This window comes from Tardiphaga sp. GW821-FHT12E02 (assembly GCF_058807155.1).
The window spans coordinates 4731931-4959899 of the sequence record NZ_JBXAQK010000001.1; the positions used below are offsets into that span (position 1 = coordinate 4731931).

General features: G+C 62.7%; 207 protein-coding genes and 2 riboswitches (2 of these 209 only partly in view). Of the genes, 86 read left to right on the forward strand and 121 right to left on the reverse strand.

The features are described from left to right. A protein-coding gene (locus AC1RQ5_RS22465) for a crotonase/enoyl-CoA hydratase family protein (protein WP_493201889.1) crosses the window boundary here: on the reverse strand, window positions 1-289 show its 5' portion. 524 nt of this gene lie to the left of the window's left edge; 289 of the gene's 813 nt are visible here — the first part of the coding sequence; its start codon is at window positions 287-289; its stop codon lies off the left edge, out of view. A 131-nt stretch (window positions 290-420) separates the two neighbouring features. Between AC1RQ5_RS22465 and AC1RQ5_RS22470 the strand changes: the two genes are divergently transcribed. The 4 genes from AC1RQ5_RS22470 (at window position 421) to AC1RQ5_RS22485 (ending at window position 5681) form a co-directional block, all read left to right on the forward strand. Beyond that, window positions 421-1293, forward strand: coding sequence for an SDR family oxidoreductase (locus AC1RQ5_RS22470; protein WP_493201890.1), 873 nt, complete (start codon window positions 421-423; stop codon window positions 1291-1293). Window positions 1294-1640: 347 nt separating this feature from the next. Continuing rightward, a complete protein-coding gene (locus AC1RQ5_RS22475) occupies window positions 1641-3218 on the forward strand; it encodes a fatty acid--CoA ligase (protein ID WP_493201892.1) in 1578 nt (525 codons plus the stop codon). Window positions 3219-3358: 140 nt separating this feature from the next. Continuing rightward, window positions 3359-4366 carry an alpha/beta fold hydrolase gene (locus AC1RQ5_RS22480; protein WP_493201894.1) on the forward strand — a complete coding sequence of 336 codons (1008 nt, stop codon included), beginning with the start codon at window positions 3359-3361 and terminating at the stop codon, window positions 4364-4366. A 319-nt stretch (window positions 4367-4685) separates the two neighbouring features. Beyond that, window positions 4686-5681, forward strand: a complete 996-nt coding sequence (locus AC1RQ5_RS22485; RefSeq protein ID WP_493201896.1) for an alpha/beta fold hydrolase — start codon at window positions 4686-4688, stop codon at window positions 5679-5681. A gap of 154 nt (window positions 5682-5835) precedes the next feature. Here the strand turns inward: AC1RQ5_RS22485 and AC1RQ5_RS22490 are convergent, their stop codons facing one another. After that, window positions 5836-6087: a DUF6489 family protein gene (locus AC1RQ5_RS22490; RefSeq protein ID WP_493201897.1), complete on the reverse strand. Its 252-nt coding sequence runs from the start codon at window positions 6085-6087 to the stop codon at window positions 5836-5838. 229 nt (window positions 6088-6316) lie between these two features. Between AC1RQ5_RS22490 and AC1RQ5_RS22495 the strand changes: the two genes are divergently transcribed. From AC1RQ5_RS22495 to AC1RQ5_RS22515, 5 genes are all read left to right on the forward strand, one after another. Continuing rightward, window positions 6317-7918 carry an ABC transporter substrate-binding protein gene (locus tag AC1RQ5_RS22495; RefSeq protein WP_493201899.1) on the forward strand — a complete coding sequence of 534 codons (1602 nt, stop codon included), beginning with the start codon at window positions 6317-6319 and terminating at the stop codon, window positions 7916-7918. A gap of 179 nt (window positions 7919-8097) precedes the next feature. Beyond that, window positions 8098-9078, forward strand: a complete 981-nt coding sequence (locus AC1RQ5_RS22500; RefSeq protein WP_398477065.1) for an ABC transporter permease — start codon at window positions 8098-8100, stop codon at window positions 9076-9078. Between the two features lie 172 nt (window positions 9079-9250). Further along, complete coding sequence (locus tag AC1RQ5_RS22505; protein WP_493201902.1) at window positions 9251-10189, forward strand: ABC transporter permease; 939 nt, start codon at window positions 9251-9253, stop codon at window positions 10187-10189. Window positions 10190-10202: 13 nt separating this feature from the next. After that, window positions 10203-11207 carry an ABC transporter ATP-binding protein gene (locus tag AC1RQ5_RS22510; RefSeq protein ID WP_493201904.1) on the forward strand — a complete coding sequence of 335 codons (1005 nt, stop codon included), beginning with the start codon at window positions 10203-10205 and terminating at the stop codon, window positions 11205-11207. Continuing rightward, entirely contained in the window at window positions 11204-12184 is a 981-nt protein-coding gene (locus AC1RQ5_RS22515; protein ID WP_493201906.1) for an ABC transporter ATP-binding protein, read from the forward strand. The genes AC1RQ5_RS22510 and AC1RQ5_RS22515 overlap by 4 nt, the downstream gene beginning before the upstream one ends. A gap of 141 nt (window positions 12185-12325) precedes the next feature. On the opposite strand, the gene recA is transcribed toward AC1RQ5_RS22515, so the two are convergent. Both recA and AC1RQ5_RS22525 read right to left on the reverse strand, forming a co-directional pair. Further along, the gene (gene recA / locus AC1RQ5_RS22520) at window positions 12326-13429 is read right to left on the reverse strand and encodes a recombinase RecA (protein ID WP_398477072.1); all 1104 of its coding nucleotides are present in this window, start codon (window positions 13427-13429) and stop codon (window positions 12326-12328) included. Between the two features lie 194 nt (window positions 13430-13623). Next, the gene (locus tag AC1RQ5_RS22525; RefSeq protein WP_398477074.1) at window positions 13624-13815 is read right to left on the reverse strand and encodes a hypothetical protein; all 192 of its coding nucleotides are present in this window, start codon (window positions 13813-13815) and stop codon (window positions 13624-13626) included. Window positions 13816-14047: 232 nt separating this feature from the next. Between AC1RQ5_RS22525 and AC1RQ5_RS22530 the strand changes: the two genes are divergently transcribed. Continuing rightward, window positions 14048-14479, forward strand: a complete 432-nt coding sequence (locus AC1RQ5_RS22530) for a PaaI family thioesterase (RefSeq protein WP_493201909.1) — start codon at window positions 14048-14050, stop codon at window positions 14477-14479. 28 nt (window positions 14480-14507) lie between these two features. On the opposite strand, the gene AC1RQ5_RS22535 is transcribed toward AC1RQ5_RS22530, so the two are convergent. After that, window positions 14508-14810, reverse strand: a complete 303-nt coding sequence (locus tag AC1RQ5_RS22535; protein ID WP_398477078.1) for a hypothetical protein — start codon at window positions 14808-14810, stop codon at window positions 14508-14510. Between the two features lie 71 nt (window positions 14811-14881). Beyond that, on the reverse strand, window positions 14882-15202 hold the full coding sequence (locus AC1RQ5_RS22540) for a YnfA family protein (protein ID WP_493201911.1): 321 nt from the start codon (window positions 15200-15202) through the stop codon (window positions 14882-14884). 320 nt (window positions 15203-15522) lie between these two features. Between AC1RQ5_RS22540 and AC1RQ5_RS22545 the strand changes: the two genes are divergently transcribed. Beyond that, a complete protein-coding gene (locus AC1RQ5_RS22545) occupies window positions 15523-15735 on the forward strand; it encodes a DUF6894 family protein (protein WP_398477082.1) in 213 nt (70 codons plus the stop codon). Between the two features lie 54 nt (window positions 15736-15789). Here the strand turns inward: AC1RQ5_RS22545 and AC1RQ5_RS22550 are convergent, their stop codons facing one another. Together AC1RQ5_RS22550 and AC1RQ5_RS22555 are read right to left on the reverse strand one after the other, a co-directional pair. After that, complete coding sequence (locus AC1RQ5_RS22550) at window positions 15790-16059, reverse strand: hypothetical protein (protein WP_398477084.1); 270 nt, start codon at window positions 16057-16059, stop codon at window positions 15790-15792. Window positions 16060-16192: 133 nt separating this feature from the next. Further along, window positions 16193-16495, reverse strand: coding sequence for an HdeA/HdeB family chaperone (locus tag AC1RQ5_RS22555; RefSeq protein WP_493201914.1), 303 nt, complete (start codon window positions 16493-16495; stop codon window positions 16193-16195). Window positions 16496-16747: 252 nt separating this feature from the next. Here AC1RQ5_RS22555 and AC1RQ5_RS22560 point away from each other — a divergent pair, with 252 nt between their 5' ends. Next, window positions 16748-16990 (forward strand): PilZ domain-containing protein, encoded by a 243-nt coding sequence (locus AC1RQ5_RS22560; RefSeq protein ID WP_493203526.1) that lies wholly within the window; start codon window positions 16748-16750, stop codon window positions 16988-16990. On the opposite strand, the gene AC1RQ5_RS22565 is transcribed toward AC1RQ5_RS22560, so the two are convergent. Further along, entirely contained in the window at window positions 16987-18477 is a 1491-nt protein-coding gene (locus AC1RQ5_RS22565; protein ID WP_493201916.1) for a caspase family protein, read from the reverse strand. The two genes, AC1RQ5_RS22560 and AC1RQ5_RS22565, sit on opposite strands and share 4 nt — an antisense overlap. 173 nt (window positions 18478-18650) lie before the next feature. After that, window positions 18651-18905, reverse strand: a complete 255-nt coding sequence (locus AC1RQ5_RS22570; RefSeq protein ID WP_398477090.1) for a hypothetical protein — start codon at window positions 18903-18905, stop codon at window positions 18651-18653. A gap of 232 nt (window positions 18906-19137) precedes the next feature. On the opposite strand from AC1RQ5_RS22570, the gene AC1RQ5_RS22575 reads away from it, so the two are divergent. Then, a complete protein-coding gene (locus AC1RQ5_RS22575; RefSeq protein ID WP_493201918.1) occupies window positions 19138-20322 on the forward strand; it encodes a GNAT family N-acetyltransferase in 1185 nt (394 codons plus the stop codon). Between the two features lie 130 nt (window positions 20323-20452). On the opposite strand, the gene AC1RQ5_RS22580 is transcribed toward AC1RQ5_RS22575, so the two are convergent. After that, the gene (locus AC1RQ5_RS22580) at window positions 20453-21118 is read right to left on the reverse strand and encodes a DsbA family oxidoreductase (protein ID WP_398477094.1); all 666 of its coding nucleotides are present in this window, start codon (window positions 21116-21118) and stop codon (window positions 20453-20455) included. 75 nt (window positions 21119-21193) lie between these two features. After that, window positions 21194-22006 carry a helix-turn-helix domain-containing protein gene (locus tag AC1RQ5_RS22585; RefSeq protein ID WP_493201921.1) on the reverse strand — a complete coding sequence of 271 codons (813 nt, stop codon included), beginning with the start codon at window positions 22004-22006 and terminating at the stop codon, window positions 21194-21196. Between the two features lie 115 nt (window positions 22007-22121). Between AC1RQ5_RS22585 and AC1RQ5_RS22590 the strand changes: the two genes are divergently transcribed. Continuing rightward, window positions 22122-22520, forward strand: coding sequence for a hypothetical protein (locus AC1RQ5_RS22590; RefSeq protein WP_493201923.1), 399 nt, complete (start codon window positions 22122-22124; stop codon window positions 22518-22520). 178 nt (window positions 22521-22698) lie between these two features. On the opposite strand, the gene AC1RQ5_RS22595 is transcribed toward AC1RQ5_RS22590, so the two are convergent. Next, window positions 22699-23370: an SET domain-containing protein gene (locus AC1RQ5_RS22595; protein WP_493201925.1), complete on the reverse strand. Its 672-nt coding sequence runs from the start codon at window positions 23368-23370 to the stop codon at window positions 22699-22701. Between the two features lie 150 nt (window positions 23371-23520). Between AC1RQ5_RS22595 and AC1RQ5_RS22600 the strand changes: the two genes are divergently transcribed. Continuing rightward, a complete protein-coding gene (locus AC1RQ5_RS22600; RefSeq protein WP_493201927.1) occupies window positions 23521-24129 on the forward strand; it encodes a hypothetical protein in 609 nt (202 codons plus the stop codon). Here the strand turns inward: AC1RQ5_RS22600 and AC1RQ5_RS22605 are convergent. Genes AC1RQ5_RS22605 through AC1RQ5_RS22615 form a run of 3 tightly spaced genes read right to left on the reverse strand, consistent with a single transcriptional unit; the run spans window position 24126 to window position 25493 of the window. After that, window positions 24126-24530 (reverse strand): DUF6321 domain-containing protein, encoded by a 405-nt coding sequence (locus AC1RQ5_RS22605; RefSeq protein ID WP_493201929.1) that lies wholly within the window; start codon window positions 24528-24530, stop codon window positions 24126-24128. The genes AC1RQ5_RS22600 and AC1RQ5_RS22605 overlap by 4 nt on opposite strands. Continuing rightward, window positions 24460-24741 carry a hypothetical protein gene (locus tag AC1RQ5_RS22610; RefSeq protein WP_493201931.1) on the reverse strand — a complete coding sequence of 94 codons (282 nt, stop codon included), beginning with the start codon at window positions 24739-24741 and terminating at the stop codon, window positions 24460-24462. The genes AC1RQ5_RS22605 and AC1RQ5_RS22610 overlap by 71 nt, the downstream gene beginning before the upstream one ends. Before the next feature lie 29 nt (window positions 24742-24770). Then, window positions 24771-25493, reverse strand: a complete 723-nt coding sequence (locus AC1RQ5_RS22615) for a TetR/AcrR family transcriptional regulator (protein ID WP_493201933.1) — start codon at window positions 25491-25493, stop codon at window positions 24771-24773. Window positions 25494-25612: 119 nt separating this feature from the next. Between AC1RQ5_RS22615 and AC1RQ5_RS22620 the strand changes: the two genes are divergently transcribed. Then, window positions 25613-26185, forward strand: coding sequence for a hypothetical protein (locus AC1RQ5_RS22620; RefSeq protein WP_493201935.1), 573 nt, complete (start codon window positions 25613-25615; stop codon window positions 26183-26185). 37 nt (window positions 26186-26222) lie between these two features. Beyond that, a complete protein-coding gene (locus AC1RQ5_RS22625) occupies window positions 26223-26798 on the forward strand; it encodes an inner membrane-spanning protein YciB (RefSeq protein WP_493201937.1) in 576 nt (191 codons plus the stop codon). 288 nt (window positions 26799-27086) lie between these two features. Here AC1RQ5_RS22625 and AC1RQ5_RS22630 read toward each other — a convergent pair whose 3' ends face one another. The 3 genes from AC1RQ5_RS22630 to AC1RQ5_RS22640 all read right to left on the reverse strand — a co-directional run bounded on the left by AC1RQ5_RS22630 (window position 27087) and on the right by AC1RQ5_RS22640 (window position 31339). Continuing rightward, window positions 27087-27761 (reverse strand): DUF429 domain-containing protein, encoded by a 675-nt coding sequence (locus AC1RQ5_RS22630; protein WP_493201939.1) that lies wholly within the window; start codon window positions 27759-27761, stop codon window positions 27087-27089. A gap of 5 nt (window positions 27762-27766) precedes the next feature. Continuing rightward, complete coding sequence (locus AC1RQ5_RS22635; protein ID WP_493201940.1) at window positions 27767-29434, reverse strand: DNA recombination protein RmuC; 1668 nt, start codon at window positions 29432-29434, stop codon at window positions 27767-27769. Between the two features lie 249 nt (window positions 29435-29683). After that, entirely contained in the window at window positions 29684-31339 is a 1656-nt protein-coding gene (locus AC1RQ5_RS22640; RefSeq protein WP_493201942.1) for a fumarate hydratase, read from the reverse strand. A 195-nt stretch (window positions 31340-31534) separates the two neighbouring features. Between AC1RQ5_RS22640 and AC1RQ5_RS22645 the strand changes: the two genes are divergently transcribed. Further along, window positions 31535-32005 carry a hypothetical protein gene (locus AC1RQ5_RS22645; RefSeq protein WP_493201943.1) on the forward strand — a complete coding sequence of 157 codons (471 nt, stop codon included), beginning with the start codon at window positions 31535-31537 and terminating at the stop codon, window positions 32003-32005. A 152-nt stretch (window positions 32006-32157) separates the two neighbouring features. Continuing rightward, window positions 32158-32325, forward strand: a complete 168-nt coding sequence (locus AC1RQ5_RS22650) for a hypothetical protein (protein ID WP_493201945.1) — start codon at window positions 32158-32160, stop codon at window positions 32323-32325. Window positions 32326-32352: 27 nt separating this feature from the next. On the opposite strand, the gene AC1RQ5_RS22655 is transcribed toward AC1RQ5_RS22650, so the two are convergent. From AC1RQ5_RS22655 to AC1RQ5_RS22665, 3 genes are all read right to left on the reverse strand, one after another. After that, window positions 32353-32892: a lysozyme family protein gene (locus AC1RQ5_RS22655; RefSeq protein ID WP_493201947.1), complete on the reverse strand. Its 540-nt coding sequence runs from the start codon at window positions 32890-32892 to the stop codon at window positions 32353-32355. 87 nt (window positions 32893-32979) lie between these two features. After that, window positions 32980-33618, reverse strand: a complete 639-nt coding sequence (locus AC1RQ5_RS22660; protein WP_493201948.1) for a DUF2272 domain-containing protein — start codon at window positions 33616-33618, stop codon at window positions 32980-32982. A 123-nt stretch (window positions 33619-33741) separates the two neighbouring features. Continuing rightward, window positions 33742-34449, reverse strand: a complete 708-nt coding sequence (locus AC1RQ5_RS22665; protein WP_493201950.1) for a glutathione S-transferase — start codon at window positions 34447-34449, stop codon at window positions 33742-33744. A gap of 201 nt (window positions 34450-34650) precedes the next feature. On the opposite strand from AC1RQ5_RS22665, the gene AC1RQ5_RS22670 reads away from it, so the two are divergent. After that, window positions 34651-36729: a putative bifunctional diguanylate cyclase/phosphodiesterase gene (locus AC1RQ5_RS22670; RefSeq protein WP_493201952.1), complete on the forward strand. Its 2079-nt coding sequence runs from the start codon at window positions 34651-34653 to the stop codon at window positions 36727-36729. Window positions 36730-36771: 42 nt separating this feature from the next. Here the strand turns inward: AC1RQ5_RS22670 and AC1RQ5_RS22675 are convergent, their stop codons facing one another. The 9 genes from AC1RQ5_RS22675 to flgB form a co-directional block, all read right to left on the reverse strand. Continuing rightward, window positions 36772-37401 (reverse strand): lectin, encoded by a 630-nt coding sequence (locus AC1RQ5_RS22675; protein ID WP_493203528.1) that lies wholly within the window; start codon window positions 37399-37401, stop codon window positions 36772-36774. Between the two features lie 240 nt (window positions 37402-37641). Then, window positions 37642-38703 (reverse strand): Tim44 domain-containing protein, encoded by a 1062-nt coding sequence (locus AC1RQ5_RS22680; RefSeq protein ID WP_493201954.1) that lies wholly within the window; start codon window positions 38701-38703, stop codon window positions 37642-37644. Between the two features lie 256 nt (window positions 38704-38959). After that, entirely contained in the window at window positions 38960-41518 is a 2559-nt protein-coding gene (gene cckA / locus AC1RQ5_RS22685) for a cell cycle histidine kinase CckA (RefSeq protein ID WP_493201956.1), read from the reverse strand. 148 nt (window positions 41519-41666) lie between these two features. Next, window positions 41667-42743: a flagellar biosynthesis protein FlhB gene (flhB, locus tag AC1RQ5_RS22690; RefSeq protein ID WP_493201958.1), complete on the reverse strand. Its 1077-nt coding sequence runs from the start codon at window positions 42741-42743 to the stop codon at window positions 41667-41669. Window positions 42744-42753: 10 nt separating this feature from the next. After that, the gene (gene fliR, locus AC1RQ5_RS22695; protein ID WP_493201959.1) at window positions 42754-43524 is read right to left on the reverse strand and encodes a flagellar biosynthetic protein FliR; all 771 of its coding nucleotides are present in this window, start codon (window positions 43522-43524) and stop codon (window positions 42754-42756) included. Between the two features lie 12 nt (window positions 43525-43536). After that, complete coding sequence (gene fliQ / locus AC1RQ5_RS22700) at window positions 43537-43800, reverse strand: flagellar biosynthesis protein FliQ (protein ID WP_398477141.1); 264 nt, start codon at window positions 43798-43800, stop codon at window positions 43537-43539. 151 nt (window positions 43801-43951) lie between these two features. Beyond that, window positions 43952-44275 (reverse strand): flagellar hook-basal body complex protein FliE, encoded by a 324-nt coding sequence (fliE, locus tag AC1RQ5_RS22705; RefSeq protein WP_398477143.1) that lies wholly within the window; start codon window positions 44273-44275, stop codon window positions 43952-43954. Between the two features lie 14 nt (window positions 44276-44289). Then, window positions 44290-44715 carry a flagellar basal body rod protein FlgC gene (gene flgC, locus AC1RQ5_RS22710; protein ID WP_398477145.1) on the reverse strand — a complete coding sequence of 142 codons (426 nt, stop codon included), beginning with the start codon at window positions 44713-44715 and terminating at the stop codon, window positions 44290-44292. 17 nt (window positions 44716-44732) lie between these two features. After that, entirely contained in the window at window positions 44733-45143 is a 411-nt protein-coding gene (flgB, locus tag AC1RQ5_RS22715) for a flagellar basal body rod protein FlgB (protein ID WP_493201961.1), read from the reverse strand. A gap of 381 nt (window positions 45144-45524) precedes the next feature. On the opposite strand from flgB, the gene AC1RQ5_RS22720 reads away from it, so the two are divergent. Together AC1RQ5_RS22720 and fliP are read left to right on the forward strand one after the other, a co-directional pair. Next, on the forward strand, window positions 45525-46613 hold the full coding sequence (locus tag AC1RQ5_RS22720) for a flagellar biosynthetic protein FliO (protein ID WP_493201963.1): 1089 nt from the start codon (window positions 45525-45527) through the stop codon (window positions 46611-46613). Then, window positions 46610-47362, forward strand: coding sequence for a flagellar type III secretion system pore protein FliP (gene fliP / locus AC1RQ5_RS22725; protein WP_398477151.1), 753 nt, complete (start codon window positions 46610-46612; stop codon window positions 47360-47362). The genes AC1RQ5_RS22720 and fliP overlap by 4 nt, the downstream gene beginning before the upstream one ends. Window positions 47363-47476: 114 nt before the next feature. On the opposite strand, the gene AC1RQ5_RS22730 is transcribed toward fliP, so the two are convergent. From AC1RQ5_RS22730 to fliL, 5 genes are all read right to left on the reverse strand, one after another. Continuing rightward, window positions 47477-51127 carry a tetratricopeptide repeat protein gene (locus tag AC1RQ5_RS22730; protein WP_493201964.1) on the reverse strand — a complete coding sequence of 1217 codons (3651 nt, stop codon included), beginning with the start codon at window positions 51125-51127 and terminating at the stop codon, window positions 47477-47479. A 99-nt stretch (window positions 51128-51226) separates the two neighbouring features. Continuing rightward, window positions 51227-51997: a MotE family protein gene (locus AC1RQ5_RS22735; protein ID WP_493201966.1), complete on the reverse strand. Its 771-nt coding sequence runs from the start codon at window positions 51995-51997 to the stop codon at window positions 51227-51229. After that, a complete protein-coding gene (locus AC1RQ5_RS22740) occupies window positions 51994-52464 on the reverse strand; it encodes a DUF6468 domain-containing protein (protein ID WP_398477157.1) in 471 nt (156 codons plus the stop codon). Before AC1RQ5_RS22740 ends, AC1RQ5_RS22735 begins: the two co-directional genes overlap by 4 nt. Beyond that, a complete protein-coding gene (gene fliM, locus AC1RQ5_RS22745; RefSeq protein ID WP_398477159.1) occupies window positions 52461-53660 on the reverse strand; it encodes a flagellar motor switch protein FliM in 1200 nt (399 codons plus the stop codon). The genes AC1RQ5_RS22740 and fliM overlap by 4 nt, the downstream gene beginning before the upstream one ends. 48 nt (window positions 53661-53708) lie before the next feature. Continuing rightward, a complete protein-coding gene (fliL, locus tag AC1RQ5_RS22750; protein ID WP_493201969.1) occupies window positions 53709-54209 on the reverse strand; it encodes a flagellar basal body-associated protein FliL in 501 nt (166 codons plus the stop codon). 369 nt (window positions 54210-54578) lie between these two features. Here fliL and flgF point away from each other — a divergent pair, with 369 nt between their 5' ends. Genes flgF through flgH form a run of 4 tightly spaced genes read left to right on the forward strand, consistent with a single transcriptional unit; the run spans window position 54579 to window position 58023 of the window. Beyond that, on the forward strand, window positions 54579-55343 hold the full coding sequence (gene flgF, locus AC1RQ5_RS22755) for a flagellar basal-body rod protein FlgF (protein ID WP_398477163.1): 765 nt from the start codon (window positions 54579-54581) through the stop codon (window positions 55341-55343). 12 nt (window positions 55344-55355) lie between these two features. Then, window positions 55356-56144 (forward strand): flagellar basal-body rod protein FlgG, encoded by a 789-nt coding sequence (gene flgG / locus AC1RQ5_RS22760; RefSeq protein WP_398477165.1) that lies wholly within the window; start codon window positions 55356-55358, stop codon window positions 56142-56144. Between the two features lie 5 nt (window positions 56145-56149). Next, window positions 56150-57274: a flagellar basal body P-ring formation chaperone FlgA gene (flgA, locus tag AC1RQ5_RS22765; RefSeq protein ID WP_493201971.1), complete on the forward strand. Its 1125-nt coding sequence runs from the start codon at window positions 56150-56152 to the stop codon at window positions 57272-57274. 5 nt (window positions 57275-57279) lie between these two features. Next, window positions 57280-58023 (forward strand): flagellar basal body L-ring protein FlgH, encoded by a 744-nt coding sequence (gene flgH / locus AC1RQ5_RS22770; protein WP_398477169.1) that lies wholly within the window; start codon window positions 57280-57282, stop codon window positions 58021-58023. Between the two features lie 108 nt (window positions 58024-58131). On the opposite strand, the gene AC1RQ5_RS22775 is transcribed toward flgH, so the two are convergent. The 3 genes from AC1RQ5_RS22775 to AC1RQ5_RS22785 all read right to left on the reverse strand — a co-directional run bounded on the left by AC1RQ5_RS22775 (window position 58132) and on the right by AC1RQ5_RS22785 (window position 59963). Then, on the reverse strand, window positions 58132-58920 hold the full coding sequence (locus tag AC1RQ5_RS22775) for a 2-keto-4-pentenoate hydratase (protein WP_493201973.1): 789 nt from the start codon (window positions 58918-58920) through the stop codon (window positions 58132-58134). A gap of 63 nt (window positions 58921-58983) precedes the next feature. Further along, on the reverse strand, window positions 58984-59349 hold the full coding sequence (gene dksA / locus AC1RQ5_RS22780; protein ID WP_398477174.1) for an RNA polymerase-binding protein DksA: 366 nt from the start codon (window positions 59347-59349) through the stop codon (window positions 58984-58986). A 203-nt stretch (window positions 59350-59552) separates the two neighbouring features. Beyond that, complete coding sequence (locus tag AC1RQ5_RS22785) at window positions 59553-59963, reverse strand: flagellar assembly protein FliX (protein ID WP_493201976.1); 411 nt, start codon at window positions 59961-59963, stop codon at window positions 59553-59555. Between the two features lie 330 nt (window positions 59964-60293). On the opposite strand from AC1RQ5_RS22785, the gene AC1RQ5_RS22790 reads away from it, so the two are divergent. The 4 genes from AC1RQ5_RS22790 to AC1RQ5_RS22805 all read left to right on the forward strand — a co-directional run bounded on the left by AC1RQ5_RS22790 (window position 60294) and on the right by AC1RQ5_RS22805 (window position 62919). Then, the gene (locus AC1RQ5_RS22790; RefSeq protein ID WP_493201978.1) at window positions 60294-61418 is read left to right on the forward strand and encodes a flagellar basal body P-ring protein FlgI; all 1125 of its coding nucleotides are present in this window, start codon (window positions 60294-60296) and stop codon (window positions 61416-61418) included. Further along, the gene (gene flgJ / locus AC1RQ5_RS22795; protein WP_398483157.1) at window positions 61418-61807 is read left to right on the forward strand and encodes a flagellar assembly peptidoglycan hydrolase FlgJ; all 390 of its coding nucleotides are present in this window, start codon (window positions 61418-61420) and stop codon (window positions 61805-61807) included. Before AC1RQ5_RS22790 ends, flgJ begins: the two co-directional genes overlap by 1 nt. Window positions 61808-61824: 17 nt before the next feature. Further along, window positions 61825-62319 carry a hypothetical protein gene (locus AC1RQ5_RS22800; protein WP_493201979.1) on the forward strand — a complete coding sequence of 165 codons (495 nt, stop codon included), beginning with the start codon at window positions 61825-61827 and terminating at the stop codon, window positions 62317-62319. Between the two features lie 213 nt (window positions 62320-62532). Further along, window positions 62533-62919: a hypothetical protein gene (locus tag AC1RQ5_RS22805; protein WP_398483153.1), complete on the forward strand. Its 387-nt coding sequence runs from the start codon at window positions 62533-62535 to the stop codon at window positions 62917-62919. 3 nt (window positions 62920-62922) lie between these two features. Here AC1RQ5_RS22805 and AC1RQ5_RS22810 read toward each other — a convergent pair whose 3' ends face one another. From AC1RQ5_RS22810 to AC1RQ5_RS22860, 11 genes are all read right to left on the reverse strand, one after another. Then, window positions 62923-63282, reverse strand: coding sequence for a hypothetical protein (locus AC1RQ5_RS22810; protein ID WP_398483151.1), 360 nt, complete (start codon window positions 63280-63282; stop codon window positions 62923-62925). Window positions 63283-63376: 94 nt separating this feature from the next. Continuing rightward, the gene (gene flaF / locus AC1RQ5_RS22815) at window positions 63377-63745 is read right to left on the reverse strand and encodes a flagellar biosynthesis regulator FlaF (RefSeq protein WP_398483149.1); all 369 of its coding nucleotides are present in this window, start codon (window positions 63743-63745) and stop codon (window positions 63377-63379) included. A 4-nt stretch (window positions 63746-63749) separates the two neighbouring features. Then, the gene (flbT, locus tag AC1RQ5_RS22820; protein ID WP_398483147.1) at window positions 63750-64127 is read right to left on the reverse strand and encodes a flagellar biosynthesis repressor FlbT; all 378 of its coding nucleotides are present in this window, start codon (window positions 64125-64127) and stop codon (window positions 63750-63752) included. Between the two features lie 200 nt (window positions 64128-64327). Further along, entirely contained in the window at window positions 64328-66778 is a 2451-nt protein-coding gene (locus tag AC1RQ5_RS22825; protein WP_493201982.1) for a flagellin N-terminal helical domain-containing protein, read from the reverse strand. A 386-nt stretch (window positions 66779-67164) separates the two neighbouring features. After that, window positions 67165-70638, reverse strand: a complete 3474-nt coding sequence (locus AC1RQ5_RS22830) for a flagellin N-terminal helical domain-containing protein (protein ID WP_493201984.1) — start codon at window positions 70636-70638, stop codon at window positions 67165-67167. A gap of 388 nt (window positions 70639-71026) precedes the next feature. After that, a complete protein-coding gene (locus AC1RQ5_RS22835; RefSeq protein WP_493201986.1) occupies window positions 71027-73423 on the reverse strand; it encodes a flagellin N-terminal helical domain-containing protein in 2397 nt (798 codons plus the stop codon). 747 nt (window positions 73424-74170) lie between these two features. After that, on the reverse strand, window positions 74171-75763 hold the full coding sequence (locus AC1RQ5_RS22840) for a flagellin (protein ID WP_493201988.1): 1593 nt from the start codon (window positions 75761-75763) through the stop codon (window positions 74171-74173). Window positions 75764-75770: 7 nt separating this feature from the next. After that, window positions 75771-77642, reverse strand: a complete 1872-nt coding sequence (gene flgK / locus AC1RQ5_RS22845; RefSeq protein ID WP_493201990.1) for a flagellar hook-associated protein FlgK — start codon at window positions 77640-77642, stop codon at window positions 75771-75773. 57 nt (window positions 77643-77699) lie between these two features. Next, window positions 77700-79559 (reverse strand): flagellar hook-basal body complex protein, encoded by a 1860-nt coding sequence (locus AC1RQ5_RS22850; RefSeq protein WP_493201992.1) that lies wholly within the window; start codon window positions 79557-79559, stop codon window positions 77700-77702. 397 nt (window positions 79560-79956) lie between these two features. After that, window positions 79957-80463: a peptide-methionine (R)-S-oxide reductase MsrB gene (msrB, locus tag AC1RQ5_RS22855; RefSeq protein ID WP_398479714.1), complete on the reverse strand. Its 507-nt coding sequence runs from the start codon at window positions 80461-80463 to the stop codon at window positions 79957-79959. A 252-nt stretch (window positions 80464-80715) separates the two neighbouring features. Next, window positions 80716-82086, reverse strand: a complete 1371-nt coding sequence (locus AC1RQ5_RS22860) for an NAD(P)/FAD-dependent oxidoreductase (protein WP_493201994.1) — start codon at window positions 82084-82086, stop codon at window positions 80716-80718. A 98-nt stretch (window positions 82087-82184) separates the two neighbouring features. Between AC1RQ5_RS22860 and AC1RQ5_RS22865 the strand changes: the two genes are divergently transcribed. Beyond that, window positions 82185-82730 carry a SixA phosphatase family protein gene (locus AC1RQ5_RS22865; RefSeq protein ID WP_493201996.1) on the forward strand — a complete coding sequence of 182 codons (546 nt, stop codon included), beginning with the start codon at window positions 82185-82187 and terminating at the stop codon, window positions 82728-82730. 56 nt (window positions 82731-82786) lie between these two features. Continuing rightward, window positions 82787-83215 carry a universal stress protein gene (locus AC1RQ5_RS22870; protein ID WP_398479708.1) on the forward strand — a complete coding sequence of 143 codons (429 nt, stop codon included), beginning with the start codon at window positions 82787-82789 and terminating at the stop codon, window positions 83213-83215. On the opposite strand, the gene AC1RQ5_RS22875 is transcribed toward AC1RQ5_RS22870, so the two are convergent. Then, on the reverse strand, window positions 83212-83808 hold the full coding sequence (locus AC1RQ5_RS22875; protein WP_493201998.1) for a hypothetical protein: 597 nt from the start codon (window positions 83806-83808) through the stop codon (window positions 83212-83214). The genes AC1RQ5_RS22870 and AC1RQ5_RS22875 overlap by 4 nt on opposite strands. A 254-nt stretch (window positions 83809-84062) precedes the next feature. Between AC1RQ5_RS22875 and AC1RQ5_RS22880 the strand changes: the two genes are divergently transcribed. Next, window positions 84063-84497, forward strand: coding sequence for a hypothetical protein (locus AC1RQ5_RS22880; RefSeq protein WP_493202000.1), 435 nt, complete (start codon window positions 84063-84065; stop codon window positions 84495-84497). A 128-nt stretch (window positions 84498-84625) separates the two neighbouring features. Here the strand turns inward: AC1RQ5_RS22880 and AC1RQ5_RS22885 are convergent, their stop codons facing one another. Beyond that, a complete protein-coding gene (locus AC1RQ5_RS22885; protein ID WP_493202002.1) occupies window positions 84626-85132 on the reverse strand; it encodes a YciE/YciF ferroxidase family protein in 507 nt (168 codons plus the stop codon). A gap of 412 nt (window positions 85133-85544) precedes the next feature. On the opposite strand from AC1RQ5_RS22885, the gene AC1RQ5_RS22890 reads away from it, so the two are divergent. Next, window positions 85545-86621 carry a lysylphosphatidylglycerol synthase transmembrane domain-containing protein gene (locus AC1RQ5_RS22890; protein WP_398479700.1) on the forward strand — a complete coding sequence of 359 codons (1077 nt, stop codon included), beginning with the start codon at window positions 85545-85547 and terminating at the stop codon, window positions 86619-86621. Between the two features lie 217 nt (window positions 86622-86838). After that, window positions 86839-88797, forward strand: a complete 1959-nt coding sequence (locus tag AC1RQ5_RS22895; protein ID WP_493202004.1) for an SGNH/GDSL hydrolase family protein — start codon at window positions 86839-86841, stop codon at window positions 88795-88797. Between the two features lie 244 nt (window positions 88798-89041). On the opposite strand, the gene AC1RQ5_RS22900 is transcribed toward AC1RQ5_RS22895, so the two are convergent. The 3 genes from AC1RQ5_RS22900 to AC1RQ5_RS22910 all read right to left on the reverse strand — a co-directional run bounded on the left by AC1RQ5_RS22900 (window position 89042) and on the right by AC1RQ5_RS22910 (window position 91420). After that, window positions 89042-89812 (reverse strand): hypothetical protein, encoded by a 771-nt coding sequence (locus AC1RQ5_RS22900; RefSeq protein ID WP_493202006.1) that lies wholly within the window; start codon window positions 89810-89812, stop codon window positions 89042-89044. Then, complete coding sequence (locus tag AC1RQ5_RS22905; RefSeq protein WP_493202008.1) at window positions 89809-90480, reverse strand: hypothetical protein; 672 nt, start codon at window positions 90478-90480, stop codon at window positions 89809-89811. Before AC1RQ5_RS22905 ends, AC1RQ5_RS22900 begins: the two co-directional genes overlap by 4 nt. Before the next feature lie 307 nt (window positions 90481-90787). Continuing rightward, complete coding sequence (locus AC1RQ5_RS22910; RefSeq protein WP_493202010.1) at window positions 90788-91420, reverse strand: DUF2147 domain-containing protein; 633 nt, start codon at window positions 91418-91420, stop codon at window positions 90788-90790. 366 nt (window positions 91421-91786) lie between these two features. Between AC1RQ5_RS22910 and AC1RQ5_RS22915 the strand changes: the two genes are divergently transcribed. Next, a complete protein-coding gene (locus AC1RQ5_RS22915; RefSeq protein WP_493202011.1) occupies window positions 91787-92239 on the forward strand; it encodes an acyl-CoA thioesterase in 453 nt (150 codons plus the stop codon). A gap of 5 nt (window positions 92240-92244) precedes the next feature. Here the strand turns inward: AC1RQ5_RS22915 and AC1RQ5_RS22920 are convergent, their stop codons facing one another. Beyond that, a complete protein-coding gene (locus AC1RQ5_RS22920) occupies window positions 92245-92565 on the reverse strand; it encodes a 2Fe-2S iron-sulfur cluster-binding protein (protein WP_398479688.1) in 321 nt (106 codons plus the stop codon). A gap of 124 nt (window positions 92566-92689) precedes the next feature. Next, window positions 92690-93037 (reverse strand): Hpt domain-containing protein, encoded by a 348-nt coding sequence (locus tag AC1RQ5_RS22925; protein WP_493202012.1) that lies wholly within the window; start codon window positions 93035-93037, stop codon window positions 92690-92692. Between the two features lie 436 nt (window positions 93038-93473). Between AC1RQ5_RS22925 and AC1RQ5_RS22930 the strand changes: the two genes are divergently transcribed. Beyond that, window positions 93474-99077: an apolipoprotein A-IV repeat region-like domain-containing protein gene (locus tag AC1RQ5_RS22930; protein WP_493202014.1), complete on the forward strand. Its 5604-nt coding sequence runs from the start codon at window positions 93474-93476 to the stop codon at window positions 99075-99077. A 316-nt stretch (window positions 99078-99393) separates the two neighbouring features. Here AC1RQ5_RS22930 and AC1RQ5_RS22935 read toward each other — a convergent pair whose 3' ends face one another. The 4 genes from AC1RQ5_RS22935 to AC1RQ5_RS22950 all read right to left on the reverse strand — a co-directional run bounded on the left by AC1RQ5_RS22935 (window position 99394) and on the right by AC1RQ5_RS22950 (window position 103270). Further along, complete coding sequence (locus AC1RQ5_RS22935) at window positions 99394-100272, reverse strand: aldose 1-epimerase family protein (RefSeq protein ID WP_493202015.1); 879 nt, start codon at window positions 100270-100272, stop codon at window positions 99394-99396. 131 nt (window positions 100273-100403) lie between these two features. Then, complete coding sequence (locus AC1RQ5_RS22940) at window positions 100404-101321, reverse strand: MlaD family protein (RefSeq protein WP_493202017.1); 918 nt, start codon at window positions 101319-101321, stop codon at window positions 100404-100406. 3 nt (window positions 101322-101324) lie between these two features. Then, window positions 101325-102137, reverse strand: a complete 813-nt coding sequence (locus tag AC1RQ5_RS22945) for an ABC transporter ATP-binding protein (RefSeq protein WP_398479677.1) — start codon at window positions 102135-102137, stop codon at window positions 101325-101327. A gap of 2 nt (window positions 102138-102139) precedes the next feature. Then, window positions 102140-103270 (reverse strand): ABC transporter permease, encoded by a 1131-nt coding sequence (locus AC1RQ5_RS22950; protein WP_493202020.1) that lies wholly within the window; start codon window positions 103268-103270, stop codon window positions 102140-102142. 235 nt (window positions 103271-103505) lie between these two features. Between AC1RQ5_RS22950 and dgcA the strand changes: the two genes are divergently transcribed. Beyond that, the gene (gene dgcA / locus AC1RQ5_RS22955) at window positions 103506-104507 is read left to right on the forward strand and encodes an N-acetyl-D-Glu racemase DgcA (protein ID WP_493202021.1); all 1002 of its coding nucleotides are present in this window, start codon (window positions 103506-103508) and stop codon (window positions 104505-104507) included. An 85-nt stretch (window positions 104508-104592) separates the two neighbouring features. Here the strand turns inward: dgcA and AC1RQ5_RS22960 are convergent, their stop codons facing one another. Next, the gene (locus AC1RQ5_RS22960; protein ID WP_493202023.1) at window positions 104593-105780 is read right to left on the reverse strand and encodes an MFS transporter; all 1188 of its coding nucleotides are present in this window, start codon (window positions 105778-105780) and stop codon (window positions 104593-104595) included. A gap of 76 nt (window positions 105781-105856) precedes the next feature. Here AC1RQ5_RS22960 and AC1RQ5_RS22965 point away from each other — a divergent pair, with 76 nt between their 5' ends. Next, window positions 105857-107035, forward strand: a complete 1179-nt coding sequence (locus AC1RQ5_RS22965; protein ID WP_493202025.1) for a hypothetical protein — start codon at window positions 105857-105859, stop codon at window positions 107033-107035. A gap of 91 nt (window positions 107036-107126) precedes the next feature. Here the strand turns inward: AC1RQ5_RS22965 and AC1RQ5_RS22970 are convergent, their stop codons facing one another. The 5 genes from AC1RQ5_RS22970 to thiD form a co-directional block, all read right to left on the reverse strand. Then, window positions 107127-108113 (reverse strand): threonine ammonia-lyase, encoded by a 987-nt coding sequence (locus AC1RQ5_RS22970; protein ID WP_493202027.1) that lies wholly within the window; start codon window positions 108111-108113, stop codon window positions 107127-107129. Window positions 108114-108159: 46 nt separating this feature from the next. Then, window positions 108160-109209: a glycosyltransferase family 4 protein gene (locus AC1RQ5_RS22975; protein WP_493202029.1), complete on the reverse strand. Its 1050-nt coding sequence runs from the start codon at window positions 109207-109209 to the stop codon at window positions 108160-108162. Beyond that, window positions 109209-110021 carry a UDP-2,3-diacylglucosamine diphosphatase gene (locus AC1RQ5_RS22980; RefSeq protein WP_398479665.1) on the reverse strand — a complete coding sequence of 271 codons (813 nt, stop codon included), beginning with the start codon at window positions 110019-110021 and terminating at the stop codon, window positions 109209-109211. Before AC1RQ5_RS22980 ends, AC1RQ5_RS22975 begins: the two co-directional genes overlap by 1 nt. Window positions 110022-110060: 39 nt before the next feature. Next, entirely contained in the window at window positions 110061-110720 is a 660-nt protein-coding gene (locus AC1RQ5_RS22985) for a class I SAM-dependent methyltransferase (protein WP_493202031.1), read from the reverse strand. A 134-nt stretch (window positions 110721-110854) separates the two neighbouring features. Further along, a complete protein-coding gene (thiD, locus tag AC1RQ5_RS22990; RefSeq protein ID WP_398479661.1) occupies window positions 110855-111655 on the reverse strand; it encodes a bifunctional hydroxymethylpyrimidine kinase/phosphomethylpyrimidine kinase in 801 nt (266 codons plus the stop codon). A gap of 180 nt (window positions 111656-111835) precedes the next feature. Between thiD and AC1RQ5_RS22995 the strand changes: the two genes are divergently transcribed. Both AC1RQ5_RS22995 and AC1RQ5_RS23000 read left to right on the forward strand, forming a co-directional pair. Then, a complete protein-coding gene (locus AC1RQ5_RS22995; protein ID WP_493202033.1) occupies window positions 111836-112825 on the forward strand; it encodes a Bug family tripartite tricarboxylate transporter substrate binding protein in 990 nt (329 codons plus the stop codon). A gap of 97 nt (window positions 112826-112922) precedes the next feature. After that, window positions 112923-113159 carry an Lrp/AsnC ligand binding domain-containing protein gene (locus tag AC1RQ5_RS23000; protein WP_233022519.1) on the forward strand — a complete coding sequence of 79 codons (237 nt, stop codon included), beginning with the start codon at window positions 112923-112925 and terminating at the stop codon, window positions 113157-113159. Window positions 113160-113309: 150 nt separating this feature from the next. Here AC1RQ5_RS23000 and AC1RQ5_RS23005 read toward each other — a convergent pair whose 3' ends face one another. After that, window positions 113310-115673 carry a thiamine pyrophosphate-binding protein gene (locus tag AC1RQ5_RS23005; protein ID WP_493202034.1) on the reverse strand — a complete coding sequence of 788 codons (2364 nt, stop codon included), beginning with the start codon at window positions 115671-115673 and terminating at the stop codon, window positions 113310-113312. 167 nt (window positions 115674-115840) lie between these two features. Here AC1RQ5_RS23005 and AC1RQ5_RS23010 point away from each other — a divergent pair, with 167 nt between their 5' ends. Then, window positions 115841-116302, forward strand: coding sequence for an Lrp/AsnC family transcriptional regulator (locus tag AC1RQ5_RS23010; protein WP_493202035.1), 462 nt, complete (start codon window positions 115841-115843; stop codon window positions 116300-116302). Here the strand turns inward: AC1RQ5_RS23010 and AC1RQ5_RS23015 are convergent, their stop codons facing one another. The 12 genes from AC1RQ5_RS23015 to urtA all read right to left on the reverse strand — a co-directional run bounded on the left by AC1RQ5_RS23015 (window position 116303) and on the right by urtA (window position 129777). Continuing rightward, window positions 116303-116833: a cupin domain-containing protein gene (locus AC1RQ5_RS23015; RefSeq protein WP_493202037.1), complete on the reverse strand. Its 531-nt coding sequence runs from the start codon at window positions 116831-116833 to the stop codon at window positions 116303-116305. It abuts the gene before it with no gap. 124 nt (window positions 116834-116957) lie between these two features. Then, window positions 116958-117905 (reverse strand): helix-turn-helix domain-containing protein, encoded by a 948-nt coding sequence (locus AC1RQ5_RS23020; protein WP_398479651.1) that lies wholly within the window; start codon window positions 117903-117905, stop codon window positions 116958-116960. 266 nt (window positions 117906-118171) lie between these two features. Further along, window positions 118172-120589, reverse strand: a complete 2418-nt coding sequence (locus AC1RQ5_RS23025; RefSeq protein ID WP_493202040.1) for a bifunctional diguanylate cyclase/phosphodiesterase — start codon at window positions 120587-120589, stop codon at window positions 118172-118174. A gap of 215 nt (window positions 120590-120804) precedes the next feature. Beyond that, window positions 120805-121758, reverse strand: coding sequence for a DMT family transporter (locus AC1RQ5_RS23030; RefSeq protein ID WP_493202042.1), 954 nt, complete (start codon window positions 121756-121758; stop codon window positions 120805-120807). Between the two features lie 176 nt (window positions 121759-121934). After that, window positions 121935-122774 (reverse strand): aldo/keto reductase, encoded by an 840-nt coding sequence (locus AC1RQ5_RS23035; protein ID WP_493202044.1) that lies wholly within the window; start codon window positions 122772-122774, stop codon window positions 121935-121937. Window positions 122775-122840: 66 nt separating this feature from the next. Continuing rightward, window positions 122841-123197, reverse strand: coding sequence for an FmdB family zinc ribbon protein (locus AC1RQ5_RS23040; protein WP_493202046.1), 357 nt, complete (start codon window positions 123195-123197; stop codon window positions 122841-122843). Window positions 123198-123383: 186 nt separating this feature from the next. Further along, window positions 123384-124613 carry a formamidase gene (gene fmdA, locus AC1RQ5_RS23045; protein WP_493202048.1) on the reverse strand — a complete coding sequence of 410 codons (1230 nt, stop codon included), beginning with the start codon at window positions 124611-124613 and terminating at the stop codon, window positions 123384-123386. A gap of 45 nt (window positions 124614-124658) precedes the next feature. Beyond that, the gene (gene urtE, locus AC1RQ5_RS23050; RefSeq protein WP_398479639.1) at window positions 124659-125348 is read right to left on the reverse strand and encodes an urea ABC transporter ATP-binding subunit UrtE; all 690 of its coding nucleotides are present in this window, start codon (window positions 125346-125348) and stop codon (window positions 124659-124661) included. Between the two features lie 196 nt (window positions 125349-125544). Further along, window positions 125545-126300 (reverse strand): urea ABC transporter ATP-binding protein UrtD, encoded by a 756-nt coding sequence (gene urtD, locus AC1RQ5_RS23055; protein ID WP_493202049.1) that lies wholly within the window; start codon window positions 126298-126300, stop codon window positions 125545-125547. Window positions 126301-126312: 12 nt separating this feature from the next. Continuing rightward, on the reverse strand, window positions 126313-127458 hold the full coding sequence (urtC, locus tag AC1RQ5_RS23060; RefSeq protein ID WP_493202050.1) for an urea ABC transporter permease subunit UrtC: 1146 nt from the start codon (window positions 127456-127458) through the stop codon (window positions 126313-126315). Window positions 127459-127486: 28 nt separating this feature from the next. Further along, window positions 127487-128413: an urea ABC transporter permease subunit UrtB gene (gene urtB, locus AC1RQ5_RS23065; RefSeq protein ID WP_398484314.1), complete on the reverse strand. Its 927-nt coding sequence runs from the start codon at window positions 128411-128413 to the stop codon at window positions 127487-127489. A gap of 104 nt (window positions 128414-128517) precedes the next feature. Beyond that, a complete protein-coding gene (gene urtA, locus AC1RQ5_RS23070; RefSeq protein ID WP_211912237.1) occupies window positions 128518-129777 on the reverse strand; it encodes an urea ABC transporter substrate-binding protein in 1260 nt (419 codons plus the stop codon). Window positions 129778-129936: 159 nt separating this feature from the next. Between urtA and AC1RQ5_RS23075 the strand changes: the two genes are divergently transcribed. The 5 genes from AC1RQ5_RS23075 (at window position 129937) to AC1RQ5_RS23095 (ending at window position 137455) form a co-directional block, all read left to right on the forward strand. Then, on the forward strand, window positions 129937-133308 hold the full coding sequence (locus tag AC1RQ5_RS23075; RefSeq protein ID WP_493202052.1) for a hybrid sensor histidine kinase/response regulator: 3372 nt from the start codon (window positions 129937-129939) through the stop codon (window positions 133306-133308). After that, complete coding sequence (locus AC1RQ5_RS23080) at window positions 133298-134221, forward strand: response regulator (RefSeq protein ID WP_398484321.1); 924 nt, start codon at window positions 133298-133300, stop codon at window positions 134219-134221. The genes AC1RQ5_RS23075 and AC1RQ5_RS23080 overlap by 11 nt, the downstream gene beginning before the upstream one ends. 149 nt (window positions 134222-134370) lie before the next feature. After that, window positions 134371-135708 carry an ABC transporter substrate-binding protein gene (locus AC1RQ5_RS23085; RefSeq protein ID WP_493202054.1) on the forward strand — a complete coding sequence of 446 codons (1338 nt, stop codon included), beginning with the start codon at window positions 134371-134373 and terminating at the stop codon, window positions 135706-135708. A 98-nt stretch (window positions 135709-135806) separates the two neighbouring features. Then, complete coding sequence (locus AC1RQ5_RS23090; protein WP_398478878.1) at window positions 135807-136643, forward strand: carbohydrate ABC transporter permease; 837 nt, start codon at window positions 135807-135809, stop codon at window positions 136641-136643. Further along, entirely contained in the window at window positions 136643-137455 is an 813-nt protein-coding gene (locus AC1RQ5_RS23095) for a carbohydrate ABC transporter permease (protein WP_493202055.1), read from the forward strand. Before AC1RQ5_RS23090 ends, AC1RQ5_RS23095 begins: the two co-directional genes overlap by 1 nt. Window positions 137456-137578: 123 nt before the next feature. Here the strand turns inward: AC1RQ5_RS23095 and AC1RQ5_RS23100 are convergent, their stop codons facing one another. Next, on the reverse strand, window positions 137579-138094 hold the full coding sequence (locus tag AC1RQ5_RS23100) for a nuclear transport factor 2 family protein (protein ID WP_493202056.1): 516 nt from the start codon (window positions 138092-138094) through the stop codon (window positions 137579-137581). Window positions 138095-138117: 23 nt separating this feature from the next. Continuing rightward, entirely contained in the window at window positions 138118-139179 is a 1062-nt protein-coding gene (locus AC1RQ5_RS23105; protein ID WP_493202058.1) for an aldo/keto reductase, read from the reverse strand. A 97-nt stretch (window positions 139180-139276) separates the two neighbouring features. Here AC1RQ5_RS23105 and AC1RQ5_RS23110 point away from each other — a divergent pair, with 97 nt between their 5' ends. Further along, window positions 139277-140173, forward strand: coding sequence for a LysR family transcriptional regulator (locus AC1RQ5_RS23110; RefSeq protein ID WP_493202060.1), 897 nt, complete (start codon window positions 139277-139279; stop codon window positions 140171-140173). Between the two features lie 130 nt (window positions 140174-140303). On the opposite strand, the gene AC1RQ5_RS23115 is transcribed toward AC1RQ5_RS23110, so the two are convergent. From AC1RQ5_RS23115 to AC1RQ5_RS23140, 6 genes are all read right to left on the reverse strand, one after another. Continuing rightward, window positions 140304-143009 carry a nitrate reductase gene (locus tag AC1RQ5_RS23115; protein WP_493202061.1) on the reverse strand — a complete coding sequence of 902 codons (2706 nt, stop codon included), beginning with the start codon at window positions 143007-143009 and terminating at the stop codon, window positions 140304-140306. After that, on the reverse strand, window positions 143009-144217 hold the full coding sequence (locus AC1RQ5_RS23120) for an NAD(P)/FAD-dependent oxidoreductase (protein WP_493202062.1): 1209 nt from the start codon (window positions 144215-144217) through the stop codon (window positions 143009-143011). The genes AC1RQ5_RS23115 and AC1RQ5_RS23120 overlap by 1 nt, the downstream gene beginning before the upstream one ends. An 8-nt stretch (window positions 144218-144225) precedes the next feature. After that, on the reverse strand, window positions 144226-144651 hold the full coding sequence (locus tag AC1RQ5_RS23125) for a globin family protein (RefSeq protein ID WP_493202064.1): 426 nt from the start codon (window positions 144649-144651) through the stop codon (window positions 144226-144228). A gap of 198 nt (window positions 144652-144849) precedes the next feature. Then, entirely contained in the window at window positions 144850-145644 is a 795-nt protein-coding gene (locus tag AC1RQ5_RS23130) for an ABC transporter ATP-binding protein (RefSeq protein ID WP_398478802.1), read from the reverse strand. A 10-nt stretch (window positions 145645-145654) separates the two neighbouring features. Beyond that, entirely contained in the window at window positions 145655-146548 is an 894-nt protein-coding gene (ntrB, locus tag AC1RQ5_RS23135; protein WP_398478804.1) for a nitrate ABC transporter permease, read from the reverse strand. A gap of 37 nt (window positions 146549-146585) precedes the next feature. Further along, a complete protein-coding gene (locus AC1RQ5_RS23140) occupies window positions 146586-147890 on the reverse strand; it encodes a CmpA/NrtA family ABC transporter substrate-binding protein (protein WP_493202066.1) in 1305 nt (434 codons plus the stop codon). A gap of 416 nt (window positions 147891-148306) precedes the next feature. Here AC1RQ5_RS23140 and AC1RQ5_RS23145 point away from each other — a divergent pair, with 416 nt between their 5' ends. The 3 genes from AC1RQ5_RS23145 (at window position 148307) to AC1RQ5_RS23155 (ending at window position 152031) form a co-directional block, all read left to right on the forward strand. Beyond that, on the forward strand, window positions 148307-149560 hold the full coding sequence (locus tag AC1RQ5_RS23145; protein ID WP_493202068.1) for a serine hydrolase domain-containing protein: 1254 nt from the start codon (window positions 148307-148309) through the stop codon (window positions 149558-149560). Window positions 149561-150173: 613 nt separating this feature from the next. Next, entirely contained in the window at window positions 150174-150548 is a 375-nt protein-coding gene (locus tag AC1RQ5_RS23150) for a helix-turn-helix domain-containing protein (protein ID WP_398478812.1), read from the forward strand. Between the two features lie 163 nt (window positions 150549-150711). Next, complete coding sequence (locus AC1RQ5_RS23155; protein WP_493202070.1) at window positions 150712-152031, forward strand: dicarboxylate/amino acid:cation symporter; 1320 nt, start codon at window positions 150712-150714, stop codon at window positions 152029-152031. Between the two features lie 224 nt (window positions 152032-152255). Here AC1RQ5_RS23155 and AC1RQ5_RS23160 read toward each other — a convergent pair whose 3' ends face one another. The 5 genes from AC1RQ5_RS23160 to pucL form a co-directional block, all read right to left on the reverse strand. Then, window positions 152256-153317 carry an alcohol dehydrogenase gene (locus AC1RQ5_RS23160; protein ID WP_493202072.1) on the reverse strand — a complete coding sequence of 354 codons (1062 nt, stop codon included), beginning with the start codon at window positions 153315-153317 and terminating at the stop codon, window positions 152256-152258. 150 nt (window positions 153318-153467) lie between these two features. Next, window positions 153468-155792 (reverse strand): xanthine dehydrogenase family protein molybdopterin-binding subunit, encoded by a 2325-nt coding sequence (locus tag AC1RQ5_RS23165; RefSeq protein WP_493202073.1) that lies wholly within the window; start codon window positions 155790-155792, stop codon window positions 153468-153470. Between the two features lie 216 nt (window positions 155793-156008). Beyond that, on the reverse strand, window positions 156009-156881 hold the full coding sequence (locus tag AC1RQ5_RS23170) for a dihydrodipicolinate synthase family protein (RefSeq protein ID WP_398478820.1): 873 nt from the start codon (window positions 156879-156881) through the stop codon (window positions 156009-156011). A gap of 17 nt (window positions 156882-156898) precedes the next feature. Beyond that, complete coding sequence (locus AC1RQ5_RS23175) at window positions 156899-158152, reverse strand: allantoate amidohydrolase (RefSeq protein ID WP_493202075.1); 1254 nt, start codon at window positions 158150-158152, stop codon at window positions 156899-156901. A gap of 300 nt (window positions 158153-158452) precedes the next feature. Further along, a complete protein-coding gene (pucL, locus tag AC1RQ5_RS23180) occupies window positions 158453-159292 on the reverse strand; it encodes a factor-independent urate hydroxylase (protein WP_493202077.1) in 840 nt (279 codons plus the stop codon). Between the two features lie 179 nt (window positions 159293-159471). Between pucL and AC1RQ5_RS23185 the strand changes: the two genes are divergently transcribed. Further along, the gene (locus tag AC1RQ5_RS23185) at window positions 159472-160866 is read left to right on the forward strand and encodes a nucleobase:cation symporter-2 family protein (protein ID WP_493202079.1); all 1395 of its coding nucleotides are present in this window, start codon (window positions 159472-159474) and stop codon (window positions 160864-160866) included. A 151-nt stretch (window positions 160867-161017) separates the two neighbouring features. On the opposite strand, the gene uraD is transcribed toward AC1RQ5_RS23185, so the two are convergent. The 5 genes from uraD to AC1RQ5_RS23210 all read right to left on the reverse strand — a co-directional run bounded on the left by uraD (window position 161018) and on the right by AC1RQ5_RS23210 (window position 164825). Further along, window positions 161018-161905 (reverse strand): 2-oxo-4-hydroxy-4-carboxy-5-ureidoimidazoline decarboxylase, encoded by an 888-nt coding sequence (uraD, locus tag AC1RQ5_RS23190; RefSeq protein WP_493202081.1) that lies wholly within the window; start codon window positions 161903-161905, stop codon window positions 161018-161020. Window positions 161906-161914: 9 nt separating this feature from the next. Beyond that, entirely contained in the window at window positions 161915-162847 is a 933-nt protein-coding gene (gene puuE / locus AC1RQ5_RS23195; protein ID WP_493202082.1) for an allantoinase PuuE, read from the reverse strand. Then, on the reverse strand, window positions 162847-163260 hold the full coding sequence (locus tag AC1RQ5_RS23200) for a DUF3830 family protein (RefSeq protein ID WP_493202084.1): 414 nt from the start codon (window positions 163258-163260) through the stop codon (window positions 162847-162849). Before AC1RQ5_RS23200 ends, puuE begins: the two co-directional genes overlap by 1 nt. Before the next feature lie 909 nt (window positions 163261-164169). Continuing rightward, window positions 164170-164427, reverse strand: a complete 258-nt coding sequence (locus tag AC1RQ5_RS23205; RefSeq protein ID WP_493202085.1) for a hypothetical protein — start codon at window positions 164425-164427, stop codon at window positions 164170-164172. A gap of 158 nt (window positions 164428-164585) precedes the next feature. Beyond that, window positions 164586-164825, reverse strand: a complete 240-nt coding sequence (locus AC1RQ5_RS23210) for a hypothetical protein (RefSeq protein ID WP_398478837.1) — start codon at window positions 164823-164825, stop codon at window positions 164586-164588. Between the two features lie 135 nt (window positions 164826-164960). Between AC1RQ5_RS23210 and AC1RQ5_RS23215 the strand changes: the two genes are divergently transcribed. The 5 genes from AC1RQ5_RS23215 to AC1RQ5_RS23235 all read left to right on the forward strand — a co-directional run bounded on the left by AC1RQ5_RS23215 (window position 164961) and on the right by AC1RQ5_RS23235 (window position 171151). Then, window positions 164961-166256 (forward strand): O-acetylhomoserine aminocarboxypropyltransferase, encoded by a 1296-nt coding sequence (locus AC1RQ5_RS23215; RefSeq protein WP_493202087.1) that lies wholly within the window; start codon window positions 164961-164963, stop codon window positions 166254-166256. 4 nt (window positions 166257-166260) lie between these two features. Beyond that, window positions 166261-167043: an alpha/beta fold hydrolase gene (locus AC1RQ5_RS23220; protein WP_493202089.1), complete on the forward strand. Its 783-nt coding sequence runs from the start codon at window positions 166261-166263 to the stop codon at window positions 167041-167043. 130 nt (window positions 167044-167173) lie between these two features. Continuing rightward, window positions 167174-167371, forward strand: a riboswitch (cobalamin riboswitch). A 32-nt stretch (window positions 167372-167403) separates the two neighbouring features. Further along, a complete protein-coding gene (locus AC1RQ5_RS23225; protein ID WP_493202091.1) occupies window positions 167404-169353 on the forward strand; it encodes a TonB-dependent receptor plug domain-containing protein in 1950 nt (649 codons plus the stop codon). Then, window positions 169347-170372: a FecCD family ABC transporter permease gene (locus tag AC1RQ5_RS23230; protein WP_493202092.1), complete on the forward strand. Its 1026-nt coding sequence runs from the start codon at window positions 169347-169349 to the stop codon at window positions 170370-170372. Before AC1RQ5_RS23225 ends, AC1RQ5_RS23230 begins: the two co-directional genes overlap by 7 nt. Next, window positions 170369-171151: an ABC transporter ATP-binding protein gene (locus AC1RQ5_RS23235; RefSeq protein ID WP_493202094.1), complete on the forward strand. Its 783-nt coding sequence runs from the start codon at window positions 170369-170371 to the stop codon at window positions 171149-171151. The genes AC1RQ5_RS23230 and AC1RQ5_RS23235 overlap by 4 nt, the downstream gene beginning before the upstream one ends. Window positions 171152-171160: 9 nt before the next feature. On the opposite strand, the gene cobD is transcribed toward AC1RQ5_RS23235, so the two are convergent. Continuing rightward, window positions 171161-172144 carry a threonine-phosphate decarboxylase CobD gene (cobD, locus tag AC1RQ5_RS23240; RefSeq protein ID WP_493202096.1) on the reverse strand — a complete coding sequence of 328 codons (984 nt, stop codon included), beginning with the start codon at window positions 172142-172144 and terminating at the stop codon, window positions 171161-171163. A 9-nt stretch (window positions 172145-172153) separates the two neighbouring features. Between cobD and AC1RQ5_RS23245 the strand changes: the two genes are divergently transcribed. Next, a complete protein-coding gene (locus AC1RQ5_RS23245; RefSeq protein ID WP_493202098.1) occupies window positions 172154-173011 on the forward strand; it encodes an ABC transporter substrate-binding protein in 858 nt (285 codons plus the stop codon). Further along, entirely contained in the window at window positions 173011-173979 is a 969-nt protein-coding gene (gene cbiB, locus AC1RQ5_RS23250) for an adenosylcobinamide-phosphate synthase CbiB (protein WP_493202100.1), read from the forward strand. Before AC1RQ5_RS23245 ends, cbiB begins: the two co-directional genes overlap by 1 nt. On the opposite strand, the gene AC1RQ5_RS23255 is transcribed toward cbiB, so the two are convergent. The 6 genes from AC1RQ5_RS23255 to AC1RQ5_RS23280 form a co-directional block, all read right to left on the reverse strand. Further along, window positions 173952-175439 (reverse strand): cobyric acid synthase, encoded by a 1488-nt coding sequence (locus AC1RQ5_RS23255; RefSeq protein WP_493202102.1) that lies wholly within the window; start codon window positions 175437-175439, stop codon window positions 173952-173954. The genes cbiB and AC1RQ5_RS23255 overlap by 28 nt on opposite strands. A gap of 159 nt (window positions 175440-175598) precedes the next feature. Then, window positions 175599-176228: a cob(I)yrinic acid a,c-diamide adenosyltransferase gene (gene cobO / locus AC1RQ5_RS23260; protein WP_398478857.1), complete on the reverse strand. Its 630-nt coding sequence runs from the start codon at window positions 176226-176228 to the stop codon at window positions 175599-175601. Further along, window positions 176225-179941, reverse strand: coding sequence for a cobaltochelatase subunit CobN (gene cobN / locus AC1RQ5_RS23265; protein WP_493202104.1), 3717 nt, complete (start codon window positions 179939-179941; stop codon window positions 176225-176227). Before cobN ends, cobO begins: the two co-directional genes overlap by 4 nt. Window positions 179942-180041: 100 nt before the next feature. After that, window positions 180042-181055 carry a cobalamin biosynthesis protein CobW gene (gene cobW, locus AC1RQ5_RS23270; protein ID WP_493202106.1) on the reverse strand — a complete coding sequence of 338 codons (1014 nt, stop codon included), beginning with the start codon at window positions 181053-181055 and terminating at the stop codon, window positions 180042-180044. After that, window positions 181056-181586: a bifunctional adenosylcobinamide kinase/adenosylcobinamide-phosphate guanylyltransferase gene (cobU, locus tag AC1RQ5_RS23275; protein ID WP_493202107.1), complete on the reverse strand. Its 531-nt coding sequence runs from the start codon at window positions 181584-181586 to the stop codon at window positions 181056-181058. Then, window positions 181583-182029 (reverse strand): DUF1636 family protein, encoded by a 447-nt coding sequence (locus AC1RQ5_RS23280; RefSeq protein ID WP_493202109.1) that lies wholly within the window; start codon window positions 182027-182029, stop codon window positions 181583-181585. The genes cobU and AC1RQ5_RS23280 overlap by 4 nt, the downstream gene beginning before the upstream one ends. Window positions 182030-182121: 92 nt before the next feature. Next, window positions 182122-182317: riboswitch (cobalamin riboswitch) on the reverse strand. Window positions 182318-182382: 65 nt separating this feature from the next. On the opposite strand from AC1RQ5_RS23280, the gene cobT reads away from it, so the two are divergent. After that, window positions 182383-183468 carry a nicotinate-nucleotide--dimethylbenzimidazole phosphoribosyltransferase gene (gene cobT, locus AC1RQ5_RS23285; protein WP_493202110.1) on the forward strand — a complete coding sequence of 362 codons (1086 nt, stop codon included), beginning with the start codon at window positions 182383-182385 and terminating at the stop codon, window positions 183466-183468. Next, window positions 183469-184233, forward strand: a complete 765-nt coding sequence (cobS, locus tag AC1RQ5_RS23290; protein WP_493202111.1) for an adenosylcobinamide-GDP ribazoletransferase — start codon at window positions 183469-183471, stop codon at window positions 184231-184233. Here cobS and AC1RQ5_RS23295 read toward each other — a convergent pair. Next, a complete protein-coding gene (locus AC1RQ5_RS23295; RefSeq protein ID WP_493202112.1) occupies window positions 184226-184738 on the reverse strand; it encodes a tyrosine phosphatase family protein in 513 nt (170 codons plus the stop codon). The two genes, cobS and AC1RQ5_RS23295, sit on opposite strands and share 8 nt — an antisense overlap. 111 nt (window positions 184739-184849) lie before the next feature. Between AC1RQ5_RS23295 and AC1RQ5_RS23300 the strand changes: the two genes are divergently transcribed. Then, complete coding sequence (locus AC1RQ5_RS23300) at window positions 184850-186841, forward strand: putative bifunctional diguanylate cyclase/phosphodiesterase (protein WP_493202113.1); 1992 nt, start codon at window positions 184850-184852, stop codon at window positions 186839-186841. A gap of 8 nt (window positions 186842-186849) precedes the next feature. Here the strand turns inward: AC1RQ5_RS23300 and ertE are convergent, their stop codons facing one another. Beyond that, window positions 186850-188118, reverse strand: a complete 1269-nt coding sequence (gene ertE, locus AC1RQ5_RS23305) for an N-carbamyl-l-glutamate amidohydrolase ErtE (RefSeq protein WP_493202114.1) — start codon at window positions 188116-188118, stop codon at window positions 186850-186852. 93 nt (window positions 188119-188211) lie between these two features. Between ertE and AC1RQ5_RS23310 the strand changes: the two genes are divergently transcribed. Next, window positions 188212-188961 (forward strand): SDR family oxidoreductase, encoded by a 750-nt coding sequence (locus AC1RQ5_RS23310; RefSeq protein WP_493202116.1) that lies wholly within the window; start codon window positions 188212-188214, stop codon window positions 188959-188961. A gap of 99 nt (window positions 188962-189060) precedes the next feature. Here the strand turns inward: AC1RQ5_RS23310 and AC1RQ5_RS23315 are convergent, their stop codons facing one another. The 3 genes from AC1RQ5_RS23315 to AC1RQ5_RS23325 form a co-directional block, all read right to left on the reverse strand. Next, window positions 189061-190134, reverse strand: coding sequence for an NAD(P)-dependent alcohol dehydrogenase (locus AC1RQ5_RS23315; RefSeq protein ID WP_493202118.1), 1074 nt, complete (start codon window positions 190132-190134; stop codon window positions 189061-189063). A 188-nt stretch (window positions 190135-190322) separates the two neighbouring features. Then, complete coding sequence (locus tag AC1RQ5_RS23320) at window positions 190323-190904, reverse strand: MarR family winged helix-turn-helix transcriptional regulator (protein WP_398484148.1); 582 nt, start codon at window positions 190902-190904, stop codon at window positions 190323-190325. A gap of 113 nt (window positions 190905-191017) precedes the next feature. After that, on the reverse strand, window positions 191018-192508 hold the full coding sequence (locus AC1RQ5_RS23325) for a 4-hydroxyphenylacetate 3-hydroxylase family protein (protein WP_493202120.1): 1491 nt from the start codon (window positions 192506-192508) through the stop codon (window positions 191018-191020). 201 nt (window positions 192509-192709) lie between these two features. Between AC1RQ5_RS23325 and AC1RQ5_RS23330 the strand changes: the two genes are divergently transcribed. The 6 genes from AC1RQ5_RS23330 to AC1RQ5_RS23355 all read left to right on the forward strand — a co-directional run bounded on the left by AC1RQ5_RS23330 (window position 192710) and on the right by AC1RQ5_RS23355 (window position 198402). Next, window positions 192710-193420 carry a MarR family winged helix-turn-helix transcriptional regulator gene (locus tag AC1RQ5_RS23330; protein WP_493202121.1) on the forward strand — a complete coding sequence of 237 codons (711 nt, stop codon included), beginning with the start codon at window positions 192710-192712 and terminating at the stop codon, window positions 193418-193420. 398 nt (window positions 193421-193818) lie between these two features. Further along, window positions 193819-195051, forward strand: a complete 1233-nt coding sequence (locus AC1RQ5_RS23335) for an ABC transporter substrate-binding protein (protein ID WP_493202123.1) — start codon at window positions 193819-193821, stop codon at window positions 195049-195051. Between the two features lie 186 nt (window positions 195052-195237). Then, the gene (locus tag AC1RQ5_RS23340; RefSeq protein WP_493202125.1) at window positions 195238-196110 is read left to right on the forward strand and encodes a branched-chain amino acid ABC transporter permease; all 873 of its coding nucleotides are present in this window, start codon (window positions 195238-195240) and stop codon (window positions 196108-196110) included. Beyond that, a complete protein-coding gene (locus AC1RQ5_RS23345) occupies window positions 196110-196946 on the forward strand; it encodes a branched-chain amino acid ABC transporter permease (RefSeq protein ID WP_398484158.1) in 837 nt (278 codons plus the stop codon). The genes AC1RQ5_RS23340 and AC1RQ5_RS23345 overlap by 1 nt, the downstream gene beginning before the upstream one ends. Further along, entirely contained in the window at window positions 196943-197695 is a 753-nt protein-coding gene (locus AC1RQ5_RS23350; RefSeq protein ID WP_493202127.1) for an ABC transporter ATP-binding protein, read from the forward strand. The genes AC1RQ5_RS23345 and AC1RQ5_RS23350 overlap by 4 nt, the downstream gene beginning before the upstream one ends. Further along, window positions 197695-198402, forward strand: coding sequence for an ABC transporter ATP-binding protein (locus tag AC1RQ5_RS23355; protein ID WP_493202129.1), 708 nt, complete (start codon window positions 197695-197697; stop codon window positions 198400-198402). Before AC1RQ5_RS23350 ends, AC1RQ5_RS23355 begins: the two co-directional genes overlap by 1 nt. Before the next feature lie 151 nt (window positions 198403-198553). On the opposite strand, the gene AC1RQ5_RS23360 is transcribed toward AC1RQ5_RS23355, so the two are convergent. Next, the gene (locus tag AC1RQ5_RS23360) at window positions 198554-199669 is read right to left on the reverse strand and encodes a DSD1 family PLP-dependent enzyme (RefSeq protein WP_493202131.1); all 1116 of its coding nucleotides are present in this window, start codon (window positions 199667-199669) and stop codon (window positions 198554-198556) included. Window positions 199670-199953: 284 nt separating this feature from the next. Between AC1RQ5_RS23360 and AC1RQ5_RS23365 the strand changes: the two genes are divergently transcribed. From AC1RQ5_RS23365 to AC1RQ5_RS23380, 4 genes are all read left to right on the forward strand, one after another. After that, on the forward strand, window positions 199954-201567 hold the full coding sequence (locus AC1RQ5_RS23365; RefSeq protein ID WP_493202133.1) for an ABC transporter substrate-binding protein: 1614 nt from the start codon (window positions 199954-199956) through the stop codon (window positions 201565-201567). Window positions 201568-201725: 158 nt separating this feature from the next. Then, window positions 201726-202703: an ABC transporter permease gene (locus AC1RQ5_RS23370; protein ID WP_493202134.1), complete on the forward strand. Its 978-nt coding sequence runs from the start codon at window positions 201726-201728 to the stop codon at window positions 202701-202703. A gap of 2 nt (window positions 202704-202705) precedes the next feature. After that, entirely contained in the window at window positions 202706-203536 is an 831-nt protein-coding gene (locus AC1RQ5_RS23375; protein ID WP_493202135.1) for an ABC transporter permease, read from the forward strand. Continuing rightward, the gene (locus AC1RQ5_RS23380; RefSeq protein ID WP_493202137.1) at window positions 203533-205158 is read left to right on the forward strand and encodes an ABC transporter ATP-binding protein; all 1626 of its coding nucleotides are present in this window, start codon (window positions 203533-203535) and stop codon (window positions 205156-205158) included. Before AC1RQ5_RS23375 ends, AC1RQ5_RS23380 begins: the two co-directional genes overlap by 4 nt. Window positions 205159-205296: 138 nt before the next feature. Here the strand turns inward: AC1RQ5_RS23380 and AC1RQ5_RS23385 are convergent, their stop codons facing one another. Further along, window positions 205297-206601 (reverse strand): NAD(P)/FAD-dependent oxidoreductase, encoded by a 1305-nt coding sequence (locus AC1RQ5_RS23385; RefSeq protein WP_493202139.1) that lies wholly within the window; start codon window positions 206599-206601, stop codon window positions 205297-205299. Between the two features lie 133 nt (window positions 206602-206734). Between AC1RQ5_RS23385 and AC1RQ5_RS23390 the strand changes: the two genes are divergently transcribed. After that, window positions 206735-207592: a VOC family protein gene (locus AC1RQ5_RS23390; protein ID WP_493202141.1), complete on the forward strand. Its 858-nt coding sequence runs from the start codon at window positions 206735-206737 to the stop codon at window positions 207590-207592. A 136-nt stretch (window positions 207593-207728) separates the two neighbouring features. Here the strand turns inward: AC1RQ5_RS23390 and AC1RQ5_RS23395 are convergent, their stop codons facing one another. The 3 genes from AC1RQ5_RS23395 to AC1RQ5_RS23405 are packed head-to-tail and all read right to left on the reverse strand — an operon-like array spanning window position 207729 to window position 211537. Beyond that, a complete protein-coding gene (locus AC1RQ5_RS23395; protein ID WP_493202143.1) occupies window positions 207729-209105 on the reverse strand; it encodes a M20 family metallopeptidase in 1377 nt (458 codons plus the stop codon). Continuing rightward, a complete protein-coding gene (locus tag AC1RQ5_RS23400; RefSeq protein WP_493203530.1) occupies window positions 209105-210451 on the reverse strand; it encodes an aspartate aminotransferase family protein in 1347 nt (448 codons plus the stop codon). The genes AC1RQ5_RS23395 and AC1RQ5_RS23400 overlap by 1 nt, the downstream gene beginning before the upstream one ends. Before the next feature lie 24 nt (window positions 210452-210475). Then, window positions 210476-211537 carry a phosphotransferase gene (locus AC1RQ5_RS23405; protein WP_493202145.1) on the reverse strand — a complete coding sequence of 354 codons (1062 nt, stop codon included), beginning with the start codon at window positions 211535-211537 and terminating at the stop codon, window positions 210476-210478. Window positions 211538-211729: 192 nt separating this feature from the next. Between AC1RQ5_RS23405 and AC1RQ5_RS23410 the strand changes: the two genes are divergently transcribed. Next, on the forward strand, window positions 211730-212533 hold the full coding sequence (locus AC1RQ5_RS23410; protein WP_493202146.1) for a mechanosensitive ion channel family protein: 804 nt from the start codon (window positions 211730-211732) through the stop codon (window positions 212531-212533). 4 nt (window positions 212534-212537) lie between these two features. On the opposite strand, the gene AC1RQ5_RS23415 is transcribed toward AC1RQ5_RS23410, so the two are convergent. Continuing rightward, complete coding sequence (locus AC1RQ5_RS23415) at window positions 212538-212792, reverse strand: hypothetical protein (protein WP_493203531.1); 255 nt, start codon at window positions 212790-212792, stop codon at window positions 212538-212540. A 42-nt stretch (window positions 212793-212834) separates the two neighbouring features. Here AC1RQ5_RS23415 and AC1RQ5_RS23420 point away from each other — a divergent pair, with 42 nt between their 5' ends. Continuing rightward, the gene (locus tag AC1RQ5_RS23420) at window positions 212835-212966 is read left to right on the forward strand and encodes a hypothetical protein (protein WP_493202147.1); all 132 of its coding nucleotides are present in this window, start codon (window positions 212835-212837) and stop codon (window positions 212964-212966) included. Between the two features lie 115 nt (window positions 212967-213081). Here AC1RQ5_RS23420 and AC1RQ5_RS23425 read toward each other — a convergent pair whose 3' ends face one another. Beyond that, entirely contained in the window at window positions 213082-213456 is a 375-nt protein-coding gene (locus AC1RQ5_RS23425; protein ID WP_398483415.1) for a hypothetical protein, read from the reverse strand. 161 nt (window positions 213457-213617) lie between these two features. Here AC1RQ5_RS23425 and AC1RQ5_RS23430 point away from each other — a divergent pair, with 161 nt between their 5' ends. Continuing rightward, the gene (locus AC1RQ5_RS23430; RefSeq protein WP_493202149.1) at window positions 213618-214037 is read left to right on the forward strand and encodes a hypothetical protein; all 420 of its coding nucleotides are present in this window, start codon (window positions 213618-213620) and stop codon (window positions 214035-214037) included. A gap of 123 nt (window positions 214038-214160) precedes the next feature. On the opposite strand, the gene AC1RQ5_RS23435 is transcribed toward AC1RQ5_RS23430, so the two are convergent. The 3 genes from AC1RQ5_RS23435 to AC1RQ5_RS23445 form a co-directional block, all read right to left on the reverse strand. After that, complete coding sequence (locus AC1RQ5_RS23435) at window positions 214161-215480, reverse strand: UDP-glucose dehydrogenase family protein (protein ID WP_493202151.1); 1320 nt, start codon at window positions 215478-215480, stop codon at window positions 214161-214163. Between the two features lie 74 nt (window positions 215481-215554). Next, a complete protein-coding gene (locus tag AC1RQ5_RS23440; protein WP_493202153.1) occupies window positions 215555-216346 on the reverse strand; it encodes an FkbM family methyltransferase in 792 nt (263 codons plus the stop codon). Window positions 216347-216463: 117 nt separating this feature from the next. Beyond that, entirely contained in the window at window positions 216464-217192 is a 729-nt protein-coding gene (locus tag AC1RQ5_RS23445) for a sugar transferase (RefSeq protein WP_493202155.1), read from the reverse strand. Window positions 217193-217871: 679 nt separating this feature from the next. On the opposite strand from AC1RQ5_RS23445, the gene AC1RQ5_RS23450 reads away from it, so the two are divergent. The 3 genes from AC1RQ5_RS23450 (at window position 217872) to AC1RQ5_RS23460 (ending at window position 219585) form a co-directional block, all read left to right on the forward strand. Beyond that, the gene (locus AC1RQ5_RS23450) at window positions 217872-217994 is read left to right on the forward strand and encodes a hypothetical protein (RefSeq protein ID WP_493202156.1); all 123 of its coding nucleotides are present in this window, start codon (window positions 217872-217874) and stop codon (window positions 217992-217994) included. Window positions 217995-218120: 126 nt separating this feature from the next. Next, window positions 218121-218852: a metallophosphoesterase family protein gene (locus tag AC1RQ5_RS23455; RefSeq protein ID WP_398480747.1), complete on the forward strand. Its 732-nt coding sequence runs from the start codon at window positions 218121-218123 to the stop codon at window positions 218850-218852. Between the two features lie 154 nt (window positions 218853-219006). Further along, complete coding sequence (locus AC1RQ5_RS23460) at window positions 219007-219585, forward strand: polysaccharide biosynthesis/export family protein (protein WP_493202157.1); 579 nt, start codon at window positions 219007-219009, stop codon at window positions 219583-219585. A gap of 168 nt (window positions 219586-219753) precedes the next feature. Here AC1RQ5_RS23460 and AC1RQ5_RS23465 read toward each other — a convergent pair whose 3' ends face one another. Further along, window positions 219754-220068, reverse strand: a complete 315-nt coding sequence (locus tag AC1RQ5_RS23465) for a hypothetical protein (RefSeq protein WP_493202159.1) — start codon at window positions 220066-220068, stop codon at window positions 219754-219756. Between the two features lies 1 nt (window position 220069). Between AC1RQ5_RS23465 and AC1RQ5_RS23470 the strand changes: the two genes are divergently transcribed. The 6 genes in view from AC1RQ5_RS23470 to AC1RQ5_RS23495 are tightly spaced (at most 41 nt apart) and all read left to right on the forward strand, a layout consistent with a single transcriptional unit that may run on beyond the window. Then, entirely contained in the window at window positions 220070-221338 is a 1269-nt protein-coding gene (locus tag AC1RQ5_RS23470; protein ID WP_493202161.1) for an outer membrane beta-barrel protein, read from the forward strand. Next, window positions 221319-223625, forward strand: coding sequence for a polysaccharide biosynthesis tyrosine autokinase (locus AC1RQ5_RS23475; RefSeq protein WP_493202162.1), 2307 nt, complete (start codon window positions 221319-221321; stop codon window positions 223623-223625). Before AC1RQ5_RS23470 ends, AC1RQ5_RS23475 begins: the two co-directional genes overlap by 20 nt. Continuing rightward, window positions 223622-225016 carry a VpsF family polysaccharide biosynthesis protein gene (locus AC1RQ5_RS23480; RefSeq protein WP_493202164.1) on the forward strand — a complete coding sequence of 465 codons (1395 nt, stop codon included), beginning with the start codon at window positions 223622-223624 and terminating at the stop codon, window positions 225014-225016. The genes AC1RQ5_RS23475 and AC1RQ5_RS23480 overlap by 4 nt, the downstream gene beginning before the upstream one ends. After that, window positions 225013-226095 (forward strand): glycosyltransferase, encoded by a 1083-nt coding sequence (locus AC1RQ5_RS23485; protein WP_398480757.1) that lies wholly within the window; start codon window positions 225013-225015, stop codon window positions 226093-226095. Before AC1RQ5_RS23480 ends, AC1RQ5_RS23485 begins: the two co-directional genes overlap by 4 nt. A gap of 41 nt (window positions 226096-226136) precedes the next feature. Next, the gene (locus AC1RQ5_RS23490; protein ID WP_493202166.1) at window positions 226137-227243 is read left to right on the forward strand and encodes an acyltransferase family protein; all 1107 of its coding nucleotides are present in this window, start codon (window positions 226137-226139) and stop codon (window positions 227241-227243) included. Between the two features lie 33 nt (window positions 227244-227276). Next, window positions 227277-227969, forward strand: the 5' portion of a protein-coding gene (locus AC1RQ5_RS23495) for an acyltransferase family protein (RefSeq protein WP_493202167.1). Its footprint extends 330 nt past the window's final position; the window shows 693 of its 1023 coding nt (coding positions 1-693); it begins with the start codon at window positions 227277-227279; the stop codon falls past the right edge of the window.

The window sequence follows — 227969 nt, forward strand, 5'->3', positions numbered from 1 at the left end:
TGCAAAGCCCGTGGGTGCGCAGCGACAGGTCCCGCTTCTGGGCGCCGCCGATCCCGTCGCCGCCGCTCTCTTTCATGGCGGCGAATCGTCCCATGTCGAGGCCTGCGCAAAAAGCCCGCCCCTCGCCGGACAGCACCACCGCGCGCAGCCCCTTTTCGCGGCTGAGCCTGTCGGCGGTATCCACCAAGGCCGCAAACATGGCGGCATCCAGCGCATTCATCTTGTCGGCGCGGACCATCCGGACATCGGCGACGCCGCCCGACATGGACACCTGGACGCGATCTTCCATGGGAGGTTTCCTTCCTAGACTTGTTCTTGAACACGGTGACCGCGTCGTTGCGCTTTACAGGAAAGCGTTTGTGGGGTTTTAGTCAACCAACTAATTAAAATGTCCGCAACCTCCAAAAGCAGGACCAGCCCATGTTCAATCAACAGCTCCTCGCCGGCCGGAATATTCTCGTGACGGGAGGCGGCACCGGCCTCGGCAAATCCATGGCCGCCAAGTTTCTGCAACTGGGGGCTGAGGTGCATATCTGCGGTCGCCGCAAGGGCGTGTGCGACGAGACCGCCACCGAGCTGATGGCCGAATTCGGCGGCAAGGTGACCAGCCACGGCGTCGATATCCGCGACAGCGCCGCGGTGGACGCGATGATCGAGGGCATCTGGGCCGATGGCCCGCTGACCGATCTGATCAACAACGCCGCCGGCAATTTCATCTCACGCTCGCAGGACCTGTCGCCGCGCGGCTTCGATGCGGTGGCGAATATCGTCATGCATGGCACCTTCTATGTGACCCACGCCGTCGGCCGCCGCTGGATCGCCGGCAAGACCCGCGGCAATGTGGTGTCGATCACCGTCACCTGGGTGCGCAATGGCAGCCCCTATGTCGTGCCGTCGGCCATGAGCAAGTCGGCGATCCATGCCATGACCATGTCGCTGGCTACTGAATGGGGCCGCTACGGCATCCGGTTGAATACGATTGCGCCGGGCGAAATCCCCACCGAGGGCATGAGCAAGCGCATCAAGCCCGGTGACGAGGCCGGGGCGCGCACCAAGGCGCTGAACCCGATGGGCCGCACCGGCACCATGGAAGAACTGCAGAACCTCGCGGTCTTCCTGATCTCCGGCGGCTGCGACTGGATCAATGGCGAGACCATCGCCATGGACGGCGCCCAGGCGCTCGCCATGGGCGGCAATTTCTATCAGCTGCGCGACTGGTCGGACGGCGACTGGGATGCCGCAAAGGAAAGCATCAAGGCGCAGAACGAGAAGGACAAGGCGAAGCGGGGGTAAGGCCGCGCGGCCTAGACGCCACACACTCCGCCCTCATCCTGAGGAGCCGCGACTTGTCCGCCGAAGCTCGAAGAGCGAAGGCGGAAGCGGCGTCTCGAAGGATGGATGCGGAGCGCCGACAGCTCATGGTTCGAGACGCGCGCAAGTGGCGCGCTCCTCACCATGAGGGCCAGTGTGTAGGATGGGTTGAGCGCAGCGATACCCATCGCCACCAGCGCCTGGCCGTGATGGGTATCGCTCCGCTCAACCCATCCTACGATCATTGCACCGCAGCACCTTTCTTATCTTGCCAGCCTCACGCGACGCCCTCACACTCGCCGCAACTAAAAAATGCAGGGAGGGAAGTCATGTCCGTTGCGGAAGCCGCCACGCTGGCCGATGTCGTTCGCGTGCAAGCCAGAACACGGGGCGCATCCACTGCGCTGGTGTTCGAGGGACGCGAGACCAACTACGCCGAGCTCGATCGCCGCGCCAATCAGGTCGCCAATGGCCTGATCGCACTCGGCGTAAAGCCGGACGAGCGCATCGCCTATCTCGGCAAGAACAGCGACCTCTTCATCGAATTGCTGCTCGGCGCCGTGAAAGCCAAGGTCGTCACCGCGCCGGTGAACTGGCGCCTCGCCGGGCCGGAAATCGCTTTCATTGTCGATGACGCCAAGGCAGCCGTGCTGTTTGTCGGGCCGGAATTCATCGATCTCGTTCGCGGCCTGAAGGACCAGCTCCCGCATGTCCGCACCATCATGACGATGGAAGGCGGCGCGCCGGAGTGGCAGGATTTTGCAGCATGGCGCGATGCGCAAAGCGACAGCGATCCAGATATCGCAACGACGAATAACGACGTCGCCATCCAGCTCTACACATCCGGCACCACGGGGAAGCCGAAAGGCGCGATGCTGTCGCATCAGAATTTCCTGTCGCTGCTGCGCATCGGCGGCACCGACGAGAATCCGGACTGGAATGTCTGGACCGATACCGACGTCTCGCTGGTGGCGATGCCGGTGTTTCACATCGGCGGCGTCGGCTGGGCGGTGTTCGGCCTCTACCACGGCGCCAAGAGCGTGATTGCCCGCGAATTCGATCCGAACAAGGTGCTGGATTTCTTTCGCGACTACGGCATCAGCAAGCTGTTCCTGGTGCCTGCCGCGATGCAGTTCATCGTGCGACAGCCCCGTGCCCGCGAAATGGATTTCTCGCAGCTCAAATACATCATGTATGGCGCATCACCGATCCCCGCGGCCCTGCTGAAGGAATGCATCGCCGTGTTCGGCTGCGGCTTCGTGCAGATGTATGGCATGACGGAAACCACCGGCACCATCGTCGTGCTGGCGCCGGAAGATCACATCGAAGGCCGCGACTGCATGCGCTCCGCCGGCAAGGCACTGCCGGGCATCGAGATCGCCATCCTCGATCCCGACGGTAAGCCGCTTCCTGTCGGAGAAGTCGGCGAGATCGCCACGCGCTCGGCGTCCAACATGGTCGGCTACTGGAATCTGCCGGATGCGACCGCGCGGACGCTCGACCGGGACAACTGGCTGCGCACGGGCGATGCCGGCTATCTCGACAGCGACGGCTTTCTCTACATTCACGACCGCATCAAGGACATGATCATCTCCGGCGGCGAGAATATCTATCCGGCCGAAGTGGAGAGCGCGATCTGCGATCATCCGGATGTCGCGGAGGTCGCCGTGGTCGGCGTGCCCGATGATACGTGGGGCGAAGCTGTCAAAGCTGTGGTGGCGTTGAAGCCCGGCAAGGACATCAGCGCGGTCGATATCATCGCCTTCACCCGCCAGCGCATCGCCGCCTTCAAGACGCCAAAGACGGTGGATTTCATCCAGGCCTTGCCACGGAATGCCTCGGGCAAGATCCTGCGACGGCAGCTCCGCGATCCGTTCTGGGTCGGGAAAGAACGGCAAGTGAACTGACGACACAAAGCTCGTCGTTCCGGGTCGCGCACTTGCGCGAACCCGGAACCTCGTAGTGGCGAGTCTCATATCGAGATTCCGGGTTCGCGCCTGCGGCGCGCCCCGGAATGACGTGTCTGACGCAAACGAGACGAACAACAATGATCGACATGCCGCCACTGCAATATGCCGACCTGCCCGGCCTCCGCATGGCCTATTACGACGCCGGTCCCGCGTCGGACGCGCCGCCGGTGATCCTTTGCCATGGCTGGCCCGAACTCGCCTTCTCCTGGCGCCATCAGATCAAGGCGCTCGCCGAGGCGGGCATCCGCGTCATCGCGCCGGACCAGCGCGGCTATGGCGCCACCGACAAGCCGAGCGCGGTCGAGGACTACAGTATCGAACACCTCACCGGCGATCTCGTCGCCCTGCTCGATCACCTGAAGATCGACAAGGCCATTTTCGTTGGTCACGACTGGGGCGGCTTCGTTGTCTGGCAGATGCCGCTCCGTCATCCCAACCGTGTTGCCGGCGTGGTCGGCATCAACACGCCGCATACCGACCGTGCGCCTGTCGATCCCATGTCGATCTATCGCAAGCGGTTCGGCGACAGCATGTATATCGTCCAGTTCCAGGATCCCGCGCGCAAGCCCGACGCGATTTTCGCCAGCGACGTCGGGCGCACGTTCGAATTCTTCATGCGCAAGCCGCCGCAGCGCGACTCCGGTTTCGATGCCTTCTCCGGCAATGACGAACCGACGGCCGGCATCGGTGCAGCGCCGAAAACCAATCTCGCCTTGCCCGACATGGTCGCCGCCTATGATCCCGCGCGCGACAGCCGCGAGCGCATCCTCAGCAAAGACGAGATGAAAGTATTCGTCGAGGCCTTCACGTCCTCCGGCTTCACCGGCGGCATCAACTGGTATCGCAATATCAGTGCCAACTGGCGTCGCGCCGAAGGCCTCGATCACACCGTGCGTGTGCCGTCGCTGATGATCATGGCGGAGAATGATGCCGTGCTGCCGCCCTCCGCCGCCGACGGCATGGACAAGATCATTCCCGATCTCGAAAAATATCTCGTGAAAGACAGCGGGCACTGGACGCAGCAGGAGAAGCCGGATGAGGTCAGCGACAAACTGATCGAGTGGCGGCGACGACGATTTGGATGATGCGCGCGGCCTCATCCTGAGGAGCCGCACAGCGGCGTCTCGAAGGATGGCCACATGCGCCGAGTCCGGCCATCTCATGGTTCGAGACGGCGCTTCGCGCCTCCGCACCATGAGGGCAGTGCTTAAGCCGACTACGCGACGTCGCTTGAATTGTGACAACGGAACTCACTGCCACTTTGTCACAATCACTGTCACAAACACCAAAACCACTGTCACAATAGGCTCTGCGACAACATATCGTTAAGCCCCGCGACGATTTGATCGCGTCAGCGCGCGCTTGTTACTTTTTCACAGGGACTTTCCATGTCATACAGATGACATGTACCAGCCTGCCCGTCTCCTCCCCGAACAGATCGAGGTTCCGTATCAGCCGCCGCGCATGGCGCGCGCGAACGGGATCGACATCTGTTACGACATCTTCGGCTATAGCGATGCGGAACCCATGGTAATGATCATGGGTCTCGGCGCGCAACTGATCCATTGGGACGATGAATTCTGCCGCGAACTCGCGGCTAGCGGCTTCCGGGTCATCCGCTTCGACAATCGCGACATTGGTCTGTCGTCGAAGATGACCGGCGGCAAGAAGTTCTCGCTCTACGAATTGGCAAAACTTCGCTTCCTCAATATTCCCGTCGCAGCGCCCTACAAACTGTCGGACATGGCGGCCGATACGGTCGCGCTGCTCGACGTGCTGCATATCCGCAAGGCGCATGTGGTCGGCGCATCCATGGGCGGCATGATCGCCCAGGAGATGGCGATCGCCTATCCCGAGCGCCTGCGCTCGCTGACGTCGATCATGTCCACGACGGGCGATCCGCGCCTGCCGCAGCCAAGCCGTCAGGTCACGCTCAAGCTGCTGCAGCGACAGCCCGATGGTTATGAGGCCTTCATCGAGCGCTTCAAGCAGACCTGGCTGTTCCTGCGCGTCGGCAGTTTTCCGGATGACGAGGCGCGCGATCTCGATCGCGCCGAGCGCACCTATGCCCGCGGCCTGAGTTCGGAAGGCGTCGGCCGCCAGCTGCGCGCCATTCTTGCGTCGGGCAGCCGCAAGGAGCGCCTCGCCAAGGTGTCTGCGCCGACGCTGGTGATCCACGGCAAGGTCGATCCATTGGTGCATCCGGCCGCTGGTCGTGACACCGCAGCGTCGATCCCCGGCGCGAAGCTGATGATGATCGATCGCATGGGCCATGCGCTGCCGATTTCCATGTGGAGCATGGTGATCGATGCGATTGCGCGGCATGCGCATAGCGCCAGCGCGAAGACGCGCGCCCCGCAGATGCGGGAGCATGTGGCCGAGATGCGGCGGGCGGGATAGGCCTCTCCGCGTCGTCCCCGCGAAGCCGGGGACCCATAAACGCTGGCGGACTGAGGGCGCCGACGATTTGGCTCTGCCGCTTGAACACGCCGACCGGGATCATGGATCCCCGCTTTCGCGGGGATGACAGCGGAGAGTTTGCCGCGCCCCTCGCCTACTTCTTGTCCTTCGTCCCGGCGCCCATGCCGGCCATATTGACGAACATGTCCTGAAAGCGCTCGCCGATCTTGGGATCGAACGAGAACCAGCTTTGCATGATCGACTCCGGCGAATACTTGTCCATATTCTCCATCATCTTCTTCTGCATCTGATCCATCATTGCCGATTGCATCGGCTGGACATCGGGCAATCCCAGGAATTCGCGCGCCTCGAGCGGCGTGCAGTCCACGGTGACGGTCACCTTCATTGCCATTTCCCCTCATCCGTTCTGCAAATCGCTGCGATCCGACAGTATCGCCGGGGTCGCCACCTCGATGCAAGCGACGTCACCCGACCCGCGACTGGCCTTCGCCTTGCATGTATCGGCACGGTTTACAGCCCGGAGTTGGTAAATCGCCCTTGCGCGCAAACCGAACTCCGCCAACAATGACTGAGCAGCTCAACTTTCGGGCTGCGGCGTGACGAGGGAGATACGGATGCTGTTTCTTCGGGCTCTTGCGGGTGCTGCCGCAGCACTATGCGTCTTCCTCACAGCGGCCCCCCTGCCCGTTGCGGCGCAGACACTGCGCTACGCCAATCAGGGCGACCTGAAATCCCTCGATCCCTATACGCTCCGCGAAACCACGACCATCGCGCATCATGGCCAGGTCTATGAAGGCCTGGTCGGCCGCGGCAAGGATCTGCAGCTGATTCCGGCGCTGGCGGAGAAATGGGAAACGCCGGAGCCGACCCGCTGGCGGTTTTATCTGCGCAAGAACGTCAAGTTCCAGAACGGCGATCCCTTCACCGCCGACGATGTGATCTTCTCCGCCGACCGCGTGCGTGCCAAGGGCTCGGACTTCACCACGGTGATTCCGGCGGACGCGAAATTCGTGAAGATCGACGATCATACTGTCGATGTCGTCCTAACCAAGCCCAACCCGATCCTGACGTCGCAATGGGACGTCTGGTATGTCATGAGCAAGAAATGGGCTGAAGCGAACAATGCGACGGCACCGACGCCGGCTGCCGCGACGTCGCCGAGCTATGCCTCGCTCAATGCCAACGGTACCGGCCCGTTCAAGATCGAGAGTCATCAGCCGGGCGTGAAGACCGTGTTCAAGGTCAATCCGGACTGGTGGGGAAAGCCCGAGCATAATCTCAAGGAAATCATCTTCACCCCCATCGCCTCCGATGCCACCCGCGTCGCCGCGCTGCTGTCGGGCGAAGTGGACATCATCGAGCCGGTGCCGGTGCAGGACATCGCCCGCGTCAACGGCACCGCCAATGCCAGCGTGCTGGCCGGGCCGGAGCTGCGCACGATCTTTCTCGGCATGGACCAGATCCGCGACGAACTGCTGTTCTCCAATATCAAGGGCAAGAACCCGTTCAAGGATGTCCGCGTCCGCGAGGCCTTCTACAAGGCCATCGACATCGAGGCGATCAAGAGCCGCGTGATGCGTGGGCTGTCGACGCCCTCCGCGCTGATGATCGCGCCGCCGCTGTTCAAGCTGTCGGGTGATTTCACGCGGCCGAAATACGATCTCGACGCGGCCAAGAAACTGCTCGCTGAGGCCGGCTATCCGCAGGGCTTCGAGGTCGGCATGGACTGCCCCAATGATCGCTATGTCAATGACGCCGCGATCTGCCAGGCCGTGGTCAGCATGCTGGCGCGCATCAATGTCAAAGTGAACCTGAATGCGCAGCCGAAGGCGCTGTATTTCGCCAAGGTCTTCAAGACCGGCGGCTTCAACACCTCGTTCTATCTGCTCGGCTGGACACCGGGCACCCAGGATTCGCACAACGTGATGCATGACATCATGGGCTGCCGCGACGATCCGAACAGCCCGCGCGGCGCCACCAATCTCGGCGGCTATTGCAACAAGGAGTTCGACAAGCTGACCGATCAGGTGCTGCAGGAGACCGACACTGCGAAGCGCGACCAGCTGATCAAGCAGGCCTATGAGATTGCCAACAAGGAATGGGCCTATATCCCGCTGCACCAGCAGGCGCTGGCCTGGGGCGTGTCGAAAAAGGTGAAGATCGTGCAGCGGCCGGACAATCAGGTGCTGCCATACTGGGCGGTGAAGTCGGAATAGTGCGCGAAGTGGAAACGCGTCGTCCGCATCGCACAAAACTCTGCCCTCATCCTGAGGAGCGGCCGCAGGCCGCGTCTCGAAGGATGGCGGTGGTGCTCCGCAAACTCATGGTTCGAGACGGCGCCGAAGTGGCGCCTCCTCACCATGAGGGGCTGAGTACCTGAAAGCGAAAGGATCGCATGCTCGCTTTCATCCTGCGTCGTGCCCTGCAGTCCATCGGTGTGCTGATCGCGGTCGGCATCATCTCCTTCACCATGTTCCGCTTCGCCGGCGATCCGGTGAACCAGATGGTGGCGATCGACACCACGCCGGCCCAGCGCGCCGAGATCCGCGCCTCGCTTGGCCTCGACGATCCCGTCGTGGTGCAATTCGCGCGCTACTTTGCCAATGCGGCGCAGTTCAAGTTCGGCGTGTCCTATCAATTCCGCCAGCCTGTCTCGTCGCTGCTGCAGGAGCGCATGCCGGCGACCCTCGAGCTCGCCACCTGCGCGACTGTGCTCGCGCTGTTCTTCGGCATCCTGATGGGCATCTATTCGGCGCTGCGGCGGGACTCTTTCACCGCAAAGCTGCTGCAGGCGGTGTCGCTGATCGGCATCTCGCTGCCGACCTTCCTGATCGGCATTCTGCTCATCTATCTGTTCGCGGTGACGCTGGGCTGGCTGCCGTCCTTCGGCCGCGGCGAGGTGGTGAAGCTCGGCTGGTGGACCACCGGCTTTCTCACCGTCTCCGGCTGGAAGGCGCTGATCATGCCGTCGGTCACCCTCGGCCTGTTCCAGATGACGCTGATCATGCGGCTGGTCCGCGCCGAAATGCTGGAAGTGCTGCGCACCGACTATATCCGCTTCGCGCGCGCCCGTGGCCTCACCACGCGTGCCATCCATTTCGGCCATGCGCTGAAGAATACGCTGGTGCCGGTGATCACGGTGGCGGGCCTGCAATTCGGCTCGGTGATCGCGTTCGCCATCATCACCGAAACCGTGTTCCAGTGGCCGGGCATGGGGCTGCTGTTCGTGCAGGCGGTGCAGAATGTCGATATCCCGATCATGGCCGCCTATCTGCTGGTGGTGTCGCTGATCTTCGTCACCATCAATCTGGTGGTGGACATCCTCTACACGATCGTCGATCCGCGCCTGCGTGCGACGGTGGGACGGCCGGCATGAGGGATGTGATGCTCAGACGTTTCTTCACACTCAGCCTGTCATCCCCGCGAAAGCGGGGATCCATAGACACCGAGCTTGCGGTGACACATTTGCGGAGCCACCAGCGTTTCACGACTGCTTCGGAGGTTATGGATCCCCGCTTTCGCGGGGATGACAGGGGAGAACGCGCATCATGACCGACGCCCCCCTTCCCCACACACCCGGGCTTCTCGCCCGCGCCATCGACAGCGACATCTTCTATTCATTCCGCCGCTCGAAGCTCACAGTGGTGGCGGCCAGCATTGCGCTGGTGTTGATGCTGGCCGCGATTTTCGCGCCGGTTCTTGCCATGCAGAATCCGTTCGATCCCGCCCAGCTCGACCTGATGAATTCCCGTATCTCGCCGCTCTGGACCGCGGACGGTGCACGGCCATTCCTGTTCGGCACCGACGAACAGGGCCGCGACGTATTCTCCGCAATCCTCTACGGCATGCGCATTTCGCTGATCGTCGGCATCCTCGGCGTCGGGCTCGCTGCGGTGCTCGGTATCGGGCTCGGACTGATCGCCGGCTATGTCGGCGGCGCGGTGGATTCCCTGATCATGCGCATCGCCGATGTGCAGCTCACGTTTCCCGCTATCCTGATCGCCCTTCTCATCGACGGCGTCGTGAAGTCATTCCTCGGCAATCATCTCGATGCCACCACCATGCTGGTGGTGCTGGTGGTCGCCATCGGCCTGAGCTTCTGGGTGCAATATGCGCGCACCGTGCGCGGTTCGGTCATGGTGGAGAAGAACAAGGACTATGTCGCCGCCGCACAGCTGATCGGCCTGCCCGCGCGCGTGATCATGCTGCGCCATGTGCTGCCCAACACGATGGGGCCGATTCTGGTGATCGCCACCATCAATCTCGCGCTTGCGATCATCACCGAGGCGACATTGTCCTTTCTCGGTTCCGGCATGCCCGACACCATGCCCTCGCTGGGCACGCTGATCCGCATCGGCAACAATTATCTGTTCTCCGGGGAATGGTGGGTCATCGCCTTTCCCGGCATCGCGCTGGCCTCGCTGATCCTGTCCATCAATCTGGTCGGCGACTGGTTGCGCGATGCGCTGAATCCGAAGCTGCAATGACGGGAGAGACCAGATGAGCACGCCCGTCCTGTCCGTCCGCGACCTGCATGTGGAATTCGCCAGCCGGCGCGGCACACTGCATGCGATCAATGGCGTCTCCTTCGACATCGCGCGGGGGGAAGTGCTGGGCGTGGTCGGCGAATCCGGCGCCGGGAAATCGGTGACCGGGCTTGCGGCGATCGGGCTGATCGACCCGCCCGGCCGGATCGCAGGCGGCGAGATTTATCTGTCCGGGCAGCGCATCGACAACCTGCCGCCCCGCGAGGTGCGCCGCATCCGCGGCAAGCGCATTGCCATGATCTTTCAGGACCCCCTCACCAGCCTCGATCCGCTCTATCGCATCGGTGACCAGTTGGTGGAAACAATCCGGACCCATCTCCCATTGTCCGAAAGCGCGGCGCGTCAGCGCGCTATCGATCTCCTCGCCGAAGTCGGTATCCCTGCTCCGGAGAAGCGCATTGACGCCTATCCGCATGAATTTTCCGGCGGGATGCGCCAGCGCGTGGTGATCGCGCTGGCCATCGCCGCCGAGCCGGAACTGATCATCGCGGATGAGCCGACCACCGCGCTCGACGTCTCCGTGCAGGCGCAGATCATCGCGCTGATCAAGCGGCTCGGCCGCGACCACGGCACGGCCGTGATGCTGGTGACCCACGACATGGGCGTGATTGCCGAAACCTCGGACCGCGTGGCCGTGATGTATTCTGGCCGCATCGCCGAGATCGGCCCGGTCCGCGACGTCGTGCAGCATCCCCTGCATCCCTATGCCAAAGGCCTGATGGGTGCGATCCCGACGCTGACCGGCGATGCATCGCAACGGCTGGTGCAGATCCCGGGGAGCATGCCGCGACTGTCGGCGATCCCCACCGGCTGCGCCTTTCATCCGCGCTGCAGTTTCGCATTCGACCGCTGCCGCGCCGAGCGGCCAGAGCCGATTGCCGTCGGCACGCAGCGCGTGGCCTGTCATCTCCATGATCCCGCATCATCAAGACAAGTGCCGGCGGAGATCGGCGCATGACGGTGCTGGTGCAGGCGCGCGATCTGCGGCGCGCATTCGATGTCTCAAAGCCGTGGCTCAACCGCGTGATCGAGCGGACCCCGCGGGAATATCTGCGCGCGGTGGACGGCGTGTCCTTCGATATCAAGCGCGGCGAGACCTTTGCGCTGGTGGGTGAATCCGGCTCCGGCAAGAGCACGGTGGCGCGGATGGTTGTCGGCCTGCTGCCGCCATCCTCGGGCGAGGTCAGCATCGATGGCATCTCGATGAGCGACCCGAAACAGGCGGCCGCGCGAAAACCGCTGCGACGGCGCATCCAGATGATCTTTCAGGATCCCTATGCCAGCCTCAATCCGCGCCTGCGGGTGGATGCGATCATCGCCGAACCGATCCGCGCCTTCGATCTCATGACCAGCGAGCGCGATATCCGCGCGCGGGTGGGCGAGTTGCTGCGCCTGGTCGGCCTGCATCCCGATGATGGCGTGAAGTTTCCGCACCAGTTTTCCGGCGGCCAGCGCCAGCGCATCGCCATCGCCCGCGCGCTGGCATCGGAGGCCGACTTCATCGTCTGCGACGAACCGACCTCTGCACTCGATGTCTCCGTGCAGGCGCAGATCCTGAACCTGATGCGCGACCTGCAGGACAGGCTGGGGCTGACCTATCTGTTCATCAGCCACAACCTCGCAGTGGTGCGCCATATGGCGACGCGAATCGGCGTGATGTATCTTGGCCGTATCGTCGAATGCGCCGACGGCCACGAATTGTTCACCCATCCGCGCATGCCCTATACGCGCATGCTGCTCGGCGCCGTGCCTGATCTCGCAATGTCCGGCCGTGCGCGCATCGCAGTGTCGGGCGAGATACCGAATCCGATCGATCCGCCGAAAGGCTGCACGTTTCATCCGCGCTGCCCGGAGGTGTTCGAGCCATGCCGACGCGAGGTACCGCTGCTCATTGACGGCGTTGCCTGTCATGCCGTGAACAGGCCTTCCCCATAGCGCGAAACGAAAAGGGCCCCGCTAGCGGGGCCCTTTGTGTAGCGACAGGCATTGCAGGGCATCGGCAACAGACCCCTGCAACACACCATCGCGAAACGGTTTGCTGCTTTCCCGGTCGCACAGCGCGGACCGGGGCGCTGATTAATCCTCAGCCGGCTCCGAGCCTTCGGTATCGCCATCTTCCTCGTCACGCTTGCCGGCGAGGATCTGCTCGGCAATCAGGCCGGAATTCTGCCGGATCGAGGCTTCGATCTTGGCGGTCATGTCCGGATTGGCTTTCAGGAAAGCCTTGGAATTCTCGCGACCCTGGCCGAGGCGCTGGCTGTCATAGGAGAACCAGGCGCCGGACTTCTCGACGATGCCGGCCTTGACGCCGAGATCGAGAATCTCGCCCATCTTGGACACGCCTTCGCCATACATGATGTCGAATTCGACCTGCTTGAACGGCGGTGCCAGCTTGTTCTTCACGACCTTCACGCGGGTCGAGTTGCCGACCACTTCGTCACGCTCCTTGATCGCGCCGATGCGGCGGATGTCGAGACGGACCGAAGCATAGAATTTCAGAGCGTTACCGCCTGTGGTGGTTTCCGGCGAACCATACATCACACCGATCTTCATGCGGATCTGGTTGATGAAGATGACCATCGTGTTCGACTTGTTGATCGACGCGGTCAGCTTGCGCAGCGCCTGGCTCATGAGGCGCGCCTGCAGGCCCGGCAGCGCATCGCCCATTTCGCCTTCGAGTTCGGCGCGCGGTACGAGCGCTGCAACCGAGTCGACGATGAGGACGTCCACCGCGCCCGAACGCACCAGCGTGTCGGCGATTTCCAGCGCCTGTTCGCCGTGATCGGGCTGCGAGATCAGGAGCTCATCGACATTGACGCCGAGCTTGCGGGCATAGACGGGATCGAGCGCGTGTTCGGCGTCGATGAAGGCGCAGATGCCGCCCTTCTTCTGCGCTTCGGCTACGCAATGCAGCGCCAGCGTGGTCTTGCCCGAGGATTCCGGTCCGTAGATCTCGATCACGCGGCCCTTGGGCAGGCCACCGACGCCGAGCGCAATATCGAGACCCAGCGACCCCGACGAGATGACCTCGATATCCATCGAGCGGTCATTCTTGCCGAGCTTCATCACCGAGCCCTTGCCGAACTGACGCTCGATCTGGGAGAGCGCAGCCGCCAGGGCTTTGGACTTGTCCATGGAGGATCCTTCAACGATACGCAGGGCAGACGAATTGGCAGCCATTGATCTAGCTCCTTATGAAGGGATTCGCGACAGGGACAAATGCAAGAGCGACAAACGGACGGCCGTGCCGCTCAGATGATTCAATGTACCCCATCTGTTCTATGTTCGCAATATGTTCTTTCAGAAATTTGCGCGATCTTGCGCGCCAAACGGCCGCTCGCGCCAGCCAAACTGCTGCAACCAAGTTTGGACGCTCAGATTTCGGCCATCGCCTCGGGGAGCGGCAGGTTCGCCAGCTCCGGTGCGATTCCGATCGCATAGACATCGGCAATGCCGGCCTTGCGCAGGCGCTTCAGTTCGACCACCGCATGGTCGAGCGTCTCCACGGTGCCGTAAAACACCTTCTCCGTCGGCTTATACGGCGTTCCGTAGATGCTGTAGGCCATGGGCGATAAGCGTCCGGTCGTTGCGAAGCGAAATATCAACCAGTCGTATAGCGGGCAGCCGCGATTTGTCTACTAAAATAGACAACTCAACCGCACAGTGGACTGCGGCGCATCCGCGCGAGGTCGCTGACCGGCCCGGTATCCGCTGCGATCAGCCTTTCCTCCCGAGCCTCGCCCGATACTATCCCGACAGCATCGGCCACATCGCTTCATTCGGTCAGGACACCAACCCATGGACGCCACCAGCCGCATCCGCGACAGCTTTGCCAGGCAGGGACTGATGAGCACTCTTGGCGCGACACTCGGCAACATTGCGCCGGGCGCCGTGGAGATCGTGCTGATCCCCTCGCCTGCGATCTCGCAGCAGCATGGCTTCGTCCATGCCGGTGCGATCAGCGCGATCGCCGATAGCGCGGCGGGTTATTCGGCCCTCAGCCTGATGCCCGAGGGCGCGGGCGTGCTGACCACCGAATTCAAGATCAATCTGGTGGCACCGGCGATCGGCGAGCGCATTGTCGCGCGCGGGCGCATCGTGAAGCCGGGGCGCACACTGACGCTCGTGCAGTCCGACGTCGTCGCCATCAGCGATGGTCAGGAGAAGCTCGTCGCCCTCCTCACCGCGACCATGATGACACTCCGGGATCGCGACGGCATCAGCGACTGATGCCTGTCCGACCGACGCCGCCGGGCTTTCAGTTCAGCAGATCGCAACTCGCGATGCGGTTGAAATCCGCCAGGCGGCGCTCTGCCGGTCCGGCAAGATCGATGGTCGCCAGCAGCTCTGCCAATCGTCGATGCGCCCGCTCCGCGTCTGCGGCCGGCAGCGGCGCTTCGTCATAGACATCGATATAGGGCGTGACGAGACTGCTCAGCAGCTGGCACAGCGCGCTGTGCTCGGGCGCGCGGCGGCTGAGATCGGATAGTTTCTGCTGGAAGGAGCGGAAGGTGTGCAGGCCGTGGTGCTGCTGTTCAAACCACGTGCTGAGATCGTGCATATGAGCCTCTTCAAATGCGAGAAGAAGCTATGAGCTTTTACACTTTGGCGCAGGAAAAGGCCAGCACAGGTTTAGCGCGGCCCGGCAATGATAACCGCGGCACCGACCAGGCAGATCGCCGCGCCCGCAATGTCCCAGCGATCCGGGCGAAAGCCTTCGGCGAGCCAGAGCCACAATACGGACATCGCGATATAGATGCCGCCATAGGTGGCATAGGCCCGGCCTGCGGCTTCGCTTTCGACCAGCGTGAGCAGATAAGCGAACAGGAGCAGCGAGGCGATGCCGGGGATGAGGATCCAGGCGGGCTTGCCAAGGCGGAGCCAGGTCCAGAAGGCGAAGCAGCCGATGATTTCCGCCATCGCAGCACAGATGAACACAAAGGCCGTTCGCATCAAGGCTCCGCTACTCGTTGGTCGTCCGTTTCGATGAGTGTGACATAGCGGCCTCAAAGATGCGGGTGCAATCGGCGCTTTCACCCCGTCGAAGGCGTCACTGCGAAATGACGAAAATGCCCGGCCAGTCATGACATCCGGCTACTCAGGTTCCACAACCGGAACCACACGGGGCACAACTCAAAAAAACCGCGCATTTGCCATAAATTTTGCGTGATTTTTGTCGACGCGCGGAATGACTTGGTTTAGCGGTACCATTATCCCACGGCAACCTCAGGTGCCGGTAGGACATCCCATGTGTCCCAGAAGTGGTCATCCCGTTGCCGCTGTTTTATTTCCACATCATCTCCGAACACACCTTCCTTGACGACGAAGGCACCGCCTTCGAGTCCGAGCAGGATGCAATGAAACATGCACGCGAACTCGCTGCCGAGCTGGTGCGAGTCACCGGTGTGATCAAAGGCGCAATCGTGGTAGAGAACGAGGATGCCGGCGGCATGTTCGAAGTGCCGCTGTCGTCCTGGAACAACTAGACTGCCCGCAACTGCCGCGCGGTTGCGCTCTGGCATCGACGCGGCTGCAAAAAATCAGTGCGTGGCGCTGCCGGTCTTGGTGCGGGGCTGTTTGGCCGGAGCTGCCGCCTTCGGCGCATCGCTCCGAACATTGCCCCACGGATCGACCGAGCTCTTGTTGTCGGGAATCTGGCGCAAGGAATCGCGATAGGCTTTCTGCCGGATGGCGTCCTGCTCCTTCTCCTCCGGACTCATGGTCTTCACCTCCGGCATCAGATTCATCATCTGGGCCGAGGCGGGTCCGGTCAGTAGCGCGAGCATCGCGATGGCGCTGAGCAGTCTCATGATAAAAAGGCTCCGTGGAACTCGGAGCCCTTATACCACCTGCCTCTCGGGCGCGCCAAGCACGCGAAAGCAGTGCCCTCCTACCCTACAGCCCCGTCAGATATACCCGGATGAATGACGTGTGCTGCGGCGGCTATTTGCCGAGGATTCGTTCGGCGGCCGTGACAATGCTGACGCCCGGATTGGTCGCGCAATAGGCTCCGAACTTCTTGGCGTTTTCAGTGAAGACCTCGGTATCGATCAGCGCCTCGTCAGAGTCGCCTTTGTACCAGCCGTCGATCCAGGTCAGCACCATCGCGATGTCATCCGGCTTGGACTCGATGAATTGCTTGCACGACATCACCGAAAGGTCGAGTACCACCGCCCTGGCCGGCGTGACGACGGGTGCGATGGCGACTACGATCAGCGAAGCGAGCAAGGTGCTGGCGGTTTTCATGGCAGTTCTCTCCCCAGTGGAAAATGAACGCCGGCGGCTCGCCAATGCGAGCCTGTGTCTGAAGCGTTCGTTCTCAACGCTACCAGTGCGCGAGCCGGCGCAATCTGAAATTTCCCTGAAATTTTGCCGGTAATTGTCTGCCAGATCTTCAGAAAGTGTAAACAGGCAGGCCCGGATCTCTGCGTTCGGCTTCAATGACCGGCAAGATGATACGGCTAGACGTGTCGCATGAAGACGACACGGACAACGGCCATGGATGAGCGACGGCGACACCCGCGCCAGCGGGTTTTGAAGCGGGGCATGCTGACCTTCGTCGGCGGCGGCGGCATCGATTGCACCGTGCGCAACATCTCGGTCTCCGGCGCGCGCATCGACGTCGCGAGCCCTGTCGGCATTCCCGAGCAGTTTCATCTGGTGATCGAGACGGACCAGTTCATCCGCCGCGGCCGCCCGGTCTGGAGCAGCGAGCGCCAGATCGGGATTGAATTCGATTAGTAGCGGCCACCGCTGTTATAGCCGCCACCATATCCGCCGCGGCTATAACCACCGCCATATCCACCGCCGCCATAGATGCGCGGAGGCGGCGCGTAATAAACGGCTGGCGGACGGCGCACCACGATGTCTTCTTCGATGACCTCACGGCGTGGCGTGCGGTCGGCACGTTTTTTTGTGGTGTCGGCTTTTGCCGGTTTCTCGGCCTTCTTCGACGCGGGAGCGGCTGCGGGCGGCGCATTGCACGGGCAGGTCGGCGCAGGCGTGGCGAGCGCAGCGACATTGGTGGCTGCAGCTGCTCCAGCGGCAGGCTCCGGCTTGTTGCGCACGCGCTCGATCAGCCCGCGCGCCGTCACGGTCTGCTCGCTATCGGGATATTTGGCCAGGAAGGTTTCGTAGGACGACACCGTATTGGTGATGACAGCGATATTCCAGGCAACCATCCGGTAGTGACGATCAAGCCAATCCTTGGCCTCGGGGCCAAAGGGCGGCGCGGCATAGAGGCTGACAAAGGCCTCATAGGCTTCCACCGAACCGTCGAACACGATCGCGTCGTGGGCCTGCTGGATTGGCTTGCCCTGCAATTCTTTCTTCCATTCCTCGGCGGAGCGTTTCTTGCCCTGCGCCTTGGCGTCATCGACGGTGGCACCGCCACGGGCTGCGACCTCGACACCTGCTTTGGCTTCTACAGTTTTGGCATCGCCGGTTGTTGGCTTGACCTCGGCGCCTGCGCCAAAGAAACGGAAATCGCTGACCAGCGATGAGCTTTCCCACGGCGTCTGCCGCCCTTCGGTGGCAAGATTGACCGCGAGACGCACGCGCTTGAACGCCTCCTCGATGGGAATACGGGGTTCGCGCCCGGCCTTCAGCAGCGCCGTCGTATAGGGGCTGTTGGCACCGCTGCCATCCTCGGCTTCGGCGCCCGGCGCGGTGGAGAATGACAGCAATGTGCCGGGTGCTCCGAACTTCACATCCACATGGGCGAGGCCGCGCGGCGCCTTGTTGATGGCAGGGAACGGATTATTACGGCAGGCATCGAGCAGGATGATCCGGCTCTTGCTCGGCAGCGCATTCAGCGTATTGAGAATGTCGTTGAGGCGCACCGCCTGCAGCGTGACGTCGATCTCGCGCTTGGGATCGATATCCACCGGCATCAGATAGTTCTCGCCGTCCACCTGCACGCCATGGCCGGCATAGAACACCAGCGAGGTCGTATCCGGCCCCTTGGCGGCGACCGTGGCGGCAAAGGCGCTGAGTTTTGCGCGCAACTCGTTTTGCGTGAGATCCGACGCCGATTGAACTTCGAAGCCGGCATCGGTGAGCATCGCCGCCATCGCTTTGGCGTCATTGGCCGGGTTCGGCAACGGCGTCACCGCTTTGTAAGCGGATTGCCCGATCACCAGCGCGACCCTGCTTTCTGCGAAGGCGGCGGAGGTGCCAAGCAATATGGCGGCGGCTGCGATTGCGTGGCGGACAACGGGACCCATCATCGAACGACCTCCCCGGGCCAAGCCGGTATGCGCGACGGATCAATCCCGTCCGACTGCAAGTGAAATCAGGCAGCCTCGTCGCCAACAATGCGACGGGCTGCCGCTACTCGCATTTGGTCGCGGTGATGAACGACGCGGTTCATGGCGAACCGCGCATCGGACCCAGGTCCGGATTATTTCTTCTTGGTCACCGGCGCGGGTGCAGGTGCCGCCGGCGCAACGCCGCCCCACGGGTCATATTTCTGCTTGGCCTCGGGGATGCGCTCGAGGGCGGCCTTGTAGGCCCGTTCATCGGGCTTGGGCGCCTCGGCGGGATTGGCGTGCGGGCCTTTTTCTTCGCCACCACCACGCCGCTGTGCGGATGCCGGCGTCGATACCGATGCGGCAACCAGGGCCAACGCCGTTGCTGCCAGAATAAGTGCTTTCATGAGAGGTCCTCCGTCTCCTTGATAGCCCGGGGCGGACTTGATTTTCCAGTCCCCGGAGCGGGAACAGGCAGGCCTTTTATGTCGGCATCCTGCTCATCGTCGTTGGAATCATGACATTTTCAGGGATGGCTTGGTAAATGGTCGGTCTCCGGAACCGCACGCATTGCGCGTGAATGCAAACCAGTTCTTGGCATGTTCCAGCTATGGTCGGGGCCTCGCGGGGAAACGGGACGTGGTCGATCTCACCAATCCAATGGCTATGCACGGCGGTAACGGGCCAAAGGTGCACCCGCACGCGGCTATCGCCTCCGAGGATAAGCCGATCCAGCTTATCGATATCCCGCTCGATGCCTGGCGTGCACTGGAAGCGCGCGCCGTCGAGCCGAACGGCTATTACCTCGCCGACTGGGAACTGGCGGTGAACGCCTCGGTGGACGGCCTGACCGACGCTTCCTCCCTCACAGCCTGGGCGAATGGCAAACTGATTGGCCTGCTGCCGGTCATCTCCCTGCGCCGCGCCCATCGGCTGCCGCTGCCGGTGCTCGTCAATGCCGATGCCTACGGCACCCTCTCGACGCCGTTGCTCGACCGCGACGACACGCGCGCAGCCGCCACAGCCTTGTTCGCACAGGCCCGGCAGCAAGGTGCTCGCGCCCTCGTCTTTCACAGTGTCTCGCTGGAAGGCCCGGCGATGGCAGCGATGCGGGACGTGCTGGGCCAGAACGGCATATCACCACGCACCATCACCTCCCATGTCCGCGCCAGCCTCGACGCCACGCACAATGCCGAGGATGTGCTGCGCGATGGATTGGGAGCAAAGAAGCTGAAAGAGCTGCGCCGCCAGCGCAATCGTCTCGCCGAACATGGCGAGGTCACATTCCATGTCGCCCGCACGCCTGACGAAGTGGCCAAAACACTCGACACGTTCCTCGCGCTGGAAGCCGGCGGCTGGAAAGGCAAACGCGGCACGGCCCTGAAGCAGCGGGCCGGCGACGAGACCTTTATCCGCCGCGCCACAAATGCACTTGCCGTGCGCGGCCAATGCGAGATCGTGACCCTGAATGTCGGCGACGCTGCGGTGGCATCGGGCGTGATGGTCCGCCACCTCGATCGCGCCTATTATTTCAAGATCGGCGTCGATGAGCGCTTTGCGAAATATTCGCCGGGCGTTCAGCTCACCCTCGATGTCACCCGGCACCTCTGCGCCGATCCCGCGATCGCCTCCGCAGATTCCACGGCTGCGCCGGGACATCCGATGATCGATCCGATCTGGCGCGAACGCCTGGCGATCGGCGACGTGGTGTTGCCACTCTACAAGAATGATCCGGTGGCATCACTCACTTACGCGGCGCTATCACTGCGGCATCACGCCCGCGAAGCCGCGAAGCGGATGCTGCAGCGACTACGGAAGCGTTAAGCGCCGTCCACACTCCGCCCTCATCCCGAGGCCGTAGCGACGTCTCGAAGGATGGCGACGGAGATCCATCATCTCATGGTTCGAGACGGCGCTTCGCGCCTCCTCATCATGAGGGATAGAGTATCGCGCTCTACTCAGCTGCCTGCGCATTGATCTCCGCAGATATCTGCCGGATCGCCCGCGCCAATTTGTCCGGATCCTGCGCGCCCGACACGGCATATTTCTGCGCAAAGACATAGGTCGGCACGCCGGAAATGCCCTTGTCGGCCGCTTCCTTTGCATCCGCGGAAATCTTTGCGACATCCTCATCCGTGGCCAAGCGCTTGCGCACGTCATCGGCATCGAGACCGATATCGGCCGCAGCCTGCACCAGCGTGTCGGTCTGGGTGAGATCGCCGCCGTCGCGGAAATACAATTCCATCAGCTTCTGCTTCATCTCGGCTGATTTTCCGATTGCGTCGGCCCACAGGATCAGGCGGTGGCAATCAATCGTATTGGGCTGGCGCTTCACCGAGTCAGGCCTGTAGCTCAGCCCTTCCTCTTCTGCCGCGGCGACAACGCGCTGGGCGATGCCTTTGTAGGCGTCCACTGAGCCGAACTTGGTTTCAAGATAGGTCGAGCGATCGATACCCTCGGCCGGAATCCAGGGATTGAGAAAGAACGGCCGCCAATTGACATGCACCGGCACCTCAGGGGCCAAGGCCATCGCATTCTCAATGCGGCGTTTGCCGATATAGCACCACGGGCAAACGACGTCGGACACGATATCGATCTGAAGCGGCTTGATGGCGCTCATGGCGGCCTCCCTGTGGTCTTGCTAACCCACAAATAGGCTGCACAAACCCATGCGGCAAGGCCGCGATTCCCGCCGCTAGGGGGAGCCGGCCAAGGATCGCAACTTCTGCGTCGTCGCGGCGTCAGCCGGAAAGAATGTCTCGATGGCGATTTCTGCGAGCGTGATGTCCAGTGGCGTTCCGAAAGTCATGGTGGTGGACATGAAGCTCAGCACATCACCGCCAAGCCGCATACGGAATGGCACCACCACGCTATCCGCCGCGATCGGCGCCGAGCGCGCCGGTACCGGATAGGTCTTCAGCTCCTGATACAGCTTGAACAGTTCGGAATCGGCCGTCGCCTCGCATTGCCGGTGCAGCCGCTCCAGCAGATGTGCGCACCATTCGCCGAGATTGACGGTGCGCGCCGCAAGGCCCTGCGGATGGAAACTCAGCCTCAGCACATTGAGCGGCGGGGCCAGCAGGTCGGCGGGAATGCCTGCGAGCAGCGGCATCACCATGCTGTTGGCCGAGACCAGATTCCAGTGCCGGTCCACCGCCAGTGCCGGATGCGGCTCATGGGCCTTGAGCACGACATCGATGGCCTGGCGCGCGGACGCCAGCGCCGGATCGTCCAGCGTTCGCTGTGGAAAGGCTGGCGCAAAACCTGCGGCGACGAGCAGCACATTGCGCTCGCGCAGCGGCACGTCGAGCCGCTCGGCGAGACGCAACACCATATCGCGCGACGGCGCCGAACGACCGGTCTCGACGAAACTCAGATGACGCGTCGAGATCTCCGCATCGCCGGCGAGATCGAGCTGGCTCAGGCGCCGCCGCTGGCGCCATTCGCGCAGGTGATCGCCGATGGCCATGGGCCGGCTGGGAGATGAGGTGGCAAGCTGTGTGGTCATGGCAAAACGCTAACACGCAGTTTTTCGCGCTTCCATGACCTCCGAGGTAATCGATTTGCCTCTGCGCGGCGGACATCTTCGGGACATCGCAACCGGTCACCGAAGGAGACCAACCATGATCCATCCGTCCCTGCTGCTCCGCCGCGCCATCCAGATCGACGCGATCGTCAGCGGAGCCATGGCACTGCTGCTGACTTTCGCCTCCGCACAGCTGGCGCCGGTGCTGCAACTGCCCGAGGCTCTGCTGCTGGAATCCGGCCTGTTCCTGATTGCCTATGTCGCTGTCATCGGATGGCTGGGCCTGCGGGCGACCATGCCGAAGCTGCTCGTGCTCGCCGTGATCATCGGCAATGCCGCCTGGACGCTGGGCAGCATCGGGCTGCTCTTCTCGGGCGCAGTGAGCCCCAACCTGCTCGGCCAGCTGTTCGTGGCGGCGCAGGCGATTGCGGTGGGGGTGTTTGCAGAATTGCAATTCATGGGGCTGCGAAAGAGCAGCAAGGCGCAGGTGGCGTGATTGAAAGGAAAGCCTAGCAATCCCCTCGCCCCGCTTGCGGGGAAAGGGTGGCGCGGACGACGTTCGCAACGGGAGAGGGGCGTCGCGGCAGGCTAAGTGCAGGCGAAAAGCCCCCTCTCCTGACCGGCTTCGCCGGTCGACCTCTCCCCGCAAGCGGGGCGAGGTGAAGAGAAGCCAGCTACGCCTTCTTCGACTTGGCCTTGCCGGCCTTCGCCTTCTTGCCAACAGTCTTTTTGCTAACAGTCTTTTTGCTAACAGCCTTGCCCTTCTTGGCAACCTTGGCCTTCGGCGCTGTCTTCAGTGCCTTCTTGGCATCAGCCTTCTTGGCCTTTGCCTTGTCCTTCTTGCGCTTGGCCTTATCGGCCTTCTTCTGCTCCTTGCGCTCGGCCTTTTCCTTGGCCTTGATCTTTTCGGCGCGCAGCTTCGCACGCTTCTTCTTGCGCTTGGCTTCGCAGCTCTCGCATTTGCAGCCAATCGGCTTCAGATATTCTTTGAAATATTCAGTGCCGTAATCGTAGTTGATCTCCTCGCCCGGCTCGATCTTCTTGATCGAGCGGATGATGATCTTCTTCTTCTCCGCATTGACGTCGGACTCGGCGTTCGGCTTGCAGGAGTGATTGATGTAGCGCGCGACGTTCTTGCGAATCGAGCCATCGACGGTCCAGCGCTTGCTGATCTGAAACAGATACTTGTTCTCGATCGCGTCGTGCTTCTCGTTCTTGGAATCGAGCAGCGGACCGAAATACTGGATGATCTTCACGCCCTTCTTGATCGGCTGGGTGGCGAACAGACCAAGACCGGTCTTGGAACGGCCGATGCGATAGGGCTTCGAGACGGTGGAGACGGGCATGAGGCGGGCTGACACTGCGATTAAAAAGGGAAACTGACCGGTCTTTCTAGAGCGATTCCGTGGCCCATGCCAGCGGGCACGGCGCACGCAAATGAACCTTCCCCAGCTTGCCGACGTCAAACCTTGCGAATCTCCCACAGGACCAATGCCATGACGCCGATCGCAAGCCTTTCCGCTGCTCTTATCTTCATTGGCGCGGCGACGATCGCAGTCGCCGAGCCCGTCGGCAGTGTTTACAGCTCCACTGCCGACAAGGATTGCCGCAAGGTGTCGAGCACCAAGGTCGGACAGGATGAACTTGGCTCCGCACATATCTGCCGCGGGCCTGCGGGCTTCAAAGTGATCAAAAGCGAGGACGACCTTCGTGAAACCGTCACGGCCGGCCGCACGGCTGCGATCGCCAGTGACCAGCCCGCAGCGGCACAGGGTTTCGGCCCGTTCAACTCGACCACCAACACCATTGAATGGCGCCTCAGCGCCGGCAAGCCTTTCGCCATGATCCAGCGCTGGCATATCGCCGACAACGATGACCCCGACAAGAACGGCCGGCCGAACACAAAACAGATGCTGGTGGTAACGCGACTGGCGCCCGGCGCCGCATGCCATGTGGCTTATATCGATGTGACAGCCAATCCGGCGGCCAACGAACTCGCGCGCAAGGCGGCTGACGAGATCGCACGCGGCTTCGACTGCAGCAAGGACAAGGTCAAAGTCGCCGGTGCAAGCGGCCGCGCGATCGAATTGACGCTGCGTCGCTAGGCGCGCTTCTTTGTCTTGCGATAACGCGCGAGCAGCCGCTCGCCCTTGGCCGCAATTTTTCGCGCAGCTGTGACGGTCTTCGGCACAGGCTCGCCCCAGGCATGTGCGGACAGTGCATGGCGTGTCGGGCGCCCATCACCATCCACCAGAGGCGGCAACTTGGCTCGACCATAGAAGCGCACGGCCCAGCTGCCTTTGCGGCGCATTTCAGCGGGCGTCATCTCGGACATGGTCTTGGTCACGCCGGGCTTGAGATGTGAGCCATCTTTCTCGGCAAAAGCCTTACGTCCCGCGGCGGTAAGGCCACCTTTCGGATCTTTTTTAGCTTTCTTAGAAGCCTTTTTCTTTGTGGCTTTCTTCGTGGTCTTTTTCTTCGCAGTTGTCTTGCCGGCCTTCTTCACCGACTTCTTCGCTGTTTTCTTCTTCGCCGACTTTGCCATGCGCATATTGTCCACGAGATTGGGATAAGGTCGGCCGGCGCGTTTGGCGCGGGCCTTGGCGGCAGCTTTCTTCGCTGGTGTGAGGTGCTTGGATGCCTTGCCGGCGCGCTTGCGCGGGTTCGGGCGTTTCCAGGGAGCCTTGCTTTTTGTTGTCTTGGCCATGCGCGATCAACGCGCATCTTCGCGCAGAGTTTCCACCTGCTATTGCGGCGGCGGCACGCTGATCTTCAGCATTTCCACGAACAGCACTTCCGCATCGGGCTTGCCCGGCAGACGATCGAGCACATAGTCAAGCCGCCCCGCCAGGACGAGCATGGCAAAGCCGTGGGCCAGCGCCCAGGTGCGCGCAATCTGGGTCGCCTGCGCCATCGACAAGGCATCGGTGGCGACATCACCGGCGTGGACGATGCCGACCACCTGAGCGAGGCTGGCGAAGGAAATGTTGCTGGCCTCCTTGAGCGCTGGCCTCGCCATGTCGAGGCGCTCGGTGCGAAACATCAGCTGGTACATGCCCGGCTGCGAGCGGGCGTAAGCGAGATACCCCCGCGCCCGTGCGAGCGCGCTTTCGATCGGTGTCGCGCCCGTGGCACTGGCGGCGGTCAGCGCCGTGTTGAAATTGCGAAAGCCGACGGCTGCGAGTTCGCTGAGCAGCCCGGTCAGATCACCAAAATGATGGGTCGGCGCGGCGTGCGAAACGCCCGCCTCGCGTGCGACCGCGCGCAGCGTCAAACCAGTGAGCCCATCTCGCTCCAAGACGGTTTGCGCGGCTTTCAACAAAGCGACGTGTAAGTCCCCGTGATGATAGGGAGATTCGGCACCCGGCGACTTTTCGACCGGTTTGGAATCTTGCGGCTTCTTAGCGGCAGACTTGCGGCGCGCTTGCAGCAGCTTTGGCGGAGGCGTCGTGCGGGTCGATTTAGCCATGGCCGTTTATAGCAATCATTTTGACAGTGTAAAGATTTCGCTTGACGGATGTCAGGACCGAGCCTAAACGAATCTTTACACCGTCAAGATAACGGTAACGCCACGCTGGATACGCACCCATGGCCACCTTCCTCATCCTCGCCCCCTTCGGCACATTCGCTTTGCTGATGTTGATCGCCTCCGCGACCATCAGCCTGTTTGCGGCAGCCGCGCTGGCGCTTGGCATCGTCGTGTGGGATGTCGCGCGCGGCGGATCGGTGAAGATGCTGGCGGCCGGCTCCGTGCTGCTGTTTGCCACCATCGGCGGCTACGTCACGATGATCGACGGGAGCTGGAGCCGCACGACGCTGCATCTGGCGGTCGATCTCGGTGTGCTGGCAATCGCGCTGCTGTCGCTCGCCATCCGATCGCCGTTCACGCTGCAATATGCCCGCGAACAGGTCGATGCCGAGACCATGAAACTGCCCGGCTTCCTCGCCGCGAATTACGTGATCACCTGGGCCTGGACATTCGCTTTCGTGCTGATGCTGCTGGCCGACATGCTGGTGATCTTCGTGCCGGGATTGCCGCTCTGGATCGGCTTTGCCATCGCTTTCGCCGCCCGTAATGCCGCGCTGTACTTCACCAGATGGTATCCGCAATATCGGCGCGCAAAACATGCCGCCGAGCAGGCTGCGCTGCTGAAGTCCTGATTGCTATCGATTGCCCTCACCTTTTCGGGAGACCGCGATGAAGGACGTATTCGCCAAGCTCGGCCAGGATTTCTTCTCCACCATCCTTTTTCTGGTGCTCTACCTGATCACTGGCGATGTGGTGCTCGCGACCTGCGTAGCCATTGCCGGAGCGGTCGCGCAATTCATCCGCGCGCGCATCAAGGGCCAGAAACTCGATCTGATGACCTATGCCAGTCTCGGGCTGGTGATCGTGCTCGGCGGCGCCACGCTGCTCACCAATGATCCGCGCTTCGTGCTGGCAAAGCCGAGCATCGGCCACTTCGCCATCGGCGTCATCATGCTGCGCAAGGGCTGGATGCTGCGCTATCTGCCGCCGATCGTGAGCGAGACGATTCCGGAATATGTGACCATGGCCGGCTATGCCTGGGCCGCGCTGATGTTCGCGCTCGGTGCCGGCACCATCGGGGTTGCGCTCAGCGGCGATATGAAGCTTTGGACGTTCTACGTAACGGTGGTGCTGATCGGCGCCAAGGTGGCTGCCTTTGCGATCCAGTATGTCATCTTCCGCGTGCTGGTGACGCAGCGACTGCGTACCGCCGCAGCGGCACCGACATCAAGTCAGAGATACTGATAGAACATGACGCCGTTGATCGCGCTTGCTGCTGCCAGCAGTGCGACAACCGTCACATTCATCTTCAGAGCATCGATCATGGCTCGCCTCGAATCTCGGATCGCTTCCGAAACCAATTGAAACAGAGCGAGCCGAGTCGTCACCGCTTTTCTTTTTCACGCACAGGCTTGCGAGTCCGGGCAGAATCGAGTCCCGGACAATCGTGGTTAACGCCATGGAGATGTTGCGCGGCTGAGTCGCGATTTGTCGAGTCCATGCCGGCGATTCGTTAGTCTATCGATCGCAGCGTCAGAACCAGATCTGCATTGGAAGACCGCAAGGATCGCGCGGCGCCTCACCATCCGGCACAGAGCCGGCAGGCTCGTTTGCGGCGAGAGCGACAGCGCAGGCATCGAGAATATCGTCGCGCTTGGCACCGGTACCGCGACGACGCACCGTCAGCCACTCGCTCAGATCGGCAAAGCCATTTGCGAGAAGAAGCTCGCATCGCAATGCAAGCCCCTGCTTCGTATGCTTAGATGGCAGCGGCTCGCCGGCGTTTAAGCGCAGGAACACCAGTTCGGGATGCGCTTCGCGGAGATCGAAGCGTTGATGCGCGCGGACGAACGCATCGACCTCCATGATTTTCGCGCCGATGTGCCAGAGCTGGAGCGACACGCGCGTCTGCTCACGGCGGAGCGCTTCCTCGTTGGCAGACGCCGGATCGCGAAACTGCTCCCACAACCACCGCCGCGCTCCGGAGAACACGCGCGATCCATGCGGCTTCAGTTTTGCACGCGCCAGACGATCGCAGAGGCGATCACCGTGATCGGGCAAACCGATAGGGATATCGATGGCTGCGCGATCGAAGCGCTGAGATGCGAGCCACGAGATGTCGGGCGGAAAATCGATGCTCCGGCAGTCGCCATTGATGGTGACGACGACCCAGCCTTTTCGAAAACCGTCGAGGCCGATGGCAATCACATGCGTCAATCCGGTGACGGCGCGTCGTCGTCCAGCAACGCGTCGCGCGCCGTGCCGCCGATGGCCTTGATCAGATCATCCTCGCCGTCATCCGGCAGCGTTTCATTGAGGCCCAGCAGTTTTGCGGCGCTGCCATCGTCGGGCATCACGGCGACATCGCGCAGCGCGCGATCCATCATGCGGCTGCGCTTGTCGAGTTCGGCCACCGACCCCGCCGCCGTGTTGAGCTGGCGGGCGACCTTGCCCACCGTATCGTTGTAGCGCTTGAACTCGGTGCGCACGGCGCTGAGGATCTTCCAGACATCGCCGGAACGCTCCGCGATCACCATGGAGCGGTGATTGACCTGGAAGGCGTGCAGGATAGCCGCAAAGGTCGTCGGCCCGGCCAGCATGACATTGCACTCGCGCTGGACGTAATCGAACAGGCCGGGAATGCGCAGCACTTCTGCAAACAGGCTTTCGGTCGGCAGAAACAGGATCGCGCGCTCGGTGGTGCGGGGCGGGTTGATGTACTTCTTCGCGATGTCTTTCGCGAACGCCTTGATGCGGTTTTCGAGTTGTTTGCGGAAGTGCGCGGCGAGCTCGACATCGTTGGCTTCCAGCGCCTCGAGCATGTGCTCGTGATCCTCGCGCGGGAATTTCGCATCCACCGGCAGCAGCATCTCGTCGCCGTCGAGCATCGGCAGGCGGATGGCATATTCGACGCGCTCGGCGGAATTCGCCTTCACCTGCGCGTCCTTCACATATTGCGTCGGCGACAGGAAATCCTGCAGCAACATCGCTAACTGCACTTCACCAAAGGTGCCGCGCAATTTTGGATTGGTGAGCACGTTCTTGAGATCGCCCACATGGGTGGAGATGCTGCGCATCTCGCCGAACACCTCATAGGCCTTGTTGAGCTGTTCGACCACGCGGCCGAAATTCTCGTTGAGCCGCGTTTCCAGCGTGGTCTGCAGCTTCTCGTCAACAGTGACGCGAACCTTTTCAAGCTCGGCGGCATTCTCGGTGCGGAGCTGATCGAGCCGCCCCTCCACGGTCTGGCGCAGCTGCTCGCCGCTCAGGCCTTGCGTGCGCGTGAGTTCATCGATCGCCAGCTTGGTGGCGTCGAGGCGTTCCTTCTGATGGTTGCTGATCTCGCCAAGCGTGCCGGCAACATTCTGACGCAGGCTGTGGAAGCTGTTATTGAGCTCCTCACGCAAGTTGCGCGCGGACTCCGCATGGGCTGTACCGGATTGATCAAGCTTGTGTTCGACCATCGTACGCAGCGCCTCGCGATTGGCGGTGGAGGACTGCTCCATGCGGCCGATATCGGCATTCAGCTTGGTGCCGATATCATTGATGCGGGCTTCGGTGGTCTGGTTCGACAAAGCGAGGCGCTGGCCGAAGTTATCGACCTGCTTGAGCAGGCGGTCTTCCAGCTTCAGCATCATGTCCGCCGCCGCGCCCTGCTGCTGGCTCATGGTCTGCAGCAGCTCCTGGCGAACCGCGCGGATGTCAGCATCGGACGCGGCCCGAATGGCATCGCCCTCGAAGCGCAGCAATTCGCTGACCTCGGCGCGCTCCAGCGCGAGCGGGCGGCGCGCGACCACGATGACGGCGACGATCGCAAACAGCGCGGCAATGAAGGCCAGCGCCAGTGTGGCGATCGGAAAATAGGGAGCGTATTCGGTCACGGGCATCTCTCGCGTACTCTTTTTGTTCTAGCGAGAGTGGTGGAGTCCCGCAACCCTCCATGGCGATGGAAGGTTGCGGAAACCGGGGATGAATGCAGCCGATAGGCCGATCCCTCATGGTGAGGAGGCGCGTAGCGCCGTCTCGAACCATGACTGGCTGGGCTCGGCGTTTGCGGCCATCCTTCGAGACGCCGCGCAATTGCGCGGCTCCTCAGGATGAGGGGCTGAGTTGGTGTCGTACCAAAATTGTCAGCCCAGGTTGAGTTCCTTGAAGAAGTCGTTGCCCTTGTCATCGATGATGATGAAGGCCGGAAAATCCTCGACCTCGATCTTCCAGATGGCTTCCATGCCGAGCTCGGCATATTCGACCACCTCGACCTTCTTGATGCAGTGCTCGGCGAGGTTTGCCGCCGAACCGCCGATGGAGCCGAGATAGAAGCCGCCATGCTTCTTGCAGGCTTCGCGCACGGCGACGGCACGGTTGCCCTTGGCGACCATCACCATGGAGCCGCCTGCGGCCTGGAACTGATCGACGAACGAGTCCATGCGGCCGGCCGTGGTGGGACCAAAGGCGCCCGACGCATAGCCTTCCGGCGTCTTGGCCGGGCCGGCGTAATAGACCGGATGGTTCTTGAAGTAATCCGGCAGCGGCTCGCCCTTCTCCAGACGGTCGCGCAGCTTGGCATGGGCGGCGTCGCGGGCGACGATCATGGTGCCGGTGAGCGACAGGCGCGTCTTGGTCGGATAGTTCGCCAGCGTCGCCAGGATGTCCTTCATCGGCTTGTTGAGGTCGATCTTGACCACGTCACCGCCGAGGGCTTCTTCCACCTTGGGCAGATACTGCGCCGGATTGTGCTCGAGCTCCTCGAGATAGACGCCGTCTTTGGTGATCTTGCCGAGCACCTGACGATCCGCCGAGCAGGACACGCCGAGGCCGATCGGCAGCGATGCACCGTGGCGTGGCAGGCGGATGACGCGCACGTCGTGGCAGAAATACTTGCCGCCGAACTGCGCGCCGACGCCGGACGACTGCGTCATCTTGAGGATTTCCTGCTCCATCTCCAGATCGCGGAAGGCATTGCCGTCCGGCGAGCCCTGGGTCGGCAGTGCGTCGAGATAGCGCGCGGAGGCGAGCTTCACCGTTTTCATGCACAGTTCAGCAGAGGTGCCGCCGATGACGATGGCGAGGTGATAGGGCGGGCACGCGGCGGTGCCCAGCGTCATGATCTTTTCCTTCAGGAAGGCGAGCAGACGATCCTTGGTCAGAACAGACGGTGTCGCCTGGAACAGAAAACTCTTGTTGGCGGAGCCGCCGCCCTTGGCCATGAACATGAACTTGTAGGCGTCGTCGCCCTCGGCATAGATCTCGCACTGCGCCGGCATATTGTTCGCCGTGTTCTTCTCTTCATACATGGTCAGCGGCGCCACCTGCGAGTAACGCAGATTGCGGCGCAGATAGGCGTCGCGCGCGCCTTCGCTGAGTGCGGCCTCGTCCTGGCCATCGGTGATGACGTTGCAGCCCTTCTTGCCCATGATAATGGCGGTGCCGGTGTCCTGGCACATGGGCAGCACGCCGCCGGCGGCGATATTCGCGTTCTTCAGGAAGTCGAAGGCGACGAACTTGTCGTTCGACGAGGCTTCAGAGTCGTCGAGGATGTTGCGGAGCTGCTGCAGATGGCCGGGGCGCAGATAATGGTTGATGTCGCCGAACGCGGCCTCGGACAGCGCCTTGAGCGCCTCCGATGACACTACCAGCATCTCCTTGCCCAGCACGGTCTCGACCTTCACGCCCTCGGCGGTGATCTTCCGGTAGGGGGTCGTATCCTTGCCCAGCGGGAACAGCGGGGTGTGCTTATAGGGCGGAACCGGCTTCTGCTGGTCGGGGAAAGCGGCGGGAGCGTTCATGGGACAGGCCTCGAGGGACAGGAATTTGGAGCCCTTTTAAGAGGTTTCGGAGCAGTTTTGAAGGGTTCAAAAGACATGGCGGGGAGCGCTGGATTGAACGCCCCGGCTGGACCGTCCATTTCCTCCTTCCCCTAACGCCTTGCTTCACCGTTGATTATCGCGCTTCACTGCAATCGGGACTGAGGAGACATCAGAATGCCGATCGACCGCCTGCGCGCATACGCCTTCGTCACCGCGATGGTTTTGACCGCCGCCCTCGCCTCGCCGGCGCATGCCGATCGCTGCGACGATCTCGCCAGGCAGCTCAAGAGCCAGATCGATGGGATCAGTGTCGGACGCACCGCGGCCAATGTGATCTATCTCTCCCATCCCGCTGCGAAGCAGCTGCGGCTCGGCTGCACCAATCGCTCGGTGACCAATGAACTGTTCGCGCAGTCATCGACACGAAAGCCGGCCCCTGCCTTCACGGATCTCGTCGCCAGTGCTGGCGCGATCGTGTTCACGATTCCGAAACAGGACACGCTGCGCGGCTCGCAGCGCTGCCTCAGCCGCATGGGGCTGCTGCGCGGCAATGACATCAAGATGCGCTTCCGCCGGCTCGATTTCCGCTGCACCCGCGACAAGACAACTGCGGCCATCTCCGTCTCGCGCGGCAGGAACGAATAGGCCAATCGCGACAAATTTAGCGATTGCAGCATCACTTCGTTCACCAGTGACGCGCTCTGCCCCCGATTGCTTCAAATTGCAGGGAATGATTCATCACTCTTTGTGCACGCGCGCCCATGGTTCCTGGACATATTCAGAAACAGGACATTGCCATGAGCATTTCAAGCGTGAGCAGCGCACCGCCGGCCGCACCGATCCAGCCGATCGAAGCGCGCACGCCGGAGCCCAAAAAGCCGGAACCAACGGAAGAACGAAATCCACCGGCACAGCGCCCGCCGCTGCCGCCCGGCCAGGGCACGCGCATCGATCAATATGTGTGACCCGCTCACGCTAAGGGTTTCGTCAACTCAGGCATATTTCGGCGGCTTGCCCGAAAAGAACTTTGAAAAATAGGCCTCCATATCGCCGATGGAGGTCGATTTGAGCACCTTCGCCTGCGGGCTCGCGGTCGCTGGCACGGTGAGATCGCCTTTATTCAACGCCTTCTTCCATTTCTTTGCATTCGGCGCGAACTGCATGGCCTGCAATATTGCGGCCTGTCGCGCCAGCGGCAACGCCAGCACCTTGATCTCGTAATCCGCCATCTGTTTGTTGAATTTGTAGTAATCGAGCCAGACGCCGTAAGCGTCGATCTGCTCGGGCGCTGACAGCGCCAGGAATTTCGATTTGGTGAGCTTGAGCTTCTGCACCAGTTCGGGGCCGACTTGCGTCAGTCCGATATATTGCCCTGTCACCGCAGTGGTCTTCCAGACGGACTCCACATAGATGACCGCAGCGATCGCCGCGGGATCGACATCATGTGCCTGCGCCACCGCATTCAGTGACGCGAGGATCGCGGGCCGCCCCGCCATTGGCACACTGGCTCCTGATTTCAGCTGCTTCGCCATGGATCATCCCCAACGTCGATGTCTAGTTTAAACTCCGGCTTCGCCGGACGATGCATTGTCCAGCCACGCTCACGCACGCCATTCGCGTTACAGCAGACATTCGATGACGCAGATCAGCGACGCACCCTTTTGCAGGGTGCCGTCTGCCTTCAGCTTCCAGGTCTTGTGACCGACCGTATCGGTCTCCACATTGCCGCCGACCGTGATGAGTTCGCGCTTGTCTGGGTTGACCTCGATGACGATGTCACTGTGCGAGGGCAGAAAATTTCCCCCATCGACGGGCTTTGTGCCGTATTTGCGCAGCACATCGGAATAGGTGACGTTGCGTGAGGCGGCACGCCCGGCGCTGATGAGATCGCCCACTTTCGGCACATAGGTTCTGGGATCGCGGCCGAGAAACTTGGCACTGGAGGCAGGATCCTTGGCGTCGCGAAGCGCCTTGACGACGTAGTGGATGTGCCCTTCATGATAGTAGAACTGCGTGCCGGCGCCGCTCTTGCGCATGATGAAAGAGATGAAGGCGGCCGACCAGGCAGGGCGAAACGGATTGCCGTCACGATCGTGAAAGGTGGTTCGCCCGTCGCGATTCTTCACCTTGACGCCGACCAACCAGTACTCGCCGACATAGCCGGCATAGGGATCGTTGGTCTCCCGCCCCTGCCCGTTCTTGAATCGTGCGAGTTCGGTCCGGCATTGCGCAGCGACTTTGTTTGTAAATGCGCTCATCGTGATCTCCTCCCCGGAGATCACTCAAGCACGACATTGAGCGTTTAACAACCTATAGGTGATTTACTGAAACATGCATTCTGAACGATTACGCACCCGCTATTAGGCGATGGTACCGAACAGCTACCGGTCCAGCGCCTTGTAGCGGCGGAAAATGCCTTGCTCGTTGAAGGCAATGCGGCGGTCGCTGGCGAGATAGGCCTTGATGTTGGGCCGCTCCGCAACGCGATCGCGCAAGCTGATCAGTTTGGGGATCTCCTTCTCGAACTTCTTCATCCGCTTCGGAAATGCGTAACGCAGGCCTTCGACGATCTGGAACAGGGAGAGATCGACATAGGTCAGTTTTCGGCCGCTGACATAGGCGCCGTCGCCGGCCGTCAGCAGCCGCTCGAAATAGCCGAGAAATTTCGGCACGCGCTCTTTCCAGAACTCTGCCGTGCGCAGCTTTGCCGGCTTCTTCTGATCTTCGTAATAGAGCGATACGCCGATCGGATGATGGGTGTCGTGCACTTCCATTACGAAATCAGCGATGGTGAGTTGCAGATCATTGAGCTTCAGTCGCCCGGCTTCCGTCTTCGGCGCCAGGCCGTGGCGAGCACCGAGATAGAACAGGATATTGGCGGTCTGGCCGATCACCAGCGTACCGGCCTTGAGGAAGGGCGGTGCAAAGGGCGGCAGCCCCTTCTTGGCGTCCAGCATTTTCGTCATGGCGCCCATGCCAGCCTTGCCGCGCGCGACGTCGATATAATCCGCGCCGGCTTCTTCGAGCGCCAGCCGTACATATTCGCCCCGGCCCTGGATCATTGGCCAGTAATAGAGTTCGTAGCGCATCCCGGCACCTCTTCCCGCCATTGGCACATCAACGGATTACCTGCGTATTCGTTCAACGCGCGGCCGAGGCGCTTCGTCACCCGCATTGATAACCTGGCTTCAACCCTGTTTGGCAAAGCCGCCCGTATCCGCGCGGATAAAAGCACCAGCATACAACCGCTTAAACGCCTGCTGCGTACGATGATAAGCAGGAGCGCCTTCATGACCGACCAAGCCAGTTTTGTCGTCCACCAGATTCTTGTCCTGCTCGCGGGATCAGTCTGCCTGTTCGGCACATGGGTCGGCATGCGCCACTTTGCACGCGCCCGCGCCACACAGGGCTCGACCCGGATCGGCTGGTTGTTCATGGCCTCGGTCGGCACTGGTGCAGCACTCTGGGCCTCGACCTATATTTCCATCCTGGCACTCGACCCACAACTCGACAGCGGCTTCGATCTTATTCCGGTGGCGATCACCCTCGCCATCGCGATCCTCTCATGCCTGATAGGATTCGAAATCGGGAGCCGACATTTTACGCTGGCGCCTGAATGCGGCGGCCTTCTGATGGGCGCCGGCATTCTTGCGATGCACTATATCGGCCTCCATGCCTGGCACTTCAGTGGCACCACCCAATGGAGCAGCTATGGCCTCGTGCTGATCCTGCTGCTTGGCCTTGGACTCAGCGCACTCTCAGTGAACCGAGCCAACCGGCCGGTGACGCGCTGGTGCCGGCACGGCGCCGCCATCGTACTGGCCTTCATGATCTGCACGCTTCACTACGCGATGACAATGTCAGCCAATGCGCTGCCTGATCCATCACTGGCGCTGGCGCCCGATCTGGTGCCGGCAAAGATGCTCGGCGCTGGCGTCGTGCTCGCGGTGCTGCTGGTGATGGGCAGCGGCTTTTCATCTTACGTTATCGACCTGCGTGTCCGCACGGAATCCGCCGAACGCATTCATCAGCTATCGTTCAACGACAGCATGACCGGGCTGCCGAACCGCATCGCTTTCAATGAGCGTCTTGCCTTCTGGGCCGCAGAATCCCACGAGCGCGCCCACAAGCTTGCCGCGATCGCCATCAATATCGATGGTTTCAAGGACATCAACGATCTCTACGGCCACACCGCCGGCGATCTGCTGTTGATCGAAGTCGCAGCACGGATGCGACAGGCCATCGGCGACGACGAATTTCTCGCGCGCCAAAGCGGCGACGAATTCCTGGCGCTCAAAATGTCGGGCAATCTGCCGGCCAATGCCCAGCAATTTGCCGCGCGGATTGCTGCTGCATTTGCAGCGCCATTCGCGATCCGCGACCACAGCATCGCGCTCACCGCCGCGATCGGCTATTCGATATTCCCGCTGGACACGCCCGAACGCGACCAATTGCTCGGCAATGCAAAACTGGCGATGGACCGCGCCAAGGCGACGCAGCGCGGCGCCATCTGCGCCTATCACCGCGAGATGGATGACGCGGCCCGCACCCGCCGCGCTCTGGCGCGCGATCTTCAAAGCGCCGCTGCGAATGGTGAATTCGAACTGCATTATCAGTTACAGGCTTCGCTATCTGACGGCACGATCTGCGGCTCTGAAGCACTGATCCGCTGGAATCACCCCAAGCTCGGCCGTATCTCGCCGATCGACTTCATCCCGCTCGCCGAAGAGACCGGCGCGATCCTCGATATGGGGGAATGGGCGCTGCGTACGGCCTGCCGCGACGCCGCTGCAGGCCTCCTGCCCGGCACCATCGCCGTCAACCTGTCGCCCGTGCAATTCGGTCGCGAAGATCTCGCGGAGACCATTCATGGCATCCTGATCGAAACAGGTCTGTCGCCACGCCGACTCGAAATTGAGGTCACGGAATCGACTGTCATGGCGGATCAGGCGCGCGGGTTGCATATCCTGCGCAAGCTGAAGGCCATGGGCATCTCCATCGCCATGGACGATTTCGGCACCGGCTATTCGTCGCTGGGCACGCTGCACGCCTTTCCGTTCGACAAGATCAAACTGGATCAGTCCTTCGTCCGCCGTATCCCGGACGATGCCGCCGCCCGCGCCATCGTGCGCACGGTGCTGGCGCTGGGCAACAGCTTGCATATTCCGGTGCTGGCCGAAGGCATCGAGACCTCGGCGCAATGGCATTTCCTGCTGGGCCAGGGTTGCGACAAGGGTCAGGGCTATCATTTCGCCCGGCCAGTGCCGCTGGTACAGGTGCCCGCAACCATCGCTGCCGCAACGGCCGTAGCGATGGCCGAGGCGAGAGCGGCAGCCGCTGCGGAAATGATGTCGATCGCTGCAGCGTGAGCACTGCAGCGATCTTACGTGACGCGGATGAGGTGAAGCTGATCAGTTCGCCGCGAAGCAATACAGCAGGCCGTCGCCGCCGGTGGTCTTCAGATCGTTCTGCGAACAGCCGCCGTCAGGACCGCGCGACGGATGCGAGGTGTTCCAGGATTTTGCTGGCGGTTCCTCATTGAGGCCGGTGCGGTCGATGTGACCGACCATCGCCGCGCCCTGGGTGCTGCTCGTCCAGTTCTTGCAGGTGCGATCATCAGTGCCGGCGAAGGCCGTGCCATCGGCTTGCGAGCCCGTCAACACGTCGTGGCGATTCGGCGTATCGCCGCGACCGTTGATGACCTCGCCCTTCTCGCTGAGCGAGTTCTGCTTGTTGAGCGCGTTGTTGGCGCTATGCAGATCAGCCACGTCCTTGGCGACCACGGTGCCCTTGGCGTTCTTCCACGGGCCATTGCCGATGCGATCCTTCGCATTCATGGCCGGCTTGCCGTCGGCAGCCTGGGTCGAGAGATAGGCACGCCAGGTCTTGGCGCCGGCACCTGCGGCCTGTGCGAGCGTCTGGCAATGATTGTCCGCCCCGGCGAGGCCGCCGAGATTGCCGCCATTGCCGATGCCATTGCTGGTGACGAAAAAGCTCGTGTCAGCGCCCTGTGCGGATGCGGGCGTGGTTGCGAATGACATGGCCGTCGCGCAGATGGCAACGCAGGACAGCGTCTTGAGAGTTGTGATCATCGTTTCCTCCAAAGGCATTTGCTTGAACACGAAAAGGCTGGTCGCGGTGGACCGCAACTGACGAACAAGCCAATACGCTGATTATTCCACGCGCGTGACGGTTGTGCGAGAGGGGCTTGAGCGCATGTCTCACAACAAAAGCGCCGCGGGTTGCCCCGCGGCGCTTGATTGGTTTCGATCTGGATGGCGTTACGCCTGCTGGATCGCCGAGACTTCCCAGTTGCCGCCATTGGTACGGATGAAGGTCCACACTTCCGTGGCTTCGGTCGGGGTCTCGCTGCCGGCGACGAGGCGGTTGGTGCCACGCTCCAGCGTCTTGTCGATCAGCGAGAAGCGCATCGCCACGCTGGCATATTCGTCATTGCCTTCGCGCCAGGCTTCCGCGAGGTCGCCCTGCAGCAGCTTGACGTCCGACACCTTGTTGATGTCGTTGGCAGCCTTGTTCTCCGCGAGGTCCTTCGCGAAATACGAGATCATTTCCGGCGTCGCAAGCTTGCCGAGCGCATCGGTGTCTTCGTTCGACCAAGCAGCCTGGACTTCACCGAGAATGCGTTCGAAGTCTTCATAATCCTTCGGCTGGATTTCGACCGGACGCTCGTCCTGACGCGAGCCACCGAAGCCGAAGCCACCCAGCGCGCTGCGCGGCTGAGCCTGCGGAGCCTCCTGCGGCTGCGCGCCATAGGCGTGGTTGGTCTGCGAGGCCTGATTGGCTTCCGAAGCGTTGTACTGCTGCTGCTGTGAGCCCGACGGACCAGCATAGGCCGAAGCCGTCTGACCCTGATTACGGCGCTGCCACCACTTCATGGCCAGGCGGACGACGATCACGACCAGCGCCACCTGCAGCAGCAGGCCGATGATCGAGGCGAAGCTGCCGAGGCCGCTGAGCAGGCCACCGCCGAACAGCATGCCGAGCAGGCCGGCGCCGAGGAAGCCGGCAGCGAGGCCGCCGAGCATGCCCATGCCCGGACGGTTGAAGAAGCCACCCTTGGCGGCTGCGCCAGCGGCGGCAGGGCCAGCCATGCCGGGCGCGCCCGGCTGCTGCATGGTGCGGTTCATCGGCTGCGCGGCATTCGGCGCAGTCGCAGTGCCCGGCGTGGGCGCGAAGGTCTTGGAGCCGCGCGAGCCCATGCTGCCGCCCTTGCCGCCCGGACGCGCGTCGGCAGCGGAGATGGCGATTGTGAGCGGCATCGCCAGCGACAGAACAACGGCGAGCGTCTTGATCGCGCCGCGCATGCTGAACGTGAAAGTCATCTATGTTCCCTCAATCCCCGGCAGGGGGAAATCGCCCCTAACATGGCTACGCCGCAGGAAAAAGAAAGCGCGCTTCACGCCGCATGGCTGCGGCCCTCGGTCGCGGCTTTAGGGCTGTTCTAAAGCGCGGAATGTCGGGATTTCAAAGACTTATGGTGCAGCGCGAGAGATTCGTCGGATGGGTTGAGCGTAGCGATACCCATCAGGGCCAGGCGCTTGTGGCGATGGGTATCGCTGCGCTCAACCCATCCTATGCCTATCCCATCGTGCCCTTCACCTTTTCGATCAGCGCACTCAGCGCGAACGGCTTGGCCAGGAACGCGAATTGCTGGCCTTCCGGCAAGCTCTTCTCGAACGCCTCTTCGGCATAGCCAGACACGAAGATGATCTTCAGATCCGGATTGAGGGCACGCATTTCCTTCAGCAAAGTCGGGCCGTCCATTTCCGGCATCACCACGTCGGAGACGACGAGATCGATATTGCGATCCTGCTCCTCGAACATCTCCAGCGCCTCGATGCCATTGGAGGCCTCGACCACCGTGTAGCCACGCGAGCGCAGGCCGCGGGCATTGAGGCTGCGCAGGCCCTCCTCGTCCTCGACCAGCAGGATCGTGCCCTGCCCGGTAAGATCGGCCTTCGGCTTGGCAGCTTCCTTCGCGGCAATGGCGGCAGCGATGGCCGGATCAGGCGCGGCTTCCTTGTCCTGATGATGGCGCGGCAGGAAGATGCGGAAGGTGGTGCCCTGCCCTTCCTTGGAGTCCACATAGACGAAGCCGCCGGTCTGCTTGACGATACCATAGACCGTCGAGAGGCCGAGGCCGGTGCCCTTGCCCACATCCTTGGTGGAGAAGAAGGGTTCGAAGATCTTTTCGACAATGTCGGCCGGAATGCCCGTGCCGGTGTCCGTGACGGCGATCTCGACATAATCGGCCGCAGGCATGCCCTTATAGGCGAGCTTCTCGGCCTGGTCGGTCGAGATATTGCCGGTGCGCACCGTGAGAGAACCGCCATCAGGCATCGCATCGCGCGCATTGACCGTGAGATTCACGATCACCTGCTCGAATTGCGAGATGTCCACCTTCACCGGCCACAGATCACGGCCGTGCACGACTTCGAGCTTCACCTTCTCGCCGATCAGGCGCTTCAGCAGCAGATCGATATCGGACAGCGCATCGCCGAGATTGAGCACGGTCGGACGCAGCGTCTGCCGGCGCGAGAAGGCGAGCAGCTGGCGCACCAGCGTCGCAGCACGCGTCGCATTCTGCTTGATCTGCATGATGTCCTGGAACGACGGATCGGTCGGCTTGTGCGCGTTCAGCAGGAAATCATTGGCCATCATGATGGCCGACAGCACATTGTTGAAGTCATGCGCGATGCCGCCGGCCAGCTGGCCGATGGTGTCCATCTTCTGCGCCTGGTTGACCTGGTTCTCCAGCGCGCGGCGCTCGGTGGTCTCCAGCATGTAGACAATGGCGGCTTCGGTCTCGCGCTCTTCCTCCTGCACGGCCGTGACGAAGAACTGGCCCCAGCGCTCCTTGGCGCCTGCAAGCTGCAATTCCACCGGCGCGATATCGCCTTGCCCCTGCGCGGCCTGACCGATCGGCGCAAGCAGTTGTGCACGATCACGCTCGTTCAATGCGGCGAGGATCGACTTGTTGACATTGCCATTGTCGCTGAGCGTCTGCGCGAGCTTTGCGAAGCGCGCATTGCCGCGCACTACGGCGCCGCCGAGATCGACTGTGGCGATTGCCATCGGCGTATGATCGAAGAAGCGCATGAACCGCACTTCGGCGGCACGCTGCGGATCGGAGCGCTCGTCGCGGGCGCGGCTGATCACCAGCGTGCGCGAGGCGCCCGGCACGCCATCGGCGCCGAAAGCGAGCTTGTGATAGAGGCGCACCGGCACGGTCTTGCCGCCGCGCTGCTTGAGATCGATATCGAAGACTTCGGTCTTCACTTCGCCGGGGATCGGCACGATCGAGGTAAGCAGCGAGGCGCCATCACCGGACACGATGTCCGTGAGCTTCAACCCGCCGGAGCCGATCTCGGCGAGATCGTGATCGAGCAGGTTCGCCAGCGTCGCGTTGACATAGACGAGCTCGCCCTTCGGATTGACCGAGAAGAAGCCGCATGGCGCGTGATCGAGATACTCGATTGCGTGCTGCAGTTCCTGGAACACGTCCTCCTGACGCTGGCGGTCGCGCGAGATGTCGGCCACCGACCACACCGTCGATTTCGCCTCGCGCTTACCGGTGCCGAGCGGGCGCACGCGCATGCGCAGCCAGCGGCCATGGGAGCCATCGGCGACGGTGACGCGCACCTCTTCCTGCTGGCGCTTGCCCTCACGGGCCGCCTTGAGCAGACGGAAGACAGCTTCGGAGACATCGGGATTGCCGATGAAGACGCGCTCGACCGGACGCGCCTCCTGCACCGACGCAGCACCGGTCAAAGTGAGGTAGGCCGCATTGGCATAGACGACGTGGCCGTGGGCGTCGGTCACCGCGATGCCATCGAAGGCGCCATTGGTGACGGCGCGCATGATCGGATCTTCGGAGGCCCGATCGGCGAAGCGGATGATGCCGGCCGCAAAGGCGAACAGCATGAACAGGCCGACCATGGCCAGCAGCGCGAGCAGCGCCAGGATGTAAGGCTGCGCCTGGGCGCGGCCGAGCGTCATGAAGGCGACGGCGCTGGCGACGATCGCGGCAGCAATCAGCAGAACGAGGACAATGCTGCCGCTGCGGCGCACGGGCTCGGGGCCAGCCTTGGTCTCCGCCAGCGAGATCTGGCCATCGTGGTCGGTCTCGACGCTCATGTGACGGGGTGTCGCCTATCTGTCGTGGTTGCAGCGCGCCTGCGCGCGCCTCCTGAGTGCCCCAACCGGCAGGGCGCACGCAAGCGGTTCCGCCGCTCTTTTGCGCCCCAATCGCCGATTCGCACGATGTTCCGATCCTGTCCGGGCATCAGTTCGGACGCCCCGAGAAGCCGCGCTTGAGGCTCATGACGTAACCGATCACTTCGGCCACCGCCTGATAGTGCTCATTCGGGATTTCCTCGTCGATCTCCACGGTCGCGTAGAGCGCGCGCGCCAGCGGCACGTTTTCGACGATCGGAATGTCGTGCTTGCCCGCCACTTCCCGGATCTTGAGCGCGATTGCGTCCATGCCCTTGGCGACGCAGATCGGCGCCTGCATGCCGCGCTCGTATTTCAGCGCCACCGAATAGTGGGTCGGGTTGGTGATGATCACCGAGGCCTGGGGCACCGCAGCCATCATGCGCTTCTTCATGCTCTGCTGGCGCAGTTGCTTGATCTTGCCCTTGATGTGCGGGTCGCCTTCGGACTGCTTGAATTCTTCCTTCACCTCCTGCAGCGACATCTTCAATTTCTCGAACCATGTCCGGTACTGGAAGAAGAAGTCAGCGACAGCAACGAAGGCCAGCATGGCGAGCACTGCGCCGAGCAGCTTCAGCGTCAGGGCCATGGTGATGCCGACGATGGCGCTCGGATCGATGCGCACCATGGCGTCGAGACGGAAGCGCTCGGGCCACAGCACCGCGCACATGACCGCGCCCAGCACGACCAGCTTGAACAGGCCCTTGAGGAAGTTGGCGATGGCCTGTTTGCCGAACAGGCGCTTGGCGCCTTCCATCGGCGACAGCTTGCTGAATTTGGGCGTAAGGCCCTCGGACGAGAACACCAGCCGATGCTGCATGAGATTGCCGGCAAGCACTGCGATGATGATAAACAGGAACGGCATCCCGAGCGTCGACAGCAGGGAAAAACACAGCTCCTTCGTCAATTCGATGAGACCCGGACCGTCGGTTCGGATCATCCACGAATTCTGCAGCAGGTTCTTCATCGGCGGCATCATGCCGGCGCCGATGGACCCGTGGAACGACGACAGCACGAGTGTGCCACCGGCCAGCAGGAACCAGGTATTGACCTCCTGGCTTTTGGCGACATCGCCGCGTTGGTGAGCGTCGTCGAGTTTCTTTTGTGTGGGGTCGTGTGTTTTCTCGTTCTCACTATCCTCGGCCATAGGCGCCCTCCTATGTCCGCGGCATCATCTGGTGCATCACACCAGCGAAGTAATCCATGTAAGTGCCCATCATGGCCGAGAGCACCAGCGCGAAGATCAGAAAGCCGATCATGATCGAGAGCGGCACGCCAACGAAATAGACCTGCATCTGCGGCATCAGGCGCGCCAGCACGCCAAGCCCCATATTGAAGACGAGACCGAAGACGAGAAATGGTGCCGCCAGCTGAATCCCGATCTTGAATGCGACCGTGAAAGCATTGGTCGCAAGCGCTGCGACATCGCCCGTCGGCAGGATCTCGCCCGGCGTAAAAATGCTGTAGCTGTCGTTGAGCGCGGAGATCACGAGGTGATGCGTATCCGTGGTGAAGATCAGCGTCATGCCGAGCAGGTTGAGGAAGTTACCGATCAGCACGCCCTGCTGGCCTTGCGTCGGATCCACCGAGGTGACGAAGCCGAGGCCGAGTTGCTGGGCGATCACCGAGCCCGCCACCGACAGCGCCGAGATGGTGACGCGCGCCGTGGCGCCAAGCACGATGCCGATGATGATCTCGCGCAGCATCAGCACCAGCATCGGCGCAATCGAGGTCATGTCGACATTATAGGCCGCGCGATGCGCTGGCAGCAGAATCAAGGTCAGCCCCAAAGCAATCGACAGCTTGATGCGCATCGGAATGTTGCTTTCGCCGAAGCCGGGCAACAGCATCACCATCGCGCCAACGCGGGCAAACACCAGCATGAAGGCGGCAGCGAGAGCCGGCAGGAGCGAAATATCGATGCGCATGAGGGATGTGTATCACCCCCCGATGATTCGCGCCGAAATCCGCATCATGTAGCTCGACAGCACGTCGCCCATGAACGGTAATGTCAGGATCATGGTCGCAAAGACCGCGAGAATCTTTGGCACGAAGACCAGCGACTGTTCCTGCACCTGCGTGAGCGCCTGGACCAGCGAGATCACGACACCGACCACAAGGCCGATGACCATCAGCGGCCCGGACACCAGCACGATGGTCCAGATCGCATCGCGGGCGACGTCGAGAGTTTCGGGGCCGGTCATTTTGTATCCTCTTACTACTCGGTCCCTCATGGTGAGGAGGCGCCACTTCGGCGCCGTCTCGAACCATGAGCTGTAGCGCTCCTTCACCATCCTTCGAGACGCGGCCTGCGGCCGCTCCTCAGGATGAGGGCGGGGTGTGTGGGCGCAGCAACTAGATCTGCATCTTCAAAATGTCTTCGTAGGACTGGATGACGCGGTCGCGCACCGACACCAGTGTCGAGACGGCGACGTCAGTCTCGGCCACTGCCGTAACCACATCCATGACATTCGCCTTGCCATTGGCCATGGCGACGGTCTGCGCGTCCGACTTGCGGCCGGCATCGAGCACGCTGCCGAGCGCCTCCTTGAGCACCGAGCCGAAGGACGGGCCAGCGCCGCTGTCCGCGACCTTGTTGAGACCGCCGACGCCACCGGCGCTGTCCATGATACGGGCAAGGCTTGCATAGGCGTTTGCGGCGACGTTCGGGGCTGCCATGGTGAGTGTCCTGTTCAGGCCTTGAGGATATCGAGGGTGCGCTGGATCATCCGGCGCGTGGCGCTGATGATGTTGAGATTGGCCTCATAGGAGCGCTGGGCTTCCTTCATGTCGGTCATTTCAACCAGCGAATTGACGTTCGGCACCTTGACGTTGCCGGCCGCATCCGCCGCGGGATTGCCGGGCTCGTAGCGTGTCGGAAAGGTGGACATGTCCGGGCGCACGCGGCCGAGGCCGACGGTGCGTGCGTCGAGTGTGCGATCGAGCTCCGACGTGAATGTCGGCACCTTGCGGCGATAGGGATCGCCGCCCGGCGTTTGCGCAGTGGACGCCGCATTGGCGATGTTTTCCGAGATGACACGCATGCGGCCGGCCTGGGCGCGCAGGCCCGAGGTCGCGATGCCCATCGACCGGGCGAAATCACTGCTGTTGTCGGCCATGTCCTGCTCTCCTCAGCTCAGCGCTTGCCGATGGCGGTCTTCAACAGACCGAGGCTGCGGGTGTAGAGCGAGCTTGCCGCGGCAAAGTCCATCTGGTTGGCGGAAACCTTCAGCATCTCGTCTTCGAGATTGACGGCATTGCCCGCAGGGCGGGTCTCGTAGCCGACGCGGTTGTTCTGGTCGAAAGTCGCGGCGGCACCGGACGGCGTAAGATTGACGCCCTGGGCGCGCATCATCGGCAACGTGCCCATGGCGCCGCCGGCGGCCGGGCCGCCCATCTTGTCGAATTTCGGTTCGACCAGATCGCGCGGCTTGAATTTCGGAGTATCCGAATTGGCGACATTCTCCGCCAGCACACGCTGGCGTTCCTGATGCCACTGCATCTTGGTGCGCAGCACCGACAACATCGGCATATCGCTGATCGCCATCGGAGGTCTCCGCTGCGCCCGGACACCTTGCCCGAAGCTAGGCAGAATTTGCCGGCCGCATGCTTAATAACGAGTTAACGTCCGACGCAGATAGTTACCGGAACGTAAAGCAATTGCGTAAAATACGGGATTATTGCGCGTTACATCGCTTTTTTGCCCGAATTGCCCGATTAACCACAAAGCTCAGCCAGGCGGTGGGGCGGCTAGAAGTCGTTTTGGCTGCGGCGATTCATAGTTTATTGTTAACCATCGGCAGTTTCTGCCGGGGGGCGTTAACAGACGGGGCGCGATTCCCGCGTTGTCCGGCCTGCTTCGATTGCAAGATCGACGGGTATCGGATGCGCGAGCGGAGCCAGCCGCCGTCTGTCTGGGGACTTCTTTATGAACGGAACATCGGCAGTCACTTTCATTCTTGCCTTCGTCTTCGTGCTGGCACTGATCGGGCTTGCGGCCTGGCTGGTGCGTCGATTCGGCGGCAACCGGCTGGGTGCCAATTCCGCTCGCGGACGCATGCCGCGCCTGGCCGTGATCGACGCAGCCGCCGTGGACGGACGTCGCCGCCTTGTCTTGGTCCGCCGCGACAATGTGGAACACCTGATCATGATCGGTGGCCCGTCCGATATCGTGGTCGAGCCGAACATCGTGCGCGCTGCGCCCGGCCGCGAGCGCGAACCGACCACGCAGCGCGAGACGTCGCGCGGTCCTTCGTTCGCGGACACGCCGAGCTGGGCGCCGCCGGAGCCGGTCGAACTCGGCGAGCCAGATGTCGCGCCGGAGCCGGCAGCACTGCCCCCGCGCCCTGCCCGTCCGTCCTTCAGCGAGGAGCCGCGTCGCGCCGCTGTTCTGCCCGAACGCCGCCCGGAGCCCACCATTGCCGCTGTAACACCGGAGCCGTCCCGTCCGGAGCCGCGCCCCGAGCCCACGCCTGCCCCCGCTCCGCAGCGTGAGCCTGCCTTGCTCCGCGCCTCTCGCAGCGAAACGCCGCGGCCCGAGATGCCGCGTAGCGAGCCGATGATGCCGCGCCCGATGCGCGCCGATCCGCCGATCCGCACCATGCCGACGACCCGTCCGCTGGAACGCACCAATGTCACTCCGAGCGCACCAGTCGTCGCGAAGCCGGAAGCGCCCGCTGCCGTGACGCCGCCGGTCGCCTCGACCACGCCATCGACCCCGGCCGCGATTTCCGCCGCCGACCAGAACCTTGCCGACATGGCGCAGCGCCTCGAAGCCGCACTGCGCCGCCCGTCTGGCGAACCGGCCCGCTCGGACGCGCCGGAGCCACGCATCGGTGCGCCGTCGGTTGCGCCTGATGCGCCAGTTGCTGCTCCGCGCGTGCGGGCGCCGGAAGTCTCGATCGCCAGCGCGTCCCGCGCCGAGGCACCGGCGATCACGCCACCGACCAAGTCCGGCTTCGAGAATCTCGAAGACGAGATGGCCTCCCTGCTGGGACGGCCGAAGTCGTCTTCGTGAGACCGCCGAACCTTCCGCGTAGAGTATTTTTCACCTCTGTCCTGATCGCCGCCGGGCTCCTCGCGAGCCCGGCGATGGCGCAGGATATCAGCATCAATCTCGGCGGCGGTGGCGGCGGTGTCACCGAACGCGCCGTGCAGATGATTGCACTGCTGACGGTGCTCTCGATCGCGCCGTCGATCCTGATCATGATGACGTCGTTCACGCGCATCGTGGTCGTGCTGTCATTGCTGCGCACAGCGCTTGGCACAGCGACAGCTCCGCCGAATACGGTGATCGTGGCGCTCGCGATGTTCCTCACCGCCTTCGTGATGGGGCCGGTGCTGCAGAAGTCCTATGATGACGGCATCAAGCCGCTGATGGCGAACGACATCACCGTCGAGCAGGCGCTGGTGCGCGCTGCCGGTCCGCTGCGCACCTTCATGCAGAAGAATGTCCGCGAGAAGGACGTCAAACTGTTCATGGACCTGTCCGGCGAAGCCCCGCCGGCCACGCCCGACGAGATGTCGCTGCGCATTCTGGTGCCGGCTTTCATGATCTCGGAGCTGAAACGCGCCTTCGAGATCGGCTTCCTGCTGTTCCTGCCCTTTCTGATCATCGACCTCGTCGTCGCATCGGTACTGATGGCGATGGGCATGATGATGCTGCCGCCGGCGGTGGTGTCACTGCCGTTCAAGCTGATCTTCTTCGTGCTGGTGGATGGCTGGTCGCTGGTGGCGGGCAGTCTGGTGCAGAGTTACGGGCAGTAGCGAGGCGCCCATCCTGTCGTCGCCCGGCTTGACCGGGCGATCCAGTAAACACCGCAGCGACAGAGTATACTGGGTCACCCGGTCAAGCCGGGTGACGACAAATCAGAGCTTTCCCTACCGCATCTCAATCTTGCGCACATTCACCACCGGCCGCGTCGGCATGGTCGGCAGCGAGCCGGTCGGGGCCATGTCGGCGACGCCGGGCACGGTGGCCTTGGCGCTGCTCTCGGGGAAACGCTGCTTCATCTCGCGCAGGAATCCCTCCAGCGTATCCACCGATGCCGCCATTTTGGCGATGGCTGCGAATTCCGAACTGTTGCCGGTCGCCGGCGTGCTCGCCGTGTCGAACGCGATCTTGTCCGCGCCCGACGTCATCAGCGGCGCATATTTCTCGCGGAAGCGCGCGAGGCCGAGCGAATCCTCGGCCAGCGCATAGCCGACCACCGCACGAATGACGTCGCTCTTCTCGCCGGTCGTGAGCGGTGTGAAATCGCGCCAGCGATCGCCGTAATAGAGTTCGATCTGCTCGGCCGCCTCGCGCCAGCGGCGCGACGACCAGTAGATGTCCGACCGCAACCGGACGGCCTCGCGACCGGCCACATGGGAGATGATGTCGAGCGCAAGATCGCGGCGACCGATATCGCTCTGCGCGCGCGCCTCGAGCAGCAGGCGCTGCTGGCGCAACTCGCCGGAGAGATCATTGATGCGGGTGGTGCGCATGGCGGCGATGGCCCGTTCGGGCTTGCGCGCCATCAGGTAAACGGTGGCGAGCCGTGCCGCGACCTGCGAACGCGCGGCGCCCTCCAGACGGTGATCGACCTGATACTGCAGCAGCTCGGCCGCCTGATCGAGCAGGTCGACGGCCACGAGGCGGTCGGCCAGCCGGCGGATCATCTCGTCGCCGCGGCGACCGATCGGCGTCAGCTCGCGAAACTCGTAGAACATCGCCAGCGCATCCACCGGCGGCAGCTTGTCGCCTTTCGGCGAGAGATAGACATCGGAGAACAGCGCCTGCGCGTCGTCCTGCACCTGCCGTGCGGCGTCGCTATTGGCCTGGCGCTCAGTCGCAGTGCGCGCCGCCATCAGCGAATCCTTGTAGCGGCCGGTCTTCGCATACATCTGCGCCAACAGCTGCAATGCCCGCACTTCCACGCTATCGCCGCGCCAGGTCACGGCAAGCGTTTCCAATTCCGTCAGGGCATCCTCGTCGCTGATCTCGTTGCGCTTCTGGCGCAGCACGATTTCGCGCAGCTTGGCTTCAGCGGCCGATGGACGATCGATCGAGCCGGTGACCTCGGCATATTTCGACAGCGCGTCCTTCTCGCGGCCGAGCGCCTCATCGAGCCATCCACTGAGCAGCGTCGCGGACGGCTTCATCTCCGCAGGGATGCCGACGACTTCGAGCTCGCTGCCGCGCGACGATGCGCCGGCATAGTCCTTCACTTCGAGCGAGGCGCGCAGCGCCATCATCAGCCCGATGCGCTGCAGATCCGGCGGCAGCGCCGCAAGGGTGAATTCTGAATTCTTGAAGCGCTCGCGCGCATCGACCCATTTGCCCTGCTTGGCGAAAGCGAAGGCTTTCCACAATTCGGCGTCGTAGCCTGGCCCGAGGACGGGCTGGGCGATATCCTTCAGCGTCTGATCGGGACGATTGATCAACGCGCTCGCGACTGCATGGATAACCATTGCAGCGGCGCTCTCTTCGCCCGGCTTCATGTCGGAGATCGCGAGATCGGCGACACCCTTGGCCTCGTGATACATGCCGCGCGCCATGTAGAACTTGGCGAGATCCATGCGCGCATTGGCCACGGAGGCGGTGTCGGCCACGGCAGCTGCATCCAGCAGCTTGTCGAAGCGCTGATTGAACGGGCCTTCCTGATCCATCCGCCACTGCCCGACATCGAAGATCGGTCGCGCGACCGTCGACGCGCGCTGCGGCGCTGCGTCTGCGGGTGACAGCGTCAATCCACCCGGCCGGGTGAGCGTCACCTTGTCGATACCTGCATCGACCGCGACCTCATCGGAATTCGTCTGGACGACGACGCCGTGGATGGATTCAAGCAGCGAGAATTCGACGAAATCCTGACGACGCACGAAGCCGCGCGCCGGCGGCAGCGCGGTGATGACGGTGAGCACATCGCCCGCATCGGGATCGGTGAGACGATGCTTCAAACCCGGCCGCGCCAGTTGCACCTGCACGCTGGCCTTTTTGGGATCGGCGATATTGCGCACGGCCGACAGCGCCTGCGACTGCGTCTGTCGTGTATCGGCCAAAGTCAGCGTCCAGGCTTGGCCGCTGCCATTCGCGTCCTCGGCAGACAGCGAGGCCAGTTGTGGACGGTTGAGGCGGATGCGCACCGCCTGCCCCTTCTCCAGCTTGATGGACTCCGCATCGGCCACCACCGAACCGCTGTCGCGGCGGATCGCTGCGACATCGATCGGCTTGGTCGAATCGCTCACCAGCCACAGCATGTCGCCGCGGCGGAACAGCGCCACCGGCGTCGGCGCCGGGAAAGCGAAGTTCATCCGCACGCCTTCGCTGCTGCGCTTGACCTCGACGGGAACGCCCATGGCCTCAGCAGCTGCCAGCGCCTGCTGCGCGGGCGCCGCAGGCATCGGGGCCGATGGCGCTTCCTTCACGGGCGCAGCAGCGATCACAGGCGCAGGCGCAGCTTCGACAGTCTTGATGGGCTCGGACTTCGGGGCCTCGATCTTCGATGCTTCCACCGTAGCGACGGGGGCAACGACCGGTGCCTCGGCTTTCTTCTCCTGCGCGATCTCGCGTGCAATCGATTCCGACGTCGGCGGCTTGATCTCGCTGGATTTCTGCGCGGGCGCAGCCGCGGCTTCGACAGGCTTGGGCTCTGCCGGCTTCGTTTCGGCGGGCGGCGTTGCCGGCAGTTGGGCAAGCGGCGACGGCTTGTCCTGCTGCTGGAAGCCGATATCGACGATGTAGCTCTTCTCGTCACGGAACGATTTGACGTCCACATCGCCAATCAGCGCGATCTCGACGGCCGTGCGATTGCCGTCCATCGCCTGTCCGATGGAGGCGACATTGGCCGGCGCCGACAGTTTTGCGTCAGCGAGATCGAAGACGAGCGGAGCATTGAAGGTCAGCGTCAGGCGCTTGTCGTCCAGCAATGACGATGCGCCGACATTCGGCGGGGTCTCGAAGGCAAAACGCACGAAGGTCGGCTGCACCGAGGCGCGCACGCGGATCGGCGGCTTCTTCTGGCTCTCGGCAGTGGCGCGCTGCTGGCGCAACGCCCGTTCGGCGGCGCGGGCGCGGTCGGAGAGTTCTTTCACCACATCCTGGGGCAGTCCGGGCGGCGCGCCCTTCCAGCCATCGGGCAGCAGATCGATAAAGACGCGTTCGCCCGCGGTCATCGAATTGACGGTCACGCGACGCGACAGCGCGATGCGCAGAGCGGTGCCATCGGGATCGCGGCGCGCCGAGCCGATATAATCGGGCGCCGCATCGCCGAGAATTTCCACGGGCACATCGACGGGACGCTTGAAGCGGACGATAAGGACCGAGCCCGCCTGGCTGACTTCGGATTCAACGTCTTCGGCCAGCTTGAGCACAATCCGCGCATAACCACCCGACGTCGACAGCGCCGCAGTGCCCTTGACGCTCTGGGCGAAGGCGGACAACGAAAATGTGGTCGACAGCGACAGCACCACCGCGAAACCGGCACAACGCGACGCCGCCCACGACAAGGCGCGGGGGCGCGTCCAACATGCTGCGGCAGGCTTGCGCGGCATTTTCGAGGTATCTCTCAGCCCAGGCTACGACGAACGATCATTCGTTCGATCAGCGCCAAATCTAGAAGCCGGCCTCTAAGGAGTTGTTAATGATTTTCTTTAATTCCGCATGGGCTGCACAGGCCGCCCCTCGATCTTCGGCAGTTCCGCAGTCGAGGCCGAGCGCTCGCCGCCCTGGGCACGCCGGGCCAGCTCGACGGTAAGCTTCTCCGCAGCTTCCGGCTGCATCAGGCCAAGCACGTCCGACATTTTTCGCGGGGCCATCTGCGAGGCGATCTCGAACAGCACCTGCATTTCCAGCCGGTCGAAGATCTTGGCGGCATCCTTCGGCTTCATGCTCTCATACATGGTGATGATGCCCTTGAAGCGCGCCGCATCGGCTTCGCTCTTCTGCTCCGTCGCCGTCTTGATGCCGGCCTCGACGCCCTTCATTTCGTCGACCTTGGTCTCGATGCGCTTTTCAGCAGCCTTCAGGAGACTTTCGCGGATTTCAAGTTCGCGCGCCCGCGCGTCCAATTCCTGACGGCGCGATTGCAGGCGTTCGAGGATGGCGCGTTCGGAATCCGAAATCTTCGGCGCCTGCTCCACCGGCGGCGTATTGGTGACGGCGATGGCATCGGGCGCGGCCACGGTGGGCTTCGCCGGATCGTCCTTCTTCGCGGCGACCGAGCCCGTGATGTCCGGATCGACCGGCTTCGCCCCGCCCGGGAAGTTGAACATCTCCTGCGCCCAGGATTGTTTCACCGGCTGCGGCTGATATTCGAACACATAGCCGCCATCGATCACGATGCCGGCGATCTTGAGGATCGCCAGACCAAGCACCGCAACCAGAACGACAGGCAGGATACGAATATCGCGGAAGGCCTTCATGCAGCGATGCCGTCTGGCCTCCGACGCTCGGCGAATGCCTGTGCTGCAGCAGCATTGGCGCGCGCCGCGGACATACGAGCGGCCGTTGCCGCAGCCGCCGGAGCAACCGGCACTTCCGGCTCAGCCTGGGCTGTCAGCGGGCGCGCGGCGATGGCGATCTTGGACAGCCGCCGCACCACCGCATCGCCTTCGGCGAGCTGCGCCTTGAGCTGTTCGGCAAGCGCGGTCGCAGCATTGATCTGCGCACCGAGGTTTTCGTTAACGTCGCGCACCGTGTGCTTGAGCCCGCCGATGGCGCGCTCGGCGATTTCGGTCACGGTGATCAGCTCACCGATGGTGGCCTTCAGCGATTGTTCGTCCGCCTTCAGCTTCTTGAGGCGCTTATTGAGCAGCATGCAATAGCCAATGGTCAGAACGAGCAACACGGCGACCAGGCCTTCTATCACGATTCCCAGCGAATGGCTCATTGTGCCTCCATCATCTTGGTTTGTTCGTCTGCTTTTTCAAACATTGCGAGGGTGGTGTGGGGCTTGCGCAAATGCTTCGTCACGCGGATAGCGACCCGGTCACCGACACGGCCCATCCGCCCTTCCGTCAGCGTGACAGCGCCGCAGCGAACCGCGACCAGCGCATCCGCTTTCATCTCCAGCGGCAACGTGTCGCCCACCTTCAGCATCATCAGCTGCTTCAGCGGGATATTGGCCTCGTAGAGCACGGCATCGACGGCAATCTCTGCCTGTGCGAGTTCGGTGGCGAGATGGCTTTCCCAGATCGGATCACGGCCGAATTTTTCGCCCATGAACATCTGCATGAGCGTGCCGCGGATCGGCTCGATGGTCGCATAGGGCAGCAACAGCTCGATGTCGCCGCCGCGGTCTTCCATATCAACATGCAGGCGCACCAGGATGGCGGCATTGGCCGGCCGGCTGATGGCTGCGAAGCGCGGATTGGTCTCGAGACGGTCGATATTGAATGACACCGGTGACAGCGGCCGGAACGCCTGTTCGGCATCGGCCAGCACCACTTCGATCAGGCGCTTGACGAGATTGGTCTCGATGGTCGTGTAAGGCCGGCCCTCGATGCGCAGCGAGGCCTGGCCGCGACGGCCGCCGAGCAGCACGTCGATCATCGAATAGATCAGGCTGGAATCGACGGTAGCGAGACCGAAATTCTCCCACTCCTCGGCCTTGAACACGCACAGCACCGCCGGCAGCGGGATCGAGTTCATGTAATCGCCGAAGCGCACCGAAGTGATGCGATCCAATGAGACTTCGACGTTGTCGGAGGTGAAATTGCGCAGGCTCGTGGTCATCAACCGCACCAGGCGGTCGAACACGATTTCGAGCATCGGCAGACGCTCGTAGGACACCATCGAGGAATCGATGATGGCGCGAATGCCCGAATTCTCGTCGAGATTGATTTCATTGACGCTGAAGCCGAGGAGATTGTCGATCTCCTCCTGCGACAGCACGCGCTCGCCGCCATTCTTGCCGCCGCCGAGATCGCGGCCGCCATCTTCCACCATGGCGGCCCATTGCTCGGCCATGGTGCCCGTGAGTTCGTTCTCGGCAGCAGCTTTCGCGGCCTCGGCGGGATCCTCTGAATCCAGAGATGCTTCCCACTCGGCGGCAATTGCGTCCTGATCGACCTGCTCGGTAGACATCGTTCTAGACCCACATCCTCATTGCGAAAATTTTCACTGCGAAAACCGTCACTGAATGAGGATTTCCTTGAATAGGACCGCGTTGACATGATTCGGCGCGATCGCCGCGTTGACGCGACGCGTCAGTTCTTCCTTCAACCGAAACATGCCGATCGACCCGTTCAGGTCGGACGAGCGCAATTCGCGCAAGTAAACCTGGGCCATATCGGTAATGCGCGGCATCGCCGGGGTGATGAGTGCCACCTGCGGTGCATCCTTCACTTCCAGCACCAGCTTGGCCTTCAGATATTGCACGCGCTCGCCGGGCTGGCCGGCGAGGTTGACCATGATCTCCGGCACCTCGACGAAGGACAGCGGCTTGGCGGCCGCGGGTGCCGCTTCGGCGTGCTCATCCTTCTTCTTGCCTTTGGCCAGGAAGAAGTAACCGCCGCCGCCGCCGACCAGCGCCAGCGCGACCACGCCGATAATGATCAGCTTGAGCTTGCTCTTCTTGGGAGCGGCCTCGTCCCCACCGGGGGCGGCGCCATCTGTCGTGTCGGTATCCGCCATCGCCTCGCCCGTTCCGGGAATTGGGATGGGCTCGATGCTGCGAAGCAGGCCCTGAAGACGCGATACAAACTGCCGCCAGCGCCCAAGGCCCTGTCTGATCCGGACGCTAGGTCGCAATGGTTAATGGAATCTTTATTTTCGGGATTCACTAGGAAAATTCTGCCGGCAGTTATGGTCAACAAGATCTTTCTGCCGCCCTCCCCGACGCGCCAAAATCTACCAATATATTGAGATCACTCATATTTTCCAGTTGGCACGGGTTTCGCTACTCCACTGGTGTGAACCACGGCTTGGGAGAGCTTGAGTGGTCCACGAGATCCACGAACCGGCTTGGGAGAGCCGCTCGTTGGGACAAGGGGAGATTACCCGATGGAGAACGTGGGTCTCATCGGATTGTCGCGGCAGATGACGCTTCGTCGGCAGTTGGACGTCGTCGCGAACAATATCGCGAATATCAACACCACCGGCTTCAAGGCCGAGCGGACGTTGTTTCAGGAATACCTGAGCCCCACGGCCCATGAAGACAACTTCAGTGGCCGCGATCGTCGCGTGTCCTTCGTGCAGGACCGCGCCACCATGCATGATTTCGCCGGTGGCCCGGTCGAGCCGAGCAAGAACCCGCTCGACGTCGCCATCGACGGCAATGCCTTCCTGGAAGTGCAGACCCCGGCCGGCACGCGCTACACCCGCGACGGCAGCCTGCAGATCAACAATCAGGGTCAGCTCGTGACCTCGAGCGGCTTCCCCGTGCTCGGCAATAACGGCCCGATCGTGTTCCAGCAGACCGATCACGACATCAACATCTCCCAGGACGGCACCGTCACCGTGCTGGAAGGCACGAACCGCGTCGACAGCGTGCGCAGCAAGATCCGCATGGTGCAGTTCGCCTCGCCGCAACAGCTGGTGAAGGAAGGTTCGAACCTCTACTCGGCCGGCGCCGGCGCCAACCCGCAGCCATCGCTGACCTCGAAGCTGAACCAGGGCTTCATCGAGCGCTCCAACGTCTCTTCGGTGACCGAGATGACGCGCATGATCGAAGTGACCCGTGCCTATACCGAACTGTCGAACATGCTGGTGTCGCAGGGCGATGCCCGCAAGACCGCTATCGAAAAACTCGCCGACGTTCCGGCTTAAGGACACAGACCCATGCGCGCACTCTACACCGCAGCGACCGGGATGGCGGCCCAGGAACTCAACGTCCAGGTCATCTCGAACAACATCGCGAATATGCGCACCACCGGCTACAAGAAGCAGCGGGCGGCGTTCCAGGACCTCATCTACGATCACGTGCGCCGCGTCGGCGCGCAGGCATCGGACCAGGGCACCATGATCCCGGTCGGCGTCGACATCGGCGGCGGCGTCAAGACGGTCGGCACCCCGCGCCTGATGGGCCAAGGCACGCTGTCGGTCACCGGCAACGATCTCGACATCGCGATCCGTGGCGAAGGCTTCTTCAAGATCCAGATGACCGACGGCACCTTCACCTATACGCGTGACGGTTCATTCTCGACCGACAGCCAGGGCCGTATCGTCAATGCGCAGGGCAACCTGCTGCAGCCGACGATCACGATCCCGACCGCATCCTCGCAGCTTGCCATCAATGCTGCCGGCCAGGTCTCGGTGATCGTGCCGGGCTCCACAACGCCCACCGTGCTCGGCACCATCGGCCTGACCCGCTTCATCAACAAGGCCGGCCTCAATCCAATCGGCGACAACCTGTTCACCGAAACCCCGGCCTCCGGCACGCCGCAGGACGGCACCGCCAATCTCGACGGTTTTGGCGACATGCAGCAGCGCAATCTCGAACAGGCGAATGTCGAAGTCGTCACCGAAATCTCCGACCTGATCGCCGCCCAGCGCGCCTATGAGATGAACGCCAAGGTGATCAGCGCTGCCGACCAGATGCTGCAGTCCACATCCGGCATGTTCCGCTGAGGAGGATGATCATGACTTTCACCATGCGCACTCTCATCCTGGCCACTGCCCTGCTCGCCGGCGCCGCCACCGCGGCATTCGGCCAGGACAAGCGCGAGGACACGGGCATCGCGGCGCCGATGTTGCGCGCCAATGTCGTGGTGTCGAGCGAGGTGGTACGGATCGGCGATGTCATCGACAATGCCGGCCCGGCTGCCAATATCGCGATCTATCGCGCGCCCGATCTCGGCACCATCGGCACGCTGACCACCGCGCAGATCATCTCGACGCTGCGCACCCATCAGGTGATCGGCGTGGAGACCTCAGGCCTGCAATCGATCTCGGTGACCCGGCTGTCGCGCAGCATCGAGAGCAAGGATATCGAGGCCCATATCGGCAAGGCACTCGAACATCGCAACGGCCTTGGCGACGCCGCCAATTTGACCCTGACCTTCGACCGCGACGTCCAGGGCGTGCAGCTCGACGCCGGCTATACCGGCGCAATCGAGGCAGTCGCGACGCGCTTCGATACGCGCAGCGGCCGCTTCGACGTGACATTCGCCATCGGCAGCGAAGCCAACGCACCCACAGCCAAACTGCGCTTCACCGGCACTGCGGTGGAAACCGTGGAAGTCGCCGTGCTCGCACGCGGCGTCGAGCGCAATGAAGTGCTGAAATCGTCCGACGTGCTCGTCGAGCGCCGCCCGAAGGCGGAAGTCGGCATTGACGGCGCCAGCCGCGAACGCGCGGTGGGCATGCAGAGCCGCCGCCAGCTCCGCAGCGGCCAGGCCATCCGCAATGCCGATCTCGCCAAGCCCGACCTCGTGGTGCGCGACCAGGCCGTCACCCTCGTGTTCCGCTCCGCCGGACTCTACCTCACCGTTCGCGGCAAGGCACAGGATTCCGGCACCGAAGGCGATGTCGTCAATGTCATGAACCTGCAGTCCAAGCGCAGCGTCGCCGGTGTCGTCACCGGCCGCGGCGAAGTCACCGTCTCCGCCCCGTCCGCTTCGCCGCTCCCGGGCGAACGCGCGCCGGCCCCTTCTCCCGCAACTCCCGACCCAGCACCTTCCGAAAAGATCTCCCGCGCACCTTCTCCCGTCGCCCTCGCAGCCAACGACCGCGTGCCCGTCTCTCGCAAAGCTGAGTAAACTACATGTATCAGTTCAACCGCCCCATCGCCCTTGCAGCGCTCCTCGCCACCGGACTCGGCGGCTGCTCCTCCATCGACCGCCTCGCCTCCATCGGCGAGAAGCCGGCGCTGACGGCCATCGACAATCCGACCACCCAGCCCGGCTACAAGCCGGTGCAGATGCCGATGCCGAAGCCGGAAGTCGCGTCCTATAACGCCAATTCGCTGTGGCGCTCGGGCTCACGCGCCTTCTTCAAGGATCAGCGCGCCCGCCAGGTCGGCGACATCATGACCATCACGGTGAATTTCACCGACAAGGCCAACATCGCCAACCAGACCCAGCGCAGCCGTACCAGCTCGGAAGATTCCGGCGTCACCGATTTTCTGGGCAGCAAGCTGCTGACCGGCAGTGCCGCCTCGGCGTTGCCTGGTCGTCTGCTGACCACCGACAGTTCGTCGTCGAGCGATGGCAAGGGCTCGGTGGTGCGTCAGGAAGCGCTGCAGACCAATGTCGCCGCCGTCGTCACGCAGCTATTGCCGAACGGCAATCTCGTCGTCGAGGGCAAGCAGGAAATCCGCGTCAACTACGAAATTCGCGAACTGATCGTCGCCGGCATCGTGCGACCCGAGGATATCCAGAGCGACAACACCATCGACAGTTCGAAGATCGCGCAAGCCCGCATCGCCTATGGCGGCCGTGGTCAGATCTCCGACGTCCAGCAGCCGCGCTACGGCCAGCAGGTGATGGACGTGCTGCTGCCCTTCTAACACCTTATGAGCTCCCACATCGCAGCGCGCTCCCACGCGCTGCGATGTTCACACGCGGCCTTCCGTCAGCTCCCCTGACGGAAGGCCGTCGTTGTTTGTGAGAACCATCTACGCCTTGAAATCCACCGTCACGCTGCCGAGGCCCGACAGCTCCATAAGCACATCATCGCCTGCATTGAGCCACTCGGTCTTCACGAGGCTCCCCGTCAACACGAACTCGCCGGCTTTGAGCATCCGGCCCTGCGCCGCGAGATGATTGGCGAGCCAGGCCAGTGCATGATGGGGATGACCGAGCACGTCGGCGCCGGTCCCGCGTCCGACTTCAATGCCGTTGACGATCGCGCGCCCGACCACCGATGTCAGATCAGGCGCGTCGGCGGCAGCAACGCCTTTGCCGAGCACGCAGCCCGCCGCAAAGAAATCATCAGCAATCAGCGACCGTGCATCCATGCTGCGCCAGTCGTCATATCGGTCATCGACAATCTCGATCGCGGGGAAGTAGGCCTCGATGGCCGGCGCGACGGACTCTGCCGTGAAGATGTCCCCGGTCGGCGACAGGTCGCAAGCGAGCCGCACGGCAATCTCGCATTCGACACCGACATGGACGTAATCGGCATAGCGCAACGACGCGCCGGAGGACTTGAAACCGGCCATATAAAGACCGCCGGCACAGGGATGATCGATGCCGAGATAGACCTGCATCACCGTCGAAGTGCATCCGATCTTGTAGCCGACCTGCTCGCCGAAATCCGGCGCCAACAGATTATGCAGCGCATCCTGCACGCGATAGGCATCGGCCTCGTCATGCGGAATCGCCTCGGGGGGAAGCGCGGCCAGCGGCGTGCGATTCAGGCGCACGTAGCGCAGAACCTCGGCAATCGCGAGCTGCTTCTCCATCGACAACCTCCCTAAAACAAAAACGGCCGCCTCGTGAAACGGGCGGCCGTTAATTTTTGCGACCTATTCGTCGCGATAGACCTTCTCGCGCTTCTCGTGGCGCTCCTGGGCCTCCACCGAGAGAGTCGCGATCGGACGGGCCTCGAGGCGCTTGAGCGAGATCGGCTCGCCGGTCTCTTCGCAATAACCGTAGCTATTGTCCTCGATGCGTAGCAGCGCCGCGTCGATCTTGGAGATCAGCTTGCGCTGGCGATCCCGCGCGCGCAGCTCGATGGCGCGGTCGGTTTCCGACGAGGCGCGATCGGCGAGGTCTGGATGGTTCACATTCTCTTCCTGCAGGGTCTGCAGGGTGAGCTTGGATTCGCGAAGAATCTCGTCCTTCCAGGCCAGCAGCTTGCCGCGGAAGTACTCGCGCTGCCGGTCGTTCATGAAAGGCTCTTTATCGGAGGGGCGATAGCTCTTTGTCTTGTCCAAGGCCAATCCATCAATGCTTGCATGGCGCCGGAAATACCCGGACGCGCGGCGCTTATATAGCTACGCCGTGTGACAGACAATAACGTCGAGGAACTGGCCGGACCTGTACCCGGCCGGGTTCTCCACTGGAACTTTGGCGATCTGGAGAGTTTCGAAGCTCAGGTCCGCGCGGCCTTGGCGAGTTCGACCTCGACCCGCAGCTCGATTTCGGACAGCACGGCGTCGAGGCCGGGGTCGCCCGAAGTGGCTTTCAGGTCCGCCGCAGCCGTGCGCAGACGCGCCACGGTGGCAGGCGTGATCGCCCCGGACAGCAGGCCGATCTTCAGTTCGTCGAGCACATCAAGTGCGCCGCGGCCGCGCTGCACCGACTTCTTGCGGCGCTCGGTCGGGTCCTCGACGCTCTGCATGGCAATGAGTGCATCGATGCTGTTGGCGGCGCGGGGGGCCGCAGCCGGGCGCGCATCGGCCGCAGGAGCCGCGTCAGGCAGCGAAAAGGTTCCCGAACCGGTCTTCTTCGTGCCCGAGGAAGGGGTTCCGAGCGTGGTGCCGTTGGGTCCGTAAATGCGCATCGGCAAGGTCCAGCGAAATGGCGGCCATTTCCGGTCCGCACAGGGGCCACATCCCAGTCCCGCGACAAGCAAAGCGGAAGCCGGTGGCCCTGTCTGCACCCTCGCGGTTTATGGTTAATCAAACGTAAATGGCCCGGCAAAATCTGCCGGCAGCGGCAGTTTCGACTCGGCACCGACGCCGGGCGAAGCTCGCTGCATAATATTTTTCCCAGCAAACTCATAAGGATGACCGCACCCCGAAGACTGGCACGGCGCTCGCATTGCTAATGCTGGACACCGCTATGGGAGTGGCGATGTCTGCGTGAAAAAGACCTCAGCGGGGAGCAGAGGATGTCGAGCCTGACTTCGATCCGATTCTATCAGACGGCCTGCGCCGCGCTATGTGCGCTTGTGCTGTCGATGGCATCGGGCCATGCGACCTCGCGGATCAAGGATCTCGCGAATATCGAAGGCGTTCGGCAGAACCAGCTGATCGGCTACGGCCTCGTGGTCGGCCTCAACGGCACCGGCGACACCCTCAACAACATTCCCTTCACCCGGCAGTCGCTGCAGGCGATGCTGGAGCGCATGGGCGTGAACATCCGCGGCCAGACGCTGCGCACCGGTAACGTCGCTGCCGTCATGGTCACCGGCAACCTGCCCGCTTTCGGCACCCAGGGCACCCGCATGGACGTCACCGTGTCAGCGCTCGGCGATGCCAAGAACCTCACCGGCGGCACCCTGCTGGTCACTCCCCTGCTCGGCGCCGATGGCAATGTCTATGCCGTCGCCCAGGGCTCCCTGGCCATCAACGGCTTTGCTGCCGAAGGCGCTGCCGCCAGCATCACCCGCGGCGTGCCGACGGTCGGCCGCATCGCCAATGGCGCCATCATCGAGCGCGAGATCGAGTTTGCGCTGAACCGGCTGCCGAACGTCCGTCTCGCACTGCGCAATCCGGACTTCACCACCGCCAAGCGTGTCGCCGCCGCAGTGAATGACTTCCTCGGCAGCAAGACGGCGGAGCCGATCGATCCTTCCACCGTGCAGATGTCGATCCCGGCGGAGTTCAAGGGCAACGTCGTCGCGCTGCTCACAGAAATCGAACAGCTCCAGGTCGAGCCTGATTTGGCTGCCAAGATCATCATCGACGAGCGCTCCGGCATCATCGTGATGGGCCGCGACGTGCGTGTCGCCACCGTCGCCGTCGCCCAGGGCAATCTCACCGTCACGATTTCGGAAAGCGCCAATGTCAGCCAGCCTGCGCCGCTCTCCAACGGTCGTACGGTCGTAACCCCATCGACCCGCGTCGGTGTCACCGAGGACGGCAAGAAATTCGCCATCGTCAAGGACGGCGTCTCGTTGCAGCAGCTCGTCGATGGCCTCAACGGTCTCGGTATCGGGCCGCGCGATCTGATCGGCATCCTGCAGGCCATCAAGGCTGCCGGTGCCATCCAGGCCGATATCGAGGTGATGTGATGTATGGCATCGACGCAGCCGCCGCCTATCAGGCCAAGCACCCCACCCTCAACGGCCGCCCCGACCAGACGCTGATCGACGCGTTGCAGAAAGTCTCGCCGCAGGCGCAGGCCAAGACGCGCAAGCAGTCGGAAGACTTCGAGGCGATGTTTCTCAATTCGATGTTTTCGCAGATGACCTCGGGCATCAAGGGCGATGGCCCGTTCGGCGAAACCACCGGCACCGGCGTGTGGCGCTCGATGCTCACCGACGAATATTCGAAATCCTTCGCCAAGGCCGGTGGCGTCGGCATCTCCAATGAAGTGTTTCGTTCACTGATCATCCAGCAGGCCCAAGGCTCGACCAACGCGGCCACGAGCAAATCGGCCGCAACACCTGCCGCCAACTGATCGCAGAGGACACCGCCATGAACAACGCATTGCGCCAGCAAGCCGCTCCGATCGCAGCACCACGTTCGGTCGCGACACCGATGGAAGCGCGTCAGCTCGCCGACGGCCTGATGAAGGTGATGAACGATCTCCTCGCCATCATCGAGCAGGAAACCGCACTGGTCCGCGCCGGCAATATCCGTGAGGCGATCAAGCTGGAGCCGCCGAAGGCCGATATGTCCAAGCGCTACATCACCATGATCACGCTGCTGAAGATGAGCCAGACCTATCTCGCCAGCACGACCCCCGATCTGCTGCAGGCACTGCGCAAGCATCACGATGTCTTCCGTGCGATGCTGCAGGTCAATCTCACCGTGCTCGCCACCGCACATGCGATGTCCGAAGGCATCGTGCGCGGCGTCAATGCGGAAATGCAGCGCCGCAATATCCCGCAGACATATACGGCCGCTGGCCGGCAAGCACAGCCCGGCCGCGCCAACATGACGCCGCTCGTCATGAGCCGCTCGCTGTAAAACGGTAGGGCGGATCAGCGAAGCGTCATCCGCCGCGGAGCTTCAGCGATTAAATCGGCCGGCGGATGATGGCTACGCCTTATCCGCCCTACGGTTTCGCTCGTATTTGAATCAAATCTTAGTTTGGAAGTAAGCACCGGATTCATGCGTCCGGTGTATTCTTGGCGTTTGGGAAAGGGGTCGGGATTCGTCTGTGGAGCCAGGAGGGCTACCATGAGTACCGACTATTTAATCAAGCCGGTGGGGGCACCGGTTGTTGCAGCGATGACACGGCCCGTACCAGAAGCGGTGCGCGAAGCCGTGCCGACTCAGCTGCCGCCAGACAAGACCGTCACCGCCGCGCCTGGCGTCTCGCATGTCAATGTCTCACCCGCAAACTATCAGCAGGTGGACAGCGACCGCATTTCCAAGGGCGTGATCATCGATCGCGATGCCGGGCAAATCGTCTATGTGTCGGTCGATAAGAAGACCAACCAGATCATCAACCAGTATCCGGAAGAAACCCGCTTGCGCACCCGTGCCTATCTGCGGGCGATGGACGCGGCGAAGCAGGATGCCATGCTTCATGATCGCCGGATCGAGACCGATCGGAATGCCTGAGCGTCAGACGTCGCGGATTGCGAACGCCGTATCGAGATAGGTGCTGTTGGTGGCAGCGTCCGTCACGACGTTTTTGATCGTCGCCTTGTTGTCGGCCGTCATCTGGAATTTGGTATCGCCGACGCGGAAGGAATTGTCCTTGATCAGCACCTGCTGATACTTGACGGTTCCCTCGCTCTTGTACTGCACTTGGGCGCGAAAGCCATTGACCTGCGAGATGGCGATTTCGAACTTCTTGCCGTTGGCGTAAGTCCCCTTCCAGCTCCCTTTATAGGCATCGGCGTCCACCGGCACGTATTTGCCTGCCGTGATCGGCGTGGTGGTCTTGTACGCTGTTGCAAGAATGCTGAGTGCGTCGGCCATGACCGTCCTCGCGATCTGGAATTGGCTGGAAGCGCCAGCCGAAATGCAGCGCCACTAGGCAGCAGCGCGCGTTAATAACGCGTTACGCCGGCAATCACGCACCGCGGCCGCTGAGGCCGGCAGCGATGTTCCGATTAATATCGATCATCGACTGCAGCTTCGTAGCGTCCGGCTGCAGCTTCAACGCAGCGCACTGGGTCAGCACGAAGATGCCGATATTGGCGATGTTCTGCCGGATCTCGATCGATTCGGGATTGCTGTCATTCATCGCATCACCGACGAAGATCGACCAGAGCTTGCGATTGAAGAGCAGCGCTTCTTCGAACTGCGCGTCGGTGTGGCCGAGATCGGTCATCACGTCCTGCAGCTTGCGTGCTGCTTTCAGAAGAGCCTGGGCTTCGATGTCACGCGGTGATGCCGTGGTTTGAGCAGTACGTGCGTAGGCATTGGCACCGATTGACATGAAACTACCTCAGCAAATCTTCTTCCCGCTTCATCAGCGGACGCAATTCCCTGAGTGCTTTGTAAAGTTGGCCACTTAAGATTAGCTTACTAATTTCCCCAAGAGGCTCGCGATAGCTCGGCACTGCTTCGATCAGTTCCTTGATGAAACCGAGATAGAGTTCCTGATACGCCGGTATATCGTTCTCGAGATACATCATCTGCACACAGAGATAGATACGCTTCACCGGCGTGTTCGCCGTGTCAGCTGTAAGAATATCCTTCTCGCGCAAGATCGGCGCATCGCCGTCGATCAGGAACGCCGTGCGCGTATCGGAATTGGTGATCACGCTTTGACCGATGATGATTCGCTCACCCGGCTTCAGCTCCACTCGCAATGGCATTCCGATCTCCTCTTTCCGTCTGTGCAGAACGGACATGTACACGCGGGCACGACACCCTTCGGAACCGTCAAAATACGACGATTGCGGCTATTTATCCAGTCATCCGAATACCACGGGCGCACCCACGAATAGCGTATCCAGAAAGCCAAACGGCGAGGTTTCCCCCGCCGTCCGCAACGTCTTTCGCTTTGTCGCCAGCCTTACTGGAGCAGCTTGAGCACGCTCTGCTGCGACTGGTTGGCCAGCGCCAGCGCCGAGACCGCGATCGACTGACGGGTCGACAGCGCCTGGCTGTTGGCCGCTTCTTCGTTGGTGTCGGCCAGCGTTAGGTTGGACGAGCCGGTCTGCAGCACGTTGATCAGGTTCTTCGCAAAATCCTGACGGATCTGCACGATCGAAAGGTTCGAACCGAGCGTCGATGCTTCCGAGCGCAGGCGCGTGCTCGCGGCATTGAGCTGGCTCAGCAGCGCGTTTGCGGAGTTGTTGTCGAGCAGATCGAGGCCGCGCTGCAGCACCGGCAGGCCGAGACCTTCCGGCGACAGCGTCACGCCGGGAATGTTCAGCGTCGACTTGCCGGTCTCGTTGAACACCAGCTTCAGCGTGTCGCCGTTCAGCAGGTTGATGCCGTTATACGACGCATCCTGCGACGTCGTGGTGATCTGGTTGACGATGTTGTTGTACTGCTCCACCAGCAGCGCACGCGCCGACATCGACACCGGATCCGGTGTCGGCACGGTCGGGTTGAGGCCGTTGAACAGGTTGCCCGTGGTGGTGGCCGAGCCGCCGATCACACCGATGGTCGACGATGCCGCGTCGTTCGACGTCGTGATCGTGATCGCGCCGGTGGTGGAGATCACCGCCTGCAGATTGTTCGGCAGCAATGCCGCGTTCAGCTGCGCCAGCGTCGAGACCTGGCCGGGATTGGTACCGAAGGTGATGTTCGTCGCGGTGGTGTTCGTCGTGGTCGCAGCAATCGTCAGCGTCTGGCCGCTGAGGCCACCCGTTGCTGGCGTGCGCTGGAACGTGCCGGTGGTGAGACCGAGCTTCGCGAGCGCGTTGCCGCCAAGCGTCAGGTCCGACGCCACGCCCGTCTGCAGCGTCACGATACCGGCCGTCGAGACGACGGAACCGGTGCCGCCGGTGATCGCATCGACCGCCTGCAGGATGTCGTTCACGGTGCCGGTGGTGATATCGATCGACAGCGTGCCCGAGACCGCACTGCCGACGGTGCCGGTGCCGTTGTTGAACGAGATCGTCTTGCCGTTGATGACGAGTGTATCGGTCGCGGTGAACTGTGTGGTCAGCGCGCTCGTCGTCGGACCGGCGGTACCGCTGAGCTTGCTGGCAGCGGTGATCGGCGCCGGGGTCGAGGGAGCGATGGTCCGCGCGGTCGTGCCGCCGGTGAGACCCAGCGCGGTGAGACCTGTGCCGCCAAGCACGAGATCCTGAGCGACACCGGTGCTCACATTGACCTGGCCACCCACCGTCACCGTCGAGGCGCCAGTGGCCGAACCGGTGATCGTGTCCAGCTCGGTCAGAACGCTCTGCACCGTGGCGGTTGCAAGATCGAGATAGGTCGTGTTCGCAGCACTGCCGGCCGAGCCGCCCGCGCCGCTGTCAAAGAACGCGATGGTCTGGCCGTTCGCGGTGATCGTATCGGTGGTGGTCAGCGCTGTCGGCAGCGCGTTGGAAGTCGGGGTCGCCGTGCCAGCGAGACGCGTACCGGCTGTGATCGGCGCCGGGGTCGTCGCAGCATTGGTGCGGTTGGTCGTGCCGCCGGTCAGACCGAGCTTCGCAAGACCGGTGCCGCTGATGATCAGGTCGTTGGTCGTGCCCGTATTCAGCGTGATGGCGCCACCAACCGAGATGGATGACGTGCCGCCCGAGATCGCGTTGATCGCAGCCAGAACTTCGTCCACATCGCCAGTCGTGATGTCGATCGAGAGCGTGCCCGCAGTCGCCGAACCGGTGGTGCCGGCGCCCGAATTGAAGGCGATGGTCGTACCGTTGACGACGATGGTGTCGCTCGCGGTGAAAGCAGTGGCCAGATTGTTCGAACCCGCGCCTGCCGTGCCCGACAGATTGGTCGAGCCATTCTGGGCGGTCGTCGTGGTATTGTCGCTGTTCAACGCCGAACCCACCGTCGCAGCGCTCTGATAGGCGCCGAGATGGTTGTTGTTGACGATGCTGCCTGCATTGACCGCGGGCGTGATCGCGCCGGTGTGATTGTTGTTGAGCACCGAGCCGGCGATGCTGCCGCTGGCGATACCGGTGCCGCCCAGAATATTGTCAGCATTGGCCCCGGCATTGGCCGGCGTCGTCAACGATGATTTGGTGTAGCCGACATTGCTCTGCAGCGCCTGGTTGGCGACCGACTTCGCAGTGTCCACCAGCTTCTGCAGCGAGGTGATGCCGGTATTCGCGGCCTGCAGGATCTGCACGCCGTTGCTGATGCCATCGAGCAGATTGTTGATGTCGCCTGCGCGGCTGTCGAGGCCGGCGGCGGTGAAGAAATTGGTCGGGTTGTCGAGCGCGGAATTGACCTTCTTGCCGCTGGCAAGCCGGCTTTGCGTGGTCGCCAACAGATCGGCTGTCGATTGCAGCGAGAGCAAATTCTGGCGAACGGACGCCGAGAGAACTACGCCTGACATGTTGTGACCTTCCTGTTCCTTGCGGAGACCGGACCTTCAGGTCCGCGCCGCATGGCAGCCGCCTACGACTCGAGGTCGCAGCGATGCAGCCGGTGATGTTCAACGCCCTTCTGGAAGAGGGACCTCGACGCACCCCTGAGGGGTGTCACCGGATCAAGTACGGCCGATTCTCGGCCTGCCTGCTTCCTGCTCAGGCCGAATATGCGCGCGGACGATTTAAAATATGGTTAACAGCCTATTAAGGCTTGCCCCAAACTGTCCCAAAATGAAAAAATCGCGCAACTTCAAAGCGTTGCAAACAGGCTCAACAACGCACCAAAACGCCTGCAACGGCGGGGTTTCCCCCGCCGTTGCAGCGTTCTGTCAGTCTTTCCGGTCCGCAGGAATCAGCGGAGCAGTTGCAGCACCCCCTGCTGGGACTGGTTGGCCAGAGCAAGTGACGAGACCGCAATGGACTGGCGGGTCGACAGCGCCTGGCTGTTGGCCGCCTCCTCGTTCGTGTCAGCGAGCGTCAGGTTGGACGCACCGGTCTGCAGCACATTGATCAGGTTCTTCGCGAAGTTCTGACGGATCTGCACCACCGAGAGATTCGAACCGAAGCTCGATGCCTGCGAACGCAGCTTGGTCGACGCATCGTTGAGGCCGGTGAGGATCTTGTTGGCCGACGCGTTGTCCAGGAAGTCGGTCCCCGACAGCAGCGACGACAGACCCAGACCTTCCGGTCCGAAGTTGACGCCGGTGATGTCGAGCTTCGACGTCCCGGTTTCGTTGAAGGTCAGCGACAGCGTGTCGCCCGACAGCAGGTTGACGCCGTTGAAGGACGAGTCGGCTGCGGTCGTCTTGATCTGGTCGATGACCTGATTGTACTGCGCGACCAGGCTGGCGCGGGTGGCCTGCGAGTTCGGATCCTTCACGGCGTTGTTCACCGTGACGCCCGAGAAGATGCCGCCCGGATCGGTCGCCGTGCCGCCGAGCGCACCGATATCGGCCGAGGCTGCATCGTTGGTCGTGGTCAGGGTGATCGCGCCGGTCGTGCTGATCGAAGCCTGCATGTTGTTGGCGGCAAGCTTCTTGTTCAGCTCGTCGAGGGTCGAGACCTGGCCAGCCGCATCGTCCGTACCGAAGGTGATGGTGATCGGCTCCTTGGCGCCGCCGGTCGCACCGATGGTCAAGGTCTTGCCGGTCAGGCCGGGATCGATCGCCGAGCTCTTCTTGGTGGTGCCGGCTTCCAGGCCCAGCTTCTTCAGCACCGAGCCCGCGAGCGGACCGACGCCGTTGTCGCTGATCACGAGATCTGCGGCATTACCAGCATTGAGCTGGACCTTGCCGTTGACGACCTTCGAGCCCGAGCCACCGCTGATCACATCGATCTTGGCCAGCAGCGCATCGACGCTGTCGGTGATGTTCACATCGTTGCCCGTGGCGCCGGAGGCGACGAAGCTGATCTCGGTGCCATTGACCGTGATCTTGTCGCCGACAGCGAAGCTGGTCTTCAGCGAGTCTTCACCCACCTCGCCGCTCAGCTTGGTCGCACCGGTGATCGCCGGAGCGGTCGCCGGGGTTGACACCCGCGCCGTCGTTCCACCGACCAGGCCGAGCTTGGCGAGCACCGAGCCGGCAGTCCCTGCACCAACCGGAACGTCGCCCAGAACCAGGTCTTCAGTGGTGCCGGTGCTGAGATTGATCTTGCCGGCCGTGCCAGTCGCCGTCGAAACGTTCGATGCGCTGGTGCCGGTGGCGCCGGTGATGTCATCGATCGCACCGAGCACATCATCGACGGTCGCCGTCGCCAGATCGAGATAGGTCGTATCGACGTCGGTGCCGGCGGCGATGTTCGAGCCAGTGGACGAGGAGTCGTAGAACTCGATCGTCTTGCCGTTGACCGTGATCTTCTCGCCCTTGACGATGTCATTGGCCAGACCGTTCGAGGTCGGGCTTGCCGTGGCGTTCGAGAGCTTGGTCGAGCCGGTGATCGGCGGCTGAGCAGTCGCCGGAGCTTCCACGCGGTTGAAGGTGTTCGCCGTCAGGCCGAGCGAGGTCAGCGCTCCTGCTGAACCCGCAACGGTCAGCGTTGCATTGGCCGTGCCGCCATTGAGCAGGATCTTGCCGGCATCAGCGCCGGTGCCGAAGCTGGCGACACCGTGACCGGTGGCGCTGCCGAAGATCCCGTTGATCGAGTCGAGCAGATCCTGGACCGTGCCGCTGGCAAGGTTGATGTTGTTGCCGGTTGCAGACGGCGCAGTTGCAGGCGTGTTGCCGAAGGTGATGGTCTGGCCGTTGATCACGAGCGACTGACCGGCAGCGATACCGATATCCGACAGCAGGCTGTTGGCGGCAATCGTGGAGGTCGGGCCGACAGCGTGATTGACTGCGAGCGCAGTCGGCGCGGCCGGTGCGTTGCTGATCGTCACCGGCGCGGCGGTGCTGTCCGTCAAGGCGTTGAGGCCGAGCGTGGTCAGCATCGCATTGGTAAAGCCCGCGCTTCGGCCGATGGTGACCGCATTCGCGTTGCCGGTGTGGATTTCGATCGCGCCGGCAGCCGTCAGGGTCGTGTGGTCGGTGCTGCCATTGCCCATCGCCGAGTCGATCGTACCGAGCAAATCCGCCATCGTCGCCGTGGACCCTGTCCCGACGTTGACGTCGTAGCCTGCGGCGTTGTCTCCGACGATGGCGGTCGTCGTCGCATCGACGAAACGAAGCGCGACGCCATTGATCGTCAAAGTCTGGCCAGTCAGCGTGGAAAGGTCGATCGAGTTAGACGTGGCTGTGCCAGCCAGCGTGGTAGCAGCATCGATCGCCGTGCCGTCGGTGGCATTCTTCGCGCCACCGGTGAACACCGTATCGAGAGGCGCACCGACTGCGTTGGTCAGAGCCAGCGGGCCGGTCGTCGAGATCGCCGTGCCGAGGCCGAGCGCATTCAGATCGGCGGTGAGCGAACCCGTAAAGTCGACATTCTTCGTGCCGTCACCGGTGTGCAGGACCACCTGACCGCCGACCACGGACGACTTATGCGCCGCATCGGTGTTGCCCATGGCGACATCGAAGGTCTCGAGCAGACGGTCCAGCGTCACGGCCGAGTTGGCCGAGATATCGACGGTGAAGCCGTCGGTCGCATCGCCGGTGATGCCCGCAGCCGCCGGGGTCGAGTCGAAGGTGATGCTGACGTCGTTGATCTTGATGGTCTTGCCATCCAGCGCCGCCAGATTGATCTGGGTGGCAGAGCCGGCCGCATTGGTCAGCGTCGAGGCGCCGGTGACGGCGGCCGCGGTGCCTGCGGCGTTCGTCAGCGTGGTGCCGGTGAAGACCGTATCGGCATTGTCGGTGGCAACGCGGGCGGCGCTGCTGCCGGTGGTCGCACCCGAGACCACCACCGTCGAGTCGCTATGGACGACCGACGCGCCGGCCACGATCGCATTGCCGAATGTCGCGGAGACGTTGTTGGCCAGCTGCGTGCCGGTGACCGAGCTGGTCACGGCGGCGGTGGTGCCGAGCAGGTCGTTGGCAGTGATGCCCTTGTTGGCGGCGCCGGTCGCGCTCGACTTGGTGTAGCCGACCGTCGTCTGCAGCGCCTGATTGGCGATCGACTTGGCGCTGTCCACCAGCTTCTGCAGCGAGGTGATGCCGGTATTGGCCGCCTGGATGATCTGCACGCCGTTGCCGATGCCATCGAGCAGATTGTTGATGTCGCTTGCGCGCGAGTTCAGCGACTGCGCGGTGAAGAAGTTCGTGGGGTTATCCAGCGCGGAATTAACTTTGTTTCCGCTGGAAAGACGACCTTGGGTAGTGGAGAGCAATTCGGCGGTGGACTGCAGGGACATCAGGTTCTGACGCACAGAGGCCGAAAGGGTGATGCTGGACATACTTTGATACCTTCCTAGTAGACACAACTGGGCCCTTCTTGGGCTCAGGTGGTAGGATGAGGCGTCTCAGCTTAAGAGTTGGTAAAATAAGAGGCAGATTTTGAAGCCTTAGGGTGTAAACACACTACATAAACACCTGAAAGCGATCGCGATATCAACGACTTATATTGTCCCGCTGTAGTTGTAAAAATAATTTGGCCAAATAGCCCGTCCCGCGAATGGTAAACGGGAATCCACTCAACCAAGGTCTTCTTAACGAAAAAGGGCAGCCCGAAGGCTGCCCTGACGCATGGAACGACAAAAGGCAGCCCGAGGGCTGCCTTTTGCACAACGAAAAAAAGCGGCGGGGTTTCCCCCGCCGCTTTCTGGTTCGGTTCTTGAGCTGCGCTTAGCGGAGCAGCTGGAGCACGCCCTGCTGCGACTGGTTGGCCAGCGCGAGCGAGGAGACGGCGATCGACTGGCGGGTCGACAGCGCCTGGCTGTTGGCCGCTTCCTCGTTCGTGTCGGCGAGCGTCAGGTTCGACGCACCGGTCTGCAGCACGTTGATCAGGTTCTTCGAGAAGTCCTGACGCATCTGCACGATCGAGAGGTTCGAACCGAAGGCCGAAGCCTGCGAGCGGAGCTGCGAGCTGGCAGCGGTCAGGCTGGCCAGAACCTTGTTCGTCGACGCGTTGTCGATGAAGTCGGTGCCGGACTTCAGAGCCGACAGACCCAGACCGTCCGGACCGAAGCTGACGCCCGAGATGTCGAGCTTCGACTTGCCGGTTTCGTTGAAGGTCAGCGACAGGGTGTCACCGTTGAGCAGGTTGACGCCGTTGAAGGACGAGTCCTGCGCAGTGGTGCGGATGTTGTCGATGACCTGGTTGAACTGGGTCACGAAGCTGGCGCGAGTGGCCTGCGAAGCAGCATCGGCAACCGCAGGGGTCGTCGAAACGCCTTCGAAGATGCCGCCGGTGCCGGTCACGGTGCCACCGATCAGGCCCAGATCGAACGAGGCCGCATCGTTGGTCGTGGTCAGCGTGAGCTTGCCGGTCGAGCTGATCGAAGCCTGCAGGTTGTTGGCCGACAGAGCCGCGTTCAGTTCGTTCAGCGTGCTGACCTGGCCATCGCCAGTGCCGAAGGTGATGTTGGTGGCGGTGCCGCCACCGGTCGCACCGACCGTCAGGGTCTGACCCGACAGGCTGCTGCCGGCTGCCTTGCTCTTGTCAGTGACGCCAGCAGTCAGGCCGAGCTTGGCCAGCGTGCCGGTGGTGCCACCGAGGGTGAGATCAGCGAGGGAACCAGCGTTCAGCTGTACCTTGCCGCCCGAAATCGACGAAGCCGTACCGGTGTTGCCGCTGTAGATATCGATCTGCGCGAGAACGTCGGCGACATCCGCAGTTGCGAGGTCGAACGAGGTCGTGTTGGTCGCCAGCGGATCCGTTTCGCCGAGCGTCGAGTCGTAGAACGCGATCGTCTTGCCGTTGACCGTGATCTGGTCGGACGACGTGAAGTTCGCGGTCAGCGAGTTGGTGCCGACAGCGCCCTTCAGCGTGGTGGCACCAGTGATCGGCGCAGCGACGGCCGGAGCCGAGGTACGTGCGATCGTGCCGGTGGCCAGACCGAGCTTGCCGGCACCCGTTCCGCCCAGGGTAACGTCGGTGGCGGTACCCGTGGCGAGCCGGAACTGGCCCTGGGCGTTGACCGACAGCGAACCGCCGCTGGCGGTATCGATCGCCGTCTTCAGGTTGGCAACCGTCGTGCTGGCGAGATCGAGATACACGTTGTTCGCGAGCGCCGGCGGGGTCGGCTGACCTGCACCCGAGTCGTAGAAGTTGATCGTGGTGTTGTTGACGGTGATCGTATCAGACGTGGTGAACGGCGTAGCGAAACCGTTCGACGTCGGCGACGCCGTCTGAGCCAGCAGCGAAGCGGTCGTCACGCCGGTTGGCGTGTGCGGCGCATTGGTGCGGGCGTAGGGCGTTGTGGTCGCACTGTAACCGAAGGCGGTTGCGGCGGTGCCACCGATCGACAAGCTGCCAGCCGTGGTGCCAGTGATCGAGAACCTGTTGGTGGTGGTGTTGAAGGTAGCCGTACCACCCGAAGCAGTGCCGAGCTTGGTGAGAACGTCGTCGATGGTTTCATCGAGACCGATCTGGGAAGCGTTCGCACCGGTCGCAACGACCGAGAAGGTCGTCGAGCCGACCGTAATGGACTGGCCAACGGTGGGCGGCGTACCGAGATCGCTGAGCGTATCGACGGCCGTGTCGGTGATGCCGGTAACGGCATTACCCGTTGCCACCGGAGCGACATAGGCACCCTGCGTGTTGCTTGTGACCGCAGTGCCGAGTGCGCTGAAGCCGGCGGTGAAGGTCTCGGAGATGTTGTTGAGCTTGACCGAGCCGGTCACCGAGCTGGTGGTGGCTGCGCTGGTGCCGAGCAGGTTAGACGCCGTGGCGCCGGATTCTGCGCCAACAGCGCTCGACTTAGCGTAACCAACGGTGGCCTGGAGAGCCTGGTTGGCGATCGACTTCGCGGAGTCGACGAGTTTCTGCAGCGAGGTGATGCCGGTGTTGGCAGCCTGAATGATCTGGACGCCGTTGCCGATACCATCGAGCAGGTTGTTGATGTCGCTGGCGCGATTGTTCAGCGACTGGGCAGTGAAGAAGTTGGTGGGATTGTCGAGCGCCGAGTTGACCTTGTTGCCGGTCGCGAGGCGGTTCTGCGTGGTGGAGAGCAGATCAGCAGTCGACTGCAGCGAGAGCAGGTTCTGACGGACGGACGACGAGAGTGTAATGCCGGACATGTTTGGTTACCTTCCTGGTAAACTGAAACAACGATCTTCTTGATCGACGGCGGCGACGATGAACTTCAGACTCTAACAATGCGTAAAACCAATCGCGCAGATTCAACACCCGTTGTAGGTGCATAAAACTACCACAACGCCCCCTTTTCAAAACGCTGCGAACCGCTTGAAATTCAGGCTTTCCGTAATCGTATCAATCGCTTTCGCGATATGTGGATGCAGATACCACGCGCATGATTGAGGTACCTGACAACCGAAGCGGTTGTGCTTTCGGCATGCGTCGAGAGGGATCCTTAACCAGGCTTCACGCGATTAATTTTGCGCGCGCATCTGCAGTCGGCGAATTCGCGAAACCACTGCAGGAATAGGCCAATTCACGCCCTAAGGGTGCATATATACAACCATACTACTTGATGCGCTTCAGGACGTTCGACACAGCGAACTCACTTTCCTCATATCATTCAGGTAGTTCGCGAAGGACGCAGTGGTTCGCATCGCGATTTCCAACATGAGCGCACGGTCTTTCAGGTTGTATTTCTGTGCTGCTTCGGTAGCCGGCAACGCGAAAATCGACGAAGCGATCACGCGTCAGACCATGAATTCAACCTTAGATAAAATGATATCAGAGAAACATTCTTAGGATGCCATGTAAGGTTTGTTCGCACAAAGAAAGAAGCCCGACTCGCAAGAGCCGGGCTTCTTTTCGCATTGTCAGTTCGCAGGGGCGAGCGCCCTCGCCTGTTGGGATCAGAGGAATTTGACGAGGCTCATCTGATACAGCGTCGAGGTCGTCTGATACGACGCCTGCAACGCCGTCTGCAGCGCCAGGATCTTGGTGGCGACCTCGTCATTGTTGATGCCCTCGATACTGTCGAGCATGGTCTGCGCCATCGCCTTGGTCTGCACCTGGCGGTCCGTGCTCGACTTGATCGCCGCCTGTGCGCCCGCAAAGTCGGCCTGGATGTTCTCGACCGTCTGCTGGCCGGGCACGTCGGCGAGGTTCTGCGCCACGCGCTGGTTCAAGGCCGTGATCTGCGCATTGGCGCTCTTGGCGTAATCGGGATCGCTCAGCCGGTTCGCATCGACGGCAACCGCGGCGAACACGGCGACGGTCTGCAGCTGGTTGCGCAGCGCCTGCTCATCCGCACGGGCACCATATTGCACCGTGATCGACGTATCGATCTGCGACACCGCGGCGCCGCGCGCCGCGCCATTGGCAGCGCTGTCCTGCTCGCCATTGTACCAGATGACGGTATTGCTGGCATCGCCGGCGACCAGCGTGGTGGCGGAGCCGGCCGGCGTCGAGCCGACCCGCAGCGGCGGCTGGTCGAAGAAGTTCTCGCCGGCCTCGATGGCGGACGCGGCGACCATCGGGCCATTGGCGAGATCCTTCATGGCGCTGCCGAGCGCCGTATTCAGATTGATCGCGGTGGCTTCCGCAGCCGTCACCGGTGGCGTCGCGCTCGGGTCGGCCGCGCCGATGGCAAAGGAATTCGCTGGCAGCGGTGTCTTGTCCGACGCCGTCAGCACGATGTCTTCCGTGGTGCCATCAGGCATGGTCATCGTGACCTTCACCTGGTCGCCGACCTGCGGCATGCTGGTGCCGAGATTGACCGACATCGACTTCTGCTGCGGTGTGGCGGCCGATGGCTGCGTCACCGATGCGCCGGCGATCGTGGTGGAGATGCTGGCCACCTTCATGCCGAATGGCGACGCAGCCGCGGGCGGTGCGGGCGTCATGTCTTCTTCGGTGATGGCCACCGTGGTCGTGGTCGGCGCACCAACGGTGGTGCCGACACGGCCGTTATTGTTGACACCGAGATCGGCCGTGTTGCGCTCGGCGATCACCTGCTTGAGGCCGGCAATCGCAGCGCCATTGCCATTCATGATCTGGTCGGCCGGCGCCACCGGCGCCGTATCGGTGGCGCGACCCGAGAACAGATAACGGTCGCCCGATCGGGCGTTGAGCATGTCGACGCTGTCGAAGAAGTTCAGCGATGCCGTCTTCTGTCCAGGCGTCTGGCCGGTATTGTCGAAATTGCCGCCGGCGCTGACGGCGGCCCCCTTCACTTCCGTGCCGATCGCCACCAGCCGCTGCAGCGACAGGTTGGCGACGCCGATCCGCGTATTGAGATTGGTGGCCGTGTCGGCATAGGACGCCACCGTCGTGATCTGCGCGCGTAGCGCGATCGACAGGCTGGCGCCGCTGCCGAGCGCGGAATAGGTGTTGCCGATCTTGCCGCTCGACAGCTGCTGCGTCAGCGTGTCGAGCTGACTGCGCAGATTGAGAATGCCGGTGCCGATATAGGAGGTACGCCCGCCAACGCCGCTGATTGTCATGATGGCCTCAGAATGCGTTCATCAGGGATTTGTACAATTCGTTCACGGTCGACATCACCCGCGCATTGGCCGAATAGGCGTTCTGCAATGCGAGGAGATGCGCCATCTCGTCGTCCATATTGACGCCCGACGAGTCCGACATCTTCTTGTCCAGCGTGTTCAGCACCACGTTCTGGCCATCGGCCAGTTGCTTGGCCGACTCCGCCGCGGAGCCCTGCTGGCTGACGAACTGCCGCATATAGCTGAGCAGATTGCCGGTGAACGGCGCATTCGTGCTGCCGGTGCCGGTCTGCGCGCCGTAAGTGAAGCTCGCATTGGTGAGCTGGTTCAGCATGAAGGACGACCGTGTAGTGTCGCCGGCCAGGGTCGAGGAGCTGTAAGTGACGAGTTTGGACGGATCTGCGACCAGCGCGTTATTCACCGTGAGGCGACCGGCCAGGCCGGTCATCTGCGATCCGTTGGCACCGACTGCGCCGCTATAGGCGGAGCCGTTATCGGTGAACAGCGAGAACTGCGCGCTGCCATCGGCCAGCGTGCCCGGCGGCTGCGTCACCGTCGTGGACAGATTGTTGATCGCTGCAAAGGCTGGATTGCTGGTGACCGACAGCGACGATAGCGATGTCCCGCTGAAGGTGACACTGCCGCCGAGCGCACTGTTGATCTGGTTCAGGATGCCGGCGGTGCCCTGCGAGAAATCGATCCCGATCACTTTGTCATTGGGATTGGCGGTCGCCGTATCCTTCAACGGCAGCGCGTCGGGCGTATCGACCCGCATCAGTGAGATCTGTTGCTGCTTGCCCGTCGCCGCATCGGTGTATGTGAGATTGATCGTGTTGCCCGCGAGCAGCTTCGACGCATCGAGCGCATAGTCGGTCGCCGGCGCCACCGGGGCCGGCGAGACCGTGGTCTTGTCGGACAGCGCGCTGGAGATCGATGCCGCGAATTGGTCGAGCTGGTTCTGCGCCTCGACGAGGGTCTTGTCGCGCAGCTCCGTATAGGCCGCAATGGTGCCGGATTTGATCGCACCGGTCGCGGTCAGGTCGATGGAGCCACCGTTCGGCAGGTCGATCACGACCGAACCGAGCGTGCTCTTCGAGGGATCGGCATTCCATGCGGTACCAGCTGAAACAGTTCCCTGCGCATCGAAGCGCAGCGTCGCTGCCGTGTTTCCGACCAGCTGCACGCCAGAGCCGGTGAACACCGTCACCTGGTTGGCGCCATTGGTGGTGACGCGGATATCCATCAACTGCGAGAGCTGATTGACATACTGGTCGCGCTGGTCCAGCAGCGCTGCCGTATTGGCGTCGGTGGACGTGCCGCCGAGCGGATTGGCCGTCAACTGATTGTTGATGGTCGCAATCTGCTTCATCAGATTGTTGGCGGTGGTGACGGAATCCTTGATGCCGTTCTCGGCACCGCTGCGCAGGTTCTGAATCCCCTGCGTCATCGAGTTCAACTGCTGCGCCAGCGTCTTGGCGGCATTGAGCACGCCGATGCGCGCCGATGAACTGTCGGCACTCGTCGACAGCGCCTGCACCGCAGAGGTGAGCGCGTTGAACGAATATTCCAGCGAACCGACCGAACCGGGATCGCCGTAGAGGCTCTGCATTTGCTGCAGATAGCTCGACCTCAGCGATGCATAACCCGCTCCCGATGTCTCCGTGCGGAGCTGCGCGAGAATGTATTGATCGAGTTCGCGATTGACACCGATGGTGCGAACGCTGCTGCCGTCGCCGGCAGTAACGGCGATCTGGTCCGTGGCCTTGCGGATATAGCCAGGCGTTTCCGCATTGGCGACATTCGACGAGACAAGCGCAAGCCCGGCCTGGTTTGCCCGCAGGCCGGCCATGGCGATGGAGAGTGCGGTGTTCAGACTCATGACAAACTGTCGCTCTCAAGGTTCACGGAAGAACGGCCGCCGAAGCGGCCTATGGCGTTAGCGCATCACGTTCAGCAGATCCTGCACCATGGTGTTCGTAGTGGTGATCACCTTGGTGTTGGCCGAATAGGCCTGCTGCGTGATGATGAGTTTGGTGAATTCGTCAGCGATGTCGGTGTTCGACGATTCCAGCGACGAGCCGGAAATGCTGCCGCCCTTGCCGTACAGTGCTTCACCGGATTCATTGGTCACTTCGAACGCACCGCCATCGATGCGCTTGAGGAAGTTGGCGCCGTTGAAGGTGGCGATCGAGACTTCCGCGAGGTCGATGTTGCGGCCGTTGGAATAGCTGCCGACCACGCGGCCTTCATTGCTCACCGACACGCTCTTGAGCTGGCCGGCGGCATAGCCGTCCTGCTGCAGCTGGTTGACCTGCGCATTGCCGTTGGTGTCGGCGAATTGCGTGAGGCCGCCGGTGCCGAAGGCCATGGTGACATTGCCGAGCGATTTGCCCGACACGGTGAGGCCCGTGAGCGTGATCTGGCCCACCACCGGCTGCATCTGACCATCCGGGCCAAACTTGAAGTCGGTGCCCACATTGACCCAGGCCGCCTGCCCGCCCGTGGCGGAAGGGTTGGTCTGGTAGAACAAGTTCCAGGTATCGGTGCCGCCCTGCGTCGCCGACTCCACCTTGGCCCAGCGGAATTGCAGGCTGACCGGCGCACCATTGCCGTCATAAGCGGTGGTCGCACCGCCGGCGATCGACTGATCGAGGAAGGTCTGGCTGTCGCTGCCGATCACGACGCCGGTGCCCGACGTGCCACCGCCCGAACGCAGGCCAGTGATTGTGCCGGAGAAGCCCATGGCCTGGAATGCGGCGACGGCAGTCGTCGATGAGCCTGCGGCCAGCGTGAAGTCATTGGCCGTGCCGGAATTCAGCGTCACCACGCCGGTCGACGAGATCGAGGATCCCGTGCTCGTCCCGGTCAGCCCGTCGATCGTGCCGAGCAGGCTTCCCACCGTGGCGGTGCTCAGATCGACATAGGTTGTGCCCGTCACCGGGGTCGGCGTCGGTGTCACTGCCGGATCGTAGAACTGGATCGTATTGGTGGTCGTCACGCCATTATTGGTGGTCTTGAGCACCAGCGTGTCGTTATGCGCAAAGCCTGCGGTCAGCGTATCGGAACCAGCCGTGGTGACCAGGCCGGTGCTTGTCGAGATCGGCACGGGCGTGGTCGCGGCATTGTTACGTGCATTGCCGGCAATCGCCGTGTTGCCGAACGGCGTCGCTGCAGTACCAAGCGTTCGCGGATTGGACAGATAGTCTGCCGGCCGCAGCAATTCGGAGCCCGGGACAGCCGTCTGGTGATCGGCCGTCAGCGGATAGCTGGCAAGGTTGGCGCGGTAGTCGATCTTGGTTGTCGCCTGCGACGGCAGGAAGTCGTTCTGGAAGCGCAGCACTTCCGGCGTCGAGCCGGCCGGATTGCCCGTCGAAGGGTCGATCTTCACGCCCTGCAGATAGTAGCCGGCGCCGTTGACGAGATAGCCGTTCTTGTCGAGCGAGAAGTCGCCGCGGCGGGTGTATTTGTTGACGCCGTCAAAGATCGGCGTGGAGTCGGAGACATTGCCCGGCTTCTGGACCGCGAAAAAACCGTCGCCATTGATGGCCATGTAGGTCGCGACCGACGCGGACTGCACGGAGCCGCCCACCGTATTGGTGCTGCGCGATCCCGCATTCACGCTGCCCGCGAGCTGCGCATTGCTGCCCGTATCGGGGATGAGATCGGTGAAGCTGGTATCGATCCGCTTGAAAGCGGTCGTTTGCGAGTTGGCGATGTTGCCGGAGATGTTTTCCAGCGCGTAGGAGTTCGCCCGCAGGCCCGCAACCGAGGTGGTGAGAGCGCCGAAGATACCCATTACATCGTCTCCAACTTCCGGGCGGCCTACCGGGGTGATGCCAAAAATGATGGCCGCTGCTGGAGGCGATGTCGCAAGGCCCGTGCCAAGCGAAATAAGTGAGACAAATCAGTGCACTAACGAAAATACCCCGGTCCAGAGACCAGGGCACAATTGCCTAGCGGGGAAATATTTGCCGGATACGCGCCTGATTTTGCAGGGTGCCGCGTAGCCGTCTCAGGTCGTTGCTATCGGATCTGCCGTGAGCGATGGGATGCCCGGCCTGCATGGTTCGAGACGCCCGCTTTGCGGGCTCCTCACCATGAGGGTCTTCTCAAGCGCCACACCCTGCCCTCATCCTGAGGAGCGGCCACTTGGCCGCGTCTCGAAGGATGGCCGCGAGCGACGGAGCAGTGCCCTACGTCGCCGGCGGCGTGCCCGGCTTGAACACCAGGGCAAAGCCATCCATGCAGTAGCGCAGGCCGGTCGGCTTCGGACCATCGTCGAAGACATGGCCGAGATGGCCGCCGCAACGGCGGCAATGGATCGAGGTGCGCGTCATGCCGTAGCTGGTGTCCTTGCGCTCGCCGACGCCGCCATCGAGCGGCTTCCAGAAGCTCGGCCAGCCCGTCCCGCTCTCGTACTTGGTCTCGGACGAGAACAGCGCATTGTCGCAGCCGGCGCAGGCAAAGGTGCCTTTGCGCTTCTCTTTCAGCAGCGGACTGGAATAAGGCCGCTCGGTACCTTCCTTGCGCAGGATCTCATATTGCTGTGGCGTCAGTTGCTTGCGCCACTCCTCATCGGTCTTCATCACCTCGAATTTCTCGTCGGAGGCAGCGCGCGCAGACGATCCGGTCAGCCATTTCAGCGACAGGAGGCCGGCAACACCGGCAGCAGTGGACAGAAGCAGGCGGCGGTCGATCATGATGGTCTCCCTCGGTCGGGCTATTGGTCCCGTTCACATGGAATTACGGATCGAACGGCGCGAGGTTACAGCGCCACGGGCAAAAACCGCTCACGAAATCGCGAGCGCCCCCGCATTCTCGTCATTACGAGGCGCAAAGCGACGCGGCAATCCAGAAAGCCACAATCTCGGCAGGAACTGGATTGCTTCGCCGCAAGGGCTCCGCGCAATGACGACGGCGGGATTCTTGGGATCACTTCAATTCCAGCCAGCTTAGGCGATCGGACCGCCGGTCCCTGCGCGGGCATTGGCCTCTGCGAGCCGGGCCTCGCGCAGCTCTTCCCGCAGCCCTGCCCGCTCGCGATAGCGCGCCAGCGTGCCTTCCAGCGCCGATACCTGCCGCTGCCAGACCCCGACCCCATGGCCGACAAAGCGGCCGATCTTGCCACCGGCCCAGACCAGCTCGAACGGCGCAAACAGTTTTGTGCGGTCATCGCGGGCGATCATGCCGCGGGCGATCATCTGCCCGGCCATGGCCGTGGTGTTCAGCCCCTGATGGCCAAAACCGCTGGCCACCCACAAGCCCGGCCGCATCTGCCCGATCTGCGGCATGCCATGCACGGTCTGCCCCATGGCGCCGCCGAAGGTTTCGGTGACGGCAACCTTGCCGAGTTTCGGAAACACCGTCCTGATCCGCCGCGCGATTTTTCGCGCGTAACGCTCGGGCTTCACCGCCCATGTCGTTTCCGGAAACGACCACATCAGGCGATCGCCCTCGACGATCCGAAAATGATCGACGCCGTCGCTGTCGCTCACCGAGCCCTGAAACGCGATCACCTCGGCCAGACGCTCGCCGAGCGGCTCGGTGATGCCCGCATAGCGCCACACCGGCAACAACGTGTCCGACAACCGCTGCGCGGGTGAGCCCAAATGCACATTGCCCGCCAGCACCACATGCTGCGCCCGCAACTGCGCCGACGGCGTGGTGATCCGCTTCATCACGCCGGCCGCATCCAGGCTCATCGCCGGTGTATCCTCGAAGATACGCACACCGGCCTGCTTCGCCAGCGTGGCCAGGCCCATCAGATATTTGCGGCCGTCGATCTGGAACGCCTTCGGATAATGCACGCCGTGAAAGTAGCGCTGCGTCTTCAGCGCCTCGCGCACGCGCTCGATCTGCCAGCCCTCGGCGACCGTATCGAAATCCTCATTCAACATCTGCAGCCGCGCGATCAGTTTCTCGCCGACATCGACATTGGAGACTTCGAGCGCGCCTTCGCTGAGCGCGAGATCGGGGATCACATCCTCCGCCGCCCGTGCACGCACCGCCTCGGCGCCCTGCTTCGACAGCGCCCACATCTCGCGGGCATCCTCCAGCCCGACCCGTTCAATCAGGTCAGAGAGCGGGAGGCCGAAGCCCGGCATCACCGTGCCCATCTGGCTGCCGGATGCATTCCAGCCGACATGGCGGCCTTCCAGCACCACCACGCTGGCGCCCATCTTAGCGGCTTCCAGCGCGATCGAGAGCCCGGCCAGACCAGCACCGATGACGCAGACATCGGCATCCAAGGGATGTCCGAGCCGGATGCGGTCGGCATCGGCCACGTCGGGTCCAAATGTCACGCTTGCAGAAGCTGCGGTCATGCCGTTTCCTACGGCCAAGCGTGGCGCTTGTCACCTTGTCCTCATGGTCCGCGTCCATTAATCCGCAATTCACTGCCGTCCAACGAATCGAGATCCGAATGCGCCGTTTGATGCTGTTCCGTCATGCCAAGACCGAAACGGACGCGCCGAGCGGCAAGGACTTCGATCGCCGCCTCGACGACCGCGGCCGCACTGACGCGGCTCTGATGGGGGAATGGCTCAACAAGCACCCGCCGCTGCCCGACATGGTCTGCGTTTCCACCGCGATGCGCACGCGCCAGACCTGGGATCTCGCCTCCGCCGCGATGCCGTCCAACAAGCCGACCGTCGAGCACGTGGAAGAACTCTATGGCGCCGGCCTCGAGGAGCTGGTCGCCGTCATCCGCGATGCCGCGGTGCAGGATCCGCGCCGGCTGATGTTGATCGGCCACAATCCCGGCCTGCACGAAATGGCGCTCGGCCTGATCAAGGACGGCAGCGCGGGTGGCGACGCGGCCGGCCGCAAGGCGCTGGGCGACAACCTGCCCACCGGCAGCATCGCCATCATCGACTTCGCCGTCGACAGCTGGAACGATATCTCCTTCCGCTCGGGCGTGCTGGTGCAGTTCGTCAGCCCGAAGCTGCTGAAAGACAATGGTCAATAAGTCGCCTGCCGCGCGGCCGTGGTCGTGCTACACTCCATCAGACAATGGAGGTGCACATGTACAAATCCATTCTGGTCCCGATCGATCTCGCCGAGATCGACCTTGCCAAGCCAGCCATTGCGCAGGCTTGTCTGTTCTCGAAAACATTCGGCGCCAAGGTGCGGCTGCTGAACGTGATGCCGATGACGCCGGTGATGCTGGCGGAATATGTGCCGGCCGATTTCGACACCCAGCAGCGCGACAGTTCGGAACAGGCATTGGCGGCCGTCGCCCATGACTGCGGCGCCGATGTCTCGAGCGTGGTGCGCCAGGGCGGCATCTATCACGAGATCCTCGAAGAGGCCGCGGCCATCAAGGCCGACCTCATCGTGATGACCTCGCACCGCCCCGCCATGCGCACCTACTTTCTCGGCTCCAATGCCGGGCATGTGGTGCGCTATGCGAAATGTTCGGTGCTGGTGGTGCGGCAGGCGCCGTCCGCTTAGGAGAGCAAATCCGTCGGCACATCGCTGAACGTATAGCTGCGCGGCCGGTTGCGGCGGAGAAAATCCCAGCCCTGCCAGCCGAACAGCGCACTCAGCAGCACGATGAAAACCACGCCGGCGAATTCGCCGGTAACCAGCGCGCGGATCAGCAGCGCCGCCATCGCAACACCGACAAGCCCAAGTGCCGTCACCAGCACATTGAACGTCAGCGGCTTGATGCCGGCGCTCAATGTCGCCGTGCTGCCGGCCGCCGCCAGCCGCTCATGCAGTGTCGCGATGAAAGCGGGATAGCCGAATTGCGGCTCCATCAGCGCCGCCGTCTGTTTCGATGTCGAGAACATCTTCAATCGCTTGCCCGCGCGATTCTGCAGATCCGCGCTGTACCGCTTCCGCTGCATCGCCATCGGCCGGTAGGACAGCCGCACCGACGCGACATCCGCATAGGGCCACAGCCCGGACCGCCCGCCGATCTTCCAGACCAGCCCCTCATCGGTCAGTTCGAACCGATGCGCCGGCCCCATCAGCGATGCGCGATAGAAATAGGTTTTCCCGTCGCTCGCCTCGCCCGGCCTGTTCAGCAGTGAACCCAACACGTTCTCGTCTCCTAAGGGGCCTTCTTGAGAGCGTCTTCATGTCGAGATGACGTGTCCTCTCCACGAACTCTCCCTCATCCTGAGCAGCCGCGCATTCGCGCGGCGTCTCGAAGGATGGGCGATACGGGCCATGGTTCGAGACGCGCGCCAAGGGGCGCGCTCCTCACCATGAGGACGGTGGTTGTCTCAATCCAAAAGAGCTTTAGCAAGGCCGCGGCTTGCGCGGGCGCCTCCCCGTCCCTTACAAGCTCTGCATGGCCACGACGACCATTTTCCCGCGCCGCCTGATTCTGGCGGGCGCGACGATCTCCGGGGTGATGCTGGCGCTTGCCGTGCACATGCTCGGCCAGCGTTTCGGCCTCGATCTCGGCGGCCTCTGGCGCAACGATCCCGCCAGTTTCATGCCGGCTGGCTCCGCCGTAGCCTGGTGGCTGATCGCCGCGATGGGTTTTGTGAGTGGCTACGTCGCGGCCAATCTCCTGGACAGCGCGGCATCCGGCCACATTCCCCGCCGTCTGCGCCACTTCCTGATTGCCATCGGCGTGCTGGTACTGGCCGGCGCCGGCCAGGCGGCGTCAGCCCCCAATGCGATCCCCACCGCCTCGGGCGTCATCGCCGGCCTGGTCGCCTTGGTGCTCGGCGGCATCATGGCCTTCTGCGGCGCCCATTTCGCGCTGAAGCGGGCTTAGCAGCTCGAAGCCGTAGGATGGGTTGAGCGAAGGCGCGCCAGCGCCGGAGCGACAACCCATCAGCCAAACCCGCGGCAGGAAAAGATGATGGGTTGTCGCTCCGCTCAACCCATCCTACGCACCGCGCGTTAGCTCGCCGCCCGCAAATTCACCTTGCCTTCCGCCAGCGACGTCAGCTTCGCATCGGTCTGCTTCTCCTCATCGAGCGTCTTCTGCAGGACGGCTGCGCAGTCGTTGCGGCCGAGCTGGCGCGCCCAGGCGATCAGGCTGCCGTAACGCACGATCTCGTAATGCTCCGCCGCCTGCGCCGCATTGATCAGCGCGGCATCGAGAACATGCTTGTCGGCGACTTCGCCGGCGGTCTCGTCGGCTTCCTTGATGATGCCGTCGATGGCCGGACAGGTGACGGCCTTCACCTCGGCGCCATGCATCTTGAACACCTCTTCGAGGCGCTGCACGTGCACCTCGGTCTGCTTCAGATGCTCCTCGAAACCCTGCTTCAACTTGGGCTCGGTGGCCTTCCCGGCCATTTTCGGCAGCGCCTTCAACAGCTGCTTCTCGGCATAATAGATGTCCTGCAGCTGATGCACGAACAGGTCATCCATCGTCTTGATGTCGCGCGTAAACAGTCCCATGGCGATCTCCGGTATTTGGAATGAAGCCGCGCCGACCCATGCGCTGACAGCGCCTTGTGTCGTTTGGTCGCGTCTCATTCGGTTGCAGATACCACCGCCAACCCGCCACTTCGGGACATGTTCCTGCTACCGGACGTCCTCCCCATGGAACGCCGGGCTTTCCGGCCTATATCAATGCCATCGCACCGGCGCCGGATTTAGCCTGCAAGTTCAATCAGGTTGCAGCCGCGGCGGGAATGTGACGAGATCGCGTCCCGGCCATTAACGCTGCCGTTGTCAAGGGCTGCACAATGAAGCGTTTTTGCCGTAAGGGTTTGGCCGAGAGTGAGTGAACGTCGCGTATGAGTGAATTGGCTAACCACCCCATGCAAGGATCGGCTGTCCCTTTGTTCGCGCTCCGCCGGGAGGACGAATGTTTCGATTGCTGACCGCGCTCGGGCGCGGCTTCAAGCAGCATGTCGGCTGGAAACGGCTGGGTGTTGTCGCGAGCCTGATCGTCATTGCGCTCGCCATTTCGCATCTGGTGAACACGCTGAAGGGCCTCGACACTGCAAAGGTGTTCGCAGCCATGGCCGCCAAGTCGACCATGGAAATCACCATGGCGACACTGTGCGTGATCGGCGCCTTCTGTACCCTCACCTTCTACGATTTCTTCGCGCTGCGGACGATCGGCAAGAATCACGTCCCCTATCGCATCGCCGCGCTCTCGAGCTTCACCAGCTACACGATCGGCCATAATCTCGGCGCCACCGTCTTCACCGGCGGCGCGATCCGTTTCCGCATCTATTCGGATTACGGGCTGAACGCCATCGACGTCGCAAAGATCTGCTTCATCTCCGGCCTTACCTTCTGGCTCGGCAACTGCTTCGTGCTGGGCATCGGCATGGTCTGGCACCCGCAGGCCGCCTCCGCCATCGACCAGTTGCCGGACGCCATCAATCGTCTGATCGGCCTCGGCTGCCTCGCCGGCATCGCAGGCTACCTGGTCTGGATCTCCATCGGCAAGGAACGCCGCCAGCTCGGCCAGAACGGCTGGAAGGTCATGCTGCCCTCGGCACCACTGACCCTGTTGCAGATCGCCATCGGCGTGGTCGATCTCGGCTTCTGCGCGCTGGCCTTCTACCTGTTGATGCCCGAGACGCCCGCAATCGATTTCGTTTCCGTGGCGGTCGTGTTCATCCTCGCCACCCTGCTCGGCTTTGCCAGCCATGCGCCAGGCAGCCTCGGCGTGTTCGATGCCGCCATGCTGGTGGCGCTGCCGCAGTTCAAGCAGGAAGAGCTCGTCGCCACCGTGGTGATGTTCCGCATCCTGTATTTCATGATCCCCTTCGCGCTCTCGATCTGCATCATGGGCACCCGCGAGCTGTGGCTCAGCGTCATCAAGCCCTGGCAGCATCGCAAGATGAACGGCGCCAGCGAGTGCCGCGAGGGCGAGCCTGCGCCGGCAATCGTGCACCAGCAGCCCATGAAGCGGCAGTCGCACGGGTAAGTCGGGCTTCGCTGCCTGCCATCCCGGTAAACGGCGGCTGCGCCGCTCTATCACCACCGTCTGTGTTTACTGGATCGCCCGGTCAAGCCGGGCGACGACAGGCGAGCGCGGTCCGCGCGCTGAAATCTTGCCGATCCCTATGAACCGACTCCGCGGAACGAGTTCCGCGTGCTACGCGTTTCTTACTTCCGCCCCATACGTGACGTTCATCCCCCCAATGGCCATCAATCTTTTCAGACGTTCATTCCTCGTCGCCGTCACGCTCGCCGGCATGGCGACTGCGCAGCATGCCGCCGCGCAGGCGCCTGTGGCCATTGCGCCCGCGCCAGCCAATAGCAGCGCGATCCAGATCTCCTGGGAGGTCCGCAACCGCTTCCGCCTGTTCAAGGAAGAACGCGACTTCCAGCTTCACGTCGATGCCATGCGCAATCGCAGCGTGCTCGCCTCCGAACAGGCCCTCGGCCTGCAGAGCGACGGCCGCGGCTGGGCCCGCAACACCGTCGGCCGCCTGTGCATCGATCTGGCCGGCAAGGTCAGCGAGCCCTGCGCGCGCGAAGGCACCCGCGAAAGCTATCTGACCCCGTCCGATCATCCGGTCACCGTCCGCCTCACCGGCGAGGTACCGGTCGGCGCCGTCTGCGCCTGGACGTTTGACGACGGCGAAGGCCCGCGGCAGTCCACCCTCGATTGCGCCGAGCCGATCAATTTTCGCGCTCTTTACGGCCGCCGCACCGTGGCCACCGTGGATGTCTCCAGCGGCGACGGGCCGATGCGCACCTCCACCGACATCGTGGTGCGCGACATCCTGATCGCCGGCCTCGGCGATTCCATCGCCTCCGGCGAGGGCAATCCGGACCGTCCGGTGGCACTGTCGGATGACGGCTTCTGCTTCCGCTCCTATCTCGGCGGCCCCAGCGGCCAGTTCTACCGTCCGAGCCGTGCCGGCTTCAAAGGTGGCCGCTCCTGTGATTCCTACGAGTCGCTGCAGGCCTGGCAGCGTGCCGGTGCGCAGTGGCTCAACGCCGCCTGCCATCGCTCGCTCTACAGCTACCAGACCCGTGCCGCGATCGCGCTCGCCGTCCAGTATCCGCATATCGCCGTCACCTATCTGCCGCTCGCCTGCTCCGGCGCGACCATCCCCGATGGCCTGCTCGGCAGCCAGCGCGCCCGCGAATGCCTGACCACGAAGAATGCTTCCACTTGTGCCGGCAGCGTCAACGGCCAGGTCGCCGAACTGCGCGAAGCCATGGCCGCCGTGAAGAAGCGCGCGCCGAACCGCCGGCTCGATCTGGTGCTCTTGTCCATCGGCGCCAATGACATCAACTTCTCCGGCCTCGTCGCCGATGTCATTGTCGACAACGACACCGAGCGCGCGCTGTTCACACGCGCCGGCCTGCTCGGCTCGGTAGAAGATTCCCGCAACGCCCTGGTGCGCGATCTGCCCGCCGCCTTCGGCAAGCTGCGCGAGCAGCTGAAGCCGTTGGTCGGCGGCGACATGGGTCGGGTGGTGTTTGCGGCCTATGCCAATCCGGCACTGGTCAATGGCGGCGCCTGCCCCGGCGGTCCCGCCGGCTTCGACGTGCATCCATCCTTCTCCGCCGATCCGCGCCGCCTCTCCAATGTCACAAGCTTCGTCGATCGCGAATTCCTGCCACGGCTGCGCTCGGTGGCCATGTGCGAGGGCGGCGTATTGTGTCGCAATCCGGAAGCCGATCGCATGACCTTCGTCGATGCACACCAGCAGGCTTTCGCCAATCACGGTTTTTGCGCGCGCGGCAGCAACGATCCCGAATTCGATCGTGCGTGCTTCTCGCCGAAGGGCGACAGCTTCAACACCAGCCTGGTGGAATCCGCGCAGCAGCCGATGGTGTGCGGCCGCGGCGCGAGCGAATTTCGCGCTTACGCGCCGCGCGCCCGCTGGATCCGCGACGCCAATGACAGCTATTTTGCGGCGATGACCTATCCGCAAGGCTATTCGGCAGCAATCCAGCCGGCAGATATCCACGACGCAACGTGGGGCGTTCTCTCCGCCGTCTATGGCGGCGCGATCCATCCGACCGGTGAAGGCCATGCGGCCATGGCCGATGCGGTGGTGCCGGCAGCCGCGAATGTGCTGAGGCTGGGTGCGGAAGCGGAAGTTTCGCAGGAGCCGCTGGCGCCGGTGCAGCATCAGTAAAACGCGGTCGTGGGATGGGTTGAACGAGGGCGCGAAGCGCCGGAGTGAAACCCGTCAACCGCGCCCGCCACATCGACGGACCGATGGGTTTTCGGTGCTGGTTTTTTGTTGCGCTCACACCATCCTGCGGCACCTAAGCCGCAGAGCAATCAGATCGCTGGATCGATCGAGCGCAACGAAACCCATCGTACGAATATGGGCTCGCGCGGCGTGCGAGCGACCGCTGAGAAGTCGCTCGACACAATTACGGCGCCCCGCCGACGCTATAGCGAATGCGATCACCCGCCCACTGCTTCCTGTACCGCGCGCAGGCATCCAACAGGCCGCTCTGCGCAGATGATGGAGAGCCAGAAAGCTTGGCCTTTCGGTCATCGATCTTGTTTCTCAGATTCGTCAGCAACCGCCGTGTTTCAACGTAATTGTCGGGTAAAGTCCCAAAAGCACCTGCAAGTCGATCGAGATTTCCGACATTGTCACCCACCGCGTAATTCGCGACGACCGACACGACTGCCAGTAAATTGGCTCGACCATTATCGTCGATCTGCGGAAAATAAAGATGATCCATCGGCACACAGAGCGATGAGTTGTCGACGACATTGCCAAGGATGAGCGTCGCGTTGACGCGAAGCTCGGGGTCGCGCGAGCGCGCCGCGTAACTGAGAACAGAGATGACATCGAGATCATCGATACTACGGAAATAGCTGATCGCACCTTCCTTGTTGTCATCGAGGATAACGCGAATGGCTTTCGTCGCCTTCAGCAGATCCTGTCGATCAGTTAAATCCTGGACACTTCTGATCGTCGGAGCTGCCTCCGCCACAACACGCAACAGGCATTGCAGCACACTTTGCCAGTCCTTCAGGTCATCACGCGGGATGGCATCGGCCAACAGGAATTTTCGTGCCCGCGTGCAATCGAACGAACTCGGACTTTGTGCGGCGGCGATCGATGCAAACAACACGACCCCCGCAAGGATGGATAGCATGTAGCTCGCGAAATGCTTTCCCGTGGTCATCGCGGCACATATCCATTCGAAAGCGGTACGGCGGTATCGCTCAATCCAACCGGCGTTTGCAGACGATACCAAGGAAAGTCCAGACCGGACTCGGTCTCATATTTTCCGATGCGGATGCCAGACTCGAAAACGTTGCCTTCCTTGTCCATCTCGACCGTGTATTCCGCGTCGGTCGATTGAAGCAGTCCCGACAGAGCTTCGATCAGCCGGAGCTTGGCCCTGATTTCGAAGCGAACGGGTTGGTTCTTCGGAATATATGGCGCGTAGACTTCGATGTAGTCGCCACGCCTGACCGCAGGCACCGGGTTTCCGTTGATCCTCACATCCGGGATGTAGCGCCCGATATCGTCGGACTGATAGCTCTTTCCCTTGATGTAGAAGCGCACATATTTCTGTTCGATCTGAAACGCATTCTTGATGGCAGGCGAAAACGCAATGATGCCACCGGCCACGCAGAATGCGAGCACCCCTGCCCCTCCGGCGAGTGCGACTTTGTATTTGGCCACTTTCTCGGCGTTGTCGGTGGAATTGAACTCGCCGATTCCTTGCGTTCCGGTGCCGTAGAGCAAGATGCCGACGCCAACCACGACAAACACAAACGACATGGCCGAGTGTGTCTGCCCCATCGTCTGATAAGCGAATCCGAGAAAGATCGTGCCGACGATCATGAAGAAGATGCCGCTCGACACGAAACGCGTGAGGCGCCCCGGCTGGGTCGACGGCGGCGAAGCCGGCAAAGGTGCTGTATCGTCAGATTGCCCCGGCATCGAGCGCGCCCCTTCATGGCGTCGTGGATGCGCTTCGATCCGATCACCCGAGGTCAAGCGGATGTCTCCGCGGAAGCGCGCATCGCGGATGCAGCGCCATATGATACATTTTAAGGTTGAGTATCGATATAGCTACTTTCAATCGCACGAGCCAAAAAAACGGGCCAGGCGCCGTCGCGCCTGGCCCGTTTTTCAAGACTCGGACAGATCAGCGCTGCGGTGGCTGCTGCGCCGGCGCCGCGCTGGCCTTGCGCATCGGCTGCGGCTTTGCCGTGCCCGTGGTCGCAGGCTGCTTCGCCGCGACCGTCTGGTTCGGGAAATACTTTGCCGTCACGCTCGGATCGAGCGCGGCCAGCTCCGTATCGGGCAGGCGATACCAGGTCTCGTCCTTGCCGAGCAGCGCGATGCCCCAATAGCCGCGCACCGTCAGTGCGCGACCATCTGCACTGACGCTCATCTTGGCTTTGTAGACCTTGCCGTCGCGCGGATCGAGAATATTGCCATTCTCGTATTTCAGACCCTGCTGCTGCATGTTGCGGATGAAGGAAATGCCCAGCACCGGCTGGCCCTTCCGGTCATCGACGCATTTGCTGCAGACCTCATCGCCCGGCTTGTCGTCAGCGCTGGGAAAGGTCTTGGCAATGGCGCCTTCATAAACGCCGCCGTGATTGACCATGAGAACCCAGACGACAGGCTTGCCGTCCTCGATCTTCTGCCAGAGACCGGCCGCCGAAGGCCCCGCCGGGGCCGCTGTCACGGGTTCGGCTGCAAAACTCGGCGAGGCGAGCAGCATGGCAGCGGTTGCCATCATGGCAAGCTGGCGGGATCGAAACTGGACCATCAATATCCCCTTCGCAGTTCGTCGTCCGGCAACTTCGCAGCTGCAACAGACTATCAATCTTGCGCGACGAAAGAGTGACCCCGCTTGATGGCTTTTGCAAGATTGCCGATCGCGCGTCGGTTTCCGTTCGTTGCCGCTGCCGCAATGTTGCCACAAGAAACGGTAGCCGGATGGCGCCGAAGCGCTCCAGAACCTGGGGCAAACTTGCGGCGGTTGCGGCAATCCAGCGGCAGCGAGCAGCCTGATCGTCGGTGAGACAAAGCTAGTTCGCTTTGGTTAACGCCGCACTTCAATGACACGCACGTCCCCTTGCCTGCGCTGCGCAACTACGCTGTAACGATGGCAAGCCAGCTGGAGATATCTGACGTGAATGCCGCGACCCGCGCGCCTGCGCCGATCCTCGACGACTATCCGTTCCGCCTGACGGACAATGTGCGCTTCATGGATCTCGACCCCAACAACCACGTCAATAACGCGATCTATTCCAGCTATTTCGAGACCAGCCGGGTGATGCTCACCAAGGACTCGTCTTACGGGATTACGCCGGATGGTCTGAGCTGGGTGCTGGCGCGGCTCGACATTCATTTCCGTGCCGAACTGCACTGGCCGAATGTAATCGAGCTCGGGACCGGCATCGCCAAGGTCGGGCGGACGTCGCTGACATTTGCGCAGGTGGTGTTTTCGCAAGGCAAGTGCATCGCATCAGCCGATGCAACGACGGTGATGATCGGCCTCGACAGCCGTCAGCCGACGGCGATCCCCCAAGAGGTGATCGAAAAAATGCAGCCCTGGATGATGCGCAACAGCAGGGCTGCGTAAAGGCTTTAGGCTTGGCGCTCCGGCGTGATCACGACGAGGCCGTCGAGGGCGTCGGTGACCTTGATCTGGCACGAGAGGCGCGAGTTCGGCTTGATGTCGTAGCCGAAGTCCAGCATGTCCTCTTCCATCGGGGTCGGTGCGCCGACGCGCTCCATCCAGGCATCGTCCACATAGACATGGCATGTGGCGCAGGCGCAGGCGCCGCCGCACTCGGCTTCGATGCCGGGGATCGAATTACGAATCGCTACTTCCATCACGGTGGAGCCGGCATCCGCATCAATGCTGCGGGTTTCGCCGGAATGATCGACAAAGTTGATTTTGGCCATGATGCTCGCGCTGCCGGGGAATTGGATACGGTTGTCCTATAACGAGTCGCTCCGCGCAGCGCCAGCGCTCCGCAGCAAAACCGTCATCCGGAAGTGAAGTAAGGGGCCAGCCGTTTCCGTTGGCTCAGGACCGCTTGAGAAGACCGTCGATTTCCTCCCGCGCTTCGAGCACGGCATCGGTCAGGGTCATCAGGGCTTCAGCATTGTCGCTGTTGTCGCGCAGGCAGTTTTCCAGCCATTCGGCCGCATCGATGATGCGGAAGGCGCCAACCGCCTCGGCGGAGCCCCGTAGCTTGTGGGCCAACTGGTCCACATTGGGCGGCATTTTCACGATTTTTTCGATCAGTTCGCTCGCCTGTGCCGCGAACATGGCCAGCACCTCGCGCTCCAGGCTGGCATCGCCCATGGTCATACGCTTGAGATGGTCGAAATCGAACGCCCCGTCATCGGGAACCAGCGGCGGTGACGGCATCCATTGAACCCGTTCGAAGTGAAGCGGCATTGATATTGGCCCAGAATTCCTGCCGACGGAGGTTCCAGCGGCGATTTTCAGGAGCCAAACACGGAATTGGTTAACGGAACGTTCTGTGCACGATCCGGCATTCCGCCGTCATTTTGACGAAAACTCGCCACGATTACCGGGCCATTCGCGATATTCGTGGCTTAACAGATAGTTACCGGGGGAAGCCGTTAACTATCATTAAGAATGTCTTAACCGGAAGCATTTCATTCGCGCGACCAAGCCAATAGGATGTTTGCGGGAAGTAGCGGACAAGCCAAGCGACGGGCAGTCCGCGATCGTGGGACGGGATGCTTGCATCGTGACGTGGGGTCATGGTGCGCGCAGGGAACACGACTCGCGCGGGAACTTCCGTAGTATTGCGTAACAGGGGACGCGTGGAACGAGCATGGCAAACAATACAAAGAAGGCCAAGGATCCGACCGAAGCTGCTCTCTCCGCCATCCAGGAGGCGCTCAACGTGGATGGGCGCGAGCCCAATCTGCGTGCCGACAACGCTCCGGCGACCGGCCCGATGGACCTCGACGAGCCCCGCTTCGATTCCCGCATTTCTGCCGATCGTCCAGATTTCGAGGCCGCCGAGGAGCCCCGCTTCGGTCGCCGTGCCGCCAATGACGATCGCGAGACCATCGGCCAGATCCTGCAGGCACTGCAGAAGAACCGCCCTGCCCGCAACGTCTATACGCTCGCCACTTTGTTTGCCGGCGTGTGGGTGATCGCCGCCGCCTTCCTGGCATTTGCATTCCTGCCATCGCTGCAGGCCATGGCCGGCCAGGGCTCCGGCGGTACGCTGGCGCTTGTCGGCCTCGCCGCGGCGCTGGTCGCGCCGATCCTGCTGTTCTACTTCCTTGCTGCCCTCGCCTGGCGCGGCCAGGAAATGCGGATGATCGCCCAGTCGATGGCGCAGGTCGCGATCCGCTTTTCCGAGCCGGAAGGCTCATCCAGCGATGCCATGGTCACCGTCGGCCAGGCCATCCGCCGCGAAGTCGCTGCCATGGGCGACGGCATCGAACGCGCCATCGCGCGTGCCGGCGAGTTGGAATCCCTGGTTGCCAACGAAGTCTCCGCGCTCGAGCGCGCCTATTCCGACAACGAAGTGCGCATCCGCGCCCTGTTGCAAGACATCGCGCATCAGCGCGATAATCTGGTCGGCCAGGCCGAGCAGGTCCGCTCGGCGATTTCCGGCGTGCAGATCGATCTCCGTCACGACATCGCGCTGATCTCCGACGCTATCGCATCGCGCGTCGATGAAGTCGCCAAGAGCATCACCGGCGCCCTCGAAGAGCGCGGCGAACACATCACCAGCGCGCTCGGCCGCGCCGGCGACAACATGATCCTTGCCCTCGGCGAGCGCGGCGGCGACCTGCTCGACCGCCTGGAAGAAGCCTCGGGCGAGACCACCCGCGCCGTGCTGGAAGCCTCCGAGCGCCTCACCACCAGCCTCAACTTCAAGACCGGTCACGTCCACGACGAATTCGTCGATCTCGCCGATCGCGTCCACGAAATGCTCAACGAGCGTATCGATCGCATCACCAGCGATTTCGAAACCCGTTCGGCGACCATCGTCGATCGCGTCTCGGACCGCACCGAGCAGGTCCACGACACGCTGAAGAATTCCAGCGACAGCCTGCTGCTCGAACTCGAACTGCGCAGCAACGATCTCTCCAGCCGCATCGACGATGCCGGCAATCGCCTCGCAACGCAGGTTCTCACCTCCGGCGACAAGGCGAGCGAGTCGCTCGAAGCCACGGTCACGGCGCTGGCCGCCAAGGTCGCGAGCCAGACCGAGAGTGCGCATGACACGCTCAGCCTGCAGATGAATGCCTTCGAACAGCTGGTGAAAGACCAGGGCTATGAGCTCGCCGAGCGTTTCTCACGCGACAGCGGCAGCCTGGGCGCCATCATCACCAAGCACATCTCGGAGTTCGATCGCACGGTGAAAACCTTTGGCGGCGAAGTGGTCGAGCGTCTCGGCCAGCGCACCGAAGATATCAACAACACCCTCAAGACCTATGTGGACGGCTTCGACGCCCGCGTGACCTCGAATATCGGAGGCATCACCGACACGCTCGACGGCCGCCTGGCGCATTTCGAAACCACGTTCGAAAACCGCGTCAACTCGCTCGACAGCTCGCTCGACAGCCGCATGCAGTCGTTCGACCAGACGGTCGATCACCGCCTCAAGGGCCTGGAAGACACCTTCGACCAGCGCGCCCAGTCGGTCACCGCGATTGTCGAAGCACGCCTGCAGTCGTTGCAGTCGACCCTCACCGATGGTGCCGAGCGCGCGGTCGATACGGTGGATGCACGCCTGACCCATCTCACGAACTCGCTGACCGATGGAACGACCCGCGCCGTCGAGACTGTCGATGCGCGCCTCACCCACCTCACCACGTCGCTCACCGAGGGCACCACGCGCGCCGTCGCCACGATCGACACCCGCCTCACGCATCTCACCACCGCCCTCACCGACGGTGCGGTGCAGGCGATCCACTCCATCGACGACCGCCTGTCGTTCCTCACGACCTCACTCACTGAGGGCACCGTGCAGGCGATCGGCGCCATCGATCACCGCATCGCCGGCGTGACCCAGGCGATCGACGATCGCAGCACCAACCTCGCCGACACCATCACTGCGCGCTTCCAGGGCATCCATCAGGGCGTCGAGAGCCGCGCCGGTGCCATCGCGACCGAAATCGAAACCCGCGTCGAGCAGTTCGAGGAGCTGCTGGGCTCGCGCATCGAGGCCGTTGCCGGCCGCATCGAGACCTCGGGTCGCACCGCCAGCGACCAGCTCATGGCACGCGCCGAAGAACTCTCGCTCGGCATCAAGACCAATGTGGACAATGCGGAGAACGCGCTCACCCATCTGATGATCAACACCAGCGAGACGATCCAGGCCGGCGCTCGCGCCGCACAAGAATCCCTCGTCTCGGTCTCGACCGATGTCGGCGCGCAGCTGCGCCTGACCGCCGCAGATATCGAGAACTCGCTGACCGCGATCGGCACCAACGCCGCCAGTGCCATCGTCAGCAGCGCGCGTGAAGCGCAGACGACGCTCATCACCGCATCGAGCGATGCGGCCGAGCACGTCAAGACATTGTCCGCCGATGTGGAGCGCACGCTGACCAGCGCCGGTTCGACGACTGCCGCCTCGATCGTGGCCGGCGCACGCGACGCCCAGACCACGCTCGTCTCGACCTCGACCGAAGTCACCACGCAGATGCAAACCTTGTCGGCGGATATGGAGCGCACGCTCACCACCGCCGGCACCGCGACCGCCGATGCCGTGCTGTCCGGCGCCCGCGCCGCGCAGTCCACGCTGGTCACCGCTTCGACCGATGCGACGCAGCAGGTCCGCTCGCTCGCCGCCGACGTCGAGCGCACGCTGGTTGCCGCCGGCAATGCCAGCGCGGAATCGATCCTCGCATCGACCCGCAACGTCCAGTCCTCGCTCATCGAAGCCTCGACCGAAGCCGCCAATCAGGTGCGCACGCTCGCGGCCGACGTGGAGCGCAGCATCACCACCGCCGGCGCCACTACGGCCAGCTCGATCGTCACCGGTGCCCGCGAAGCGCAGAACACATTGGTCCTCGCCTCTTCGGAAGCGACGACCCACGTGCAGTCGCTCGCCGCCGACATGGAGCGCAGCATCACGGCTGCGTCGAGTGCCACCGCCGATGCGATCGTCAACCATGCCCGCGAGGCACAGTCGGCGCTGATCGCCGCGTCGAACGAAACCACCTCGACCGTCCGCAATCTCGCCATCGACGTGGAGCGCACGCTCACCGCCGTCGGCGCCGATGCAGCCGCCTCGATCCTGTCGAGCGCCCGCGAAGTGCAGACCTCGCTCACCACCTCGTCGGCTGACGCCGCCTCGCAGATCAAGGCGATCTCGACCGACATGGAGCGTTCGCTCTCCGCAGTCACCGCCAACACCACCGACAACATCAAGTCGACTGCCACCAGCGCGCAGCAGACGCTGATCGCCGCCTCGACCGAAGTCGTCACCCGCATCAAGACCACCTCGTCGGAGATCGAGCGCTCGGTGTTCACGGCCTCGGGCTCGTTCGGCACCACCATGAGCGCGAAGACCGACGAGATCGTCGGCTATGTGCAGCAGCAGACCGAGCGTCTGTCGCAGATGGTGGACGCGAAGCGCGGCTCGCTGGTCGATGCCCTCGGTGGTAAGGCCAACCAGCTCACGGTCGACATCGACCGCGTGACGGTGGATGCGCTGAAGGCGATCGAAAGCCGCAGCCAGACCTTCACCCAGACGCTGGCAGTCTCCAGCACTGATGTCGCCCGCGCCATCACCACGGCCGGCGAACTCGCGGCCGGCGCGGTCAACAAGTCGCTCAGGGATCTCGAAACCTCGTCGCGCTCGGCCATCGAGCAGTCGCGCCAGGTGTCGATTACCGCGGTCACCGAAATGCAGGAGACCAGCAAGATCCTGCGCACCGATACGGTGGCGCTGTTCGAGCGGCTGCGTGAGGGCAACATCCTGCTGCAGGAAGTGCTCACCGGCGCCCACGACAACCTCAACTCGCTGGAGCGCGCGCTCGTCACCCGCGTGGCCGACTTCGTCGCCACCATGAACGACGTGACCTCGCGCAATGGCGTGGCGACGCAGACGCTCGAAGAGCAGCTCACCGTCTTCACCGCCAAGTCGGAGAAGGCACTGGGCGATCTCGGCGAACTCTCGACCCAGTTCGAGGCCCATGGCCATGCGCTGGTGGATGCTGCAGCCCTGGTGGAGCAGAGCAACCGCTCGACCCTCACCTCGGTCGGCGACAAGAAGCTGGCGCTGGAATCGCTGGTCACCACCATCGACAGCCGCACCAACGATCTCGATGCGCGCCTCAGCCGCTTCACGACCCTGCTCGACGAGTCGCTGGCGGCTGCGGAAGAGCGTGCACGTGACATCGCCCGGGTGGTTGCCGAGACCGCCGGTGCCGGATCGTCGGCGATCAGCAAGCAGTTCGAAGCCGTGCGCAGTGCGGCGGAAGAAGAGCGCCGTGCCACCACGGATGCGATGTCCGAGATCTATCAGCAGGGCACCCGCGAAGCGGAGTCCATGTTCAAGGCCTCGGCGGACAAGTTCGCCTCCATGGTCGTGAGCATGAAGGCCATGGCTGCCGAGATGCAGAACGAGCTGGAAAGCACCCGCACCGAACTGCGCCGCGGCGTGTTCGAGATGCCCCAGGAGGCCGCCGAGAGCACTGCGCAGATGCGCAAGGTGATCGTCGATCAGATCGAGGCGCTCGCCGAGCTCAACCGCATCGTCGCCCGCCACGGCCGCGGCATGGACGTGGTCTCGACCGCCACCCGCAGCGCACCACAGCCGCGTGAACGCGAGCCGGAGCCCGTGATGGCCACCGTCGGCGCAAGCCGCGTGGAAGCCCGCAGCGAACCGCGTGAAACGCCGCGCGCCGAAGCCCCACGCGCTGAGGCACCGCGTCGCTCCTCGCCGATCGGCACCGCATCGAGCCTGCCGACCGCAGACTTCGGCAGCCCGTCGCGCCGCACCGAAGCGCCGCCAGTGGCTCCGGCCACCGAGAGCCGCGGCGACGGCTGGCTGAGCGATCTGCTCGGCCGCGCCGAGGACGAGGAAGAAGCGCCCCGCGCTCGCGCACCGCAGCCGGCAGCCCCCAGCAATCCACTGGAATCGCTGTCGCTCGACATCAGCCGCCTGATGGATCGCAATCTCGCGGCCGAGATGTGGGACCGCTACCAGCGCGGCGAGCGCAAGGCCTTCAGCAAGCGCCTCTACACACCGGCCGGCCAGAAGGCCTTCGATGAAGTGGCCCGCAAATATCGCGCCGACCGCGCCTTCAAGGGCACGGTGGATCGCTACATCACCGAATTCGAGCGCCTGCTCGACGAGGTGGCCCGCGACGAACGCGGTCCGGCGGCGCTGCGTTCGCACCTGACCTCGGAAACGGGTCTGGTCTACACGCTGCTGGCGCATGCAGCGGGGCGGCTGGGGTGAAGCTTTGTAGGATGGGTTGAGCGCAGGCGCGAAGCGCCGAAGCGACAACCCATCAGCGGAGCTTGCCGCAACCACGTAATGATGGGTTTTCGCTTCGCTCAACCCATCCTACGGATCTGCGTTTGAACGCAAAAAGCGGAGGCAGCGATGCCTCCGCTTTTTGTTTGGGTTCAATTGCTCACCTGCGACTGCCCTGTCGTCGCCCGGCTTGACCGGGCGATCCAGTAAACACCGGCCTTTGTTACAAAGCGCTTTGCTCGTATGTACTGGATCACCCGCTTTCGCGGGTGATGACAGGCGGAACTGCGAGGCGGCGCTACTGGGCGAACCCGATCCGCTGCGTAAAGCTCCGCGTCTCGCCCATCGCAATCTTCATCACACCGGGTTTGTCGCTAAACTCGCCATCGAAATCCACCGGGCTGGCATAGCCGTGCCATGGCTCGATGCAGAGAAACGCGGCGCCTGACGGCTTCGACCAGATGCCGAGTTGCGGGAAGCCGTCCCATGCGAAGGTGATCGTCGGTGCGCCCGACGCCTGATAGCGCAGGGAGTTGCTGGCGATCTGATCGAAGATCATCGCGTCCTTGGCGAACAGCGCTTCGGACAGCGCGAGCCTGTCGCCCTGCACGGCCGTTGCCTCCGACTCAGGCAAGAGAAGCCCGCCATCAAGGCGACGGATCGGCGCGGGCTCAGACTTTTCGAATACGATGCTGTGCGCTTCCTTGGCGACACCGCCGGCCAGCGGCCAATGAAACGCCGGATGTGCGCCCATCGAGGCCGGCAGCGTCTCGTCGCCCGTATTGGTGATGGCATAGCCGATCACCAGCTCGTCGCCCTCGACCGCGTAGGACACATCAAGCCGGAATGCGAACGGGTATTTTGCCCTGCTCTCCGCACTATCGCTCAATGACAACACGCACAGCGTCTTCTCCCGCGCGGTCCAGGCAAAGCGCTGGTCGCGGGCGAAACCGTGCTGGGTCATGGGATAGGTCTGGCCGCGATGCCTCAGCACATCGCCTTTCAGCCGCCCGACGATGGGAAACAGGATCGGCGCATGGCGCGGCCATTCGGGGCCGGCCTGCCACAGCACCTCCTGCCCGTCTGCATTCTTCAGCGAACACAGTTCGGCGCCATCGGCCTTGATGGTGGCCATCACCCGGCCATTGCTGATGGTGAAATGATCGTCGGCGGCCATGAACGCTCCTGCGTAGGATGGGTTGAGCGGAGCGAAAACCCATCGGCTGGACGATCTGGCAAACTCCGCCGATGGGTTATCGCTCCGGCGCTGACGCGCCTTTGCTCAACCCATCCTACAAGAGTCCCGTGTCAGCGTCTCCGCAATTGCTGCGGCGGAGCCTGCTGCGGCTGCGGAGGCGGCGCTGCCTGTTGCGAACTCGTGCTCGGGCCGAACAGCAGGCGCGTCGGGTTACGGTCGAGATTGTTCACCGCCCGGCTGACATCGTTTAGCGTGCGCGAGGCATCGCCGAGGGCGCGGCGGCCATCAATGATCAGCTGCCCCGTGCGCTTGTCGAGATTGTCCGTCAGCTCGTGGAACGACTTCACCGCCGCGGTCAGCGCGCCGCCATCCTTGCCACCCGCCAGCGTGTCCAATCCGAGCATGATATTGTCGGTCTTGGCGACGACGCCATCGGCCTTGCCCATGATGCTGTCGATCTTCTTCATGATGCCGTCGATGGACTCGGCGTTGCGGGCGAGCACGCCGGTGAAGGTCTCGACATTGCTGAGCGCGCCCTTGAGCGCCTCCTGATTGTCGGTGACCAGGCGATTGACGTTCTGCAGCGTCGCGCGCACGGCCTCGCCGATATCCTTGGTCGCCTCGGGATCGGCGGTGAGCACCGGCACGCCGTCGGTATCGACAGGCACTTCCGGCGCATCCGGCGCGCCGCCCTTCAGCGCGATCGCGGCCACACCGGTCAGGCCCTGGAATTCGAGGCCCGCCAGCGTGTCCTTGCGGATCGGCGCCACGGTATCGATCATCGCCAGCGCCACCACGCGCTTGGGATTATCGAGCTTCACCGAGACGATCTCGCCGACGCGGATGCCGTTGAAGTTGACATTGCCGCCATTGCGCAGGCCCGATGCCGAGCCTTCGAACACGACCCGCAGCGGCGTGCGCTGCTTGCCCGAATGCAGGTTTTGAAACCACATCACGAAGCCGATCGCCGCAGCGATCACCGCCAGCGTGAAGCTTCCGATCAGGACGTAATTCGCCCGCGTTTCCATCACTCAAACTCCACTCAGGCCAGTGGCCTTGTCGTTCACGACAGCGCGTGCGCGCTTGCCATGGAAATATTCACGTAGCCACGGATGCGTTGACGCCTGCATGTCGGCGATGGTGCCGTGGGCGATGATCTTGCCGCTGCCGAGCACCGCGATGCGGTCGCAGGCGGTGTAAAGGCTGTCGAGATCGTGGGTGACCATGAACACCGTGAGCCCGAGCGTCCGCTGCAGCGTGCGCACCAGCTCGTCGAAATCGCCGGCGCCGATCGGATCAAGGCCCGAGGTCGGCTCATCGAGAAACACGATCTCCGGATCGAGCGCGAGTGCGCGCGCCAGTGCCACGCGCTTGATCATGCCGCCCGACAGTTCCGACGGAAAGCGCTCGACCACTTCCGGCTTGAGGCCGACCATGGCGAGCTTTGCCATGGTGATCTCGTCCAGCAGGCGCTGCGACACCTTCAGATATTCGCGCACCGGAAACTGGATGTTCTGCCGCACATTCAGCGACGAGAACAGCGCACCATGCTGGAACAGGATGCCCCAGCGGCGCTCGATATTGCGGCGCTCTCGCTCGTTGCTGTCGAGATCGGTGCCGAACACCTCGATATTGCCGGCCACCTTCGGCACCAGGCCGATGATGGTACGCATCAACACCGACTTGCCGGCGCCGGATGCGCCAACGAAGCCGAGGATCTCGCCGCGCGCCACGTCGAGATTGAGGCCGTCCAGCACCTTGCGTTTGCCGAAGGCGACGGTGAGATCGCGGACGCGGATGATCGCGTCCTTGGTTGCCGGTGTGGTTGCTTCTGCCGGGCTCATGATCAGATCCCGAGCGATGCGAAGAAGATGGCGAACACACCATCCATCACGATGACAAAGAAAATGCCCTTCACCACGGATGCCGTGGTGTGCTGGCCGAGCGACTCCGCGCTGCCCTTCACGGCAAGGCCTTCGACGCAGGCGACGATGCCGATCACCATGGCCATCACAGGCGCCTTCGCCATGCCGACGACGAAGTGATTGATCGACAGCACCTCGCGCAGGCGCGACAGGAAGGTCGCGGGATCGACGCCGCCATACATCCAGGCGACAAGACCGCCGCCATAGAGCGCCGCCATGGCGCCGAGGAAGGCCAGGATCGGCATCGCCAGCACCAGCGCCATCATGCGCGGCAGGATCAGCACCTCGACGGGATCGAAGCCCATGGTCTGCAGCGCGTCGATTTCCTCGCGCATTTTCATGGAGCCGAGCTCGGCCGTATAGGCACTGCCGGAACGACCGGCCACCATGATGGCGACCAGCAAGACCCCGAGTTCGCGCAGCACCAGAATGCCGAGCATATCGACGACAAACACATCGGCGCCGAATTTGCGGAAGTGGAAGATGCCCTGCTGGGCAACGATACAGCCGATCAGGAAGGTGATCAGCACCACGATCGGCACCGCATTCCAGCAAACTTGCTGCAGGTGATGCACCATGGAGGTGAGCCGGAACCGCGACGGATGCAGCCAGATCCGGAACCAGGCGGCGATCACCGCACCGATCATGTCCACCAGCGACAGCAGCGTCTCACCGACGCCATAGACATTGCGGCCGATGCCGTCGAGCACGACGGTGATGCCGTTCGGCCCCCGCCCCGGCGCCGGCCGCGGCTTCACCTTGCGGACCTCATCGACCAGGCTCGCATAGTTCTCCGACAGGCCGGCAATCTCGGCCTCCTGCCCGCCCACCGTGAGCGTGCGGCGCAGGCGTTCGATCAGCCACGCGCCGAACGTGTCGAGTTTGGCGACCTGCGAGACATCGATGGAGATATTGGGCCGGCTGCCGCTGAGCTTCTCGGCATCGGCGACCAGCTTCTCCATCAGCGGCGCCGACGCAGAGGTCCACGCGCCGGCGGCGCATAGCGCCAGGCCATCGCCCTTCGCAACCTGTTCGAGTGTGGGGCTGCTCACAGCAAGCCCGTCGGGTGGTTCAATCGAGACATGAACAAAGTATTAACACGCCGCCATACGGATTTGAGAAGCTCAATTGGACCAACACGATGCTATGGTTAACGCCGCGTAAATTGGTGTTCCAGAACCGCCTGTGAAGCACTGCATTACGTCGCAAACAAGTTCACCCCGGTCACTTAAACTTATAGAGATCGACATCAAGTTCACCGCCTGCCTCAACCCGGAGGACGCCTGCTTGTCCGCTGCAGCCTCGCTTTCCGCGACATTGACCGCCCGTATCGAAACCTGGCCCATCGCCGGCAGTTTCACGATCAGCCGTGGCGCCAAGACTGAGGCTGTGGTGGTGGTCGCGGAGATCAGTCGCGGTGGCCACACCGGCCGCGGTGAATGCGTGCCCTATGCACGCTATGGCGAAACGCCAGAGGCGACACTCGCGATGATCCAGGCCATGACCGGCGCATTTGCCGCAGGGCTCGACCGCGCCGCCTTGCAGGCCGCCATGCCGCATGGGGCTGCCCGCAACGCAGTGGATTGCGCTCTGCTCGATCTCGAGGCCAAGGAAAGCGGGCTCCGCATCTGGGACCTGCTGCAGCGACACGCCCCGGCCCCTTGCACGACCGCTTACACGATCTCGCTCGGAACACCTGAAGCGATGGCCGCAGCCACCGCGAATGCCGCGCATCGCCCGCTGCTCAAGATCAAGCTCGGCAGCGACGACGACATGGCGCGGATCGCCGCCGTGCGCGGTGCTGCGCCGAAGGCGGACCTGATCGTCGATGCCAATGAGGGATGGACGGCGGAGAACCTCAAAGCCAATCTCGACGCCTGCCATCGCGCCGGCGTGACGCTGATCGAGCAGCCCCTCCCCGCCGGCCATGACGAGGCGCTACTGCACGTGCAGCGGCCGATCCCGGTCTGCGCCGACGAGAGCGTGCATGACCTCGCCTCCTTGCCCGCACTGGCCGGCCGCTACGACGCGCTGAACATCAAGCTCGACAAGGCCGGCGGCCTCACCGAGGCGCTGAAGATGGCCGACGCTGCGCGCGCCATGGGGCTCGACATCATGGTCGGCTGCATGGTGGCGACCTCGCTGGCGATGGCACCGGCGATGCTGATCGCGCAGGGCGCACGGTTCGTGGATCTCGATGGGCCGCTATTGCTTGCCCGGGATCGCGACGGTGGGCTGCGATATGATGGCAGTACGGTTTACCCGCCGGATGCGGAGCTTTGGGGGTAGCCGTAGGGCGGATGAGCGAAGCGTCATCCGCCGCGGAGCTTCAATTGTGATTCGGCCGGCGGATGACGCCTTCGGCTCATCCGCCCTACGAAACCTCATGCAATTTCTCGCTCACCCGCTTCCGACCGAGCCAAATCACACCCGCGCCTGCCAGCCCCAACGCAGCCATCACGTAATACACGCCCTCGCCATAGCGCGCGTAAATGGCACCTGACAGCACCGCCATGCTGCTCATCACGAGGCCGGTGCAGGCCGTGACATAGCCCTGCGCCCGCGCCATCACATGCTGCGGGACATGATGCAGCAGCAGCCCCATGGTCCCGAGTTGCGTCAGCCCATAGGTCGCGCCGTGCAGCAGTTGCACGACCACCAATACTGGCAGCGGCAAGGTCTGCGCCGTCAGCGTCCAGCGCAGCAACGCGCCGAGGCCGCCGAGAATGACCAATGTCGCCGGCGCCCATGTGATCCGCGGCGACAGCGCGAACAAGACGATCTCCGCAAGCACGCCGAGCGTCCACAGACCGGCAATGGTGAGGCCGTCATAGCCGGCCGTTTGCCATGTGATGGATGCGAATGTGTAGTAGCCGGCATGGCTGCCCTGGATCAGCGCCGTCGCAACAGCGATCGCCAGGAAGCCGGGATCCCGCAACAGCGCGCTTGCTTTCGACAGCACCTTGCCGTCGCCGGTGGTTCCACCGAGCGGCTGCAGGCCGAGACTGACAATGGCCGACATCACCATCGCACCGACGATCACCCAGATGAGTTGCGTGCCATCGAGCCAGTTCACCACCAGGCCGCAGACCAGCGCGCCGACCACGAAGGCCGCCGAGCCCCATAATCGTAGCGGTCCATAATTGAAGCCGAAGCGCACCACGCCCTTCAGCGCATAGCCATCGGTGAGCGCCGTCAGTGGTGTCCACACGATAGCGGTCAATGCGAACATCAGTAGGATGGCCAGCGGTTCGCGTAGCGTACCAACTACGCCAAAACCGATCATTGTGAGAAAGGCGCAGACGATCATGGTCTGGCGCAGCGCATGATGACGCTCGGCGAAAGCAGTGATGAAGGGCAGCGTCGTGAAGCGCGTCGTCGACGGCACAGCGAGAATGATACCAATCCACGCCGGGTCGATCCCGATCGCCTTCAGCCAAACGGGGAAGAAGGGCAGATAGAATCCGCTGGAGCCGAACACGGTGCCGTAGAACATGGCCAGTCGCTGCGCGAATTTGCGCGCTGGGGACGCAGCGATCTGGGGACGAGATTCGGGTATCATTGGACGGGTTGCGATTCGTGTGCGATCGTTAACGTGATGAGATACCGCGCCTGTCGGCGCGCCGCGAGTGGACCTGATGGCCGAAGAAGCATTTGCCCTGTCGCCGATCAACGCCCGTCCGAATCTGCCGGGCGAGGCTGACTACGAGGCGATCCGCGAGGCCTTCATGGAGACCGCACGGGGCCGCTGGTTCCTTGCCGAATATACCAAGCGCAACCGCAATGCCGATACCAATCTGCTGCTGGAAGCCGTATCCCGGCTTGAGGGCAATCTTGCCACGCAAAAGCAGCAACCGCAGGGGCTGAGCCTCACGGCAGCCCTTGGCGCGATCCGCGCCGCTTTGCGCCAGGCCAAGGCCACCGCCATCGAGGTGCTGCCGCGCAGTGAAGGCGACACGGCGCAGACCGCAGCTCGCAACGGCGCCCGCATCATCCGCGAGATCGCCCTGACGATGCGCGAATGCGGCGCCGATACCCGCATCTGCGATCTCCTGGACACGCAGGTGAAGGCGATCGAGACGGCCCACGCGGCCGTTGAGGCACGCAACAGCGAGAAAGGCCGCGACGCCGTGCTGGCGAGCTACGATGCGCTGATGGAGCGTATCGAGGCACTGGCAGACGGCAGCCTTGCGCCGACTGCAAGAACCGAAGCCCCTGTCGCGGAACAGGCCCATGAGCCGCGCGAGGCGTCCGTGACGCCGCTGTTCAAGGCACCTGCGAGCGAGGCGGCCGCCGCCCCCTCCGCGGAAACGATGCGGGCGCCAAAACCTGCTTTCAAGCCGGCTCCCGTCGAGCATGCCCTCGCAGCGGCAGAGGCCCTGGCCGAAGCAGCCGAAGCTATGGTCAATATTCCGGTAGCGCTGCCCATCGAAGCGACGGCGGACGTCGAGACAAGCTTCGAAGCCGAAGAGGCCGAAGATCTCGCCGTACTCGACGCCGTCGCCATGGAAATGGGCGCCCTCGATCTCGACGATACCGACGAACTCTTCGCGCCGGCCCCAGAGATGGCGGCAAGCGAGCAGGTCTATCGTGCCCCTGTCGCGCAGCCATCCCGGGATGCCGAGATGACGCTGGAAGAGATTGCAGAGGTTGCGCTGGCACCGGCGATGCCTGCGGCACCGGAGATGCCCGCCCCCTCACTCGGCGCTGCGCTGATCGCCAATGGCGTGATCGCCAATCCGGCAGCCCCCGCCTCCGATCCGCTGGCGCCGCTCCGGCGCATGACCCAGGCCGAGAAGATCGCGTTCTTTTCGTAGGGCGGATGAGCCGAAGGCGTCATCCGCCGGCCGAGTGCATGTGGCGTAAGACGGCGGATGACGCTGCGCTCATCCGCCCTACGATCCACGCTTATGCACTGATCGCCTTGCTATAGAGCTCGGCATCCACATTGCCGCCGGACAGCACGATCACCACGGTCTTTCCGCGGGCGTCGATCTTGCCCTTCAGCAGCGCCGCCAGTGCCACGGCGCCGCCAGGCTCGACAACCAGTTTCAGATCGCGAAACGCAAAAGCCATGGCTTCCATCACCTCCTCATCGGTGGCGCTGACCGCGCCGGCGAGCAGGTGCTTGTTGACGGCGAACGTGATGTCGCCGGGCTGCTGCGCCATCAGGGCATCGCAGATGGTGCGGCCGCTATTGCCATGGGCAACTGGCTTGCCGGCTGCAAGTGACAATTCGTGGTCGTGATAGCCCGCAGGCTCCGCAACGATAATCGACGCATCGGCAAAGCGCGACTTCACGGCGACGGCGATGCCGCCGATCAGGCCGCCACCGGATGCCTGCGCCGAGACGATATCCGGCACGACCGTGAGAGCGGCCAGATCTTCGGCAATCTCGCGACCCACGGTGCCCTGCCCAGCCATGACGAACACATCGTCATAGGGCGGCACCACGGTGGCGCCGCTGTCGCCGGAGATTTTCCGCGCAATTGCCTCGCGGTCTTCCTTGTCGCGATCGTAGAGCACGACCTCGGCACCATAGCCGCGCGTGCGGGCGACCTTCATGGCCGGCGCATCGGACGGCATCACGATGGTCGCCTTCATGCCGAGGATCTGCGCGGCGGCGGCGACACCCTGGGCATGATTGCCGGACGAAAACGCGACCACGCCACGACTGCGCTCATTCTGCGGGATCGAGGACAGCTTGTTGAAGGCGCCACGGAATTTGAACGAGCCGGTCCGCTGCAGCACTTCCGGTTTGACGAAAATGCGCCCACCGGTCAGCGCATCCAGCGCGGGCGACGGCAAGAGCGGGGTGCGCACGGCATAAGGTGCAATGACCCGGGCGGCGGCATCGATATCGGCGGCGGAGATCGGCAAGGCTGTGTTTGTCATGCATGCATGCTACCGCGCGTAGCAAGCAACGGACAAGTGGCCGAGATCAGACGGCGATGCTGGGCTGTTGCGCGCGGGTGGCAGGCTGGGCCTGCAAATCCGCCCGCACCTGGCTGATATTCCCGACAAACGCCCGCGCCGAGGCTTCCCAGGTGTGATTGGCCGCGAAATCGAGACAGGCCTGGCGGTCGATATTGAGCGCCTGCAGGCAGGCCGCCTGAAGGTCGTCCGACAGCACGCCGACGGGAGCGGAGCCGATCACATCCTTAGGCCCAGTGACAGGCAGTGCCGCCACCGGCACGCCGCTGGCGAGCGCTTCCAGCAGTACGAGGCCATAGGTGTCGGTCTTGCTCGGAAACACGAACACATCGGCGCCGGAATAGACCCGCGCCAGTTCCTCGCCCTGCAGCGAGCCGAGGAACACCGCCTTCGGATATTTCGCCTGCAATTCCGCATGCGCGGGCCCGTCACCAACAATCACCTTGGTGCCAGGCAAATCGAGCGACAGGAACGCGTCGAGATTCTTTTCCACGGCGACGCGGCCGACCGAGAGATAGACCGGCTTCGCATAGCCGAGATCAACATCGCGCGGACGGAACAGATGGCCATCGACGCCACGCGGCCACAGGACCACATTCTTGAAGCCGCGCTCCCGCAGTTCAGTGGCGAGCGCGGGTGTCGCCGCCATCACCGCAGAGCTTGCGCCATGAAACCAGCGCAGCCCGGCCCAGACCCAGGCCTCCGGAATTGGAAAGCGCGCGGAGATATATTCGGGGAAACGCGTATGAAAGCTGGTCGTGAACGGAATGCCCCGGCGGCGGCAATAGGCGCGCGCGGCAAAGCCGATGGGGCCTTCGGTGGCGATATGGATATTGTCGGGCCTGGCCGCCTCGATCATGCGCGCGATCTTGCGACGGCGCGGAATGGCGACACGGAGATCGCGATAGCTCGGCATCCCGAATGTATGGAACGTCTCCGGCGTGAGGAACGAGACCTCGACGCCGAAGGTCTTGGCGGCCTCGGCCATCATCGTCAGCGTGCGAACGACGCCGTTGACTTGCGGGTGCCAGGCGTCGGTGGCGACCAGGATGCGCATCAAGCGGCCTTTGCGGCGGCGAGTGCCCGCACCGGTTCATCCTTCTTGGCGACATCGGCCCAGGTGAGGATTTCGAAGCGACCGTCCTCGTGCTCGACCAGCGCGGTGCAGCTCTCGACCCAGTCGCCGCAATTCATGTAGCGGATGCCGTGCTCGTCGCGGATGGTCGCGTAGTGGATGTGACCGCAGATCACGCCATCAGCACCGTGGCGACGCGCTTCGCCGGCCAGGGTCTCTTCGAACGCGCCGATGAAATTCACCGCATTCTTCACCTTCATCTTGGCCCATTTCGACAGCGACCAGTAAGGGAAGCCGAACAGGCGACGGAAGGCGTTGACCAGACGATTCATCTGGATCGCGAAGTCATAGGCCTTGTCGCCGAGATGGGCGAGCCAGCGCGCGTTCTGCACCACGAGATCGAAGATATCGCCGTGGATGACGAGATACTTCTTGCCGTCCACGCCTTCATGCGTCGCGGTTTCGACGACCTCGATGCCGCCGAAATGCGTGCCGTAGTAATTGCGCAGGAATTCGTCATGATTGCCGGGGATGTAGATGATCTTGGCACCCTTGCGGACCTTGCGCAGCATCTTCTGCACGAAGTCGTTATGGGATTGCGGCCAGTGCCAGCCGCCCTTCAGCGCCCAGCCATCCACGATATCGCCGACCAGATAGATGGTATCGGCGTCGTGGACGCGGAGAAAATCCAGCAGCTTTTCGGCCTGCGAGCCTCGTGCTCCGAGATGAACGTCGGAGATGAACAAGGTGCGAAAGCGGTGTTCGTTGCCTTCACTCATCGCGTCTCTTTCCATAGCGAGCGGCTAGCAAATTTGCGTGACCGGACGATGACGTTATGCCGCCAGCGCCGGTGCGGTTCTCTCGAAAGTCACGAGCGTATAGATGCCGAACGGCCGCAGCCTGCGACGCTCGACAAGAACGGAATCGGCATTTGCCTGCGACCATGCCTGCAGCCGTGCGAAGGGGAATTCCGGGCGCAGGCCGAGCGAGCGCGTTTTCTCCGCCGCCCAGCGCTCCAGCGCCGCGGCCCAGCCGGTTTCCGAATAGAGATGATTGACGAGAATGATGCGGCCGCCCGGCTTCACCACGCGATGGCATTCGGACAGCACCTGCTCGGGATTTTCGACCAGCGTGATGACGAACTGCGCGACCACGCAGTCAAACGTGGCATCCGCGAACTCCATGGCGTGCGCGTCCATCTGCTGGACGTCCTTCACCCAGGGGAAGCGGCCCGACGCCATCTTGTTGCGCGCTTTTGCGAGCATCGGCGCGGAGAGATCGATACCGGTCACTTCCGTGCTGCTATCATAGTCCTCGAAAGACAGGCCAGTGCCGACGCCGACTTCAAGCACCTTGCCGCCGACATTGCGCGCCGCCTCGGCGGCCGCGCGACGGCCCTTCAACATCACCGGGCCGCACACCGCATCATAGATCGGCGCCCAGCGGGCATAGGCCGTTTCAACAATGGACTTTTCGAGATCCAGCGTCGTCATCGAAGGTTCCGTCCAGCGTGTCCGGTGGAATCGGACAACCCGTGTGCTGTTCGGCTGATATCAAGGCGGGATGACAGATCGACGACAGAGTGTCGCAGCGGCTGTGTGTAGCTACGCCACTCTACGGCTCGACACTAATAAAAGCCGTGGAAATGATGCACCGGCCCATGACCGTGCCCGACGGTGAACTTGTCAGCGGCGGCGATGGCCGCGGTCACATAGGCCTTCGCCGAACGCACGGCGCTTTCCAGGTCGGCCCCTTTGGCGAGCTCAGCAGCGATGGCCGACGACAACGTGCAGCCGGTGCCATGGGTGTTCTTTGTCGCCACCCGCGTTGCCGGCAGAGCAATGGCACCATTGGATGTGACGAAATAATCCGTGCTCTGCGGCCCGTCGCCATGGCCGCCCTTGATCAGCACCGCCTTGCAGCCGAGGCCAAGCAGGCGCTTGCCCTGCGCCTCGATGGCGGCATCCCCTTCGGCGATCGGCTCGTCGAGCAACGCCGCCGCCTCCGGCAGGTTCGGCGTGATTATATCGGCGCGCGGGATCAGCACCGTACGCAGCGCGTCGATCGCCTCCGGCACCAGCAGCCGGTCGCCCGACGTCGCCACCATCACCGGATCGAGCACCACATGTTTCGGCTGCCACCTGGCAAGGTTGGCAGCGATGACTTCAATGACATCGCGCTGCGCGACCATGCCGATCTTCACCGCCCCCACCGCGAGATCGACGAAGACCGCATCGATCTGCGCCGAGACGAAGTCCGCCGGCACCTGATGGATGCCGGTGACGCCATGGGTGTTCTGCGACGTCAGCGCCGAGATCGCCGACGCGCCATAGACGCCCAGCGCTGCGAACGTCTTGAGATCCGCCTGAATGCCGGCGCCGCCCGAGGAGTCGGAGCCGGCAATGGTCAGCGCAATCGGTGTTGGCATCGGAAAACTCGCATCAAATCAGACAGAAAGCGGCTATCACCAGTCCTAGCGCGGCGGTGCGAGACCAGCAACCCGAAGCTGTCCAGACAGCCGGCGGTGATGCGCCAATCTGTCCTAAATCACGCATGGCCGGCGCCAGTTCCTTGGGCTACCGTCCGGAAAAAATCACCGGAGGAAACCATGTCCATCACACTCGATCGCCGTCATTTTTTGGCTACCGGCACATCCGCGCTTACCTTGCCGTTCCTGTCGCGTGGTGCCTCCGCGCAAGCCGCCTGGCCCGCGAAACAGATCCGCATGGTCTGCAGCTATCCCGCCGGCGGACAAACCGATCTTCTCGCACGCTCGTTCGGCGAATTCATCGGCAAACAGGTCGGCCAGACCGTGGTGGTCGAAAACAAGGCCGGCGCATCCGGCGCCATCGGCACCGCTGAAGTCGCGCGCTCCGAGCCCGACGGCCACACCATCCTGTGCTCGATCTCCACCACCTATGTGATGAACCGGGTGATGCTGAAAACCCCGGGCTATGACATGGACAAGGATCTGTCCCTTGTCAGCGTCGTTCCCGGCGCGGGTCTGCTTCTGGTCGCCAGCCCGGCATCGGGCGTCAGATCGCTGGACGATTTCGTCGCCTACGCGAAGAAAAAGGACAAGATCAATTTCGGCACCTACAGCGTCGGCTCGGCGCCGCATTTCACGGTCAATGAGCTCAACAAGCAATATGGCCTGAAGATCGAGCCGATCCACTATCGCGGCGAGGCGCCGATGTGGACCGGTCTCGCCGACGGCTCGCTGGATTTCGCCATGGGCAGCTACACTGCTGCGCAATCGGTGCTGCAGAGCAATCGCGGCGTGGTGTTCGCCGTCCATTCGAAAAAGGTCGATGCCATCCCCGAGGTGAAGACGCTGCCCGAGCAGGGCGCGACGTCGAAATTCTTCACGGTGAGCGGCTTCTCCGGCTGGGCGGTGCCCAAGGCCACGCCGCAGCCGGTCGTCGACAGGCTGGCTGCGCTGTTCGTGCAGGCCAATAACGATCCGAAGATCAAGGAAGTCCTCAAGACCGTGGCGCTGGAGCCGGCGCTCGGCTTCAAGGAAACCAACGCGCTGTATCAGAAGGAACTGCCGGTCTGGCTGGAGGCCGCACAGGCCCTCGGCCTGCAGCCGGCCTGACCGGACCAGAGGTGGCGGCCGCCGGTTCCCGGCGGCCTTGCCACACCGGCTGTTTTGGGCTTGATGATCTCCAGACGCCTATGTTCGGAGAATCCCGATGATCCCCTTCTTTGTCCAGATCAAGTGCAAGCTCGGCCAGTCCTACATCGTGGCCAATGCGCTGGCAGAGGCCGAGATCGCCTCGGAAATCTATTCGACCGCCGGCCACTACGACCTGCTGGTGAAGTTCTATGTCGATAAGGACACCGATATCGGTCACTTCGTGAACGAGAAGGTGCAGGTGCTGCCCGGCATCCAGGACACGCATACGATCATCACGTTCAAGGCGTTTTGAGCGCGACCAATCTATCGTCGTCCCCGCGAAGGCGGGGACCCATAGCCTCCGACGACGCCGTTCGTCACCGGCCTTACTGCGTCAGGGCGACAGCGTTTATGGATCCCCGCCTTCGCGGGGATGACATGGAGTGTGCGGCCGTCCGAACGACTACACCGCCATCTTCCGATGCCGCACTGGCGCCGCCGGGCTCAACGCTTCCGCTGCATCGATGATCGCATTCGCGTCGATGCCGTGATGGCGATAGAGATCGCCGATGGTGCCGGTCTGGCCGAAATGCTCGACGCCGAGCGCTTCCAGCCTATGGCCATGCACCGCGCCAATCCAGCCGAGCGTGGCCGGATGACCGTCGAGCACGGTGACGATGCCGCAATCGCGCGGCAGCGGCGCCAGGAGTTTTTCGATATGGCTCTGCTGCGGCACGCGCTGCTCGCGACGGATACGCCGCGCTGCTGTCCAGCCCGCATGCAGACGATCCGCAGACGTGATCGCCAGTAGCCCGATATCGCGATGCGCTTCGCCGAGCAGCCCGGTCGCCTCGATCGCTTCCGGCGCCAGCGTGCCGGTATAGGCGATCACCAGATCGCAATTGTCGCCGGGCTTGCGCAGCCAGTAGGCGCCGTCCGTGATGTGCTGCTGCAAATCCGGCGTCATGATGCGCTTTGGCTGCTCGATGGCGCGTGTCGAGAGCCGCAGATAGACCGAGCCGCCCTCGCCGGCCGCGCGCTGCATATGCGCAAAGCCCCAGCGCATGATGACGGCGAGTTCATCGACAAAGGCCGGCTCGTAAGATGCCAGCCCGTCCTGTGCCATGCCGATCAGAGGCGTCGCGATCGACTGATGCGCGCCACCTTCCGGCGCCAGCGTGATCCCCGATGGCGTCGCCGCCACCATGAACCGCGCATCCTGGTAGCAGGCATAATTCAGCGCATCGAGACCGCGCTCGATGAAGGGATCATAGAGCGTGGCGATCGGCAGCAGCCGCGCGCCATTGATTGAATGAGACAGCCCGAGCGCCGACAGCATGATGAAGAGATTCATCTCGGCGATGCCGAGCTCCATATGTTGGCCCTTCGGCGAGTAATCCCATGCGAAGGTCGACGGGATCTTCTCCTGCCGGAACAGGTCGGCATTCTCCGCCTTCGCGAACAGACCGCGGCGATTGACCCAGGCGCCGAGATTGGTGGACACGGTGACGTCCGGCGATGCCGTGACGATCCGTGACGCCAGCTCCGTCTCGCTGCGTGCGAGTTCGTTGAGGATCAGGCCAAAGCCCTGCTGCGTGGACATCTCCGAAGCCGGCTTGAATTGCAGTGTATCCGGAACCTCGATCGTCGGCGCATCAAGGCGGCGACGGCCCTGCTGCACGAACGGCACCTGCTTCAGGAATGCCTCCAGCGCCGCCGCATCCTGCGCCAGCCCTTCGAACTTGTCCCATTCATGGCCCGGCCGAATATTCTGGCTCTCGCGCCACTTCTCCATCTGCGTCGGCGTCATCAGGCCGGCGTGATTGTCCTTGTGCCCCTGGAACGGCAGCCCGACGCCCTTGATCGTATAGGCGATGAAGCAGACCGGGCGATCGTGATCGATCGTCTCGAACGCCTCGATCATGCTGGCCATGTCATGGCCACCGAGATTGGACATCAGCGCCAATAGTTCGTGGTCGCTGCGCCGATCGATCAGCGCGGTGACGTCGCCCTGATCGCCGATCTCGTCATGCAGCCGCTTGCGGAATGCCGCCCCGCCCTGAAAGCACAGCGCCGCGTAGCGCTGGTTCGGACACTTATCGATCCAGGTCTTCAGCGCCAGACCGCCCGGCTCGGCAAAAGCCGCATCCATCAGCCGGCCATACTTCACGATGACCACGTCCCAGCCGAAATTGTGGAACATGGATTCAAATTTCTCCCACAGTCCTTCACGCACGACAGCATCGAGGCTCTGACGATTATAGTCGATGATCCACCAGCAATTGCGCAAGCCGTGCTTCCAGCCCTCGACCAGCGCCTCGAAGATGTTGCCTTCATCCATCTCCGCATCGCCGACCAGCGCGATCATGCGGCCTTCGCGGCGATCCCCGATCAGCCCATGAGCAGACACGTAATCCTGCACCAGCGACGAGAACAGCGTCTGCGCAACACCGAGGCCGACCGATCCGGTGGAGAAGTCGACGTCATCGACATCCTTGGTGCGCGACGGATAGCTCTGCGCACCCTTGAAGCCGCGAAAGTTCTGCAGCTTCTCGCGCGTCTGATTGCCGAACAGGTACTGGATCGCGTGGAAGATCGGCGACGCATGCGGCTTCACCGCAACGCGATCCTCCGGCTTCAGCACCGAGAAATACAGCGCCGACATGATGGTCGCGAGCGATGCGGATGACGCCTGATGACCGCCGACCTTGAGGCCATCGGTGTTGGGGCGGATGTGATTGGCGTTGTGGATGGTCCAGGACGAAAGCCAGAGCGACTTTTTCGCCAGCGCCGTCAGCATCTGCAGGCGGCTGTCATCGATCGGCATGGTGGGCTCCCGTTTTATGGCCGGCTGATCCGGTTCGTGAATTGGCACCATTCTAGCGATCGCTATTTCCGGATTTTCCCAATTTATGGCGACAAGAGACGAGATATTGGGATAAACTGATCGCCAACGCTCCCGTTCCACCGATTTATTCCAATTCAGGCCTCCGCATGCAAACGCTGGACACGATCGACCGCAAGATCCTGGCCGCGCTGCAGATCGACAGCCGTCTGACCATGCAGGAACTGGCGGACAAAGTGGGCCTGTCGATTTCGCCCTGCCATCGCCGTGTCAAACTGCTTGAGCAACGCGGCGTGATTTCCGGCTACATGGCGCTGGTGGATCAGAAAGCTGTCGGCCTTCCCGTCAGCGTCTTTATTTCGATCAAGCTGGTCAGGCAGAAGGAAGAAGACCTCAATCGCTTCGCCAAGGCGATTTCGAAATGGGACGAGGTGCTGGAATGTTACCTGATGACCGGCAATCGCGACTATCTCCTGCGCGTGGTCGCTGCCGATCTCGCCTCCTACGAGGCTTTCCTCAAGAACAAACTCACCCGGCTCGACGGCATCGCGTCGATTGAATCGAGCTTTGCGCTGAGCCAGGTGAAGTATTCGATCGCATTACCCGTATGATCACGGCAATGGCATGAGAAAGGCGATATTCTCGCCACGATAGGCCCGGCATGGCTCCGCCGCACCCTCGACGACAAGCGGCGGTCCGACAATATCCGTGTCGTGCAGCGCAGCCAGTGCCGCCCATTGATCCGGCGGGGTACGACCAATCTCCTCGAACAGACCATCGATTCCGCCCGGCACGAAAGAGAACAACAGACGCGCCGGCCGCGAGCCCAGATTGACCCAGGCATGCGCGACGCCCCGCGGGACGACGACCGTCGTTCCCGCCGTGATATCGAAGGTATCGCCGGCACAGAGAAAACGAAACCGGCCTTCGAGCACTTCGAAGATCTCGTCGCGCTCATTGTGAACATGCAGCGGCGGACCACCGAATGGCATCACACGCGCTTCCACGACAGTGAAAGCACCGGCGACATCGCGGCTATGAATCCGCAGCGCCATCAGATCGCCCGGCGTAGCCTCGATCCAGTGAAGATCCCGGGCACCGGTCACGATCGCGCCCGGTAACGACACGAGTCTTGGTTTCATCAATCCACTCCTCCACTGACGTGTCTTCCGCAGATAGGCCATGAGCCAGCTGTTCCTGCCGAACCAACTCACCGGACCAACCCAGTGCATCAGGCCGACGACCAAGAACCACACCAGCATCGGATCAACCGGCAACGAACAGATTGAAGAACGGCCGTGCCCTCAGTCGTCCTTCGGCAACCCATGTGCGAAACACGGGCGGCTTGAAGATTTCCTCCGGTGCCGCCCCGATGATCGCGCGGAAGTCGTGGATCAGATGGGCCTGATCGGCAAAGCCGCAGGCATGGGCGATGTCGGTCCAGCAATGGCCGTCACGGCGCGCAGCGAAGGCCTTCTCGACACGGGCGAGACGCGCGAACTGCTTGGGGCCCGTGCCGAAGGTGGCCTTGAAGCCGCGCGACAGATGGCGCACGCTGATATCGAGCTCGGACGCCAGTTGCCGGATCTGCAGCGCCGGGTCAAAGCGCAGGCGCGCCGCCGCCTGCATCAATGGCGTCCGTAGATGCGAGGGCCGCATTTCGCGAAATAGCAATTCCTCGATCAGCGCAAACCGCGCATCCGCATGCGGGGCTGCCGCCAGTTCATCTTCGATCTCTGCGAGAGCCTGTTTGTCCAGGACCTCGTGGAGATCGATCTTGTGATCGAGAAAGTTGGATAGCGGTGCGCGAACGACCCGCTCCCAGGCTTCAGGCTTGATGCGCACGATGATGGCGCCGAGCGGCCCCATGGGTCGTGCGGTGATGATGCCACTCTGTACCTTGATGGCGGAACGGCGCTTGGAGAATCGTGGAACATTCGCGCTGCCGAATGTCCATTCGGACACGATCGAGGTGCGATACTGCAAAAACAGGAATGCATAGGCGCTGGGCGGCACCCTGATGATCAGCCGCCGCGCGATGTCACCATCGGGAATGTCGAGATCCCAGATGTCCTCGACGAAATCGGCCAGAAGCGGATGCGGATGAGAGACCTTGAGCCCGGCGGCGATCATAGCGTCCGCCACCACGTCACCGAACGCATCGGCCTCACCGGCTACAATATCGATGGCTCCGGTTTTCAACGTATCAGTCATAACGACAACTCCGGTTATCAGCCCCCGCCACCGCAAGGCTGCGGTGGTGGTCGCCCGTCGGCACCAAGACATGGGCCTGTTCTGATGACGGGATGATCCAAGACTGTCGGAGCCTGAGGGAAATCCTCAGCTAGGTATTGTTGAAATCGGACTCGGCAACTGAGGAGCGAGTTCACGAGCGATCACGAATCCGCGCGTAAATACCGCTGAATTATCGATGTGTGAGAGAAAGCGAACAATCACGCGACGTAGCGTCCCGTCATAGTTCAACTCGCGCGCTTCACTTCAATCGCACGGCCTTTTCCCGAGGTGACGACCTTTCGGTAGTGCGCGATCGGATAGGGACGACCGATCAGGAAGCCCTGGATTTCCGCGCACCCTTCCGAGGCGAGGAAAGAAAGTTGCGCTGCAGTTTCGACGCCTTCGGCGATGACCGGGAGCTTCAGCGAACGGCCAAGGCCGATGATCGCATGCACGATCGCTGCCGATTGCGGGTTTGTCTCCAGCTTCATGACAAAAGTCTGGTCGATCTTGATCTTGTCGAACGGGAAGGCCTGCAGATAGCTGAGGCTGGAATAGCCGGTGCCGAAATCATCCATGGCCACGCGGACGCCGAGCGCCTTGATATCGCGCAAAATAGCAATCGCACCGGCAAAGTCGTCGATCAACACGCCTTCGGTAATCTCGATCTCGACCCGCTCGGGTGCAAGGCCCGTCTCTTTCAACACCGACGCCAGCATGGCCGGTACATCGCCGGTGCGGAAATCCACCGGCGAGAGATTGATCGCGATGGAGAGCGGATTGTGCCAGGTCGCGGCCTCCCGGCATGCTTGACGCAACACCCACGCATCGATGGCGCTGATCAGGCCCGTCTCTTCCGCCAGCGGGATGAACACCGCGGGCGAAACGATGCCGCGCTCCGGGTGACGCCAGCGCAGAAGCACCTCGAAGGCCACGATGGTGCCATCAGCGGACGCCTGCGGCTGGAAATAAAGTTCGAACTGCTCGTTCTCGATAGCCACCACGAGGTCGCGCTGCAGCAGGCGCTTTTCGCGGATCTGCTGATCCATCTCCGCCTCAAAGAAACGGATCGTTCCGCGCTCCTCAGCCTTGGCACGGTCGAGCGCGAGATCGGCATGGGCGATCAGGCTTTCGGTATCGTTGCCATCCTGCGGATAGACGGAGATGCCGATACTGCAGCGAACGCGAACCGTCTGGCGATCGATCTGCAGCGTGTTGTCGAGCACCGCCGACAGTCGCGCGCAGAGATCATCCACCGTCTGCGGCTCCGCACCGAGATGACTGACGATTGAAAAGATATCGCCACTGGGCCGCGCCAGGAAGGCGCCATTGCTTGCCGCCGCGAGCCGCTTGGCGATCTCGGCCAACACCGCATCGCCCATCGACTGGCCGAACACCTCGTTGATCTCCCGGAAGCGATCGATATCGATGCGCACAACCGCGAAAGAGCCATGCCCTGCCGATGCCTCGCTGAACACCCGCGCCAGATATTCGTTGAACGCGACGCGGTTTGGCAGATCGGTGATCGGGTCGTGACGCGCGAGATGCACGATACGCGCCTCGGTCTGCTTGCGATCTGTGATGTCGGCATGGATCACCACCCAGCCGCCGCTATCCATCGGACGATAGCGCACCTGAATGGTGCGCCCGTCGGGCAGTTCAGCTGTCTGGCTCGCCGGCTTGCGCTCGGCGATCGCCGCCTCCAGCTGCGCATCATAGCGATCCTGCTCGGTGAACAGCATGCCGGAAGCGCTGCGCAGCGCCACGACTTCCGCCATGGTGGCGCCCAGCACCATCTTCTCCGGGGCAATGCGATACATCCGGACGTAACTGTCGTTCCACAATTCGAGCCCGCCCTGTGCATCATACATGCACAGGCCCTGCCCCATATTATTCAAAGCCGCATCGAGCTGCATGTTGCGCTGGCGCATGCTGCGCCGGCTGCGCTGATCCGAGACAGCCACGACCAGCCCGGCAATGACGACGGTGACGGTGAAAGCTGCAATTGCCAGCGACAGTTCGATCGGCGACAGCAGGCTTTCATTGCCGTCAATGCCGGCCTTGTAGGTGAGGCTGATCGCGCCCATGGCGACGAAGTGATGCACGCAGATTGCAAGCGTCAGCAGCAGCGCCGCACCGAGCAGCTTCGCTGGCTTATCGGCAGTCTGCGCGACAAGCATGGCGAATGCACCGAGCACCATGCCACCGATGATCGATGTCGTGACCAGGTCGGGCAGCCATTGGATGGTCGCAGGAATGCGCAGCGACGCCATTCCCATATAGTGCATGCAAGCGATGCCGAGCCCGATGACCGCGCCGCCAAGCATCGCATTCTGCTTCGAGCGACGAAAGATCGCGATCGCAAAACCGGCAGTGGTCATCACGGCGGATGCGACCAGCGAGCAGGCGGTGATGATGAGGTCGTAATGCAGGTCGAAGCCCGGCGTGTAAGCGAGCATCGCGATGAAATGCGTGGCCCACGTACCGAAGCCGGTGACGACGCCGGAGGTGACCAGCCAAGCCAGGCGCGTGTCGGGGGACGCGGTGCGCGCACGCGTGAACAGGTTCACCGCCGCGAGGCTGGTGAGAAAACACACGGCAGCTGCCAGCAGGATCAACCGCCAGTCATGCTGCGTCTCGATGCAATTCCAAACTCTCAGCATAACGATACCAACGCTTGAGTAGGCTATTGGATCATAACGCGTCTCGCGTTCTCATTGCTTAAAACACGCGGAAAACGTGCGTGGAACAAGCTTTATTCTTAAGCTGCAATGAAGCGAAATGAATCTGAGTATCATCCTGCGCAGCGCGTGCATGATGATGCCGCAGATGCGGATCGGCCTACCGTGCGGGCATGATCGCGTGATTTATGAGTTCATCACGAAGTCGGATACGGCTCGGCGGGGACTACAATTTTTGCCCGCCGCACGCGCTCGCGATGCGCCGTGTAAACGCCGGACGCGATGATGACCGCGGCACCGACGAAGGTCCAGATATCCGGAATTTCGGAGAAGACGACGAAGCCGAGCAATGTCACCCACATCAATTGGACATAGGAGAATGGCGCCAGCACCGACGCATCGGCATAGCGGAACGCAACCACCACGATCCAGTGACCGACCGTCGATGACACACCGATCGCCACACCGATCGCCAGTTGGGTTGGCGTCGGCGACGTCCAGTAGAACGGCACGAACACACTGAGCACAAGGAAACCGACGATCGCGGCATAGGCCATGGTGGTGATGGGCTGATCGGCCCCGCTCATCTTGCGCGTCAGCACCAGTGCCGCTGCCCAGCCGAGTGCAGAGACGATCGGAAAGATTGCCGCCGGTTGAAATGCCGCGGTGCCCGGCCGCACGATGATGAGCACGCCGATCAGTCCGACGATGGTGGCCGTCCAGCGGCGCAGGCCGACCTTCTCGCCAAGAAAGATCACCGACAGGCTGGTGACGAATATCGGCGAGATGAAGCCGGTGGCAGTCGCCTCTGCGATCGGCAGATAGCTGAGGCCGATAATGAAGAAGATCGACGAGCCGAGCAGACCCAGCCCACGAAAGACCTGCAGCAGCGGTCGGCTCGAACGCAGCGCCTTCCCGCCCGACGGGACCAGCACCATCGGCAGCATGATCAGGGCGAAGACCGTAAAACGGATCCAGGCGATCTCCACAGGCGGCATGCCGCCGCGCGACAGGTATTTCGCCATGGTGTCCGACGATGCCAGGAAGGCCGTGGAGCAAACGATCAGGAGAAGGCCGAAGAGCGGCTTGTCGAGATGACGGGCTGCCTGCACGGGTACGCTGACCTTCGGCGGCGGAACATGAGTGGTCACGGGAGGAAACCGGCTGCTGGGCCCGGCGAAATATGCGGGCCGAATCTGGAGCCTCACAAAACGCCGTTCGCGTGGCTGGGACAACCTCCGATAACAGGACGGCGTTATGCAACAGACGACGCTGCGCGATCAGCCCCGCGTGATCATGCACTGCAGCATGACGGCCGGCAGGTCGCTCAGAGCATCGGCAGGCTCGACGGCTCGCGCCCGCGGGGAAATGCCTTATCCAGTTCGCCGATGTCGGCCTCGCTCAGAACGAGATCGCCAGCCGCGGCGTTATCGGCCGCGTGGGCAGCGGATGACGCTTTCGGGATCGCGAATACCGCAGCTTGGCGGATCAGGAAGGCGAGTGCCACCTGACGCGCACTGGCACCGTGAGCGGCGGCGATCTGCGCCAGCAATTGGCCACCCGGCGAGCGCGGCGACGGAAAGTCATTATGACCGAACGGCGAATAGGCAACCACGGCGACGCCATGCTGCTCGCACCAGGGGATCACGCGATGTTCGATGGCGCGTTCCTGCAGGTGGTAGAGCACCTGATTGCAGGCGATGGCGCCCTTCCCCGCAACGCGCAACAACTCGTTGAGATCGTCGGCGTCGAAATTGCTGACGCCCCAGGACGCGATCTTGCCAGCCGACTTCAACTCCTCGAAAGCCGCAACCGTTTCGGCTAGCGGAACCTGTCCGCGCCAGTGCAGCAGGTAGCAATCGAGCCGATCCGTATTCAGCCGCTTCAGCGAGCGTTCGCAGGCGGCAACGGTGCCCTTGCGGGAGGCGTTGCTCGGCAGGACTTTGGAGACGAGGAACACCTCGTCGCGCCGCCCGGCGATGGCTTCAGCGACGACAGGCTCGGCGTCGCCATACATTTCCGCGGTGTCGATATGGCTCATGCCGGCATCGAGGCCGGCCTGCAGGGCCTTCACCGCGGCAGCGCGGTCGCCATGGTCAATATACCAGGTGCCCTGCCCGATCACGGACACATGGTGCCCGGTGGCTCCGAATGGATTCTGTCGCATGATTGCGCCTCCGCCTGCCCCCGCGATAGGCGCGGGAGTGGACGATAGCGCATCACAGCGCAGGAGTCAGTGGCTGATCATCCACGGCCGCGCGGTCGGGAAGCTCTTCGAGCCTGTCGCGGTCTTCTTCATCAGCCGCGAGGGCTTCTTGCTGGAGCAACAGCCGCAACCGGCGCCATGCTTGGCGCGGTCCTGACCGGCTTTGTATTGCGCCACCGTCTTCGGCGCATTGCGGCTTTCCTCGTTCGTGGCATGCGCCTTGCGCTTGTCCGAGGACATGCAGAAGAACGCCGGCGCCGTCAGCATGACACGCGGGGCCGAGGTGGTGCAGTGCGGGCAGTCCTGCGGATCATCGCATTCGGCCATCGGGCGCATGTCGGTGAATGGACCGCAATCGTCGCAGAGATATTCGTAGACCGGCATGATGGTGATCCATCGTTGGCCGCTGACCTCTCCCCGTCATTGCGAGGAGCGGAGCGACGAAGCAATCCGGAAAGCGGCGCAAAAGAAGCAGGATTGCTTCGCTTCGCTCGCAATGACGGTTGAAAGGACGGAGATAAAAGGCAGCCGCGGCGCCGATGACATGGCGCCGCGGCCGAGTTGACCGAGTTACTTGTCCGGCGACAGCGGCATCTGGATCGAGCCGTCGATATGTTTGATCGGCCCGGCCCCTGACGGCATGATGTCGAAGTCGAAGATCTCCGTCGGCAGCCACAATGTGGCGCAGGCATTGGGCACGTCGACCACGCCGGAGATATGGCCCTGGCAAGGCGCCGTGCCGAGGATCGAATAGGCCTGCGCACCCGAATAGCCGAACTTCTTCAGATATTCGATCGCATTCAGACAGGCCTGACGATAGGCGATATGCACGTCGAGATAATGCTGCTTGCCGGCCTCATCCACCGAGATGCCTTCGAAGATCAGGAAGTCCTTGTAGTTCGGCGTCATCGGCGACGGCTTGAACACCGGATTCTTGATGCCGTATTTGGCAACGCCATCCTTGATGATATCGACCTTGATATGCAGCCAGCCCGCCATCTCGATGGCGCCGCAGAAGGTGATCTCGCCGTCGCCCTGGCTGAAGTGCAGGTCGCCCATCGACAGTCCACCGCCGGGCACATAGACCGGGAAATACACTTTCGAGCCGCGCGACAAGTCCTTGATGTCGCAATTGCCGCCATGCTCGCGCGGTGGCACCGTGCGCGCGCCTTCCGCCGCAGCCTTCTCCTTCGCCTCACCCGTAAGCCTGCCCATATGTGCGGTCGGGCCAAACGGCGGATTGGCGAGACCGGGCACGCGGGTTGGATTGGTATCGATCAGCGCCTGCTCGCGCTCGTTCCACGTGGCAAGCAGCTTGGGATCAGGCAGACAGCCGATCAGGCCGGGATGGATCAGGCCGGCGAAGTTCACGCCGGGAATATGGCGCGACGACGTGTACATGCCCTTGAAGTCCCAGATCGACTTCTGCGCCAGCGGGAAGTGATCCGTAAGGAATCCGCCGCCATTCTGCTTGGAGAAGAAGCCGTTGAAGCCCCACTGCGAATCTTTCATCGGGCCGACATCGAGCAGATCGACAACGAGGAGATCGCCGGGCTCGGCGCCCTTGACGCCGATCGGGCCGGACAGGAAGTGCACGATCGACAGATCGATGTCGCGTACGTCATCCGCGCTGTCATTGTTCTTGATGAAGCCGCCGGTCCAGTCATAGGTCTCGACAATGAAATCATCGCCGGGATTGACCCACGCGACCATGGGAATGTCCGAATGCCAGCGATTATGGATCATGTCGTTGTCGTAGGCCGATTGCGTCAGATCGACCTTGATCAGTGTATCAGGCATTCAATGCTCCCCTTCGGTTACAGCGTTGGCAGTTTCTGAGACAAACTAGACGGACAGATATTTGGCGATCTGCGCGGCATCGATGCCCTCGCGCGCCTCGTCGCGGACGATCTCGCCATTCTCGATGACCAGCACGCGGTCGGCGACATCCAGCGCAAAGCTCAGCACCTGTTCGGACACGATGATCGACAGGCCCTTGGTGTCGCGGATGTGCTTCAGGGTGCGCGCCATGTCCTTGATGATGGACGGCTGGATGCCTTCGGTCGGCTCGTCCAGCAGCAGCACTTTCGGCTTGGTCGCGAGCGCGCGCGCGATGGCGAGCTGCTGCTGCTGGCCGCCGGACAGATTGCCGCCCCGCCGCCCCTTCATTTCCAGCAGGACCGGAAAGAGTTCGTAGAGATCACCCGGCACGTTCTTCTCGCCGGATGCGACGAGGCCGGTTTCGATATTCTCCTGCACGGTCATGTGCGAGAAGATCATGCGTCCCTGCGGCACGTAAGCGAGGCCACGCGCCACGCGCTCATAGCTCTTGAGCGTGCCGAGCTCCTTGCCCTCCATGGTCACCGAGCCCGACTTGGTCGGCACGATGCCCATCAGCGATTTCATCAGCGTGGTCTTGCCCATGCCGTTGCGGCCCATGATGGCCACGATCTCGTTGGGCTGGACCTGCACATTGAGGCCGTGCAGCACTTCGGCATGGCCGTAGGCGACGTGGAGATCAGAAATGGCGAGCATGTGAATCTCCATATGTGTCGCGCGTGACGTCAGTCTCCTCTCCCCGCTTGCGGGGAGAGGGCAGGGTGAGGGGCAGCCTCCGCAGGCTCAGAGCGCGTGGAGAGTTCCCCTCACCCGCCGCGAAGACGCGGCGACCTCTCCCCGCAAGCGGGGAGAGGTTAGAAAGGCCGCCTCTCGTGAAATCCAACCGCATCCCTCAATGCCCCAGATAGACTTCAATGACTTTCGGATCGTTCTGCACCTTCTCCATGGTCCCCTCGGAGAGGATCTGGCCCTGATGCAGCACGGTGACCTTGTGGGCGATGTCCTCGACAAATTTCATGTCGTGCTCGATCACCAGCACCGAGCGGTTCTTGATGATGGTGTTGAGAAGTTCCGCCGTCTTGACGCGCTCGCTGACGCTCATGCCGGCGACGGGCTCGTCGAGCATGAGCAAGTCCGGGTCCTGGATCAGCAGCATGCCGATCTCCAGCCACTGCTTCTGGCCGTGGCTCAAGAACTCCGCATACATGTTCAGCCGATCCTTGAGGAAGATCATTTCGGCGACCTCCTCGACGCGATCCTTCACCGCCGCGTCGCGCTTGAACATCAGCGAGCCGAACACGCCGCGGCCGCGCGGATAGGAGATCTCCAGATTCTCGAACACCGTCAGGTCGTCATAAACCGAGGGCGTCTGGAATTTGCGGCCGACGCCGGCCTGCACGATCTCGTTCTCCTTCAGCTTCAGCAGCTCGGTGCCGCGAAACTGCACCGAGCCCGACGTCGCCTTTGTCTTGCCGCAGATCAGGTCGAGCACCGTGGTCTTGCCGGCGCCATTGGGGCCGATGATGACGCGGATCTCGTTCTCCTCCACATAAAAGGAGAGATCATTGACCGCCTTGAAACCGTCGAAGGAGACGGTGAGGCCCTCGACCGCGAGCAGGAAATCCTTGGGCTGATGTCCGACGAGCATGTGCGTGTTCCCTTACTCGGCCGGTGCGCCATCGGCGACGGACTTGCTGGCGAATGCTTTCCTGGATTTCGACGAGCGCATGGCGAACAGCCGGTCCACGTGACGCTGCACATGGTCGCGCCAGATGCCGGACAGTCCGTTCGGGAAGAACAGCACCACCGCGATGAACAGACCGCCGAGGCCGAACAGCCACATCTGCGGGAAGGATTCCGACAGGCTGGTCTTGGCGAAATTCACCAGCAGCGCGCCATAGACAGCGCCGAAGATCGATGAGCGGCCACCGACGGCCGTGTAGATCACCATCTCGATGGACGGCACGATGCCGACGAAGGACGGCGACATGAAGCCGATCTGCAGCGTGAACATCGCGCCGCCGATGGCGGCGAAGATGGCGGCCATGCAGAAGGCAAAGATCTTGAAGTTCGCGACACTGTAGCCGGAGAAGCGGACACGGTCCTCCTGCTCGCGCATCGCCACCAGGATACGGCCGAGCTTGGTCAGGCGGATAAACTGCGCCGTGATGATGCAGGCGAACAGCATGGCGACTTCGAAGAAGTAGAGGATGAATTTCGCGCTGTCGGTGCGGATGTCCCAGCCGAGCAGCGTGCGCAGGTCGGTCATGCCGTTGATGCCGCCGGTGTAACCCTGCTGGCCGATGATCAGGATGGTGGCGATGGCGGCGATCGCCTGGGTGATGATGGCGAAATACACGCCGCCGACCCGGCGCTTGAACATGGCAGCGCCGATGATGAAGGCGAGAAAGGCCGGCACCACGAAGATCGCAATGATCGTCAGTGTCAGCGAGTGGAACGGCTTCCAGAACAAGGGCAGCGACGTGATCTGGTTCCAGTCCATGAAGTCCGGGATGCCGGGAGTCGACTGGATCTTGGTATTGGCGACGCTGGAGGCCTCCAGCTTCAGGAACATCGCCATGCAGTAGCCGCCGAGGCCGAAGAACACGCCCTGCCCCAGGCTGAGAATGCCGCCATAACCCCAGCACATCACCAGGCCGATGGCGACGAACGCATAGGTGAGATATTTGGCCACCAGATTGAGCCGGAAAATATCGAGGCAGAGCGGCAGGATCACCACCAGCAGCAGCGCAAGCGACAGAAAGCCGAGAAGCTCCGACCGGTTGAAGAAGCGTGAATTGATCATGGTATCGCCCTGCTCTTTCTATGCGCGCTTACTTGCGGACCTTGAGGGCGAACAGGCCCTGCGGCCGGATCATCAGGATCGCCACGATGGTGAGCAGCGTGAGCACCTTGGCCATGGAGCCGGACATGAAGAATTCCATGGTCGATTGCGCCTGGGAGATGGTGAAGGCCGAGGCGATGGTGCCAAACAGGCTCGCCGCGCCGCCGAACACAACGACCAGAAACGTGTCGACGATGTAGAGCTGGCCGGAGGTCGGCCCGGTCGAACCGATCATCGTGAAGGCCGATCCCGCGATTCCGGCGATGCCGCAGCCGAGGCCGAACGTGTAGCGATCGACCTTTTCGGTGTTGATGCCGACGGCGCCGGCCATCACGCGGTTCTGCACGACGGCACGCACCTGGCGGCCCCAGCGCGACTTGAACATGATCCAGGCGACAACCATGGTGATCGCCAGTGTCAGGCACATCACGAAGATGCCGTTGATCGGCACCTCGATCGTATCGGTGACCTGCTTGGAGCCCATCATCCATTGCGGCAGCTCGACGCCGACTTCACGGGCACCGAACACCGAGCGATAGGCCTGCTGCAGGATCAGGCTGAGACCCCAGGTGGCCAGCAGCGTATCCAGCGGGCGCTTGTAGAGATGCCGTATCAGCGCCCATTCCACCAGCATCCCCAGCGCACCGGAGGCGATGAAGGCAAGGATCATGGCGACGAAGAAATAACCGGAAAATAGCGAGGGCAGATTGGCCTGGAAGAAACTCGACGTCATCCAGGTGACGTAGGCGCCAAGGATCATGAACTCGCCATGGGCCATGTTGATGACGCCCATCTGGCCGAAGATGATGGCAAGACCGAGCGCCATCAGAACGTAAACCGAGAACAGGATCAGTCCGGCAAAGCCTTGCATCGCAAAAATGGCGCCGAGGTCACCAATCGAATAGTCGCCGAACATCTAATCCGTCCTCCGTCAGGGAAAGGTCCCGCGCCGCGTGTGAACACGCGACGCAGGGTCTTGACGCGCGGATAGGTCGTCCGCGCCAGGGAGAGCGTGAGGGCTTACTGATAACCCTTCGGGAACGGATCCGGCTCGATCAGCTCGGGCGTCTCGAACACCACCTTGAACTGGCCATCGAGCTGCGCCTGGCCGACGCGGGCCTTCGACCACAGATGATGGTTCGGATGGATCTTGACATAGCCTTCCGGCGCCTTGGTGAATTCGATGCCGGCCGAGGCCGCCGCGATCTTGTCCACATCGAACGAGCCGGCCTTCTCGACCGTCATCTTCCACAGCCACGGGCCGAGATAGGCAGCCTGGGTGACGTCTCCGATCACGGTCTTCTCGCCCCACATCTTCTTGAAGGCGGCGACGAATTCCTTGTTGTTCGGATTATCCAGCGACTGGAAGTACTTCATGCAGGCATAGGCGCCTGCGATGTTCTCACCACCGATGCCGTCGATCTCGTCCTCGGTGACCGAGATGGTCAGCATGGTCTGCTTCGACAGATCGATGCCGGCCGCCTTGAGCTGCTTGTAGAAGGCGACGTTCGAGCCGCCGACCACGGCCGCATAGATCACGTCGGGCTTGGTGAGCTTGATCTTGTTGATCACCGAGTTGAACTGGGTGTGACCGAGCGGGAAGTATTCTTCGCCGGCGACCTTGCCGCCGAGCTTGCCCTCGATATGCTTGCGCGCGATCTTCATCGAGGTGCGCGGCCAGATGTAATCCGAGCCGATCAGGTAGAAGCTCTTGCCCTTCTTCTCCTTGGCGACCCAGTCGAGGCCGGCGAGGATCTGCTGCGTAGCTTCCTGGCCGGTATAGATCACGTTCTTCGACTGCTCGAGGCCTTCATAGAAAGTCGGGTAGTAGAGCATGCCGTTATACTGCTCCATGACCGGCAGCACGGCCTTGCGCGAGGCCGAGGTCCAGCAACCCATGATGGCCGCGACCTTGTCGTTGACCAGCAGCTTCTTGGCCTTTTCGGCGAAGGTCGGCCAGTCCGAGGCGCCGTCTTCCTGGATGAACTTGATCTTGCGACCAAGCACACCGCCCATGGCGTTAATCTGCTCGATGGCAAGCTTCTCGGCCTGCACGGAACCGGTTTCCGAGATCGCCATCGTGCCGGTGACGGAATGCAGGATGCCGACCGTGACTTCGGTATCCGTAACGGCGAGACCGGTGGTGTTGATCGCCGCAGTGGCGGGTGCCTGCGCAAAAGATGTGCGCGGGAGCATCGAGATGGCCGGCAGCGCGGCCATGCCCATCAGCAATTTTCGCCGCAAAGGCGAGTGCAAGCCTGTTTTTTTCTCGTCTGACATCACTTCCCCACTGGTTTGGAACGCTTATTGGTGAGGCAAGTGTTGCTGAACTTCAGCGCTACCCGGATACGCAGGATTGCGTATACTGCACCGCAAAATGCCGACGTAGATTTTGCTATCACGCAAATATGCGTAGTTACGTTGGGTCAGGAGTGAGGAGTGGCGGGGCGGCAGCGGATCGACCGTGTCAGGCGCCAGTACAATCAATGGGTCGCCAACCAGACCCTTGAGGACTACGCCCTCCGCTTCACCGCGAAGAGCGCGCGCCGCTGGTCTTCCGCCCGCGTAGCGAACACGGCCCTTGGCGCGATCTCGTTCCTCGCGCTGGAAGCCATCGGCGGCACCATCACCATCAATTACGGCGTCACCAATGCCGCCGCCGCCATTCTTGTCGTCAGCGTCATCATCTTCTGCTGCGGACTACCGATCGCGTATCACGCGGCAAAATACGGCATCGATATCGATCTCCTCACCCGCGGCGCCGGCTTTGGCTACATCGGTTCGACCATCACCTCGCTGATCTATGCGTCCTTCACCTTCATTTTCTTCGCCATCGAGGCGGTCATCATGGCCGTGGCGCTGGAGATGTGTTTCGGCATCCCCCGCCCGATCGGCTATCTGATCTCAGCCGTCGTGATCATCCCGCTGGTCACCCATGGCATCACGCTGATCAGCCGCTTCCAGCTCTGGACCCAGCCGGTCTGGATCGTGCTCAATTTGCTGCCCTTCATCGCCATCGCCTATGCCAGCCGCGACAGCTTTGCCGACTGGATCAAGTTTCCCGGCGATCACGGCGACCCCGCCGGCCATCTCGATCTGCTGCTGTTCGGCACGGCGGCGTCGGTGATGTTCTCGCTGGTGGCGCAGATCGGTGAACAGGTCGACTTCCTTCGCTTCCTGCCGCGCGACCGTGGCCGGTCCAAAGCCTCGTGGTGGATCGCTTTGCTCTGCGCCGGGCCCGGCTGGATCGTGGTCGGCGCCATCAAGCTGCTCGCCGGATCTTTCCTGGCCTATTTCGCCCTCACCCATGGCGTGAGCAAGGAACACGCGGCCGAGCCCGCTTACATGTATCTGGAAGCGTTTCGCTATGTGCTGTCGCATCCAGATCTCGCGCTGGCGCTGACCGGCGTCTTCGTCATCCTGTCGCAGCTCAAGATCAACGTCACCAATGCCTATGCCGGCTCGATCGCCTGGTCGAACTTCTTCTCCCGCCTGACACACAACCATCCCGGCCGCGTGGTCTGGCTGGTGTTCAATGTGCTGGTCGCTCTGCTGCTGATGGAGATCGGCGTCTACAAGGCGCTGGAGCAGACGCTGGCGCTCTATTCCAATGTCGCCATCGCATGGGTCGGCGCACTCGTGGCCGATCTCATCATCAACAAGCCGCTCGGGCTGCGGCCAAAACACATGGAGTTCAAGCGCGCCCATCTCTACGACATCAATCCGGTCGGCGTCGGCGCCATGCTGGCCGCCACGCTGATGTCCATCAGCGCCTTCTACGGCCTGTTCGGCCCGACTGCCAAGGCGCTGTCGCCCTTCGTGGCGCTCGTGACCGCCCTCGTCACGGCCCCCGTCATCGCTTTCGCCACCAATGGCCGATACTATATCGCCCGCAAGCCGAAGCGCGCTTGGCAGAACATGGCGGTGATCCAGTGCTGTATCTGCGAGCACAGTTTCGAGCCCGAAGACATGGCGCATTGCCCCGCTTATGCCGGGCCGATCTGTTCGCTGTGCTGCTCGCTCGATGCGCGCTGTCACGACCTCTGCAAACCGCATGCACGCATCGATGCGCAGATGTCCACGACACTTGGCAGACTGCTGCCGGAGCCGATCCTTGCCCGCCTCAATTCGCAGCTCGGCCATTATCTCGGCGTGTTCGTCATGGCGTCTGGCCTTGTGGGGCTGACGCTCGCGCTGATCTATCTGCAGACATCGGCGACGCTGCCGACGGAAAGCACTACCGTCTCCGACGTGCTGTGGAAGGTGTTCTTCGCACTCGCCATCATCATCGGTGTGATTGCGTGGCTGTTCGTGCTCGCCAAGCAGAGCCGGCGTGCCGCGGAAGCCGAGACCAAGCGGCAGACCACGCTGCTGATGCAGGAAATCGACGCCCACAAGCGCACCGATGCCGAATTGCAGCGCGCCAAGGAAGTGGCCGAATCCGCCAATCTCGCCAAGAGCCGCTATGTGGTCGGCCTCAGCCATGAACTGCGCTCGCCGCTCAACGCCATCTCCGGCTATGCGCAACTGCTCGAACAGGACGACAGCCTCGACATACGCCCGCGCGAACAGGTCCGCGTCGTCAAGCGCAGCGCCGATCATCTATCCGGCCTGATCGACGGCATTCTCGATATTTCCAAGATCGAGGCCGGCCGCCTCTATCTGTCGCGCGACGAGGTCCGCCTCACCGATTTCCTCGATCAGCTCGTCGGCATGTTCCGCCTGCAGGCCGCAGCCAAGGGCATCGAATTCATCTTCCGCCGCCCGCCGGTGCTGCCCGCCGTCGTCTATGCCGACGAAAAGCGCCTGCGGCAGATCCTGATCAACCTCCTGTCCAACGCCATCAAGTTCACGCTGGAAGGCAGCGTCCAGTTCGTGATCCATTATCGCAGCCCGGTCGCCGAATTCGAGATCATCGATACCGGCCCCGGCATCCGCGCCGACGATCTCGATCGCATTTTCGCACCGTTCGAGCGTGGCGCCCTCGGCGCCGCCCAGCCGCATAGCGGCACGGGTCTCGGGCTCACGATCTCGAAACTGCTCGCCGGCGTGATGGGCGGCGATATCCGCGTCCTCAGCGAAGTCGGCCAGGGCGCCACCTTCCGCGTGAAAATGCTGCTGTCGGAGGTCAACAATCCCACCCGCACCGCCCCGATCGAAGCGCCGATCCTCGGCTATCACGGGCCGCGAAAGACCATTCTGATCACCGACGACGATCCGACCCAGCGCGATCTGTTGCGCCAGGTGCTCACACCGCTCGGCTTCATCCTGCTCAGCGCGCCGGATGGCCCGGCCTGCCTCAGCCTCGCGCAACACTGCCGCCCCGACATGTTCCTGCTCGACATCTCGATGGCCGGCATGGACGGCTGGACCGTTGCCGAGACGCTGCGCGCCACCGGACATCACCAGGCCCGCATCCTGATGGTCTCGGCAAGTGCGCTCGAAGCCCATGGCGCGCCGCTCGCGCAGCCATTCCATGACGGCTATCTGATGAAGCCCATCGAGCTGACGCGGCTGCTGGAGATGATCGGCCAGCTCCTCAAACTCGAATGGCGCTACGAGCCCGACGACGAGACGCACGCCCCGCAATGGACACCGGGCGACACGGCGCCACCGGGCCGGCATATCGACGAACTCATCCGCCTCGGCGGCATGGGACATATCCGCGCCATCCAGATGAAACTCGATGCCGTCGGCGCCGAGCATCCCGAACACGCCGCCTTCGTCGCGCAAATGCGCATGCTGGTCGATCGCTTCGACCTCGACCAGTACATGGCCACATTGAAGACGTTGCAGACCCATGACAGCTGACTCGAAAAAACGCGACGTCGCCCTCGTGGTGGACGACAGCCCCGAGACGCTGCGGCTCCTGACCGATGCCCTCGATAGCGCCGGCATGACGGTCATGGTCGCACTCGATGGCGCCGGTGCCATGCGCATCGTCGAGCAGATCACGCCAGATATCATCCTGCTCGATGCCGTGATGCCCGGCATTGACGGATTCGAGACCTGCCGCCGTCTCAAACGTGACACCGGCCTCGCCGATGTCCCTGTGATCTTCATGACCGGCCTCTCTGAGACCGCCCATATCGTCCGCGGTCTCGAAGCCGGCGGTGTCGATTACGTCACCAAGCCCATCGTCATCGAGGAGATGCTGGCCCGCATCCGCGTCCATCTCGCCAATGCCCGCCTGACGCAAAGCGCCCGCGCGGCCCTCGATGTCTCGGGCCGCTTCCTCCTCGCCGTCAACCAGCGCGGCGAAGTGCTCTGGGCAACGCCACAGGCGCAAAAGCTGCTGAGCGACCACCTGATCGCCGGCATCGACGATACGCTGCTATTGCCATCCACGTTGCTGCAATGGCTGGAGCAGATGCAAAAGCCCGGCGCGAAAGCGGTGCCGTCAGCACCTTTCACGAATAACGAGCTGCTGCGCCTGAACTATATGGGCAAGGCCGGTCCCGATGAATTGCTGCTCCGCCTTGCCAAGGACACCGGCACCGCTGTGCCCTCTGAATTCAGCAAGGAGCTCGGCCTCACCACGCGCGAAGGCGAGGTACTGTCCTGGCTCAGCAAAGGCAAAAGCAACCGCGACATCGCGCAGATCCTTGGCCTCTCACCGCGGACAGTCGACAAGCATCTGGAGCAGATCTACGCCAAACTCGGCGTCGAGAACCGCACCGCAGCGGCGGCTGTGGCGGTGAATGCAACGCAGCGAAGGCAATAATTGGCCACGCGACAACTTGTCTGACAACTGACGCGCCCACCTTGCCACCTCCCCTCAGCATGTTACGCTTCCCTTCAGGCGCATCTCCGGTTCACGGGGAGCGACCATAAAATCACCGCCGGTCAAGGCGGCTCGAGGGAGGAAGAACCATGGCCAGCCAAGGCCCGTCTCGTCGTGCCCTTCTCAAGGGTGCGCTCGCCACCAGCGCGCTGCCTGCGCTCGGATCACTCGGCATCTCCACACCCGCTTTCGCCGAGCCGAACTGGAAGAAATATGCGGGCACCACCATCGAAGCCAATCTGATCAAGGGCCCACGCGGCGAGCTGCTGCAGAAGCACGCCGCCGAATTCACGGCGCTGACCGGCATCAAGGTCGAATCCGAGCTGATCCCGGAGCAGCAGCAGCGCCAGAAGGCCGTGATCGAGCTCACCTCGGGCAAGCCGTCCTTCGACGTGGTCCATCTCAGCTATCACGTGCAGAAGCGACAGTTCGAAAAAGCCGGCTGGCTCGCCGATATTTCGGGCTTCATGAAGGACCCGACCCTTACTGCACCGGATCTGACGGTGGACGATTTCTCCGCCGGCGGCCGCGAATTCGCCCAGAACGACAAGGGCGTGATGCATTCGCTGCCGTGGTCGGTGGACTACTTCATTCTCTATTACAACAAGGAGATGTTCGCGAAGAAGAACATCAGTGTGCCGAAGACCATGGACGAGATGGTCGCCGCCGCCGAGAAGCTCAACGACACTGCGAACGGCATCTATGGCTTCACTGGGCGTGGGCTACGCAACGCCAATATGACGCTGTGGAGCAACTTCTTTCTCAACTATGGCGGCGAATTCCTCGACGCCAAGGGCAACATCCTCACTGACGGCCCTGAATCCATCGAGGCCACCAAAGTCTATCAGCGCCTGATGATGAAGAGCGCGCCGCCCGGCGCGGCCGGCTTCAACTGGATGGAGTCGATGGCCTCGCTCACGCAAGGGCGTGCGGCCATATGGATCGACGGCGTCGGCTGGGCGCCCCCCATCGAGGACCCCAACGCGTCGCGCGTCGTCGGCAAGATCGGTTACACGCTGGTACCGGCCGGGCCGAAGGGACAGTACTCGTCCACTTATGGCGACGGCGTCGGTATCGCCAAAACCTCGACCAAGAAGGAAGCCGCCTATCTCTATTGCCAGTGGGCCGTGTCCAAGACCATGGGCGCCCGCCTGCTGCAGACCGGCGGCGGCGTGCCCTTCCGCAACTCGATCCTCAATGACGAGGAGGTCCGCAAGGGCGTGAAGAACCAGGAATGGCTGCAGTCGGTCATCGACTCCGCCAAGATCAGCAAGCTCGGCCTGCCCGTCATCATCCCGGTCGCCGAATTCCGCGATCTCGTCGGCGCCGGCATCACCGCCACGCTGGCGGGCGCCGATCCCGCCACCGAGCTCAAGAAGGCGCATGAGCAGTTCCGGCCCATCCTGGAGCGCAGCGAGAAGACGTGAGCGAACTGACAGCAGGCAAAGCCGTCGTAGCCGAGCCAACGGTTACGAAAAAGCACGAGTGGCGGCCGATCTCCTATTGGCCGTTTGTCCTCCCCGCGATGATCGTCGTGCTGGCGGTCATCGTCTTCCCATGGGCGTATACGATCTGGATGAGCCTGCACGAATGGAAGGTCGGCCAGGCGCCGACCTTTGTCGGCTTCGCCAATTACATGCGCCTGCCCGGCGATGCCCGCTTCGTGGAATCGGTGTGGCATACGCTGGTCTATACGGTGCTGTCCGTCGTGCTGCCGCTCGTCCTCGGCACGCTGGCCGCCGTGGTCTTCAACAACCGCTTCCCGATGCGCGGCTTCATCCGCGGGCTCTTCATCCTGCCGATGATGGCGACGCCCGTGGCCATCGCGCTGGTGTGGACCATGATGTTCCACCCGCAGCTCGGCATCCTCAACTATATCCTCTCGCTGATCGGCCTGCCGCCGTCGCTCTGGGTGTTCCACCCCGCCACCGTCATCCCGTCGCTGGTGCTGGTGGAGACATGGCAATGGACACCGCTGGTGATGCTGATCGTGCTGGGCGGCCTCAGCGCCCTGCCCAGCGAGCCCTATGAAAGCGCACAGATCGACGGCGCGACGCCGTGGCAGACCTTTCGCCACATCTCGCTGCCGATGATCATGCCGTTCCTGTTCATCGCCGCGATGATCCGCATGATCGACGCCGTGAAAAGCTTCGACATCATCTTCGCCATCACCCAGGGCGGGCCCGGCAGCGCCTCGGAGACCATCAATCTCTATCTCTACAGCGTCGCCTTCGTTTATTACGACGTCGGCTATGCCTCGGCCATTGTCGTCGTGTTCTTCGCGCTGATCATCGCGCTCGCCGGTGCACTCTTGCACTTGCGCCAGCGCACCCACTGGAACGAGAGCGGAGGCAGCGCCTGATGCGGACCCTGCTCGGCCGGATCGGCCTTACCTTCGCGGTGATCGTGATCGTGTCACCGGCGATCCTGTTCTTCCTCTGGATGCTGTCGCTGTCGCTCAAATTCGAGATCGACAACGCCTCCTATCCGCCGGTCTTCATCCCCGAGCGGATCAACTGGGGCAACTATGCCGCCGTGATCGAATCCAAGCGGTTCATGACCTATTTCTTCAACACGCTGATCGTGACCGGCGCCGCCACTCTGTTCGCGCTCGTGGTCGGCGTCCCCGCTGGCTACGGCATCGCCCGCATGCGCGCGCGAAAGGCCGCAATCCTGATCCTGATCGCGCGCATCACCCCCGGCCTGTCCTATCTGATCCCGCTCTTCCTGCTGTTCCAGTGGCTCGGCCTGCTCGGCACGCTGTGGCCGCAGATCATCATCCATCTCGTGGTCACCGTGCCCATCGTGATCTGGATCATGATCGGCTATTTCGAGACCACGCCGATGGAGCTGGAAGAATCCGCCGTGATCGACGGCGCCACGCGCTGGCAGGTGTTCCGCCATGTGGCCCTGCCGATCGCCAAACCGGGCATCGCCGTGGCGTTCATTCTTGCGGTGATCTTCTCGTGGAACAATTTTGTGTTCGGCATCGTGCTGGCCGGCCGCGAGACGCGGACGCTGCCGGTGGCCGTGTACAACATGATCTCGTTCGATCAGCTGAGCTGGGGGCCGCTTGCCGCCGCAGCGCTGATCGTGACGGCGCCGGTGCTGCTGCTCACGGTGTTCGCACAGAGGCAGATCGTGGCGGGGCTGACGGCCGGCGCGGTGAAGTGAGGTGACGCTCTGTCAGCCGTCTTTGCGAGCCCTGACGAATTGGCAAAGCCAATTCGTTTGGGCGAAGCAATCCAGAAGCCAGGAGCTGGATTGCTTCGTCGCTTTGCTCCTCGCAATGACGATCTAAGGTGCCGCTGGCACCCGCCGCAATACATCGTCGAACCGCGCCAGATCGAGAAACGCATTCACCTCGATCGCCTGGTCATCCTTCATGTGCATAATCCAGACATAACGATTAGTGTAGGCAAGACCATCGCGCGCACGGGCGACACCGTCCCAATTGACGATCACATGATCGCCATCCGCCCAGATGCGCGTGCTCACGGGCTTGATCGGCTCGGACAATCGCGCCGCGAGCGGCCGTACCGCACGCTCCATCAGCGCATCTCGCCCCCGATGCGTCCCGGCATTCGGTCCAGAGCCTTCCACCGTCCAGACCACACCGGGCGCCAGCAGATCGGTGAAAAATGTCGTCCCACCCGCCGCCCAACGGTCGAAAGCCTCGGTGACGACGCGTTTGTTGCGCGCCGCGGTATCCGCACTGCCGGATGCCATGACCATATGCGGCCAGAGCGCCGTCATCGCCAGCACCGCCCATCCGGCAAGAGCGACACGAAAGCGATAGGATGTCGACACCATGATGTTCTCCTTCATTGGACTCGCTAGCCTCGACGCGCCACGGACGCGCCGCCAAAGATGAGTTGCTGAACCATCGGCCTCCCAACGAACCGTGCCGGGAAGATGGGCGATGGCGCGCTGGCGTCATCGAGCCGTACGAGTTGCTCGCGCGAGAGCACGACATCAAGTGCGCCGAGATTATCCTCGGCCTGCGCCAGCGTGCGCGCACCGAGGATCGGCGACACGACCACGGGATTGGCCAGGGTCCACGCCAGCGCCACCTGCGACGGCATCGCGCCGATCTCATCGGCGACCGCACACACCACCTCGGCGATCCCGATGGCGCGCTCGTTCAGATGACCGGATGACGCGATGATCCCCTTGCGGGTCGCAGCTACATTCGTTTCGCCCAATGGGTCGACATCCGCCTTCGTGTACTTCCCGGTCAGCACGCCGCCGCCAAGCGGCGACCATGGCAGCACACCGAGCCCTAGTTCTGCGGCCATCGGCAACAGCTCGTGCTCGACCGTGCGCTCGACCAGGCTGTATTCGATCTGCAGTGCCGCCAGCGGCGACCAGCCGCGCAAGTCCGCCAGCATCTGCATCTGCGCGACACGCCAGGCCGGCGTATTGCAGATGCCGAGATACTGGACCTTGCCGCTCCGCACGAGATCGTCCAGCGCGCGCATCACCTCGTCCGGTTGCGTGGTCATGTCCCAGGCATGCAGGTGGAGCAGATCGATGCGATCCGTCTCGAGCTGCCGCAGGCTCTGCTCGACAGAACGCACCATGTTGAGTCGATGATTGCCTCCGGAATTCGGATTGCCGGAATCGCGCGCCATCGTGAATTTTGTCGCCAGCACGATGCGCTCGCGCTTCTCCTTGATGAACTGCCCGACCAACCGCTCCGATCCGCCATTGGTGTAGTTCACCGCCGTATCGATGAAATTGCCGCCGCGGTCGATATAGAGATCAAAAATCCGGCGCGCCTCGCTTTCGCCGGCACCCCAGCCCCAGTCTTCGCCAAAGGTCATGGTCCCGAGCGAGATCGGGGATACCCGCAGTCCGGATCGTCCGAGCAGGCGGTAAGTGTCGAGCGTGGTCATGGTCGCGGCTCCATTGCTGTTGCCGCAAAAGCTAGAACCGGTCGGATATCGGAACAATTTGCTGATTTCTCACCAGACTGGTAAGAAAATCTAACCAATGGCCATCGACCTCAACCAGATTTCCGTCTTTCTTGCCGTCGCCGATGCGAAGAGTTTTCGCGTCGCGGCCGAACGGCTTGGCGTGACGCGATCCGCTGTCAGCCAGGCCATCCGCAAGATGGAAGACCGGATGGGCGTCGCGCTGCTGCAGCGGACCACGCGCAGTGTCAGCCTGACCGAGGCCGGTCTACGGCTGCATGAGCGCGTCGCGCCCGCCATCGCCGAAGTCGAGAATGCGCTGGAGACGGCGCGTGATCTCCCCACGCAGCCGACCGGACAATTGCGAGTGGCGGTCTCGTCCATCGCCGAGCGATTCATCTCAGGCCCGCTGCTGGCAAGTTTCACGCTCGCTTATCCCGGCATCCAGCTCGATGTCACCGTCACCGACGACGAGTTCGACATCGTGGCCGAAGGTTTTGACGCAGGCGTGAGACTTGGTGAGGTGATCGAGCAGGACATGATCGCCGTGCCGGTCTCGGGCGAACAGCGTCAGGTCGTCGTGGCTGCGCCGTCCTATCTACAGCGTTTTGGCGCGCCTGCGCATCCCTCGGAGCTCACGCAGCATTGCTGCATCGGCTGGCGACCGGCGCCGGATGTCGCCCCCTATCGCTGGGAGTTCGAGGAGGACGGAAGGGAGTTCGATGTCGCGGTCAATCCGAGGATCACGACCAACGATATGTGGGTCATGGTGCGCACCGCCTGCGCCGGCGGCGGGTTCACTTTCGGCATGGAGGAATTGTTCAGGCCGTATCTCGCACGTGGCGAGCTGGTAACAATTCTCGATACGTATCTTCCACCGTTTCCCGGCTTCTTCCTGTATTTCCCGGACCGCCGCAACCTGGCGCCGAAACTGCGCGCCCTGATCGACCATGCGCGCTATCGCGCGAGCGCCTAAGCGTACTCAGTCCCTCATGGCGAGGAGGCGCAACGCGCCGTCTCGAACCATGAGTTGGTAGCACTCCGGAAGTTGCAGCCATCCTTCGAGACGCGGCCGAGAGGCCGCTCCTCAGGATGAGGGACGGCGCTTAACTCGCTGCCGCCTTCCTCTGCTCAAGCGGCTCGGTCTCGCTTGCAGCAATCAGCCGCTTCAATTCGGGAATGCAGGAGCCGCAATTCGTGCCGGCCTTGAGCTTCGCGCCAATCTCGCCGGCCGTGGCGCATCCTGCCGCAATCGCATCGCCAATCGTGTTGCGGCCGACACCGAAACACGCGCAGACGATCGGGCCCGCGCTCGCTGCGCCATCCGCGGATTTGCCGGACAGCAGCATGCGGCGCTGATCGTCACTGAGCGCATCGGCCGCGAACGCATCCTTCACCGCATCCCACGACAAGGCGTCATCCGCCGGGCCGACGAACAGGCAAAGCTCAATCCGCTCCCCCGCAAACGACACCGCGCGATAGACCCCGCGTCCGACATCCTCAAAACTTGCAACATCGTCGCCGAGCAGAGGCGTCAGCCAATCTCGCCACAGCGCGACCTCTGCATGATCGGCGAGCAGATAACCGACACCGCCCGTCACCGCGACACGCGCGTGAACCACGCCCGGTGGCAGCACCAGCGGCTTTCGCGCAAGCACGAAGCCGCGCTGGCTGATGGCCACGGGCAAGATCGACACCGGCGTGGCCTTGTTCTCGGGCTGGCCGGAATACGGATCGACATAAGGCGCCACCAGCGCGCCGACGCGGGCATAGCCCGCCGTCTCGTCATTCCAGTGAATCGGCGCGAACAGCATGCCGCGCTGCTGGCGATCACTGACCACGACTTTCAGCGTGCAGGCACCGTAATCCGTCGTGAGCAGTGCGTAGCCACTGTCGATAATGGCGAAGCGCGCCGCATCATCCGGATGGATCTCCACATAGGGCTCGGGGATGTGCTGGCCGAGCCGCGGGCTGAGGCCCGTGCGCGTCATCGTGTGCCACTGGTCGCGCACGCGGCCGGTGTTCAGCCGCAGCGGCCGGTCCGGCGTCACATGGGTGCGCAGCTCCGGCGCTTCCGGCGCGATGAACTGGCCGCGATGATCCTTGGTGTAGAAGCGACCTTCGGCGAAAAACCGCGCCTGCTGCCTGGTCGTCCCCTTGCGCAGCGGCCACTGCACCGGCGCCATCGTATCGAAGGCATCGTCGGACACATGCATGAGCCCGCCGATGTCGAAATCGCGGCTGCCGTCATTCTCGAAATCCGACAATGCCGCATGCTCGCGAAAGATCTCCGCCGCCGAGCTGTAGCGAAAGCCCGCCTCGAAGCCGAGACGCTTGGCCACTTCGCTGAGCGCCCACCAGTCCGGCTTCGCCTCGCCCGGCGCCCGCAGGAAGGAGCGCTGCCGCGACACCCGGCGTTCCGAATTCGTCACCGTTCCCGACTTCTCGCCCCAGGCCAGCGCCGGCAGCAGCACATGCGCGCCGGCCCCCACGGTGTCATTCGAACGCACATTCTCCGACACCACGAACAGATCGAGCTTGCCGAGTGCCGCGCGCACCGCATCGGCATCGGGCAGCGACACCGCGGGATTGGTGCCCATCACCCACAGCGCCTTGATCTCGCCGCGGCCGATCGCCTCGAACATCTGCACGGCCTTGAGACCCTCATGGGTGGCGATGCCCGGTGCCTTCCAGAATCGCCGCACGCGGTCGATATCCGGCGGCGTGAACCCCATATGCGCCGCCAGCTGATTGGCGAGCCCGCCGACCTCGCGGCCGCCCATGGCATTGGGCTGGCCGGTGAGCGAGAATGGCGATGCACCCGGCTTGCCGATCCGCCCCGTCGCCAGATGGCAATTGATGATCGCATTGACCTTGTCGGTGCCCTGCGCCGACTGATTCACGCCCTGCGAATACAGCGTGACCACGCGCTGGGTCTGCCGGAACATCTGGAAGAAGGTGGCGACATCCACTTCGTTGAGGCCAGTCGCCTTGGCCGTCGCGGCGACGCTGCCGGCGATGGTCCGGGCACGCGCCAAAGCCTCGTCGAAGCCCGACGTGTGCTGTTCGATATAGGCGCGATCCAGGGCACCATTGTCCGCGAGATAGGCGAGCAGCCCGGAGAACAGCGCCGTGTCGGTGCCAGGCTTGAGGCCGAGAAACAGGTCGTCGTCGCCGACGGTGTCGGTGCGGCGCGGATCGATCACCACGAAGCGGGCGCCGCGCGCCTGCTTGTTGGCGAGCATGCGCTGATACAGCACCGGATGGCACCAGGCGGCATTGGAGCCGACAAAGATCAGCAGATCGGCCTGGTCGAGATCCTCGTAGCAGCCGGGCACCGTATCGGCGCCGAAGGCCCGCTTGTGGCCGACCACCGACGACGCCATGCAGAGCCGCGAATTGGTGTCCACATTGGCGCTGCCGATGAATCCCTTCATCAGCTTGTTGGCGACGTAATAGTCCTCGGTGAGCAACTGGCCGGAGAGATAGAACGCCACAGCGCCCGGCCCATGTTCGGCGACAATCTTGCGAAACCCGTCGGCGACGTGATCGAGCGCATCGCTCCATCCCACGCGCGCCATTGCACCCGAGGCATCGCGCATCATCGGATGCAGCAACCGTTCATCGAGACTCAGCGTCTCGCCAAGCGCAGAGCCCTTGGAGCACAGGCGCCCGAGATTGGCGGGATGATCGGGATCGCCGGCAATCGCAGCACCGCCCTGCCCGTCCGGCGTCGCCAGCACGCCGCAGCCGACGCCGCAATAGGCGCAGGTGGTGCGAACGGTTTTCAGGCTGGTGTCGATCGCGTTCATCAGGCCGCCTTCGCGATGGGACGGCCGAACATCATGTCGGCGCGGACGTCGGCGATATCTGCGCCGCTGCGGATCAGCTCCATATACCAGAGCGCATCGGACGTATCCCCGACCAGCACGGCGCCGGTGAGCTTGCCGTCGGCAATGACGAGCTTCTTATAGGTGCCGCGCCTGGCGTCGCTCAGGAGCAATGTCTCGCTGCCGTCAGCAGCCATAAAATCGCCGGCAGAGAACACGCTGACGCCGGAGACCTTCAGATTGGTGGAGAGAATGCTGCCCGTATAGGCCGCAGCGCCACCCGCAAGATGTTTTGCAAGCACCTTCGCTTGTTCATAGGCCGGTTCGACGAGACCATAGCAGGTGCCGCGATGTTCGGCGCATTCGCCGAGCGCGAACACGCCATCGGTCTGCGTGGCCATCATGTCATCGACGACGATGCCGCGATTGACGGAGATCCCTGCTTCTTTCGCCAGCGCCGTATTCGGCCTGATACCGGCAGCGAAGATCACTGCGTCGGCATCAAGCACGCGACCATCGGCGAGCTCGACGCGCTCCACAGCATCGGCGCCATGAATGCGAGCGGTGTTTGCATTGAGGAGAATCGTGACGCCCTTGCGCTCGACCAGCGTCTTGAGCAATTCCGCCGCGGGTCCATCGAGCTGCCGCTCCATCAGCCGATCCATCAGATGGATCAGCGTCACATCGGCGCCAGCCTTGGCGAGACCATAGGCGGCTTCCAGACCGAGCAATCCACCGCCGACCACGATAACGCGCTTCTTTTGCTCCGCCAGCTCGATCAGGCGATCGACGTCATGACTGTCGCGAAATACATGCACGCCTGTGAGATCGCCACCCGGCACGGGCAAGCGCAGCGCCGAGGAGCCCGTTGCAAAAACAAGCTTTGAGAATGCAACGCGCTTGCCGGTGGATGTCGTCACCTCGCGCGCAGCGAGATCGACCGACACAGCCCGCGCACCATATTTCAGCGTCACGCCGCGATCGCGCCACCACGCGGCGGGCTTCAGCTCAATCTCTTGCGATGTCGCCTCGCCAGCCAGTACCGACGACAGCAGTACACGGTTATAGGCAAGCCGCGGTTCGTCACCGATGACCGCGATGGCGTAGCGGCCGAGCGACGTCCTGGCGAGCTCATCGACAAGCCGCGCCGCCGCCATGCCGTTTCCGATAATGACCAACGGCTCGCTCACCTCGGTCCTTACTCCGCAGCCTGTGCCTGGCCATAGGCCTCGGCGATCATGAAATTCGACAGCGTGCCATAGGCCGTGCCCCAGGCATCGGCGAGGTCAGGCGTCCAGGCGTCGCCAAGGCCCTTCTCGAGCGTCCACAGCAGCGCGGCACCGACCGGCGCATAATGTTCGGCCTTCACACCGTAATCGACATGCTTCCTGGCCAGTGCGCTTGCTGCCGGGAATACGGTCTCGAGCCGTGTCAGTCCGGTGACGACAACGCCGAGCGTCGCCATCAGCTTGCGGCCCTGCTCCTTGATGTCGCCGCGAAACATCGGCTTCACCTCGGGCGCGATCTCGAACAGGCGGCCATAGAAAAGGTCGGCAGCGACATCGGCGATCGGAACGACCTTCTTGAAACTATCCTGCACGAGAGCAATCTGATCTGGCGTCATGTCATTCCCCCTTGGCTGGCATTGAAGCTGGCTTGCTTAACTTCTCTCCGCTTGCGGGGAGAAGGTGGCCTGGCGTAGCGACGCGAAGCCGGGACGGATGAGGGGAATCTCCGCAAGTCTGGAACTTGTGGAAGCTCCCCCTCACCCGCCGCGAAGACGCGGCGACCTCTCCCCGCAAGCGGGGAGAGGTTAAGAAAGTTAAGCAGCCTCCACGAATTTGTGGCGCTCGTACAGGAATTCGAGCACGCGCTTGCGGCACTTCAGATAGACGGGATCGCTTGCCAGCTCGATGCGCTTGCGCGGACGCGCCAGCGGCACGTCGAGCACTTCGCCAATCGTCGCACTCGGCCCGTTCGTCATCATCACGATGCGATCCGACAGCAGCACGGCTTCATCCACGTCATGGGTGATCATCACGATGGTGTTGCCGAGCTTCTGATGCAGCGCCATCACCGAGTCCTGCAGATGCGCGCGGGTCAGCGCGTCGAGCGCACCGAAGGGCTCGTCGAGCAGCAGCACCTTCGGCTCCATGGCCAGTGCGCGGGCGATGCCGACGCGCTGCTTCATGCCGCCGGAGATTTCCGAAGGGCGCTTGTCCTTGGCATGGGTCATCTGCACGAGATTGAGATTATGCAGGGTCCATTCGTCGCGCTCGGCGCGGCTCTTGGTCTTGGCGAACACCTTGTCCACGCCGAGACGGACATTCTGATAGACCGTCAGCCACGGCAGCAGGCTGTGGTTCTGGAACACCACGGCGCGATCGGGACCGGGTGAATTGACCTCGCGGCCTTCCAGCAGCACGCCGCCGTTGGTGGCGCGCGTGAGGCCGGCGATGATGTTGAGCATCGTCGACTTGCCACAGCCGGAATGGCCGATGATCGAGACATACTCCCCCTTGCCGAGCGTGAGGTTGATGTCCTTCAGGACCTCGGACTGCACCTTGCCGCGGGAAAAGATCTTGTCGATATGGTCGAGCTTCACATAGGGCGTCATGACAGTTTCCTTAGCTGACCGAAGTGCCGTGGGTGACGAGCTTGCCGAGGCCGGCAATCAGGCGATCGAGCACGAAGCCGACGATGCCGACATAGAACAGTGCCAGGATGATCTCGCTGATATGCGATGAATTCCATGCGTCCCAGATGAAGAAGCCGATGCCGACGCCGCCGATCAGCATTTCTGCGGCGATGATGGCGAGCCAGGACAGGCCGATGCCGATGCGCAAACCGGTGAAGATGTAGGGCGCGGCCGACGGCAGCATCACCTTCCAGAAGAATTCCAGCGGATTGAGACGCACGACGGCAGCGACATTGCGATAGTCCTGCGGAATGTTGCGGATGCCGACCGCGGTATTGATGATGATCGGCCAGATCGAGGTGATGAAGATCACGAAGATCGCCGAGGGCTGGCCGTCGCGGAAAGCGGCGAGTGCCAGCGGCAGCCAGGCGAGCGGCGGGATCGTGCGCAGCACCTGGAAGATCGGATCGAGGCCGCGCATGGCCCAGACGGATTGTCCGACCAGCGTACCGAGTCCGATGCCGACCACCGCAGCGAGTGCGTAACCGTAAGCGACGCGCCACAGACTGGCGGAGAGATGCCAGAACAGGCCCTTGTCGAGGCCGCCATTGTCGAAGAACGGATCGAAGATCAGCTCCTTGGTGTCCTTGTAGACCTTGGACGGCGGCGGCAGCGTGGAGCCGGTGCGGCTGCACAGAAGCTCCCACATGATGCCGAGCAGAGCGACGACGATCAGCGGCGGAATAATCCGCGCCGCCGCCTCCTTCGCCATCTTGCCGTACTTCTCCGCCTTGGCGGGCGATTTCGGAGCCAGTGCGACGACGTCCGCCGGCGCTTTCGCGAGCGGCGTCGCGGGCTCTGTCCTGAGGGCTTGCACGTTCATCGCACTGATCTCCGTCATGTTGCTGTCTGTGCGCCGATCAGACTTCGACGCGCTTGATGGCGAGCGACTTCAGGTAAGCCGCCGGATCGGCCGGATCGAACACCTTGCCGTCGAAGAAGGTCTCCTTGCCGCGCGAGGTCGAGGTCGGCGCAGCCGCACCGAGCTCCTTGGCAGCCTCCTTCCAGAGGTCCTCGCGGTTGACCTTGGCGATCAGCGCCTTGCTGTCGAAACCCGGCTCGTATTTGCCCCAGCGAATATCCTCGGTCATGAACCACAGGTCGTGGCTCTGATAGGGATAGGAGGCAAAGTCGTCCCAGAACTTCATGATATGCGGCGAGTTCTCGACCACACGGCCGGTGCCGTAATCGAACTTGCCCTTGACGCGATCGGTGACGTCTTCCACCGGGCAGTTGATCCACTGGCGCTTGGCATTGATGGCCGCGAGTTCGTCGCGGTTCTCCGGCTTCTCGCACCACTGCTGCGCTTCCATCACAGCCATCAGCAGCGCCTTCGCCGCCTTCGGATTTTTATCGACCCAGGCGGCGCGCATGCCGAGCGACTTCTCCGGGTGCTTGTTCCATAGCTCGCCGGTGGTCAGCGCGGTGTAACCGATGTTCTGATGAATGAGCTGCAGATTCCACGGCTCGCAAACGCAGAAGCAATCCATGGTGCCGACCTTCATATTGGCCACCATCTGCGGCGGCGGCACCACGATGGTTTCAATGTCCTTGTCTGGGTCGATGCCGCCGGCCGCGAGCCAGTAGCGAATCCAGAGATCATGCGTGCCGCCCGGGAACGTCATCGCCGCCTTCACGGATTTGCCCGAGGCTTTCTTCTTCTCGATTGCTGTCTTGAACGGCGCCGTATCGACGCCGATCTTGAGGTCCGCATATTCCTTGCCGACCGAGATGCTCTGGCCGTTCAGATTGAGGCGCGCCAGGATGTACATCGGCGTCGGCACGTTGTTCTGCGTCACCTTGCCGGACGAGATCAGATAGGGCATCGGCGTCAGGATATGCGCGCCATCGATGCCGTTGCCCTCGGAGCCGAGCACGAGATTGTCGCGCGTGGTGCCCCACGACGCCTGCTTCAGCACTTCGGTTTCCGGCAGGCCGTATTTGGCGAAGATGCCCTTCTCCTTGGCGACGAACAGCGGACCGGCATCGGTGAGCGCGATGAAGCCAAGCTTCGCGCCTTTCACTTCGGGACCGGCACCCTGCGCGAAAGCGCCGGCCGGGAAATTGAGCTTGGCGGCTGCCAGCAGCGCAGCGGTGCCCGCGCCGGCCTTGAGGAGCTGGCGGCGGCTGATCTTACGGCCCGGCTTGATCTCTGACTTCGTCATTGGTCGGTGTCGTCCTTTCGCGCCTCGGTACGGCCGGCACGTGATCGCGCGCACGCATGGCGGCGCGGCTGGGGGAAGCCCCCAGGATGGCAGTGCGGCTGGTGATGGATTGGTGACGGCTACAATGGCGTCGCTAAGAACTATTCAAATCGCGTGCCAAGCTCGTCAGTCGGCGAAATCGCAGTCTTTGCATCGTGTTAACCGCGAGCCCGAGCCAGCTGTCACGGAAAGCCTCGCCGCGAAATTTTGCGCGCCGCTTAAATATTGTGCGATGCACCCGAATTAAGCGAGCATCCTTAGGGTGCAATGATACAGGTTCACACCAGCTCCTAGAGGCATGATGCATCAACAGTCATGGACAGCAGCGGTGCGGGTCCGCTTAATCAGCCATCCCGCCCGCTAGATGAGTGCCCCTGATGTCATTGAGCAACTTGACCGCCCCGCGTGTTTCACCCGAGCAAGCTGGCATGTCGGCTACCGCGCTCCAGCGGATCGAACGCCATCTCGAGACCCGCTATCTCGACAGTGGTCGATTCCCCGGCGCGCAGCTGCTTGTCTATCGCCGCGGCGGCATCGTGCATCAGAGTGTCCATGGCCTGGCCGATGTGGAGCGCAAGGCGCCGGTGAAGTCCGACACCATCTTCCGCATCTATTCCATGACCAAGCCGATCACCTCGGTCGCGCTCATGATGCTGGTGGAGGAAGGCCGCGTCGCACTCGATGAGCCCGTGCACAAATACATTCCCGAATGGAGCCAGCTCGGCGTCTATCAGGCCGGCCTCGCGCCACTGTTCCTGACGCGCCCCACGACGCGACCGATGCAGGTCGTCGATCTGCTGCGCCATACCTCCGGTCTCACTTACGGCTTCCAGAACCGCACCAATGTGGATGCCGCCTATCGCGCGCAAAAGATCGGCGAGATCGAGAAAGCCGGCACCATGGCGACGATGATCGCCGACCTCGCAAAAATCCCGCTCGAATTCTCGCCGGGCGATGCATGGAATTATTCGGTCGCCACCGATGTCGTCGGCTATCTCGTCGAAAAGATCAGCGGCCAGCCGTTCGAACAATTCCTGCAGCAGCGCATCTTCGATCCGCTCGGCATGAACGACACCGGCTTCCATGTGCCTGCAGAGAAGGCGCATCGCTTCGCCGCCTGTTACGCCGCCGATGGCAAAGGCGGCATGGTGCTGCAGGACGATCCGACGACGAGTTCGTTTCTCGAACCGCCATCCTTCATCTCCGGCGGTGGCGGACTATGCTCGACGGCGGCGGACTATCTCACCTTCTGCCGCGCGCTGCTGAATGGCGGCGCGCTTGGCGATGTGCGCCTGCTGTCTCCGAAAACGATTGCACTGATGACAGCCAATCATCTGCCCGGCGGACGCGATCTCACCGAGATGTCGAAGTCACTGTTCAGCGAAGCGAGCTATGCCGGCGTCGGCTTCGGTCTCGGCTTCTCGGTGACGCTCGATCCCGCGAAGACGCTCATTCCCGGCAGCGCCGGCGAATATGCGTGGGGTGGTGCTGCAAGCACGGCGTTCTGGATCGATCCGCGCGAAGAATTGGTCGCGATCTTCATGACTCAACTACTGCCGTCGAGCGCTTATCCCATTCGCCGGGAACTGCGCACGATGGTCTACGCAGCGATCAGCGACAGCAATGTTTAGTAACAACATCGATGTTCAATTTTGATCAAAGCGCGCAATGCTGGTCGACATCGAAATTATCTGGATCGAATCATGCGGATTCCCCGCCAGTGAGAATCCGGAATGAAACTTGAGGTGAACATCGCACGTAATGACAACTACGCACGTAATTGTGATGGGATGGCGCGTGAACTGGCTTTTGTCAAAATGTGGAAATTCAGCGGAAAAATGATGGAATTCTGCATACCACCGAGCACATGCGAACCAGTCTCAGTTATCGCACGTGCGTGTGGCAATTGGCGTGTGTATAGCATCAACCCCAACCTCTACTTTTGCTTCCGGCTTTTGAGCCAGATCGATAGACATTGGTTGGCATTCACTCGCTGCATCTTCACACGCGCGGAGAGGCAGTTGAATACCGCAAATAGCAATTGCGTAGAATCGGAATGACCGTAGCGAGAATAGTTCGATGAATTCGCGTATCGCGACGATTTCAACCATTCCGATTGTCATAACGATGTGTATAAAGAAGATGCCTTTGGATGATAGCTTTTATGGCTTTCGAGCTGAAAGGCCTTAATCAAAAAAACAAAATCAACAACTCCCTTATCAAAACCAAACTGAATGGTGACGAATGAAGCAACGTAGCGCTGGCAAGTCCGACATCGAGTTGGGCAAGCGAATCCGCCTTCGTCGTGTCGAGCAGAAGATCTCGCAGGCGGATTTGGGCGAGAAACTGGGTGTGAGTTTCCAGCAGGTCCAGAAGTACGAGAAGGGCGTGAACCGTGTAGGCGCCGCGCGCTTGCAGCAGATCGCCACTGCGCTCGACGTGCCTGTGACGTTCTTCTACGACGGTGACGGCAAGAGCCGTGAAGTCGAAAGCCTCCTGTTCCTCGACAGCGCCTTCAGCCTCCGCCTGCTGCGCGCTTACAGCCGCATCAAGAGCCAGACCGTCCAGCGTCAGATGGTCGTGCTGATGGAATCGATCGCGGACGAAGAAGAGAAGTAATCATCTCTACGGCCGTCGGGGCATCCGGCGGCCGTTCGCTTTCTTCCCTCTTTCCATCGCGAACACGCGCTACTCGCCACCGACCGGCGAGATTTTGCAGGCAGCGCGCCCGTCATGGCATGGTTGTTGCTGAGGTTTGACATAACCTCAGGGAGAACGATCGATGTCTACGGCCGCCATCACCGCCCCGCCTCTCCGCAAGCCATTTTATCATTCGCTGTTCGTGCAGGTCCTGGCCGCATTGCTGCTGGGCATCGTGCTCGGCATGGCCGCGCCGGATTTCGCCGTCGGGCTGAAAGTCTTCAGCGACGGCTTTCTCAAGCTGATCTCCATGATCGTCGCCCCCATCGTGTTCTGCGTGGTGGTCCACGGCATCGCCGGCGCCGGTGATCTGAAGAAGGTCGGCCGCGTCGGCGTCAAGGCGCTGATCTATTTCGAGGTGATGACCACCCTCGCCCTTGTGATCGGCCTGCTGCTGGCCTGGTTGTTCGGCCCGGGCCACGGCATGAACATCAATCCGGCCTCGCTCGATGGCAAGGCGCTCGCCACCGTCGCCGACAATGCCCACAAGCTGCAGGGCGGCGGCATCGGCGCCTTCCTGCTCAACATCATTCCCACCACCTCGTTCGACGCGCTGGCGCGCAACGACGTGCTGCAGGTGCTGTTCTTCGCCATCCTGTTCGGCACGTCGCTCGCGCTTGTCGGCGGCGAGAAGGGCGAGCGCATTTCGAGCTTCATCGATGCGGTCTCCACGGTGCTGTTTCGCGCCATGGGCCTGATCGTGCGGCTGGCACCGATCGGCGTGCTCGGCGCCGTCGCCTACACGGTCGGCCGCTACGGCGTCGGCTCGCTGAAGCAGTTGGTCTCGCTGGTCGTGTTGTTTTACGTGTCGGTGGCGATTTTCGTCTTCGCCGTGCTCGGCGGCGTGATGGCGCTGGCCGGATTGAACATCGTCAAATTCCTGGCCTATCTGCGCGAGGAGCTCACCATCGTGCTGGCCACCGCTTCGTCGGATGCGGTGCTGCCGCAGGTGATGCGCAAGCTTGAGCGGCTTGGCGTGAAGGACAATGTGGTCGGCCTCGTCATCCCCACCGGCTATTCGTTCAATCTCGATGCGTTCTCGATCTATCTGACGCTGGCGGTGGTCTTCATCGCCCAGGCCACCAACACGCCGCTGTCGTTCGGCGATCTGCTGCTGGTGCTCGGTGTGTCGCTGGTCACGTCCAAAGGCGCCCATGGCGTGCCGGGCTCGGCGATCGTCATCCTTGCCGCGACACTGAATGCCGTACCGAGCATTCCTGCAATCGGACTGGTGCTGGTGCTGTCGGTGGACTGGTTCATCGGCATGGCCCGCGCCCTCGGCAACCTGATCGGCAATTGCGTGGCCACGGTGGTCGTCGGCGCCTGGGAAGGCGACCTCGATCACGCGAAAGCAAAGCGCGTGCTCGATGGCGATGAGACGGTGGATGTGACGGCGGGGTAGTTGGTAAAGTGCATAAGCACAGCGGCCGATGGCCTCCCTCCCCCAAAGCCGCGAAGCGGCGCAGTGGGGAGGGTGGCGCGGAGCGCCGGGTGGGGTCTCTCCCCACGGAAGGACGGAGCGTGGGGACCACCCCACCCGTCTCGATGCTCGCTGAACGCTCGCCTCGATCCACCCTCCCCGCTGCGCGGCTGCGCCGCTTGGGGGAGGGATAAGACCAAGCCCGCTTACGCCGGCGTCAGGATCGCGCGGCCCACCAGCTTGCCTTCCCTCAACTCGTTGAGCGCCGTGTTGGCGCGCGCAAACGGCATCGGCGTGGTCGGAATCGGCGCCACCTTCTTGGTCCGCACCAGTTCGAGGAGCTCCTTGGTCTCCTTGAGATTGCCGACATAGCTGCCCTGGATGGTCAGCGCCTTCATGGCGATCAGCGGCAGTGCCCAGGTGGCACCACCACCGAACAGGCCGACCATGATCAACGAACCGCCCTTCGACAGCGCATCGAAGCCGAGCTGCGTGGTCTGCGCATTGCCGACCAGATCGATCACCGACAAGATCGGTCCACCCGCGGCCTTGGCGAGCTGCGCCAGCGCATCCGGCGCGTTGCCGTCAACCGCCGCGAGAGCCCCCGCCTTCAACGCCGCTTCACGCTTGTTGGCATCGATATCGACCACGATGGCGCCCTTGCCGCCCATGGCCTTCAACAGGCTCAGCGCCATCAGCCCGAGACCGCCGGCGCCGAAGATCACGATCGGATTGCCGAGATCCTTCTCGACCTTCTTCAGCGCGCTATAGGTCGTCACACCCGAACAGGCGTAGGGCGCGGCGAGCACCGGATCCATGCCCTTCAGGTCGATCAGATACTTTGGATGCGGCACCAGCATGTAGTCGGAATAGCCGCCGTCGCAATGCACGCCGAGGCAGCGCGGCTGCAGGCAGAGATTTTCCTCGTCAGCGAGACACACCGCGCATTTGCCGCAGCCGATCCACGGATAGGCCAGCGCGACATCGCCGATCTTCACGCCATCTTTCGGCGCGTCCGGGCCGAAGGCGACGACTTCGCCGACCGTCTCGTGCCCCATCGTATGCGGCAGGTTGATGCCGCGCTCCTTCAGCGACAGCCGCTTGCGGCCGTGGCCGAGCTCATAGCCGCCTTCCCAGATATGCAGGTCGCTGTGGCACACGCCGGCCGCCTTGACGCGCACCAGCACCTGGGTGCCGGTCGGCTGCGGCGTATCCTGATCGACTTCGCCAAGCGGCTCGTTGAATTCGAGGACCTTGAAGCTTTTCATTTTGTTTTCTCCCGGTTGAAACTGTTGTCATGGACTTCGTAGGATGGGTTGAACGCAGGCGCGAAGCGCCGGAGTGATACCCATCACCACATGCTGCGGCGGCTGTTGTGATGGGTATCGCTGCGCTCAACCCATCCTACGGCCCCAGCATTATGCCGCCGCCTTCGCGCTACGGATCGCCTCCCACACCTTGATGGGCGACAGCGGCGTATTCATCTGCGTGACGCCATAGGGCGCCAGTGCATCGAGCACGCCGTTGACGACGCAAGGCGGTCCGCCGATCGCACCGCTTTCGCCGCAGCCCTTGGCGCCGATCGGATTAGTGACGCAGGGCGCCGAGCCATCCAGCGTGACATTCATCCACGGCAGATCGCCCGCGCGCGGGATGCAGTAATCCTGATAGGTCGCGGTGATGAGCTGGCCGTCCTCGTCGTAATGGACATTCTCATACAGCGCCTGACCAATGCCCTGTGCGACGCCGCCATGGATCTGGCCGGTGACCAGCATCGGATTCACCGCCACGCCGACATCGTCCACCGTGGTGTAGCGCACCACATTGGTGATGCCGGTTTCGGGGTCGATCTCGACCTCGCAGATATGCGTGCCATTGGGCCAGCTCGGTGCATCGACTTCGCCGGTCGAGTCCACGCTCAGCCCGGCGCCGCCTTCGGCCTTGGCGATCTCGAACAGGCTGACGCGCCTGTCGGTGCCGACCACGGTGAGAAAGCCATCGACATATTCGATATCCTCCACCGAGGCCTCGAGCATGTTGGACGCCTTCTCGCGCGCCTTCTTGATCAGGTCCTGCGTGGAGACCACCGCCGCCGTGCCGCCGACGAACAGCGAGCGCGAGCCCACGCTCCCGAAGCCGAGTGCCACGTCGGTGTCGCCCTGCACCACGTCGATCGTGTTGATGTCGATACCGAGCGACGTCGCGACCATCTGCGAGTAAGCAGTCTGCAGTCCCTGCCCCATGGCCATGGTGCCGGAATAGAGAATGACGCGGCCATTGGCCGTCGCGGTCAGCGTCACCTTCTCGCTGTGATTTCGGCCGCCGGTCCATTCGATATAGCTGGTGAGGCCGCGGCCATAGAGCATGCCGCGCTTCTTTGCTTCCTTCTTGCGCGCGGCAAAACCGTCCCAGTCGGACAGCTCCGACGCACGCTCCAGCATATGCGCGAAGGCACCGCTGTCATACACTTGGCCAACCGCGTTCTTGTAGGGAAACTGCGTCGGCTTGATGTAGTTCACCTTCCGGATCGTGCGCGGGTCCATGCCGATCTGCCGCGCGGCGGCATCGAGCAATCGCTCCATGATGAACACCGCTTCGGGGCGACCTGCGCCGCGATAGGCGCCGACCGGCGCGGTGTTGGTCATCACCGCCTTGATCTCGTAATGCACGTCCGGCACGTCATAGACGCTGGTCTGCACGAACGGCCCGAGCACCAGTGGAATGATAACACCCGTGCCTGAGAGATAAGCGCCGGTGCCGCCCAGCGACTTCACACGATAGGCCTGGATGCGGCCCTTGGCGTCGAGAGCGAGTTCGGCGGTCGAGGTCAGATCGCGGCCATGGGTGCCGCCGACGAAATCGTCGGTGCGATCGCCGCGCCAGCGGATCGTCTTGCCGAGCTTCACCGCCGCGTAAGCGACGATGCCGTCTTCCGGATAGAGGCTGGTCTTCTGCCCGAAGCCGCCACCGATATCACCGACCACCAGACGGATCGAATCCTTCGGTCGCTTCAGGATCGCATCGGCAATGATGTCGCGCGTCGCCATCGGCGTCTGCGACTGCACATAGACAGTGAGACGGCCCGTCTTCTTGTCCACTTCAGCGATCGTGCTGCGTGGCTCCATTGCCGAGGGCACCAGCCGCTGGCTGACGATGTCGAGCGACACCGTGTGCTTGGCCGCAGCGAAGATCGCCTCGATCTTCGCTGCATCGCCATAGCTCATGGAGGCTGCAATATTGTCGGGCGCCGCATCCCACACGGCCGGCGCGCCATCCGCAATCGCCGCGGTCGGATCGACCACGGCCGGCAACACATCGTAATCGACTTCCACGGCTTCGGCAGCCAGCTGCGCCGCCTGACGCGATGTTGCGATCACCGCCGCGACGCCCTCGCCGGCATAGCGCACCGCTTCATGCGCCAGCAGGCGGCGCGGCGGGAATTTCATTTCGGAGCCGTCCGGCCGCTTGAAGATGTTCAGCGTCGGCAGCGTGCCGACATCGTCGGCGATCAGATCCGCACCGGTGATGATCGCCTGCACGCCCGGCATCGCCTTGGCGGCCTCGACATTCACGCCGGTGATCTTCGCATGCGCATGCGGCGAGCGCAGTACATGCAGCCACAGCGCGCCGTCTTCCGGCTTGTCGTCGATGAAATGGCCTTGCCCGGTGAGGAGACGCTGATCTTCGAGGCGCTTGGGAGACAGACCGGCGCCGAAACGCAGGTTGGCAGGCAAAATATTCATCAGGCGTCCTTGGATGGGCCGTTCGGGCGAGTTGGCCGGACCTTGCCCGAAAAACCCATGCGCGCCAACCGCATTGCGGCAGGCCAGAACGCCCTGATTTGCATGCCGAATATTGTTACACTGACCGTGGGACGGATGAACGCCGCGTCATCCGCCGCGCAGTTTCCGCCATGAATTCGGCCGGCGGATGACGGCTTCGCCTCATCCGCCCGACGGTTACATGTCGGCGAGCACCCGCTCGACCACCTTGCGCTCGTCCACCGTCAAGGCCGGCTGCGGCGCCACGGGATCGCCGACGTCATAGCCCTGAATGACAAGGCCGGCCTTGATGCAGGCCGCGAGATTATAGCGCGCAAAGGCCTCGTTGATCCCCCACAGCTGCCGCTGCAGCACCATGGCTTCGTCCCAGCGCTGCGCCTTGCAGAGGTCATAAAGTCGCACGCTCTGCTTCGGCACCACGCAGGCCGGACCGGCCATCCAGCCGACGCCGCCGATCATCATCACAGCGGCCGGAATATGTGCGGAAGCCGCAAACACACTGAGCTTGTCGCCGCTGCGATTGATGATCGACAGCAGCCGTCCCGTATTGGTGGAGGCATCCTTGATGTAATTGATGCGCGGATGGTCGGCGAGCCGCGCGACAACGTCGAGCGTCAGGTCGGACCGCTGGAATTGCGGATTGGTATAGATCACCACCGGAATATCGACGGCATCAGCGATGGCGCGGAAGTAGGATTCGATCTGCGCATCCTTGAGCGGGAAATAGGCTTCGAGGATGGCGAGAATGCCGTTGGCACCGAGCTTCTGATACGACTTTGCCTGCGCCACCGCATCAACCGTCGAGGTCGAGGCCACCCCGGCGATGACGGGCACGCGGCCATTGGCGGCGTCGATGGTGGTCTGCACGACAGAACGCCGCTGCTCGCGATTGAGATAGGCGAATTCGCCGGTGGAGCCGAGCGGCGTCAGCCCATGCACGCCGGATTTGATGAGATCGTCACACAGCCGCCCAAGCACATCGGTGCGAATACGGCCTTCGGCATCGGTGGGCGAAACGAGATAGGGAAATACGCCGTGAAAACTGTTCATTCAATCATGCCTTGCAGTCATATCTTGGGAGTAAAATTCTCGATCACGCGCAGCAAAACGCGCGCGCCTGCATCGACATCGGCCTCGTCCACATGCTCGGCCGGATTATGACTGATGCCGCCACGACAACGTACGAATAGCATCGCGATGTCTGCGATGTCGATCATCGCCATCCCGTCATGGCCGGCGCCGCTGGGCAGCTCGAACGCACGAAAGCCTTCCGCCGTGATCGCCGCACCAATCTGGTTTTGCAGCCATGGCGCACAGGGCGCCGTGCGGTTTTCATGGGTGACGTTGATCTGCAGATCGAGCTGACGCTGCTTCGCAATGGTCTCGATCTCGCGCACGATGTCGGTCACTGCCATCTTGCGATAGCTATCCTTCGGCGCGCGGATGTCGAGCGTGAACGACACCAGCCCCGGAATGACATTTGTCGCCCCTGGCATCGCATTGATATAGCCCACGGTGCCGACCAGCCCGCCGCGATCGGAACGGCAGAACTCCTCCACCGCGACGATGCACTCCGCCGCCCCCGTCAGCGCATCGCGCCGCATCGCCATCGGCACGGTGCCGGCATGACCGGCGGTGCCATGCAGTTCGACCGCGAGCCGCGTCGCACCGGCGATCGCCGTGACGACGCCCACCGGCAGCTTCTGCGCCTCCAGCACCGGCCCCTGCTCGATATGCAGTTCGAGATAGGCCAGCACCTCCACCGGCGCCCGTGCGGCGGCGCCGATGTGATCGGGATCGAGCCCGAAGGCGACCATGGCATCACGCATGGAGACGCCGTCGCGATCGCGACTTGCCAGCGCGCTTTCGACGAAGGTGCCGGCCACCGCGCGACTGCCGAGCAAAGTCGAGGCGAAGCGCGTACCCTCTTCATCGGCGAAGGCCACGATCTCGATGGCGAATGGCAGCCGCACCTTGCGGCGGTTGAGATCGCCGACACAGGCGATGGCCGTGACGACGCCGAGCGGCCCGTCCCACTTGCCCGCATCGCGCACGCTGTCGTAATGCGAGCCCAGCATCAGGCATGGCGCACCGAGCTTGGTGCCTTCATAGCGCCCGCACACATTCCCGATCGCGTCGATCCGCGCCAGCATGCCGGCCTGCTGCATCCAAATGACCAGCACCTCCGCGGCCGCACGATGCTCCTTCGAGAGAAACACGCGCGTGAGATTGTCCGGCGCCTCGGAGATCGCGGCGAGCTGGTCGATGCGCTGAACGATGTCCGCGCCGAGCAAGTCGTTACGTGTGTGATTGTCTGTCATCGCGATCCCGGCCACTCGATCTGTGTGCCACCGTAGCAGATTCCGGCGCCTGGCTGGCAAGGGCGGCGACGCTCCTAACCTCTCCCCGCATCTTGCGCGGGGAGAGGTCGGCGCGTAGCGCCGGGTGAGGCGCATGGCACGCGATCCGCGACAGGCCCAGTCCATCGGAATGGTGCGGCCGTCCAATCGCAGACCCATCGGCCCGAGAGCGCATCAGTATCGCGAACCGCGTGCCCCGCCCCTCACCCGCCGCGAAGACGCGGCGACCTCTCCCCGTCAAGAACGGGGAGAGGTTAAGCATCAACCCCGTCCCACCGTGCATTCGATCTGCCCGTGCGGTTCTTCCGTTGGCAGGAACACATCATTGTTGTTGTCGAGGCCGAAGCCGGACAGATTCATCAGGATGAAATGCAGGTTCGGGCAGGCCATGCTGATCTCCGAAATCTCCGGCACCGCAGCCAGCGCCTTTTCGCCCATGCGATACAGGCTGTTCTGCACGCTCGGACTATAGGTGGTGGCGAACTCTTTCAACAGCACCTCGAGTATCTTCGCATTGGCCGCCTTGTAGTCCGCCGGCACGCCCGACCATGTCCACGACGCCACCATGGATGTCGCGGCGATACGATCATTGGTCGGCTGAATGGTGGAATATTTGTCGGTGTAATAGTTCTCCCAGCCCGACTGCGTGGACTTCATGAAGGTGAACGTGTCGAGCCCCGAGCTCATGGTGACGCCATCGCGGGTCGCATGCAGTTCGACGAACGGCTTGCCATTGTCGTCACGCACAAAACTGTGCGGATGCGGCACGCCGTCGATCACCAGCCGGGTCCATTTCGTCTCATGCGCGGTGATGGCCACCGACTTCGCCTGCGGATAGAGATCGAGATAGCGCTGCGCCAGCACCTGGCAGAACGGCTCGGTCTGCAGCGCGGTGTTCTCCCGCGCCACCACATTGACGATGTTCTTGATGGTATCGGTGGAGGTCGAGGTCGAATTGTCGGCATCCGTATAGGCGCGGCCGAAATCGCCCTCCAGCATCACCTTGAGGCTGAGCTGGCTGACCTCCTGCTTGTCGCCGTCGCGGTGGACGCGCATGATGCGCACCCGGCCCTTGCCGTAGCGGTTCTTGATGAGTGGCACGCGCGACCTCCGACTGTTGCTGACGGGCGCTCCGGAATATCCGGGCGCCGCGGGTTCCGGCTCGCTATTTCCAGCAACCTTCGTGCCGCCGGTCAAGCGCGGTCCGCCGTGGCACGCCGTTTGTATCTGATGATCATAATGCCTTGGTTTTTCATGACGTAAGCAAGGGGGATCCATCGATGACTGCCACCGTCCATCCCGTTGACGAAGTTCTGCCGACGCCGCGGCTGGTCGCGCTCGGCCTGCAGCATGTGCTGGTGATGTATGCGGGTGCCGTCGCCGTGCCCCTGATCATCGGCCGCGCGCTGAAATTGCCGCCACAGGACGTCGCTTTCCTGATTTCCGCCGACCTGTTCGCCTGCGGCATCGCCACGCTGGTGCAGTGCCTCGGCTTTCCCGGCGTCGGCATCCGCCTGCCCGTGATGATGGGCGTCACGTTCGCCTCGGTCGGCCCGATGCTCTCCATGGCCGCGTCGCCGGAGATCGGACTGCTCGGCATCTATGGATCGGTGATCGCTGCCGGAATCTTCGGCATCATTGTCGCGCCTTTCATCAGCCGGCTGCTGCCGCTGTTTCCGCCCGTCGTCACCGGCACCATCATCATGGTGATCGGAATCTCGCTGATGCGCGTCGGCATCAACTGGGCCGGTGGCGGACTACCGACATTGACCAAGATGATCGACGGCGTGCCGCACAGCTTTCCCAATCCGGGCTACGGGCAGTTGCAGGGCCTCGGCATCGCGCTGTTCGTGCTGCTGGTGATCCTGGCGCTGATCAAATGGGGCAAGGGTTTCATCGCCAATGTTTCGGTGCTGCTCGGCATCGTCGCCGGTGCCATTCTCGCCAGCCTGCTCGGCGTGATGCATTTCGACAAGGTGGCTGCCGCGCCCTGGGGCGACATCGTGCTGCCCTTCCATTTCGGCGTACCGCAATTCCATCTCATCCCCGTCGTCACCATGTGCATCGTCATGGTCGTGGTGATGATCGAATCCCTCGGCATGTTCCTCGCGCTCGGCGAACTCACCGGCAAGACGGTGGACCGCGACGACCTCACCAAGGGCCTGCGCGCCGACGGCGTCGGCACGCTGATCGGTGGTGTCTTCAACACCTTCCCCTATACGTCCTTCTCGCAGAATGTCGGCCTGGTCGGCGTCACCGGCGTGCGTTCGCGCTGGGTCACGGTGGCCGGCGGCGTCATCATGCTGGCGCTTGGGTTGTTGCCGAAGATGGCCGCCTTGGTGGAAGCGGTGCCGCTGGTCGTGCTCGGCGGCGCCGGACTCGTGATGTTCGGCATGGTCGCCGCCACCGGCGCACGCATTCTCACCGCGGTGGATTTCAAGACCAACAGCTACAATCTCTTCATCGTCGCCATCTCGGTGGGCTTCGGCATGATCCCGCTGGTGGCGCCGAACTTCTTCAAGGCGCTGCCGCACGACCTGCACCCATTGCTGGAGTCCGGCATTCTGCTGTCGGCGCTGGTGGCCGTGATGCTGAATGCGTTCTTCAACGGATTGGGAAGCGCGGAGAGCGCGAAGGCGGAAGCCGCGGGAGCTGCGGCCGCAGCGACGCATTGAGGCCACCAAACTCCGCCTTCATCCTGAGGAGCCGCGTAGCGGCGCCTCGAAGGATGGCCGCACACTCCGGCCAGGCCAGCTCATGGTTCGAGACGGCGCTGCGCGCCTCCTCACCATGAGGGGCTGGAGTTTATGAGGGGCGGAGTGGTTCTCAACTCCCCCGATACGTTCCGTAACTCCACGGCGTCACCAGCAGTGGCACGTGGAGATGCCCTTCCGGCTCATAGACCGAAAACCGCAGCGGGATCTCATCCAGGAACGGCGGATCCGACAACGGCACACCGCGCGCCGCGAAATACGCGCCGACCTTGAATGTCAGCTCATAGCGCCCGATCGGCACCGGCCGCCCGCCGATCAGCGGCACATCGGTGCGACCATCGTGATTGGTGAGCGTGCGCGCGATCACCCGGCTGGCACCGAGCTTCGATAGTTCGACGAGTTCGACCTCGATCCCTTCCGCCGGGCGACCACTATGCGTATCGAGCACATGGGTCGAGAGCCGCCCATGCACCTTGAGCGGATTGTCGCCCTTCACCAGCAGGTCCGTGCGCAAAGCCGCAATCTTGCAGATCTCCGCGATCGACGCAGCGACTTCCGTTGCAGCATCATTCGGCAGCCGCTGCGCGAAATTGGCGAGGATGGAATCCTTGGTGTGGCGGCGGACGCAGACGATATAGGGGAAACCGAATTTATCGCGATAGGCCGTGTTCACCCGCTCGAACGCCTCATATTCGGCCTCCGACAACCGATCGAGCCCGACGCTGTTCTGTTCTGCGTTGGACTCCGCCGTGAGCAGGTCACCGCGCTGGGTCTTGTCGGCGAGATCGGGATGCGCCTTGATCAAGGCCAGTCGCTGGCCGGGCTCGGCGTCTTCGACCACCTTGCGCATGGTCGCAAACAATTCGCTGACACCGGCGAATGGGCGCTTGTCCGCCGCAGCCTCCGCAATCCACGGCGAATATTCGAAGATATTCGCGAGGGCCGTGACGAAGTCCGCCTTGCTGCATGAATTGAGGTGAGCGAGCGTCGTCCCGGTCATGCGTGGCCCCTATCCGATCGCGCGCGCGTCTGCCGCGAGATGTTTCAAATTCGCGTGCCAGTGCTCGGCAATCTGCAGCCGCGTCGGCACCCACACTTTGTCGTGGCTCGTGATGTAATCGAGAAACCGCATCAGCGAGGCCGCGCGGCCCGGCCGTCCCACGAGGCGGCAATGCAGGCCCACCGTCATCATCTTCGGCGATGTCGCGCCTTCCGCATAGAGCACGTCGAACGAGTCCTTCAGATAAGAGAAGAACTGCTCGCCGGTGCTGAAACCCTGCGGATTGGTGAAACGCATGTCATTGGCGTCCAACGTATAGGGAATGATGAGCTGCGGCTCGCTTGCCCCCTTGATCCAGTAGGGCAGATCATCGGCATAGGAGTCACTGAGATATTTGAAGCCGCCGGTGTCCATCAAAAGCCGCAGCGTGTTGATGGAGCTGCGGCCGGTGTACCAGCCGGTCGGCCGCGATCCCACGACCTCGGTATGCACCCGGATTGCTTCCGCGATCTCGAAGCGCTCCTCGGGCTCCGACATGTCCTTGTGCTCGATCCATTTCAGGCTGTGGCTGGCGATATCCCACTTCGCTTCCAGCATGGCAGCGACGATCTCGGGATTGCGCTGCAGCGCCGTGGCGACGCCGAACACCGTGGTCGGCAGGCCGCGCTCGGAAAACATCCGGAACAGCCGCCAGAAGCCGGCACGCGAGCCATATTCGAACATGCTTTCGATATTGGCATGGCGCTGTCCGGGCCAGGGCTGCGCGCCCAGCACGTCCGAGAGAAACGCCTCCGATGCGCGATCGCCATGCAGGATGTTGTTCTCGCCGCCTTCCTCGAAGTTGACGACGAATTGCACGGCCACGCGCGCGCCGCCCGGCCATTTCGGATCGGGCGGATTGCGGCCGTAGCCGCGGAGATCGCGGGGATAGTCGGATGCCATCACACCAGCTCGATGCGAACCTTTTGCGCGCCCTTCCACAGCACCGTCTTGCCCATCTCCTTCAGCTTGTCGAGATTGGAGGTGATGGTGATGAAGTGGTTGCCGGCGAGTTGGCCCATCTTGCTGGCGAAATGCACGCCGCTATAGGCCAGCAGGATCTCGGTCTCGCTGATCCCGCCGGGATACAGGATCATGTGGCCCGGCGCCGGGAACGAGGTGTGATTCTCGTAATCGACACCGAAATCGAGATCGCCGAGCGGCATCCACACGCCCTCGCCGCTCCAGCGCACATGGATCGCCTGGCTGTCGAACGGCATCGCCTTCTTGAAGGCGGCGACGGTCTTCGGCGCATCCTCGTCCTCGAATTTCGCATCGAAGGTGAAGTCGCCGATATGGACTTTGAGCTGGCTCATGCGGGCTTGTCTCGCGTGTCGGGGGAATTGAACGATGGGTCCAGTGTGCAGGTGCGTGATGAAGATGCAAGAGTGGAGCGTTCTCTCCGTGTCGTTGCCCGGCTTGACTGGGCAATCCAGTAAACACTGGCGTCTCGGATAAAGCTGCCAGGCGCGTGTCTACTGGATCGCCCGCTTCCGCGGGCGATGACAGTTGGAGCGGATCTGTTCTATCTTTGTTCTTGACAAAATTCCCATAACCACCATTATCCCTCCCGTCTCGTTCGCGAGGGGCGCTCTCATGAGGCGTCTTTTGGGCGGAACGTGGATGCGGCGCCTGCGGGCTTGAGGCAAACGCAGCCTCTCGCACTCGGGTGGTCGAGGGTCACCGTCCGGCCCCACTAAGGGGGTCTGCCGCTAGCGCGGCTGGACGTGGTGCGGGTGAAGGCAGGGAAACCTGCCGGATGACTCCCAATGGGAGTGCCCAGTACCCGGAAGAACGGTCCTTCGACTAGCAAGACGTCGCGGTGGCGCGCCGTAAGGCGTTGCGCGGCTCCGGTTTGCTGGCGATCCAGCAGGCAGGAGCAGCGTCCAGTCCACTCAAGTGCGCCTTGCGGCGTGCCACCTCCCCTCATGTGTCGAGGGGAGAATGCTCACACCTCGGACGCCCCTGGGCGCCGCGAGAACGCGGACTCATGATTTCAGGAATGACGGGGCTGTTTGACAGGTTGATCAGGACGTCACGCGCCGCCAGGAGTGCTCCCTCCCCCAAGCCGCGCAGCGGCGCAGCGGGGAGGGCCGGGGTGGGGCGCCCCACGTGACGTCGGAGCTTGCGGAAACACCCCACCCGTCTCGAAGCTCGCTGAACGCTCGCGTCTCACCACCCTCCCCGCTGCGCCGCTTCGCGGCTTGGGGGAGGGAAAAGTCCCCTTACCGCTCATCACTCAGCGGCGGTCGGAACGTCAGCGGCTCTTCTGTCGCCCGCTTGCGCGCCCGCTCCACCGCTTCGGCAAAATCCTTCGCATCGAACCACGAGAGATCGCGCATCGGCGCGTCGAGATCGTCGCCCCAGATCTGCGACACCTCGATATCGAATTTCATATTGTGCTTCTTGCTGACAGCCTGAACACCGTAACCGGTGACAGCCCACTGCCGGCCGAGCCAGAAAACGTCGCGATGTAGTACCACGCCCCTTACGCCTACTTCCCCAAACCATCGCCCGAAGACGACGGCAGCCTCGTCTCCACAGCAAAATCCATGGAGCGAGGCCGTTCGAATCCTCTTGTTCTTCAAGAACACGATGCCGCGCGCAAAAAGCGGCGGCAGTACGACAACAGCACGTGGTGCTAGATGTGGCTACCCTGACGCGGCGATGGCTGCTGTGCCTTCTGCGCCCGCTCGGCATCGGCTTTGTTTGCCTCGTGCCGCCCGATCACGCAACCCGCAACGGCGCCGACCTTGCCATGTCCTGCGTAATGACCGGCGATGCCGCCGATGATCGCGCCTTTGATACATCCCTTGGCTTCAGCGGCAACAGACGAAAGCACCAGGCCCATCACGGCGGTGCATAGCAGCAATTTTTTCATGGGAATTCTCCACAGGCGCGATCACCAACAAGCCGAAACCGATCGCTTTGTTCCATCTGTCGAAACGCGCATTGCTCGCATCTGCAAACCGATTCGTGCCATAAATGGCCAAAATCAAAGGGGACGAGACACACGATGCCAGCACCCAAGCCACCCGCTTTCGAAACGCTGAGCCTGCATGCGGGCCAGCATCCCGATCCCGTCACCGGATCGCGCGCGGTGCCGATTCATCAAACAACATCCTTCGTGTTTCAGGACACCGATCACGCCGCAGCTTTGTTCAATCTCGAACGCGCCGGGCACATCTATACCCGCATCTCCAATCCGACCATCGCGGTGCTCGAAGAGCGCCTGGCCGCACTGGAGAACGGCGTCGGCGCCGTCTGCACCGCATCAGGCATGGCAGCACTCCATCTCGCCATCGCGACCATCCTCAATGCCGGCGATCACATCGTGGCGTCATCGTCGCTCTATGGCGGCACCATCAATCTCTTGGCACACACGCTGCCGCGCTTCGGCATCACCACGACCTTCGTGAAACCGCGCGATCTCGATGCGTTCAAGGCCGCGATCAAGCCGAACACGAAGCTCGTGATCGGCGAGACCATCGGCAATCCCGGCCTCGAAGTGCTCGACATTCCCGCCGTCGCGGACATTGCCCATGCCGCGAAGATTCCGCTGCTGATCGACAACACATTCGCGACGCCCTTCCTGTCGCGCCCGCTCGATCTCGGCGCCGACATCGTCATGAATTCGACGACCAAATGGATCGGTGGCCATGGCATCGCCATCGGCGGCGTCATTGTCGATGCCGGCCGCTTCGACTGGCGCGCCTCCGGCAAATTCCCGCAGCTCACCGAACCCTATGCCGGCTATCACGGCATCGTCTTCGACGAACAGTTCGGCACTGCGGCTTTCATCATGCGCGCCCGCACCGAAGGTCTGCGCGATTTTGGCGCGTGCCTCTCGCCGACCAATGCGTTCCAGCTCCTGCAAGGCGTCGAGACACTCGGCATCCGCATGGAGCGCCATGTCGCCAATACGAGCGCCGTGCTTGCCGCGCTCACGGCCAACAAGGCGGTCGATTGGGTGCTGCATCCCTCGCTGGAAAACCATCCCGATCATGCGCTGGCAAAAACGCTGCTGCCGCGCGGCGCCGGCTCCATCATCTCCTTCGGCATCAAGGGCGGACGTCCCGCGGGCCGCAAATTCATCGAGGCACTGAAACTCACCAGCCATCTCGCCAATGTCGGCGATGCCAAGACGCTGGTGATCCATCCGGCCTCGACGACCCATCAGCAGATGGATGCCGAACAACTGAAGGCCGCGGGCATCGGCGAAGAGCTGATCCGCCTCTCCGTCGGCATCGAGGCCGCGCAAGACATCATCGACGATCTCGCGCAGGCGCTGCGCTTCTCGCAGAAGGGCTGAGCCGATGCAGATCACGGTCAATGGACACGACACCTTTGTCGCCAATGGCGGCCGCACCTTCGATCCGTCATTGCCCGTCGTCGTGCTGCTGCACGGCGCCGGCTTCGACAGCTCCACCTGGGCGCTGCATACGCGCTGGTTTGCGCATCATGGCTATGCGGTGCTCGCGCCCGATCTTCCCGGCCATGGCCGCAGCGGTGGCGACGCACTCACAACCATCGGCGATCTCGCCGACTGGACTGCCGCGCTGATCATCGCAGCAGGCGCAAAGCAGGCACGCCTCATCGGCCACTCCATGGGCTCGCTGATCGCGCTGGAGACCGCCGCGCGCCATCCCGACAAGGTCACGCGCCTCGACCTGCTCGGTACGGCGGCAACGATGACGGTCGGTCCCGATCTGCTGAAAGACGCCGAAGCCAACGAACATTCGGCCATCGACATGGTCTCGATCTGGGGTCTCGGCATGCGCGCCGAACTCGGCGGCAGTCTCGCGCCGGGTCTGTGGATGCATACCGGCGCGCAGCGCGTGCTGGAGGCGACGAAGCCCGGCGTGCTGCATGCCGATCTCAACGCCTGCAACGCGTATCAAGGCGCCCTCGCCGCAGCGGCGCAGATCAAGGTTCCCGTCACGCTCATCCTCGGCGAACGGGACATGATGACCCCGGCGAAATCCGGCAAAGCGCTGGCGGCAGCAATCACCGACGCGCGCACGGTGATTCTTCCCGCCACCGGCCACATGATGATGGTCGAGCGTCCCGACGAGGTTCTCGCCGCACTCAGCAGCTAGAACCAAAGCCGTCATTGCGAGCGCAGCGAAGCAATCCAGTTCTTCCTTCGCGTGGTTTCTGGATTGCTTCGTCGCTGTCGCTCCTCGCAATGACGAGCATATGCCTGTTGCGCAGCGCGACGCTCTGTGCGAGTTAGGTTCCGTCATCGGTGCCTCCGCGAGGAGGTGAAACGGGAATGCGGTGTGGGGGAGAACTCCCCCTGATGCCGCGGCTGCCCCCGCAACTGTAAGCAGTTGGTCCGGATCCTTGAAGCCACTGAGCATGCTCGGGAAGGCGGATCCGGAAAGCACTGCGAGCCAGGAGACCGGCCGGAGACATGACTGAACACGTTCGACGGTGGGTCGACGGCAAGGAATCTCATGTCTATCCGTATGGTCGCTGCGACTGGCGCAGCGATTCTGGCTGTGTCTGCACATCAGGCACAGGCGCAATCCAGTCCTCAGGAACTCTCAGAAGTCGTCGTCACCGCAAGCCGTGCGCCGGAGCCGCTGAGCGCAACCGGCAGCGCCATCAGCGTTGTTTCAGGCGAGACCATCGCGACATCCAATCCCGGCTCGCTGGTCGATGCGCTGCGCAGCGTGCCTGGCATCGACATCTCTGAAAATGGCGGCCCCGGCGGCACGGCGAATGTGCGCATGCGCGGCGCCAATACCGGCCAGACGCTGGTGATGATCGACGGCATCCGCGTCAACGATCCCACGGCGGCGTCCGGCGATTTTGAATTTGCCATGTTCGCGCCCTCGGCCATCGATCGCATCGAGGTGCTCCGCGGCCCGCAAAGCGCGCTCTATGGCTCCGACGCCATGGGCGGCGTGATCAATATCATCACCAAGAAAGGCTCGGGCCCCGCGCAGTTCAATGTCCGCACCGAAGCCGGCAGCTATGGCACCGTGGTGACGCAAGGCTCGCTGGTCGGCACCAATGGTCCGTGGTCCTATGCCTTCACCGGCGGCGGCCAGCACTCCAACGGTTTTTCACGTTACGGCTATCGCATCCCGGCACTCGAGGCGCGCTTCCCGAATCTCGAACGCGACGGTTTCGACCGCGTCGGCGGCAGCGCGCGCATCGGCTATGACGCCGGCGAAGGCATTCGACTCGAAGCCGGCACCGTGCAGTCCTTCACGCGCGCAGCCTATGACGCAGCGAGCGGCACGTTCCCGGATACGCCGGCATCGGCCGATCGCCTGCTGCAGACCATCTATGGCCGCGTCGGCATCGACTCCTTCGGCGGCATTCTCACGCATAACGTGACGGTGTCGAACACCCATACCGAACGCTCGTTCACCGACTACACCTATCGCACCAATATGCTGCCGCAGAACACGACGGTGAAGACGTCGGATTATTGGGGCAACAGCCTCGGCGCGGAATATCAAGCCAATCTGAAGCTCGGTGGTTTCGGCACCTTGATTTACGGCGCCAAGACGCAGAGCGAGACGGCGCAGACCTTCTCCACCAATGTGCTGCCCATCGCCGGCCTGATGACGCCGCTGCTGGCGAAGCAGCAGGACACCAATTCAGCTTTCGCTTTGTGGTCACTGCCGATCGGCGAGCGTCTGAACATCACGCTGGGTGGCCGTGTCGATGACGTGGTCAATGTCGCGCGTTTCGAGACGTGGCGCGCAACGGCGGCCTACAACATCGCGGAGACCGGCACCAAACTGCGCGCCAGCGCCGGCACCGGCGCCAAGGCGCCGACCTTGTTCCAGCTCTACGACACCACCTATGGCAGCCTCAACCTGACGCCGGAAACCAGCTTCGGCTATGACGCTGGCATCGACCAGAGCCTGTTCGACGGCCGTGTCGTGCTCTCGGTGACGGGCTTTGCCAATGACTTCAGCAACCTCATCAACTTCGTCAGCGATGCCTCGCGTCCGCTCGGCTACTACACCAATGTCGCCCGTGCCGAGACCAGCGGCCTTGAAGTCGGCGCCAATATCGATGTGATTCCAGGCCTCGTGAAGATCAATGCGGCCTATACCTATCTGCATGCGGTCGATCTCACCACCGGCCTGACCCTGGCACGTCGCCCGCAGAACCTGGCGCGTTTCGCGGTCACCATCACGCCGAATGATCGCTGGCTGATCGAGCCCCGCATCACGACGGTGTCGAAGCGCTACAGTGCCGCCAACGAGACCAATGTCGTCGATGCCTATACCCGCGTCGATCTCTATAGCGAATACAGGCTCGACGCGAACTGGAAGGTGTTCGCCCGCGGCGAAAACATCCTCAATGAGCGCTACCAGGAGGTGCTGAACTTCGGTACGACTGGCCCGGCACTCTATGCAGGATTCAACGCCACATGGTGACCGGACAGTCAGCAGCAAGACGAACGATGATCGCCACCGCGGCACTTGCCGCGCTGGTGGTTGTGCTGCTGCTGGCGTCGCTCGGTACCGGCCCTGTTCGCCTGCCGCCGCTGACGGTGCTCGACGCGCTGTTCGGCGGCGGCACCGATGTGCATCAGATCATCGTCCGGGAGATCCGATTGCCGCGCGCGATCCTCGCGCTTGCCATCGGTGCCATTCTCGGCCTGTCCGGTGCCGCGCTGCAAGGCCTCCTGCGCAATCCGCTCGCCTCACCATCGCTGTTCGGCGCACCGCAATCGGCGGCCTTCGGCGCCGTGCTGATGATCTCGCTCGGTCTCGCCGATGTCCGTTCATGGGCATTGCCCGTCGCGGGGATCACGATGGCCTTCGCATCGGTCTTCGTGCTGCTCACCATCGCCGGCCGCAATGCCGGACTGCTCCTGCTGATCCTCGCGGGCCTCGCCATTTCGAGTCTGGCCGGTGCCGCGACGGCGCTGGTGATGAACCTGTCGCCAAATCCCTTTGCCGCGCTTGAGATCGCGTTCTGGCTGCTTGGTTCACTGGAAGACCGCAGCTTCCGCCATGTGACGCTGGCGCTGCCGTTCATCATGGCCGGCGCAGTGATCCTGATGAGCCAGCGCTCCGCCTTCCGCGCTCTCAGCCTCGGCGAGGAGACTGCGCAGAGCCTCGGCGTGAATGTTGCGCGCCTGCGGCTTCTCGTCATTATCGGTGTCGCCCTGGGCGTTGGCGGTGCTGTCGCCGTGGCCGGCACCATCGGCTTTATCGGTCTGATCGCACCGCATCTGATGCGCCCGATCATCGGCCATGATCCGGCACGCCTGTTGATCCCGAGCGCACTCACCGGCGCAGCCCTGCTGCTCGCAGCCGATATCGCGGTGCGCATCATTCCGTCCACCACCGACATCAAGGTCGGCGTGCTCACCTCGATCATCGGCGTGCCGTTCTTTCTCTATCTGATCATGCGCGAACGCCGCGCACTCGGCGGAGGCATCGCATGAGCGAAGCGCATCTGCTCACCGCAACTGATCTGAACGTCACGCTCTCCAGCAGACGCGTGCTGGAGAACGTCTCGCTATCATTGGCGAGCGGCCATCTCGTCGCCCTTGTCGGCCCGAACGGCGCCGGCAAGACGACACTGCTGCGCGCCCTCGCCGGCCTGCAGCCATCGACCGGCCACATCGTGGTCGATGGCACCGCGCTGGCCGATCTGTCGTTGCGCGAGCGCGCCAAGCGTTTCGGCTATCTGCCGCAAGGCCATCTCGTGCATTGGCCACTGGTGGCCAAGGACGTCGTCGCGCTCGGTCGCTATCCCCATGGCGGCACTGATCCCGCGCGACTGGCACCTGCCGATCAGGCCGCGGTCCAGCGCGCCATGCAGGCAACCGATACGATCGGCTTCGCCGACCGGATCGTCACCGAACTCTCGGGCGGCGAACGCAGCCGCGTGGCGCTCGCGCGCGTGCTCGCCGTCGAGGCGCCCATCGTGCTCGCCGACGAGCCGACCGCCTCGCTCGATCCGCGCTATCAGCTGGACGTGATGACGAACCTCCGCCGCACAGCCGATAACGGCGTGCTGGTGATCGTCGTCACCCACGATCTCGGCCTCGCTGCGCGCTTTGCCGATACCGTGCTGGTGATGTCGAACGGCCGCCTCGTCGCGCAGGCCGCGCCCGACGAGGCACTGTCCGATGCGATCCTCGCCGATGTGTTCCGGATCGGTGCCTACCGCGCCGCGCATGGCAGCGAGACCGTGATCATGCCCTGGTCGGGAGTGTGAGCGATGTCGCTATGGCGCCAGTGCTGCCGCGAGACGATCCAGCGCCTTGGCATCTTCAGGCAGGCCGAAACGCAGCAACTCGTTCGACCAGTCGAAACTGCGACACCAGATTCGCTTCTGCGCGAGTTTGCGATGCACGGCCAACGCCTCGCGATGCCGCACGAGTCGGTAGAGCGACGTACCGCCGATCACTGCAAAGCCGGCATCCTGCAGAATACCGTCGAGCTTGATCGCCTGCGCCGCGAGCTGAATGCGCGTCTGCATCGCCCAGGGCGCATCCTTCAGCGCCTTGGTGCCCACATGCAAAGCCGGACCGGACACGGCCCACGGACCGAGAACGGTGCGGATGCTGTTCGCAATATCCGGTGTCGAAATGGCAAAGCCCAGCCGAATGCCGGCAAGACCATAGAATTTGCCGAACGAACGCAGCACCACGATCGGCAACCGGCCGCAGGATGCGATCGCGCTGATGCCGGCTTCCACATCGGCAAAGGCCTCATCGACGACCAGCCAGCCGCCGCGCCGTTGCAGCACAGCCGCGATTTCAGCAAGACGATGCGGATCGACGATGCGACCGTCGGGATTGTTGGGATTGACGATGACCGCATGCGTCGCATGTGCGGGCAGTTCCGCGAGATCGCCGATCGCCGCGATGGCATAGCCGGCATCGCCCCAGGCCGCGGAATGTTCGTTATAGGTCGGGCCGACAACTGCAACGGTACCATCTTTGGCAAGCCGCGGCAGCAGTTGGATCAGCGCCTGCGTGCCACCCGCAGCAACGATGCCGGCGCCTTCAGGCACGCGATAGGTCGCGCGCGCGGCAGCGAGCAGCGCCTGCTCATCGGCACGCGCCGGCAGCCTTTGCCAGGCACTGTCCGGCAGCTTGCGGATCGGATAAGGCCAAGGATTGATGCCGGTCGAAAGATCCAGCCATTCGTCCGCTGCGCCGCCGAATTCGGCCATCGCCTGGGTGAGATCGCCACCATGTTTCATGCGTCCCTCATGCCATCATATCGCGCCAAGCGCGAGAGGCTTTGCGCGGCCGTCGCTGCGGCATTCCTGCTATTTGCAAACGGCGCGGCGCCTGCAGCCGATGCGCCTCGTCTGGCCTCGATCAATCTGTGCACCGATCAGTTGCTCGTCACCCTCGCCGATCCCGACCAGATTCTTGGCCTCAGCCCGTTTGCGCGCGATCCATTTCGTTCCTGGGACAAGACCAAGGCAGCGCAATTCCGCCTTCTCTCCGGCGAAGCGGAGGATGTGCTCGCCTTGAAGCCCGACGTGGTTGTCGCCGGCCGTTTCACCAAGCGGGCGACACGCGAGCTCCTGAAAGACAAAGGGCTGAAGGTTGCCGAATTCGATCCGGCCCGCTCGCTCGACGACGTCAAGAAGCAATTGCGCCAGATGGGCGCACTGGTGAAACATCCCGAACGCGCCGAATCTGAAATTGCCAAACTCGATGCTGCCATCGCCCATGCGCGCGCTGCCGCGCGGCGCACATCGCTGCGCGTGCTTTCCGTGTCGCGGCGCGGCTGGGTCTCCGGCGGCGACAATCTCACCACCTCGCTATTATCGGCTGTCGGGCTGCAAAATGCCGGTGGCGAACTCGGCCTCAAGGCCGGCGGCTTTGCCTCGCTGGAAGCCATCATCACCCTGAAGCCCGATCTGCTGCTGGTCACCGACACGACCGACTTCGCCGAAGACGAAGGCCGCGCGTTCCTGCTGCATCCCGCGTTGGAAAAGACCTATCCGCCATCGAAGCGCCTGGTGCTGCCGGAGCGTCTCATGGCCTGCGGCGGCCCGACCATGGTCGAGGCGCTGGATCACCTGTCCGCTGAAATCAACCGCGTGGCGCCGTGATGCTGGTGCATGGCGACGCACTTCTGCTGGTGGTCGCAGCCCTGCTGTTCGATGCTGTGATCGGTGATCCCGACTGGCTGTGGCGCCGCGCGCCGCATCCGGTGGTGTGGATCGGCCATGGCATCGGCTGGCTGGAGCGTCAGCTCAATCGGGAGAACTGGTCGAGGCGAGCACGTAGGATCGCGGGTGTGCTGACGGTCATCGTCCTTGTCAGCACTGCACTCCTGGTCGGTGCCCTGCTCTCGGACCGTCTGCACGGCCATTGGATCGGCTTCATGGCTGAGGCTCTCATCGCCTCGACATTGATTGCGCAACGCAGCCTGTATCAGCACGTCGCGCGCGTGCATCGCGCCTTCGTTGAAGGCGGCCTGCCTGCTGCCCGCAAATCCGTCGCCATGATCGTCGGCCGCGATCCGGAACGCCTCGACGAATCCGGCGTTGCGCGCGCCGCCATCGAATCCACCGCGGAGAATTTCTCCGACGGCATCGTCGCGCCGGTGTTCTGGCTTGCGCTGCTCGGCCTGCCCGGCCTGATCGCCTACAAGGCCATCAATACGGCCGACTCGATGATCGGCCATCGCACCGATCGCTATATCGATTTCGGCTGGGCCGCGGCCAGGCTCGACGATCTCGTCAATCTCGTACCGGCACGGCTGGCCGGCATACTGATCGCGCTCGCTGCTCCCGTGGTGCGCGGATCGATCACGGCGTCGTTCAGGACCATGCTGCGCGATGCGCGCAAACATCGCTCGCCGAATGCCGGCTGGCCGGAAAGCGCCATGGCCGGCGCGTTAGGCATCGCCCTGTCAGGCCCACGCGTCTACGCGGAAGGCGCAGCAAACGAGCCCTATCTCAACGTGGATGGCCGCGTCGCCGAGCCCGACGACATCCGCCGCGCGCTGCACGTCTATGCGGCGGCGTGCGGACTGTACATGTTGATCTACGCCCTGCTGGCATTTGCACTCTGACGCGTGCGCGCGATCGCGATCAGCCCGTCGATATCGAGATGTTTCTCGCAATGGTCCGCCAGCGCATCGAGCGCGGCTTCGATTTGCGCATCATAAGCGAGCGATGATGCGATGCCGAGTTGCGCCAGCCACGCCTTGCGAAAGGCATCGCCGGTGAACAGGCCATGCACATAGGTGCCCTGCACGCGGCCATCGCGCGAGATCGCGCCATCGGGGCGATCTCCGATCGTGAGCAGCGGCCGCGCGCAATCGGCACCGCTGCTGCGACCGAGATGGATTTCATAGCCCTCGACGGCAGTCCCGGTCGCAAGATGCGTGCCGGACACCAGCGTCGTCGATTTGCTGCCGCTCATCACGGTCTCGATATCGAGCAGGCCAAGCCCGTCCACGTCGCCCGGCGCGCCATCGACACCATCGGGATCCCTGATGCGGCCACCAAGCATCTGATAGCCGCCGCACAGGCCGAGCACATGGCCGCCACGACGCACATGAGCAGCAATGTCGATGTCCCAGCCTTGCGCGCGCAGAAAAGCGAGATCGCCGATGGTGGATTTACTGCCGGGGATGATGACCACATCGGCATTGCCCGGAATGGCCTCGCCGGGCCTGACGAAGACGAGCTTGACGCCGGGCTCCATGCCGAGCGGATCGAGATCGTCGAAATTGGCGATCCGCGCGAGAACGGGCACCGCGATCACACGCGTAGCGCTGGAGCTTTGCGCACGATCGAGATCGACAGCGTCTTCAGCCGGCAGCATCGCAGCCTGCGGCAGCCAGGGCAGGACGCCGATCGACGACCATCCGGTGAAGGCCGTGATCGATGTCAGCCCATCGTCGAACAGGCTGGGATCGCCGCGAAACTTGTTGACGATGAAGCCATGGATGCGCGCACGCTCGTCCGGCTCCAGCACCAGATGCGTGCCGGCCAGCGACGCAATGACGCCGCCGCGATCGATATCGCCGGCGAGCACGACGGGAACATCAGCTGCCGCCGCAAAGCCCATATTGGCGATGTCACCCTTGCGCAGATTGATCTCCGCCGGGCTGCCGGCGCCTTCGACAAGCACGATGTCCGCCTGATCGGCGAGCAGCGAAAAACTCTCCAGCACGGCCGGCAGCAGTGCGGCCTTCTTCTCCAGATAATTCTTCGCCCGCAGCGTGCCCCAGCGCTGGCCCTGCACGATCACCTGCGATCCCGTATCGGTCTCCGGCTTCAGCAGCACGGGGTTCATATGCACGCTGGGCGCCAGCCGAGCGGCGCGGGCCTGCACCGCCTGCGCGCGGCCGATCTCGCCGCCATCAATGGCGACGGCGGCGTTGTTCGACATGTTCTGCGGCTTGAAAGGCGCGACCTTGAGCCCGCGCCGCACCAATGCCCGCGCCAGCCCGGCGACGATCGTCGACTTACCGGCATTGGAGCCGGTCGCCTGGATCATCAAAGCGGGCGTGGTGCGGTTCATGGCTGCCTCAAACTCGACTGTCATCCCCGCGAAAGCGGGGATCCATAGACACCGAATGCGTGGCGACGCTCCGTCGCGGCGCCCCCGTTTCAATAACGAGCTCGGAGGTTATGGATCCCCGCTTACGCTGGGATGACATGCTGAGTTTGCAGCGAGCGATCAAAACTCCACACCTTTCTGCCCCTTGATGCCGGCGCGGAATGGATGTTTCACCAGCGTCATCTCGGTCACGAGGTCTGCCATCTCGATCAGTTCCGGCTTGGCATTGCGGCCGGTGATGACGACATGCTTGTCCGCCGGCTTCTCGTCGCGCAAGAAAGTGAGCACGTCATTGAGATCAAGATAGTCATAGCGCAGCACGATGTTGAGTTCGTCGAGCAGCACCATGCGATGGCGATCGTCGCGGATCAGCTCTTTCGCCCGTTCCCAGCCGGCCGTCGCGGCAGCGATGTCGCGCTCGCGATCCTGGGTCTCCCAGGTAAAGCCTTCGCCCATGATATGAAGCGTCACCAGTTCCGGAAATTTCGCCAGCACCCGCGCTTCACCGGTGTCCCATGATGGCGACTTGGTGAACTGCACGACGCCGACCGGCATCTCATGGCCGATATGGCGGAACACCATGCCAAGCGCGGCCGAGGTCTTGCCCTTGCCAGTGCCGGTGTGAACGATCAGCAGGCCCTTCTCGCCCACTTTGGTCGCCATGATCTTGTCTTTGGCGGCCTTGTGCTTGGCGGCCTTCTCCTTGTGTCGCAGGTTTTCTGCGGCGTGATCGGCTGCGGAGTCGCTCATGCGTGTTCCCTCGCGATTTGCTTGGTATTCATCAATTCGGAAATCAGATGTTGCGCACTGTTGGAGCGCGGCGTCCACAATCCCCGGCGGATCGCCTCGGCAAAGCGTGCCGCGGTCTCCTGCAGCGCTGCCGGATTGGCGGATGCCATGAAGTCGCGAACCTTATCATCCTCGAGATAGGCCGAGAACAACTGGTCGAAATGGTGATTGCCGACGGCATCTGTCGAGGCGGCGAAGCCAAACAGATAATCCACCGTTGCCGTAATCTCGAACGCGCCTTTATAGCCGTGGCGCATCACGCCGGCGACCCATTTCGGATTGGCGCCGCGACCGCGCACCACGCGCGAGATCTCGTGCGCCAGCGAGCGCGCGATCGGTGCTTCCGGGCGGGACGTATCGATATGCGCGACGCGCGGCGCTGAGCCACGCAGCGTCTGCACGGTGGCGGAGAGGCCCCCGATAAACTGGTAATAATCGTCGGAATCCAGAATGTCGTGTTCGCGATTGTCCTGCGTTTGCGCCACGAGATCGACGGACTTCAGCCGCTCTGAAAATTCGTCGCGTGCGCTCTCGCCTTCGTTGCCAGCGCCATAAGCATAGCCGCCCCAATCGAGATAGACGTCGGCAATATCGGCCCGGTTGTTCCAGCCGCCTTCATCGATCAGCGCCTGCAAGCCTGCACCATAAGCGCCAGGCTTGGAGCCGAACACACGGCGCATCGCCTGCCGGCGTGCGAGTTCGCGGGTCATACCGCCGGATTCCAGCTTGTGCGCGCGAGCGCGGACATTGGCAGCGATGGGATTGGCATCATCGGGCTCATCGAGCTCCGCCACGGCGCTGACAGCCGAGCCGATGATATCCATCTGGGTCGGGAACGCATCGCGGAACAGGCCGGAGACACGAAAGGTCACATCGACGCGCGGCCGCTTCAACTCGGACAATGGCGTGATGGCGAAGCCGGTGACGCGGCCTGACGTCTCTTCCCAGACCGGTCGCGCGCCGATCAACGCCAGCGCCTGCGCGACATCGTCGCCGCCGGTGCGCATATTCGCGGTGCCCCAGGCCGACAGCGCGATGCTGCGCGGCCATTCGCCGGCCTCCTGCCAGTAGGCTTCCACAAGACGCTCAGCTGCGAGCTGCCCGATGCGCCAGGCCGAGGGCGTCGGCACCGCACGGACATCGACGGCGAAGAAATTGCGGCCGGTCGGCAATACATCAGGCCGTCCGCGCGTCGGCGCGCCTGATGGACCGGGGCGGATGAAGCGGCCGTCGAGGCCCTTGAGGAATGCGGCCATCTCGGCGTCGCCGCAAGCATCGATGGCGGGACGCAAAGATGTATCGATCCAGCCGAGCACCTGCGCTGTCTGCGCCCAGCTTGGATCGCAAGTGCATTCGCCTGCGACAAGCTTCAGCGCCAGCATCTCGATACGTTCGATCGTATCGCCCGTGGTTCGCCATGGCACGTCGGATATGCCAGCCAGCATCTTCGGGCGCCGACCGAGATAATCGTCGGCCATCTCACGCATCAGTGGATCGAAATCACCGAGCCCGAGATCAATCGCCAAAGCGCGATGCAGCGACGCATCCTGCGCACGGATATCGGAGCGCGGCAGGCGCGCGATGGAGACAAGTAGATCGTTGCGCTGCGCGTCGTCGGGCTTGCGGCCGAAGATGTGAAGCCCGTCGCGGATCTGCATTTCCTTGAGATCGCAGAGATGCGCATCGAGCGCGCGCAGCGCTTCATAGGTCGGCGTGTCGCGATTGATATCGACATCGCTGTCGAGCTGCTGGGCGCGGGCGAAGGACAGGATATCTTCGGCGATAACGGCAGCGCGCTTCGGATCGAGATCGCTCGCCGCAGCATACTCATCGACCAGGCTTTCGAGCCGAGCGAGATCGTCATGCAGCTCCGCGCGCGTCATCGGTGGCGTCAGGTGATCGATGATGACGGCCGAGGTGCGGCGCTTGGCCTGTATCCCCTCGCCGGGATCGTTGACAATGAAAGGATAGAGATGCGGCAGCGGACCGAGGATCGCATCGGGCAGGCAACCGGCCGAGAGGCCCGTGCTCTTGCCCGGCAGCCATTCGAGATTGCCGTGCTTGCCCACATGGGCGATGGCATGCGTATAGAACTCCTGCCCGAGCCAGAGATAGAACGCGAGATAATGATGCGGCGGCACCAGATCGGGATCGTGATAGGTGCTCTTGGGATCGATATTGTAGCCACGTGCCGGCTGCACGCCGACGACGATATTGCCGAAGCGATGCAGGCCGAGACGAAACGCATCATCGACCAGATGCGGATCGTCTGCAGCATCACCCCAACGCGCTTCGACGGCGGCGCGGATGACGGCCGGCAATCGCGCGAACGCTTTGCGATAACTTGTCAGCGACCATGTGGCGCCGCCGCTGCGCACGGCGCGCTCAAGAAGTGCATTGGTGGGACCTTGCTGCAGCAGCTCCATCATCGCGGCCGATGTTGATGGCGCATCCACGGCACCATAACCGGCTCCCTGCATCGCCATGATGATATCGACGAGGCTCTGCGGTGTGTCGAGACCGACGCCGTTGGCGAGCCGGCCATCGCGGTTCGGATAATTGGCGAGGATCAGCGCGACGCGACGCTCGGCGATCTCCGTGCGGCGCAGACGCACCCAGGCACACGCCAGATCAGCGGCCGCATCGATGCGATCCGGCACCGGCCTCAGCAGCGTCGGCGTGAAACCGCCGTCACTTTTGCCGCGCTCCTTGAAGGCGATGACATTCGCGAAAATACGGCCATCGACTTCCGGCAGCACCACATGCATCGCCAGATCGCGCGGCGTGAGGCCCCGTGACGAACTCTCCCAACTCGCATGCGAGATGCCGGCCTGTGCGACCTGCAGCACAGGGCAACCCGATGCGGACAAGACGCCAGCGTCGTCGTTGGCCGTCGCGGTCGCGAAGGCTGTCGCGTTGATGATGACATCAGGCGGGAATGCACCCAGCGCCGCGCGCAGGAAGGCGACAGAGCGCTCGTCCTTCAGGCTGGTGACATAGAGGCAGACCGGATTGAGCCCGCGCGCATCCAGGGCATCGCGCAGCGCTGCGATCGCGGCCGTGTCGCCGCCTGCGACCAGCGCACGATAGAAGATCACCACGGCGTTCGGACGCTCATCGCCCAAAGGCGCCTGCGGCCAGAATCCTGCGGATGGCATCGGCCGCGCGGCAGGCGGCTTGTCACCCTGCCCGATCAGATGTGCGGCGTAGCGCAACGCCAGCGCCGCATTCTCGACACCGCCTTCGCTGCAGTAGCGCCACAGCGCATGCGTCGCATCGGCAGCGATCGTACCACGTGCGGCAAGCTCCGCATTCCAGTCCATCTCGCCGGGAACGCAGGCGAACAGCGCGCCGCGCGCGATGGCATCGCTGCGCAGGCTCTCGACGCCATGCGGCCAATAGCTGATGCCACCGAGCATGCGCAGCAGCACGATCTTCGCTTTGGCCAGCGTCCGCTCGACATAGAGATCGACCGAAGCGGGATGGCCGAGCGCGAGGAGATTGGTGAGCCGCACGCTCGGGAAGTCTGCGCCAAGACTCGCATGCGCCGCACCGAAGGCGGCGAGATCGCTGTCCGCCGCAGACAGCACGACAATATCCGCCGTCGCCTGCCCGAGATCGCGGGCGACGTCGCCGTCGTCAATACTGCCGGAGGTGTCGAGCTTGAGATGCATGCGCTCCCCTAATCGTCATTGCGAGGAGCGAAGCGACGAAGCAATCCAGATCTTGGCTTGCTGGATTGCTTCGCTCCGCTCGCAATGACGGCGGTCGTTGCTAGCCTGCCAGCGCCTTGCGCACGGCGTCGGTATCAAAGCCCTTCAATCCGATGACGACGAGATGTTCGGGATGACTCACATCCGGCCGTGCAAAAGCGAGATCGACGCGGGCGCCGACGGCCTGCACCACAATGGGCGCCGGTTTGTCGGCGATGCGGGCATGGCCCTTCACGCGCAACACGCCTTCGATGCCGAGCGCTCCGCCAACGCGGGCGCGCATGGCGTCGAGATCGCCGGCGGCACCGGGTTTGATGACAATGCTGTCGAAATCGTCGTGATCGTGTTCTTCCTCCTCGCCGTGATGACCGACGCGGGCGGCCATATCATCTTCGGCTGCGGCGTTGAGGCCGATCAGCACGCTTGGCGCGAGATCGCCCTTGGAGCGGACGATGCCGACGCCCGCGCGAAGCTCGGCCTTCAGCTTGGTTTCGATTTCGGCGAGCTGCTCGGCGCTGACAAGATCGCTCTTGGAGAGCACGACGAGATCGGCGCAAGCGAGCTGGTCTTCGAACACTTCTTCGATCGGATCATCATGCTCGATGCCTTCGTCGGCCGCGCGCTGCTCGGCGACCGCATGCTCATCGAGCGTGACGCGGCCTTCGGACAGCGCCAGGGCATCGACCACAGTCACGACGCCATCAACAGTCGCGCGCGTCTTCACGGCCGGCCATGCAAAGGCCTTCAACAACGGCTGTGGCAATGCGAGGCCGGAGGTTTCGATCACGATCGCATCGAGCGGACGCTCGCGCGACAACAGCTTTTCCATGGTCGGCACGAAATCATCGGCCACCGTGCAGCAGATGCACCCATTGGTGAGCTCGACGATGTCGCCGGGCGCGCAGGCTTTCGCCGCGCATTCCTCGACGAGGCCACCATCGAAACCGGCATCGCCGAATTCATTGACGATCACGGCAATGCGGCGTCCATCGGCCTGGGTCAGCAGCGAGCGCAACAGCGTGGTCTTGCCGGCGCCGAGGAAGCCGGTGAGGACGGTGACGGGAACGCGGGACATTCAATTCTCCTGGAAACGCTTGAGCCAAAGAGGCAGGCCGGCAGCGACGAAAGCGACATTGTTGACAGCGGCGGCAATGGTCTGGTTGAGGCGGCCCTGCGCATCACGGAAGGCGCGGCCGAGCGGGGTCTCCGGCACCAGGCCGAGACCGACTTCATTGGATACAAACACGATGGGATAGCGCGAGACATCGAGGAAGCGCACCAGCCGCTTTGCCTCGACCTCGGGATCGCGCTCCGCCATCATTAGATTGGACAGCCACAGCGTCAGGCAATCGACGAGAATGACGCGGCCGATGGTGGATTCGCGCGTCAGCGTATCCACCAGCGCCAGCGGCTCCTCGATGGTGATCCAGCCCTCGCCGCGCTGCTTGCGGTGCTGCGCGATGCGCACCTGCATCTCGTCATCGCCGGGCGTCGCCGTGGCGAGATAGACTTTTGTGAGCGACATCTCGCCGATCAGCCGTTCGGCAAAGGCCGACTTGCCGGAGCGCGCGCCGCCGAGAACCAATGTGGTGCCGAGCGATGTCATTTCGGCGCCCTGCCATCTGCGGGCGACCAGCGCAGCGGCGGCACGCGCGCGACCATGCCCTTGCGCAGCACGTCGGCGCGCTCGCGCCACGGCACCAAGCCGTAATCGGATGTCTGATAGGACTGCACGAAGGATGCGACCGCATCCGGGCCGGTGTCCGCCAGCAGGTCGCCGAACAAGAATGTGTAGCCATCCTGGCTCGTCACCGCGACCGTTGTCGGCCGCTTGCAGACGCTGAGGCACTGCACCGGGCGCACCATGACATCGACATCGCGCGCATCAAGCGCGGCCGTGACAGCATCCAGCATGGCAGAACCGACCACGGCGCCATCGGCGGCCTTGCAGTTCACGCATACGCTGACCACCACCGGCGCTGAAGGCAGCGGGCGCGGCAGGTCATTGACGGCAAGGTCGTCGGGCAAACTCGATGCGTTGCGATCCATCACGGGCTCAAATCGGGCGAGCTTTGTTGGGTCGCGCGGATGCTGCCATCCGCTCGCTCCCGTCCGGTGCACCCCGCCCCGACGACGCCTCCAAAGCACAATTCGTGACGGCAGGTCTCCTGGCTCGCGAGTCGGCGCCCATCACCGCCTTCCCAGCAATTCCCCGATCAGGAACTCCCAGTGGCACCGGCGCGGGCTCGTCGCTTACAGTTGCGGGGGCAGCGCCGGTATCGCACCGGCTTCCCTTTTCACCTTCCACGCGGAAGGACCATCGCCGCGGACGCTATCTGCCCCCACAGTCCGGGTCAACCACAGCCGGAACCGCGCCGCTGCTGTTGACCGAATGGCCGCGGATGCGCGAGACAGGCGGCCAAAGGAACCTGATTTTGACCACACAGAGCCCTATCTGGCAGCCGCCGGCCATCGCGCCCCTCGATCCCGCCACCGAGGCCAGCCTGCGCGCGGTCATCGACGGCAAGGCCAAGCCGCCGGGTTCGCTCGGGCGAATCGAGGAACTGGCCCTCCAGCTTGGCATGATCCGCCATCCCGGCGAGCCGCGCGGCGAGAAAGCCGTGCTGCTGGTCTTCGCCGGCGATCACGGTCTCGTGGCCGAGGGCGTGTCGCAGTATCCGTCAGCCGTGACCGTCGCGATGGTCATGACCTACCTCGCCGGTCGCGCCACTGCCAATGCGTTCGCCAAGGCGAATGCCATCGACGTTCGCGTCATCGATATCGGCGTCGCAGCGGAACTGCCGGTGCATCCGGGTTTGCGCGACGCCAAGGTGCGCTTGGGCACCGCCAATGCCGCGCGCGAGCCGGCAATGACGTCGGAACAAGCTGCCACTGCACTCGCGCATGGCATCCGCATCGCGATCGGTGAGATCAAGGCCGGTGCCGATATCATCGCGCTCGGCGAAATGGGCATCGGCAATACCGCCTCCTCCGCGTTGCTTGCGCATCGCCTCGCACCAGCGACGCTCACTGACTGCATCGGTGTCGGCGCCGGCCAGGACGATCTCGGCATGGCCCGCAAGCGCGCTGCGATCGAGATGGCCTCCGCGCGCAGCGATGCCACCGCGCCGCTGGATGTGCTCGCGGAATTCGGCGGGCTCGAAATTGCCGGCATGGCCGGTGCGATCCTAGGGGCGGCGTCGCAACGGCGGCCTGTGATCATCGACGGCTTCATCTCCAGCGTCGCCGCGCTGCTTGCGATCCGGCTGAGTCCCGAGGCGCGCGGCTATTGCGTGTTCGCGCATCGCTCTGCGGAACGCGGACACGACATCGTCCTGAACGCGCTCGACGCACAGCCCTTGCTGGATCTCGGCCTGCGCCTCGGCGAAGGCACCGGTGCGCTGCTCGCGGTGCCGCTGGTGCGCGCCGCTGCGCGGCTGCTCACCGATGTCGCCAGTCTCGACGACGTGCTGGCGGGGCGGATCTAGATGACGCCGGATCCGCATCTGCTCAATGCGATCCGTTTTCTTACGGTGCTGCCGACACCGCTTGCCGATGGCGCGCCTGCGCCCGACTGGCTGGCGCGTGCCATGAAGTATTTTCCGCTGGTGGGCGCCGGCATCGGCTTGGCCTGCGCCGTCGTTTTTGTTGTCGCCTGTCACGTCTGGTCGCCATCGATCGCCGCCCTGCTCGCCGTGACGACGAGCATCGTGCTCACCAGTGCGCTGCATGAAGACGGCCTTGCCGACACCGTCGATGCCTTTGGTGGTGGCTGGACGATCGAAAAACGCCTCGCCATCATGAAGGACAGCCGCATCGGCACTTATGGCGCGCTGGCGCTCGGGCTTGGCTGCGCCTTGCGCATCGCAGCGCTGGCAACGCTGCCGCCTTGGGCCGGCGCGACGGCACTGATCGCTGTGCATGCCGCGGCACGTGCGATGCCGGCTTTCGTGATGAATCGCCTCGCTTATGCCGGCGACACCGCAGCGATGAAAGTGCGCTATGCCGAGGCGCCGGTGCCGCGTGATGATATCATATTTTTGCTCGTCATCGTCGCGCTGGCGGTGATTCCGCTTGCGCTCATCTCGTTCAAGTCGGCCGTTCTCGGCCTTGTGCTCGGTGCCCTGCTCGGCGCCCTGCTCGCGCGCTGGGCCAGGCGCATGATCGGCGGTTACACCGGCGATGTGCTCGGCGCGATCGAGCAGGTGTTCGAGATCGGTTTCCTGCTCGGCGTCGCCGCCGTGCTCAGATAGGCCAGCGCAACGGCAATTGATACGGCTCGCCTTCGGCGGTTTCCGCACCGCGGCCGATGCGTGCGACAGCCTCGCTCATGCGCCCGCCACGTCCGAGCATGTCGTCGGCAAGCTTCACCATCAATTTGTTCGGCGTCACGTAAGGTGAGCGGCGCCGCAGCTCATCGGCAATTTCAGACTCGTAACCGGGATTGCGATCGCAAGCGATCGCATAGGCGGCCGCGCTCGAACGGCTGATGCCAGCCCAGCAGTGCACCAGCAGCGGACGCTCATCCACCGCGCCACGGCCGAAGGCGAGAATGGCGCGCATGACATCGGCGTCCGGTGCAATCAGATCCGGCGTCAACTCCACGATGTCATGAAACGACAGCTGCACATGCCGCTCGCGCGCGATGCCGTTCCAGTCGCGTGCAGCCGCACTTGGCGATAACAGCGTGAGCAAATCGAAGTCCGCGAGGGACGCTGCAAGAGCGGGAAGTCCGCTCAGCGAACTAACATAGATCATGGTGAAGGCCTGCAATCCCTGCGCAATGCTCGTCAGTCAATCTTAAACAAGTTTGAGTAGGTATTAAGCTGACGCTCTATTTCAGTAGTTACTCAATTTGGATCCGGCACGATGTCCAGGGTTTTTGACACATTCGCCGACCAATTGCCGGATTTGTTGCGCTTGCCGCGTGACAACCCGGAATTGATACAGGCCAAGCTTGCTGCTTTCACGCGGCAAGTTCCGATGATGTATGCCATCGTCGTGTTCAATACATGGGCGCTGGCTCTCACCTTTGACGGTGCGGCCCCACGCTCGCTGACGCTCGATATGCCGGCCGCATTGAGCGTAATTTGCGTGTTTCGCATCATGGGCTGGTGGAGATCGCGGAACCGCGAATTGCAGACCGATCAGGCGGTCGCCAAGCTGCGCAGTTCGATCATCTTCGCAAGCATCCTGGGGGTCGCCTTCTGCGCCTGGAGCCTGAGCCTGCTGCCGTATGGCAACGATCTCGCCAAAAGCCATGTGGCTTTCTTCATGGCGGTCACCTCAATTGGCTGCGCCTTCTGCCTGATGCATCTGCGCGCTGCTGCACTGATCGTGATGAATTTCGTCGTCATTCCATTCGCGATCTATTTTGGCGCAAGCGACAGCCCGATCTTTGTCGCCATTGCATTCAACTTCGTCGTGGTCACCCTCGCCGTTGTCATCATGCTGCTTGGCAATCACAAGGATTTCGAACAGCGCGTGAACTCGGAAAAGGCGCTGCTTGCCAAACAGGCCGAGCTGCAGCTGCTGAGCGACCGTAATTATCGGAACTCGAACACCGATAGCCTTACGGGACTACCGAACCGCCGCAACTTTTTCACCGAACTCGAGCGCGCGATCATCTCGGCCCGTATTACCGAGTGCCGTCTGTCGCTCGGCATCATCGATCTCGATGGATTCAAGGCGATCAACGACGTACACGGTCATCGCATCGGTGACCGCTTGCTGCTCAAGGTCGCCGACCGCCTGCGCGCGCATCTCGATCCGCAGACCTTTCTCGGCCGTCTCGGCGGCGACGAGTTCGTCATGTTCAGCAACCGGTTGCAGGACGAGCAGGCGATCAGCGATGCCGAGCACAAGATCATCGGCTTGTTCGACGCGCCATTCGAGATCGGCAATATCGCAGTCCGTATCGGCTGTTCGGTCGGCTATGCGCAATTCCCCGACGCAGCCCAGACCGCTGAAGACCTGTTTGAACGCGCCGACTATGCGCTTCACTTCGGCAAGCAAAACGGGCGTGGCCGCGTCGTTTGCTTTAGCGCCGAACACGAGGCGACCATCCGCAAGGCCAGCCAGATCGATCAGGCGCTGCTGAATGCCGATCTCGATCAGGAACTCTGGATCGCCTATCAGCCGATCGTCTGCGCCCAGACCGGGCGGACCGTCAGCTTCGAGGCGCTGGCGCGCTGGCGCAATCCGGAGCTCGGCGATGTGCCGCCGATGACCTTCATCGTCGCCGCCGAGCGCTCCGGCATGATCGCGCAACTGACGCCGCTGTTGTTGCGCAAGGCACTGGAAGGCGCTTTGAGCTGGCCCGAGAATATTCGCATCTCGTTCAATCTCTCGGCCGAGGATGTCGGCTCGACGCTGTCGATTCTCAAACTGATCGCGGTGATCCAGCAGAGCGGTGTCAAAGCCAATCGCATCGATTTCGAGATTACGGAAACCGGCGTGATGCGCAATCTCGCGCAGGCGTCGCAGGCGCTCAATGCGCTGCGCGCGCTCGGCGCCCGCATCTCGCTCGACGATTTCGGCACCGGCTATTCGAGCCTGAGCTGCATCCGCGAATTGCCGCTCGACAAGGTGAAGATCGATCGCAGCTTCATCAGCCGGATCGAGATCGATCCGGCGGCCCGGCTGATCCTGAAGACCATGATCGGCATGTGCAGCGATCTCGGCCATGACTGTATCGTCGAGGGCGTCGAGACTGCCGAACAGATCAGTTTCCTTCGCGCGGAAGGCGCCAGCTTCATGCAGGGCTATGCCTTTGCACGGCCGATGCGCGGCGACGAGGTCGCGACCTATCTCGAAAAATCAGGCGAAGCGTCCAGTATCGAGGCACGCTTCCACGGCTGACATAATCGCTACGCGTTCTGCCCGTCGAGCAGCCGCACCGCTTCATACAGCGTGGCCGCCCCGACGGCGAGTTGCTCGGGCGATGTGTACTCTTCCGGACAGTGGCTCTTGCCGTCCTTCGATGGCACGAACAGCATCGCGCTTTTGCCGACATGCGACATGAAGGCAGCGTCATGGCCTGCACCTGACGCAAGCGTGGTGGTGGAATAGCCGAGTTTCTCCGCGGCACGGCCTAGAATATCGCGCAGATGATCGTCGCAGGGTGACGGCGGATTTTGCGAGATGATGCCGAATTTGGTGCGATCGACGTTCGCACGATCGGCAATGGCCTGCGTCTCGCTATCGAGCATGGCCACGAAGTCGGCGACGATCTCGGCCTTCTCGGCGCGGATATCGAGGATCATCCGCGCGCCGCCGGGAACGACATTCGAGGCATTGGGGCTGATTTCGAGAATGCCGCAGGTCGCAACAAAATGGCCCTGCTTGCGGGCTGCGTATTCATTGGCCTTGCGCGCCACCAGCAGCACGATCTCGGCAGCAGGGAGCGAAGCATCCCGGCGATATTGCATCAGCGTCGAGCCCGCGTGATCGGCGGCGCCCGTGAGCACGATTTCGACCCGCGTGATACCTGCGATGCCAGTGACAAGAGCGATATCGAGCTTGCCTGTTTCGAGCACGATGCCCTGTTCGATATGCAGTTCGAGATAGCCGGCAAATGTCGGCTTCTGCATCGTCGCGATCTTGTCGGGATCGCCGCCGACACGCTTGATCGCCGCAGCCAGCGTTTCGCCGGCGGCATTCGTATAGGTCAGCATCTTCGCATCGAGTTCGCCTGCCATGGCGCGGCTGCCGACGCAGGACAGGCCGTATTCGCTAGGCTCCTCGGCGAGAAAATCCACGATCTCGATGGGGTGGCGTGACTTGTAGCCGGACGCCTGCAAGGCGCGCACGGCTTCCAGCGCGGTGAGGATGCCCGAAATGCCGTCGAAGCGGCCGCCGGATGGCACGGTGTCGGAATGCGAGCCCAGCATGATCGGTGGCAGCCCCTCGACGCTGCCTTCGAGGCGCGCGATCACATTGGCACCGGCATCCATGCGCACGGTCATGCCGGCGGCCTCATATTGCGCCTTCAGCCAAACGCGCCCATCGAGAAAACGCTGCGAGAAAGAGCGCCGTGTCCAGGGCTTGTCAGGATCGGTGATGGCGGCCAGCGCCATATGATCGTGCCAGAGACGGTCCTGATCGATGGGCGGCTTGCTGTCGGCTGGCTTGTTCAACGAAGGTTACTCGCGCGATGTGGGCTGGTGTCGCCAGTATAATTGGTGAACACTCCCAGCGCCATCGAGCAAGAAACGATCAGGGAGAATGAAGTGGCCCAAAAAACCGACAAGAAAATCGCATGGGTGACCGGCGGCGGCACCGGAATCGGCAAGGCCGGCGCGGAATCGCTGCTGGCCGATGGCTGGACGGTGATCATTTCCGGCCGCCGCATCGAGGTGCTCAACGATGTCGTCAAGGAACTCGGTGCCGGTGGCAAGCCGATCGAGGCCATTGCGCTCGATGTCAGCAATGCTGCCGACGCAAAGAAAGTGGCAGATGCCATTCTCGCCAAGCACGGCCGCATCGATCTGCTGGTCAACAGCGCCGGTATCAATCTGCCGAAGCGCAGCTGGCAGGACGTCACCGAAGACGGCTTCGACCAGATCGTCGACATCAATCTCAAGGGCCTGATGTATTGCATCCGCGCCGTGCTGCCGGCGATGCGCGCGCAGAAGGATGGCTGCATCATCAATGTGGCCTCCTGGGCTGGCCGCATCGTCTCCAAGATGACGGGGCCGGCTTATACCGCGAGCAAGCACGCGGTACTTGCGCTGACGCATTCGTTCAACATGGACGAATGCGTGAACGGTTTGCGCGCCTGCTGCCTGTCGCCAGGCGAAGTGGCGACCGACATCATGAAGAACCGCCCGGTGCCGCCAAGCGCCGAGGTAATGGCGCGGATGCTGCAGCCGGACGATCTCGGCAAGACGATCGCGTTTATCGCCGGCATGCCGGCGCATGTATGTATCAACGAGGTGCTGATCAGCCCGACATGGAATCGGAGTCTGATCGGGTATTGAGCGAGGCGTAGCCCGGATGGAGCGCAGCGCAATCCGGGGACCGGCGATTCGATTATCTCTGCTGTCTCCGGATTACGCTGCGCTCCATCCGGGCGACATTTACGGCGTGATGGCGACTTTCAGCACGCCATCGCGCTGGTGCGAGAACAGCTCATAAGCAGCTTCGATGTCGTCCAGCTTGTAGTGATGCGTTACCAGCGGGGTGAGATCGACGCGGCCGGAGGCGACCACATTCATCAATCGCCGCATCCGGTCCTTGCCGCCCGGACACAGCGAGGTGACGATGCTGTTGTCGCCGAGACCGGCCGAAAAGGCGCTGAGCGGAATTTTCAGGTCCGTCGAATAGACGCCGAGACTGCTCAGCGTACCACCCGGCCGCAAGGCGCGCAGCGCGGATTCGAAAGTGTTCTGCGTGCCGAGTGCCTCGATGGACACATCGACGCCGCGGCCGTCGGTGAGCGCCATGATCTGCTCCACCGGATCGCCGTTCTTGAAATCAACCACAAGATCGGCGCCGAGCCGCTTGGCAACCTCGATACGCGCCGGCACCGTATCGACGCCGATGATCGTGGTGGCGCCCATCAGTTTTGCACCGGCAACCGCACAGAGGCCGATCGGCCCGAGCGCAAACACCACCACCGTATCGCCGATCTTGATGCCGCCGCGCTCGGCACCGGAGAAGCCGGTGGACATGATGTCCGGGCACATCAGCACCTGCTCGTCGGTCAATGCATCGGGCACCGGGCTGAGATTGACCATGGCATCCGGCACCAGAATGTATTCGGCCTGGGCGCCATCGATGGTGTTGCCGAAGCGCCAGCCGCCCGTCGCCTTGAAGCCGTGCTTGGTGCCGGCGCCGTCCTGTGACGAACATCCGCACAGACAGGCATAAGAATGGCCGCTCGGCGTGATGGCACCGGCGATGACCCGCTGGCCTTCGCGATAGCCGCTCACCGCGCTGCCGAGTTTCTCGATGATGCCGACAGGTTCATGGCCGACGGTCAGTCCCTTGGCGACCGGATATTCGCCCTTGAGGATGTGGACGTCGGTGCCGCAGATCGTCGTGGTCGTCACGCGCAGCAGCGCATCGAGCGGCCCGACATCCGAGATCGGCTTGTCGTCGAGGACGATCCGACCGGGTTCGACGAATATCGCAGCTTTCATCTTGGCCATGAGCTTGCTCCCGTTATGCAGCGTTGCGTCGATCGACGCGGTTTGCCAATCATCGGAGCATTTGGCCGCGGCAGGATTGAGATGGATCAAGTTCGCCACGCATATGCCTATGACGTGATCGATCGTCGCTGCGTCACATTTGATACAAATGTGCAGCTGCCAGACACCAGCCGGGTTATGGGCTAGACCTATCGCGGCGCGAGATATTTCTGCAAAGCGATGGCCTTGTCGCTGGACTCCACCAGCTTGTCTACGCTGGCCAGCAGCCGGCCGAGATCACCGGCACCCAGACAATCGAACTGGACATCGTTGACCTGGCGCTGGATCGGTGCGAGGCGTGCCAATAGCGCTTCGCCCTCGCCCGTCACCACCAGCCGCAGGCGGCGGCGGTCTTCCGGATCGGTGAGCTTGTCGAGCAAGCCCATCTGCTGCAGCTTGTTGGAGACCGTGGTGACGAAGGCTCCCGACAAATGCAGATGCGCGGCGAGTTCGCGCACGCTGACCTGCCCCTCGGCACTCAGCGACTGCACCGAGATCAGCACCGTATATTCGATTCCGGACAGGCCGATTGCGGCGGCATGGCCGTCACGCACCGTGTCGTGCCGGGCCAGGAAGGCAAGCAGTGTGTGCACCAGCTGGCGAAACGCCTGATCCGATCCGTTCACCAGCAACGCGCCTCGCGACGTCGTTAGCGGCGGCGCCGGGAGTTTCGATTTCGATCGATGCGGGGCCGACGCGGAGGCAGGCGGCACCGCCCTGGAACGTGACATACGTTTTCCGGACAAGCTTGATCGTCCAGATGTGCGACGCCCTCGACAGGACGTCAAGCAAATATCTTTCTGATCAAGCTATTCCGCTGCGCGCAATCGCGCCGCGCGCATGGCTAGGTGCCGGGCAGTTGATACTTCGCCAGCATCTGCTCCGATACTTTAGTCGCACGATCCCAGTCATAGGTGCGATAACTGTGGCCACGCGTCACAAATTGCGCGCCGGCGTAGAACATCTCGTATTGCAGATGCCGCGAGGCGAATTCGGAACCCACCGCGTCCCAGGTCAGCTTGAGCAATTTGACGCGATCCTGGCCGGACATCGCCGGCGAGACCTGGGTGAGCTTGATGATCTCTGCAATCTCCGGATTGGCGAAATCCTCTACCGAGGATGGCAGCATCAGCAGCGCGCCTCCGGCCAGTTCACGAATCGTGGCGATGATCTGGCCGTACATTTCCTGAGACTGCACCTGCGCCGCATAGAGCAGATGCTTGTTGGGCAGGAAGTAATCGCCGCGCATGACACCGCCGGCTTCCATGCCGAGCACCATGCCCTCGATCAGCGCCGCCTGCGAGGCGAGCTTGCCCAGCGTCTCCGTCACCGGCGGGAAATTGATGGTGCCGATGGTTTTTGCGATGCCGCGGGCGAGACCGACCAGGAAGCGCAACTTCACCGACAGACGGATCTGCGCCTGATAGTTCTGATAGACATGGGCCGGCGTGTCATGGAGCTGGGCCCGGCACATATCGGTGTTGCGCAGCAGGAACACGCGCTCCCATGGCACTTTCACATCGTCGAAGAACACCAGCGCGTCGTTCTCATCATAACGATAGGCGAGCGGATTGTCGTATTCGCTGAGTGCGTGGGCCTCAAAGCTCTTGCGCGAGAGCATCTTCATGCCCTTGGTGCCCATGGGCAATGCACAAGAGAACGCCAGATCCTCCTCGCCGGGCTTCAGCGGCTGACCGGAGCCGACGAAGATCTCGTTGGCCATGATGGCCGAGGTGGCGAACAGCTTGGCGCCGCGGATGGTGATGCCGGACGCATCCTCATCGACGATGCGCGCCACCATGTCCTTTGCATTCGGACCCTGGTCGCCAAAGGCCTTCGAGCGGTCGCCCTGCACATTGTTGATCACATAAGTCAGGAACAGATCGCTGCTGCGGGCGTGATCGTACCATTCGCGAAATGCATTGGCGCGCTTGGGATCATAGGCGTCGAACACCCCGATGCCCATCATCATGCCGGACATGGAGGATGCCACATGGTCGGGCGAGCGGCCCATGAAGCCGCCGGTGAGTTCGGCCCACTCCACCAGCGCCTTGCGGCGCTCGACCAGTTCCGCATAGCTCGTCGGCAATTGCCAGGCGCGATTGGCACGCCGGCCGCCACCGATATCGAACGTCATGCGCTCGATATTGGCGGGATCGGCCTGATAGTCATACAGCGCGCCGGCGGACGCGACGGCATGGCGATAGGCCGGATGGGTCGAGACGTCATCGACACGCTTGCCGTCGAGATAGACGGCCCGGCCATCGCGCACCGCAGCGATATGCTGGGCACCATCCTTGACCGTTCCCACGGTCGCACCAGATCCAACTGCCATGTTCATCGCCGCCCTCATCCCGTCCTGAATCGCGGCGACCATGACGTCGCCTTCATTGATAGCTTTCATCCGAAGCTATTTTACAATCCTTGTCAAGCGCGGTTCTCGTTTTGCTAGCGCCCGTGTTGCGTCCTTCGTCGCAATTGCAATTGCGCCGCGAAGACGCCAAGCTTGGACACCCTCTCATGATGGAATCGTCACGTGGCAAAGTCCGCCGGCCGCCGCCCTTCCTCCGCAACGCACAAAACGTCTGTTCACAGAGCGGACACCCACAAGTCGGACAGCGGCAAATCTGAAATCAGCAAGAAGTCTGCCAGCCGGCCGGCCGCGCGCGCGGCGCTGACGATTTCGCGCCCGGAGCTATTGGTCGACGGGTCGGATGCGCAATTCCGTCGGCTGGTGCACAGTCTGTTCGGCTTCCTGGTCCGGCATCAGACATTGCGCGAGGGCCATGCGGCCGTGATCGGCCTCGCCGGCATCGAATACACCACGCTGATCTCGATCCGGCATCTCTCCGCCCAAGGCGATGTGCACGTCCGCGCCGTTGCCGATCACCTGCATTTGAGCGGCGCTTTCGTCACCACGGTCACCAACAAGCTGGAAACCAAGGGACTGATCACCAAGACTTCGCATCCCGGTGATCGCCGCCGCATCAGCCTGGTGGTGACGCAGCACGGCGCTGACTTGCTGGAGCGGCTGGCGCCGACCCAGCAGCAGGTCAATGACGTGCAGTTCGGCACCCTGACCGCCAAGGAATTCCATCAGCTGCTCGACATGGTGCAGCGTCTCGTCGATTCCAGCGACCGCGCCATCGCGCTGCAGCGCTACCTCGCCGAGGCCAAGGTGAAGGCGCTGTCGCCGGAGGCCAAGCTGATGTCCGCGGCCAAGCCTGCAAAATCGCGCAAGGCATAACAGCGCACACCTTGCTGCATCGCACAGAAGCGGCTGCGACATTTTGCTCGCATGGTGAAGAGCAGCGGTGGCTATCGCGTTCTTCGAACGGTTCAAGTCATTGCTTCAACAGCCCGCTACGGCCCGGCCGTAGCGCAATCGCACTGTCGCGTGCCGCATTTGTGGGCCCCGACTGCCGCATAAATTAGCTTCCAAAGAGAACTATTTTATAAAGATACTCTGGTTGCGGATTGTCAAAGACGCAAAATTATCGGACCATCCCTCCTGCCGATGTCACACCGCCGACATACCAGGCGATGGCAGACGGAATGCACTGTTTTGGAGTAGATGGACCGACCATCACGAACGAAGCCGCGACGCATCGCGGCCTAGCATCACAGGAATAGAGGACCATTTCGATGTCGCGGACTAAATCCAACTTGCCACGCGTGCTCGGCACCGTCGCAGCGGTGACGCTCTCGGCCATGCTGGCCGGCCAGGCCCAGGCGCAGACTCGCGAAATCAATCTCGGCGCAGTGGTGCCGAGCTCCGGCCCGTTCGCCGAATGGGGCCGCAGCAACACCGTCACCCTGAAGATGCTGGAGAAGCAGACCAACGATGCCGGCGGCATCAATGGCGCCAAGCTGAAGATCACCATCCTTGACGACGCCGCCAAGCCGGCCCAGGCTGCGACCTCGCTGCGCAAGCTCGCAGGCGACGACAAGGTGCTGGCGGTTGCCGGCCCGCTGACCTCGAGCGCTGCGGAAGTCACCTTCCCAGTCGCCAATGAGATGAAGATCGTCTCGACCTCGCAGGCCTCGTCGAAGCCGGGCGTCGCCAAGCTCAACCGTCCATGGGCGTTCCGCAACACCATCGACGAAGGCGTGCTCGCCAAGACGGTCGTGCCGTTCTACAAGAAGGCCTACAACATCAAGACTGTTGGCATCATCTTCGATGCCAAGGACGCAACTGCCGGCACCGTCGGCAAGCTGGTGATGCCGGCCGTGCTCAAGGCCAACGAGATCGCCATCGTCAACGAGAACGATCCGCTGTCGTTCAACACCGGCGATCTCGACGTCTCGGCCCAGGTCACCAAGCTGAAGTCGCTCAATCCCGATGGCGTGGTGGTCAGCGCCGACTACAGCCAGGCCATCACCGTGATCCGCGAAATGAAGCGCCAGGGCTTTATGAAGCCGATCGTCGGCTCGACGCAGATCATCTCGTCAGCCGTCCTGAAGGCTGCGCCGGAAATTCCGATCATTGCGCCGGCGACGTTCTACGCCACCATGAAGGGCGCCGTTCCGGAGAAGTTCACCGCTTCGCTGAAGCCGCTGCTGCGCGCCGAATCGGGCCTGCCGAAAGAAATCGAGCCGTCAATGTATGACGCCAACATCTACGAGATCGTCTCGATGTATATCGACGCGATCAAGAAGACCGGCGTCACCGGCAAGCCGGAAGACCTCGAAGCCGACCGCACCAAGATCCGCGATCATCTGGCCAAGCTGGCCAATTTCGACGGTCTCGGCGGCCATATCGGCTTCAATGACGACGGCGATGCCATCAAGGCCTTCTATGTGCTGCAGGGCCAGAAGGGCGCCTGGGAAACCAAGGTCAATGGCTGCAGTTCGGCACCGGGTCACCCGGCCTGTTGATCGTGGAGTCGCGCAGGGCGGATGACCCGAAGGCGTCATCCGCCCTTCTTCGCCACACGAAATCGGCCGGCGGATTACGCTTCGCTCATCCGCCCTACGATTTACGGCAGCGGCCGGGACGTTCTCCCGGCCGCAGTCATGAAGACGACCACTGAACCTACGTAACACCTAACGATCGCGATCCCCATGCTGCTGCAGCAACTCGTCAACGGACTGACACTGGGAGCCGTCTACACGCTCCTCGCCTTGTCCTATTCGCTCGTGATGGGCATTCTCGGCATTCTCAATCTTGCGATTGCCGAACTGTTCATAATCGGTGGCTTCATCGGCTTCACGCTGATCGATGCCGGCTATCCCCTGCCCGTCGCCGTGCTCGGCGGCATGACCGGCGCGGCCCTGATCGCCATCATCGTCGAGAAGATTGGCTACCAGCCGCTGCGCGATGCGCCGCTGGTGACGCCGATGCTGTCCACGCTGGGCTTCTCCATTATCCTGCAGAATGTCGCGACCAATATCTGGGGTTCGGATCCGCTGCAGCTGTCGATCTTCGGCGAGATGTACCAGATCGGGCCGGTGTCGATCGGCGAGATGCAGATGATCGTGCTTGGCGCCACCGTGGTGCTGGTCGCGCTGACCGCCTACATCGTGCAGAAAACCCCGATGGGCCGCGCGCTGCGCGCCGTTGCCGAAAACCGTGAGGTCGCCCGCATTCTCGGCGTCAAGGCCGACCAGTTGATGATGCTGGCTTTCATTCTCTCCGGCGCGCTGGCAGGCGTTGCCGGCGTGCTGATCGCGCTGCATTACGGTGCCATCACGCCCTATCTTGGCGTCGAGATCGGCCTCAAGGCGATTGCCGTGATGGTGATCGGCGGCACCACGCGGATCTGGGGCGCACTGGTCGCCGGCCCGCTGATCGGCATCGCTGAAGTGCTGACGGTGGCTTACGGCGGCTCGCAGATCCGCGACTTCGTCGTCTACGGCTTCATGATCCTCATTCTCTTGCTGCGTCCGCAGGGCCTTCTCGGCGGCGCGCGGTCCGATCAGGGGCAGCGCGTCTGATGTCGACTTACTATGCAAGCCTGCTCGCGGAGTCAGGCATCCTCCTGTTGGGCGCCCTCAGCGTCTATATCATCCTCGCCACCGGCCAGCTTTCCCTCGGCAATGGCGCCTTCATGGGCATCGGCGCTTATCTGTCGTCATGGCTCACAGTCACCATGAACGTGCCGCTGACGCTGGCGCTGGTGATCGCTGCCATCGTCGCCGGTGTCATGGGTGCCATCGTCGCTTTCCCGGCGCTGCGGCTGAAGGGCATCTATCTCGCCATGGCCACCGTCGGCTTCGGCGAAATGGTGCGCAGCTTCTTCCTCAATTTCGACACCATGGGCGGCAGCGGCGGCTTTCGCGGCATGCAACATATCGGCGTCGGCTATGTCTGGCTGTGGGCCGGCGGCATCCTGATCGCCGTGATGCTGCTGGAGCGCTCGCGCGTCTGGCTGGAAATGCAGGCCGTGCATGACGACGAGACGGCCGCCGGCCTGATCGGCCTCAACACGGTTGTCACCAAGATCGGCGCCTTCGCCGTCGGTGCGGCCGTGGCCGCGATTTCGGGCGGACTGTTCGCGCATCACAATGTCTATATCGAGCCGGCCAATTTCGGTTTCGAGCGCTCGGTGGAATTCGTCCTCGCCGTCATCCTCGGCGGTTCGACAGTGGCACCAGGCTCGCTGGTCGGCTCGCTGCTCCTGATCTTCCTGCCTGAATTCCTGCGGCCGATCGCCGACTGGCGGCTTGCCGCCTTCGGCTCGCTGCTGGTGCTCGTCTTGCTGGTGCGACGTCAGGGCATTCTCGATCGCTCGCTGATCCGGACGCTCACCTTCCGGAGGGCTGCAGCATGAGCCAGGCGCTGCTTCAACTTACCGGCGTCACCAAGACCTTCGGCGGCATCCACGCATTGTCCAACATGGTCTGCGAGGTGCCGGAAGGACAGATCATCGGCGTGATCGGCCCCAACGGCGCCGGCAAGACGACCTTGTTCAACACCATCACCGGTGCCTATCGCGCCGATGCCGGCGAAGTCCTGCTCAAGGGTGTCGATGTCACCCAGTGGCCGTCCTATCGCATCGTGCGCGAGGGCATTGCGCGCACCTTCCAGAACATCCGCCTGTTCGGCTCCATGTCCGTGTGGGAGCATCTCCTCGTCGCGCAGCCGCATAGCGAGGCAGCCTGGCGCCGGCTACTGCCGATCGCCTGGGCCAATCCGGCCGCACAGGCGCGGGCCGAAGAGGTGCTGGAATTTTTCGGCCTCACCGAATTCCGCGACCGGCCGGCAAAATCATTGCCCTACGGCATCCAGCGCAAGGTGGAGATGGCGCGCGCCGTCACCGCCAAGCCAAAGCTGCTGCTGCTCGACGAACCCGTCGCCGGCATGAACCATGACGAGGCCGAAGAGATCCGCACGCTGATGCTGCGGCTGCGCGACACCGGTCTCTCCATTCTCCTGATCGAACACGACATGAATTTCGTGATGCGGCTGTGCGACTATCTCTATGTGCTGGATTTCGGCGTGCTGATTGCCGAGGGCAAGCCGGACGAAGTGCGCGCCAATCCGGTCGTGCTCGACGCCTATCTCGGAAAGGACGACTGATGCTCGTGATCAAGGGCCTCGAAGTCCGCTACGGCGCCATCACGGCGGTGCGCGGCGTCGATCTGGAGATCAAGCAGGGCGAGATCGTCGCTTTGCTCGGCGCCAATGGTGCGGGCAAGAGCACCATCGCACGCTCGATCGCCGGGCTGCTGCCGTTTCAGGGCGAGATTGCGTTCGAAGGCGAGAAGCTCACGCCGGGGACCGCCGAGAAGAACCTGCGCCGCGGCATCGCGCTGGTGCCGGAAGGCCGCGGCATTCTCGCCCGTATGACCGTGCACGAGAATCTCCTGATGGGCATCTACACCCGCAGCGACAAGGCGGCAGCCGCCGCTGATGTGGAGAAGATGCTGGAGCGCTTCCCGATCCTCGGCAAACGCCGCGACGGGCTCGCGAGCCTGCTCTCGGGCGGCGAGCAGCAGATGCTGGCCATCGGCCGCGCGCTGCTGTCAAAGCCGAGACTGCTGCTGCTGGACGAGCCGTCGCTCGGACTCGCGCCGCTGATGACGGCGAGCCTGTTCCAGATGATCGCCCAGTTTCGCGATGAGGGGCTGACGGTGCTGCTGGTGGAGCAGAAGGCGCGGCAGACGCTGAAGATCGTGGATCGGGCGTATCTGCTGGAGACCGGCCGCGTGGTGACGTCGGGATCGGCGGAGGCACTGACCAATGATCCGACGCTGTCGGAAGCGTTTCTGGGCGGCGGGCATTAGCTCTTGCTTCACCTCTCCCCTCCGGGGAGAGGTCGACCGGCGAAGCCGGGCGGGTGAGGGCGCGCGCCACGCGCCGACGTCAAGAGCCCCCTCACCCGCGCGCAAGTGCGCGCGACCTCTCCCCGGTGGGGAGAGGTAAACGGCGCCAGCGTCAGCTTCCATACCTCGCCGCAACCGGCCAAACCTCCACCCCATTATTATGCCCGACCACCTGATAACTCCCATGCAGGTTCACGGTGGGATCGCAATGCGTCGCGATCAGCAGCACGCGGCTGCCAAGCTTCGGCGGTTCGCTGCCCGCGGGCAGCGTGATCATGCCGTGCTCGTCGCCGCCGAACCGATAGGTCGATCCTTCCGGCACGCCGAGCATCAATGACGGTACCGGGCCGTTGAAGGCCATCGCCTTGACGCCGGCATCGACGGTGAATTCGCCGGCACGGTTCACCGACGTCACCGTGGCCAGCACGAACAGGCTCGGTTCGAAGGGCAACGCGCCGCCGCCCTCGCTCTGCAGCCGGCCGTAATCGGCATCCATGAAGAGGTAGGAGCCGACCTGCAGCTCGGTGAAGGTGCCCGCAATGTCGAAGGCGCAGGCGCCGGTGCCGCTGCCGGTGACGATCGGGGCCTTGATGCCGGCTTCACCCAGCACACGCAGGTGATCATCGAGAATGTCGCGCACTTTTGCGGCGCCCGCCTTGCGCTCCTCATAATCGATCATGTGCTGGACATGGCCGGCAAAACCCTGAAGGCCGCCGAATGTCATTCCGGGCGTGGCTTCGATGAGTTGCGCCAGTGCGAGCGTTTCCGCCGTATCCACCACACCCGTGCGACGCTGGCCGACATCGATATCGATCAGCATTTGAAGTGGACGGCTGCCCGTATCGAGCAGCGTGTGCAGCACCTGGATCTGATCGGCGTGATCGACGACCAATGAAATGTCAGTCGTATCCGCCAGCGCAGCGATGCGGGCGAGTTTGACGCGATCGGCCACCGGCGTGGTCAACAGCAAGCCGGGAATGCCAGCCTCGGCCATCGCCTCCATCTCCGCCACGGTGGCGCAGGAGATGCCGATCGCGCCGGCCTCGATCTGCAATTGCGCGATGCGCGGCGACTTGTGGGTCTTTGCATGCGGACGCAGCGCGATGTTGCTGGCCTTGGCAAAATCCGCCATGGCAACAATGTTGCGCTGAAGCGCCATGCCATCGACTACCAGCGCCGGGGTCGCGATGTCTTGCAAGGCCGGCAGGTTCGGATCGAGGGCGGTCATGCGCGGGCGAACTCCAGGGGGATCAGCGATGGTAATAAAGTCTAGCAATGCCCGGCGTTGAGATGAAGACGCACCAAAGTCGCGACCGTCACGCGGAAATGGCTTTGCGTGCAAGCTAGGCTGGAAAATCAATCAGAGAAATTATTGCTATGGAACGCGCCAATGCCGCAACAATTATCCTTCAGACGCGGATTTGCGCATGACTTCCTCCAAGTTTCTGCCGTAGCTTGCGTGGAACCCGGCCATTCCGCTATGCGCAGGCAGACGCAGGAGAATTTGGACATATGACCCGCCTTGAAATGACCCGCCGCGCCGCACTGCTGACTTCGGCCGCCATCGCAGCCAATGTCGCCAATCCGTTTCGCGCCTTCGCGCAGGAAACGCCGCGCAAGGGCGGCGTGTTCAATGTCCATTACGGTGCAGAACAGCGCCAGCTCAACCCGAGCCTGCAGGCCTCCACCGGCGTCTACATCATCGGCGGCAAGATCCAGGAAGCCCTCGTCGATCTCGACGAGAAGGGCCAGCCGGTCGGCGTGCTGGCCGAGAGTTGGGAGTCGTCGGCCGACGGCAAGACCATCACCTTCAAGCTGCGCAAGGGCGTGACCTGGCACGACGGCAAGCCATTCACCTCGGCCGACGTCGCCTTCACCGCCATGAATATGTGGAAGAAGATCCTGAATTACGGATCGACGCTGCAGCTGTTCCTCACCGCGGTGGATACGCCGGATGCGCACACCGCCGTGTTCAAATATGAGCGTCCGATGCCGCTCGGCCTGCTGCTGCGCGCGCTGCCGGATCTCGGCTACATCTCGGCCAAGCACATCTATGAAGGCTCGAGCGACATCCGCGCCAATCCGGCCAATCTCGCGCCGGTCGGCACCGGCCCGTTCAAGTTCAAACAATATGAGCGTGGCCAGTACATCATCGCCGAGCGTAACGAGAACTACTGGCGCCCGAACCTGCCCTATCTCGACCGCATCGTCTGGAAGGTCGTCACCGACCGCGCCGCCGCGGCCGCGCAGATGGAAGCCGGCGACATCCAGTATTCGCCGTTCTCGGGCCTGACCATTTCCGACATGGCCCGCCTCGGCAAGGACAAGCGCTTCGTCGTCTCCACCAAGGGCAATGAGGGCAACGCGCGCACCAACACCATCGAGTTCAACTTCCGCCGCAAGGAGCTGACGGATATCCGCGTCCGCCGCGCCATCGCGCATGCGATCAATGTGCCATTCTTCATCGAGAACTTCCTCGGCGACTTCGCCAAACCCGGCAGCGGCCCGATCCCCTCAGTTTCCACCGACTTCTTCCCCGGCCCGAACACGCCGCAATATCCATTCGACAAGAAGAAGGCCGCGGCCCTGCTGGACGAAGCCGGCTTCAAGCCCGGCGCCGGCGGCACACGCTTCTCGCTGCGCCTCCTCCCTGCCCCCTGGGGTGAGGACATCTCGCTCTGGGCGACCTTCATCCAGCAGTCGCTGAAGGAAGTCGGCATTCCGGTCGAGATCGTGCGCAATGACGGCGGCGGCTTCCTCAAGGGCGTCTATGCCGACCACGCCTTCGATCTCGCCACCGGCTGGCACCAGTATCGCAACGATCCCGCGGTCTCCACCACCGTGTGGTATCGCTCCGGTCAGCCCGTCGGCGCGCCCTGGACCAATCAGTGGGACTGGAAGAACGACCAGATTGACAAGGTGATCGACGACGCCGCCACCGAAATCGATCCGGTGAAGCGCAAGGCGCTCTATGCGGAGTTCGTCAAGGAAGCCAATACCGAATTGCCGGTGTGGATGCCGATCGAGCAGATCTTTGTCACCGTGATCACCGCCAAGGCGCGTAACCATTCCAACAATCCGCGTTGGGGCTCGTCCAGCTGGCACGATCTCTGGCTTTCGGCCTAACTCCGTCATTGCGAGCCCTGACGAATTGGCTTTGCCAATTCGTTTGGGCGAAGCAATCCAGAGCCAAGTGAAGGAAGAACTGGATTGCTTCGTCGCTACGCTGCTCGCAATGACGGGGAAAGCTTGGCGCAACGTCAAATGAAAACTAAACTGACCACATGCGCATCTTGACCCTCGCGGGGCGGCGACTGGCCGCCTCGATCCCGACCTTGTTCCTGATCCTGATCGGCGTGTTCCTGCTGCTGCAACTGGCACCGGGCGACACCGTCGATGCCATGATGGCGCTGATGGGCGGCGGCGATGCCAATACCGCACGCGAATTGCGAAAATTCTACGGGCTCGATCTCTCGGTGCCGGTGCAGCTCGGCAACTATCTCTGGCGGCTGGTGCAGTTCGATCTCGGCTTCTCCTCGATCTATGGCAAGTCCGTCGCCACCGTGATCTTCGAGCGCCTGCCAGCGACGCTGCTGCTGATGACGGCGTCGCTGTCCTTCGCGTTTTTCTTCGGCCTCGTGCTCGGCGTCATCGCCGCACGCGGCGTCAATCGCTGGCCGGATACGCTGATCTCGACGCTGGGCCTGATCTTCTATGCCACGCCGTCCTTCTGGTTCGGCCTGATGGCCATCGTGGTGTTCTCGATCTATCTGCAATGGCTGCCAGCCGGCGGCTTCGAGAATATCGGCGCGGTGCAGACGGGCTTGGAGCGCACGCTCGACATCGCCGCGCATCTGGTGCTGCCGACACTGACACTGGCACTGATCTTTCTCGCCATTTATCTCCGCATCATGCGCGCCTCAATGCTGGAAGTGCTCAACCTCGATTATGTGCGCACCGCGCGCGCCAAGGGGCTCGACGAGACCCGCATTGTCGCCAAGCACGTGCTGCGCAATGCGCTGCTGCCGATGGTGACGCTGATCGGCCTGCAGGCAGGCACCATGCTCGGCGGCTCCGTCGTCGTGGAGAGCGTGTTCTCGCTGCCGGGCCTCGGTCGCCTCGCTTATGAATCGGTGATCCAGCGCGACCTCAACACGCTGCTCGGCATCGTCTTCGTCTCCGCACTGCTGGTGATCTTCGTGAATTTCCTGGTCGATCTCCTCTATGCAAGGCTCGATCCGCGCATCCAGGCGGAGGGCTGAGCATGGACGCAGTCAAACGCTATTTCCGCAGCCCCGCCGCCATCGTCGGCCTGTTCCTGCTCTTGATCGTGATCGCCATGGCGGCGAGCGCCGGCTGGCTCTATCCGAACGATCCGCTGTCCCTCGCCGGCCGCCCGCTGGTCTGGCCCTTCGCCAATCCGCGCTTTCCGCTTGGCACCGATAATTCCGGCCGCGATATCGCGGCGCAGATCTTTTATGGCGCACGCATCTCGCTGCTGATCGGCGGCGTCGCAACCTTGATCGCGGTTGTCATCGGCGTGCTGATCGGCGCCTTTGCCGGCTTCTATGGCGGCAAGGTCGACACGATTCTGATGCGCATCACCGAAGCCTTCCAGACGCTGCCGAATTTCGTGCTGCTCTTGGTGCTGGTCGCAGTGTTCGGCTCGACACTCACCACCGTCACCATCGCGGTCGGCATCGTGTCGTGGCCGGCGCCGGCGCGGCTGACGCGTGCGGAATTCATGTCGCTGCGCAGCCGCGAATTCGTGCAGGCCGGGCGCACGCTCGGCATGAAGGACATCCAGCTCATCCTCGGCGAAATCCTGCCCAATGCGCTGCCGCCCGTGATCGTCTATGCGAGCGTGGTGATGGCCGTCTCGATCCTGCTGGAAAGCGCCCTCGCCTTCCTGCGCCTCTCCGATCCCAATGTCGCGTCCTGGGGCAACCTGATCGGCCTCGGCCGCGACGTGCTGCGCGTGCAGTGGTATGTCTCCGCGATCCCCGGCATCGCCATCCTGCTCACGGTGCTCGCCGTCTCGCTGGTCGGCCAGGGCCTTAACGATGCGCTCAATCCGAGACTGAAGAGCCGATGAGCGACACCATCCTCACCGTCGAAGACCTCAGCGTGAAGCTGCCAAAAGGCGCGGATCGCACCCACGCGCTGGGTGGCGTGTCGCTGTCCATTGGCGCGGACGAGATCGTTTGCGTGGTCGGCGAGTCCGGCTCGGGCAAATCGGTGATGGCCAATGCCGTGATGCGGCTGCTGCCGCCGGAAGTCGCCATCGATGGCGGCCGCGTGCTGTTCGAAGGCAAGGATCTCGCCAGCGCCAGCAATGCCGAGATGCGCAAGGTGCGCGGCGCCGGCGTCGCGATGATCTTCCAGGAGCCGATGACGGCGCTCAATCCGCTGCGCACCATCGGCGACCAGATCGGCGAGATGTTCGAGATCCACACCGAGCTCTCGAAGAAGGAGATCAAGGCGCGCGTGCTGGCGCTGCTGGCCGATGTGCGCATCCCCGATCCCGCACAGGCGGCGCGCGCCTATCCGCACGAGCTTTCCGGCGGCCAGCGCCAGCGCGCGATGATCGCCATGGCGCTCGCGCTCGATCCGCGTCTGCTGATCGCGGACGAGCCGACGACCGCGCTGGATGTGACGACGCAGGCGCAGATATTGAAGCTGATCCGCGAGCTGCAGAGCCGTCGCAAGACGGCGGTGCTGTTCATCACCCATGATTTCGGTGTGGTGGCCGAGATCGCGCACCGCGTGGTGGTGATGCAGCATGGCAAGGTGGTGGAGCAAGGCCCCGTGCAGGATGTGCTGCACAATCCGCAGCATCCCTATACGCAGCAGCTGATTGCCGCCGTGCCACCGCTGGCCGCGCCGCCGCCGCGCAAGCTCAACGACGATCACATCCTCACGCTCGAGAATGTCTCGAAAACCTATCGCAATGGCGGCTTTCTTGGCCGCGGCGCGCGGGTGACGCATGCGGTGAAGTCGGTCTCGCTCAATCTGCCGCGCGGTGCGACGCTGGGCATTGTCGGCGAATCCGGTTCGGGAAAATCGACGCTGGCGCGCTGCATCATCCGGCTGATCGATCCCGACGATGGATCGATCGTGCTGGAAGGTAAGGATTGGGCAAAACTCTCGCGCGACGAAGTGCGTCGGGAAACAAGACACATCCAGATGGTGTTCCAGGACCCCTATGCCTCGCTCAATCCACGCCGCAAGGCGGGCGATCTGGTGGCGCAGGGGCCGATCGTGCATGGCGTGCCGCGCGCGCAGGCCTGGGCGGAGGCGAAGGAGCTGTTTCGTCTGGTCGGGCTCGATCCCTCCGCGATGGACCGCCTGCCGCACGAATTTTCCGGCGGCCAACGTCAGCGTATCGGGCTGGCCCGTGCGCTGGCATTGAAGCCGGACGTGCTGGTGGCGGATGAAGCGGTGTCGGCGCTGGATGTGTCAGTGCAGGCACAGGTGCTGAAGATGCTGCACGACCTGCGCGAGCGGCTCGGACTGTCGATCGTGTTCATCACCCATGATCTGCGGGTGGCGGCGCAGATCTGCGATCTCGTCGCCGTGATGAAGGACGGCGAAGTGGTGGAGCACGGGCTCGCCGGCGAGGTGTTTGGCAGGCCGCAGCATCCCTATACGCAGGCGCTGCTGGCTTCGATTCCGGGTGGGGATTTTACGAGGAAGAAAGAGCCGTTGACGGTGTAACTCAGTCCCTCATGGTGAGGAGGCGCGTAGCGCCGTCTCGAACCATGAGATGGCCTGGCTCCGGAGTGTGCGGCCATCCTTCGAGACGCGCGCTTTGCGCGCTCCTCGGGATGAGGGATGGCGCGTGTGGCGCGTGCGTTACGCCATCTCTTTCTTATCCCGCCGCCGATACACCAGCAGCATGAACGGCGCCAACAGCCGCATCAGACCATGCGCCGCGATCGGCACCGGCTCCGAGAACGGCAGCGCCAGTTCCTCATCCGGTACGCCACGCACCGCCTTCGAAAACTCATTTCCGAGCGCAATCGACAGCGCCACCGCGCGGCCGTTGCAGCCGGTCCAGCCGAACGCATTCGGGCCGAGCTTGTGCATGCGCGGCAGGAAATCCGTGGTCATGCCGACATAGCCGTTCCAGACATAGTCGAACTTGACCTCACCGATCTCCGGCCACAGCCGCTGCAGGCGGGCGCCGACCATCTCTTTCAGGCGACCGGTCTTGTCGCCGAAGCCGATCACATTGCCGCCAGTGACGAGGCGGTTACGCGCGTCGTAGCGCATGAAATAGAGCTCGCCATGGGTGTCCGATACCGCCTGACGGCCGGGAATCACAATCTGGCGCGCCTGCTCCGACAGCGGCTGCGTCGCCATCTGCCAGGACAGCACCGGCATCACCTCGCTGGCGATGCCCGGCGAAAGCTGTTTCGAGAATTCGCCGGTATAGGCATTGCTCGCCACCACCAGCGCCCGCGCACTGATCTGGCCCTGCGCCGTCTTGACGATCCAGCGATCGCCCTGCCGCACAAAACTCTCCACCGGCGAGCGCACAAAGATGCGGCCGCCCTGCTCGAGCACCACGCGGGCGAGGCCGCGGGCCAGCGCCAGCGGATTGATGTGGCCGCCGGTCCTATTCCAGAAGCCGCCATACCAGGCGGAGGAGCCGAGCAATTTGCGCATCTCGTCCGAGGAGAGCAGTTCAACGGGCGCGCCGTGCTTCGACCATTGCCGCACGCGGCGTTCGGCGATCTTGATGCGGCCCGGCGAATGCACCGGCTGGATCCAGCCGCTCTGCTCGCCTTCGGCCTGGATCTGATAGCGGCGGACCAGATCGAACAGGATCGAGGCGCTGTCGCGGATGATGCCGACAAGACGCTCACCGGCCGCGCCATAGCGCTTGATGATGTCCTCGGGATCGGGCCGCGACAGCGTCGGAATGACCTGGCCATTGTTGCGGCCGGAGGCGCCCCAACCGGGCTCGACGGCTTCGACCACCGCCACATCGATGCCCTGCTCGCGCAGATGCAGCGCCGTGGAGAGGCCGGTGAATCCGGCGCCGATGACAACGACATCGGCGTCAACGCTGCCCTTCAGTTCCGGCAGATCAGGCCCGGCAGGCGTGACGGCGGCCCAGAGCGATTTTGGCCAAGGCGCATTTGCGGTTTCCATCGTCAGCCTTTCAAATCTCAACTTGCACGGCAAAATCATAGCGAAACGCAGGGCAGATCACTTGATCCACTGCCTTGCAGCGGTTCCGCATTCTGCATAGTTTACGCGCCCAATCCAATGCAAGGTGGCTCGCGTGACCCTGAAGAACATCATCGGAATCGACCATGCCGTGGTCTCCGTCAAAGACCTCGATGCCGCAGCCGGCATCTGGAAAAATCTCGGCTTCACGCTGTCGCCGCGCGGCACCCACAGCGCCAAGATGGGCTCTGGCAACTACACGATCATGCTCGATCCCGATTATGTCGAGCTGCTCGGCGTGATCTCCGAGACCGAGCACAATGCACCGATGCGCAAGTTTCTCGCCGAGCGCGGCGAAGGCATCGAGCGCGTTGCATTTACTGCGGTCGATTCAGCCGCCGGCGCCGAAGAGATTACGGCACGTGGCTACCAGGCCCTCGGCCCCACCGATTTCGAGCGCCCGGTGACGCTGCCGGATGGCACCGTGAGCGCCGCGAAGTTTCGTGTGTTTCACTGGCCGATCGCGGAAGCACCCGGCGGACTGCGCATCTTCGCCTGCCAGCACAAGACGCGCGAGACGGTGTGGATTCCGGAGCTGATGCAGCATGCCAACACCGCCAAGCGGATGAAGCAGGTGCTGATCGTGACGACGGAGCCGGCGAAGGACGCCGCGCATATGGCCAAGCTGATCGACGGCACGACGCGCAACGAGAGCGACGGTGCCGTGGCCGTGCCCCCGGGCGGCGATCGGGCGGATTTCGTGTTCCTGACGAAGGACGTGCTGGCGAAGCGTTTCCCAGGCACGTCGCTGGACGGCGCGCCGGAGCGTGGCGGCGTCGCGCTGGTGTTTATCGCGGGCGATCTGGCGGCAGCGGAAAAAGCTGTGGGCGCACATGGTGCGAGGACCGAGGTCGGCGTGGTCGTGCCGCCGGCCAATGCGAACGGGACGCTGCTGGCTTTTGTGAAAGGCTGAACTCAATGGTCGTCCCCGCGCAGGCGGGGACCCATAACCTCCGAGTTCAAAATCAGAACTCGGAGGCAACTTTAGCGCCTACGTCTCATCGACAGCGGGTATGGGTCCCCGCTTTCGCGGGGACGACCGGCTGAGATTAGCTCTTCTTCTCCCCCAGATCCCAGAACAGCCCCGCCATGATGCGCAGCGCCTCCGCCGTCACCGGCTTGAGGATGTGCTCATCAGGCGCGTGCTGCGAGCAGCCGGGATAGGAATGCGGCACCCACACGGTGGGCAATCCCAGAATATCCGTGAACACGTCATTGGGCAGCGAGCCGCCGAAATTCGGCAGCATGGCGGGCGCCTTGCCCGTTGTCTGGCGCACCGACTCCACCGCCCAGCCGACCCAAAGATTGTCGATATCCGTGCGCGAGGCGTTGAAGAACTGCGACTGGCTCACCTTGATGTCGCCATAGCCGGTGGCTGCGAGATGTTTCTCGATGGCCGGAACGACATTCTCGATGTCGGTGCCGACGACGAAACGGAGCTGCAGCACCGCATGCGCCTCGCCGGGAATCGCATTGGCGGGATTGCCGACATTGCCGGCATTGATGGCCAGCACTTCCAGCGTATTCCACGCATAGAGCCGCTCGGCAGGCGTCAGCCCCTCCTCGCCCCATCCTTCCGACAGCGATGGCTCATCCGGCGTCGGCGACACCACCACATCGGCAAGCGCCGCGCGGATCTGGTTGGTGATGCGCGGCGGCTTCAGCGCATCGAGCAGGATGCGGCCGTCGCGATCGACCATCGTTGATATGGCCGATGCAAGGATTGTCGCGGGATTGGCGAGCAAACCACCCCAATTGCCGGAATGATGCGCGCCGTCGCGCAGCTTGAGATCGAGATGGATGCGGCGACCGCCGCGGCAACCGAGGAAGATCGTCGGGCGCTCGGCGGAGAGTCGAGGTCCGTCCGAAGCGATGAACACATCGGCCTTCAATTCGTCGCGCAGGCTCTCGCACACCTTTGGCAGATCGGGCGAGCCGATCTCCTCGCCCATCTCGATGATGAACTTCACATTGAATCCAAGCCTGCCACCGCGTGTCTCGTGCACGGCGCGAAGGGCTGCGATATTAATGGCGTGCTGGCCCTTGTTGTCGGCGGTGCCGCGGCCATAGACGCGCTCGCCGACCGTCGTGCAGCGCCAGGGATCGAGCCCGTCGCGCCACTCGCCTTCCATGCCGGGCACGACATCGCCATGGCCATACATCAGCACCGTCGGCAGGTCGTCGCTCTCGTGATAGGTCGCAAGCAGGTTCGGCCCGCGGCCCGATGGCGAGGGCACGATCTTCGTCGCAAAGCCGAGTGCGGTGAATTGCGGCACCAGCTCCTTGTCGAGATAGGCCTGAAGCTCCTTACCGCGCTTGTCGCTCTGGCTCTCGGTCTTGTAGCCGACCATGCGATCGAGCACGGCGAGAAACTCGCCGGACTCGAACTGCGCGTCGATGTGCGCGATGGCTTGTTCGCGCGACATCAGAGCGTCGCGAACACGGCATCGGCCTCGGTGAGGAGGCGATCGGCATGGGCCGCGGTGAACACCAGCGGCGGACGGATTTTTAGCGTGTTGGCGGCGGCGCCCGTGGCCGAGATCAGCACGCGGCGCGCGCGCAGGCCGTTGACCACGGCGGCAGCCGCGGCTGCGTCCGGCTCCTTGCTGGTGCGGTCCTTGACCATTTCGATGCCGACATAGAGGCCGGAGCCACGGACATCACCGATGCCCTGATACTTCTTCGCCAGTACTTCAAAACCCTCGCGCAGGATCTTGCCGACCTTCAGCGAATTATCGAGCAGCTTTTCGTCCTGGATGACATTGAGCACCGCCTGCGCCGCGGCCATCGCGACGGTGTTGCCGCCGAATGTGTTGAAGTAACGGTTGTCGCGACCGAATTTCTCGACGATCTCCGGCAGCATCACGGCAGCGGCGACGGGATAGCCATTGCCCATCGGCTTGCCCATGGTGATGATATCCGGCGTGATGCCGTGGCGCTGATAGCCCCACAATTTCTCGCCGCTGCGGCCGAAGCCGGACTGCACTTCGTCGGCGATGTAGATGCCGCCGGCCTTGTGCACGGCATCGACCACCGGCTGCAGCAGATTGGTCGGATGCGAGAAGATGCCATCCGACGAGAACATCGAGTCGGCAATGAAGCAGGCCACGCCGGCGCCGCGGCGCTGCAGGTCGACGATCTGCTCGGTGACCTTTTCGGCCATCCACTGGCCCATGTTTTCCGGCGCGATGCGATAACTGTCCGGCGCGGGCACGCGGCGTACGAAGGTGCCGAGTGGCGAATACGGGCCGAGCGAGGGCGAGAAGCCCGCGGTCAATTCCGAATTGCCGTGATAGGCCTCGTCGGTGATGATGATGCCCTGATTGCCGGTGTGATGCCTGGCCATGCGCACGGCGAGATCATTGGCTTCGGAGCCGGTGCAGGTGAACATCGCATGGCGCGCCGGGCCGTCGAAGGTCGCGAGCAGCTGCTCGGCATAATCGAGAATGCCCTTCTGGATGTAGCGCGTATGGGTGCAGATGGTCTGCGCCTGTTTGGTGATGGCCTCGACCACGCGCGGATGACAATGGCCGACCGAGACCACATTGTTATAGGCGTCGAGATATTCATTGCCCTCGCTGTCATACAGCAGCACGCCGTTGGCGCGGGCGACTTCCACCGGGTCCTTGTAGAACAGGCGATAGGCCGGACCGAGCAGTGCGATACGGCGCTCGACGAGCTTGCGGCTTTCCGGGGAGAGGTTCGATGCGTTGGCGGGATCGAAACCGTTGACCATCTTGCCGCGCGGGGCTGATGTCACTGACATGGTGATGCTCCTGTGATGCGTTCGTATGTGTTAGCGCGCGAGGTCGATCAGCTGCGTGCCTAGATCGTCCATCGAGCGATTGAGGAACCAGTCGATCTGGCCCCAGGTCATGTGATTGTTGCGGAGAACATAGTCGGCCACCGACGGCACACGGTTGGCCATGGCGGTGGAGAGCAGGATGCGGGTGGTGAGGCGCGACATGATCAACGCCGGGATCAGCGCGAGTTCTTCTTCCGTGAGATCAGCGATGCGCAGATAGCCGCGCAGGAGATCACGGCCGTGCGCAAAAATCTCGCCCTCCATTTTCTCCGGCAGCTGGTTGAGCAGCGCGGTCGAGGCATCGATGGCGATAGCGGTGCGTACGGTGTCGCCGAAATCGATGATGCCGCTGATGAAGGTCGGCAGCTTGGGATCGGCGACGATGTTGGAGCGGGTAAAATCGTTATGCAACACCTGCTGGCGGCAACGCTGCAGGCGTGGCGCGATGGAGGCGAAGCGTTCGAGCACCGTTTCGAGCTTGGCACGCCATGCGGCGTCAGTGATCTCCGGCAACAGAGGTGCCAAGGTCAGCAGGTTCTTGACGTCCCACGGCACAATGCGGGTTTCGGTGGGATGGCTGAAATCGGCGAGTGCCAGACGCAGCGTCGCCAGCAGCCGGCCGATTTCCTCGCGGCCCTGCACGTCAATAACGACTTCGCTGAGCGGCTGCCCTTCTACGAAGGACATCAGCCTGACCTGACGGCGCTGGCCGGCGCGATCGTGATAGGCGAAATGACCCTCGCCGGCCTTGTTCGGGACGACGCGCGGGATCGGCAGCGCCGGCGCACGCGTCGCGATATGCTCGAGCACGCGGATCTGGAAATCAATCTCCGCGACGTCTTCGGTGGGGTTGGCGACTTTCAGGACGTAACGCGGGCCAATGGCCGGGGCGATGCGAAACGTGTCATCCTTTTCGGTGGCGAAGCGGGTGGGCTTGCCATCGATGCCGAAATGCGTGCGCGCCAGTTCGACAGCCTCGTCCTCGGTCATATTCACATACGAGGCCGCGAGACCGCTCTGCATTACAACCGGAGCGGAAGTCTCGTGTTTCACTTCTCTTGATCCAATCTCGATTCGGAACCGGCGGTGGCATGCAAGCCGGTCTCAGCGAGTTTAGCAATGGCGGCGGGATTTGTCAGGAAGATCGGTATTTTCCTCCCGATTGACGGCGCGCGGGAGCCAAAAAGCGGGATCAATCGATCCGCCCATGCGTTGGCGTCGGTCAGGCTGCTTGAAGGATTTCCCGTGACCATCAATTTCGAAACGCTGTGGGCGTCGCTGCTGCTTTATGGATTGAACGCAATTTATGCGGGCGCGCTGCTGGCCATCGGCTTCTATCTGTCCGGTGCGGCCGATCGCATTGTCACCGGGGCATTGTCGCATGCGCGCCGCATCGATCCGCTCGTGTCGAACTTTGTCGCCTCGCTGGCGCGCTATGCCGTATTGGCCGTGGTCGGCATCGCAGTGCTGCAGCTATTCGGCATCCAGACGGCCAGTCTCGTCGCCGTGCTGGGTGCTGCATCTCTGGCCATCGGCCTCGCGCTGCAGGGCACACTCACCAATCTCGCAGCTGGCGTGATGCTGTTGCTGTTTCGGCCGTTCAAGATCGGCGACACCGTCGAGGTCGGCGGCAAAGCCGGCACCGTCACATCGCTATCGCTGTTCATGACCGAGTTGAAGACCAGCGAGAATGTGCAGATCCTGCTGCCGAACGGTTCGGTGTGGGGTTCTGCCATCATCAACAAGTCGACCTATCCCGGCGCCAATGCCGGCAAGGTCGAAGTGAGTTTCCCCGTGCGCGCAGGTGCTGAGGCACAGGCCATCAGCCGCGAGCTGGTGGCTGATCTCGCTGCTGATTCTCGCGTGCAGGCGCCGCAGGCCAAAGTGTCCAAGGTGGTCAATCTTGCGGATGGCGATGGCGTGGTCGAGCTCACCGTGGCCGCGACCACCGAGCCTGGCGATGCCGATGCGGTGAAGAGCAAACTGCTGGAAGCGATCAACACCTATGTCGCCGCGCGGCCATCGGCGTTGCCGAAAGCTGCGACCTAGCGCGCTACTTGGTGCGGATGGCGCCGCTCGGGCCGCGCAGATCTGAGAGCGGCACGCAGCTCTTCTTGCGACGCTGGTTGTTTGGCGCGCCCTGCACCTTCAGCACCTTGCCCGGTGAGCACGAGCCATTGTCGACATAGACGGTGGAATATGGATCCATGGCCAACGGCTCAAAGGACAACACCCGCTGCGCCGCCGATGGCTCCACCATTAAAAGCGTAAGGGCTGCAGCAGACAGCCCGGACCAAATCAAACGCATCACGTCTATCTCGCGTAAATAACCAGACCGGCGATGACGACCATGGCCGCCACCGCAAACAAATGGGCGCAAGCGATCGATACGGCTTCGACTGCTGGCCCGGCCTTTTGCTTTAGCCCGGATACGGGCATGCGCGACGCGGGCGGCGCCTTGGAGCGAGATATCGTCAAATGAACAGTCCCCAATGCCAGCGCGATGTCGTCCCCAATGCGCCGGCAGCCACAAACTCCGCATCAAATGAGGCGACAGTGAGTCAGTGTCACGGCGTGAGACGTCCGAGCACCGACGCCTAGTTGTCTTGCGTAGCCCACACCCTGCCCGATTGCGCCACATCCGCCGCGATATCGCGACCGCAATGATCAGCTGCGCGCTGGAATTGTTCGTGGATTTCAGGCGTTACTGAGCCAGCTGCACTGTCGATCTCGCGCAGGGATATGATGGAGGTGAATTCGGCCGCGAAGCACTTACAAAACTTTTTTGAATCGTTCGAAGTCCGGTTGGGGCGCTTGCGAAAATGATTCGAGCAGCTCTTTTCGAGATTCGACGCCATCTGGTCGATCTCATTGGCGAATCCGGGCGATGCGAGCGAAACTGCTAGTGCGACAATCACGCCCTTAGACCGCATCATGCTGCCCCGCGCCAAGGTTCCGATCCGCCAACTCATATGCAACTGTCATACTATACCTTGGTTTCGCGCATTTGTGACTGATTGTATCGATCAGTGTCCGAGTGGCGCCTTAAACTGGGGTGAATTGTCGCAAATGCGACGGTTGAATCCGTCATCCCCAGCAGAGATGGTCGCGCATGGGACGGATACTGGAATTGATGGCGATCATTGTGATCGGCGGCGGCAGCGCCGCCCTCTTCGCCTATTCGATGGGCTCGCTTGCGATGGACGAATTTGGCCTCGGCCACCGTCAGCTCGTCTCAATTTCGCTATTGTCCGCAGGCTTTATCGCGCTGTTACTGGTTGTCGAGTTCCTCGGCACGTTCGGGACCGCCGCCGCGTCAGATGATGACGGCCCTCAACGGGATAGCTTGATGCACCAACTTACCAAGGCCGATATCGTCATTTCCGTAGGCCGAGGCCTTATCATGGCCGCCGCGATCGTCGGAGCGACGTATTATTTCGGCAGCTGGTATCTCGGCGGCGAAGGCCTGGAAGCTCTGTTCCACGGCGTCGATGATCAGATCGCCGTCTCCGTCGAGAGCGCAATCACGCCGACGACCGAAGCCACGCAATAATGTCGTCCCCGCGAAAGCGGGGACCCATAGCCTCCGCGCCTCTGGCTAAAACGATATAGCTACATCGAGCTTACACTATCTCGACAGCATGTATGGGTCCCCGCTTTCGCGGGGATGATGTGCTCAATACGCCACTGATTGCGGTCGCCCCACGCCGCTATACAGGAAGCCGTTGCGGATGACTTCCTCGGGCGCATAGATGTTGCGGAGATCCACGATCACCGGACACGCCATGATCGACGCCATCTCTTTCAGATCCAGAGCACGGAACTGCTCCCATTCGGTGACGATGGTCACCGCATGGCTGCCGCGTGCGCAATCATAGGCGCTGTCGCAGAAGGTGACATTCTCGAACACCTTCTTGGCCTGCTCCATGCCGACGGGATCATAGACGCGAATCTCCGCACCCATGTCCTGCAAGGCCGTGATCAGCGGGATCGACGGCGCATCGCGCATGTCGTCAGTGTTCGGCTTGAAGGTGACGCCGAGAATGGCAATCGTCTTGCCGCGCAGATTGCCGCCGAAGGCGTGTGCCACCTTGCGGGCCATCGCGCGCTTGCGCTGGTCGTTGACGGCAACGACAGTCTCCACGATGCGCAGCGGTGCTTCGTGATCCTGGCCGGTCTTGATCAGCGCCAGCGTATCCTTCGGGAAACACGAGCCGCCATAGCCGGGGCCTGCATGCAGGAACTTTGCGCCGATGCGGTTGTCGAGGCCGATGCCGCGCGCGACTTCCTGCACATTGGCACCCACCTTCTCGGCGAGATCGGCGATCTCGTTGATGAAGGCGACCTTGGTGGCTAGGAAGGAGTTTGCGGCATATTTGGTGAGTTCGGCCGTGCGACGATCGGTGTAGAGAATTGGCGATGTGTTGAGATGCAGCGGGCGATAGACCTCGGCCATCACCTGTTTGGCGCGTGCATCGCTCGATCCGATCACGATGCGATCGGGATGCTTGAAGTCGCGGATCGCCGCACCTTCGCGCAAAAATTCCGGATTGGAGACGACTGCGAATTCAGCGTGGGGATTTTCCTCGCGAATGATGCGCTCGACTTCATCGCCAGTGCCGACAGGCACTGTGGATTTATTCACGACCACCGTGAATTTGGTGATCGCCTTGGCAATCTCGCGGGCGGCTGCATAGACGTAAGTGAGATCGGCATGGCCGTCCCCGCGTCGTGACGGCGTGCCGACGGCGATGAACACGACCTCGGCTTCGCCCACCGCCTTGGTGATGTCGGTGACGAAGTTCAGGCGCTTCTGCCTGGCATTGCTGGCAACGAGCGCATCGAGGCCTGGCTCGTGGATCGGGATCTCGCCGCGATTGAGCGCATCGATCTTGCTCTGGTCGGTATCGACGCAAGTGACGTGATGGCCGAAATCCGAAAAGCACGCACCCGACACCAGCCCCACATAGCCGGCGCCAATCATGGCGATACGCATCTTATGTCCTGTCTTATATAAAAGTCCGCGGTCAGAACGACCCGGACACCCCCAAGTTAGGTATCCGCGCCATCTCAGCTGCTGAGCAGCAACTCGCCATCGAGATGTCGCGGGAAGAAGAAGAAGTTGTTCACATAGGATTGCCCCGGTTTGCGGCCACCATTGGGCAGCAGCGCGTCGGGATCCTGCATCGTCTCGGCATCGAAGAAATCCACCGGGACGATTTCTTCATCGGAGAGGAAATAGCCGCGATAGTCCTTGGTCTCGAAGAATTCGAAGATCGATTTTGTCGCATCCGTGCGATGACGATCCTCCGCCTCGACCAGGAACACAGGCTGACAGCGATCGATCAGGCCAGTGGCGCCCTTGAGCACGCTAAGTTCATGACCTTCCACATCGACCTTCACGAAAGCGACGTCATCCTTCATCACGCCATCAAGCCGCGCCAGCGGCACATGGGCGGCGACGACATTGGTGGTGTTCGGCGCATGCGACTGCTCGAGCGAAGCAAGGCCATGGACGAGGCCGTCGTCACTCTGCGGGATATAGAGATCGGCCTCGCCTTCCTGATCCGATAGCGCGATCTCGTGAATGCTGACATTGGAGGCCGACGTCCGGCGCAACAGCGTGGCCATGTCACGGGACGGTTCGAAAGCGTGGACCTTGCCGGAGAGCTTTGCCAGTTTCTGCGTATAGAGCCCGACATTGGCGCCGACATCGACGGTCACGGCGCCCGCCGGCACGATCTTGTCGAGATAGTTCAGCTCGCGCTCGGCGGTCTTCGGACGTTTCATGAAGCGCCAGCGCAGCCACATGGCGGGAAACGTGTCCTTCAGGATTTGCTTGGTTCGTTGCGTGGCGGTCATTGTTGTCACCCTTCATTCGAAGCCATTATGATCTCAAGCCCCGCCGGCTGCGCGGCATGACTCATTGTGCAGCCGGTGCAGGCCGGACTCTTTCTTACTAATAGGTAGGCACTGAGGTCAGAACGCGTTGCCGGAAATGAATTCCTTGCGCACCGTCTGCACGATGATCCGGATGTCCTTCACCATCGACCACGCCTCGATGTAATCGAGATCGTAATCGATACGGGCAATTGCGAGCTTCGGATCGACCGTGCTGCCGCGGCAACCGCTGATCTGGGCGAGACCGGTGATGCCCGGGCGCGCGCTGTGGCGCTGGAAGTAATAAGGCACGAGATCTTCATAGAGCATGTTCGCAGCGAGCATGCCCGGCACATGCGGACGCGGCCCGACCAGAGACATGTCGCCTTTCAACACGTTGATGAGCTGGGGCAATTCGTCAAAACTGGTCTTGCGCAGGACCTTGCCGATCCCCGTCACGCGTGCGTCGCCCTGCACGGTCTGCTGAACGCCGAGCTTGTCGCCGAGATCGTTCCGCATCGAACGGAACTTGTAGATCTTGAACCTGCGATTGCGATAGCCGTAGCGATATTGCGTGAAGAACACGGGCCCAGGCGATGTCGCCTTGATGATCGCAGCGACAATCAGGAAGAAAGGAAGGAAAAACAGCAGCGCAGAGCCCGATGCGGTGACATCGAACAACCGTTTGGTGATGGATGCCGATGGTTCACGTCGAACGACCGCCTTGCGACGGCCGCGATAGGCGCTGTTGCCATAACCGCCATATCCGCCTGCGAACTCCACGGGACGCACCGAGATAAAGCGCTGCCCTTCCCAGAGCGGCGCCACTTTGTTTCGTTCAAGACCAACTGAAACAGTAGAGACCATTGATCGACGCTCCCTGCTGGAACTTTGGTAGGCAATCTCTCCTCAGCGCGGGTGACGTGACACATGACTTGTTCGTCAGCATCATGGCATTCGCAGATGCGAATGCGCTTGTTCGTCTCTTGCCCCACACTTCGAATAGCTTTGGCCAATGAAGTTTGTTTAACTCTTTGCGCGAATTGGGGCCGCAAAACGGTATTGCCGTGCATGACAATGCAGCACGAGCCACGCGCGGAATTGTGCGCCGCGAAAAATTCTGTGTGAGGAAAAGCGGTTAGCTCGTTTATGACTGCCTTGCACTGCACCCACTTCGGGGCAGCCATGCAAAAACCAACCAGAAAATCGCACGTAAAGATTCTGATCGCACGTGATCGCGAACAGGTGCATGCTTTTGTTCATCACGTTCGCAGCCCGAACGCGATGTGCGCGATTCGAATTTGATTTTTCATCAAATACTAAAAGGCCGAGCATTACTTGCGGCCCGACAGCAGTTTTCAGTCGAATATCGTCGGTTACGACCATGGCATTGAGGCAGACCACACCGCCCCACACAACGGAAGCTTTGCAGGACGCTCAGCTTCTCGTGCTGCCTGTTCGCGTTGATGCGACCAGAAGCTCCCCCGCACATAAGGAGGAGACTGTCATGGATCAGTCACTCTCCGAGCGACCGCGCAGCGCAAATCGCAAGCTTCGCAATGCCATTATTCTCGGGAATGTCGTGATGTGGCTCGCAATCATTGCCGTCGTTCGATTTCTTGTCTCGTAACTAGCTGGATTCAATCCAGACTGGCTTCATCACAGCGTCTGCCGTCCATAATCTCGCCAGACCACAAGATGATGTATGCGGGAATGAAATTGACCGCAGCCGATTCCGCGTCATAGTTGCTCCATCATGCCACGCACCCCTTCGAGTCAGCGTCCGAGCAAGGCGGCGCTGCCGCCTGAGACACGCATCTATGCCATCGGCGATATCCATGGCCGCGCCGATCTCCTGCAAGAGGTCATCCATCGCATTGATGAAGACATCGCGCGCCGGCCGATCGCCTTCGCAGGCGAGGTTTATGTCGGTGACTACATCGATCGTGGCGCGGATTCGAAAGGTGTGATCGATCTGCTGGCAATTCGCCTGGTGCAAAACCATGCAATCTGCCTGCGCGGGAACCACGAAGCATTGATGGAGGAGTTCCTTCTCGATAATCCCGCGTCTTTGGATGGTTGGCGTCAGCTCGGCGGCCTCGCCACACTGGCCTCCTATGGCATCATGCCGACGCGCGAGCAGACGGCCGACCAGGTTCAAGATGCCCTTCGCGCGGCCCTCCCCACCACCCACCAACTTTTTTTGCGTTGCCTGCGGAACAACGTGCGCTGTGGCGACTTTCTGTTCGTTCACGCTGGCATTCGCCCCGGTGTCGCTCTCGATGCACAGGATGCGAATGACCTGATGTGGATCCGTGATGAGTTTCTGAATTCCAGCAGCGATCACGGTCTCTATGTGGTGCACGGTCACACGCCGGTTCCACACGCGGACATTCGGGACAATCGCGCCAATATCGACACCGGCGCGTGGCGAAGTGGCGTGCTCACCTGCATCGCCATCGAGGGGACGGAGATCATGGTTCTGTAGCAGAACACATATAAGGCGCGACTGCGGAATCCGATCGCTGGCGTTGTGGGGACGCTGCGGCTTCTTTCTTTCGCCGTTTTTTACCGGACAGTTCGCGATCAAATGTCATCGAAATGATGCTCTGATCGTTTTGGTATCTAGTTGGGGGTCTGCCATGTCATCGGTTCGCCGGTTCGCCGGTCTATTTGTCTTGTCCTTGCTCACGCTTGGCGCCGTCAGCACCCATGTGCCGAGCGCGTCGGCTCAGCAACGGCTCTCTGCAGCGTCGCCATCGGGCGCCTATCTTCTCGGCCCGACCGATCGCGTGCGGCTGAAAGTCTATGGCGAGCCTGATATCACCGGCGAATATGAAGTCGATGCCAATGGCAATGTGTCGATTCCGCTGGCGGGCCAGATCAAGGCGGCTGGTATCACCACCAAGCAGCTAGAACGCAGTATCACCGCTGCACTCGCCAAGGGAATCGTGCGCGATCCTCGCGTCAATGTGGAGATGCTGGCCTATCGCCCCTTCTATATCCTCGGCGAAGTGAAGAAGAGCGGTGAATATCCGTATCGCGTGGGCCTCACCGTGCTCGATGCCGTCGCCACTGCCGGCGGATACACCTACCGTGCCAATGAAGGCAAAGTTTATCTCCGCCGCTCAGGCTCGACGGTGGAAGAGATCTATCCGATGGACGCGCCGGTTCTCATCTATCCCGGCGACAATGTGCGCGTTCCGGAGAGATACTTCTAAATCTCTTCTCATTCTCACCACTCTCTCTTGATGAGTAGCAGCCGGTGGCAACTGCCAGTCTCGCTGTTGCGCTGCCATAGTCTCGTCTCTTTGCGCTGCGTAATCTTGTGCAGTGCGATGAACTTCACTTCGCATGCAGCGTTGTGACGAGCGAAAGGGGCCGTTTCATCAGACGTGTTGAGCGTGAGTAAGCGGGGGCGCTTTGTTCATCATCGACTTGCCGGTTTTGCAAGCTTTGCGATGAACTTCTAAGCGGCAATCAAGTCTCGACGACAGTTCGATCGCGAAGGGGCGACACCTTCGCAAGGGATGCGTGATGAAATGTTCGCCGGCACTGATGGACGAGAAGGCGATCGCGATGCGCTCAAGCGCATGCGCGTCGTTGCCCGTCTTGCGGCGGTTCACACGGGTCGCGTCCTGGCCGGCCACTGCGATTCTCCTCGGTGTCACGTCGCCTGCCGGCGCCCAGGCAATCCAGAACACGATGGATCCGCTGGGCTCGCCCTGGAACGCCCAACGCATCTTCGAGCCGTCCGCTTTGCCAGAACTCGAACACCGCGACACCCGCGATAGCAATGGCGAGCCGGTCGCCCCGGAAGACACGCCGGTGAAGGGACGCCAGCATCCGGGCTATGAGCCGGTCGGCATCCGCTCAGGCTCGTGGATGTTCAATCCGTCGCTGATGACAGGCGCACTTTATGACAGCAATGTTTTCGCATCGAATACGCAGAAAAATGCGGATATCGCCGCGACCATCGAGCCGAGCCTGCGCGCGCATACGCTGTGGGAACGCCACGGCATTGATCTCAAGCTCAATTCGCAGACCACGGTCTATAACCAATATTCCAGCCTCGATCAGACCAATGCGAGCCTGAAGGGCGCAGGCTGGTTCGATGTTGCCCATGACATGGTGGTGCTCGGTAGTTTCCAGATCGCCCACCTGAACGAAGGCGTGGGATCGCTGAGTTCGCCCACCAATGCGATCACGCCGACACCTTATAATCTGTATTCGGGCGATCTGACGCTGCGCAAGGAATGGGGCCGGCTCACCACGTCGGTGGGCGCCCGCGTCGATTCCTATGAGTTCGGCACCGCCCGCGCACAGGATGGCAGCATCATCGACCAGAGCGCCCGTGACGGACAGATCTATGCCGTGCATGGCCGCATCGATTACGCGTTCTCGCCGTCGCTCGGCTGGTTTGCCGGTGCTGAGGGCAACCAGCGCGACCTGCGTGGCATTCCCGGCTCGTCCATCGATTCCAACGGCTATCGCGTGTTGTCAGGCTTCACCGTCGGTCTCGGCCGCCTGGTGAAGGGCGAATTCGGCGGCGGCTATGTGGAGCAGCGCTTCGACAATCCGCTGATCGGCACGGTGTCCGGCCCATCCTATCGCGCCAAGCTGACATGGAGCCCGACGCGGATGCTCGACATCCATGTGAAGGCCGAGCAGCTGGTGACGCAGACATCGGACACGTCATCTACCGGCGTGCTCGCCAATGCCGTGCAGGTCGGCGCCGATTACGAGTTGCTGCGCAATGTCGTGTTGTCCGCTTCGGCCGGTTATGAGCGCGACAGCTTCTTCGGCCAGGACCGCCGCGACAACGTCACCACCACCAGTGCCAGCGTCAAATATCTGATGAACCGGTTCAGCGCGATATCGGCCTATCACCGCTACACATCCCGCGAGAGCAGCACGCCGCTGTTCAGCTACGACAAGCACCAGGTAGGGATCAATGTTACAGCGCAATTTTGATCAAGCCTATCCTGCGCAGGAGCCCGTCCCGACGTCGGTCGAGGGTTGGAAGGCACCGACCGTCGATCTGCGCGAAATGGCCCGCATCCTGCGCCGTCGCTGGCGCGTGGCGCTGGCGCCTGCGGCGGCACTCGCTGCCATCGCCCTCATCTATCTGATGATGGCGACGACCCTCTATACGGCTGTCTCCACGGTGTTGGTCGACCCGCGCCGCGCCACCATGATCGAGACCAACCAGACCACGCCGACCAATATCGGCACCGATGATGCGACCATCGAGAGCCAGTCCCTGCTGATCCAGTCGATCGCGACCGTGCAGCGCGTGGTCGACAAGCTGAAGCTGACCCAGGACCCCGAGTTCATGCCGAAACCTGGCCTGCTCGATCCGATCAAGAACCTGTTCAAGGGCCCGCGACAACCCGGCAGCCTCAGCGCCGAGGAGATCGCACGTGCCAATGCGGTGGACATGCTGCAGCAGCGCATGAAAGTGGTGCGCCAGGGCACGACCTTCCTGGTCGATATCGCCGTGAGTTCGGAATCGCCGGCCAAGGCGGCCACCATCGCCAATGCCGTCGCCGCCGCCTATTTCGACGAGCAGGTGCGCGCCAAATATGATTCGACCAAGATCGCGGCCAAATGGCTGGGCGGCCAGATCGACGACCTCAAGAACCGTGTCGTCGTCTCCGAGAAGGCGGTCGCCGACTATCGCGCGGCCAATAATCTCTCGGTCGCCCAGGGCGTCACCGTCAATGACCAGCAGATCACCGATCTCAACAACAAGCTGATCGCCGCCCGCGTTCAGACCGCTGAATCGCGTGCGAAATTCGATCAGGTGCAGCAGCTGTCGAAATCCGGCGCCGATGCCGGCGGGCTGAATGCCGCCGTGTCCTCGGACATGGTAAGCAAGCTGCGCGCGCAATATGCCGATATCGCCAAGAACGACGCGGACCTCACCAGCAAATATGGCCCGCGCCACCCGCTGGTGGCCAATACGCGCGCGCAGCTGAAGGACACGCAAAAGCTCATCAATGAAGAGCTGCGCCGCATCGTCGAGAGCACCAAGCACGACTACGAGGTTTCTAAATCGCGCGAAGCCTCGCTGCAGGACAGTTTTGACAAGCTGCAGGGCGTCTCGACCACGTCGAGCCAGGCGCTCGTCCGCCTGCACGAATTGCAACGCGAGGCGGAAGCCAATCGCACGCTTTATGAGTCCTATCTGGCGCGCTCCAAGGAGACGACGGCACAGGAAAGCCTGGAACTGCCGGATTCGCGCATCGTCTCCAATGCGGGCGTGCCGCTGTTTCCGTCGGCGCCGAAATCCAAACTCATTCTCGGCCTCGCCATCCTGCTGGGCCTCGGCGCCGGCACCGTGCTGGCGTTCCTGACGGATTATCTCGACGGCAAGATCAAGACGTTGGAACAGGCCGAGAGCATCACCGGCGTGCCAGCGCTTGCCGCGCTGCCGGCGATCGGCGCCCGCGAACTCGCCTCGCGTGCCAAGCGCGGGCGCAAGGATCTGGAGAATTACGATCCACGCACCATGCGGCTGCTACCGGCCTCGTTGCAACCGCCGCTGATGCGTTATGCCATCGAGGAGCCCGGCACGTTCTTCGCCGAGGCGATCCGCGCGGTGCGCCTTTCGATCCAGCGCGCCCGCAAGGTGGCGCCGGTGAAAACGGTGCTGGTCACCTCGGGCCTCGAAAGCGAAGGCAAGACCACCTTTGCCGGCAATCTCGCGCTGTCATTCGCCACGCTCGGCATCAAGACGCTGCTGATCGATGCGGACCTGCGCAACCCCGGCATGACTCGCGCATTGTGCCCCAATGCCGATGCCGGCCTGTTCCAGGTGGCCACCGGTGAGGTGCCGCTGGAGCACGCGCTGCTGTTCGATCGCTCGAGCGGCCTCTCCATCCTGCCATCGCCGGCGATGAAGGATGTCGATGTCATCACCGAACTGATGTTCTCCGAACAGATGGTCGAGATCCTCGAACGGCTCAAATCGCATTACGAGCTGATCATCATCGACTCGCCGCCACTGATCCCGTTGGTGGATGGCCGTGCGCTGGCCGAACTCGCCGACCGCATCCTGCTCGCCATGGCCTGGGACCAGACGCCGCGCGAAGTCGTGCAGCATACGATGGAGCTGCTCGGGCCCGTGCATGACCGCCTGCTCGGCACCGTGCTGACCCAGGTCGATCTCTCGAAGATCCGTTTTTATGACTATTATCGCAGCTCGGCCTATCTCAAGCCTTATGGTGTTCCCGCAACCGCGGGGGCGACCAGGTGACGTTGACCCGATCGGCATCGCCGCATCACCTGCAACGTCACGGCGCCTATGCCGCGGCGCATGGCGCGCGCATACCGCGGCGGCGTCCGCTGCCGGATGTCACGCAGCTGATCAATGTCGCCATTATCGGCTTGCTTACCCTGGCGATGATCACCGTCTTCACACTGTCCGGCAGCGTGCTGACCAATCTGAAGATCAGTTACCTAACCCCCGGCGGCAACTTCCTCCATAAGCTGCACCCGACGACATTCCTGACCTTCATGGCGACGCTGTTGCTGCTGATGCGCGATGGCGATCCGATCGGCGAGATCAACCGCGCTTTCTCCAATGCGAAACTGCTGCTGGTGCATCTGTTCTGCTGGTTCGCCCTGCTGATCCAGATGTTCGTGCTTGATCGCCCCTTCACGGTGATCATCGACACATTCCTGCTGCCGGTGCTTTTGTGCCTGCTGATCTGGCGCCTGACGCCGCAGCAGCGCAAGCCACTGATCTGGGCACTCCATGCGGCGATGCTGCTCAATATCCTGATCGGCTATTACGAATTCGCCTCCGGCCATCGCATCGTGCCGTTGACGCTTGGCAGCGTCGTCGTTCTTGGCGAGTGGCGCTCGGCGGCGCTGCTCGGCCATCCCCTCACCGCATCCGGCATCGTCGCCGCCTATATCATGGCACTGGTACTGCGGCCCGCGGTGTGTCCGCCGCTGATCATCCGCATTCCCCTGATCACCTTTGCGCTCGGCTCATTGATGGCCTTTGGCGGCCGCACGGCGCTGATGACGGTGCTCACCGTGCTGGCCATCATGGGAATGATCGAGGCCTTCAATCTCATGCGCGGCAAGCGCGTTCCGCTGCTGGTGGCGGTCGGCGCCATCTGCCTCATTTTCGCGGCCGTCGGCCTCGTCTTTGCCGCCTATTCGCTCGGCATTTTCGACAAGATGCTGCTGCGCTTCACGTCGGACAAAGGCAGCGCGCTGGCGCGCGTTGCGACCTTCGACATGCTGTCACATTTCCAGTGGGGCGAACTCGTGCTCGGGCCGAATCCCGTGCGCGTGAATGCGCTGCAATCGCAACTCGGCCTCAATTACGGCATCGAGAATTTCTGGGTGTCCTGCATTGTGCAGTTCGGTCTCGTCCACACCGTGCTGATCACGCTTGGCCTGACCTGCTTTGCGATCGAGCTGATGCGACGCTCAAGCCCGGCCGCTTGGTCGATTTTGCTGCTGATCCTGATGATTGCTGCGAGTTCGGTCAGTTTTTCCTCGAAGAACATTCAACTGGCGCAATTGGTGCTCTTGATCGCACTGCTGATGCCGCGTGACGTCAGGCCTGGCGTGCAGCCACCGCGGATGCGACCGCGGCAAGCGATGTATCGGGATCAGGAGTTCGCATGACCATTTATGTCGATCACACCCATCTCGGCCGCCATGTCACCGGTCTCGAACGCATCACCCAGGAATTGTTTTCCGAGGCTGCGCTGAAGCCGCTCGATGTCGTTCCCGTGACCTCGCGCGGCACGCGCCAGATGATCACGACGCAGACCCTCGGCCTGCCAGCGCGCCTGGCTGCCTCGTCGAATGCACTGCTGCTGTGCCCCGGCTTCCCGCCGAGCCCGCTGCTGCGCCCATTTGCCGAGCGTGTGCTGCCCTATATCCACGACGACTTCCTGATCACGCGGTCCGCGGACCTGAACATCCGCGCCAAGCTCTATATGGCGGCGCCGTTCAGGATGGCCCTCAAGCACTATCCGCGCTTTCTCACCAATTCACGCGACACGCTACGCAAGATCAGCGCCTACACCAGGTCCGACGCCGAGATCACGCTCTATCGCCCCCCCGTGCGCAATGTCTTCAATCTGCAATCAACCGGGCGCGATGCGCGCGATGTCAGTGCTGCGCCGCTGCGTGTGGTGGCACTGGGCACTGTGGAGCCGCGCAAGAATTTCGTCACCGCCGGCCATATCGTCGGCGCCTTGCGTCAGCATGGCTTTCCTGGCGCCACGCTCGATATTGTCGGCCGCAAAGGCTGGGGTGACGACTGGACGACATTGGAACGCATGCCCGGCGTGACGCTGCATGGCTATCAATCCGCCGAGAATGTCACCCGCCTGCTCGATCAGGCTGACATCTTTCTCTGCACCTCGCATGACGAAGGCCTCGGCCTGCCGCTGCTGGAAGCGCAATATGCCGGCCTGCCCATCGTCGCGCCCAATGCGCCGGTGTTTCATGAGGTGCTCGGCACTTCCGGCATTTTTATCGACATGTCCGATCACGGCAATGCTGCTGCGCAGATCGGCGCTGCCATCGCCACGCCAAAGTGGCGCCCTCAATATGTGGCGGCGGCTAATCAGAATCTCGCGCGCTGGAATGCTCTCGCCGCAAGTGACCACGATACGGTCATTGACCTGATTGCTGAACTCGCCGCGGGCGCTAATCGGCGCGCTGCATCGAAAGATAATGTGGCCGCGCGCTGACCACGCCATCGACGAAACCATACCGAACCAGGGACGCAAATTTGCAGGAGATCAGGACAGACACACGGCATCTGGATGGGCTGCGCATTGTCGCGGCCAGTGCGGTCGTGATCCTGCATTATTCTGATTATGTGAAGGATGCGTCGGTCGGCCGTTTTCTGGTCGATCACACCTGGCACTTCAATCTGTTCGTCGATCTGTTCTTCGTCATTTCCGGCTATGTGATCGCCAGCCAATATCTCACCAAAGTCGGATCGCCCGCTGCTGTCGGTCGTTTCCTGTGGCGCCGTTTCGCACGCATTTATCCGCTGCATCTCGCCACGCTGGCGTTTTACGTCGCCATCGCGCTGGCGCTCACTTTCGGCATCGCGCGCGGCGAGAATCCGGCGCGCTACCCGTTCTCCGACCTCCCGGCGCAATTGCTCCTCCTGCACGCCATTGATGGCGCAAGGCTGACGTTCAATTTTCCGAGCTGGTCACTGTCGGCCGAATTCTTCTGCTATGTGCTGTTTCCGCTGATGGCACTCCTGCTCAGCCGCCGCAGGCCGGTGATCCTGCTGCTGGTCGCGGTGCCGTTCGTCGCCAATACGCTCGTGACCGTCTTGGCCGGTACCGAACCATGGCCGGACTGGATCAATAAAGGCGGCGCGTTCCGCGCACTGCCAGCCTTCAATCTCGGCATCGCCTGTTGTCTCTATCGCGACCGCATCGCTGCGCTTCCCGCGATCCCCGGCCTGCTCACGGGGCTGCTTGTCCTTTTCGTCGTGACCGGCGCTTATCTGAACATTTTCATCGCGCTGCTGATGATCTATGCGATCGCGCTGCTCGCCATCCATCACGACTGCGCCGGACAGACGACGCTGTTCTCGAGGCTCGGCTTCGAGCGCTGGTCCGACCTCACCTACTCGTCCTATATGCTGCATATCCCAGTCGCGACCATCGTCCTGACGCTGGCATCGCGCTATCTGGCGCCGGTGCTCCCCGGCGGGAAGCTGGCTCTGCTGCCGGTGGCGATCATCGTGCTGGCCGTGCTCAGCGTGCTGTCACTGCGCTATTTCGAGACGCCGATGCGGCGCGCGCTCAACGACCTTTATGATCGCCAGTTTCGCCCGCGCGTCACCACGGCGCCGCTCTCTGGGCAGACCTGACCGATGGCGAGCGTGATGCATGCAGAGACAGACATGGCCAGCGCGCCGAGCCGCGCCGCCGTCGCCACCCGCGACGGTGCGATCGACACCATGCGCGGCATCGCTATCCTGATGGTCATCGGCATCCATGCCTTGCAGCAGCCACTCGATGCCTCCTGGAAGATCGCGCTCGACGCTTTCCTGCGCCCCTGCGTGCCGATCTTCCTGTTTACCTCCGGCTATCTCACCGGCCTGTCCGGTCGCGTGCCTGTTGCCAAGCGGCTGACTGCAACGGTCATCCCCTACGCCATCGCCTTCGTCGCGGCGTATCTCTATATGGCGCTGCTCAACCCGGCGATGGATCATCGCATCACCACGACGGTTGCGCGGTTCGGTCTCGCTTACGTCTTCGTCTATTATTACGTGTTCGTGTATATCGGCTGCACGCTGCTGCTGTGGCTGGTGCTGTGGTTTGCGACCCGCGTGCCCGAACAAGCTGAGCAGCGATTGCATGTGCTGCTGCTGATCGCCATCGCGCTCGGCCTCGTCACCGGCAGCTACCTCGATCCCGCATTGGCGCGCTTGGGCCTGTCCGACGGGGTGATCGAGGAGTTTCGCATGCGCGACATTCCGTTCTGGTTCGCTTTTGCGGCGCTCGGCATGCTGGTGGCGCGGGCGTCGATCCGCGAAGTTCTGCTCGACATGCTGCCGACGCTCGGTATCGTCACGATAATATCCTATGTGGCC

Bases quoted from the DNA above. Each gene is read 5' to 3' on its own strand.
- AC1RQ5_RS22470 (WP_493201890.1), top strand. From the start codon at position 421: ATGTTCAATCAACAGCTCCTCGCCGGCCGGAATATTCTCGTGACGGGA.
- AC1RQ5_RS22475 (WP_493201892.1), top strand. From the start codon at position 1,641: ATGTCCGTTGCGGAAGCCGCCACGCTGGCCGATGTCGTTCGCGTGCAA.
- AC1RQ5_RS22480 (WP_493201894.1), top strand. From the start codon at position 3,359: ATGATCGACATGCCGCCACTGCAATATGCCGACCTGCCCGGCCTCCGC.
- AC1RQ5_RS22485 (WP_493201896.1), top strand. From the start codon at position 4,686: ATGTACCAGCCTGCCCGTCTCCTCCCCGAACAGATCGAGGTTCCGTAT.
- AC1RQ5_RS22490 (WP_493201897.1), bottom strand. From the start codon at position 6,087: ATGAAGGTGACCGTCACCGTGGACTGCACGCCGCTCGAGGCGCGCGAA.
- AC1RQ5_RS22495 (WP_493201899.1), top strand. From the start codon at position 6,317: ATGCTGTTTCTTCGGGCTCTTGCGGGTGCTGCCGCAGCACTATGCGTC.
- AC1RQ5_RS22500 (WP_398477065.1), top strand. From the start codon at position 8,098: ATGCTCGCTTTCATCCTGCGTCGTGCCCTGCAGTCCATCGGTGTGCTG.
- AC1RQ5_RS22505 (WP_493201902.1), top strand. From the start codon at position 9,251: ATGACCGACGCCCCCCTTCCCCACACACCCGGGCTTCTCGCCCGCGCC.
- AC1RQ5_RS22510 (WP_493201904.1), top strand. From the start codon at position 10,203: ATGAGCACGCCCGTCCTGTCCGTCCGCGACCTGCATGTGGAATTCGCC.
- AC1RQ5_RS22515 (WP_493201906.1), top strand. From the start codon at position 11,204: ATGACGGTGCTGGTGCAGGCGCGCGATCTGCGGCGCGCATTCGATGTC.
- recA (WP_398477072.1), bottom strand. From the start codon at position 13,429: ATGGCTGCCAATTCGTCTGCCCTGCGTATCGTTGAAGGATCCTCCATG.
- AC1RQ5_RS22525 (WP_398477074.1), bottom strand. From the start codon at position 13,815: ATGGCCTACAGCATCTACGGAACGCCGTATAAGCCGACGGAGAAGGTG.
- AC1RQ5_RS22530 (WP_493201909.1), top strand. From the start codon at position 14,048: ATGGACGCCACCAGCCGCATCCGCGACAGCTTTGCCAGGCAGGGACTG.
- AC1RQ5_RS22535 (WP_398477078.1), bottom strand. From the start codon at position 14,810: ATGCACGATCTCAGCACGTGGTTTGAACAGCAGCACCACGGCCTGCAC.
- AC1RQ5_RS22540 (WP_493201911.1), bottom strand. From the start codon at position 15,202: ATGCGAACGGCCTTTGTGTTCATCTGTGCTGCGATGGCGGAAATCATC.
- AC1RQ5_RS22550 (WP_398477084.1), bottom strand. From the start codon at position 16,059: ATGAGACTGCTCAGCGCCATCGCGATGCTCGCGCTACTGACCGGACCC.
- AC1RQ5_RS22555 (WP_493201914.1), bottom strand. From the start codon at position 16,495: ATGAAAACCGCCAGCACCTTGCTCGCTTCGCTGATCGTAGTCGCCATC.
- AC1RQ5_RS22560 (WP_493203526.1), top strand. From the start codon at position 16,748: ATGGATGAGCGACGGCGACACCCGCGCCAGCGGGTTTTGAAGCGGGGC.
- AC1RQ5_RS22565 (WP_493201916.1), bottom strand. From the start codon at position 18,477: ATGATGGGTCCCGTTGTCCGCCACGCAATCGCAGCCGCCGCCATATTG.
- AC1RQ5_RS22570 (WP_398477090.1), bottom strand. From the start codon at position 18,905: ATGAAAGCACTTATTCTGGCAGCAACGGCGTTGGCCCTGGTTGCCGCA.
- AC1RQ5_RS22580 (WP_398477094.1), bottom strand. From the start codon at position 21,118: ATGAGCGCCATCAAGCCGCTTCAGATCGATATCGTGTCCGACGTCGTT.
- AC1RQ5_RS22585 (WP_493201921.1), bottom strand. From the start codon at position 22,006: ATGACCACACAGCTTGCCACCTCATCTCCCAGCCGGCCCATGGCCATC.
- AC1RQ5_RS22590 (WP_493201923.1), top strand. From the start codon at position 22,122: ATGATCCATCCGTCCCTGCTGCTCCGCCGCGCCATCCAGATCGACGCG.
- AC1RQ5_RS22595 (WP_493201925.1), bottom strand. From the start codon at position 23,370: ATGCCCGTCTCCACCGTCTCGAAGCCCTATCGCATCGGCCGTTCCAAG.
- AC1RQ5_RS22600 (WP_493201927.1), top strand. From the start codon at position 23,521: ATGACGCCGATCGCAAGCCTTTCCGCTGCTCTTATCTTCATTGGCGCG.
- AC1RQ5_RS22615 (WP_493201933.1), bottom strand. From the start codon at position 25,493: ATGGCTAAATCGACCCGCACGACGCCTCCGCCAAAGCTGCTGCAAGCG.
- AC1RQ5_RS22620 (WP_493201935.1), top strand. From the start codon at position 25,613: ATGGCCACCTTCCTCATCCTCGCCCCCTTCGGCACATTCGCTTTGCTG.
- AC1RQ5_RS22625 (WP_493201937.1), top strand. From the start codon at position 26,223: ATGAAGGACGTATTCGCCAAGCTCGGCCAGGATTTCTTCTCCACCATC.
- AC1RQ5_RS22640 (WP_493201942.1), bottom strand. From the start codon at position 31,339: ATGAACGCTCCCGCCGCTTTCCCCGACCAGCAGAAGCCGGTTCCGCCC.
- AC1RQ5_RS22645 (WP_493201943.1), top strand. From the start codon at position 31,535: ATGCCGATCGACCGCCTGCGCGCATACGCCTTCGTCACCGCGATGGTT.
- AC1RQ5_RS22650 (WP_493201945.1), top strand. From the start codon at position 32,158: ATGAGCATTTCAAGCGTGAGCAGCGCACCGCCGGCCGCACCGATCCAG.
- AC1RQ5_RS22655 (WP_493201947.1), bottom strand. From the start codon at position 32,892: ATGGCGAAGCAGCTGAAATCAGGAGCCAGTGTGCCAATGGCGGGGCGG.
- AC1RQ5_RS22660 (WP_493201948.1), bottom strand. From the start codon at position 33,618: ATGAGCGCATTTACAAACAAAGTCGCTGCGCAATGCCGGACCGAACTC.
- AC1RQ5_RS22665 (WP_493201950.1), bottom strand. From the start codon at position 34,449: ATGCGCTACGAACTCTATTACTGGCCAATGATCCAGGGCCGGGGCGAA.
- AC1RQ5_RS22670 (WP_493201952.1), top strand. From the start codon at position 34,651: ATGACCGACCAAGCCAGTTTTGTCGTCCACCAGATTCTTGTCCTGCTC.
- AC1RQ5_RS22675 (WP_493203528.1), bottom strand. From the start codon at position 37,401: ATGTCATTCGCAACCACGCCCGCATCCGCACAGGGCGCTGACACGAGC.
- AC1RQ5_RS22680 (WP_493201954.1), bottom strand. From the start codon at position 38,703: ATGACTTTCACGTTCAGCATGCGCGGCGCGATCAAGACGCTCGCCGTT.
- cckA (WP_493201956.1), bottom strand. From the start codon at position 41,518: ATGAGCGTCGAGACCGACCACGATGGCCAGATCTCGCTGGCGGAGACC.
- flhB (WP_493201958.1), bottom strand. From the start codon at position 42,743: ATGGCCGAGGATAGTGAGAACGAGAAAACACACGACCCCACACAAAAG.
- fliR (WP_493201959.1), bottom strand. From the start codon at position 43,524: ATGCGCATCGATATTTCGCTCCTGCCGGCTCTCGCTGCCGCCTTCATG.
- fliQ (WP_398477141.1), bottom strand. From the start codon at position 43,800: ATGACCGGCCCCGAAACTCTCGACGTCGCCCGCGATGCGATCTGGACC.
- fliE (WP_398477143.1), bottom strand. From the start codon at position 44,275: ATGGCAGCCCCGAACGTCGCCGCAAACGCCTATGCAAGCCTTGCCCGT.
- flgC (WP_398477145.1), bottom strand. From the start codon at position 44,715: ATGGCCGACAACAGCAGTGATTTCGCCCGGTCGATGGGCATCGCGACC.
- flgB (WP_493201961.1), bottom strand. From the start codon at position 45,143: ATGGCGATCAGCGATATGCCGATGTTGTCGGTGCTGCGCACCAAGATG.
- AC1RQ5_RS22720 (WP_493201963.1), top strand. From the start codon at position 45,525: ATGAACGGAACATCGGCAGTCACTTTCATTCTTGCCTTCGTCTTCGTG.
- AC1RQ5_RS22730 (WP_493201964.1), bottom strand. From the start codon at position 51,127: ATGCCGCGCAAGCCTGCCGCAGCATGTTGGACGCGCCCCCGCGCCTTG.
- AC1RQ5_RS22735 (WP_493201966.1), bottom strand. From the start codon at position 51,997: ATGAAGGCCTTCCGCGATATTCGTATCCTGCCTGTCGTTCTGGTTGCG.
- AC1RQ5_RS22740 (WP_398477157.1), bottom strand. From the start codon at position 52,464: ATGAGCCATTCGCTGGGAATCGTGATAGAAGGCCTGGTCGCCGTGTTG.
- fliM (WP_398477159.1), bottom strand. From the start codon at position 53,660: ATGTCTACCGAGCAGGTCGATCAGGACGCAATTGCCGCCGAGTGGGAA.
- fliL (WP_493201969.1), bottom strand. From the start codon at position 54,209: ATGGCGGATACCGACACGACAGATGGCGCCGCCCCCGGTGGGGACGAG.
- flgF (WP_398477163.1), top strand. From the start codon at position 54,579: ATGGAGAACGTGGGTCTCATCGGATTGTCGCGGCAGATGACGCTTCGT.
- flgG (WP_398477165.1), top strand. From the start codon at position 55,356: ATGCGCGCACTCTACACCGCAGCGACCGGGATGGCGGCCCAGGAACTC.
- flgA (WP_493201971.1), top strand. From the start codon at position 56,150: ATGATCATGACTTTCACCATGCGCACTCTCATCCTGGCCACTGCCCTG.
- flgH (WP_398477169.1), top strand. From the start codon at position 57,280: ATGTATCAGTTCAACCGCCCCATCGCCCTTGCAGCGCTCCTCGCCACC.
- AC1RQ5_RS22775 (WP_493201973.1), bottom strand. From the start codon at position 58,920: ATGGAGAAGCAGCTCGCGATTGCCGAGGTTCTGCGCTACGTGCGCCTG.
- dksA (WP_398477174.1), bottom strand. From the start codon at position 59,349: ATGAACGACCGGCAGCGCGAGTACTTCCGCGGCAAGCTGCTGGCCTGG.
- AC1RQ5_RS22785 (WP_493201976.1), bottom strand. From the start codon at position 59,963: ATGCGCATTTACGGACCCAACGGCACCACGCTCGGAACCCCTTCCTCG.
- AC1RQ5_RS22790 (WP_493201978.1), top strand. From the start codon at position 60,294: ATGTCGAGCCTGACTTCGATCCGATTCTATCAGACGGCCTGCGCCGCG.
- flgJ (WP_398483157.1), top strand. From the start codon at position 61,418: ATGTATGGCATCGACGCAGCCGCCGCCTATCAGGCCAAGCACCCCACC.
- AC1RQ5_RS22800 (WP_493201979.1), top strand. From the start codon at position 61,825: ATGAACAACGCATTGCGCCAGCAAGCCGCTCCGATCGCAGCACCACGT.
- AC1RQ5_RS22805 (WP_398483153.1), top strand. From the start codon at position 62,533: ATGAGTACCGACTATTTAATCAAGCCGGTGGGGGCACCGGTTGTTGCA.
- AC1RQ5_RS22810 (WP_398483151.1), bottom strand. From the start codon at position 63,282: ATGGCCGACGCACTCAGCATTCTTGCAACAGCGTACAAGACCACCACG.
- flaF (WP_398483149.1), bottom strand. From the start codon at position 63,745: ATGTCAATCGGTGCCAATGCCTACGCACGTACTGCTCAAACCACGGCA.
- flbT (WP_398483147.1), bottom strand. From the start codon at position 64,127: ATGCCATTGCGAGTGGAGCTGAAGCCGGGTGAGCGAATCATCATCGGT.
- AC1RQ5_RS22825 (WP_493201982.1), bottom strand. From the start codon at position 66,778: ATGTCAGGCGTAGTTCTCTCGGCGTCCGTTCGCCAGAATTTGCTCTCG.
- AC1RQ5_RS22830 (WP_493201984.1), bottom strand. From the start codon at position 70,638: ATGTCCAGCATCACCCTTTCGGCCTCTGTGCGTCAGAACCTGATGTCC.
- AC1RQ5_RS22835 (WP_493201986.1), bottom strand. From the start codon at position 73,423: ATGTCCGGCATTACACTCTCGTCGTCCGTCCGTCAGAACCTGCTCTCG.
- AC1RQ5_RS22840 (WP_493201988.1), bottom strand. From the start codon at position 75,763: ATGACAATCAGCGGCGTTGGCGGGCGTACCTCCTATATCGGCACCGGC.
- flgK (WP_493201990.1), bottom strand. From the start codon at position 77,642: ATGAGTCTGAACACCGCACTCTCCATCGCCATGGCCGGCCTGCGGGCA.
- AC1RQ5_RS22850 (WP_493201992.1), bottom strand. From the start codon at position 79,559: ATGGGTATCTTCGGCGCTCTCACCACCTCGGTTGCGGGCCTGCGGGCG.
- msrB (WP_398479714.1), bottom strand. From the start codon at position 80,463: ATGATCGACCGCCGCCTGCTTCTGTCCACTGCTGCCGGTGTTGCCGGC.
- AC1RQ5_RS22860 (WP_493201994.1), bottom strand. From the start codon at position 82,086: ATGACCGCAGCTTCTGCAAGCGTGACATTTGGACCCGACGTGGCCGAT.
- AC1RQ5_RS22865 (WP_493201996.1), top strand. From the start codon at position 82,185: ATGCGCCGTTTGATGCTGTTCCGTCATGCCAAGACCGAAACGGACGCG.
- AC1RQ5_RS22870 (WP_398479708.1), top strand. From the start codon at position 82,787: ATGTACAAATCCATTCTGGTCCCGATCGATCTCGCCGAGATCGACCTT.
- AC1RQ5_RS22880 (WP_493202000.1), top strand. From the start codon at position 84,063: ATGGCCACGACGACCATTTTCCCGCGCCGCCTGATTCTGGCGGGCGCG.
- AC1RQ5_RS22885 (WP_493202002.1), bottom strand. From the start codon at position 85,132: ATGGGACTGTTTACGCGCGACATCAAGACGATGGATGACCTGTTCGTG.
- AC1RQ5_RS22890 (WP_398479700.1), top strand. From the start codon at position 85,545: ATGTTTCGATTGCTGACCGCGCTCGGGCGCGGCTTCAAGCAGCATGTC.
- AC1RQ5_RS22895 (WP_493202004.1), top strand. From the start codon at position 86,839: ATGGCCATCAATCTTTTCAGACGTTCATTCCTCGTCGCCGTCACGCTC.
- AC1RQ5_RS22900 (WP_493202006.1), bottom strand. From the start codon at position 89,812: ATGACCACGGGAAAGCATTTCGCGAGCTACATGCTATCCATCCTTGCG.
- AC1RQ5_RS22905 (WP_493202008.1), bottom strand. From the start codon at position 90,480: ATGATCGTCGGCACGATCTTTCTCGGATTCGCTTATCAGACGATGGGG.
- AC1RQ5_RS22910 (WP_493202010.1), bottom strand. From the start codon at position 91,420: ATGGTCCAGTTTCGATCCCGCCAGCTTGCCATGATGGCAACCGCTGCC.
- AC1RQ5_RS22920 (WP_398479688.1), bottom strand. From the start codon at position 92,565: ATGGCCAAAATCAACTTTGTCGATCATTCCGGCGAAACCCGCAGCATT.
- AC1RQ5_RS22925 (WP_493202012.1), bottom strand. From the start codon at position 93,037: ATGCCGTCACCGCCGCTGGTTCCCGATGACGGGGCGTTCGATTTCGAC.
- AC1RQ5_RS22930 (WP_493202014.1), top strand. From the start codon at position 93,474: ATGGCAAACAATACAAAGAAGGCCAAGGATCCGACCGAAGCTGCTCTC.
- AC1RQ5_RS22935 (WP_493202015.1), bottom strand. From the start codon at position 100,272: ATGGCCGCCGACGATCATTTCACCATCAGCAATGGCCGGGTGATGGCC.
- AC1RQ5_RS22940 (WP_493202017.1), bottom strand. From the start codon at position 101,321: ATGGAAACGCGGGCGAATTACGTCCTGATCGGAAGCTTCACGCTGGCG.
- AC1RQ5_RS22945 (WP_398479677.1), bottom strand. From the start codon at position 102,137: ATGAGCCCGGCAGAAGCAACCACACCGGCAACCAAGGACGCGATCATC.
- AC1RQ5_RS22960 (WP_493202023.1), bottom strand. From the start codon at position 105,780: ATGATACCCGAATCTCGTCCCCAGATCGCTGCGTCCCCAGCGCGCAAA.
- AC1RQ5_RS22965 (WP_493202025.1), top strand. From the start codon at position 105,857: ATGGCCGAAGAAGCATTTGCCCTGTCGCCGATCAACGCCCGTCCGAAT.
- AC1RQ5_RS22970 (WP_493202027.1), bottom strand. From the start codon at position 108,113: ATGACAAACACAGCCTTGCCGATCTCCGCCGCCGATATCGATGCCGCC.
- AC1RQ5_RS22975 (WP_493202029.1), bottom strand. From the start codon at position 109,209: ATGCGCATCCTGGTCGCCACCGACGCCTGGCACCCGCAAGTCAACGGC.
- AC1RQ5_RS22980 (WP_398479665.1), bottom strand. From the start codon at position 110,021: ATGGAAAGAGACGCGATGAGTGAAGGCAACGAACACCGCTTTCGCACC.
- AC1RQ5_RS22985 (WP_493202031.1), bottom strand. From the start codon at position 110,720: ATGACGACGCTGGATCTCGAAAAGTCCATTGTTGAAACGGCCTATGCC.
- thiD (WP_398479661.1), bottom strand. From the start codon at position 111,655: ATGCCAACACCGATTGCGCTGACCATTGCCGGCTCCGACTCCTCGGGC.
- AC1RQ5_RS22995 (WP_493202033.1), top strand. From the start codon at position 111,836: ATGTCCATCACACTCGATCGCCGTCATTTTTTGGCTACCGGCACATCC.
- AC1RQ5_RS23000 (WP_233022519.1), top strand. From the start codon at position 112,923: ATGATCCCCTTCTTTGTCCAGATCAAGTGCAAGCTCGGCCAGTCCTAC.
- AC1RQ5_RS23005 (WP_493202034.1), bottom strand. From the start codon at position 115,673: ATGCCGATCGATGACAGCCGCCTGCAGATGCTGACGGCGCTGGCGAAA.
- AC1RQ5_RS23010 (WP_493202035.1), top strand. From the start codon at position 115,841: ATGCAAACGCTGGACACGATCGACCGCAAGATCCTGGCCGCGCTGCAG.
- AC1RQ5_RS23015 (WP_493202037.1), bottom strand. From the start codon at position 116,833: ATGAAACCAAGACTCGTGTCGTTACCGGGCGCGATCGTGACCGGTGCC.
- AC1RQ5_RS23020 (WP_398479651.1), bottom strand. From the start codon at position 117,905: ATGACTGATACGTTGAAAACCGGAGCCATCGATATTGTAGCCGGTGAG.
- AC1RQ5_RS23025 (WP_493202040.1), bottom strand. From the start codon at position 120,589: ATGCTGAGAGTTTGGAATTGCATCGAGACGCAGCATGACTGGCGGTTG.
- AC1RQ5_RS23035 (WP_493202044.1), bottom strand. From the start codon at position 122,774: ATGCGACAGAATCCATTCGGAGCCACCGGGCACCATGTGTCCGTGATC.
- AC1RQ5_RS23040 (WP_493202046.1), bottom strand. From the start codon at position 123,197: ATGCCGGTCTACGAATATCTCTGCGACGATTGCGGTCCATTCACCGAC.
- fmdA (WP_493202048.1), bottom strand. From the start codon at position 124,613: ATGCCTGATACACTGATCAAGGTCGATCTGACGCAATCGGCCTACGAC.
- urtE (WP_398479639.1), bottom strand. From the start codon at position 125,348: ATGCTCGCCATTTCTGATCTCCACGTCGCCTACGGCCATGCCGAAGTG.
- urtD (WP_493202049.1), bottom strand. From the start codon at position 126,300: ATGCTCGTCGGACATCAGCCCAAGGATTTCCTGCTCGCGGTCGAGGGC.
- urtC (WP_493202050.1), bottom strand. From the start codon at position 127,458: ATGATCAATTCACGCTTCTTCAACCGGTCGGAGCTTCTCGGCTTTCTG.
- urtB (WP_398484314.1), bottom strand. From the start codon at position 128,413: ATGTTCGGCGACTATTCGATTGGTGACCTCGGCGCCATTTTTGCGATG.
- urtA (WP_211912237.1), bottom strand. From the start codon at position 129,777: ATGTCAGACGAGAAAAAAACAGGCTTGCACTCGCCTTTGCGGCGAAAA.
- AC1RQ5_RS23080 (WP_398484321.1), top strand. From the start codon at position 133,298: ATGACAGCTGACTCGAAAAAACGCGACGTCGCCCTCGTGGTGGACGAC.
- AC1RQ5_RS23085 (WP_493202054.1), top strand. From the start codon at position 134,371: ATGGCCAGCCAAGGCCCGTCTCGTCGTGCCCTTCTCAAGGGTGCGCTC.
- AC1RQ5_RS23090 (WP_398478878.1), top strand. From the start codon at position 135,807: ATGATCGTCGTGCTGGCGGTCATCGTCTTCCCATGGGCGTATACGATC.
- AC1RQ5_RS23095 (WP_493202055.1), top strand. From the start codon at position 136,643: ATGCGGACCCTGCTCGGCCGGATCGGCCTTACCTTCGCGGTGATCGTG.
- AC1RQ5_RS23100 (WP_493202056.1), bottom strand. From the start codon at position 138,094: ATGGTGTCGACATCCTATCGCTTTCGTGTCGCTCTTGCCGGATGGGCG.
- AC1RQ5_RS23105 (WP_493202058.1), bottom strand. From the start codon at position 139,179: ATGACCACGCTCGACACTTACCGCCTGCTCGGACGATCCGGACTGCGG.
- AC1RQ5_RS23110 (WP_493202060.1), top strand. From the start codon at position 139,277: ATGGCCATCGACCTCAACCAGATTTCCGTCTTTCTTGCCGTCGCCGAT.
- AC1RQ5_RS23115 (WP_493202061.1), bottom strand. From the start codon at position 143,009: ATGAACGCGATCGACACCAGCCTGAAAACCGTTCGCACCACCTGCGCC.
- AC1RQ5_RS23125 (WP_493202064.1), bottom strand. From the start codon at position 144,651: ATGACGCCAGATCAGATTGCTCTCGTGCAGGATAGTTTCAAGAAGGTC.
- AC1RQ5_RS23130 (WP_398478802.1), bottom strand. From the start codon at position 145,644: ATGACGCCCTATGTGAAGCTCGACCATATCGACAAGATCTTTTCCCGC.
- ntrB (WP_398478804.1), bottom strand. From the start codon at position 146,548: ATGAACGTGCAAGCCCTCAGGACAGAGCCCGCGACGCCGCTCGCGAAA.
- AC1RQ5_RS23140 (WP_493202066.1), bottom strand. From the start codon at position 147,890: ATGACGAAGTCAGAGATCAAGCCGGGCCGTAAGATCAGCCGCCGCCAG.
- AC1RQ5_RS23145 (WP_493202068.1), top strand. From the start codon at position 148,307: ATGTCATTGAGCAACTTGACCGCCCCGCGTGTTTCACCCGAGCAAGCT.
- AC1RQ5_RS23150 (WP_398478812.1), top strand. From the start codon at position 150,174: ATGAAGCAACGTAGCGCTGGCAAGTCCGACATCGAGTTGGGCAAGCGA.
- AC1RQ5_RS23155 (WP_493202070.1), top strand. From the start codon at position 150,712: ATGTCTACGGCCGCCATCACCGCCCCGCCTCTCCGCAAGCCATTTTAT.
- AC1RQ5_RS23160 (WP_493202072.1), bottom strand. From the start codon at position 153,317: ATGAAAAGCTTCAAGGTCCTCGAATTCAACGAGCCGCTTGGCGAAGTC.
- AC1RQ5_RS23165 (WP_493202073.1), bottom strand. From the start codon at position 155,792: ATGAATATTTTGCCTGCCAACCTGCGTTTCGGCGCCGGTCTGTCTCCC.
- AC1RQ5_RS23170 (WP_398478820.1), bottom strand. From the start codon at position 156,881: ATGAACAGTTTTCACGGCGTATTTCCCTATCTCGTTTCGCCCACCGAT.
- AC1RQ5_RS23175 (WP_493202075.1), bottom strand. From the start codon at position 158,152: ATGACAGACAATCACACACGTAACGACTTGCTCGGCGCGGACATCGTT.
- AC1RQ5_RS23185 (WP_493202079.1), top strand. From the start codon at position 159,472: ATGACTGCCACCGTCCATCCCGTTGACGAAGTTCTGCCGACGCCGCGG.
- uraD (WP_493202081.1), bottom strand. From the start codon at position 161,905: ATGACCGGGACGACGCTCGCTCACCTCAATTCATGCAGCAAGGCGGAC.
- puuE (WP_493202082.1), bottom strand. From the start codon at position 162,847: ATGGCATCCGACTATCCCCGCGATCTCCGCGGCTACGGCCGCAATCCG.
- AC1RQ5_RS23200 (WP_493202084.1), bottom strand. From the start codon at position 163,260: ATGAGCCAGCTCAAAGTCCATATCGGCGACTTCACCTTCGATGCGAAA.
- AC1RQ5_RS23210 (WP_398478837.1), bottom strand. From the start codon at position 164,825: ATGAAAAAATTGCTGCTATGCACCGCCGTGATGGGCCTGGTGCTTTCG.
- AC1RQ5_RS23215 (WP_493202087.1), top strand. From the start codon at position 164,961: ATGCCAGCACCCAAGCCACCCGCTTTCGAAACGCTGAGCCTGCATGCG.
- AC1RQ5_RS23220 (WP_493202089.1), top strand. From the start codon at position 166,261: ATGCAGATCACGGTCAATGGACACGACACCTTTGTCGCCAATGGCGGC.
- AC1RQ5_RS23225 (WP_493202091.1), top strand. From the start codon at position 167,404: ATGTCTATCCGTATGGTCGCTGCGACTGGCGCAGCGATTCTGGCTGTG.
- AC1RQ5_RS23230 (WP_493202092.1), top strand. From the start codon at position 169,347: ATGGTGACCGGACAGTCAGCAGCAAGACGAACGATGATCGCCACCGCG.
- AC1RQ5_RS23235 (WP_493202094.1), top strand. From the start codon at position 170,369: ATGAGCGAAGCGCATCTGCTCACCGCAACTGATCTGAACGTCACGCTC.
- cobD (WP_493202096.1), bottom strand. From the start codon at position 172,144: ATGAAACATGGTGGCGATCTCACCCAGGCGATGGCCGAATTCGGCGGC.
- AC1RQ5_RS23245 (WP_493202098.1), top strand. From the start codon at position 172,154: ATGCCATCATATCGCGCCAAGCGCGAGAGGCTTTGCGCGGCCGTCGCT.
- cbiB (WP_493202100.1), top strand. From the start codon at position 173,011: ATGCTGGTGCATGGCGACGCACTTCTGCTGGTGGTCGCAGCCCTGCTG.
- AC1RQ5_RS23255 (WP_493202102.1), bottom strand. From the start codon at position 175,439: ATGAACCGCACCACGCCCGCTTTGATGATCCAGGCGACCGGCTCCAAT.
- cobO (WP_398478857.1), bottom strand. From the start codon at position 176,228: ATGAGCGACTCCGCAGCCGATCACGCCGCAGAAAACCTGCGACACAAG.
- cobN (WP_493202104.1), bottom strand. From the start codon at position 179,941: ATGCATCTCAAGCTCGACACCTCCGGCAGTATTGACGACGGCGACGTC.
- cobW (WP_493202106.1), bottom strand. From the start codon at position 181,055: ATGTCCCGCGTTCCCGTCACCGTCCTCACCGGCTTCCTCGGCGCCGGC.
- cobU (WP_493202107.1), bottom strand. From the start codon at position 181,586: ATGACATCGCTCGGCACCACATTGGTTCTCGGCGGCGCGCGCTCCGGC.
- AC1RQ5_RS23280 (WP_493202109.1), bottom strand. From the start codon at position 182,029: ATGGATCGCAACGCATCGAGTTTGCCCGACGACCTTGCCGTCAATGAC.
- cobT (WP_493202110.1), top strand. From the start codon at position 182,383: ATGCGCGAGACAGGCGGCCAAAGGAACCTGATTTTGACCACACAGAGC.
- cobS (WP_493202111.1), top strand. From the start codon at position 183,469: ATGACGCCGGATCCGCATCTGCTCAATGCGATCCGTTTTCTTACGGTG.
- AC1RQ5_RS23295 (WP_493202112.1), bottom strand. From the start codon at position 184,738: ATGATCTATGTTAGTTCGCTGAGCGGACTTCCCGCTCTTGCAGCGTCC.
- AC1RQ5_RS23300 (WP_493202113.1), top strand. From the start codon at position 184,850: ATGTCCAGGGTTTTTGACACATTCGCCGACCAATTGCCGGATTTGTTG.
- AC1RQ5_RS23315 (WP_493202118.1), bottom strand. From the start codon at position 190,134: ATGGCCAAGATGAAAGCTGCGATATTCGTCGAACCCGGTCGGATCGTC.
- AC1RQ5_RS23320 (WP_398484148.1), bottom strand. From the start codon at position 190,904: ATGTCACGTTCCAGGGCGGTGCCGCCTGCCTCCGCGTCGGCCCCGCAT.
- AC1RQ5_RS23325 (WP_493202120.1), bottom strand. From the start codon at position 192,508: ATGGCAGTTGGATCTGGTGCGACCGTGGGAACGGTCAAGGATGGTGCC.
- AC1RQ5_RS23335 (WP_493202123.1), top strand. From the start codon at position 193,819: ATGTCGCGGACTAAATCCAACTTGCCACGCGTGCTCGGCACCGTCGCA.
- AC1RQ5_RS23340 (WP_493202125.1), top strand. From the start codon at position 195,238: ATGCTGCTGCAGCAACTCGTCAACGGACTGACACTGGGAGCCGTCTAC.
- AC1RQ5_RS23345 (WP_398484158.1), top strand. From the start codon at position 196,110: ATGTCGACTTACTATGCAAGCCTGCTCGCGGAGTCAGGCATCCTCCTG.
- AC1RQ5_RS23350 (WP_493202127.1), top strand. From the start codon at position 196,943: ATGAGCCAGGCGCTGCTTCAACTTACCGGCGTCACCAAGACCTTCGGC.
- AC1RQ5_RS23355 (WP_493202129.1), top strand. From the start codon at position 197,695: ATGCTCGTGATCAAGGGCCTCGAAGTCCGCTACGGCGCCATCACGGCG.
- AC1RQ5_RS23360 (WP_493202131.1), bottom strand. From the start codon at position 199,669: ATGACCGCCCTCGATCCGAACCTGCCGGCCTTGCAAGACATCGCGACC.
- AC1RQ5_RS23365 (WP_493202133.1), top strand. From the start codon at position 199,954: ATGACCCGCCTTGAAATGACCCGCCGCGCCGCACTGCTGACTTCGGCC.
- AC1RQ5_RS23370 (WP_493202134.1), top strand. From the start codon at position 201,726: ATGCGCATCTTGACCCTCGCGGGGCGGCGACTGGCCGCCTCGATCCCG.
- AC1RQ5_RS23375 (WP_493202135.1), top strand. From the start codon at position 202,706: ATGGACGCAGTCAAACGCTATTTCCGCAGCCCCGCCGCCATCGTCGGC.
- AC1RQ5_RS23380 (WP_493202137.1), top strand. From the start codon at position 203,533: ATGAGCGACACCATCCTCACCGTCGAAGACCTCAGCGTGAAGCTGCCA.
- AC1RQ5_RS23385 (WP_493202139.1), bottom strand. From the start codon at position 206,601: ATGGAAACCGCAAATGCGCCTTGGCCAAAATCGCTCTGGGCCGCCGTC.
- AC1RQ5_RS23395 (WP_493202143.1), bottom strand. From the start codon at position 209,105: ATGTCGCGCGAACAAGCCATCGCGCACATCGACGCGCAGTTCGAGTCC.
- AC1RQ5_RS23415 (WP_493203531.1), bottom strand. From the start codon at position 212,792: ATGCGTTTGATTTGGTCCGGGCTGTCTGCTGCAGCCCTTACGCTTTTA.
- AC1RQ5_RS23420 (WP_493202147.1), top strand. From the start codon at position 212,835: ATGGCCGCCACCGCAAACAAATGGGCGCAAGCGATCGATACGGCTTCG.
- AC1RQ5_RS23425 (WP_398483415.1), bottom strand. From the start codon at position 213,456: ATGAGTTGGCGGATCGGAACCTTGGCGCGGGGCAGCATGATGCGGTCT.
- AC1RQ5_RS23430 (WP_493202149.1), top strand. From the start codon at position 213,618: ATGGCGATCATTGTGATCGGCGGCGGCAGCGCCGCCCTCTTCGCCTAT.
- AC1RQ5_RS23435 (WP_493202151.1), bottom strand. From the start codon at position 215,480: ATGCGTATCGCCATGATTGGCGCCGGCTATGTGGGGCTGGTGTCGGGT.
- AC1RQ5_RS23440 (WP_493202153.1), bottom strand. From the start codon at position 216,346: ATGACCGCCACGCAACGAACCAAGCAAATCCTGAAGGACACGTTTCCC.
- AC1RQ5_RS23450 (WP_493202156.1), top strand. From the start codon at position 217,872: ATGGATCAGTCACTCTCCGAGCGACCGCGCAGCGCAAATCGCAAGCTT.
- AC1RQ5_RS23455 (WP_398480747.1), top strand. From the start codon at position 218,121: ATGCCACGCACCCCTTCGAGTCAGCGTCCGAGCAAGGCGGCGCTGCCG.
- AC1RQ5_RS23460 (WP_493202157.1), top strand. From the start codon at position 219,007: ATGTCATCGGTTCGCCGGTTCGCCGGTCTATTTGTCTTGTCCTTGCTC.
- AC1RQ5_RS23470 (WP_493202161.1), top strand. From the start codon at position 220,070: ATGGATCCGCTGGGCTCGCCCTGGAACGCCCAACGCATCTTCGAGCCG.
- AC1RQ5_RS23475 (WP_493202162.1), top strand. From the start codon at position 221,319: ATGTTACAGCGCAATTTTGATCAAGCCTATCCTGCGCAGGAGCCCGTC.
- AC1RQ5_RS23485 (WP_398480757.1), top strand. From the start codon at position 225,013: ATGACCATTTATGTCGATCACACCCATCTCGGCCGCCATGTCACCGGT.